This window comes from Candidatus Mycolicibacterium alkanivorans (assembly GCF_022760805.1).
Lineage (GTDB): Bacteria > Actinomycetota > Actinomycetes > Mycobacteriales > Mycobacteriaceae > Mycobacterium > Mycobacterium alkanivorans.
The window spans coordinates 1-224,960 of the sequence record NZ_JAIVFL010000001.1 but is presented as its reverse complement, the minus strand read 5'-3'; the positions used below and the strand labels follow the sequence as shown (position 1 = coordinate 224,960).

Annotated in this window: 236 protein-coding genes, 4 tRNA genes, 12 pseudogenes and 1 other annotated feature (1 of these 253 running past the window's edge); of the genes and pseudogenes, 166 read left to right on the top strand and 86 right to left on the bottom strand. The window is 66.7% G+C overall.

Translation table 11 applies throughout. From position 1 onward, the window contains the following. Positions 1-739: the 3' portion of an HAD-IIA family hydrolase gene (locus tag K9U37_RS01230; protein WP_243070172.1), read on the top strand. Its footprint begins 77 nt before the window's first position; the window shows 739 of its 816 coding nt (coding positions 78-816); the start codon falls outside the window, past its left edge; the stop codon is at positions 737-739. A gap of 177 nt (positions 740-916) precedes the next feature. On the opposite strand, the gene K9U37_RS01225 is transcribed toward K9U37_RS01230, so the two are convergent. Continuing rightward, complete coding sequence (locus K9U37_RS01225; protein ID WP_243073169.1) at positions 917-2,611, bottom strand: DEAD/DEAH box helicase; 1,695 nt, start codon at positions 2,609-2,611, stop codon at positions 917-919. Positions 2,612-2,982: 371 nt separating this feature from the next. On the opposite strand from K9U37_RS01225, the gene groL reads away from it, so the two are divergent. The 6 genes from groL (at position 2,983) to K9U37_RS01195 (ending at position 8,562) form a co-directional block, all read left to right on the top strand. Continuing rightward, entirely contained in the window at positions 2,983-4,614 is a 1,632-nt protein-coding gene (gene groL / locus K9U37_RS01220; RefSeq protein ID WP_243070171.1) for a chaperonin GroEL, read from the top strand. A gap of 141 nt (positions 4,615-4,755) precedes the next feature. Then, positions 4,756-5,589, top strand: a complete 834-nt coding sequence (locus K9U37_RS01215; RefSeq protein WP_243070170.1) for an endonuclease domain-containing protein — start codon at positions 4,756-4,758, stop codon at positions 5,587-5,589. Between the two features lie 143 nt (positions 5,590-5,732). Then, positions 5,733-6,161, top strand: coding sequence for a VOC family protein (locus K9U37_RS01210; RefSeq protein WP_243070169.1), 429 nt, complete (start codon positions 5,733-5,735; stop codon positions 6,159-6,161). Beyond that, positions 6,146-6,670 carry a mycothiol transferase gene (locus tag K9U37_RS01205; RefSeq protein ID WP_243070168.1) on the top strand — a complete coding sequence of 175 codons (525 nt, stop codon included), beginning with the start codon at positions 6,146-6,148 and terminating at the stop codon, positions 6,668-6,670. Before K9U37_RS01210 ends, K9U37_RS01205 begins: the two co-directional genes overlap by 16 nt. A gap of 163 nt (positions 6,671-6,833) precedes the next feature. Beyond that, complete coding sequence (gene ppk2, locus K9U37_RS01200) at positions 6,834-7,694, top strand: polyphosphate kinase 2 (RefSeq protein ID WP_243070167.1); 861 nt, start codon at positions 6,834-6,836, stop codon at positions 7,692-7,694. A 28-nt stretch (positions 7,695-7,722) separates the two neighbouring features. Further along, positions 7,723-8,562 carry a hypothetical protein gene (locus tag K9U37_RS01195; protein WP_243070166.1) on the top strand — a complete coding sequence of 280 codons (840 nt, stop codon included), beginning with the start codon at positions 7,723-7,725 and terminating at the stop codon, positions 8,560-8,562. A gap of 31 nt (positions 8,563-8,593) precedes the next feature. Here the strand turns inward: K9U37_RS01195 and K9U37_RS01190 are convergent, their stop codons facing one another. From K9U37_RS01190 to K9U37_RS01170, 6 genes and pseudogenes are all read right to left on the bottom strand, one after another. Continuing rightward, complete coding sequence (locus K9U37_RS01190) at positions 8,594-9,328, bottom strand: hypothetical protein (RefSeq protein WP_243070165.1); 735 nt, start codon at positions 9,326-9,328, stop codon at positions 8,594-8,596. Between the two features lie 16 nt (positions 9,329-9,344). After that, positions 9,345-10,058, bottom strand: coding sequence for a hypothetical protein (locus K9U37_RS01185; RefSeq protein ID WP_243070164.1), 714 nt, complete (start codon positions 10,056-10,058; stop codon positions 9,345-9,347). A gap of 140 nt (positions 10,059-10,198) precedes the next feature. Further along, positions 10,199-10,462 (bottom strand): annotated as a pseudogene (locus K9U37_RS20290) (putative alpha/beta hydrolase); the annotation flags it as partial. Beyond that, a complete protein-coding gene (locus K9U37_RS01180) occupies positions 10,459-10,737 on the bottom strand; it encodes a DUF2563 family protein (RefSeq protein ID WP_243070163.1) in 279 nt (92 codons plus the stop codon). The gene K9U37_RS01180 and the pseudogene K9U37_RS20290, both read right to left, overlap by 4 nt. Before the next feature lie 59 nt (positions 10,738-10,796). After that, positions 10,797-12,833, bottom strand: a complete 2,037-nt coding sequence (locus tag K9U37_RS01175; RefSeq protein WP_243070162.1) for a prolyl oligopeptidase family serine peptidase — start codon at positions 12,831-12,833, stop codon at positions 10,797-10,799. A 141-nt stretch (positions 12,834-12,974) separates the two neighbouring features. Next, positions 12,975-13,430, bottom strand: a complete 456-nt coding sequence (locus K9U37_RS01170) for a hypothetical protein (RefSeq protein ID WP_243070161.1) — start codon at positions 13,428-13,430, stop codon at positions 12,975-12,977. Positions 13,431-13,768: 338 nt separating this feature from the next. Here K9U37_RS01170 and nifV point away from each other — a divergent pair, with 338 nt between their 5' ends. The 20 genes from nifV to modA are packed head-to-tail and all read left to right on the top strand — an operon-like array spanning position 13,769 to position 32,461. After that, the gene (gene nifV / locus K9U37_RS01165; RefSeq protein ID WP_243070160.1) at positions 13,769-14,890 is read left to right on the top strand and encodes a homocitrate synthase; all 1,122 of its coding nucleotides are present in this window, start codon (positions 13,769-13,771) and stop codon (positions 14,888-14,890) included. A 32-nt stretch (positions 14,891-14,922) separates the two neighbouring features. After that, positions 14,923-15,789, top strand: coding sequence for a nitrogenase iron protein (gene nifH, locus K9U37_RS01160; RefSeq protein WP_243070159.1), 867 nt, complete (start codon positions 14,923-14,925; stop codon positions 15,787-15,789). After that, positions 15,786-17,237, top strand: coding sequence for a nitrogenase molybdenum-iron protein alpha chain (gene nifD / locus K9U37_RS01155; protein ID WP_243070158.1), 1,452 nt, complete (start codon positions 15,786-15,788; stop codon positions 17,235-17,237). The genes nifH and nifD overlap by 4 nt, the downstream gene beginning before the upstream one ends. Next, the gene (gene nifK / locus K9U37_RS01150) at positions 17,234-18,748 is read left to right on the top strand and encodes a nitrogenase molybdenum-iron protein subunit beta (RefSeq protein ID WP_243070157.1); all 1,515 of its coding nucleotides are present in this window, start codon (positions 17,234-17,236) and stop codon (positions 18,746-18,748) included. The genes nifD and nifK overlap by 4 nt, the downstream gene beginning before the upstream one ends. Before the next feature lie 3 nt (positions 18,749-18,751). Beyond that, complete coding sequence (nifE, locus tag K9U37_RS01145; RefSeq protein WP_243070156.1) at positions 18,752-20,143, top strand: nitrogenase iron-molybdenum cofactor biosynthesis protein NifE; 1,392 nt, start codon at positions 18,752-18,754, stop codon at positions 20,141-20,143. Next, positions 20,143-21,510, top strand: a complete 1,368-nt coding sequence (gene nifN / locus K9U37_RS01140) for a nitrogenase iron-molybdenum cofactor biosynthesis protein NifN (RefSeq protein ID WP_243070155.1) — start codon at positions 20,143-20,145, stop codon at positions 21,508-21,510. The genes nifE and nifN overlap by 1 nt, the downstream gene beginning before the upstream one ends. After that, positions 21,504-21,911 (top strand): nitrogen fixation protein NifX, encoded by a 408-nt coding sequence (gene nifX, locus K9U37_RS01135; protein WP_243070154.1) that lies wholly within the window; start codon positions 21,504-21,506, stop codon positions 21,909-21,911. The genes nifN and nifX overlap by 7 nt, the downstream gene beginning before the upstream one ends. Further along, positions 21,908-22,342, top strand: a complete 435-nt coding sequence (locus K9U37_RS01130; RefSeq protein ID WP_243070153.1) for a NifX-associated nitrogen fixation protein — start codon at positions 21,908-21,910, stop codon at positions 22,340-22,342. Before nifX ends, K9U37_RS01130 begins: the two co-directional genes overlap by 4 nt. Further along, positions 22,329-22,538: a CCE_0567 family metalloprotein gene (locus K9U37_RS19925; protein WP_243070152.1), complete on the top strand. Its 210-nt coding sequence runs from the start codon at positions 22,329-22,331 to the stop codon at positions 22,536-22,538. Before K9U37_RS01130 ends, K9U37_RS19925 begins: the two co-directional genes overlap by 14 nt. Beyond that, positions 22,535-22,885 carry a nitrogenase-stabilizing/protective protein NifW gene (gene nifW / locus K9U37_RS01120; RefSeq protein WP_243070151.1) on the top strand — a complete coding sequence of 117 codons (351 nt, stop codon included), beginning with the start codon at positions 22,535-22,537 and terminating at the stop codon, positions 22,883-22,885. Before K9U37_RS19925 ends, nifW begins: the two co-directional genes overlap by 4 nt. Continuing rightward, positions 22,882-23,133 (top strand): nitrogen fixation protein NifZ, encoded by a 252-nt coding sequence (locus K9U37_RS01115; RefSeq protein WP_243070150.1) that lies wholly within the window; start codon positions 22,882-22,884, stop codon positions 23,131-23,133. The genes nifW and K9U37_RS01115 overlap by 4 nt, the downstream gene beginning before the upstream one ends. 1 nt (position 23,134) lies before the next feature. Further along, positions 23,135-24,604 (top strand): nitrogenase cofactor biosynthesis protein NifB, encoded by a 1,470-nt coding sequence (gene nifB / locus K9U37_RS01110; protein ID WP_243070149.1) that lies wholly within the window; start codon positions 23,135-23,137, stop codon positions 24,602-24,604. Continuing rightward, positions 24,601-25,185, top strand: a complete 585-nt coding sequence (locus K9U37_RS20705; RefSeq protein ID WP_243070148.1) for an iron-sulfur cluster assembly accessory protein — start codon at positions 24,601-24,603, stop codon at positions 25,183-25,185. The genes nifB and K9U37_RS20705 overlap by 4 nt, the downstream gene beginning before the upstream one ends. Continuing rightward, positions 25,179-25,922: a HesA/MoeB/ThiF family protein gene (locus K9U37_RS01100; protein WP_243070147.1), complete on the top strand. Its 744-nt coding sequence runs from the start codon at positions 25,179-25,181 to the stop codon at positions 25,920-25,922. The genes K9U37_RS20705 and K9U37_RS01100 overlap by 7 nt, the downstream gene beginning before the upstream one ends. Then, positions 25,919-27,067 carry a cysteine desulfurase family protein gene (locus K9U37_RS01095; RefSeq protein ID WP_243070146.1) on the top strand — a complete coding sequence of 383 codons (1,149 nt, stop codon included), beginning with the start codon at positions 25,919-25,921 and terminating at the stop codon, positions 27,065-27,067. The genes K9U37_RS01100 and K9U37_RS01095 overlap by 4 nt, the downstream gene beginning before the upstream one ends. Then, positions 27,064-28,941 (top strand): 2-oxoacid:acceptor oxidoreductase subunit alpha, encoded by a 1,878-nt coding sequence (locus K9U37_RS01090; protein WP_243070145.1) that lies wholly within the window; start codon positions 27,064-27,066, stop codon positions 28,939-28,941. The genes K9U37_RS01095 and K9U37_RS01090 overlap by 4 nt, the downstream gene beginning before the upstream one ends. 13 nt (positions 28,942-28,954) lie before the next feature. Next, positions 28,955-29,977, top strand: coding sequence for a 2-oxoacid:ferredoxin oxidoreductase subunit beta (locus K9U37_RS01085; protein ID WP_243070144.1), 1,023 nt, complete (start codon positions 28,955-28,957; stop codon positions 29,975-29,977). A 14-nt stretch (positions 29,978-29,991) separates the two neighbouring features. After that, positions 29,992-30,312: a ferredoxin gene (fdxA, locus tag K9U37_RS01080; RefSeq protein ID WP_243070143.1), complete on the top strand. Its 321-nt coding sequence runs from the start codon at positions 29,992-29,994 to the stop codon at positions 30,310-30,312. Continuing rightward, entirely contained in the window at positions 30,309-31,691 is a 1,383-nt protein-coding gene (locus tag K9U37_RS01075) for an FAD-dependent oxidoreductase (RefSeq protein WP_243070142.1), read from the top strand. Before fdxA ends, K9U37_RS01075 begins: the two co-directional genes overlap by 4 nt. Beyond that, a complete protein-coding gene (modA, locus tag K9U37_RS01070) occupies positions 31,688-32,461 on the top strand; it encodes a molybdate ABC transporter substrate-binding protein (RefSeq protein ID WP_243070141.1) in 774 nt (257 codons plus the stop codon). Before K9U37_RS01075 ends, modA begins: the two co-directional genes overlap by 4 nt. An 11-nt stretch (positions 32,462-32,472) precedes the next feature. Here modA and K9U37_RS01065 read toward each other — a convergent pair whose 3' ends face one another. Beyond that, complete coding sequence (locus K9U37_RS01065) at positions 32,473-32,760, bottom strand: hypothetical protein (protein ID WP_243070140.1); 288 nt, start codon at positions 32,758-32,760, stop codon at positions 32,473-32,475. Between the two features lie 236 nt (positions 32,761-32,996). On the opposite strand from K9U37_RS01065, the gene K9U37_RS01060 reads away from it, so the two are divergent. The 5 genes from K9U37_RS01060 to K9U37_RS01040 all read left to right on the top strand — a co-directional run bounded on the left by K9U37_RS01060 (position 32,997) and on the right by K9U37_RS01040 (position 35,850). After that, positions 32,997-33,275, top strand: coding sequence for a putative holin (locus K9U37_RS01060; protein ID WP_243070139.1), 279 nt, complete (start codon positions 32,997-32,999; stop codon positions 33,273-33,275). After that, positions 33,268-33,816 carry a hypothetical protein gene (locus tag K9U37_RS01055; RefSeq protein ID WP_243070138.1) on the top strand — a complete coding sequence of 183 codons (549 nt, stop codon included), beginning with the start codon at positions 33,268-33,270 and terminating at the stop codon, positions 33,814-33,816. The genes K9U37_RS01060 and K9U37_RS01055 overlap by 8 nt, the downstream gene beginning before the upstream one ends. Positions 33,817-33,821: 5 nt before the next feature. Further along, positions 33,822-35,216, top strand: coding sequence for a dihydrolipoyl dehydrogenase (gene lpdA, locus K9U37_RS01050; RefSeq protein WP_243070137.1), 1,395 nt, complete (start codon positions 33,822-33,824; stop codon positions 35,214-35,216). Beyond that, positions 35,213-35,485, top strand: a complete 273-nt coding sequence (locus K9U37_RS01045; RefSeq protein ID WP_243070136.1) for a hypothetical protein — start codon at positions 35,213-35,215, stop codon at positions 35,483-35,485. The genes lpdA and K9U37_RS01045 overlap by 4 nt, the downstream gene beginning before the upstream one ends. Positions 35,486-35,595: 110 nt before the next feature. Further along, entirely contained in the window at positions 35,596-35,850 is a 255-nt protein-coding gene (locus K9U37_RS01040; protein WP_243070135.1) for a hypothetical protein, read from the top strand. Positions 35,851-35,910: 60 nt separating this feature from the next. On the opposite strand, the gene ramB is transcribed toward K9U37_RS01040, so the two are convergent. Beyond that, positions 35,911-37,326, bottom strand: a complete 1,416-nt coding sequence (ramB, locus tag K9U37_RS01035; RefSeq protein ID WP_243070134.1) for an acetate metabolism transcriptional regulator RamB — start codon at positions 37,324-37,326, stop codon at positions 35,911-35,913. Between the two features lie 118 nt (positions 37,327-37,444). On the opposite strand from ramB, the gene K9U37_RS01030 reads away from it, so the two are divergent. The 4 genes from K9U37_RS01030 to K9U37_RS01015 all read left to right on the top strand — a co-directional run bounded on the left by K9U37_RS01030 (position 37,445) and on the right by K9U37_RS01015 (position 41,785). After that, entirely contained in the window at positions 37,445-38,266 is an 822-nt protein-coding gene (locus K9U37_RS01030) for an acyl-[acyl-carrier-protein] thioesterase (RefSeq protein WP_243070133.1), read from the top strand. A gap of 262 nt (positions 38,267-38,528) precedes the next feature. Beyond that, positions 38,529-39,815, top strand: a complete 1,287-nt coding sequence (gene aceA, locus K9U37_RS01025) for an isocitrate lyase (protein WP_243070132.1) — start codon at positions 38,529-38,531, stop codon at positions 39,813-39,815. A 60-nt stretch (positions 39,816-39,875) separates the two neighbouring features. Then, complete coding sequence (locus K9U37_RS01020; RefSeq protein WP_272888068.1) at positions 39,876-40,760, top strand: 3-hydroxybutyryl-CoA dehydrogenase; 885 nt, start codon at positions 39,876-39,878, stop codon at positions 40,758-40,760. Between the two features lie 149 nt (positions 40,761-40,909). Continuing rightward, positions 40,910-41,785 (top strand): cyclopropane mycolic acid synthase family methyltransferase, encoded by an 876-nt coding sequence (locus tag K9U37_RS01015; RefSeq protein ID WP_243070131.1) that lies wholly within the window; start codon positions 40,910-40,912, stop codon positions 41,783-41,785. Positions 41,786-41,794: 9 nt separating this feature from the next. On the opposite strand, the gene K9U37_RS01010 is transcribed toward K9U37_RS01015, so the two are convergent. Beyond that, entirely contained in the window at positions 41,795-42,652 is an 858-nt protein-coding gene (locus tag K9U37_RS01010; protein ID WP_243070130.1) for a polyphosphate kinase 2 family protein, read from the bottom strand. A gap of 11 nt (positions 42,653-42,663) precedes the next feature. Then, positions 42,664-43,368: a TetR/AcrR family transcriptional regulator gene (locus K9U37_RS01005; RefSeq protein WP_243073167.1), complete on the bottom strand. Its 705-nt coding sequence runs from the start codon at positions 43,366-43,368 to the stop codon at positions 42,664-42,666. 110 nt (positions 43,369-43,478) lie between these two features. On the opposite strand from K9U37_RS01005, the gene K9U37_RS01000 reads away from it, so the two are divergent. From K9U37_RS01000 to deoC, 6 genes are all read left to right on the top strand, one after another. Next, entirely contained in the window at positions 43,479-44,813 is a 1,335-nt protein-coding gene (locus K9U37_RS01000) for a DUF445 domain-containing protein (RefSeq protein ID WP_243070129.1), read from the top strand. A gap of 90 nt (positions 44,814-44,903) precedes the next feature. Then, on the top strand, positions 44,904-45,296 hold the full coding sequence (locus tag K9U37_RS00995) for a helix-turn-helix domain-containing protein (RefSeq protein ID WP_243070128.1): 393 nt from the start codon (positions 44,904-44,906) through the stop codon (positions 45,294-45,296). 70 nt (positions 45,297-45,366) lie between these two features. Continuing rightward, entirely contained in the window at positions 45,367-45,987 is a 621-nt protein-coding gene (locus tag K9U37_RS00990) for a heparin-binding hemagglutinin (RefSeq protein ID WP_243070127.1), read from the top strand. Between the two features lie 39 nt (positions 45,988-46,026). Then, on the top strand, positions 46,027-46,302 hold the full coding sequence (locus tag K9U37_RS00985) for a DUF2516 family protein (RefSeq protein ID WP_243070126.1): 276 nt from the start codon (positions 46,027-46,029) through the stop codon (positions 46,300-46,302). Between the two features lie 14 nt (positions 46,303-46,316). Beyond that, complete coding sequence (locus K9U37_RS00980; RefSeq protein WP_243073166.1) at positions 46,317-46,718, top strand: DUF2599 domain-containing protein; 402 nt, start codon at positions 46,317-46,319, stop codon at positions 46,716-46,718. Then, on the top strand, positions 46,718-47,401 hold the full coding sequence (gene deoC / locus K9U37_RS00975) for a deoxyribose-phosphate aldolase (protein WP_243070125.1): 684 nt from the start codon (positions 46,718-46,720) through the stop codon (positions 47,399-47,401). The genes K9U37_RS00980 and deoC overlap by 1 nt, the downstream gene beginning before the upstream one ends. 30 nt (positions 47,402-47,431) lie before the next feature. Here the strand turns inward: deoC and K9U37_RS00970 are convergent, their stop codons facing one another. From K9U37_RS00970 to K9U37_RS00950, 5 genes are all read right to left on the bottom strand, one after another. Next, positions 47,432-48,319, bottom strand: a complete 888-nt coding sequence (locus K9U37_RS00970; protein WP_243070124.1) for an LmeA family phospholipid-binding protein — start codon at positions 48,317-48,319, stop codon at positions 47,432-47,434. After that, on the bottom strand, positions 48,316-49,137 hold the full coding sequence (locus K9U37_RS00965; RefSeq protein WP_243070123.1) for a carbon-nitrogen hydrolase family protein: 822 nt from the start codon (positions 49,135-49,137) through the stop codon (positions 48,316-48,318). Before K9U37_RS00965 ends, K9U37_RS00970 begins: the two co-directional genes overlap by 4 nt. A 9-nt stretch (positions 49,138-49,146) precedes the next feature. Then, positions 49,147-49,860, bottom strand: coding sequence for a class I SAM-dependent methyltransferase (locus tag K9U37_RS00960; protein ID WP_252393912.1), 714 nt, complete (start codon positions 49,858-49,860; stop codon positions 49,147-49,149). Between the two features lie 73 nt (positions 49,861-49,933). Further along, positions 49,934-50,443: a DUF2505 domain-containing protein gene (locus K9U37_RS00955; protein ID WP_243070122.1), complete on the bottom strand. Its 510-nt coding sequence runs from the start codon at positions 50,441-50,443 to the stop codon at positions 49,934-49,936. 21 nt (positions 50,444-50,464) lie between these two features. After that, positions 50,465-50,971 (bottom strand): DUF2505 domain-containing protein, encoded by a 507-nt coding sequence (locus K9U37_RS00950; protein WP_243070121.1) that lies wholly within the window; start codon positions 50,969-50,971, stop codon positions 50,465-50,467. A gap of 26 nt (positions 50,972-50,997) precedes the next feature. Here K9U37_RS00950 and K9U37_RS00945 point away from each other — a divergent pair, with 26 nt between their 5' ends. Next, entirely contained in the window at positions 50,998-52,068 is a 1,071-nt protein-coding gene (locus K9U37_RS00945; RefSeq protein ID WP_243070120.1) for a UDP-N-acetylmuramate dehydrogenase, read from the top strand. Between the two features lie 38 nt (positions 52,069-52,106). Then, entirely contained in the window at positions 52,107-53,459 is a 1,353-nt protein-coding gene (locus K9U37_RS00940; RefSeq protein WP_243070119.1) for a L,D-transpeptidase, read from the top strand. Here K9U37_RS00940 and K9U37_RS00935 read toward each other — a convergent pair. Next, positions 53,443-54,192 (bottom strand): SDR family NAD(P)-dependent oxidoreductase, encoded by a 750-nt coding sequence (locus K9U37_RS00935; RefSeq protein ID WP_243070118.1) that lies wholly within the window; start codon positions 54,190-54,192, stop codon positions 53,443-53,445. The two genes, K9U37_RS00940 and K9U37_RS00935, sit on opposite strands and share 17 nt — an antisense overlap. A 350-nt stretch (positions 54,193-54,542) precedes the next feature. Here K9U37_RS00935 and K9U37_RS00930 point away from each other — a divergent pair, with 350 nt between their 5' ends. The 6 genes from K9U37_RS00930 (at position 54,543) to regX (ending at position 60,682) form a co-directional block, all read left to right on the top strand. Further along, complete coding sequence (locus K9U37_RS00930; RefSeq protein ID WP_243070117.1) at positions 54,543-55,832, top strand: ROK family protein; 1,290 nt, start codon at positions 54,543-54,545, stop codon at positions 55,830-55,832. Positions 55,833-55,930: 98 nt separating this feature from the next. Further along, positions 55,931-57,268, top strand: coding sequence for a D-inositol-3-phosphate glycosyltransferase (gene mshA, locus K9U37_RS00925; RefSeq protein WP_372489353.1), 1,338 nt, complete (start codon positions 55,931-55,933; stop codon positions 57,266-57,268). Then, complete coding sequence (locus K9U37_RS00920; RefSeq protein WP_243070116.1) at positions 57,265-57,792, top strand: type III secretion system chaperone family protein; 528 nt, start codon at positions 57,265-57,267, stop codon at positions 57,790-57,792. The genes mshA and K9U37_RS00920 overlap by 4 nt, the downstream gene beginning before the upstream one ends. Before the next feature lie 121 nt (positions 57,793-57,913). After that, entirely contained in the window at positions 57,914-58,669 is a 756-nt protein-coding gene (locus K9U37_RS00915) for a phosphoglyceromutase (RefSeq protein ID WP_243070115.1), read from the top strand. Between the two features lie 130 nt (positions 58,670-58,799). Then, positions 58,800-59,999 (top strand): sensor histidine kinase, encoded by a 1,200-nt coding sequence (locus K9U37_RS00910; RefSeq protein ID WP_243070114.1) that lies wholly within the window; start codon positions 58,800-58,802, stop codon positions 59,997-59,999. Next, a complete protein-coding gene (regX, locus tag K9U37_RS00905) occupies positions 59,996-60,682 on the top strand; it encodes a two-component sensory transduction protein RegX (RefSeq protein WP_243070113.1) in 687 nt (228 codons plus the stop codon). The genes K9U37_RS00910 and regX overlap by 4 nt, the downstream gene beginning before the upstream one ends. Before the next feature lie 19 nt (positions 60,683-60,701). Here the strand turns inward: regX and K9U37_RS00900 are convergent, their stop codons facing one another. After that, positions 60,702-61,478 (bottom strand): DUF3109 family protein, encoded by a 777-nt coding sequence (locus K9U37_RS00900; RefSeq protein WP_243070112.1) that lies wholly within the window; start codon positions 61,476-61,478, stop codon positions 60,702-60,704. A gap of 265 nt (positions 61,479-61,743) precedes the next feature. Between K9U37_RS00900 and K9U37_RS00895 the strand changes: the two genes are divergently transcribed. The 8 genes from K9U37_RS00895 (at position 61,744) to K9U37_RS00860 (ending at position 68,366) form a co-directional block, all read left to right on the top strand. Next, the gene (locus K9U37_RS00895; protein WP_243070111.1) at positions 61,744-62,760 is read left to right on the top strand and encodes a Ppx/GppA family phosphatase; all 1,017 of its coding nucleotides are present in this window, start codon (positions 61,744-61,746) and stop codon (positions 62,758-62,760) included. Continuing rightward, complete coding sequence (locus tag K9U37_RS00890; protein WP_243070110.1) at positions 62,757-63,740, top strand: Rv0497 family membrane protein; 984 nt, start codon at positions 62,757-62,759, stop codon at positions 63,738-63,740. Before K9U37_RS00895 ends, K9U37_RS00890 begins: the two co-directional genes overlap by 4 nt. 7 nt (positions 63,741-63,747) lie before the next feature. Then, the gene (locus K9U37_RS00885; protein ID WP_243070109.1) at positions 63,748-64,593 is read left to right on the top strand and encodes a sugar phosphate isomerase/epimerase family protein; all 846 of its coding nucleotides are present in this window, start codon (positions 63,748-63,750) and stop codon (positions 64,591-64,593) included. Positions 64,594-64,655: 62 nt separating this feature from the next. Then, a complete protein-coding gene (gene proC, locus K9U37_RS00880) occupies positions 64,656-65,519 on the top strand; it encodes a pyrroline-5-carboxylate reductase (protein ID WP_243070108.1) in 864 nt (287 codons plus the stop codon). A gap of 139 nt (positions 65,520-65,658) precedes the next feature. Beyond that, positions 65,659-65,925: a helix-turn-helix domain-containing protein gene (locus K9U37_RS00875; RefSeq protein WP_243070107.1), complete on the top strand. Its 267-nt coding sequence runs from the start codon at positions 65,659-65,661 to the stop codon at positions 65,923-65,925. A 119-nt stretch (positions 65,926-66,044) separates the two neighbouring features. Continuing rightward, the gene (locus K9U37_RS00870) at positions 66,045-66,146 is read left to right on the top strand and encodes a 30S ribosomal protein bS22 (RefSeq protein WP_003402602.1); all 102 of its coding nucleotides are present in this window, start codon (positions 66,045-66,047) and stop codon (positions 66,144-66,146) included. A gap of 65 nt (positions 66,147-66,211) precedes the next feature. Further along, positions 66,212-67,285, top strand: a complete 1,074-nt coding sequence (locus K9U37_RS00865; RefSeq protein WP_243070106.1) for an SDR family oxidoreductase — start codon at positions 66,212-66,214, stop codon at positions 67,283-67,285. A gap of 28 nt (positions 67,286-67,313) precedes the next feature. After that, entirely contained in the window at positions 67,314-68,366 is a 1,053-nt protein-coding gene (locus tag K9U37_RS00860; RefSeq protein WP_243070105.1) for a lysophospholipid acyltransferase family protein, read from the top strand. A gap of 7 nt (positions 68,367-68,373) precedes the next feature. On the opposite strand, the gene K9U37_RS00855 is transcribed toward K9U37_RS00860, so the two are convergent. Both K9U37_RS00855 and K9U37_RS00850 read right to left on the bottom strand, forming a co-directional pair. Beyond that, the gene (locus tag K9U37_RS00855) at positions 68,374-68,874 is read right to left on the bottom strand and encodes an FAS1-like dehydratase domain-containing protein (protein WP_243070104.1); all 501 of its coding nucleotides are present in this window, start codon (positions 68,872-68,874) and stop codon (positions 68,374-68,376) included. 102 nt (positions 68,875-68,976) lie between these two features. After that, positions 68,977-69,927: an HAD family hydrolase gene (locus K9U37_RS00850; protein ID WP_243070103.1), complete on the bottom strand. Its 951-nt coding sequence runs from the start codon at positions 69,925-69,927 to the stop codon at positions 68,977-68,979. A gap of 31 nt (positions 69,928-69,958) precedes the next feature. Between K9U37_RS00850 and K9U37_RS00845 the strand changes: the two genes are divergently transcribed. The 10 genes from K9U37_RS00845 (at position 69,959) to K9U37_RS00800 (ending at position 79,537) form a co-directional block, all read left to right on the top strand. After that, positions 69,959-70,219, top strand: a complete 261-nt coding sequence (locus K9U37_RS00845) for a glutaredoxin family protein (protein ID WP_243070102.1) — start codon at positions 69,959-69,961, stop codon at positions 70,217-70,219. Positions 70,220-70,325: 106 nt separating this feature from the next. Continuing rightward, positions 70,326-71,693, top strand: coding sequence for a glutamyl-tRNA reductase (locus tag K9U37_RS00840; RefSeq protein WP_243070101.1), 1,368 nt, complete (start codon positions 70,326-70,328; stop codon positions 71,691-71,693). Positions 71,694-71,698: 5 nt separating this feature from the next. Beyond that, positions 71,699-72,649 carry a hydroxymethylbilane synthase gene (hemC, locus tag K9U37_RS00835; RefSeq protein WP_243070100.1) on the top strand — a complete coding sequence of 317 codons (951 nt, stop codon included), beginning with the start codon at positions 71,699-71,701 and terminating at the stop codon, positions 72,647-72,649. Between the two features lie 35 nt (positions 72,650-72,684). Continuing rightward, positions 72,685-74,376 carry a bifunctional uroporphyrinogen-III C-methyltransferase/uroporphyrinogen-III synthase gene (locus tag K9U37_RS00830; RefSeq protein ID WP_243070099.1) on the top strand — a complete coding sequence of 564 codons (1,692 nt, stop codon included), beginning with the start codon at positions 72,685-72,687 and terminating at the stop codon, positions 74,374-74,376. Between the two features lie 12 nt (positions 74,377-74,388). After that, positions 74,389-75,369 carry a porphobilinogen synthase gene (gene hemB, locus K9U37_RS00825; RefSeq protein WP_243070098.1) on the top strand — a complete coding sequence of 327 codons (981 nt, stop codon included), beginning with the start codon at positions 74,389-74,391 and terminating at the stop codon, positions 75,367-75,369. Continuing rightward, positions 75,366-75,782: a hypothetical protein gene (locus tag K9U37_RS00820; RefSeq protein ID WP_243070097.1), complete on the top strand. Its 417-nt coding sequence runs from the start codon at positions 75,366-75,368 to the stop codon at positions 75,780-75,782. Before hemB ends, K9U37_RS00820 begins: the two co-directional genes overlap by 4 nt. 360 nt (positions 75,783-76,142) lie before the next feature. Next, positions 76,143-76,592, top strand: coding sequence for a hypothetical protein (locus tag K9U37_RS00815; protein ID WP_243070096.1), 450 nt, complete (start codon positions 76,143-76,145; stop codon positions 76,590-76,592). Then, positions 76,585-77,091: a transport-regulating membrane protein Mce1N gene (gene mce1N / locus K9U37_RS00810; RefSeq protein WP_243070095.1), complete on the top strand. Its 507-nt coding sequence runs from the start codon at positions 76,585-76,587 to the stop codon at positions 77,089-77,091. The genes K9U37_RS00815 and mce1N overlap by 8 nt, the downstream gene beginning before the upstream one ends. After that, on the top strand, positions 77,088-77,360 hold the full coding sequence (locus K9U37_RS00805) for a hypothetical protein (RefSeq protein WP_243070094.1): 273 nt from the start codon (positions 77,088-77,090) through the stop codon (positions 77,358-77,360). Before mce1N ends, K9U37_RS00805 begins: the two co-directional genes overlap by 4 nt. Positions 77,361-77,446: 86 nt before the next feature. Beyond that, positions 77,447-79,537, top strand: coding sequence for a heavy metal translocating P-type ATPase (locus K9U37_RS00800; protein ID WP_243070093.1), 2,091 nt, complete (start codon positions 77,447-77,449; stop codon positions 79,535-79,537). A gap of 99 nt (positions 79,538-79,636) precedes the next feature. Here the strand turns inward: K9U37_RS00800 and K9U37_RS20110 are convergent, their stop codons facing one another. The 3 genes from K9U37_RS20110 to K9U37_RS00785 are packed head-to-tail and all read right to left on the bottom strand — an operon-like array spanning position 79,637 to position 82,430. After that, the gene (locus K9U37_RS20110; protein ID WP_243070092.1) at positions 79,637-80,179 is read right to left on the bottom strand and encodes a NifU family protein; all 543 of its coding nucleotides are present in this window, start codon (positions 80,177-80,179) and stop codon (positions 79,637-79,639) included. Next, the gene (gene feoB, locus K9U37_RS00790; protein ID WP_272887999.1) at positions 80,173-82,128 is read right to left on the bottom strand and encodes a ferrous iron transporter B; all 1,956 of its coding nucleotides are present in this window, start codon (positions 82,126-82,128) and stop codon (positions 80,173-80,175) included. The genes K9U37_RS20110 and feoB overlap by 7 nt, the downstream gene beginning before the upstream one ends. Further along, the gene (locus K9U37_RS00785) at positions 82,125-82,430 is read right to left on the bottom strand and encodes a FeoA family protein (protein ID WP_243070091.1); all 306 of its coding nucleotides are present in this window, start codon (positions 82,428-82,430) and stop codon (positions 82,125-82,127) included. The genes feoB and K9U37_RS00785 overlap by 4 nt, the downstream gene beginning before the upstream one ends. Before the next feature lie 112 nt (positions 82,431-82,542). Here K9U37_RS00785 and hemL point away from each other — a divergent pair, with 112 nt between their 5' ends. The 7 genes from hemL to K9U37_RS00750 all read left to right on the top strand — a co-directional run bounded on the left by hemL (position 82,543) and on the right by K9U37_RS00750 (position 89,926). Then, on the top strand, positions 82,543-83,859 hold the full coding sequence (hemL, locus tag K9U37_RS00780; RefSeq protein ID WP_243070090.1) for a glutamate-1-semialdehyde 2,1-aminomutase: 1,317 nt from the start codon (positions 82,543-82,545) through the stop codon (positions 83,857-83,859). A 236-nt stretch (positions 83,860-84,095) separates the two neighbouring features. Continuing rightward, positions 84,096-84,677: a histidine phosphatase family protein gene (locus K9U37_RS00775; protein WP_243073162.1), complete on the top strand. Its 582-nt coding sequence runs from the start codon at positions 84,096-84,098 to the stop codon at positions 84,675-84,677. A gap of 20 nt (positions 84,678-84,697) precedes the next feature. Beyond that, positions 84,698-85,288, top strand: coding sequence for a TlpA disulfide reductase family protein (locus K9U37_RS00770; protein WP_243073161.1), 591 nt, complete (start codon positions 84,698-84,700; stop codon positions 85,286-85,288). Beyond that, positions 85,285-86,064 (top strand): cytochrome c biogenesis CcdA family protein, encoded by a 780-nt coding sequence (locus K9U37_RS00765; RefSeq protein ID WP_243070089.1) that lies wholly within the window; start codon positions 85,285-85,287, stop codon positions 86,062-86,064. Before K9U37_RS00770 ends, K9U37_RS00765 begins: the two co-directional genes overlap by 4 nt. Beyond that, entirely contained in the window at positions 86,064-87,698 is a 1,635-nt protein-coding gene (gene resB / locus K9U37_RS00760; RefSeq protein WP_243070088.1) for a cytochrome c biogenesis protein ResB, read from the top strand. Before K9U37_RS00765 ends, resB begins: the two co-directional genes overlap by 1 nt. A gap of 4 nt (positions 87,699-87,702) precedes the next feature. Then, complete coding sequence (ccsB, locus tag K9U37_RS00755; protein ID WP_243070087.1) at positions 87,703-88,683, top strand: c-type cytochrome biogenesis protein CcsB; 981 nt, start codon at positions 87,703-87,705, stop codon at positions 88,681-88,683. Positions 88,684-88,750: 67 nt separating this feature from the next. After that, complete coding sequence (locus K9U37_RS00750) at positions 88,751-89,926, top strand: MinD/ParA family ATP-binding protein (protein ID WP_243070086.1); 1,176 nt, start codon at positions 88,751-88,753, stop codon at positions 89,924-89,926. Here K9U37_RS00750 and K9U37_RS00745 read toward each other — a convergent pair. Then, positions 89,923-90,087 (bottom strand): hypothetical protein, encoded by a 165-nt coding sequence (locus K9U37_RS00745; RefSeq protein WP_243070085.1) that lies wholly within the window; start codon positions 90,085-90,087, stop codon positions 89,923-89,925. The genes K9U37_RS00750 and K9U37_RS00745 overlap by 4 nt on opposite strands. A 47-nt stretch (positions 90,088-90,134) precedes the next feature. Here K9U37_RS00745 and K9U37_RS00740 point away from each other — a divergent pair, with 47 nt between their 5' ends. Then, positions 90,135-90,446, top strand: coding sequence for a DUF4229 domain-containing protein (locus K9U37_RS00740; RefSeq protein WP_243070084.1), 312 nt, complete (start codon positions 90,135-90,137; stop codon positions 90,444-90,446). Positions 90,447-90,452: 6 nt separating this feature from the next. Here K9U37_RS00740 and K9U37_RS00735 read toward each other — a convergent pair whose 3' ends face one another. Continuing rightward, positions 90,453-91,322: a 1,4-dihydroxy-2-naphthoate polyprenyltransferase gene (locus tag K9U37_RS00735; protein WP_243070083.1), complete on the bottom strand. Its 870-nt coding sequence runs from the start codon at positions 91,320-91,322 to the stop codon at positions 90,453-90,455. Positions 91,323-91,372: 50 nt separating this feature from the next. On the opposite strand from K9U37_RS00735, the gene K9U37_RS00730 reads away from it, so the two are divergent. The 8 genes from K9U37_RS00730 to K9U37_RS00695 all read left to right on the top strand — a co-directional run bounded on the left by K9U37_RS00730 (position 91,373) and on the right by K9U37_RS00695 (position 97,662). Beyond that, positions 91,373-92,149: an S-methyl-5'-thioadenosine phosphorylase gene (locus K9U37_RS00730; RefSeq protein WP_243070082.1), complete on the top strand. Its 777-nt coding sequence runs from the start codon at positions 91,373-91,375 to the stop codon at positions 92,147-92,149. Beyond that, positions 92,146-93,177 carry an NAD-dependent epimerase/dehydratase family protein gene (locus K9U37_RS00725; RefSeq protein WP_243070081.1) on the top strand — a complete coding sequence of 344 codons (1,032 nt, stop codon included), beginning with the start codon at positions 92,146-92,148 and terminating at the stop codon, positions 93,175-93,177. Before K9U37_RS00730 ends, K9U37_RS00725 begins: the two co-directional genes overlap by 4 nt. Positions 93,178-93,375: 198 nt before the next feature. Beyond that, positions 93,376-93,963, top strand: a complete 588-nt coding sequence (locus K9U37_RS00720; RefSeq protein WP_243070080.1) for a peroxiredoxin — start codon at positions 93,376-93,378, stop codon at positions 93,961-93,963. Positions 93,964-93,965: 2 nt separating this feature from the next. Next, positions 93,966-94,499: an alkyl hydroperoxide reductase AhpD gene (gene ahpD / locus K9U37_RS00715; protein WP_243070079.1), complete on the top strand. Its 534-nt coding sequence runs from the start codon at positions 93,966-93,968 to the stop codon at positions 94,497-94,499. Positions 94,500-94,576: 77 nt separating this feature from the next. Then, positions 94,577-95,233: a glycosyltransferase family 2 protein gene (locus K9U37_RS00710; RefSeq protein ID WP_243070078.1), complete on the top strand. Its 657-nt coding sequence runs from the start codon at positions 94,577-94,579 to the stop codon at positions 95,231-95,233. Next, positions 95,230-95,898: a TIGR04282 family arsenosugar biosynthesis glycosyltransferase gene (locus tag K9U37_RS00705; RefSeq protein WP_243070077.1), complete on the top strand. Its 669-nt coding sequence runs from the start codon at positions 95,230-95,232 to the stop codon at positions 95,896-95,898. The genes K9U37_RS00710 and K9U37_RS00705 overlap by 4 nt, the downstream gene beginning before the upstream one ends. 1 nt (position 95,899) lies before the next feature. Beyond that, complete coding sequence (locus K9U37_RS00700) at positions 95,900-96,529, top strand: methyltransferase domain-containing protein (protein ID WP_243070076.1); 630 nt, start codon at positions 95,900-95,902, stop codon at positions 96,527-96,529. Next, positions 96,526-97,662 (top strand): molybdopterin-dependent oxidoreductase, encoded by a 1,137-nt coding sequence (locus K9U37_RS00695; protein WP_243070075.1) that lies wholly within the window; start codon positions 96,526-96,528, stop codon positions 97,660-97,662. The genes K9U37_RS00700 and K9U37_RS00695 overlap by 4 nt, the downstream gene beginning before the upstream one ends. Positions 97,663-98,051: 389 nt before the next feature. Here K9U37_RS00695 and K9U37_RS00690 read toward each other — a convergent pair whose 3' ends face one another. From K9U37_RS00690 to K9U37_RS00655, 8 genes are all read right to left on the bottom strand, one after another. Then, on the bottom strand, positions 98,052-99,407 hold the full coding sequence (locus K9U37_RS00690; protein ID WP_243070074.1) for a hypothetical protein: 1,356 nt from the start codon (positions 99,405-99,407) through the stop codon (positions 98,052-98,054). 51 nt (positions 99,408-99,458) lie between these two features. Beyond that, entirely contained in the window at positions 99,459-99,866 is a 408-nt protein-coding gene (locus tag K9U37_RS00685; protein WP_243070073.1) for a TIGR03668 family PPOX class F420-dependent oxidoreductase, read from the bottom strand. Next, positions 99,863-100,735 (bottom strand): alpha/beta fold hydrolase, encoded by an 873-nt coding sequence (locus tag K9U37_RS00680; RefSeq protein WP_243070072.1) that lies wholly within the window; start codon positions 100,733-100,735, stop codon positions 99,863-99,865. Before K9U37_RS00680 ends, K9U37_RS00685 begins: the two co-directional genes overlap by 4 nt. A 48-nt stretch (positions 100,736-100,783) precedes the next feature. Continuing rightward, positions 100,784-101,911: an o-succinylbenzoate--CoA ligase gene (gene menE / locus K9U37_RS00675; RefSeq protein WP_372489350.1), complete on the bottom strand. Its 1,128-nt coding sequence runs from the start codon at positions 101,909-101,911 to the stop codon at positions 100,784-100,786. 200 nt (positions 101,912-102,111) lie between these two features. Beyond that, positions 102,112-102,498, bottom strand: coding sequence for a VOC family protein (locus K9U37_RS00670; protein ID WP_243070071.1), 387 nt, complete (start codon positions 102,496-102,498; stop codon positions 102,112-102,114). A gap of 90 nt (positions 102,499-102,588) precedes the next feature. Next, positions 102,589-103,491, bottom strand: a complete 903-nt coding sequence (locus K9U37_RS00665) for a 1,4-dihydroxy-2-naphthoyl-CoA synthase (protein ID WP_243070070.1) — start codon at positions 103,489-103,491, stop codon at positions 102,589-102,591. 52 nt (positions 103,492-103,543) lie between these two features. Next, positions 103,544-103,996, bottom strand: a complete 453-nt coding sequence (locus K9U37_RS00660) for a nitroreductase family deazaflavin-dependent oxidoreductase (RefSeq protein WP_243070069.1) — start codon at positions 103,994-103,996, stop codon at positions 103,544-103,546. A 151-nt stretch (positions 103,997-104,147) separates the two neighbouring features. Beyond that, the gene (locus K9U37_RS00655; protein ID WP_243070068.1) at positions 104,148-104,831 is read right to left on the bottom strand and encodes an HAD family hydrolase; all 684 of its coding nucleotides are present in this window, start codon (positions 104,829-104,831) and stop codon (positions 104,148-104,150) included. A gap of 213 nt (positions 104,832-105,044) precedes the next feature. Between K9U37_RS00655 and K9U37_RS00650 the strand changes: the two genes are divergently transcribed. From K9U37_RS00650 to K9U37_RS00635, 4 genes are all read left to right on the top strand, one after another. Further along, positions 105,045-106,010: an o-succinylbenzoate synthase gene (locus K9U37_RS00650; RefSeq protein ID WP_243070067.1), complete on the top strand. Its 966-nt coding sequence runs from the start codon at positions 105,045-105,047 to the stop codon at positions 106,008-106,010. A gap of 73 nt (positions 106,011-106,083) precedes the next feature. Further along, on the top strand, positions 106,084-106,872 hold the full coding sequence (locus K9U37_RS00645; protein ID WP_243070066.1) for an alpha/beta fold hydrolase: 789 nt from the start codon (positions 106,084-106,086) through the stop codon (positions 106,870-106,872). Positions 106,873-106,971: 99 nt separating this feature from the next. Then, a complete protein-coding gene (menD, locus tag K9U37_RS00640) occupies positions 106,972-108,597 on the top strand; it encodes a 2-succinyl-5-enolpyruvyl-6-hydroxy-3-cyclohexene-1-carboxylic-acid synthase (protein WP_243070065.1) in 1,626 nt (541 codons plus the stop codon). Then, positions 108,597-109,121 (top strand): DUF3592 domain-containing protein, encoded by a 525-nt coding sequence (locus K9U37_RS00635; RefSeq protein ID WP_243073159.1) that lies wholly within the window; start codon positions 108,597-108,599, stop codon positions 109,119-109,121. The genes menD and K9U37_RS00635 overlap by 1 nt, the downstream gene beginning before the upstream one ends. Here the strand turns inward: K9U37_RS00635 and K9U37_RS00630 are convergent. Next, positions 109,082-109,741 (bottom strand): DsbA family protein, encoded by a 660-nt coding sequence (locus K9U37_RS00630; protein WP_243070064.1) that lies wholly within the window; start codon positions 109,739-109,741, stop codon positions 109,082-109,084. The genes K9U37_RS00635 and K9U37_RS00630 overlap by 40 nt on opposite strands. Positions 109,742-109,828: 87 nt before the next feature. Here K9U37_RS00630 and K9U37_RS00625 point away from each other — a divergent pair, with 87 nt between their 5' ends. From K9U37_RS00625 to K9U37_RS00615, 3 genes are all read left to right on the top strand, one after another. Beyond that, positions 109,829-110,968 carry a glycosyltransferase family 4 protein gene (locus K9U37_RS00625; protein WP_243070063.1) on the top strand — a complete coding sequence of 380 codons (1,140 nt, stop codon included), beginning with the start codon at positions 109,829-109,831 and terminating at the stop codon, positions 110,966-110,968. Positions 110,969-111,162: 194 nt separating this feature from the next. Further along, the gene (locus K9U37_RS00620; RefSeq protein ID WP_243070062.1) at positions 111,163-111,327 is read left to right on the top strand and encodes a hypothetical protein; all 165 of its coding nucleotides are present in this window, start codon (positions 111,163-111,165) and stop codon (positions 111,325-111,327) included. A gap of 44 nt (positions 111,328-111,371) precedes the next feature. Further along, complete coding sequence (locus K9U37_RS00615; RefSeq protein ID WP_243070061.1) at positions 111,372-112,058, top strand: demethylmenaquinone methyltransferase; 687 nt, start codon at positions 111,372-111,374, stop codon at positions 112,056-112,058. Between the two features lie 48 nt (positions 112,059-112,106). On the opposite strand, the gene K9U37_RS00610 is transcribed toward K9U37_RS00615, so the two are convergent. Then, complete coding sequence (locus tag K9U37_RS00610) at positions 112,107-112,892, bottom strand: IclR family transcriptional regulator (protein WP_243070060.1); 786 nt, start codon at positions 112,890-112,892, stop codon at positions 112,107-112,109. A 111-nt stretch (positions 112,893-113,003) separates the two neighbouring features. Between K9U37_RS00610 and hutU the strand changes: the two genes are divergently transcribed. From hutU to hutH, 5 genes are read left to right on the top strand one after another with little or no spacing between them, the layout of a single operon-like run. Then, the gene (gene hutU / locus K9U37_RS00605; RefSeq protein WP_243070059.1) at positions 113,004-114,692 is read left to right on the top strand and encodes a urocanate hydratase; all 1,689 of its coding nucleotides are present in this window, start codon (positions 113,004-113,006) and stop codon (positions 114,690-114,692) included. Next, positions 114,689-115,918 carry an allantoate amidohydrolase gene (locus K9U37_RS00600; RefSeq protein ID WP_243070058.1) on the top strand — a complete coding sequence of 410 codons (1,230 nt, stop codon included), beginning with the start codon at positions 114,689-114,691 and terminating at the stop codon, positions 115,916-115,918. Before hutU ends, K9U37_RS00600 begins: the two co-directional genes overlap by 4 nt. Beyond that, complete coding sequence (locus K9U37_RS00595; protein WP_243070057.1) at positions 115,915-117,282, top strand: formimidoylglutamate deiminase; 1,368 nt, start codon at positions 115,915-115,917, stop codon at positions 117,280-117,282. Before K9U37_RS00600 ends, K9U37_RS00595 begins: the two co-directional genes overlap by 4 nt. Continuing rightward, a complete protein-coding gene (gene hutI, locus K9U37_RS00590; protein ID WP_243070056.1) occupies positions 117,279-118,466 on the top strand; it encodes an imidazolonepropionase in 1,188 nt (395 codons plus the stop codon). The genes K9U37_RS00595 and hutI overlap by 4 nt, the downstream gene beginning before the upstream one ends. A 2-nt stretch (positions 118,467-118,468) precedes the next feature. Further along, positions 118,469-120,013 (top strand): histidine ammonia-lyase, encoded by a 1,545-nt coding sequence (gene hutH, locus K9U37_RS00585; protein WP_243070055.1) that lies wholly within the window; start codon positions 118,469-118,471, stop codon positions 120,011-120,013. A 99-nt stretch (positions 120,014-120,112) separates the two neighbouring features. On the opposite strand, the gene menJ is transcribed toward hutH, so the two are convergent. After that, the gene (gene menJ, locus K9U37_RS00580) at positions 120,113-121,372 is read right to left on the bottom strand and encodes a menaquinone reductase MenJ (RefSeq protein ID WP_504871045.1); all 1,260 of its coding nucleotides are present in this window, start codon (positions 121,370-121,372) and stop codon (positions 120,113-120,115) included. Positions 121,373-121,393: 21 nt separating this feature from the next. On the opposite strand from menJ, the gene grcC1 reads away from it, so the two are divergent. From grcC1 to K9U37_RS00565, 3 genes are all read left to right on the top strand, one after another. Then, positions 121,394-122,401, top strand: a complete 1,008-nt coding sequence (grcC1, locus tag K9U37_RS00575) for a nonaprenyl/(2E,6E)-farnesyl/geranylgeranyl diphosphat synthase (RefSeq protein ID WP_243070054.1) — start codon at positions 121,394-121,396, stop codon at positions 122,399-122,401. Positions 122,402-122,473: 72 nt separating this feature from the next. After that, the gene (htpX, locus tag K9U37_RS00570) at positions 122,474-123,337 is read left to right on the top strand and encodes a zinc metalloprotease HtpX (protein ID WP_243070053.1); all 864 of its coding nucleotides are present in this window, start codon (positions 122,474-122,476) and stop codon (positions 123,335-123,337) included. A gap of 52 nt (positions 123,338-123,389) precedes the next feature. Further along, positions 123,390-123,935: a hypothetical protein gene (locus K9U37_RS00565; RefSeq protein ID WP_243070052.1), complete on the top strand. Its 546-nt coding sequence runs from the start codon at positions 123,390-123,392 to the stop codon at positions 123,933-123,935. Here the strand turns inward: K9U37_RS00565 and K9U37_RS00560 are convergent. Next, entirely contained in the window at positions 123,932-124,957 is a 1,026-nt protein-coding gene (locus K9U37_RS00560; RefSeq protein WP_243070051.1) for an NAD(P)H-dependent glycerol-3-phosphate dehydrogenase, read from the bottom strand. The genes K9U37_RS00565 and K9U37_RS00560 overlap by 4 nt on opposite strands. A gap of 72 nt (positions 124,958-125,029) precedes the next feature. Next, positions 125,030-125,326: a hypothetical protein gene (locus K9U37_RS00555; RefSeq protein WP_243070050.1), complete on the bottom strand. Its 297-nt coding sequence runs from the start codon at positions 125,324-125,326 to the stop codon at positions 125,030-125,032. A gap of 87 nt (positions 125,327-125,413) precedes the next feature. Here K9U37_RS00555 and K9U37_RS00550 point away from each other — a divergent pair, with 87 nt between their 5' ends. Genes K9U37_RS00550 through K9U37_RS00540 form a run of 3 tightly spaced genes read left to right on the top strand, consistent with a single transcriptional unit; the run spans position 125,414 to position 127,517 of the window. Then, positions 125,414-126,781 carry an Rv0964c family protein gene (locus tag K9U37_RS00550; protein WP_243070049.1) on the top strand — a complete coding sequence of 456 codons (1,368 nt, stop codon included), beginning with the start codon at positions 125,414-125,416 and terminating at the stop codon, positions 126,779-126,781. 20 nt (positions 126,782-126,801) lie between these two features. Further along, positions 126,802-127,122 carry a hypothetical protein gene (locus tag K9U37_RS00545; RefSeq protein ID WP_243070048.1) on the top strand — a complete coding sequence of 107 codons (321 nt, stop codon included), beginning with the start codon at positions 126,802-126,804 and terminating at the stop codon, positions 127,120-127,122. 5 nt (positions 127,123-127,127) lie between these two features. Next, positions 127,128-127,517: a hypothetical protein gene (locus K9U37_RS00540; RefSeq protein ID WP_243070047.1), complete on the top strand. Its 390-nt coding sequence runs from the start codon at positions 127,128-127,130 to the stop codon at positions 127,515-127,517. Positions 127,518-128,207: 690 nt separating this feature from the next. Here K9U37_RS00540 and K9U37_RS00535 read toward each other — a convergent pair. Beyond that, positions 128,208-128,477, bottom strand: a complete 270-nt coding sequence (locus K9U37_RS00535; RefSeq protein WP_243070046.1) for a hypothetical protein — start codon at positions 128,475-128,477, stop codon at positions 128,208-128,210. A 36-nt stretch (positions 128,478-128,513) separates the two neighbouring features. Next, a complete protein-coding gene (locus K9U37_RS00530; RefSeq protein ID WP_243070045.1) occupies positions 128,514-129,005 on the bottom strand; it encodes a YajQ family cyclic di-GMP-binding protein in 492 nt (163 codons plus the stop codon). Positions 129,006-129,104: 99 nt separating this feature from the next. On the opposite strand from K9U37_RS00530, the gene K9U37_RS00525 reads away from it, so the two are divergent. From K9U37_RS00525 to K9U37_RS00515, 4 genes are all read left to right on the top strand, one after another. Beyond that, positions 129,105-129,187: transfer RNA gene (locus K9U37_RS00525), tRNA-Tyr, on the top strand. Between the two features lie 354 nt (positions 129,188-129,541). Beyond that, the gene (locus K9U37_RS00520; protein ID WP_243070044.1) at positions 129,542-129,973 is read left to right on the top strand and encodes a hypothetical protein; all 432 of its coding nucleotides are present in this window, start codon (positions 129,542-129,544) and stop codon (positions 129,971-129,973) included. A 145-nt stretch (positions 129,974-130,118) separates the two neighbouring features. Next, positions 130,119-130,676, top strand: coding sequence for a GIY-YIG nuclease family protein (locus tag K9U37_RS20285; protein WP_372489550.1), 558 nt, complete (start codon positions 130,119-130,121; stop codon positions 130,674-130,676). Further along, positions 130,571-133,618, top strand: a complete 3,048-nt coding sequence (locus tag K9U37_RS00515; RefSeq protein WP_372489549.1) for a DEAD/DEAH box helicase — start codon at positions 130,571-130,573, stop codon at positions 133,616-133,618. The genes K9U37_RS20285 and K9U37_RS00515 overlap by 106 nt, the downstream gene beginning before the upstream one ends. Here K9U37_RS00515 and K9U37_RS00510 read toward each other — a convergent pair whose 3' ends face one another. Next, on the bottom strand, positions 133,619-134,752 hold the full coding sequence (locus K9U37_RS00510) for an HNH endonuclease (protein WP_252394057.1): 1,134 nt from the start codon (positions 134,750-134,752) through the stop codon (positions 133,619-133,621). Positions 134,753-134,770: 18 nt separating this feature from the next. Between K9U37_RS00510 and K9U37_RS00505 the strand changes: the two genes are divergently transcribed. Together K9U37_RS00505 and K9U37_RS00500 are read left to right on the top strand one after the other, a co-directional pair. After that, complete coding sequence (locus K9U37_RS00505) at positions 134,771-134,995, top strand: nucleoside triphosphate pyrophosphohydrolase family protein (protein ID WP_243070041.1); 225 nt, start codon at positions 134,771-134,773, stop codon at positions 134,993-134,995. A 184-nt stretch (positions 134,996-135,179) separates the two neighbouring features. Then, a complete protein-coding gene (locus tag K9U37_RS00500; RefSeq protein ID WP_243070040.1) occupies positions 135,180-136,100 on the top strand; it encodes a hypothetical protein in 921 nt (306 codons plus the stop codon). Between the two features lie 187 nt (positions 136,101-136,287). Here the strand turns inward: K9U37_RS00500 and K9U37_RS00495 are convergent, their stop codons facing one another. The 7 genes from K9U37_RS00495 to K9U37_RS00465 form a co-directional block, all read right to left on the bottom strand. Further along, positions 136,288-136,773: a hypothetical protein gene (locus tag K9U37_RS00495; RefSeq protein ID WP_243070039.1), complete on the bottom strand. Its 486-nt coding sequence runs from the start codon at positions 136,771-136,773 to the stop codon at positions 136,288-136,290. 274 nt (positions 136,774-137,047) lie between these two features. After that, on the bottom strand, positions 137,048-137,233 hold the full coding sequence (locus tag K9U37_RS00490; RefSeq protein WP_243070038.1) for a hypothetical protein: 186 nt from the start codon (positions 137,231-137,233) through the stop codon (positions 137,048-137,050). A 126-nt stretch (positions 137,234-137,359) separates the two neighbouring features. Beyond that, positions 137,360-137,932, bottom strand: coding sequence for a Uma2 family endonuclease (locus K9U37_RS00485; protein ID WP_243070037.1), 573 nt, complete (start codon positions 137,930-137,932; stop codon positions 137,360-137,362). Positions 137,933-138,050: 118 nt separating this feature from the next. Next, positions 138,051-139,802 (bottom strand): fatty acid CoA ligase family protein, encoded by a 1,752-nt coding sequence (locus K9U37_RS00480; protein ID WP_243070036.1) that lies wholly within the window; start codon positions 139,800-139,802, stop codon positions 138,051-138,053. Between the two features lies 1 nt (position 139,803). Continuing rightward, positions 139,804-140,661, bottom strand: coding sequence for an alpha/beta fold hydrolase (locus tag K9U37_RS00475; protein WP_243070035.1), 858 nt, complete (start codon positions 140,659-140,661; stop codon positions 139,804-139,806). Between the two features lie 157 nt (positions 140,662-140,818). Continuing rightward, the gene (locus tag K9U37_RS00470; protein ID WP_243073157.1) at positions 140,819-141,961 is read right to left on the bottom strand and encodes a fatty acid desaturase family protein; all 1,143 of its coding nucleotides are present in this window, start codon (positions 141,959-141,961) and stop codon (positions 140,819-140,821) included. Positions 141,962-142,154: 193 nt separating this feature from the next. After that, a complete protein-coding gene (locus K9U37_RS00465) occupies positions 142,155-142,613 on the bottom strand; it encodes a DUF5709 domain-containing protein (RefSeq protein WP_243070034.1) in 459 nt (152 codons plus the stop codon). A 129-nt stretch (positions 142,614-142,742) separates the two neighbouring features. On the opposite strand from K9U37_RS00465, the gene K9U37_RS00460 reads away from it, so the two are divergent. The 3 genes from K9U37_RS00460 to K9U37_RS00450 are packed head-to-tail and all read left to right on the top strand — an operon-like array spanning position 142,743 to position 145,027. Beyond that, a complete protein-coding gene (locus K9U37_RS00460; RefSeq protein WP_243070033.1) occupies positions 142,743-143,234 on the top strand; it encodes a hypothetical protein in 492 nt (163 codons plus the stop codon). A gap of 3 nt (positions 143,235-143,237) precedes the next feature. After that, positions 143,238-143,780 carry a ferric reductase-like transmembrane domain-containing protein gene (locus tag K9U37_RS00455; protein ID WP_243070032.1) on the top strand — a complete coding sequence of 181 codons (543 nt, stop codon included), beginning with the start codon at positions 143,238-143,240 and terminating at the stop codon, positions 143,778-143,780. An 8-nt stretch (positions 143,781-143,788) separates the two neighbouring features. Beyond that, positions 143,789-145,027 (top strand): NADH-ubiquinone oxidoreductase-F iron-sulfur binding region domain-containing protein, encoded by a 1,239-nt coding sequence (locus tag K9U37_RS00450; RefSeq protein ID WP_243070031.1) that lies wholly within the window; start codon positions 143,789-143,791, stop codon positions 145,025-145,027. 75 nt (positions 145,028-145,102) lie between these two features. On the opposite strand, the gene K9U37_RS19920 is transcribed toward K9U37_RS00450, so the two are convergent. Further along, the gene (locus K9U37_RS19920; protein ID WP_272887998.1) at positions 145,103-145,231 is read right to left on the bottom strand and encodes a hypothetical protein; all 129 of its coding nucleotides are present in this window, start codon (positions 145,229-145,231) and stop codon (positions 145,103-145,105) included. A 179-nt stretch (positions 145,232-145,410) separates the two neighbouring features. On the opposite strand from K9U37_RS19920, the gene K9U37_RS00445 reads away from it, so the two are divergent. The 6 genes from K9U37_RS00445 to K9U37_RS00420 all read left to right on the top strand — a co-directional run bounded on the left by K9U37_RS00445 (position 145,411) and on the right by K9U37_RS00420 (position 151,462). Further along, entirely contained in the window at positions 145,411-146,208 is a 798-nt protein-coding gene (locus tag K9U37_RS00445; protein WP_243070030.1) for a GAF and ANTAR domain-containing protein, read from the top strand. 154 nt (positions 146,209-146,362) lie between these two features. After that, on the top strand, positions 146,363-147,502 hold the full coding sequence (locus K9U37_RS00440) for a glycosyltransferase (protein ID WP_243070029.1): 1,140 nt from the start codon (positions 146,363-146,365) through the stop codon (positions 147,500-147,502). Between the two features lie 41 nt (positions 147,503-147,543). Beyond that, positions 147,544-148,524: a glycosyltransferase gene (locus K9U37_RS00435; RefSeq protein WP_243073156.1), complete on the top strand. Its 981-nt coding sequence runs from the start codon at positions 147,544-147,546 to the stop codon at positions 148,522-148,524. After that, positions 148,521-149,999, top strand: coding sequence for a glycoside hydrolase family 130 protein (locus tag K9U37_RS00430; protein ID WP_243070028.1), 1,479 nt, complete (start codon positions 148,521-148,523; stop codon positions 149,997-149,999). The genes K9U37_RS00435 and K9U37_RS00430 overlap by 4 nt, the downstream gene beginning before the upstream one ends. 25 nt (positions 150,000-150,024) lie before the next feature. Beyond that, positions 150,025-150,828, top strand: a complete 804-nt coding sequence (locus K9U37_RS00425) for a transglutaminase-like domain-containing protein (protein ID WP_243070027.1) — start codon at positions 150,025-150,027, stop codon at positions 150,826-150,828. Between the two features lie 163 nt (positions 150,829-150,991). Further along, a complete protein-coding gene (locus tag K9U37_RS00420) occupies positions 150,992-151,462 on the top strand; it encodes a DUF5994 family protein (protein WP_243070026.1) in 471 nt (156 codons plus the stop codon). A 60-nt stretch (positions 151,463-151,522) separates the two neighbouring features. On the opposite strand, the gene K9U37_RS00415 is transcribed toward K9U37_RS00420, so the two are convergent. Both K9U37_RS00415 and K9U37_RS00410 read right to left on the bottom strand, forming a co-directional pair. Then, positions 151,523-151,726 (bottom strand): cold-shock protein, encoded by a 204-nt coding sequence (locus K9U37_RS00415; RefSeq protein ID WP_243070025.1) that lies wholly within the window; start codon positions 151,724-151,726, stop codon positions 151,523-151,525. 78 nt (positions 151,727-151,804) lie between these two features. Next, positions 151,805-153,091 (bottom strand): DEAD/DEAH box helicase, encoded by a 1,287-nt coding sequence (locus K9U37_RS00410; RefSeq protein ID WP_243070024.1) that lies wholly within the window; start codon positions 153,089-153,091, stop codon positions 151,805-151,807. A 586-nt stretch (positions 153,092-153,677) separates the two neighbouring features. Between K9U37_RS00410 and K9U37_RS00405 the strand changes: the two genes are divergently transcribed. After that, positions 153,678-154,214: a class I SAM-dependent methyltransferase gene (locus tag K9U37_RS00405; RefSeq protein ID WP_243070023.1), complete on the top strand. Its 537-nt coding sequence runs from the start codon at positions 153,678-153,680 to the stop codon at positions 154,212-154,214. A 154-nt stretch (positions 154,215-154,368) separates the two neighbouring features. On the opposite strand, the gene K9U37_RS00400 is transcribed toward K9U37_RS00405, so the two are convergent. Then, entirely contained in the window at positions 154,369-155,217 is an 849-nt protein-coding gene (locus K9U37_RS00400; protein ID WP_243070022.1) for an NYN domain-containing protein, read from the bottom strand. Between the two features lie 143 nt (positions 155,218-155,360). Between K9U37_RS00400 and K9U37_RS00395 the strand changes: the two genes are divergently transcribed. Further along, on the top strand, positions 155,361-156,617 hold the full coding sequence (locus tag K9U37_RS00395) for a L,D-transpeptidase (RefSeq protein ID WP_243070021.1): 1,257 nt from the start codon (positions 155,361-155,363) through the stop codon (positions 156,615-156,617). A 3-nt stretch (positions 156,618-156,620) separates the two neighbouring features. Here the strand turns inward: K9U37_RS00395 and K9U37_RS00390 are convergent, their stop codons facing one another. Next, a complete protein-coding gene (locus K9U37_RS00390) occupies positions 156,621-157,772 on the bottom strand; it encodes a PE-PPE domain-containing protein (RefSeq protein ID WP_243070020.1) in 1,152 nt (383 codons plus the stop codon). Positions 157,773-158,014: 242 nt separating this feature from the next. Here K9U37_RS00390 and K9U37_RS00385 point away from each other — a divergent pair, with 242 nt between their 5' ends. From K9U37_RS00385 to K9U37_RS00375, 3 genes are all read left to right on the top strand, one after another. Continuing rightward, on the top strand, positions 158,015-159,289 hold the full coding sequence (locus K9U37_RS00385; RefSeq protein WP_443627153.1) for a L,D-transpeptidase: 1,275 nt from the start codon (positions 158,015-158,017) through the stop codon (positions 159,287-159,289). Positions 159,290-159,422: 133 nt separating this feature from the next. Further along, a complete protein-coding gene (gene usfY, locus K9U37_RS00380; protein ID WP_243070018.1) occupies positions 159,423-159,740 on the top strand; it encodes a protein UsfY in 318 nt (105 codons plus the stop codon). 366 nt (positions 159,741-160,106) lie between these two features. After that, the gene (locus tag K9U37_RS00375) at positions 160,107-162,236 is read left to right on the top strand and encodes an IniB N-terminal domain-containing protein (protein WP_243070017.1); all 2,130 of its coding nucleotides are present in this window, start codon (positions 160,107-160,109) and stop codon (positions 162,234-162,236) included. A 284-nt stretch (positions 162,237-162,520) separates the two neighbouring features. Here K9U37_RS00375 and tnpA read toward each other — a convergent pair whose 3' ends face one another. Further along, positions 162,521-162,934 (bottom strand): IS200/IS605 family transposase, encoded by a 414-nt coding sequence (gene tnpA / locus K9U37_RS00370; RefSeq protein WP_243073155.1) that lies wholly within the window; start codon positions 162,932-162,934, stop codon positions 162,521-162,523. Positions 162,935-162,957: 23 nt separating this feature from the next. Here tnpA and K9U37_RS00365 point away from each other — a divergent pair, with 23 nt between their 5' ends. The 4 genes from K9U37_RS00365 (at position 162,958) to K9U37_RS00350 (ending at position 165,808) form a co-directional block, all read left to right on the top strand. Beyond that, positions 162,958-164,541, top strand: coding sequence for a zinc ribbon domain-containing protein (locus tag K9U37_RS00365; protein WP_243070016.1), 1,584 nt, complete (start codon positions 162,958-162,960; stop codon positions 164,539-164,541). A gap of 306 nt (positions 164,542-164,847) precedes the next feature. Then, on the top strand, positions 164,848-165,009 hold the full coding sequence (locus K9U37_RS20105) for a SpoIIAA family protein (protein ID WP_243070015.1): 162 nt from the start codon (positions 164,848-164,850) through the stop codon (positions 165,007-165,009). 113 nt (positions 165,010-165,122) lie between these two features. After that, positions 165,123-165,377 (top strand): antitoxin, encoded by a 255-nt coding sequence (locus K9U37_RS00355; RefSeq protein WP_243070014.1) that lies wholly within the window; start codon positions 165,123-165,125, stop codon positions 165,375-165,377. Further along, positions 165,374-165,808 (top strand): type II toxin-antitoxin system VapC family toxin, encoded by a 435-nt coding sequence (locus tag K9U37_RS00350; RefSeq protein WP_243070013.1) that lies wholly within the window; start codon positions 165,374-165,376, stop codon positions 165,806-165,808. The genes K9U37_RS00355 and K9U37_RS00350 overlap by 4 nt, the downstream gene beginning before the upstream one ends. Positions 165,809-165,814: 6 nt before the next feature. Here K9U37_RS00350 and K9U37_RS00345 read toward each other — a convergent pair whose 3' ends face one another. Continuing rightward, the gene (locus K9U37_RS00345) at positions 165,815-166,402 is read right to left on the bottom strand and encodes a TetR/AcrR family transcriptional regulator (RefSeq protein ID WP_243070012.1); all 588 of its coding nucleotides are present in this window, start codon (positions 166,400-166,402) and stop codon (positions 165,815-165,817) included. A gap of 3 nt (positions 166,403-166,405) precedes the next feature. Beyond that, positions 166,406-167,104, bottom strand: a complete 699-nt coding sequence (locus tag K9U37_RS00340) for a crotonase/enoyl-CoA hydratase family protein (RefSeq protein WP_243070011.1) — start codon at positions 167,102-167,104, stop codon at positions 166,406-166,408. Between the two features lie 264 nt (positions 167,105-167,368). Here K9U37_RS00340 and K9U37_RS00335 point away from each other — a divergent pair, with 264 nt between their 5' ends. Both K9U37_RS00335 and K9U37_RS00330 read left to right on the top strand, forming a co-directional pair. Beyond that, positions 167,369-167,665, top strand: coding sequence for a hypothetical protein (locus K9U37_RS00335; RefSeq protein ID WP_243070010.1), 297 nt, complete (start codon positions 167,369-167,371; stop codon positions 167,663-167,665). A gap of 19 nt (positions 167,666-167,684) precedes the next feature. Next, positions 167,685-167,987 (top strand): ribbon-helix-helix domain-containing protein, encoded by a 303-nt coding sequence (locus K9U37_RS00330; RefSeq protein ID WP_243070009.1) that lies wholly within the window; start codon positions 167,685-167,687, stop codon positions 167,985-167,987. Between the two features lie 100 nt (positions 167,988-168,087). Here K9U37_RS00330 and K9U37_RS00325 read toward each other — a convergent pair whose 3' ends face one another. Continuing rightward, the gene (locus tag K9U37_RS00325; RefSeq protein ID WP_243070008.1) at positions 168,088-168,804 is read right to left on the bottom strand and encodes an MBL fold metallo-hydrolase; all 717 of its coding nucleotides are present in this window, start codon (positions 168,802-168,804) and stop codon (positions 168,088-168,090) included. A gap of 129 nt (positions 168,805-168,933) precedes the next feature. On the opposite strand from K9U37_RS00325, the gene K9U37_RS00320 reads away from it, so the two are divergent. The 12 genes from K9U37_RS00320 to rplA all read left to right on the top strand — a co-directional run bounded on the left by K9U37_RS00320 (position 168,934) and on the right by rplA (position 174,120). After that, the gene (locus K9U37_RS00320) at positions 168,934-169,398 is read left to right on the top strand and encodes a hypothetical protein (RefSeq protein ID WP_243070007.1); all 465 of its coding nucleotides are present in this window, start codon (positions 168,934-168,936) and stop codon (positions 169,396-169,398) included. Positions 169,399-169,476: 78 nt separating this feature from the next. Further along, a tRNA-Thr gene (locus K9U37_RS00315) sits at positions 169,477-169,549 on the top strand. A gap of 37 nt (positions 169,550-169,586) precedes the next feature. Next, positions 169,587-169,660 (top strand) — tRNA-Met (locus tag K9U37_RS00310). A 39-nt stretch (positions 169,661-169,699) separates the two neighbouring features. Continuing rightward, entirely contained in the window at positions 169,700-169,867 is a 168-nt protein-coding gene (gene rpmG / locus K9U37_RS00305; protein ID WP_102141889.1) for a 50S ribosomal protein L33, read from the top strand. A 15-nt stretch (positions 169,868-169,882) separates the two neighbouring features. Further along, positions 169,883-170,362: a (3R)-hydroxyacyl-ACP dehydratase subunit HadA gene (hadA, locus tag K9U37_RS00300; RefSeq protein WP_243070006.1), complete on the top strand. Its 480-nt coding sequence runs from the start codon at positions 169,883-169,885 to the stop codon at positions 170,360-170,362. Next, on the top strand, positions 170,349-170,777 hold the full coding sequence (gene hadB, locus K9U37_RS00295; protein ID WP_243070005.1) for a (3R)-hydroxyacyl-ACP dehydratase subunit HadB: 429 nt from the start codon (positions 170,349-170,351) through the stop codon (positions 170,775-170,777). Before hadA ends, hadB begins: the two co-directional genes overlap by 14 nt. Before the next feature lie 2 nt (positions 170,778-170,779). Further along, on the top strand, positions 170,780-171,307 hold the full coding sequence (hadC, locus tag K9U37_RS00290; protein WP_243070004.1) for a (3R)-hydroxyacyl-ACP dehydratase subunit HadC: 528 nt from the start codon (positions 170,780-170,782) through the stop codon (positions 171,305-171,307). 120 nt (positions 171,308-171,427) lie between these two features. Next, a tRNA-Trp gene (locus K9U37_RS00285) sits at positions 171,428-171,500 on the top strand. Positions 171,501-171,590: 90 nt separating this feature from the next. Next, on the top strand, positions 171,591-172,016 hold the full coding sequence (gene secE / locus K9U37_RS00280) for a preprotein translocase subunit SecE (RefSeq protein WP_243070003.1): 426 nt from the start codon (positions 171,591-171,593) through the stop codon (positions 172,014-172,016). A gap of 28 nt (positions 172,017-172,044) precedes the next feature. Continuing rightward, on the top strand, positions 172,045-172,836 hold the full coding sequence (gene nusG, locus K9U37_RS00275; protein ID WP_243070002.1) for a transcription termination/antitermination protein NusG: 792 nt from the start codon (positions 172,045-172,047) through the stop codon (positions 172,834-172,836). A gap of 80 nt (positions 172,837-172,916) precedes the next feature. Next, complete coding sequence (gene rplK / locus K9U37_RS00270) at positions 172,917-173,348, top strand: 50S ribosomal protein L11 (RefSeq protein ID WP_243070001.1); 432 nt, start codon at positions 172,917-172,919, stop codon at positions 173,346-173,348. Positions 173,349-173,409: 61 nt separating this feature from the next. Further along, entirely contained in the window at positions 173,410-174,120 is a 711-nt protein-coding gene (gene rplA, locus K9U37_RS00265) for a 50S ribosomal protein L1 (protein WP_243070000.1), read from the top strand. On the opposite strand, the gene K9U37_RS00260 is transcribed toward rplA, so the two are convergent. The 4 genes from K9U37_RS00260 to K9U37_RS00245 form a co-directional block, all read right to left on the bottom strand. Further along, positions 174,092-175,072 (bottom strand): endonuclease/exonuclease/phosphatase family protein, encoded by a 981-nt coding sequence (locus K9U37_RS00260; protein WP_243069999.1) that lies wholly within the window; start codon positions 175,070-175,072, stop codon positions 174,092-174,094. The two genes, rplA and K9U37_RS00260, sit on opposite strands and share 29 nt — an antisense overlap. Further along, complete coding sequence (locus tag K9U37_RS00255; RefSeq protein WP_243069998.1) at positions 175,073-176,059, bottom strand: endonuclease/exonuclease/phosphatase family protein; 987 nt, start codon at positions 176,057-176,059, stop codon at positions 175,073-175,075. It abuts the gene before it with no gap. 290 nt (positions 176,060-176,349) lie between these two features. Further along, positions 176,350-177,840 carry a sugar transferase gene (locus tag K9U37_RS00250; protein WP_243069997.1) on the bottom strand — a complete coding sequence of 497 codons (1,491 nt, stop codon included), beginning with the start codon at positions 177,838-177,840 and terminating at the stop codon, positions 176,350-176,352. A gap of 146 nt (positions 177,841-177,986) precedes the next feature. Next, positions 177,987-178,511: an arsenate reductase/protein-tyrosine-phosphatase family protein gene (locus tag K9U37_RS00245; RefSeq protein WP_243073154.1), complete on the bottom strand. Its 525-nt coding sequence runs from the start codon at positions 178,509-178,511 to the stop codon at positions 177,987-177,989. A 438-nt stretch (positions 178,512-178,949) separates the two neighbouring features. Here K9U37_RS00245 and K9U37_RS00240 point away from each other — a divergent pair, with 438 nt between their 5' ends. The 6 genes from K9U37_RS00240 to K9U37_RS00215 all read left to right on the top strand — a co-directional run bounded on the left by K9U37_RS00240 (position 178,950) and on the right by K9U37_RS00215 (position 186,253). Continuing rightward, a complete protein-coding gene (locus K9U37_RS00240; protein ID WP_443627152.1) occupies positions 178,950-179,675 on the top strand; it encodes an IS701 family transposase in 726 nt (241 codons plus the stop codon). Between the two features lie 364 nt (positions 179,676-180,039). Further along, the gene (locus tag K9U37_RS00235) at positions 180,040-181,350 is read left to right on the top strand and encodes a nucleotide sugar dehydrogenase (RefSeq protein WP_243069996.1); all 1,311 of its coding nucleotides are present in this window, start codon (positions 180,040-180,042) and stop codon (positions 181,348-181,350) included. Then, positions 181,347-182,591: a glycosyltransferase family 4 protein gene (locus K9U37_RS00230; RefSeq protein ID WP_243069995.1), complete on the top strand. Its 1,245-nt coding sequence runs from the start codon at positions 181,347-181,349 to the stop codon at positions 182,589-182,591. The genes K9U37_RS00235 and K9U37_RS00230 overlap by 4 nt, the downstream gene beginning before the upstream one ends. A 116-nt stretch (positions 182,592-182,707) precedes the next feature. After that, a complete protein-coding gene (locus tag K9U37_RS00225; protein WP_243069994.1) occupies positions 182,708-183,790 on the top strand; it encodes a glycosyltransferase in 1,083 nt (360 codons plus the stop codon). Between the two features lie 89 nt (positions 183,791-183,879). Beyond that, positions 183,880-185,019 (top strand): MATE family efflux transporter, encoded by a 1,140-nt coding sequence (locus tag K9U37_RS00220; protein ID WP_243069993.1) that lies wholly within the window; start codon positions 183,880-183,882, stop codon positions 185,017-185,019. A gap of 49 nt (positions 185,020-185,068) precedes the next feature. Next, positions 185,069-186,253, top strand: a complete 1,185-nt coding sequence (locus K9U37_RS00215; RefSeq protein WP_243069992.1) for an oligosaccharide repeat unit polymerase family protein — start codon at positions 185,069-185,071, stop codon at positions 186,251-186,253. Between the two features lie 215 nt (positions 186,254-186,468). On the opposite strand, the pseudogene K9U37_RS00210 reads toward K9U37_RS00215, so the two are convergent. The 7 genes and pseudogenes from K9U37_RS00210 to K9U37_RS00185 form a co-directional block, all read right to left on the bottom strand. Then, a pseudogene (locus K9U37_RS00210) lies at positions 186,469-187,053 on the bottom strand (ISAs1 family transposase); the annotation flags it as partial. A gap of 18 nt (positions 187,054-187,071) precedes the next feature. Further along, positions 187,072-188,106: pseudogene (locus K9U37_RS00205) on the bottom strand (IS1634 family transposase); the annotation flags it as partial. Positions 188,107-188,222: 116 nt separating this feature from the next. After that, on the bottom strand, positions 188,223-189,683 hold the full coding sequence (gene ltrA, locus K9U37_RS00200) for a group II intron reverse transcriptase/maturase (RefSeq protein ID WP_243069987.1): 1,461 nt from the start codon (positions 189,681-189,683) through the stop codon (positions 188,223-188,225). Positions 189,684-190,285: 602 nt separating this feature from the next. After that, positions 190,286-190,882: pseudogene (locus K9U37_RS00195) on the bottom strand (IS1634 family transposase); the annotation flags it as partial. Positions 190,883-191,113: 231 nt separating this feature from the next. Next, a pseudogene (locus K9U37_RS20640) lies at positions 191,114-191,264 on the bottom strand (ISL3 family transposase); the annotation flags it as partial. Between the two features lie 99 nt (positions 191,265-191,363). Then, complete coding sequence (locus tag K9U37_RS00190; protein ID WP_243069991.1) at positions 191,364-192,482, bottom strand: glycosyltransferase family 4 protein; 1,119 nt, start codon at positions 192,480-192,482, stop codon at positions 191,364-191,366. A 433-nt stretch (positions 192,483-192,915) separates the two neighbouring features. After that, positions 192,916-194,313: an IS1380 family transposase gene (locus K9U37_RS00185; RefSeq protein WP_243069990.1), complete on the bottom strand. Its 1,398-nt coding sequence runs from the start codon at positions 194,311-194,313 to the stop codon at positions 192,916-192,918. Between the two features lie 310 nt (positions 194,314-194,623). Between K9U37_RS00185 and K9U37_RS00180 the strand changes: the two genes are divergently transcribed. Together K9U37_RS00180 and K9U37_RS20280 are read left to right on the top strand one after the other, a co-directional pair. After that, complete coding sequence (locus K9U37_RS00180; RefSeq protein ID WP_243069989.1) at positions 194,624-195,058, top strand: hypothetical protein; 435 nt, start codon at positions 194,624-194,626, stop codon at positions 195,056-195,058. Beyond that, a pseudogene (locus K9U37_RS20280) lies at positions 195,028-195,255 on the top strand (helix-turn-helix domain-containing protein); the annotation flags it as partial. The gene K9U37_RS00180 and the pseudogene K9U37_RS20280, both read left to right, overlap by 31 nt. Before the next feature lie 420 nt (positions 195,256-195,675). Here the strand turns inward: K9U37_RS20280 and K9U37_RS19820 are convergent. From K9U37_RS19820 to K9U37_RS00155, 6 genes and pseudogenes are all read right to left on the bottom strand, one after another. Continuing rightward, entirely contained in the window at positions 195,676-196,011 is a 336-nt protein-coding gene (locus K9U37_RS19820) for a transposase (RefSeq protein ID WP_504871051.1), read from the bottom strand. Between the two features lie 91 nt (positions 196,012-196,102). Next, a complete protein-coding gene (locus K9U37_RS00175; RefSeq protein ID WP_252393909.1) occupies positions 196,103-197,077 on the bottom strand; it encodes a transposase in 975 nt (324 codons plus the stop codon). A 144-nt stretch (positions 197,078-197,221) separates the two neighbouring features. Beyond that, complete coding sequence (locus K9U37_RS00170; protein WP_243069988.1) at positions 197,222-198,481, bottom strand: ISL3 family transposase; 1,260 nt, start codon at positions 198,479-198,481, stop codon at positions 197,222-197,224. 158 nt (positions 198,482-198,639) lie between these two features. Beyond that, positions 198,640-199,674, bottom strand: a pseudogene (locus K9U37_RS00165) (IS1634 family transposase); the annotation flags it as partial. A 116-nt stretch (positions 199,675-199,790) separates the two neighbouring features. Further along, complete coding sequence (gene ltrA / locus K9U37_RS00160; RefSeq protein ID WP_243069987.1) at positions 199,791-201,251, bottom strand: group II intron reverse transcriptase/maturase; 1,461 nt, start codon at positions 201,249-201,251, stop codon at positions 199,791-199,793. Between the two features lie 602 nt (positions 201,252-201,853). Then, positions 201,854-202,450, bottom strand: a pseudogene (locus K9U37_RS00155) (IS1634 family transposase); the annotation flags it as partial. A 152-nt stretch (positions 202,451-202,602) separates the two neighbouring features. On the opposite strand from K9U37_RS00155, the gene K9U37_RS00150 reads away from it, so the two are divergent. Next, entirely contained in the window at positions 202,603-204,000 is a 1,398-nt protein-coding gene (locus tag K9U37_RS00150; RefSeq protein ID WP_243069986.1) for an IS1380 family transposase, read from the top strand. 234 nt (positions 204,001-204,234) lie between these two features. On the opposite strand, the gene K9U37_RS00145 is transcribed toward K9U37_RS00150, so the two are convergent. The 4 genes from K9U37_RS00145 to K9U37_RS00130 all read right to left on the bottom strand — a co-directional run bounded on the left by K9U37_RS00145 (position 204,235) and on the right by K9U37_RS00130 (position 206,193). Next, positions 204,235-204,744 (bottom strand): helix-turn-helix domain-containing protein, encoded by a 510-nt coding sequence (locus K9U37_RS00145; RefSeq protein WP_243069985.1) that lies wholly within the window; start codon positions 204,742-204,744, stop codon positions 204,235-204,237. Positions 204,745-205,079: 335 nt separating this feature from the next. After that, the gene (locus K9U37_RS00140) at positions 205,080-205,724 is read right to left on the bottom strand and encodes a class I SAM-dependent methyltransferase (protein WP_243069984.1); all 645 of its coding nucleotides are present in this window, start codon (positions 205,722-205,724) and stop codon (positions 205,080-205,082) included. Positions 205,725-205,743: 19 nt separating this feature from the next. Beyond that, on the bottom strand, positions 205,744-205,935 hold the full coding sequence (locus K9U37_RS00135; RefSeq protein ID WP_243069983.1) for a hypothetical protein: 192 nt from the start codon (positions 205,933-205,935) through the stop codon (positions 205,744-205,746). A gap of 15 nt (positions 205,936-205,950) precedes the next feature. Further along, a complete protein-coding gene (locus K9U37_RS00130) occupies positions 205,951-206,193 on the bottom strand; it encodes a hypothetical protein (RefSeq protein ID WP_243069982.1) in 243 nt (80 codons plus the stop codon). A gap of 154 nt (positions 206,194-206,347) precedes the next feature. Between K9U37_RS00130 and K9U37_RS00125 the strand changes: the two genes are divergently transcribed. The 14 genes and pseudogenes from K9U37_RS00125 to K9U37_RS00060 all read left to right on the top strand — a co-directional run. Next, on the top strand, positions 206,348-206,602 hold the full coding sequence (locus K9U37_RS00125; protein WP_243073483.1) for a hypothetical protein: 255 nt from the start codon (positions 206,348-206,350) through the stop codon (positions 206,600-206,602). Between the two features lie 489 nt (positions 206,603-207,091). Beyond that, entirely contained in the window at positions 207,092-208,144 is a 1,053-nt protein-coding gene (locus K9U37_RS00120) for a tyrosine-type recombinase/integrase (RefSeq protein WP_372489349.1), read from the top strand. A gap of 39 nt (positions 208,145-208,183) precedes the next feature. Next, on the top strand, positions 208,184-208,846 hold the full coding sequence (locus K9U37_RS00115; protein WP_243069981.1) for an MAE_28990/MAE_18760 family HEPN-like nuclease: 663 nt from the start codon (positions 208,184-208,186) through the stop codon (positions 208,844-208,846). Between the two features lie 28 nt (positions 208,847-208,874). Next, a complete protein-coding gene (locus K9U37_RS00110) occupies positions 208,875-209,225 on the top strand; it encodes a helix-turn-helix domain-containing protein (protein WP_243069980.1) in 351 nt (116 codons plus the stop codon). Positions 209,226-209,644: 419 nt separating this feature from the next. Next, positions 209,645-210,043, top strand: a complete 399-nt coding sequence (locus K9U37_RS00105) for a hypothetical protein (RefSeq protein WP_243069979.1) — start codon at positions 209,645-209,647, stop codon at positions 210,041-210,043. A 125-nt stretch (positions 210,044-210,168) separates the two neighbouring features. Beyond that, positions 210,169-210,741, top strand: coding sequence for a hypothetical protein (locus tag K9U37_RS00100; protein ID WP_243069978.1), 573 nt, complete (start codon positions 210,169-210,171; stop codon positions 210,739-210,741). A 24-nt stretch (positions 210,742-210,765) separates the two neighbouring features. Next, positions 210,766-210,909 (top strand): hypothetical protein, encoded by a 144-nt coding sequence (locus tag K9U37_RS00095; protein ID WP_243069977.1) that lies wholly within the window; start codon positions 210,766-210,768, stop codon positions 210,907-210,909. After that, positions 210,906-211,433: a site-specific integrase gene (locus K9U37_RS00090; protein ID WP_243069976.1), complete on the top strand. Its 528-nt coding sequence runs from the start codon at positions 210,906-210,908 to the stop codon at positions 211,431-211,433. The genes K9U37_RS00095 and K9U37_RS00090 overlap by 4 nt, the downstream gene beginning before the upstream one ends. Continuing rightward, complete coding sequence (locus K9U37_RS00085) at positions 211,430-211,675, top strand: hypothetical protein (RefSeq protein WP_243069975.1); 246 nt, start codon at positions 211,430-211,432, stop codon at positions 211,673-211,675. Before K9U37_RS00090 ends, K9U37_RS00085 begins: the two co-directional genes overlap by 4 nt. 98 nt (positions 211,676-211,773) lie before the next feature. Beyond that, positions 211,774-212,985, top strand: coding sequence for an ISAs1 family transposase (locus K9U37_RS00080; RefSeq protein WP_443627142.1), 1,212 nt, complete (start codon positions 211,774-211,776; stop codon positions 212,983-212,985). A 175-nt stretch (positions 212,986-213,160) separates the two neighbouring features. After that, positions 213,161-213,382 (top strand): annotated as a pseudogene (locus K9U37_RS20100) (integrase core domain-containing protein); the annotation flags it as partial. Positions 213,383-213,412: 30 nt separating this feature from the next. Then, positions 213,413-213,556 carry a hypothetical protein gene (locus tag K9U37_RS00070; RefSeq protein WP_243069974.1) on the top strand — a complete coding sequence of 48 codons (144 nt, stop codon included), beginning with the start codon at positions 213,413-213,415 and terminating at the stop codon, positions 213,554-213,556. Positions 213,557-214,039: 483 nt separating this feature from the next. Beyond that, positions 214,040-214,555: a hypothetical protein gene (locus K9U37_RS00065; protein WP_243069973.1), complete on the top strand. Its 516-nt coding sequence runs from the start codon at positions 214,040-214,042 to the stop codon at positions 214,553-214,555. 71 nt (positions 214,556-214,626) lie between these two features. Next, positions 214,627-214,875: pseudogene (locus tag K9U37_RS00060) on the top strand (transposase); the annotation flags it as partial. A 39-nt stretch (positions 214,876-214,914) separates the two neighbouring features. Here the strand turns inward: K9U37_RS00060 and K9U37_RS00055 are convergent. From K9U37_RS00055 to K9U37_RS00030, 6 genes and pseudogenes are all read right to left on the bottom strand, one after another. Continuing rightward, entirely contained in the window at positions 214,915-215,334 is a 420-nt protein-coding gene (locus K9U37_RS00055) for a DUF6262 family protein (RefSeq protein WP_243069972.1), read from the bottom strand. After that, positions 215,324-215,806: pseudogene (locus K9U37_RS00050) on the bottom strand (tyrosine-type recombinase/integrase); the annotation flags it as partial. The pseudogene K9U37_RS00050 and the gene K9U37_RS00055, both read right to left, overlap by 11 nt. A 72-nt stretch (positions 215,807-215,878) precedes the next feature. Further along, positions 215,879-217,978, bottom strand: a complete 2,100-nt coding sequence (locus tag K9U37_RS00045; RefSeq protein ID WP_243069971.1) for a site-specific integrase — start codon at positions 217,976-217,978, stop codon at positions 215,879-215,881. 6 nt (positions 217,979-217,984) lie between these two features. Continuing rightward, on the bottom strand, positions 217,985-218,311 hold the full coding sequence (locus tag K9U37_RS00040; protein WP_243069970.1) for a helix-turn-helix domain-containing protein: 327 nt from the start codon (positions 218,309-218,311) through the stop codon (positions 217,985-217,987). Beyond that, the gene (locus tag K9U37_RS00035) at positions 218,308-219,387 is read right to left on the bottom strand and encodes a tyrosine-type recombinase/integrase (RefSeq protein WP_243069969.1); all 1,080 of its coding nucleotides are present in this window, start codon (positions 219,385-219,387) and stop codon (positions 218,308-218,310) included. The genes K9U37_RS00040 and K9U37_RS00035 overlap by 4 nt, the downstream gene beginning before the upstream one ends. Positions 219,388-219,512: 125 nt before the next feature. Beyond that, positions 219,513-220,607 carry a site-specific integrase gene (locus K9U37_RS00030; protein ID WP_243069968.1) on the bottom strand — a complete coding sequence of 365 codons (1,095 nt, stop codon included), beginning with the start codon at positions 220,605-220,607 and terminating at the stop codon, positions 219,513-219,515. 94 nt (positions 220,608-220,701) lie between these two features. Here K9U37_RS00030 and K9U37_RS00025 point away from each other — a divergent pair. Further along, a pseudogene (locus K9U37_RS00025) lies at positions 220,702-221,138 on the top strand (IS3 family transposase); the annotation flags it as partial. Further along, positions 220,725-220,856: a sequence feature (AL1L pseudoknot), on the top strand. It overlaps the preceding pseudogene by 132 nt. A 169-nt stretch (positions 221,139-221,307) precedes the next feature. On the opposite strand, the gene K9U37_RS00020 reads toward K9U37_RS00025, so the two are convergent. After that, the gene (locus K9U37_RS00020; RefSeq protein ID WP_243069967.1) at positions 221,308-221,469 is read right to left on the bottom strand and encodes a hypothetical protein; all 162 of its coding nucleotides are present in this window, start codon (positions 221,467-221,469) and stop codon (positions 221,308-221,310) included. On the opposite strand from K9U37_RS00020, the gene K9U37_RS20275 reads away from it, so the two are divergent. Continuing rightward, positions 221,416-222,093: a class I SAM-dependent methyltransferase gene (locus K9U37_RS20275; RefSeq protein ID WP_372489547.1), complete on the top strand. Its 678-nt coding sequence runs from the start codon at positions 221,416-221,418 to the stop codon at positions 222,091-222,093. The two genes, K9U37_RS00020 and K9U37_RS20275, sit on opposite strands and share 54 nt — an antisense overlap. 501 nt (positions 222,094-222,594) lie before the next feature. Here the strand turns inward: K9U37_RS20275 and K9U37_RS00010 are convergent. Next, positions 222,595-223,854: an ISL3 family transposase gene (locus K9U37_RS00010; RefSeq protein WP_243069965.1), complete on the bottom strand. Its 1,260-nt coding sequence runs from the start codon at positions 223,852-223,854 to the stop codon at positions 222,595-222,597. Positions 223,855-224,097: 243 nt separating this feature from the next. On the opposite strand from K9U37_RS00010, the gene K9U37_RS00005 reads away from it, so the two are divergent. Continuing rightward, positions 224,098-224,960: hypothetical protein (locus tag K9U37_RS00005; protein WP_243069964.1), on the top strand; the 863-nt coding region annotated here is incomplete at its 3' end.

Here is a 224,960-nt window from a genome sequence, read left to right as displayed (position 1 = left end):
GGCACTGCGGGCACTGGCCGACCACCAGGTCGCGCGGTCGTATCTGACCAACACCACCACCCGGACCCGCCAGCAGATCGCCTCGGCGCTGTGCGCGGCCGGCATGGCAGTAAGACCCGACGAGGTGATCACCGCGGCGGCGCTGACCGCCGACTACGTGCGGGCGACCTACCCCGATGCCCGATGTTTTCTGGTCAACAACGGCCAGATCACCGAAGACATGCCGGGCATCGACATCGTCGACTCGGTGATCTACAACGACGGCGTCGTCCCGGAAACCCCGGATGTGATTCTGCTCGGCGGGGCCGGACCGGAATACAGCCACCTGACGCTGAGCCGGGTCTACGAATGGATGACGCAGGGTGTTCCGGTGGTGGCCATGCACCGCAGCACCGCATGGACCACCACCGATGGCCTGCGCATCGACACCGGGATGTACCTGATCGGGATGGAGCAGACCTCCGGCCGCAAGGCCACCGCGGTGGGCAAGCCCGCGCCGGCCGGGTTCCTGGCGTCGGCGGCGCGTCTCGGTGTCGACCCTGAAGAGATGTACATGGTCGGCGACGACCTCAACAACGACGTGCTGGCCGCCCAGGTGGTCGGCATGACCGGCGTCCTTGTGCGCACCGGAAAGTTCCGCCAGGACACCCTGGACCGTTGGGCCGCAGACGAATTCGCGATGCAGCCCAATCATGTGCTCGACACCGTCGCCGATTTGCCGGGACTGCTCGGCCTCTAGCGATGAATTCCGGCGCTCGTGCCGGTCTGCACTTTCCTGGGCGAAAAACTGATTGTCACTACGACTGGTCGAAGGTGCCGGCGGCGGTCCGGGACAACATCACATTCCCGCCGTTCCCGCCGTTCCCGCCGGAACACCTGGACAACTCGCTGGCCAACCTCGGGCGGTTGGCCGCCGTCAAGTCGACGACATAAGCCGGCGGACCGCTTCGATGCGGGCCTTGAGCTGATCGCTGGTGGCCGCCGCCACCGGTGGGCCACCGCAGACCCGGCGCAGCTCGTTGTGGAGCTGCCCGTGCGTCTTGCCGGTGCGGTGATGGGCCAGTGAGACAAGGGTATTGAGCTCACGACGCAGATCGCGCAGCTGCCCATGGGTCGACAGTCGCGGTACCTCACCGCTGGCGGTCCGCTTGGTCAGCTGATCTTCTTGCCTGCGCCGCAACAGATCTCGCATCGAGGCGGCGTCCAGGAGGCCCGGGATGCCGAGATAGTCGGCCTCCTCGTCGCTGCCGGCCGGGGTCGCCGTCCCGAACGACGAGCCGTCGAAGATCACCTGATCGAACTCGGCGTCGGCGCCCAGGTACTCGATCTTGTTCTCCTGGTCGTCGGGCTCGTCGCGCTTCTGCGCGGCCAACTCCGCCTCCAGCGGATCGTCCAGCGTCTCGCGGTGCGGCTTGCCCAGCACGTGGTTGCGCTGGGCCTCCATCTCGCTGGCCAACAGCAGCAGGTTGGGCACCGAGGGCAGGAAGATGCAGGCCGTCTCGCCGGGCCGCCGCGAGCGCACGAACCGGCCGATCGCCTGGGCGAAGAACAACGGCGTCGACGCGCTGGTGGCGTAGACACCGACGGCCAGTCGCGGCACGTCGACGCCCTCGGACACCATGCGCACCGCCACCAGCCAGCGCGAGGTGCCTTCGGAGAACTTCGAGATGCGCTCCGAGGAGCCGGGGTCATCGGAGAGCACCACCGTGGGCGCTTCACCGGTGATCTTCAGCAGCAGATCGGCGTAGGCGCGGGCGGCGGTCTGATCGGAGGCGATGATCATGCCGCCGGCGTCGGGCACGTGCCCGCGAAGACCGCGCAGTCGGGTGTCGGCCGCGGCGATCACCGCGGGCATCCACTCGCCGGCCGGGTTCAGCGCCGTCTTCCACGCCCGCGCGGTCTGCTCGGCGGTCAGCGGCTCGCCCAGGCGTGCCGCGTGCTCCTCGCCCGCGCTGTCGCGCCAGCGGGCTTCCCCGGAGTAGGCCATGAACATCACCGGTCGCACCACGCCGTCGGCCAGCGCGTCGGCGTAGCCGTAGGCGTGGTCGGCCTGCGAGCGAGCGAACCCGTCCGGCCCGGTTTCGTAGGTGACGAACGGGATCGGGCTGTCGTCGCTGCGGAACGGGGTCCCGGTCAGCGCCAGCCGCCGGGTGGCGTCGTCGAACGCCTCTCGGATGGCGTCACCCCAACTCTTGGCGTCACCGCCGTGGTGGATCTCGTCGAAGACGACGAAGGTCTTGCGGTTCTCGGTGCGCACCCGGTGCCGGGTGGGGTGGCTGGCCACCTGGGCGTAGGTGACCACGACGCCGTGGTATTCACTGGAGGTCTGCGAGTTGGAGTTGGAGAACTTGGGGTCCAGCGCGATTCCGAGCCGAGCCGCGGCTTGGGCCCACTGGATCTTGAGGTGTTCGGTGGGGACGACCACGGTGACGGTCTCGACGGTGCCCTCGGCGAGCAGCTCGGCGACGATTCGCAGGGCGAAGGTCGTCTTTCCGGCGCCCGGTGTGGCGACGGCCAGGAAGTCGCGCGGCTTGGCGGTCAGGTATTTCACCAACGCCCGTCGCTGCCAGCCCCGCAATGCCTGGGTGCTGGGCGCATCCACTGCCCGCACCCGTGGGACTCCTTCCTGACCGAGATGGACTCTAGCGCCAGCGGATCCGCCAACGCATTTCGATCCGGCGTGTCGCCAGACGAAGAAGTCGTTGCGGATGAAGAACTCGCGACGCTCGTGGTCGGAGAGTTCGCCGAGCTTGGCCAGACGGATTACCGACGTCGTCATCGACGGCGTGCGCGCCCGGTGAACAGGGGTCGATTCTTCTTGCACTCGCCATGCCCGAGTGCTAAGAATGACATTGGCACTCCCGACCGGTGAGTGCTAGGTCGGGACGGTGAGACCGAAGCCTACACAGCAGCGGTCGTCCGTCGCGGGCACTGCGTCCGGCCAAGAGCGTGTAAACCCCCAACCGGAGGATTCACTTCGCAATGTCCAAGATCATTGCTTACGACGAAGAGGCCCGCCGCGGCCTCGAGCGGGGTCTGAATGCCCTCGCCGACGCGGTGAGGGTGACGCTGGGCCCCAGGGGCCGCAACGTCGTCCTCGAGAAGAAGTGGGGCGCCCCCACGATCACCAACGATGGTGTGTCCATCGCCAAGGAGATCGAGCTGGAGGACCCCTACGAGAAGATCGGCGCTGAGCTGGTCAAGGAAGTCGCCAAGAAGACCGACGACGTCGCAGGCGACGGCACCACCACCGCCACCGTTCTGGCCCAGGCACTGGTTCGCGAAGGTCTGCGCAACGTCGCGGCCGGCGCCAACCCGCTCGGTCTGAAGCGCGGCATCGAGAAGGCCGTCGACAAGATCACCGAGACGCTCCTCAAGAGCGCCAAGGAGGTCGAGACCAAGGAGCAGATCGCCGCCACCGCCGGAATCTCCGCCGGTGACCAGACCATCGGCGACCTGATCGCCGAGGCCATGGACAAGGTCGGCAACGAGGGTGTCATCACCGTCGAGGAGTCCAACACCTTCGGCTTGCAGCTCGAACTCACCGAGGGTATGCGCTTCGACAAGGGCTACATTTCGGGTTACTTCGTGACCGACGCCGACCGTCAGGAAGCCGTCCTGGAGGATCCCTACATCCTGCTGATCAGCTCCAAGATCTCGACCGTCAAGGACCTGCTGCCGCTGCTGGAGAAGGTCATCCAGTCCGGCAAGCCGCTGCTGATCATCGCCGAGGACGTCGAGGGCGAGGCGCTGTCCACCCTGGTCGTCAACAAGATCCGGGGCACCTTCAAGTCCGTCGCCGTCAAGGCTCCGGGCTTCGGTGACCGCCGCAAGGCGATGCTGCAGGACATGGCGATCCTCACCGGTGGTCAGGTCATCAGCGAGGAGGTCGGCCTCTCGCTTGAGACCGCCGACGTCTCCCTGCTGGGCCAGGCCCGCAAGATCGTCGTCACCAAGGACGAGACCACCATCGTCGAGGGCGCTGGTGACTCCGAGGCCATCGCCGGCCGCGTGGCGCAGATCCGCCAGGAGATCGAGAACAGCGACTCCGACTACGACCGCGAGAAGCTGCAGGAGCGCCTGGCCAAGCTGGCCGGCGGTGTTGCGGTGATCAAGGCCGGAGCTGCCACCGAGGTGGAGCTCAAGGAGCGCAAGCACCGCATCGAGGACGCGGTGCGCAACGCCAAGGCTGCGGTCGAGGAGGGCATCGTCGCCGGTGGTGGCGTGGCTCTGCTGCAGGCGGCTCCGGCGCTCGACGAGCTCAAGCTCGTGGGTGACGAGGCCACTGGCGCCAACATCGTGCGCGTGGCGCTCGAGGCCCCGCTGAAGCAGATCGCCTTCAACGCCGGCCTGGAGCCGGGCGTTGTCGCCGAGAAGGTTCGCAACTCTGCGGCCGGCACCGGTCTCAACGCGGCCAGCGGCGTGTACGAGGACCTGCTCAAGGCCGGCATTGCCGACCCGGTGAAGGTCACCCGCTCGGCGCTGCAGAACGCGGCGTCCATCGCGGCGCTGTTCCTCACCACTGAGGCTGTCGTCGCCGACAAGCCGGAGAAGGCCGTCGCTCCCGCGGCCGACGCCGGTGGCATGGGCGGCATGGGCGGCATGGACTTCTAAGTCTGTCCAACGAAAAAGCCCGGTTCCCCTCTGGGGGCCGGGCTTTTCCGTTGTCCCCAGCGTGGGCCTTATGCACAGATTCTCGCCAATTTGGCTGCACGAGGCCCACGTTCGTCGACACGGTCATCGAGCATGCCCGGCATGGAACTCATCATCGGCAGTGCTGCGGTCCGACGCGGCGATCTCACTCGGCATCTGCTTGCCCGTGACTACAGACCCGTCTACCGCGACGTGTACCTGCGCCGTGACGTGGAGCTGACCGCGCAACTGCGGGCTCGGGCGGCTTGGCTGTCGACCGGCTCGACATTGTGCGGTCTCTCTGCTGCAGCGGCATTCGGCACCAAGTGGCTCGACGCGTCCGCGCCGGCCGAGATCAGTCGCGCCGATCGGCATGCGCCTGCGGGCATCGTCGCTCATTCGTGGGACCTCGCGGCTGACGAAGTCAGCCTCGCCGCCAGCATGACCGTTACGACGTCTGCTCGCACTGCGTTCGATATCGGTCGGCTCCTCCCGCAGGTTACGGCGATTCCCATCTTGGATGCGTTGTCGAATGCGACTGGCCTCAAGCCGTGCGATGTGAGTGCGTTAACGGATCGACACCCAGGAGCGCGCGGCGTAGCGAAACTGCGTCGGACCCTCGAACTGGTCGACGGCGGTGCCGAGTCGCCGCAGGAGAGCAAGCTGCGCCTGATCCTCGTCGGTGGTGGACTGCCTGCGCCAGAAACTCAGATCGAGTTTCGCGAACTGCGTATTCGCGTCGACATGGGCTGGCGCGAGTGGAAAGTCGCAGTGGAGTACGACGGGGTGCAGCACTGGACTGATCGCCGCCAGCGGTCGTGGGATATCGAGCGAATCGCACTGCTCGAAGCAGCCGGGTGGGTCGTTGTCCGAGTGAGCGCGGAGATGATGTCGCGGCCGCACCTCATCGTTGAACGCGTACGAGCCAAGCTACGAGGGGCAGGCTGTCCGGTCTAGCGTCGAGTGTGGGTGTTATGCAGCAAAATTCGCCAATTCGCCTGCATAAGGCCCACGCTCGGCGGGGGATTGCAGAGGGAGGCAGTCGTCGGCGCAGCCGGTGCAGCATCGAGATTCCGTCGGGCACCTGCCACGATGGAGCTGTGATCGATCACTTTGGGATCAACTGTGCCGACTACGCGAAATCGCAGGAGTTCTACGACAGGGTGCTCCATGTCCTGGGCTATCTGCGGGTGCTGGACATGGGCCCGGCGATCGGATACGGCCGCGACGGGCATCCCGCGTTCTGGATCGCCGACGGCGCCGGGATGGGACCCAACCGCGAGATCCACGTCGCCTTCGCGGCCGCCGACGAAGACGCCGTCGAGGCGTTCTATGCCGCAGCAGTGAGCCTCGGTGCCGAATCCCTGCATGCACCTCGGCTGTGGCCCGAGTATCACCCCGGTTACTACGGCGCATTCGTTCGCGACCCGGACGGCAACAACGTCGAGGCGGTGTTCCACGGAGCCCAGCCCCGGGGCTCAGCCGCCGACCAGCTCCGCGTAGCGTCGGGTACATGGCCGACTCACTGACCGATGCCGACGCCGCCCGCGAACTGCTGCGCGACTCGTTCACCCGCATCATCGAGCACGTCCAGGACCTCACTGACGACTTGACCGACGAGGTGTCGTTCTTCCGTCCCACCTCGACGGCCAACAGCATCGCGTGGCTGATCTGGCACAGCGCGCGCATCCAGGACGCGCAACTGGCCGCCATCGCCGGAATCGAGCAGGTGTGGTTCAGCCAGGACTGGGTAGGCCGCTTCGACCTGGACCTGCCCCGCGACGCGCACGGCTACGGTCACACTCCCGAGGAGGTCGGCAAGGTGCGTGCCCCCGCCGATCTGCTGGCCGGTTACTACCACGCGGTGCACAAGATGACGTTGGAGTACATCGCCAGCGTCACCCCCGAGGAACTCGCCCGGGTAGTCGACGAGAACTGGGACCCGCCGGTCACGGCGAGCGTCCGGCTGGTCAGCATCTTCGACGACTGCATGCAGCACCTGGGCCAGGCCGCCTACGTCCGGGGGATCTCGCGCTGAACGGTCGGGCCGCGCTGTGGTGGCCGGTGATCGGCCTGCCCGCTGATGGTGTTGCGTGGTTGGGGTGTGGGCGACGGTTCCACGTCGGTCGTGTCCAGAGCGCGGCATCGATCGTTCACCGACGCGTCACCGTGACGTCGACAGCGGGCGATATTTTGCGCGCGTGTCGGTGGACCTCAATGGCTACACAATCTTTGACGACGACGATGACGACCCGGTCCTGCTGGACGCCACGGGCTTGGCGGTCGACACGTGGCGGGAGAACTACCCCTACGAGCACCGGATGTCCCGGGCCGAGTACGAGGAGCAGAAGCGGCTGTTGCAGATCGAGCTGCTGAAGCTGCAGAAGTGGAGCCAGGCGCACGGCCACCGGCACGTCATCGTCTTTGAGGGCCGCGATGCCGCAGGCAAGGGCGGCACGATCAAGCGGTTCATGGAGCACCTCAACCCGCGGGGTGCGCGGGTGGTGGCGCTGGAGAAGCCGACCGAGAAGGAACGCACCCAGTGGTACTTCCAGCGCTACGTCAACCACTTGCCCGCGGCCGGTGAGATCGTGCTGTTCGACCGGTCTTGGTACAACCGCGCCGGGGTAGAGCGGGTGATGGGCTTCTGCACTCCCAAGCAGCACGCCGAGTTCGTCCGGCAGGCGCCGCTGTTCGAACAGATGCTGGTCAACGACGGCATCAGCTTGACCAAGCTGTGGTTTTCGGTGTCGGCGTCCGAGCAGCGCACCCGGTTCACGATTCGGCAGGTCGACCCGGTGCGGCAGTGGAAGCTCTCGCCGACCGACCTCGCGTCGCTGGACAAGTGGCACGACTACACCGCCGCCAAGGAGGACATGTTCGCCTGGACGGATACCGAGGTCGCGCCGTGGACCGTCATCAAGAGCAACGACAAGAAGCGTGCCCGAATCAACGCCATGCGGCATGTCCTGAGCAAGTTCAACTACGAGAACAAGGATCATGAGGTGGTCGGCAATCCTGATCCGCTGATCGTGGGCCGCGCCACGTCTCACTCCGACTGAGCCGGGCGCGTCCGGAAAGTGGGGACGCGTGCGGTTCATGGCCACGCTGCTGATGTGGCTTGTCACGACGGTGCTGTTGGCGCTCGCCGTCCCGGCGGTGTGGGTCCAGCAGCACCTGGTCGACGGCGACGGGTATGCGGCATTGGCGCATAAGGCCGCCGCTGATCCCGGGTTACAGGCGGCGACGGCCTCGGAGTTGACGACGCAGGTGGCCCGGCTGGGTACGGGGGTCAACACCGAGACGGTGAGCCTGGTGGCCGCCACCTACACCGGCGGCTCGACGTTCCCGGAGCAGTTCGCGCAGGCGAATAGGTTTGCCCACCGGTGGTTGTTCACTGACTCGGTGCGCTCCAGCGTGGACCCGCAGGGCCGCTGGGTGATCGACTTCGCACCCATGCTGTCCGACGCCTCGTTCAAGGAGACGCTGAGTGACTACAACATCACAGTGCCGACGTCGGTGCCAATTCCTTTGACCGACAGCGCCCCTTCGATGTTGCGGCCGGGTGCGTTGCGGTGGGCCGCCACTTACGGGCCGTGGGCCAGTGTCGGTTTGGCGGTGCTGACCGGGCTGGCGGCGTTGCTGACGCTGTTCATTGCGCGCAGCCGCGGCAAGATGCTGGTGGCGCTGGGGGTGTCGGGGTTGCTCGTGGGCGGGGGCGGTTGGGCCGCAATCGAATTCGGTCGCCGCCGTCTGGACCGGGTGCTGGACAACATGTCGGGCAACATCCGCCGGATCGCCGAGGTCATGGTGGACACCGCGGAGGCTAGCCTGCACCAGTGGCTGAACATCTCGCTGATCGTCGGCGGGGGGCTGGTGGTAATCGGGGTGATCGTGACACTGCTGGTGGGTTTGGCGAAGTCGAGTTAGACGCGACCGTCTCGGGCGCAGTCACTGTCGCCTACGCGTCGTCTTCGGCGTTGTGCTGTGCGAGGGGATCACGTAAGCCGTATCCCATTGGGTGCCTCTTGCCGACGAGGTAGCCGATGACGTAAGCGACCGCGGGCAGGAAGAACAAGAGCGCCGACGCGACCGCTGCGATGACCCCCTGCATCTTCTGGCCGCGAACGACGGGAAGCTGACGAGTGGCATCGTCGACCCCTGCGCTGAATCCCATGACTGTCAACGCGGCCGTCCCGAGCACGGCTTGCCAGATCCAACCGAAGAGGTAGACGTCGGCGGCGATCATGGCGATGAGGATGACCGCGATCCACCAGATCCCCTCTGCTGTGAGGACCCCGTTGTAGCTGTTGGCCGGCAGAGGCGGGGGCGGCGGTGGCTCTGATCCGTCCTCGGGCGGGTCGGGACGGGTATGGCTGACGAAAACGGAGCGGGTGCGGCCGCCAATCTTCAACTGCCAGCCGACAAAGTAGGCGAGACCGACCGCCAGAACCACGCACAGCACTGCGGCCAGCACCAGTTGTCCTACCGGCCGGCCGGAAACGGCCATCGCGGATACCAGGAGTGCGGTGGTCACTGCGGAGCCCGTCCAGTAGCACAGGCGCGCAGTGCGGCGAGACGTGCCGAGCATCTGAGACATCAGAACGAAGACGGCTCCCGCGACGGTCGCCAAGGGCAGGACGGCGTGACTACCGATGCGGGATCGTGGCGCCGCCAACCACGGGACCGCGGTCATGGCGTTATTGAGCGTGTCAATTGTCAAGTCGCGCACCCACCCATCCACCGAGTTTCTGACCACCAAAGCTGAGAACGACTGCGCCGACGAGCGCAGTCGCCGCCGCTCCTTCCGGGCCGAAAGGCGATCCGACGAGCGCCCACGCGCCCAGGGTCGCCAAGGAGCCGCCGCCGATCGATCCGGCCGTCTCGCCGATGGTCCTTCCCACAGGAGCGCCGTCTTCAAGTGCCTTACCGCACATGACGACGTCGAGCGCTGTCCCGGCGGCGCCCATCCGCTTGCCGATCGTCGACAGTGCCTCGGCATCCGCGGGCGAGAGTCCGCCGATCGCATGGCGACCGGTGCTCACCGTCTCGCCGTAGACCTCGATCGCCGAGGACACTGGGCCGCCGTATGTGGTTAATCCCTTGGCCAAGTCGGCGAGTGTGGTCCCGTCCGAGAGGCCGCTGACCGTCGCGGCTGCACCCTCTGCTGTCATGCCTTGTCCCATGAGGGCGTCGACAGCCTGCCTGACCGTCAGGGAACGGCTGAATTGTTCACCCTCGTCAAGCTGTTGGGTGGCCTGGTCGGCAGTCATCGGCAGCAGGCCGTACGCCCCCTGCTCGAGCCGCTGCTGTAGGTCGAGCCGGGATCGTGCGCGCGTACGGGCGTCTCCACCCAGTATCGGATCCGTCGGCAGCGGACCGATGAAGTTGGCCATCCGGAAGTCGTCGAGCCGTTCACCGGCCAACCTGCGTGCGTTCGCATCGGACGTGGGGTCGGTCGCCGCCGCGAAGTCCCGTAAACGTGCTGCGGCAGCGGACTTTTCCACTGTCGTCGGTCCACTCTCGTTCGCCAGTGCCTCGTCTGCAGCCCGTCGATTCGCGTCGTCGCCCGCTGGACCTCGACGCTGTCAGTGATCGGATGCTCGCCGTTCTCCCGGTTCCACGACGTCCGGAACCGAGCCTGCGCTTCCTCGAATTCCTTGTAGGTCTCCGCGGTGCAGGCACCCGCGCTGAAGAAGGCTCGCCCCAGATCGGAGATCGCGCCGGGATCGCCGCTCTGCACAGTCTCGTCGACCGCCCACGGGTCACCGCCGGCCTCGCCGATGAGTGCGCCGACGCTGATATGCGTCAAGCTCGGATATCCCGTCACAGCACCGAACGCAAGGCCTCGGCGTTGCGTTCCTCCATGTCGACGAACACCGAGGCTGTTTTGTGGGCCTTGGCGCCGAGAACCCCCAGCCGGGTCTCGTGATCGCGAAGCCGTTGGATGTGATTGCTGTGCGCCTCACCCACCGCGGCGCTATACGACTCGGCGGCCGCGAAGTCACCGAAGATGCCCGTCGGAACCACCGCGCGAGACAACTGGTCAGCGCCTTCCATGGCCAGCCAGGCCGCCTGATACGACCGGTTCGCACCCGATCTCATCTCACGACGTCGACGTGCACCGCAGCGCCCCTTCGCAGTTAGCTGTGAGCTAGAGGGTACTATGCGTCATTTGCTGGCCAATTCAGTCGATCACCGGGCATCCGGCGCAGGAACGAGTAGCTCAACGCCGACTTGAACGCGGTCTGGGCGTTGTCGGCCGCACCGGCGTGGCCGCCTTCGATGTTCTCGTAGTACCAGACGTCGTGCCCGGCCTCCTCCAATGCTGCCGTCATCTTGCGGGCATGTCCGGGGTGCACCCGGTCATCGCGGGTGGAGGTGGTGATCAGCACTGGGGGATAACGCTTGTCGGCGCTGATGTTCTGGTACGGCGAGTACTCGGAGATGAACTTCCAGTCCTCGAGATCGTCAGGGTCGCCGTACTCGGCCACCCACGATGCGCCAGCCAGCAGCAGGTGGAATCGCTTCATGTCCAGCAGTGGCACCTGGCAGACCAGCGCCCCGAAACACTCGGGGTACCTCGTCAGCATGATGCCCATCAGCAATCCGCCGTTGCTGCCGCCTTGTGCGCCGAGTTGCGCGACGGTGGTGATCCCACGCTCGACGAGGTCGCGCGCCACCGCCGCAAAGTCCTCGGCCACCTTGTGCCGTCCCTCCCGCATGGCCTGGGTGTGCCACGTCGGCCCGTACTCGCCACCGCCACGGATGTTGGCCAACACGTAGGTCCCGCCGCGGGAGAGCCACAGCCGCCCTAGCACACCGTCGTAGCCCGGTGTGCGCGACACCTCGAACCCGCCATAGCCGCCCAATAGCGTCGGACCCGGCGCCGTGTCGTGCTTGTGTCCGACGACGAAGTACGGGATCGCCGTGCCGTCATCGGAGGTCGCGAAGTGCTGTGACACCTCGAGATCCGTAGCGTCGAAGAACGACGGCGCCCGTTTGATCTCGGTGAGCTCGCCCCCCGCCGTCCCGTGTAGCAGACGAGACGGAGTGAGGAAATCGCTTGAATCCAAGAAGATTTCATCACCGGTATTGTCGCAGTCCGTGATCACGGTGTTGGTACTCGATGCAATCCCCGCCACCGGCTCACGCTTCCACGTCCCGGGCGTGACGATTTCCACGCGGCTGGCGACATCGGCCAGCGTGACGATCACCAACCGGTCCCGCGTCCAGGCGTACTGGTGCAGGCACCTATGCTCATCGGGCTCGAAAATCACAGCCAAATCTGCAGCGCCGTCTAGGAATTGCTCGTAGTCGGCGGCCAACAGTGAACCGGCACGGTATGACTCCTTACCCGTCAACCAGTCGGTGCGCAACTCGATCAGCAGCCAGTCGCGGTGCACCGACAATGACGCGTCGGTAGGTGCGTCGATGCGTACCAGTTCGCCCGAACGCAGTTGGTACACCTGCTCGTTGAAGAAATCGATGGCGCGGTGCAGCAGCGTTCGTTCGTAGCCCGGTGTGCGATCCACCGAGGCTGACACGATCACGTCGGTCGGCGGCCCGGTGAACACCGTCGTCGCCTCGCTCAGCGGTTCGCCTCGCCGCCAGCGCTTGACCACCCGAGGATAGCCGGACTCCGTCATCGACCCAGGGCCGAAGTCGGTGCCCACCAGCACGGTGTCGTGGTCCTCCCACGTCACGTTCGACTTCGCCTCCGCAAGCTCGAAACCGTCCGGTACGAATTGCCGTGTCGTCATGTCGAATTCGCGCACCACGGCCGCGTCGGACCCGCCGCGGGACAGACTGATCAATGCCAGGCTGTAGTCGGGATCGATGACCTGGGCACCGGCCCACACCCAGTTCTCCCCGTCGGCGCGCGCCAGCTCGTCGACGTCGACGATGACGTCCCAGTCCGGTGTCTCGCCTCGATAGCTGTCCAGCGTGGTGCGCCGCCACAGCCCGCGAGGGCTGGTCGCGTCCCGCCAGAAGTTGTAGAGGTACTCGCCGCGGCGGCGGACGTAGGGAATCCGCGCGTCGGTGTCGAGCACCTCCAACGCTTCGACCCGCATCTGCTCGAACCGCTCGTCGCCGAACTCGGCGATCGTCGGCTCGTTGTGCCCGCGTACCCACTCGAGCTGGTCCTCGCCGGCGATCTCCTCGAGCCACAGGTGCGGGTCGTCTGCCATGGCTGCCATTGTGACCCGAGCGGTAGTGTGAGCTGTGTTACACCGCGGGAACCACCAGGAGTCACAGGTGACTGTCTGCGCCCGCCCCGGCGCCGAGCTCGGCCACAGACTCCTGGACATAAGGCGTCCGAGCGGGAGATCGGGCCGCATTCAGCTGTCGAGTGGGCCGATGCATCCCTGGCAGCGGTCGGACAGGACAGACAACAATTCGGCGGCCTTCAACGACGCCTCCCGCACCCGCTCGATGTCGCGGGAGGCGTTGAGTTGGACCAGAGCGGTTTCTGCGGCGTCGACGACCTCGCTGCGCACCGCCGAGATCACCTCTGCCGCAGGTGTTCCGTACAGATATAGCAGCACCTGCTTGTCTTGATACGCGGGCAGCTCTGCCGGCAGGTGACCGAGTCCGAGGCTGGCGAGCTTGCCAGAAAGTACCTGCCGGACATTGGTACCCAGCCGTCCATAGCCGCCGATTTCGCGGAGGTGCCCCATCGGGAGTCGATACACGCCGTAGTGCTCGGTGACGGCGACTCGCAACTCTTCCCAGCTATCGGGCGCGTTCTCGCTTGACGTGTCTAGCACGCCATTTTCGGCATCGTTGTAGGACATTTCGTTGCTCCTTCTGCCCGCGACGCTGCGGTATGGCCTGCAGTTCCAGTGCGGTGACGAGGTCAAACACGTTGCCGTCGGCCGGAACGACCCAAGATGTGCGCCATCATACCCCCAGTCCCAGCAGGGTTCAGGACAAGGATATTTCTATGAAGTACTTTTTCTTCGAGTTTTTCTTGGGGGTCATTTGTAGTTCGGTATGCGCGAATTTCATGTTAACTTCTGCGTTACCCCAATTTCCCTGTTTGACACAATTCTTCGGCAGCATTCTGGTTGTCCGATTGGCCCGAATAAAGGCCATGAACGCATTACCGGAAACGACGGAAGGGGATGGGGCAATGGACGTCGACCGACGTGTCCGTATTTGTGACACGACATTGCGCGACGGCGAACAGGGCCCCGGTGTCTCTTTCACCTCGGACGAGAAACTCGCGATTGCCTCCGCCCTCGACGACTGTGGTGTGCACGTCATCGAGGCGGGCATCCCTGCGATGGGAACCGTTGAGCGTGAAGCGCTTCAACGGATCGCGCAGGCCGGACTGGCCGCCGATGTCGTCGGCTGGTGCCGGGCCAACCGGCTGGACGTGGCCGCTGCAGAAAAATGCACAATACGTTCGGTTCATTTGACAATTCCGGTGTCGGACCTGCATTTGGAGCAGAAACTCGGCCGCGACCGAAAATGGGCGGCGCGCCACATCGCGGACTGTGTGTCCGACGCACTCGACCGCGGGTTGCGGGTCAGCGTGGGATTCGAAGACGCCTCGCGAGCCGACGATCATTTCGTGGCCGAATTGGCCGCCGACCTGACCGGAATGGGCGTCGAGCGGCTGCGGTGGGCCGACACCGTCGGGGTCATGGAGCCCTTCGACGGCTACGGCCGCCTCACTCAGCTGACCCGCGCCGTGCCCGGGGTCTGGGAGATCCACGCCCACGACGACTTCGGGTTGGCCACGGCCAACAGCCTGGCCGCCGTGCGCGCCGGCGTCAGCTGGGTGAGCACCACCGTGGCCGGCCTGGGCGAGCGGGCCGGAAACGCCCCGCTAGAAGAGGTCGTGATGGGCCTTCGACACCTCCACGCGGTGGATACCGGCGTGGACAGCACCCGATTTCGCGCCCTGGCCTTATTGGTGGCCCGTGCCGCCCGCCGGCCCCTTCCCGCCAGCAAGGCCGTCGTGGGCCGATCGGTGTTCACCCACGAGTCGGGCATCCACGTCGACGGGGTCCTCAAGCACGCAGCGACCTACGAACCGTTCGACCCGGCGGAGGTCGGGGCCCGTCGCCGACTGCTCGTCGGCAAGCACAGCGGGCGCGCGTCGCTGCGTTACGCGCTGGCACGCCACGGCATCGCAGCCGATGGCGAGGAACTGGAGGCGCTACTCGAGCGCGTCCGGGCTATGACGTCGGAGCACAAGCGACCACTCCGGTTCGCCGAGATCCGCGATCTATTCCAAACGGCATAAACGGCCGACAAGTTAAGGAGACAGGGAAACACATGCGACAGATCGCCTTTTACGGAAAAGGTGGCATCGGCAAGTCCACCACCCAGCAGAACACCATGGCGGCCCTCGCCGAGCAGGGCCATCGGATCATGATCGTCGGCTGCGACCCCAAGGCCGACTCGACGCGGCTGATCCTGCACTCCAAGGCGCAGACGTCGATTCTGGCGCTGGCGGCCGAGGCAGGCTCGGTCGAGGACCTCGAGCTGTCGGATGTTCTGATCGACGGTCCGAACAAGGACTGGAACATCCGCTGTGTCGAGTCCGGGGGACCGGAACCCGGAGTCGGATGCGCCGGTCGTGGCGTGATCACCTCGATCGGCTTCCTGGAAGAAAACGGGGCATACGAGGACCTCGACTACGTCTGCTACGACGTCCTCGGTGACGTCGTGTGCGGCGGCTTCGCGATGCCGATCCGCCAGGGCAAGGCGCAGGAGATCTACATCGTCGCCTCCGGCGAGATGATGGCCATGTACGCGGCCAACAACATCGCCAAGGGCATCCTCAAGTACGCCCACTCCGGTGGTGTTCGGCTCGGCGGAATCATCTGCAACAGCCGCAACACCGACCTGGAGGCCGAGCTGGTCGGCGAGCTGGCCCGCCGGCTCAACACCCAGATGATCCATTTCATCCCCCGCGACAACGTCGTTCAGCACGCCGAGCTGCGCCGGATGACGGTCATCGAATACCAGCCGGAGGCCCAGCAGGCCGAGGAATACCGCGAGCTGGCCCGCAAGATCCACGAGAACGACCGCAAGACCATCCCGACCCCGATCACCATGGACGAACTCGAGGAACTCCTCATCGACTTCGGCATCATGGACAGCGCGGACGAGACGCTGGTCGGACAGGCCTCGAAATGAGCGCCCCGGCAACCGAACCCACCCGGGAGGCCACCGAGGCGATGATCGCCGAGGTCTTGGAGGTCTATCCGGACAAGGCCAAGAAAGACCGGGTCAAGCACGTCAAGCCGAACGATCCCGACGGATCCAAGGAGTGCGCGGTCAAGTCCAACATGAAGTCTCGGCCGGGTGTGATGACCGTCCGGGGTTGTGCTTACGCCGGCTCCAAGGGTGTGGTGTGGGGCCCGGTCAAGGACGTCGTGCACATCAGCCACGGCCCGGTCGGTTGCGGCCAGTACTCCTGGGCCACCCGGCGCAACTACTCGCACGGCGAGCTGGGCATCGATAACTTCGTGGCGATGCAGTTCACCAGCGACTTCCAGGAACGCGACGTGGTGTTCGGTGGTGACAAGAAGCTGGCGCAGATCAACAAGGAGATCGCCGAGCTGTTCCCGCTGGCCAAGGGCATCTCCATTCAGTCAGAGTGCCCGATCGGGTTGATCGGCGACGATATCGAGGCGGTGGCGCGGGAATCCACGAAAGAGCTGGGTGTGCCGGTGGTACCGGTGCGCTGCGAGGGCTTCCGCGGGGTGAGCCAGTCACTGGGCCACCACATCGCCAACGACTCCATCCGTGACTGGGTGCTCGGTACCCGCGACACCACCGAACAGACCCCCTACGACATCGCGCTGATCGGGGACTACAACATCGGTGGTGACGCCTGGGCGTCACGAAAGATATTGGAGGACATGGGACTTCGGGTGATTGCCCAGTGGTCTGGGGACGGCACGATGAACGAGCTGGCCACCACCCACCTAGCCAAGCTCAACGTCATCCACTGCTACCGGTCGATGAACTACATCTGCCGCACCATCGAGGAGAAGTACGGCACCCCATGGGTGGAGTACAACTTCTTCGGCCCGACCAAGATCATCGAGTCGATGCGCAAGATCGCCGAATACTTCGACGACACGATCAAGGAGAAGACCGAGGCGGCGATCGCGCGCTATCAGCCCGCCTTCGACGCGGTCAAGGAACGCTACGCCGACCGGCTCACCGGCAAGACAGTGATGCTGCTGATCGGCGGCCTGCGGCCGCGGCACACCATCGGGGCCTACGAGGACCTCGGCATGGAGGTCATCGGCACCGGGTACGAGTTCGGCCACACCGACGACTACACCCGCACCTACCCGGAGATGAAGTCCGCCACGGTGATCTACGACGACCCCAGCGCCTACGAACTCGAGGAGTTCGCCCGTCGGCTCAAGCCGGACCTGATGGGTGCCGGGGTGAAGGAGAAGTACGTCTTCCACAAGATGGGTGTCCCGTTCCGCCAGATGCACTCGTGGGACTACTCCGGCCCTTACCACGGGGTCGAAGGTTTCGCGGTCTTCGCTCGGGACATGGACATCGCCATCAACAGCCCTACCTGGAATCTCTTCCAGGCTCCCTGGGAGGTCCAGCAGTGACGATCACACCGATCCCCGACCACAACGACCTGTTCGAGGCCGAGGAGTATCAGCAGCAATTCGAACGCAAGCGTGAGTTCGAGCAGGGTTGCGGCTCAGCGGAAGTCGAGCGGGTCAAGGCCTGGACTCGGACGGCCGAGTACCGGGAGAAGAACTTCGCCAGGGAGGCACTGACGGTCAACCCGGCCAAGGCCTGCCAGCCACTCGGTGCGGTGCTGGCCGGGCTGGGCTTCGCCGGAACGCTTCCACTGGTACATGGGTCACAGGGCTGCGTCGCCTACTTCCGCAGCCACTTCGCCCGGCACTTCAAGGAACCGGTGTCGACAGTCTCGTCGTCGATGACTGAGGACGCCGCGGTGTTCGGCGGGCTGAACAACATCGTCGAGGCGCTCGACAATGCGACCGCTCTCTACAAGCCCGACATGGTTGCGGTCAGCACCACCTGCATGGCCGAGGTCATCGGCGATGACCTCAATGCCTTCATCCAGGAGGCACGCGAGAAAGGGTCGGTGCCCGAGGACTTTCCGGTGCCGTTCGCGCACACGCCGAGCTTCGTCGGCTCGCACCTCACCGGGTACGACAACATGCTGCGGGCGATCCTCGATTACACCACCAAGGACCACCGCGGTGAGCCCAACGGCAAGATCAACATCGTTCCCGGGTTCGAGACCTACACCGGCAACCTGCGCGATATCGACCGGCTGCTGACGGTGCTCGGGGTCGACCACACCATCCTCGGTGACCACAGCGGCACCCTGGATTCGCCGGCCGACGGCGAGTATGAGATGTACCCGGGCGGGACGGCACTGGCCGAGGCGGCCGACGCCATCAACGCGAAAGCGACAGTGTTCCTTCAGGAGACGGCCACCCGCAAGACCCACGAACTGGTCCGCCAGTCCTGGAAGCACGATACCGAGGTGCTCACTCCACCGATCGGAGTTGCCAACACCGACCGGTTCATCTCCGAGATCACCCGGCTGGCAGGTGTTTCGGTGCCCGCGGAGATCACCGCCGAGCGGGGCCGGCTGGTCGACGCGCTCACCGACTCGCATGCCTACCTGCACGGCAAGCGGTTCGCCATCGCAGGTGACCCCGACCTGGTGGTCGGCCTGCTCGGGTTCCTACTGGAACTGGGCATGGAACCGGTGCATGTGGTGTCCACCAACGGCGACGCGGCGTTCAAGGCCAGCGCCGAAGCGGTGCTGGACGCCAGCCCGTTCGGGCACTCCGCCACGGTGTGGCCGGGCAAGGATCTGTGGCACCTGCGCTCGTTGGTGTTCACCGAGCCGGTCGATCTGCTGGTCGGCAATTCGTACCTGAAGTACCTGTCCCGCGAGGCGCAGGTGCCGCTGGTGCGGGTCGGCTTCCCGATCTTCGACCGCCACCACCTGCACCGCTTCCCGATCCTCGGGTACGCCGGCGGCCTGCACCTGCTGACCCAGCTGGTGAACACGGTGCTCGACGAACTCGACCGCACCGCGCCCGACCACAGCTTCGACGTGGTGCGGTGAACCATGGTCGACGCAAGCGTTTTCGACGAACCGGCCTGCGATCACAATCGCGGTAAGACCGCGAAGCAGAAGAAGGCCGGCTGCCCGAAACCCAAGCCGGGCGGCGCGTCCGGCGGGTGCGCGTTCGACGGGGCGATGATCACTCTCGTTCCGATCGTCGACGCCGCGCACGTGGTGCACGGGCCGATCGCTTGCGCCGGCAACTCATGGGACGGGCGGGGCAGCCTGTCCTCGGGGCCGCTGCTCTACCGGCGCGGCTTCACCAGCGACATCGTCGAGAACGATGTGGTGTTCGGCGGCGAGCAGAAGCTCTACGACACGATCGCCGATGTCGTCGACAGGTTCGCCCCGCCCGCCGTGTTCGTCTACGAAACGTGTGTGACCGCCACCATCGGCGACGACCTGGATGCCGTGTGCGCCGCGGCCGCGGCCGCGCACGGCACCCCGGTGATCCCGGTGCACTCCCCCGGTTTTGCCGGCAGCAAGAACCTCGGCAACCGGCTGGCCGGCGAGGCACTGCTGAAACATGTGATCGGTACCGAAGAACCGACCTACACAACCGAATTCGACGTCAACCTGGTCGGCGAGTACAACATCGCCGGTGAGCTGTGGGACGTCGAGCCGGTGCTGTCGCGAATGGGCATCCGGGTGTTGGCCTGCATCAGCGGCGACGTGCGCTACCGCGAGGTGGCCACCGCGCATCGCGCCAAAGCGACGATGGTGGTCTGCTCCAAGGCGCTGCTGGGGCTGGCCCGCGGACTGGACGAGCGCTACGGCATCCCGTGGTTCGAGGGCAGCTTCTACGGTGTGCGGTCCATGGGCGAGGCGCTGCACTCCTTCGCCCGATTGCTCGACCGCGGAGACGGTGAGCTGATCACGCGTGCCGAAGGACTCATCGCGGTCGAGGAAGCCCAGGCCGCGGTGGCGCTGGAGCCCTATCGCCGCCGATTGGCGGGCGCCAAGGCGGTGCTCTACACCGGTGGCAACAAGAGCTGGTCAGTGGTCTCGGCGCTCCAGGACGTCGGGGTGCAAGTGGTCGCCTCCGGCTCGACCAAGAGCACCGAGGACGACGTCGACAAGATCCACCAGCTGATCGGAGCGGAAGGGCGCATCATCACCGAAGGCAACCCGGCCGAACTGCTCAAGGTGGTGCGCGAGACCGGCGCTGACATCCTCATCGCCGGCGGCCGGAACCAGTACACCGCACTGAAGGGCAAGGTGCCGTTTCTGGACATCAACCAGGAGCGCCACATCCCCTACGCCGGCTACGCCGGGGTCATCGAGCTGGCCCGGCGGGTACATATGGCGATATCCAGCCCGGTGTGGGAACAGGTGCGAGCCCCTGCGCCGTGGGACCGCGCACCAGCGCCGTCAGAAGCAGCGGAGGTGTCGTGATGGCGCACGTGGTTACCGGTGGCAAGCGGGCCGCGATCGACCCGCTCAAACACTCCCAGCCGCTCGGCGGCGCACTGGTCTTCCTCGGCCTGGCCGGGGCGATGCCCATCATGCACGGCTCGCAGGGTTGCGCATCCTTTGCAAAGGCATTGCTCACCAGGCACTTTCGTGAACCCGTTCCGCTGCAGACAACCGCGGTCACCGAGGTCACCGCGGTGCTGGGGGCCGGCGACTCGATGGTGGCGACGTTGGATGCGATTCGCGGCAAGCAGCGTCCGCAGATCATCGGGCTGCTGACCACCGGCCTGACCGAAGTCAGCGGTGAGGACGTGGCCGGCGAATTGCGTTCCTATATAGCCAGCTTGGCGGCCTCGGAAGAAGGCGGACCGTTGATCGTGGGAGTGTCGACCCCGGATTTTCGGGGTGGCCTGTCCGACGGCTACGCGGCGGCGCTGGAGGCACTGATCGGTGCGGTGCCGCTCGCAGAGACCGCGGCCGCCTGCGGTCCGGCCGTACTGGTCGGGGCCGCGGTCTCTGCTGGCGACATCGACGAGATCGCCGATCTTGTCCTGGAATTCGGCTTGGACCCGATCCTGGTTCCGGACTTGTCCGGATCCCTCGACGGTCACCTCGACCAATGGTCACCGATCACCACCGGTGGTACGCCGAGGACCCGGCTCGAAGCTCTCGGCGGTTGTCGCCGGGTCGCCACGATCGGCCACACCGCCGCTGCGGCCGGCATCGCGCTTGGCTCCCGCACCGGTGCCGACGTGACGGGTTTCGCGCACCTGTGCGGCCTGCAGGCCACGGATACGTTCGTGCGGTATCTGCTCGAGCAGGCCGATGTGCCGGTGCCGGCGCGGGTGCGACGGTGGCGGTCTCGGTTGGCCGACGGCCTGCTCGATACCCACTTCGTGCTCGGGGGCGCGCGGGTGGCGGTGGCAGGGGAGCCCGACCTGCTCTGCGGGGTGGCATCGCTGCTCCACGATGTCGGCGCCGAGATCGTCACCGCCGTGTCCCCGACGCACGCGGCAGGGCTGGACCGAATGCCGTGCGACGAGGTCGTCGTCGGGGATCTCAACGACCTCGAAGAACGTGCGGCCGACGCCGGAGCCGAACTCGTGCTGGCCTCCAGCCATGCCAGAGCGCTGGCCGAACGGATCGGAGCGGCGCATCTGGCGATCGGGTTCCCGGTCTACGACCGCCTTGGCGCACAGCTTCGGGCCACCGCCGGCTATCGCGGCAGCCTGCAACTGCTCACCGACGCCGCCAACTGCCTACTGGACCACCACGAGCACGCCACCCCCCGCACCCATGCCGGCTCATCGGAGACCCCGTCCCACGCCATCGAGGAGACACTGTGCTGAAGATCGCGTTCGCCACCAGCGACGGCCACGCCGTCGACCAGCATTTCGGCTGGTGCCAACGGTTCGACGTTTACGAGGTGAGCGCCGACGACGCGCGACTGTTCGAAACCCGCGAGCTCGACGCCGCGCCGGACGACGAGCAGAGCAAGATCGCCAGCCGACTGGCATGCGTGGCCGACTGCGCGATCCTCAACGTCTGCGATATCGGCGGCTCGGCGGCCGCGAAGGTCGTCAACGCCCGCATTCACCCGGTGAAGGTGCCGCCAGGCACGGCGGTCGACGAGATGATCACCCGGCTGCAGGCAGTGCTGAGCGGTAACCCGCCGCCTTGGCTGCGAAAGATACTGCGGCAGCACAGCACCGACCCCGTGCCCGCCTGGACCCCGACAGGAGCGTCGTGAGCAACTTTCTGCAGGACCTGATCGACCAGCAGCGAGCCGGAGATACCTACGGTCAGCTCGACCGGCTCGCCGACGAGCACATGCTGCGGCCTTTCCTCGTATCCCGTGAGAACAAGAACGAGATCGCGGTCAACTGCGACGTCGATGCGGCCACTGAGGCGCGGCTGCGGTCGTTCTATCAGGCGGTTGCGGCCGGCATCGAACGGGCCACCGGACGCTACACCACCGTGGTACTCGATCTGAGCCACGAGGGATTCGGCCGGGTGATCGTGTTCGCCGGGCGCCTCGTGGTGGTGTCCGACGTGCTGCGCGACGCGCAGCGGTTCGGCTTCGCCTCGCCGGAAAAGCTTGCCGCCCGGGGTGATCAGTTGGTCGCGGCCGGCATCGAAGCCATCGACCGGTTCAAGGAGGCCGCCGGTGACGAATCCTGAACGCGCCGAGGAGATCCGCGCGGAGCTGAAGAAACTCAAGTACTCGGCGATGCAGCTGAAGCTGGATCTGCACGACCTTGCCGAGGATCTGCCCATCGACTGGGAACGCCTCCCGGCCGTTGCGGCCCGGACCTTCGACACCTACTCGGCGATCGCCGGGCTGGAACGCGAACTGGCCCAGGGAGCGACGACATGACCACCGCGACCGACGGTCTCGCCGCATTCCGCCAGTGCGAGACCGCCGAGGACTACTTCGCATTCTTCGGCCTGAGCTACGACCCGGCGGTGGTGAACGTCAACCGGCTGCACATCCTCAAGCACTTCGCCCGCCAGCTGGCCGATCTGCACGCGCACCGCAGCGCCCCCGAACCCACCGAACAGATCCTGGCCGACTATCGCGACGCCTTGGTCGCCGCGTATCAGGCGTTCACCACCGGCACCGCACTGGAGCACCGCGTATTCAAGGTGCTTCAGGATCACGCCCCGCGGGCGTTCGTGCCGATCGGCGAGGTCACCGTGCGGACAACGGAGGGCCGCAAGTGAATGCCTACGACGTCGGTGACCTGGTCACCGCGACCAAAGACCTGCGCAACGACGGCACCTACCCCGAACTCGGTATCGAGATCGGACAGGTGCTGGTACCCGAGGGCTGCAACGGCGAAGTTCTCAATGTGGGCGTGTACCTGCAGGAGCACATCATCTACGCGGTTGCGTTCGAGAACGGCCGGATCGTCGGCTGCATGGAGCGCGAACTCGTACCAACCGCAACTGTTTCGAGTGGAGCGGACTGATATGAATCCCATTCCTTTGACGGTCATCACGCCGGATCACGCCAACAAGCCGGCGTCGAGCAGCGGGTGTAAGAGCAAGACCAGTTGTGGTGCCAGCGGCCCGGTCGACGACCCGGAGCTCAAGGAGAAGATCGCCAACCATCCCTGCTACAGCGCCGAGGCCCACCAGTACTACGCCCGCATGCACGTGGCCGTCGCACCCGCCTGCAACATCCAGTGCAACTACTGCAACCGGAAATACGACTGCGCCAACGAAAGCCGGCCAGGCGTCACCAGCACGCTGCTGTCCCCCGAGGACGCCGTCGCGAAGGTCAAACACGTGGCCAGCGAGATCAAGCAGATGAGTGTGCTGGGCATCGCCGGACCTGGTGACCCGCTAGCCAACCCCAGAGAGACCTTCCGCACTCTCGAGCAGGTGGCCAAGGACTGCCCGGACATCAAACTGTGCCTGTCCACCAACGGCCTGCGGCTGCCCGACTTCGTGGACCGCATCGCCGACCTCAACGTCGACCACGTCACCATCACCATCAACATGGTCGATCCCGAAGTGGGCGAACAGATCTACCCGTGGGTGGCCTACCGGGGCAAGCGCTACACCGGGCGCGACGCTTCGAAGCTGCTGTCCGAACGTCAGCTCGAAGGGCTGGCCGCGCTGACCGAACGCAAGATCCTGGCCAAGATCAACTCGGTGATGATCCCCGGCGTCAACGACGACCACCTCGTCGAGGTGTCCCGGACGGTCAAGTCCATGGGAGCGTTCCTGCACAACGTGATGCCGCTGGTGTCCGCGCCCGAGCATGGCACGGTCTTCGGGCTCGCCGGCCAGCGTGGGCCCAGCCCACAGGAACTCAAGGCGCTACAGGACCGTTGCGCCGACGACGACGGCGCCGAGATGAACATGATGCGCCACTGCCGGCAGTGCCGCGCCGACGCCGTGGGCCTGCTCGGCGAGGACCGCAGCGACGAGTTCGGCCCGGAGACCTACGCCGGCGGGGAGGTCACCTACGACATGGAAGGCCGCCAGAAGGTGCACGCCGAGATCGAACGCTGGCGTGAGGAGGTCCGATCCACCCGGGAGGCCCTCAAGATCGAGACCGAAGGCAGTCGGCCCGACAGGGTCGTGCTGGTCGCGGTGGCCACGAAGGGCAGCGGGGTGGTCAACCAGCACTTCGGGCATGCCGACGAGTTCTGGATCTACGAGGCCGCTCCGGGCTGGGCCAAGCTGGTGCAGACCCGCAGCGTCGAACGGTTCTGCACCGGACCGTCCGAATGCGGCGAAGATGAATCGGTACTGGACAAGACCATTCGGATGCTCTCGGACTGCCAGGCGGTGCTGTGCAGCAAGATCGGCCCCGAGCCGCGCGACGCACTCGAGGCTGCCGGGATCGAGGCCATCGAGGCCTACGACATGATCGAACAGGCTGTCGCCGCCGCTGGCGCCAGGCTGATCTCGGAGGTGTCGGTGCCATGATCAACTTCACTGACAAGGCCACCAGGAAGGTCCTCGCGCTGGTCGAAAACGGCTCGGACTCCGCGGGATTCGGCCTTCGCATCGGGGTGACCCCGGGCGGTTGCGCCGGATACGAATACAGCCTTGCACTGGAACCGAAACCGGATCCGGGCGACGTCGTGGTGAACCTGAACGGGTTCGACGTCTACATCTCCGAGGTGATGGCACCACTGCTGACCGGTATCCGCATCGACTACGTCGAGTCCCTGACATCGTCGGGCTTCACCTTCGCCAACCCGAACGCGGTGGACGCCTGCGGGTGCGGGAACTCGTTCTCCGCCACGGCCGCTGCCGAGCAGGACGCCGCCGATGTGGCGCTGCGCTCCCGGGTGGAGGAGGCCATGGCCGAGATTCGGCCGTTCCTGCAGAACGACGGTGGCGACGTGACGGTGGTCGCCGTCGTCGACGGGGTGGTCTCGGTGGAGTTGACCGGAGCCTGCAACGGCTGCTCGATGGCGACCGGCACGCTGACCGGTGTGATCGAAAGACGGCTTCGTGAAGCCGTTCCCGAGGTTCGCAAGGTGGCACTGGCACCATGCTGACCACAACGTCGCTGACCGAACGATTCGACCGCCAGCTGTCCATTCCGGGTTTCGGCCTCGACCAGCAGCACCGGCTGGGCGCCGCGACCGCCCTGATCGCCGGGATCGGCGGGGTGGGCGGGGCCACCGCGACCTACCTGGCCGCCGCCGGCATCGGCAGGCTGATCCTGGTTCATCCGGGGATGCTCGAGGAACCCGACCTCAACCGTCAGACGCTGATGGTGCCGACGTGGCTCGGCGCTCCCCGGGTGGACTGCGCAGCAAGGACTTTGGGTATCCACTACCCCGACGTCGAGGTCGAGGCGTATCCCTGGGACGTGGATGATCCGAGGCTGCCCGGCCTGGTTGCGGACTGCGACATCGTCGTCGACGCGCGACATAACTTCCCGGAGCGCTACCTGCTGAACCGGATGTGCGCACTGGCCGGTGTGCCTCGGGTGGTCGCGGCGATGAACGCGACCGAAGGGTACGTGCTGACCATCGAGGCGGGATCACCATGCCTGCGCTGTGTGTTCCCCGAAGGCGATCCCGCCTGGCAGCCGCTGGGCTTCCCGGTGCTCGGGGCGGTCGCCGGCACGGCCGGGTGTCTGGCAGCGATGGAGGCGGTGAAGGTGGTGGCGCGCTTCGGTGAGTCCACCGCCAGCCGGTTGACTCATTTCGACCTGTGGGACATGGACTTCCGCACCCTGCCCACCCGGCTCGACCCGCACTGCCCGGATTGTGGAGGCCCGCAATGACTCCCGGCGATATCTACCTCGACTACAACGCGACCACGCCCGTCGACCCGCGGGTTCTCGACGCGATGCTGCCGATGCTCACCGACAGTTTCGCCAATCCCGCCAGCAAGCACGCGGCCGGGTGCGAGGTGGCCCGGCGGATCGAGTCGGCGCGCCGGGACGTCGCCGCACTCGTAGGCGCCGACCGCCGCGACATCGTGTTCACTAGCGGCGCAACCGAATCGGCGATGTTCGCGATCCACGGTGCGCTGGCCTCGGCCCCGCCGGAGCGACGCCGGATCCTGGTCGCCTCCACCGAACACCGTGCGGTGCTGTCCGCCGCCGATGCATCAGGCAAGGCCGACGTCATCCACGTCCTGCCGGACGGAACGCTGGACCTCGACTACCTGGACTGGCTCATCGGCCCCGATGTCGCGCTGGTCGCGGTGGCGGCGGCCAACAACGAAACCGGGGTGATCAACGATCTCGGGGCAATCGGCGAGATCGCCCACCGCGCGGGGGCATTGCTGTTCAGCGACATCACCCAGGCCGTGGGCCGTATCCCGGTCGACATCGCGCAGTTGCCCGTCGACCTCGCCGTGTGGTCGGCGCACAAGCTCTACGGCCCGAAGGGGGTGGGCGCCGTCGCGACCGCCCGAGGCCTGCGAACACGACTGCAGCCACTGTTCCCCGGTTCGGCCGAACGGGGCCTGCGCGGCGGAACCCTCAACACCGCCGGGATCGCCGGATTCGGCGCCGCCTCACGGATAGCGGCCGAGGAGATGGACAGCTCGGCGGCACGGCACACCCGCCTGACGACGTTGCTGCAGACCCTTCTCGAACGCAGGGTCGGCGCCCGGCTGAACGGGCAGGGCGCTCCCCGGCTGCCCAACACCGTCAACCTGTGGTTCCCCGGTGCGCCGGCCGAAGCCGTACAGGACGCCGCACCCGATGTGCTGGTGTCTGCGGGTTCGGCGTGCGCGTCGGGCGACACCGAGCCGTCACACGTGTTGCTGGCCATGGGGCTCAGCCCCGACGCGGCCCTGGAGAGCCTGCGCTTCAGCCTGGGCCGTCCGACCACCGAGGACGATATCCGCTTGGCCGCCGACCGCATCGCCGATGCGGCGCGCCGGGTGCGCAGCATGGAAAGGGAGGGTCGGCCATGACGACCGCGCGACTGCCATTGGACCGTGTGGTGATCCGGTTCGCCGGCGACTCCGGTGACGGAATGCAGCTGGTGGGTGATCGCTTCGCGGCGGCGTCCGCCATCCTGGGCAACGACCTGTCGACGCTGCCGGACTTCCCCGCCGAGATCCGGGCCCCCGCCGGAACCGTCGCTGGGGTGTCGAGCTTCCAGGTGCACTTCGCCAGCCACGACATCCTCACGCCGGGTGACCACCCTGACGTGCTCGTGGCGATGAATCCGGCCGCGTTGAAAGCCAACATCGCCGACCTGCGCCCGGGCGGTGTGCTGATCGTCGACGTCCACGGCTTCACCGAAGACGCACTGGAATGGGTTGGCTACGAGGATAATCCGCTCAGCGACGGGTCGCTGGAGGCGTACACCGTGCAGGCCGTGGACATCACCGGCCTGGCCACCGCGGCGGTCGCCGAATTCGGCCTGTCCCGCAAGGACTCCCGGCGGGTGAAGAACATGTTCGCTCTCGGGCTGGTGTCCTGGCTCTACGACCGGCCACTGGAGCCGACGGTCGCGTTCCTGGGCAAACGATTCGGCGACAAGCCCGGTATCCGGGATGCCAACATCACTGCCCTGCGGACCGGTTGGGCGTTCGGGGAAACGACGGAGGCGTTCGCGGTCAGTTACGAGGTGGCCCCCGCCGCACTGCCGGCGGGCACCTACCGCAATGTGCACGGTAACCTGGCCACCGCGTACGGCCTGGTGGCTGGTGCCCAGCGCGCAGGCCTCGACCTGTTCCTCGGCTCCTATCCCATCACCCCGGCCAGCGAGATCCTGCATGAGCTGTCGAAGCTGAAATCCCTGGGCGTGCGGACATTTCAGGCTGAGGACGAGATCGCGGCCGCGGGGGCGGCCATCGGTGCCAGCTATGCGGGTCTGCTTGCGGCCACCGTGACCTCCGGCCCCGGCATGGCGCTGAAGTCGGAAGCCCTGGGCCTCGCGGTGATGCTGGAACTGCCGCTGGTGGTGGTCAATGTGCAGCGCGGCGGGCCGTCCACCGGGCTGCCGACCAAGACCGAGCAGGCCGACCTGTTCCAGGCCGTCTACGGCAGGCACGGCGAGTCGCCGCTGCCCGTGCTGGCCGCGCGTTCACCCGCGGACTGCTTCGACACCGCCGTCGAGGCCTGCCGCATCGCACTCGAGTACCGGACTCCGGTCGTACTGCTGTCCGACGCCTACATCGCCAACGGCTCCGAACCGTGGCGCGTGCCCGCCGTCGAAGACCTGCCCGATCTGTCCATCGAATTCGCCACGGCGCCGAACAGTGTCGACAACAACGGGGCTGGGGTGTTCCTGCCCTACGCCCGGGACCCGGTCACCCTGGCCCGACCGCTCGCCCTGCCCGGGACACCGGGACTGCAACATCGCATCGGAGGTCTGGAGAAAGACGCCAGGACCGGGGCGATCTCCTACGACCCCGACAACCACGACCGCATGGTGCGTACCCGCCACGACAAGATCGACTGGATCCCGACTCCGCCGGTGCGCGTCGACGACCCGAGCGGTCCGCCGGGCGAGGGCGCCAAAACGATCGTCGTCAGCTGGGGCTCGACCTACGGGCCGGTCGGCGAGGCGTGCCGACGCATCCGCCGCCGCGGCATGGCGATCGCGCAGGCGCACCTGCGGTATCTCAACCCGCTGCCGGCCGACCTGGAGTCCGTGCTGTCGAACTACGAGACGGTGCTGGTGCCGGAGCTGAACCTCGGCCAACTGGCGTCGATGATCCGGTCCAACTGCCTGATCGACACCGTCGGTTACAACCAGATGCGCGGGGTGCCGTTCCGGGCTGCAGAGCTCGAAAGGGCCTTCGTCAACCTGATGTTAGGAACTACGCAGTGTTAGGAACTACACAACCATGACCGCAACGATTCCCGAACTGTCCGAGCCTATTCCACCCGCATCCTTCCGCACCGCGCAGGAGGTCCGGTGGTGTCCCGGATGTGGCGACCACCTGATCCTCGCCGCGGCACAGAGCTTCCTCAGCGGTCTGCGGATACCGTCGGAGAACATCGTGATGGTCTCCGGGATCGGCTGTTCGTCGCGGTTCCCCTACTACGTCGACACCTACGGGATCCACTCGATCCACGGACGGGCACCCGCCATCGCCACCGGGATCAGTGTCAACCGCCCCGACCTGTCAGTGTGGGTGGTCACCGGTGATGGCGACGCGCTGTCCATCGGCGGCAATCATCTGATCCATGCGCTGCGCCGCAACGTGAACCTGAAGATCCTGATGTTCAACAACCGGATCTACGGGCTAACCAAGGGCCAGTACTCGCCGACATCGGAGTTCCGCAAGGTCACCAAGTCGACGCCCGACGGATCGCTCGACGACCCGTTCAACCCGGTGTCGTTGGCGCTGGGCGCGGAGGCCTCGTTCGTGGCGCGCACCATCGACAGCGACCGCAAGCACTTGACCGCCACGCTGGAAGCCGCCGCCGCGCACGACGGCACGGCGCTGGTCGAGATCTACCAGAACTGCCCGGTCTTCAACGACGGTGCCTATCAGGCGCTGAAGGATCCGACCAGCCGGCGGGACTGGCTGATCCCGCTGCAGCACGGGCAGCCGATCGTGTTCGGAGCCGACGGCCGTTCGGCGGTCGTGCGCGACCCCGACTCCGGCGAGCTGTATATCGGCGACGCCGACGAGCCCGACGTCGTCGTGCACGACGTCGGTGCGAGCAACCCGGCGCACGCCTTCGCGCTGTCCCGGCTCGCCGAGCACGACCTGCGGCACACCCCGATCGGAGTGTTCCGCGCCGTGTCCCGACCGACCTACGACCGCCGGTTCCGCGCCCAGCTCGCCGAGGCGCGCGACCGCCGAACGGCCGACCTCCAGCAGCTGCTGCTGGGCCATGACACCTGGACCGTGAAGTAAGGAAGGTAACGACGATGACGTATGTGATAACCGAGCCATGCTTGGACGTGAAGGACAAGGCGTGCGTGCCCGAGTGCCCGGTGGACTGCATCTACGAGGGCGAGCGGATGCTCTACATACATCCCGACGAGTGCACCGACTGCGGAGCATGCGTGGAGGCCTGCCCGGCGGAGGCGATCTTCTACGAGCTCCAGGTGCCGAAGAAGTGGCGGGACTTCAAGGCGGCCAACGTCGAGTTCTTCGCCGAGCTCGGCTCGCCCGGTGGAGCCTCCGACCTCGGCAAGACCGCCGCCGATCCGGACTTCGTCAAAAACCTACCGCGGCACAGCGAATGAGGAAGGAATCAGAGTTGCGCGAGCATCGCCCATTGCGGGTCGCCGTCGTCGGCGCCGGCCCCGCGGGGATTTACGCCGCCGAGGCGCTGCTGAAGTCCGATGTCGACGTCGCCGTCGACGTGTTGGAGCGACTTCCCGCGCCGTTCGGGTTGATCCGCTACGGCGTGGCCCCCGACCACCCGCGGATCAAGGGGATCATCACCGCGCTGCACCGGGTGCTCGACAAGCCCGGTGTGCGGTTGTTCGGCAACGTCGACTACGGTACCGACCTCGGCTTGGACGATCTTCGTTCGATGTACGACGCCGTCGTCTTCTCCACCGGGGCCAACAGCGATCGTCCGCTGCCGATCCCCGGGATCGAGCTCGGCGGGTCGTTCGGCGCGGCGGACTTCGTGTCCTGGTACAACGGCCACCCCGACGTTCCTCGCAACTGGCCGTTGACCGCCCGCAAGGTCGCGGTGATCGGCGCGGGCAACGTGGCATTGGACGTGGCGCGGATGCTGGCCAAGACCGCAGATGAGCTGCTGCCCACCGAGATTCCGCCGAACGTGTACCAGGGTCTGAAGGTCAACGAGGCGACTGAAGTCCACCTGTTCTGCCGCCGCGGACCGGTTCAGGCCAAGTTCACCCCACTGGAACTGTGGGAGCTCGACACCTCGCCGAACATCGAGGTGGTCGTCGACCCGGAAGACATCGACTACGACGACGCCTCGGTGCAGGCCCGCCGCAGCTCGATGATCGTCGATCAGGTCACGGCCGTCATCGAGAAGTACGCGCTGCGCGATCCGGGCAACCGGCCGCACCGGGTACACCTGCACTTCTTCGAGAATCCGGTGGAAGTCGTCGGCGACAACGGACGAGTCACCGGTCTGCGCACCGAACGCACCGAACTCGACGGAACCGGAAATGTCCGCAGCACAGGCAGATTCACCGACTGGGACGTCCAAGCGGTCTACCGTGCTGTTGGCTACCTGTCCGAGCCGGTGGCCAAGCTGCCGTTCGACGACGACAACGGGACCATTCCGAACGAGGCCGGCCGGGTCCTCGACGAGGACGACAGGAGACTGGCCGGGGTGTATGTCACCGGCTGGATCAAACGCGGCCCGGTCGGGCTGATCGGCCACACCAGGAGCGACGCCGAAGAGACGATCGCCTGCCTGCTGGAGGACTATCGCAACGGAATACTCGACGCGCCGCAGGATCCGAGTCCAGAAGCCATGCCCACATTCCTCGCATCACACCGATGCCCGTACACCACATGGGAGGGCTGGCTTCGCCTGGACGCCCGCGAACGGGCCATCGGGGAAGGCCAGGACCGCGAGCGGGTTAAGGTCGTCGAGCGCGAAGCCATGTTGGACGCGAGTGCGGATCCCGGATGAAACACCCTGCGCGAACGGCGCTGAGCGCCGTGCTGGCGCTCTGCTTGGTCAGCGGGTGTGGCTCGGCGCAGCGGGATTCGACCAGCGACGCCGGCGGGCCGAAGATCACCGTCTTCGCCGCAGCGTCGCTGAAGAAGACGTTCACCGAGATCGGCGAGAAGTTCAAGGCCGACAACCCCGGCACCGACGTCGAGTTCTCCTTCGCCGGATCCTCCGACCTGCTCACCCAGTTGACACAGGGTGCGATCGCCGACGTGTTGGCCACCGCCGACACCAAGACCATGGACAAGGCCGCACAGTCCGGTCTGCTCGCTGGGATACCGGTCAACTTCGCCTCCAACACACTGACGATCGTTGTCGCCCCGGCTAATCCGAAGAACGTCACCACGTTCTCCGACCTCACCCGGCCGGGCCTGACGGTCGTCGTCTGCGCACCCCAGGTGCCGTGCGGCTCGGCCACCAAGAAAGTCGAACAGGCCGCCGGGGTGCAGCTGACGCCGGTGAGCGAGGAGTCCCAGGTCACCGACGTGCTCAACAAGGTGAGCACCGGCCAGGCCGACGCCGGGCTGGTCTATGTCACCGACGCGGTCGGCGCCGGTGACAAAGTCACGGCGGTGCCGTTCCCGCAATCCGCGGGCGCGGTCAACACGTACCCGATCGCGGTCCTGAAGGCGTCCGAAAACCCTGACCCGGCAGGCAAATTCGTCGACCTCGTGACCGGTGAGTACGGTCAGAAGGTGCTGGCCGCGGCCGGCTTCGCCAAACCCTGACGCCAGATGCTTCAGAATCCGATGCCCACGCCGATGCCGACGGGTGCCTGTTGACGCGAGCACGCCAGGTCGACGTACACGGTGGTCGCGGTGCTCGACTCTCCCGGCGAGCGGTCCGGGTTGTGGACGGCCACCACCTGGCACGACGACAACGGGGCGCCGGTGTTGCCGTCGACCCAGTTGATCGCGACGATGTAGCCCTGCGACTGCAGCTCGTCGATGGTGGCCTGGGCGGTATCGGCTGCGGCGCCCGACGCGAAGACGATCGGTGCCGCGGCCACACCGAGGAGCGCGGACACTATCCGTCTCAACGAGCATCGCACGGCGCACCTCCCGCGGTTGGACCTGTGCTCAGGATGCCGCACGCGGGGGTGGCCCGCTACCCCGTCGTCCACACCGCCAGTAGCTTGTCGTGCGGATCGCGGAACCTGATGGCGGATGATGGTCTGGCGGGAGCGAGGTGCTGGCCACCTCCGTTGCGGCGCGCCGGAGTCGTTCAGCCTTGGTCGGCGAGCGGGCACGTATCGTCGTACGGGTGATACCCCTGCCTCGGGCATGGCTGCTCACGAGCGCGTTGCTGGTCGGCTGTGCGACCGGCCTGGTCGCCGCCGTCGTCACCACACTGCTGGTCAAGGCGTCAATTCGCCCCGACCTCGTGGTGGCCCTCGTGGTGGGTGTGCCGAGCGCGGTGGGGATGCTGACCATCCTGCTGTCCGGCCGGCGCTGGATCACCACGGTCGGCGCGTTCATCCTCGCCGTGGCGCCCGGCTGGCTGGGAACCCTCGTACTCATCCAGGTGGTGTCCGGTGGCTGAGAAGACGTCCCCGCCCTCGACCGAGCCGCATTACGCGCCGGTCTTCGACACCGGGCCGCACCCCGACCCACTGCGACGACTCCACCGCGACCGCCCCACGGAGCACCCTTCGCGGCCGCGGGCGTTCAGTGAGCCGCAGAACTTCGACACCGACGCGTTCCTGTTGACCGGATTCCCGCATGCCGAGCCGCTCGTCGTGCCCCCCGCGGCCGTCCCGGTCGACGGCTCACGCGCCTACCTCAAGCGGTGGCAGTTGGTCTTCATCGTGGCCGCGGTGTGGGTGCTGGCCGCCGCGGTGGGACTCGGCTTCTACTTCTGGTGGTACACCTCGCTGCACAAGACGCCAGCGGTTTTCGCGGTGCTGATGTACCTGATCGTGTGCGCGGTGGCCAGCATGCTGGTCTCGATGGTGCCCAACAGGCCGCCGGTGACGGCCCTGGCCATCGCACTCATGTCGGCGCCGCTGGCATCGATGCTTGCCGCCGCGGTGCTGCACGGGGCCTATTACTTCGAATGGATTGACCGACCGACGATAAGGTAGCGGGCGTGACCCACTATGACGTCGTTGTTCTCGGAGCCGGACCCGGTGGATACGTCGCGGCGATCCGCGCTGCCCAACTCGGGCTGAACACTGCCATCGTCGAACCCAAATACTGGGGCGGGGTGTGCCTCAATGTCGGCTGCATCCCGTCGAAGGCCTTGCTGCGCAACGCCGAGTTGGCCCATATCTTCACCAAGGATGCCAAGACGTTCGGCATCAGCGGTGAGGCCACCTTCGACTACGGCGCCGCCTTCGACCGCAGCCGCAAGGTCGCCGACGGCCGCGTCGCCGGCGTGCACTTCCTGATGAAGAAGAACAAGATCACCGAGATCCACGGCTATGGCAAGTTCACCGATGCCAGCACCATTTCCGTCGAACTCAACGAGGGCGGAACCGAGACCGTCACCTTCGACAACGCCATCATCGCCACCGGTAGCAGCACCCGGCTGGTGCCGGGCACCAAGCTGTCGAAGAACGTCGTCACCTACGAGGAGCAGATCCTGTCGCGGGAGCTCCCGAAGTCCATCGTCATCGCCGGCGCGGGCGCGATCGGCATGGAGTTCGCCTACGTGATGAAGAACTACGGCGTGGACGTCACCATCGTCGAGTTCCTGCCGCGAGCCCTGCCCAACGAGGACGCGGAAGTCTCCAAGGAAATCGAGAAGCAGTTCAAGAAGTTGGGCGTCAAGATCCTCACTGGGACCAAGGTTGAGTCCATCGAGGATGACGGCTCGCAGGTCACCGTCACCGTCAGCAAGGACGGCAAATCCGAACACCTCAAGGCCGACAAGGTGATGCAGGCCATCGGCTTCGCCCCCAACGTCGACGGCTACGGCCTGGAGGCCACCGGGGTGGCGCTCACCGATCGCAAGGCCATCGGCATCGACGACTACATGCGCACGAACGTCCCGCACATCTATGCCATCGGCGACGTCACCGCCAAGCTGCAGCTGGCCCACGTCGCCGAGGCGATGGGGGTGGTGGCCGCCGAGACCATCGCCGGTGCCGAGACACTGCCGCTGGGCGACTACCGGATGTTGCCGCGCGCGACGTTCTGCCAGCCGCAGGTCGCGAGCTTCGGCCTGACCGAGGAGCAGGCCCGCGACGAGGGCTACGACGTCAAGGTGGCCAAGTTCCCGTTCACCGCCAACGGCAAGGCGCACGGGCTGGCCGACCCCACCGGCTTCGTCAAGGTCATCGCCGACGCCAAGTACGGCGAACTGCTCGGCGCCCACCTCATCGGGCCCGACGTCTCCGAGCTGCTGCCCGAGCTGACCCTGGCCCAGAAGTGGGATCTGACGGTCAACGAGCTGACCCGCAACGTGCACACCCACCCGACGCTGTCGGAGGCACTCCAGGAATGCTTCCACGGCCTCGCCGGCCACATGATCAACTTTTGAGACCGTCGACAATCGTCGCCGGCATCGGCGGGTTCGTGATCGGGCACATCCTGTGGTTGGTCGGGATCTCCATTGCGACGTCGGCCTACCGGGTGAACTTCTGGGTGCTGATCCTCGCCGTGATGATCGCGGTGGCCGCGGGTGCGGTGGGATGGCTGGCATGGCGGATGTATCAGCGAAAGCGCTTGGTATGGGCGGCATTTCTGGCGTGCCTCCCCATCTCGCCGGTGATCTTCACGCTGATCGTGCTCGGCGTGACGTACCTTTAGAAGATCCAGCCACCCGGCAGCCCCATCACAGGCTGTCCCCAGAAACGGGGTGTCTACTCGCAGGCGACCGGGGATGACGCCAGTCCCCGGACGTGAAACGGGGGGACTACATGGCTCAACTGATGACTGCGCGGCGCATCAAACTCGCGCTGGCCGTTCTCGGCGGTGCTGCGGTGGTCACTATGACCGGGTTGTCCGTAGTCACCGGTGGCAGCACCACCACCGACCTGCCGCCGGCGGCCGCTCCGCTGCTTCCCGGCCCGATGACCCAGGGCGATACGGTGACGACCACCATCCCGCCGTCGACGTTGGCGGTCAAGAAGGCCGCGCCGCCGGTCAAGGCGAAGCCCTACGGCAAGGGCTGAGGAGCAGGACGAACTCGTCCACTGCTGTCAGCAGTTGATCAGACCCAGGTCGCGGCGTCCTCAGGACTCCTTGACCAGGTAGGGCGAGACGGTGCTGCGGTGCTCGTCGATGTCCAGCGCTCGGCCCAATGCCGGGAAGGCCCGTTGCGGGCAGTTGTCCCGCTCGCATACCCGACAGCCGGCGCCGATCGGAGTCGCACTATCCGACGACAGGTCGAGCCCTTGTGAGTAGATCAACCGGCTGGCGTGGCGCACCTCGCAGCCCAGGCCGATCGCGAAGGTCTTGCCCGGCTGCCCGTATCGGGAGGCGCGGCGTTCCACCGTGCGGGCCACCCACATGTAGTTGCGCCCGTCGGGCATCTGGGCGATCTGCACCAGGATCTTGCCCGGGTTCGCGAACGTCTCGTAGACATTCCACAGCGGACATGTGCCGCCGGACGACGAGAAGTGAAAACCGGTGGCCGACTGACGCTTTGACATGTTGCCAGCCTTGTCGACGCGGACAAAGGAGAACGGCACGCCACGCATCGATGGCCGCTGGAGCGTCGAGAGGCGGTGGCAGACGGTTTCGTAGCTCACCTGGTAGAACGCCGAGAGCCGTTCAATGTCGTAGCGGAAATTCTCTGCGACGTCGTGGAATTGGCGATAGGGCAGGACCGTGGCGGCGGCGAAGTAGTTGGCCATGCCGAGGCGGGCCAGCTTGCGTGACTCCTCACTGGTGAACGTGCCGTCGGCGACCATCGAGTCGATCAGGTCGCCGAACTCCAGGTAGGCCAGCTCGGCGGCCATCCTGAACACCTGCTGGCCGCCGGAGAGGTGTGCGCTCATCTCCAGCGTCTTGTTCTCCGAGGCGTAGCGGTGCAGCACCCTGTCGCCGAGGTCGATGCGCTTGACCAACCGCACGCCGTGAACCTGCGCCAGCCGCTGGCCGATGTCACCTGCCAGGTCGCCGCGATGCAGCCGCATCCGGACCGTCAAATCCTCAGCGGCTGCGTCCAGTTCGTGCAGATAGTTCTGTCGCTCGTAGAAGTAGTCGCGCACTTCCTCGTGCGGCATGGTGATGGCGCCGCTGCCGCTGGCGTCGGTGAACCGGTCCTCGGTGACCGCCGCCAGCTGTGTGGTGGTCGTCCGGTAGCGTCGGTGCAGGTTCACCATCGCCTTGGCCACGTTGGGGTGGGCGTTGACCACGTCGGCGACCTCGGCCGGGTCGATCTCCACACCCAGGTCGCGATCCAGCGTTATTTCCCTGAGTTCGGCGATCAGCCGGGTGTCGTCCTGGGAGGCGAAGAAGGTCGCGTCAACCCCGAACGCTTCGGTGATCCGTAGCAGGACCGCGACCGTCAGGGGCCGGACGTCGTGCTCGATCTGGTTGAGGTAGCTGGGCGAGATCTCCAGCATCTGTGCAAGTGCCGCCTGGCTGAAGCCGCGTTCGCTGCGCAGCTGGCGCACCCGGGAGCCGACGTACGTCTTGGACACTGTGCCAGGCTACCGAGGGTTGCGAATTGCGGCTTCGCATCGTTGGCATAGCCGGCCGGTTGGCATTCCCCAGGGCCTTTGGCATGATCGCGCTGGGGGAGGACCGGAAGAGGAAATCATGACGACCAGCGATAAGCCGACGGCGACCGGCCTGGCGAAGGTGCTGATGCCTGTACCGGATCCGAACCCCGACGTGTTCGACCGGGAATGGCCGCTGCGGGTCGGTGACATCGACCGCGTCGGGCGGCTGCGTCTGGACGCAGCCTGCCGCCATATCCAGGACATCGGCCAGGACCAGCTCCGCGAAATGGGTCATGAGGAGACCCACCCGTTGTGGATTGTCCGGCGCACGATGGTCGACCTGATCCGTCCGATCGAGTTCCAGGACATGCTGCGGCTGCGCCGCTGGTGTTCGGGAACGTCGAACCGCTGGTGCGAGATGCGGGTTCGCATCGACGGCCGCGCGGGCGGCCTGATCGAGTCCGAGGCGTTCTGGATCAACATCAATCGTGAGACGCAGGGGCCGGCCCGCATCGCCGACGACTTCATGGCGGACCTGCAGCGCACCACGGACGTCAACCGGCTGCGCTGGAAGTCCTACCTGACCGCCGGGGCGCGCGAAAGCGCCGACGAGATCCGCGACTTCCCGATCCGGGTCAGTGACATCGACCTGTTCGACCACGTCAACAACTCCGTGTACTGGAAGGTGGTCGAGGAGTTCCTCGCGCCCTTCCCGGAGTTGTTGGAAGCGCCGCTGCGGGTGACCATCGAGCACGATGCGCCCGTCGCCTTCGGCGACAAGCTGGAGATCCTGTTGCACGTGTACCGGCCCGGGTCGACCGACAAGTTCGGTGAAGAGCTGTCGGACCGCCCTGTTAGAACGCTCACATATGTCGTCGGCGACGAGGTCAAGGCCGTCGCATCGATCTTCCCGCTCTGAACCGAACCGTTTAGCAGTACGAGCGTACTGACCTGCGAAAAGCCGTTGTCGGGCGGTAACTTCTGAACCGGTTCAGCTATTAACCGCCTTCGCAAACTTTGCAGATCATCGGGGTTCGGTTGGCGAAAATTGGCATGCGCAGCGCCTTGAACTGCACTGATGGTGCGAGGCATGCTCAAGTCAGCACACCGCTGAAGCTGCGTTGACGTTAACAAGCCACTTGTCGTCAAAGTAGCGTCGAAGACAAGTTAAGGAGCAGGCAATGTCCAACGTCGGCAAGCCGAAGACCGCAGAAGAGATCCAGCGCGACTGGGACACCAATCCCCGCTGGAAGGGTGTCACCCGTACCTACACCCCGGCCGACGTCGTCGCGCTGCAGGGCTCCGTCGTCGAGGAGGCCACCCTGGCCCGTCGCGGTGCGGAGGTCCTGTGGAACCAGCTGCACGACATGGAGTTCGTCAACGCCCTGGGCGCGCTGACCGGCAACATGGCCGTCCAGCAGGTCCGCGCCGGCCTGAAGGCCATCTACCTGTCGGGTTGGCAGGTCGCCGGCGACGCGAACCTGTCCGGCCACACCTACCCCGACCAGAGCCTCTACCCGGCCAACTCGGTGCCGCAGGTCGTGCGCCGCATCAACAACGCGCTGCTGCGCGCCGACGAGATCGCCATGGTCGAGGGCGACACCTCGGTGGAGAACTGGCTGGCCCCGATCGTCGCCGACGGCGAGGCCGGTTTCGGTGGCGCGCTCAACGTCTACGAGCTGCAGAAGGCCATGATCGCCGCCGGTGTCGCCGGCTCGCACTGGGAGGACCAGCTGGCTTCGGAGAAGAAGTGCGGCCACCTGGGCGGCAAGGTGCTGATCCCGACTCAGCAGCACATCCGGACCCTCACCTCGGCTCGCCTGGCGGCCGACGTCGCCGACGTCCCCACCGTCGTCATCGCCCGTACCGACGCCGAGGCCGCCACCCTGATCACCTCCGATGTCGATGAGCGCGACCGCCCGTTCATCACCGGTGAGCGCACCGCCGAGGGCTTCTACCGCGTCAAGAACGGCCTGGAGCCGTGCATCGCCCGCGCCAAGTCCTACGCGCCGTACTCCGACCTGATCTGGATGGAGACCGGCACCCCGGATCTCGACCTGGCTCGCCGCTTCGCCGAGGGCGTCAAGTCCGAGTTCCCCGACCAGATGCTGGCCTACAACTGCTCGCCGTCGTTCAACTGGCGCAAGCACCTGGACGACTCGACCATCGCCCGCTTCCAGAAGGAGCTCGGCGCGATGGGCTTCAAGTTCCAGTTCATCACGCTGGCCGGCTTCCACGCGCTCAACTACTCGATGTTCGATCTGGCCTACGGCTACGCCCGCAACCAGATGGCCGCCTACGTCGAGCTGCAGGAGCGCGAGTTCGCCGCCGAGGAGCGTGGCTACACCGCGACCAAGCACCAGCGCGAGGTCGGCGCCGGCTACTTCGACCGGATCGCCACGACCGTGGACCCAACCAGCTCGACCACCGCGCTGGCGGGCTCGACCGAAGAGGGTCAGTTCCACTAGATCTCTGCGCGAGCAGACGCAAAGGTCCCCAACGTCTCGGCGTGTCGGGGATTTTTGCGTCTGCTCGCCGGGGGAGTAGAAAGTGTCAGCGTGAGCATTCAACGAGTAGGTGTGGTCGGTGCAGGGCAGATGGGCTCTGGCATCGCCGAGGTAGCCGCCAAGGCCGGGGCCGATGTCGTGGTCTTCGAGCCCACTGACGAGCTGCTCAACGCCGGACGTGGCCGCATCACCGGGTCGCTGGAGCGCGCGGCCAGCAGAGGCAAGCTCTCCGAGTCCGACCGCGACGCCACGCTGGCCCGCTTCACGTTCACCACCGACCTCGCCGGTCTGTCCGACCGGCAGCTCGTCATCGAGGCGGTCGTGGAGGACGAGGCGGTCAAGGGCAACATCTTCGCCCAGCTCGATGAGCTCATCACCGATCCCGACGCGGTGCTGGCGTCGAACACCTCCAGCATCCCGATCATGAAAATCGCTGCGGCAACGAAGAATCCGAGTCGGGTGCTCGGTCTGCACTTTTTCAACCCGGTGCCGGTTCTGCCGCTGGTCGAACTGGTCAGCACCCTGGTCACCTCCGAGGAGGCCGCCGCCCGGGTCGAACGCTTCGCAAGTGACGTGCTGGGCAAGCAGGTGATCCGCTGCGGCGACCGTTCGGGCTTCGTCGTCAACGCTTTGCTGGTGCCCTACCTGCTGGCGGCGATCCGGATGGCCGAGGCCGGTGTGGCCACCGTGGAGGACATCGACACCGCAGTCGTCGCGGGTCTGTCGCATCCGATGGGACCGCTGCGGCTGTCCGACCTGATCGGGCTGGACACCATGAAGCTGATCGCGGACTCGATGTATGACGAGTACAAGGACCCGCATTACGCCCCGCCACCGCTGCTGCTGCGCATGGTCGAAGCGGGGCTGTTGGGCAAGAAGTCCGGCAAAGGTTTTTACACCTACTGAGCGCACCTGCGCTTTGTGCATTCACAGGCTCGATTGACTAAGCTGCATGCCGGTAGACCTACGGGTCTTGGTCCGGGGACCGTGTTGGTGGACATCTCCCTCTCACCGGCTACCCGACCACGCGAGCGAACGCTGAAGGGTAGCTGTTGATGGCAAACGCCGATACTGATCTCACTCCGTACTACGAGGAGTCTCAGTCGATCTACGACCTATCCGACGACTTTTTCGCGCTGTTCCTCGGACCCACCATGGGATATACCTGCGGCTACTACGAGCGCGAGGATATGACGCTCAACGAGTCCCAGACCGCCAAGTTCGACCTGGCCCTGGGCAAGCTCACCCTCGAGCCCGGAATGACCCTGCTCGACGTCGGTTGCGGTTGGGGCGGCGCCCTCGAGCTCGCGGTGCAGAAGTACGACGTCAACGTGATCGGAATCACGTTGAGCAAGAACCAGTCGGAGTTCGCGCGTAAGCGGCTGGCCAAGCTCGACACCAACCGCTCGGTCGAGGTGCGCCTGCAGGGCTGGGAGGAGTTCGAGCAGCCCGTCGACCGGATCGTCAGCATCGGTGCGTTCGAGGCCTTCAAGGCCGAGCGTTACCCGCTGTTCTTCGAGAAGGCCTACAGCCTGTTGCCCGGTGACGGCCGGATGCTGCTGCACACGATCCTGGCGCACACCCAGAAGTTCTTCCGCGAGAACGGCATCAAGCTGACCATCAGCGACCTGAAGTTCATGCAGTTCGTCGGCACGGAGATCTTCCCCGGCGGTCAGCTGCCCGCGGTGGAGGACATCGAGCAGCTCGCGGCGGACTCCGGCTTCACTCTCGAGCGCATCCACCTGCTGCAGGAGCACTACGCGCGGACCCTCGACATGTGGGCGGCCAACCTGCTGGCCACCCGCGACGAGGCGATCGCGATCACCTCCCAGGAGATCTACGACCGCTACGTGAAGTACCTGACCGGTTGCGCGGACTTCTTCCGCCGCGGCATCACCAATATCGGCCAGTTCACCCTCGTGAAGGGCTGAGCCCGCCGCTCAGGACTGCGCCAGCTTCTTCTTCTCCGCTTCGACGTCGAAGCCGGGGGGCGGCCACGCCAGCTTCATGCTCTTGAGCGCCTCGATGAGCAGTTCGTTGATCGCCAGCCGGGTGTACCACTTCTTGTCGCACGGGATCACGAACCAGGGTGCATGGTCAGTCGAGGTGCGGTCCAGCACGGCCTGGTAGGCCTCCTGGTAAGCCGGCCACAGCTTGCGCTCGTCGAGGTCACCCGGGTTGTACTTCCAGTACCGGTCCGGGCGGTCCAGGCGCTCGGCCAGCCGGCGCTTCTGCTCGTCGAGGGAGACGAACATCGCGCATTTGACCACGATGGTGCCGGAATCGACGAGTTCCTCCTCGAAGGCGTTGATCTCGTCGTAGCGGGGCTCCCAGACCTCCCGCGGCACCAGTTCGTGCACCCGGACCACCAGCACGTCCTCGTAGTGCGAGCGGTCGAACACCCCGATGTGGCCCGCCGCGGGCAAGGCCTTGCGGATGCGCCACAGGTAATGGTGAGCCCGCTCCTCCTCGGTGGGCACCCCGAAGCTGGTGTACTGGATGCCCTGCGGGTTGCCGGCACCCACGACGTGCTTGACGATGCTGCCCTTGCCCGCGGTGTCCATGCCCTGCAGCACCAGCAGCAGCGAGCGGCTGTCGCCAGCCTTGCCGTTGGCGTAGAGCATCTCCTGCAGGCCGGCGAAGCGCTCGTTGCGTTCGGCCTGGACCTCGGCGGAGCCGTCCTTGTCGCCGGTATAGCCGGGACTGGAGTCGGTGTCGATGTCGGCGATCTTGTCGCCGGCGCGGAACTGGAGGATGTGGTGCGGTTCGTGCGTCCACTGCGACGGCAAGTCGGCCATGGCCGGCAAGCCTAGGGCGTGAGCGCCGGCGGCAGCAGCGGAGACGGGTGGGACTCGGAATTGAACCGTTCCAGCGATCCGCCGGCCTCGACGATGCCGCACAACGCGTTCCAGCACAGCATGGTCAGGTAGTCGATCAGGTCGTCGCTACTCATCCGCGGGTGCGACATCCACGAGTGGGTTGCCAGCTGCACCCCGCCGACGATCAGATAGGCCCACGGCTCGACACCGCGGGTGTCCATCCCGGCCTGTTGCATGCGCCGGCGCAGCACCACCGCAAGCATCCGCGCGATGATCTGCTCCGAATCGGCGATGACTTTGTTTTTGCTGGCCGAACTGTTTGCCATCACGAATCGGTACGGCTCGGGCTCGGCGGCGACGGTCTCGACGTACACCCGGATGATCTCGCGGGTAAGGTCGAAGCCGTCCAGGTTCGACGACAGCGCACCGGCCATGTTGGGGATCAGGGTGGTCTGTGCGAACCGCATCATCACCGCGGTCGTGAGGTCGTTCTTGTCGACGAAGTAGCGGTAAAGAACCGTCTTCGAGACACCGATTTCGGCAGCTATCTCGTCCATGCTGACGTCGCGGCCCCGTCGGCGGACGGCCTCCAGCGCACCGTCCACCAACTCGGTGCGGCGTTCGACCTTGTGCTGGTGCCAGCGTCGCTTGCGACCATCGGTCTTGGCCTGGGTCTTTTCCAAGCCATGGCCCACTTGTTGTGCCACTATCGCGGAGTCCGTTCCCCTGTTCCTGACCGATTCTACGGGCTGGTGTGATCGCAAGGTCACATTAACTGGGGCCGCACCTAGCGGATGATGGTGGAGTGGCAGCAAAACATCGCCTCCCGGCGTTGCCGACGGAGGTAGCCGGCGCGGGTACGTCCCTCGCGGAGTCGTTCGCCGGTGCCGACCCGGAAGCCGACGCCGAACGGCGTCGCGCCCTACGCAGGATGAAAGCGGTGGCGCTGAGCTTCCTCATCGGCGCCACCGTGATCTTCCTGGTCTGTCGTTGGGTACAGGCCCAGGGTGGACCGGCGTGGATCGGGTACGTCGGGGCGGCCGCCGAGGCCGGCATGGTCGGTGCACTCGCCGACTGGTTCGCCGTCACGGCGCTGTTCCGTCATCCGCTCGGCCTGAAGATCCCGCACACGGCGATCATCAAACGCAAGAAGGACCAGCTCGGCGAGGGTTTGGGCACCTTCGTGCGGGAGAACTTCCTGTCTGCGCCGGTGGTGGAGACCAAGTTGCGCGACGCCGAGATCGCCGGCCGGCTCGGCAAGTGGCTCTCCGAGCCGGCCCACGCCTACCGGGTCGCCGGTGAGGCCGCGACCGTGTTGCAGGTCGTGGTGGAGCTGCTCAACGATGAGGACATCCAGCACGTCATCGACCGCACCATCGTCAAACGGTTGGCCGAGCCGCAGTGGGGGCCGCCGGTGGGCCGGGTGCTGGCGCAGTTGCTCGCCGAGAACCGTCAAGAGGCCCTCATCCAGTTGCTGTGTGACCGGGCCTTCGAGTGGGCGTTGAATGCCGGCGACACGATCGAGCGGGTCGTCACCCGCGATTCGCCGAGTTGGTCGCCGCGGTTCGTCGACCAGTTGGTGGGGGACCGGATTCACCGCGAGCTGATGGACTTCACCGACAAGGTGCGCCGCAACCCCAACCACGAACTGAGGTTGTCGGCCACCCGGTTCCTGTTCGAGTTCGCCAACGATCTGCAGAACGACGACGTCACCATCGCGCGTGCGGAAGCTGTCAAGGAGCAGCTGATGGTCCGCGACGAAGTGACTCGCGCCGCCGAGACCGCGTGGAAGACGTTGAAGCGCTTGGTGCTTGACGGTGTGGACGATCCGTCGAGCGCACTGCGCACTCGCATCGCAGACTCTGTCGTGCGCATCGGCGAGTCGCTGCGCGACGACGCCGAATTGCGCGACAAGGTCGACAACTGGATCGTGCGCGGCGCCCAGCACCTGGTCGGTCAGTACGGCGGCGAGATCACCACGATCATCACCGACACCATCGAGCGCTGGGACGCCGAAGAGGCCAGCCGCCGCATCGAGCTGCATGTTGGCCGCGACCTGCAGTTCATCCGGATCAACGGCACCGTGGTGGGTGCCCTGGCCGGCCTGGTGATCTACACAGTGGCGCAATTCATGTTCTGACCTGCGCTAACTAGTGCTTGCAAAAGTTAGCACCCCCGCGTAACGTGGCTCTCGCACGCACCGGACAACCCACGCGCAAGGTGGTGAACCATGGCTCAGGATGCCGACATTCAGACCGTGGTGACCCACGCGGCGCATGACATCGGGGGCTTCATCAGGGCGCAGCGTGAAGCCGCGCAGGTATCGGTGCGGCAGTTGGCCGAGAAGGCCGGCGTCAGCAATCCCTACCTCAGTCAGGTTGAAAGGGGGCTACGCAAACCTTCTGCGGAGGTGCTGAGCCAGATCGCCAAGGCGTTGCGGGTATCCGCGGAGGTCCTCTACATCCGCGCCGGAATCCTGGAGCCGAGTGAAGGCAGCCAGGTGCACGACGCGATCATCGGGGACACCGCGATCACGGAGCGCCAAAAGCAAGTTCTGCTCGACATCTACACGTCGTTCTGTCAGCAGAACGAAGCTGCCCGTGAGGAGTTGACGTCTGAGTAGCCGCGCTCCGCTGCCCACTGAAAACCCAACAATCACAACTGATTTCAATAATTCGAAAGGAGCCATTCACATGGCCGAGAACCCCACCATCGAGGATCTGAAGGCCCCTCTGCTCGCCGCGGTCGGCGCTGCCGACCTGGCCTTGGCCACGGTCAACGAGATCCTGGCCGGCCTGCGCGAGCGCGCCGGAGAGGTCCGCACCGAGGCCGCCGAGCGGGTCGAAGAGCGTCGTGCCGCGCTGACCAAGCTGCAGGACGACCTGCCGCAGCGCGCCGAGGAGCTGCGTGGCCGGTTGTCCAGCGAGGAGCTTCGCAAGGCTGCCGACAGCTTCTTCGAGGACGCCACCGCGACCTACAACAGTCTCGTCGAGCGTGGCGAGGCCGCGCTGGAGCGGCTGCGCAGTCAGCCTGACTTCAAGGAAGCCGCCGCGCAGGTCGAGGGCTACGTCGACCAGGCCGTCGAGCTGACGCAGGAAGCCCTGGGCAGCGTGTCGTCGCAGACCCGCGCCGTCGGCGAGCGCGCCGCCAAGCTGGTCGGCGTCGAGCTGCCCGCCGGCGAGGCTCCGGCCGAGAAGGCTCCGGCCAAGGCTGCTGCCGCCAAGAAGGCTCCGGCCAACGCCGCCGCCAACGAGGCCCCGGCCAACGACGCCCCGGCCAAGAAGGCCCCGGCCAAGAAGGTTACCCAGAAGTAAATCGACGATCGGGACGGTATCCGCCTAGGCTGGTTCATTGTGAGCCAGCTTGTGGGTACCGTCCTTTTCGTTTTGCAGCTCGCCGTAGTCGGCGCCACGCTGTACGCGTTCGTCCACGCCGCCATGCAGCGGCCCGACGCCTACACTGCGGCCGAGAAGCTCACCAAGCCGGTCTGGCTGGTGATCCTGGGCGTCGCTGGTCTGCTGGCCCTGGTGCTGGGGGTCACCGGCGTCGCGATCGCCGCGGTAGCCGCCGGCGTCTACATCGTCGATGTCCGCCCCAAGCTGCTCGAGATCCAGGGGAAGTCGCGCTGACCGGTCGACGTCGCCTGCTCGTGGCACTGGCCGCGGTGCCGGCGGCGCTGATCCTGGCCGCACCGGCCTCGGCCGACACCAACCCGTCGCCGCCGTTCATCGACCACACCCAATGGCAGCACTGGGGTGACCTCGTCAGTCTGCGGGTCTATCCCACCGCGGCGGGCCGTGAGGCCGCCGGCCAGCTTTTCAAGCCGTCCTGGGAGATCGACGAAGCCTGGGGCGAGGTGCTTGCACAGGCCCCCGACGTCAACACCCCGGGAATGCGGGACCAGTTCGTCTGCCATTTCCGGTTCGCCGAGTTCGCCGAGCCGGGCAAGGCCAGTTGGAATCTCGAGCCCTGGCGGCCCGTGGTCGACGACAACGCGATGACCGCCGCCGGCTGCAACCCCGGCGGCTCCGAAGAGCCGTTCTGATGACGCCATCGCGGCTGCAGGTCGCCGGACTTGTCGACCACACGCTGCTGAAGCCCGAGGCGACCGACGCCGACGTCACCGCGTTGGTGGCCGAGGCCGTCGACCTTGCAGTGTTGGCGGTCTGCGTCTCGCCGTCCATGGTGACCGCCGCGCACAAGGCGGCGCTGTCGCATCCCGAAGACCTCGTCATCGCGGCCGTCGCCGGATTCCCGTCCGGCAAGCACCTGCCCACGATCAAGGCGCGGGAGGCGGCTGCCGCGGCCGAGTCCGGCGCCGTCGAAATCGACATGGTCATCGACATCGGCGCCGCGGTGGCCGGTGACTTCGCCGCGGTCGCCGCCGACATCGCGACGGTCCGCGCCGCCGTGCCCGACGCGCTGCTCAAGGTCATCGTCGAGTCCGCCGCATTGCTCAGTGTCGCTGGCGAGCGCACGCTGGTGCAGGCGTGCCGGGCCGCCGAGGACTCCGGCGCCGATTTCGTCAAGACCTCGACCGGATTTCACCCTGCCGGAGGTGCCTCGGTGACCGCTGTCGAGATCATGGCCACGACGGTCGGGGGCCGGCTGGGGGTCAAGGCCAGTGGCGGGATTCGCACGGCCGAGGCTGCCGTCGCGATGCTCGACGCGGGTGCGACCCGGCTCGGGCTGTCCGGGACGCGGGCGGTACTCGACGGGCTGAGCTGACGCGCATCGAGAGCCGACAGGCCGGGCGGATTAGATGCCTGCGAAGCAGGGATCCTGCTGCCCGTTGGGGATGGTCGCATCGCGGGTGACGAACTTGGCGGTCACCCCGGTGTCGGTCACCGCCACGCTGTCGGCGTGGATGCCCATCGGCAGGTTCTTGGTCAGCGTGGTGGTGAACGCGTCGAACGCCGGCTGGACGGTTTCCCGAGGCAGCAGGAACCCCAATCCGCTGAGGCTGACGACCTGCAGGTTCAGGCTGCCGTTGGACACCTCGGGCCTGGCCTTGATGGTGCCGACGCCGCCCCGCAGTTCGATGGTGCCGTCCGACGGCGACGTGCTGACCCCGGTGACCAGACCACCTACGATCGGGATGATGTTCTGCAGCGTCTGCTTGATCCCATCGCTGGACCACGTGATCGTGGCGTCCAGCGAGCCGAGCGTGCCCGCCGAGTCGGCGGTCTTCTGGATCTTGATGTCGTCGAGCACCAGGTTGAGCTTCATGCCCTTGGCTTCCCGGATCTGGTTGCCTGCGGTCTCCACGTTGATGTCGCTGTAGTGACCGCTCAAGTGCTGCAGCACGAGGGGCCGCATCCCGAACGAGACGCTCGCCCCGTCCTTGACCACGCACTCGACGGCCTGGGCCACCACCGTGTCGGCCTTGTGCCGGACATAGAGTTCGACGCCCAGCAGGCCGGCGATCACCAGCGCCACGACGATGACGAGCGCCAGGACGATCGACAGCGGGTCGCGCAGGAACCCCGACTTTGGTTCCTCGGGCTCCTGCGGCGGGGGTGCGCTTGGCGGGCCGGGTTGCGGGATGAACTGGGTGGGCTGATCCTGAGCGACCGCGGGCCAGGCCGGGGCGGTGCGGTCGCCGGGGCCGAAGGGATGGTTGGGGCCCCGTGGCGGATACGTCACCCGCGCGATTCTGCCCTATCAATCTGAGCGAACTCTGAGCGGTTACGCAGTACACCGAGGGTCTCGCGGACCGACGGCAGGCAGTCGATGTCGATGTCGGCGACCACCAGTTCGGGATCGGGACCCGCCGAGGCCAGCACCTCCCCGAGCGGGGATGCCACCAGGCTGCCCCCGACTCCGGCCGGCGCCTTCGTCGCTCTGGCCAGCTCGTCTCCCGGGTAACCCTGGCCCGCGGCGGCGACGAAACAGGTGGAATCCAGTGCCCGCGCCCGGGCCAGCAGCGTCCACTGCTCCAGCTTGCCCGGCCCGGCGCCCCACGACGCGCTGACGGTGATCACCTGCGCGCCGCGGTCGGCCAGTTCGAGGTAGAGGTTCGGGAATCGGATGTCGTAGCAAAGTGTCAATCCGACACCGACTCCGTCGACGGTGATCACCACCGGCTGCCGGCCCGGCACCACCCCATCGGACTCGGCGAACCCGAACGCGTCGTAGAGGTGGATCTTGTCGTAGTGGGCGTCGACGTCGGGCCCGGTGGCCAGCAGGGTGTTGGTCACGCGTCCGTCGGGCGACGGCGTGAACATGCCGGCCACCACGGTGATCCCGGCGTGCCGGGCGATGTCGCGCACCGCGTCGGCCCACGGCCCGTCGAGGGGCTCGGCGACCGGGGCCAGTGGCACGCCGAACCGCGACATCGTGCCCTCGGGAAACACCACGAGGCGGGCACCGGCTTCGGCGGCGCGGCGGGTGTAGTCGTCGACCAGCGTCAGGTTGGCGACGGGATCGGTGCCCGCGAGAATCTGGGCCAGGGCAATCCGCATGCTTCAAGCCTAGGCCGAGCAGCTACCGGACGGGGCGACCGTTGCCCACTGCACGGTGAGCACCGCATCGCGCACTTTGCGCCGCTGCGCCTCGATGTCCTGCCCCGTACCGCGAAGGTGCGCCAGCATCGCCCGCCACCGATCGCGTGGGCCGAACACCGAATGCCCGGCGGCAGCCGCCCAGGCGCGATCCGCCCTGCTGAGCAGCTGGTGGATCGGCTGGCCTGGAACATTGTGGTGGATAAGGATTTTCGGCAGCCGCTCGGCCAGATCCGAGGGTCGTTCGATGTACCGGGGGTCGCAGGCCAGCGTCAGGCTCACCGGTCCGTCGCCGTCGAGCAACACCCAGCAGCACAGTCGGCCGAGCTCGTCGCAGGTGCCGTCCAGAATCAACCCACCCGGTGCCAGCCGGGCGCGCATCGTGTCCCAGGCGTCGGCGACAGCTTCTTCCGGATACTGGCGCAACACGTTGAACGCCCGCACCAGAATCGGGTGCAGCCCGGCGAGCTCGAATCCACCCACACCGAACTCGACCCCGGCGACGCCGGGCACCACCCGCTCGGGGTCGATCTCCAGACCCACCACCCGGATGTCGGGACGCACCGTGCGAAGCCGCGACGCCAATTCCAGTGTGGTGACCGGCAATCGGCCGTAGCCCAGATCCACGATCACCGGATCGGTCGCGGACTCCAGCGCCGTGTGCACCCGGGGTGAGTTCAGCATCCAGCGGTCGGCGCGTCGGAGCCGGTTTGCGTTGGTAGTGCCGCGCGTCGGGATACCGACGGGCCGTCGTGGCCTAGTAATGGCTGGCGATCCAGTCCCGGGTGAAATCGCGCTCGGCGTCGAACAATCCGCGCAACCCGCCGAGCACCCACTGCTCGATCTTGCCGCCCACCAGCGGCACTTTCACCGTGCAGACGCTGTTGAGGTGTAGCGCGCTTCCGGCGGCCGACTCGGAGAGCACGTAGGTTCCGCCGACGTCCATCGGCGCAGGTACCCGAGCCTGGTAGTGCCCGCGTGCGGAGTTGCTGGCCGAGTCGAACAAGTCGAAGTGCTGCTCGCGGGTCACGGTGATGTTCAATGGCACGACGGCGGCCGCGACCGGCGGCAGGTCGTTGCTGGACAGGGTGTGGCTGAACACGATGTCGGTGCCATCGGCGTCGTGGCTGAAGCGGGTCAGCGTCGACTCGTAGAGGCGGCCGTGCTCGGCGACCAGATATTCCCAGTACTCGCGGCTGGTGAAGCTCTCATAGAGGTCGACGGCGGGCTTGTTCAGCGTGATGACGTAGTCCATGTGGCGGGACATGAGGCAACGGTACCTGCGGGCTCAGCGGTTCTCGGCGATCCACATGGTGGTGAAGCGCTGCTCGGCGATGAGCAGCTCCACCAGCTGGTTTCCGATGAAGTTCTCCACCTTGCCGCCGACCAACGGGATGCGCACCTCGACGGTGGCGCGAAAAGCCAAGCGGGTGTGAGCGTCTGAGGGGCCGAGCTGCGCGTCGCCGCTCAGTGAGACTGGCGCGCGGGAGACCGCGCCGGCGACGGTCGCCTTGGCTTTACCGTCGACCAGCCCGGTCCAGCACTCCATCCGCTGGATCTCCAGATCGCCGCGATGGAACTGGGTGACGATCCCGGGCAGCCGGTCGGCCCTCAGGATCTGGGTCGTCGTGACGGCGACGCCGCCGTCGTCGTCGAGCCGGATCGAGTCCAGGCTGGCGTCGTCGGCACCGGAGTCGGCCAGCCGGGCCAGCCAGTACTGCTCGTCGCGCAATGCCTCATGGACCTGTTCGACGCTGCCCTCGTAGTCGGCGGCCATGTCGAACGAACGCGGCATAGCTGGTGAGGCTACCGTTACGGGCCGTGGGCAGCGGCGGGCACGTGGATTTCGGCGGCGCGGCGATCGCCGAGGGTGTGCCGCTGGCGTCGCTGACCACGCTGCGTGTCGGCCCCGTCGCCCCCCGCGTCATCACCTGCACCACCGCCGACCAGATCGTGGCGACCCTGCGCGCCCTCGACCGGGAGTCCGCCGAAGACATCCTGGTGCTGGCCGGCGGCTCCAACGTCGTGATCGCCGACGACCTGGCCGGGCTGACTGTCGTGCGGCTGGCCAACCCGGCGATCACGGTGGACGGTGGCCTGCTGCGCGCCGAGGCCGGGGCGGTGTGGGACGACGTCGTGGTGGCCGCCGTCGAGAACGGACTGGGCGGACTGGAGTGCCTGTCCGGCATCCCCGGCACGGCCGGGGCGACGCCGGTGCAGAACGTCGGCGCCTACGGGGTCGAGGTGGCCGACACCCTGACCCGGGTCCGGCTGCTGCACCGCCGCACCGGCCAGGTCCGCTGGGCGGCGGCGCAGGAACTCGGGTTCGGCTACCGCCACAGTGTGCTGAAGAATTCCACGGACGCGGTGGTGCTCGAGGTGGAGTTCACCCTCGACCCGTCCGGACGGTCGGCGCCGCTGCGCTACGCCGAGCTCGCCGCCGCGCTCGAGGTGGCGGCGGGGGAGCGCTGCGACCCGGCCGACGTCCGCACGGCCGTATTGGGCCTGCGCGCCCGCAAGGGCATGGTGCTCGACGCCGCCGACCACGACACCTGGAGCGTCGGCTCGTTCTTCACCAATCCGGTGGTGCCCGCCGAACAGTACGAGGCGCTGCAGGCCCGCCACGACGGTCCGGTCCCGCAATACCCGGCCCCCGACGGGGTGAAGCTGGCGGCGGGCTGGCTGGTGGAGCACGCCGGGTTCGGCAAGGGCTATCCGGGGCCCGACGCCGTCTGCCGGCTGTCGACCAAGCATGCGCTGGCGCTGACCAACCGGGGACGGGCCAGCACCGCCGATGTGCTCGCCCTGGCACGAACCGTGCGCGACGGCGTGCGCGACGTGTTCGGCATCACCCTGCTACCTGAACCTGTGCTGGTCGGCTGCGTGCTGTAGCGACACGTTTTCGCTGTCTGTCGAGTGATTCCGTATCTTTGATTGACGTGAGTCCCGCCGACAGACTGCCGCCGGTGAACCGCCGGCGCGTGTTGACGGCGCTGGGGCTCGGTGTGGTCGCACCCGGCGCGCTGGCCGCCTGCATCGGCGGCCCCGACAAACGCTCCGAGTCCTCGGCGCCGCCGCCCAAACCCTCGCTGACCTTCACCCCGGCTGACGCCGCCAAAGACGTCCTGCCGACCAGCCCGGTCAGCCTGCAGGTCAAGGACGGCTGGCTGCAGCAGGTCACGCTGACCAACGCCGAGGGCAAGCCGGTGGCCGGCACGCTCGACCGCGACCGCGCGGCGTTCACCGCCACCGAGCCGCTGGGCTACGGCGCGGTGTACACCTGGGTGGGTTCGGTGGTCGGTCGGGACGGCAAGGCCGTGCCGGTCGCCGCCACGTTCGCCACGATCAACCCGACCACACAGGTCAACGGGCAGTTCCAGCTTTCCGACGGCCAGACCGTCGGCGTCGCGGCGCCGATCATCATGCAGTTCGACGCCTCGATCGACGACGCGCACCGCCCCGACGTGGAACGTGCGCTGACCGTGGTCACCGACCCGCCGACCGAGGGCAGCTGGGCCTGGCTGCCCGACGAGGCCCAGGGCTCGCGGGTGCACTGGCGGACCCGGGAGTACTACCAGCCCGGCACCAAGGTGCACGTCGATGCCCGCCTGTACGGGGTGAAGTTCGGCGACGACGCCTACGGCGCGGCCGATTCGACCCTGGACTTCGAGATCGGCCGCCGCCAGGTGGTCAAGGCCGACGCCGCTTCGCACCGCATTCAGGTGATCACCGACGCGGGCGTCCTCATGGACTTCCCGTGCAGCTACGGTGAAGCCGACCTGCCCCGCAACGTCACCCGCAGCGGCATCCACGTCGTCACCGAGAAGTACTCCGACTTCTACATGTCCAACCCGGCGGCCGGCTACAGCAACATCCACGAGCGCTGGGCGGTGCGGATCTCCAACAACGGCGAGTTCATCCACGCCAACCCGGCCTCGTCTGGCGCGCAGGGCAACACCAACGTCACCAACGGCTGCATCAACCTGTCCTCCGGTGACGCCGAGCAGTACTACTACAGCGCCGTCTACGGTGACCCGGTCGAAGTCACCGGCACCTCCATCCAGCTGTCCTACGCCGACGGCGACATCTGGGACTGGGCGGTGGACTGGAACGAGTGGAAAACGATGTCCGCGCTGGGAGACACCAGGGCGGCGTCGAACATCCCCAGTAGCGCACCGGCCACCCCGACCGATGCACCGACGCTGTCCGGCACGCCCACCACGACCGCGACGACGCCCTCGACGACATTCCCCTCGTCGAGCTCGGTTACCCCCGGCGGTTGAACCGGCTGGCGCTGGCCTGATCCCGCGGCCGGATGATCATCTGGTCGATGTTGACGTGCGACGGGCGTGACGCGACGAAGCCGATCGCCTCGGCGACGTCCTCGGCCACCAACGGCTCGATGCCGTTGTAGACCGCCTCGGCGCGCTGCTCGTCGCCGGCGAAACGCACCAGCGAGAACTCAGTCCGCACCGCGCCGGGCGCAATCTCGGTGAGCCGCACCGGTTTTCCGAGCAGTTCACCGCGCAGGGTCCGGTGCAGCGCGCCCTGGGCGTGCTTGGCCGAGGTGTAGCCGCCGCCGTTGTCGTAGACCTCCAGGGCGGCGATCGAGGTGACGGTGACGATCAGGCCGTCGCCGGATGCGATCAGCTTGGGCAGCAGCGCGCGGGTGATGCGCAGCGTGCCCATGACGTTGGTCTCCCACATCCAGCGCCAGTTCTCCAGGTCCGCCTCGGCGATGGGTTCCAGGCCCTTGGCCCCGCCGGCGTTGTTGATCAGCGCATCCACCCGGGTCAGCCCGGCTGCCAGCGCTTCCACCGCGGCGCCGTCTGTGACGTCCGCCACGACGGCGGTGCCGCCGATCTCATCGGCCAGGCGCTGGATCCGGTCACCGCGACGAGCCACGGCGACAACGTGAAAGCCTTGCGCGGCAAGCGTTCTGGCGGTTGCCTCTCCAATGCCGGCGCTCGCGCCGGTGACAACGGCCACGCGGGAATGGGCATCTGGAGAAGTCATCGGTCCAACTTTAGCGACCCTTTGTCGCTAGGGCTTTGGCAGTTGAGCCGAGTTTCATGCTGCGGTGGGAAGTCTGGCGTGGGCGAGCCGCTGATCGATGTGTTGGTCGAGGGCGGGTAGGGCGGCGCGGAGCTCGGGTGGGCGCTTGGGGCTGGTCGGCGGCGAATGGTAACTGTGTTAAATTCCTTCCCGTGATCCGTCTCGGGCTGACCAGCTGTCTGGTCGCGCACACCGCGTGTTGTTGTCGCGCGATTCGCTGCGCCTGACCAGACCGGACTCTTCTTCCCGTCCCGCTCAAGTCGCCAGGCGTGGCCCTCAAGCCCACCCCCGACTCGAGAAGGACCCTCCCAGTGCGTACCACCGCCCTTTCCTCCCACAGCCCGGCTCGCACCACTGCTGGCCGACCGCATCCGCTGCGGACCCGCCACCACATCATCGCGCCGTCGCTGCGCATCCCCGACGCGGCGACCGCCGCAGTCTTCGCCGCGGTGCGCCAGCGCGGGGCGATCGCCCGCGACGTGATCGCCCAGGTCACCAAGCTGTCGATTGCGACGGTCAACCGCCAGGTCACCGCCCTGCTGGACGCCGGAGTCCTGCGCGAGCGGGCCGACCTGGCCGTCTCCGGCGCCATCGGCCGGCCCCGCGTTCCGGTCGAGGTCAACCACGAGCCGTTTCTGACCCTCGGCATCCACATCGGTGCGCGCACCACGAGCATCGTGGCCACCGACCTGTTCGGCCGCACCCTCGACGCCGTCGAAACCCCCACCCCCCGCGCCGGGCAGGCCCAGGCGCTGGCTTCACTGGCCGCCAGCGCGCGCCGCTATCTGAGCCGCTGGCATCGCCGTCGTCCGCTGTGGATCGGCGTGGCGACCGGCGGCGTGGTCGACAGCACCACCGGCCACGTCGACCATCCCCGGCTCGGCTGGTCGCAGGCTCCGGTCGGTCCGGTGCTGGCCGAAACGCTCGGTCTGCCGGTGTCGGTGGCCTCCCACGTCGACGCGATGGCCGGCGCCGAGTTGCTGTTGGGAATGCGCCGGCCGCCGCAGCCCTCGTCGAGCAGTCTCTACGTATATGCCCGTGAGACAGTGGGTTTCGCGCTGGTGATCGGCGGACGCGTACACAGCCCGACCAGTGGTCCGGGAACCATTGCCGCGCTGCCGGTGCAATCGGAAATCCTCGGTGGCACCGGTCAGCTCGAGTCGACCGTCAGCGACGAGGCCGTGCTGGCGGCTGCCCGCAAGCGCGGGATCATCGCGGCCGCCGGCCCCGGCGCCTCGCCGGCCGCACTGTTGCGTGTCGCACGGCAGGGTGACCAGCCCGCGGCGGTCGCGGCCCGCGATCTGCTCGGCGAGCGGGCCCGTGCGCTGGGCGGAGCGGTGGCACTGTTGCGCGACATGCTCAACCCCGACGAGGTGATCGTCGGCGGCCAGGCCTTCACCGAGTACCCGGAGGGCATGCAACTCGTCGAGGCAGCCTTCGCCGAACGCACGGTGTTGCCGCCCCGCGACATCCGGGTCACTGCCTTCGGCAATCGGGTGCAAGAAGCCGGTGCCGGCATCGTCTCGCTCGGCGGCCTCTACGCCGACCCGATCGGTGCACTGCGTCGCGCGCAGAACCGCCGCCCGGATGTGTCCGCCTGACGGGGCCCGGAACCGCGGCTCATCCTCATCGCTGCCGATCTGCATCGTCGACGACGGGCTGAACAAGCCCCGAACAGGGCGGGTGCAAAGATGGAGGCGTGCGGCAGGCCCGGGATCTGAGCGAAGTCTCGTCCGATGTGCTGCCCCGGCGCGTCGCGGTTCTTTCGGTGCACACCTCCCCGCTGGCCCAGCCCGGCACCGGTGATGCCGGCGGGATGAACGTCTACGTCCTGCAGACCGCACTGCACTTGGCTCGGCGCGGAGTCGAGGTCGAGATCTTCACCAGGGCCACCTCCTCGGCCGACGAACCGGTGGTTCGGGCGGCACCCGGTGTGCTGGTTCGCAACGTGGTGGCCGGGCCCTTCGAGGGTCTCGACAAATACGACCTGCCCACGCAGTTGTGTGCCTTCACCGCCGGCGTGCTGCGTGCCGAGGCCAACCACGAGGCGGGCTACTACGACATCGTGCACTCGCACTACTGGCTGTCCGGCCAGGTGGGTTGGCTGGCGCGGGATCGCTGGGCCGTCCCACTGGCGCACACGTCGCACACCCTGGCCGCGGTCAAGAACGCGGCGCTGGCCGACGGTGACTCACCGGAGCCGCCGCTGCGCGCTGTCGGCGAACAGCAGGTGGTCGACGAAGCCGACCGGTTGATCGTCAACACCGAAGACGAACTGCGCCAATTGGTTTCGCTGCATAACGCCGATCCCGCTCGGATCGACGTCGTGCATCCAGGGGTGGACCTCGAGACGTTCACACCAGGTGACCGGCGCGCAGCGCGCGCCGCGCTCGGACTGGCCGCCGACCAGACGGTGGTCGCGTTCATCGGACGCATCCAGCCGTTGAAGGCGCCAGATGTGTTGTTGCGTGCCGCGGCTCTACTGCCCGACGGGCGAGTTCTGGTGGCGGGCGGTCCGTCGGGAAGCGGTGTGGCTGAGCCCGATGCCCTGGTGGGGCTGGCGGCCGAACTGGGCATCTCCGATCGGGTGACATTCCTGCCGCCGCAGTCGCGCGAAGACCTGGTCAACGTCTACCGTGCCGCGGATCTGGTTGCGGTGCCGAGCTATTCGGAGTCGTTCGGGCTCGTCGCGGTCGAGGCGCAGTCGTGTGGGACACCGGTTGTGGCCGCGGCGGTGGGCGGGCTGCCGGTGGCGGTGGACGACGGTGTCAGCGGATTGCTGGTGCCCGGTCACGAACCGCAGCAGTGGGCCGACGCGATCGCGACGGTAGTGCGGCGCGACGCCGGCGAGCTCAGCCGCGCTGCCGTCGAACATGCGCGAAAGTTCTCCTGGGACAACACCGTTGACGGTCTGCTGGCAAGCTATGGCCGGGCGATCACCGACTACGCGAGCACCCACCACCGCAGCGCTGCCCGTGATCTGCTGGCCCGCCGGAGCGGCAGGCGCTGGACCATGCGCAGGGGAGTGCGGGTGTGAATCAGGCGGACGTGCAACAGATCATCGAGAAGACGCTGATCGACAACGACGTGGCGTACTCGCGCTTCGAAGGCGCGCGCGGCGGCCGGCCCGGCCTCATCGTCGAACTGCCCGGCGAGCGCAAGCTGAAGACCAACACGTTGCTGAGCATCGGCGAGCATTCGGTGCGCGTCGAGGCCTTCGTGTGCCGCCAGCCCGACGAGAACCACGAGGGTGTCTACCGCTTCCTACTCAAGCGCAACCGTCGGCTCTACGGGGTGGCGTACACCCTGGACAACATCGGCGACATCTACCTGATCGGGCGTATCGCGCTGGACGCGGTCAGCGCCGATGAGTTGGACCGCATCCTGGGGCAGGTGCTCGAGGCCGTCGACACCGACTTCAACACCCTGCTGGAGCTCGGCTTCAAGTCGTCGATCCAGAAGGAGTGGGCGTGGCGGGTGGCCCGTGGTGAGTCGCTGAAGAACCTGCAGGCGTTCCAACACTTGATCGAAGACGACGATGCAGGCCTCGGAGAGGCCTGAGGAGGAGTCGAGGGTCGGGTCGTCGAAGACGACGATGCAGGCCTCGGAGAGGCCTGAGGAGGAGTCGAGGGTCGGGTCGTCGAAGACGACGACTGAGCCCGGCCGTGAGAGACTTTCGGTCATGGCTTCGGATACTTCGGCGACGCTGATCCTGCTCCGGCACGGCGAAAGCGAATGGAATGCGCTGAACCTGTTCACCGGCTGGGTCGATGTCGACCTGACCGACAAGGGCCGCGCGGAGGCGGTACGCGGCGGCAAGCTGATGGCCGAGCAGGGCTTGCTGCCCGACGTGCTGTACACCTCGCTGCTGCGGCGTGCTATCACTACCGCACACCTGGCGCTGGATGCCGCCGATCGGCTGTGGATTCCGGTCCTGCGCAACTGGCGCCTCAACGAGCGCCACTACGGCGCACTGCAGGGCCTAGACAAGGCCGAGACCAAGGCCAAATACGGCGAAGAGCAGTTCATGAAGTGGCGGCGAAGCTATGATACCCCGCCGCCGCCCATCGAGAGGGGAAGCAAGTACAGCCAGGACGCTGACCCGCGTTACGCCGACATCGGCGGGGGCCCGCTCACCGAGTGCCTGGCCGACGTGGTCGCGCGGTTCGTGCCGTACTTCGAGCAGACGATCGTTCCCGACCTGCGGGCCGGCAAGACGGTGCTCATCGCCGCGCACGGCAACTCGCTTCGCGCGCTGGTCAAGTACCTCGACAGAATGTCTGACGAGGACATCGTCGGCCTGAACATCCCGACCGGCATCCCGCTGCGGTACGACCTGGACGCCGAACTCAAGCCCCTCATCGCAGGCGGCACCTACCTGGATCCGGAGGCGGCCGCCGCCGGGGCGGCGGCGGTGGCCAGCCAGGGCGCAAAGTAGCCCTGCATCAGGTCCCGGGGAGCAAACGCCGGGTGAACAGCGGCGGAATACCTGCGCCCGCGGGTGTGACTTATCCCGAATTGGCCGCACGCTGCTGGGATGGCGTTCACCCGGTGCGTACGATTTTCGCGTGAGTGTTGTTTCGGTGGCACTACTGGTCACCGTCGCGGCGCTGGTGGCGCTCGCCCTCGGCCTCGGTATCGGGGTCGCACTCAGCCCACGCCGTCGCGAGCACCAGCAGCGACGCGCGGTCAGCGACGCGGGCATCACGGTGTCGCAGATGCTGCAGTACGTCGTCTCGCTGGCGCCGATCGGCATGGTGGTGGTCGACGGCCTGCGCGACGTGGTGCTCATCAATGACCGAGCCGTGGAGCTCGGTCTGGTGCGTGACCGGCTACTCGACGAACGGGCGTGGAAAGCGGCCCAGCGCACCCTGGCCACCGGCGAGGACGTCGAAGTCGACCTGTCCCCACCGCGGCGGGCGGCTGCGGGACGTTCCGGGCTGTCGGTGCGCGGCCACGTCCGGCTGCTCAGCGACCAGGCCCCGCGGTTCGCCGTGGTGTACCTCGACGACCAATCCGAGCAGGCTCGCATGGAGGCCAGCCGCCGCGACTTCGTGGCCAACGTCAGCCACGAACTGAAGACCCCGGTGGCCGCGATGGGTGTGCTGGCCGAGGCGCTGCTGGAGTCCGCCGACGACCCCGAGACTGCGCAACGCTTCGGCGAGAAGATTCTCACCGAATCCCAGCGGCTGGCCAGCATGGTTGGAGAGCTGATCGAGCTGTCCCGCCTCCAAGGCGCCGAGCCGCTACCGGATCTCGAATCGGTTGACGTGGATACCGTTGTCAGCGAAGCGATTTCGCGTCACAAGGTGGCGGCTGACAGCGCTGACATCACGGTCACCACCGACGCCCCGAGCGGTTTCCGGGTGCTCGGCGACGAGGCGCTGCTCGTGATGGCGCTGGCCAACCTGATCTCCAACGCCATCGCCTACTCGCCCGACGGTTCCAATGTCTCGATCAGCAGGCGCCGCCGCGGTGACAACATCGAGATCGCGGTCACCGACCGCGGCATCGGCATCGCCCGCGCCGATCAGGAGCGGGTCTTCGAGCGCTTCTTCCGGGTCGACAAGGCGCGCTCGCGCGCGACCGGCGGCACCGGCCTCGGGCTGGCCATCGTCAAACACGTGGCGGCCAACCACAACGGCAGTATCCGGCTGTGGAGCCAGCCGGGCACCGGCTCGACGTTCACCCTGTCCATACCCGCCTATCCAGATACCGACGACGAGGCCAACCGAGAGGCCCGTGACGAGGAGGCAGTAGCCAGATGACCAATGTGCTGATCGTGGAGGACGAGGAATCGCTGGCCGACCCGCTGGCCTTCCTGCTCCGCAAGGAGGGTTTCGAGGCCACGGTAGTGGGCGACGGACCCTCCGCCCTGGCCGAATTCGACCGGGCGGGTGCCGACATCGTCCTGCTCGACCTGATGCTGCCCGGCATGACGGGGACCGACGTCTGCAAGCAGTTGCGGGCCCGCTCCAGCGTGCCGGTGATCATGGTGACTGCACGTGACAGCGAAATCGACAAGGTCGTCGGCCTCGAACTCGGCGCCGACGACTACGTCACCAAGCCGTACTCGGCGCGGGAGCTGATCGCCCGTATCCGGGCGGTGTTGCGCCGCGGCAGTGAGGCCGACGACTCCGGAGTCGGTGATGCCGTCCTGGAGGCAGGCCCGGTCCGCATGGACGTCGAACGCCACGTGGTCACCGTCAACGGCGAGCCGATCACGTTGCCGCTCAAGGAATTTGATCTGTTGGAGTATCTGATGCGCAACAGCGGCCGGGTACTCACCCGCGGTCAGCTGATCGACCGGGTCTGGGGCGCGGACTACGTCGGCGATACCAAGACCCTCGACGTGCACGTCAAGCGGCTGCGTTCGAAGATCGAGGCCGATCCGGCCAACCCGGTGCACCTGGTGACGGTGCGCGGGCTGGGCTACAAGCTCGAGGGCTGACCGCCCTCGCAGCTGCCCGTCAGCGGGCGGCGCGAGTGGCCGGATGTACGGCGATCAGCGGGATGCCGCTGCGCCGTTTGCACATCGCGGCCAGTTCGGCGTACGTCTTTTCGCCGAGCAGCTCGGTGAGTTCGGGCGCATAGGACTGCCAGACCTGCTTCTTGCCGACGTGTGCGGCGGGGTCGCCGGTGCAGTACCAGCGCAGGTCCGCACCGCCCTCGCCCCAGCCCCTGCGGTCGTACTCGGTGATGGTGGTCTTGAGGATCTCGGTGCCGTCGGGCCGGGTGACCCACTCCTGGACGCGGCGGATCGGCAGCTGCCAGCACACCTCGGGCTTCATGGTCAGCGGCTCCTCACCGAGCTTGAGCGCCTTGGTGTGCAGCGCACACCCGATGCCGGCGGGGAAGCCGGGGCGGTTGAGAAAGATGCACGCGCCCTTGTACTTGCGGGTGCGCAGGTTGGGCTTGTCGTCGTACTCGTCCATCTCCAGATAGCCCTTGCGGCCCAACCCTTTGTCGCGGAACTGCCAATCGGCGTCGGTGAGCTGCTTGACGGCGTCGTCGAGCTTGGCGCGGTCGTCGTCGTCGGAAAGGAACGCCCCGTGCGAACAACAGCCGTCGTCCGGGCGGCCTTCGACGGTGCCCTGGCAGGCCGGAGTACCGAAGACGCACGTCCAGTTCGACAGCAGCCAGGTCAGATCCGCTGCGATCAGGTGCTCGGGATTGTCCGGGTCGTAGAACTCCAACCACTCACGGGGGAAGTCCAGTTCGACCTCGCCGGGGTGCTCATGCGTCACAGCGCCAACGCTAGTCGAAGCGGCCCGCAGTCGAATCTTGGTGCGGCTCCTCCTCGGTCCGTACCGGACCGCATCGTCGCCACGCGGCGCCCGATTGCGCGGCTCCTCCTCGGTCCGTACCGGACCGCATCGTCGCCACGCGGCGCCCGATTGCGCGGCTCCTCCTCGGTCCGTACCGGACCGCATCGTCGCCACGCGGCGCCCGATTGCGCGGCTCCTCCTCGGTCCGTACCGGACCGCATCGTCGCCACGCTAGGTTTATCCGGTGCGATTAGGCGTGCTCGACGTGGGCAGCAATACGGTTCATCTGCTCGTGGTGGATGCGCATCGCGGCGGTCACCCCACCCCGATGAGTTCCACCAAGGCCAGCCTGCGTCTCGCTGAGGCGATCGACGACTCCGGCAGGCTCACCCGCCGAGGCGCCCACAAGCTGATCGACACCGTCGCCGAATTCGCCAAGATCGCCGCCAGCTCCGGCTGCGCAGACCTGATGGCGTTCGCCACCTCGGCGGTCCGCGACGCCAAGAATTCTGAAGAGGTACTCGCCCGGGTACAGGCCGAGACCGGGGTGAACCTGCAGGTGCTCTCCGGTGCCAACGAGTCGCGGCTGACGTTCCTGGCGGTGCGCCGCTGGTACGGCTGGAGTGCCGGGCGCATCATCAACGTCGATATCGGTGGCGGCTCCCTGGAGCTGTCCAACGGCGTCGACGAGGCCCCCGAGGTCGCCCTCTCGCTGCCGCTGGGCGCGGGCCGGCTGACCCGCGAGTGGCTGCCCGACGATCCGCCGGGCCGGCGCCGGGTGGCCATGCTGCGCGACTGGCTGGACAACGAGGTCGCCGAGGCCAGCGCCGCCGTGCTCGCTGCCGGTGCGCCCGATCTGGCCGTGGCGACCTCCAAGACGTTCCGATCGCTGGCCAGGCTCACCGGAGCGGCCCCGTCGGGTGCCGGGCCACGGGTCAAGCGGACGCTGACGGCCAACGGTTTGAGGCAACTCATATCTTTCATCTCTAGGATGACCACGGCAGATCGTGCCGAGTTGGAAGGAGTCAGCGCCGAGCGGGCGCCACAGATCGTGGCGGGTGCTCTGGTGGCGGAGGCGAGTATGCGAGCACTGTCGTTGGAATACGTCGACATCTGCCCGTGGGCGCTGCGGGAGGGCATCATCCTGCGCCGACTCGACAGTGAAGCCGATGGAACCGCCTTGGTGGAAACGTCCGTGGGGGATGCTGGAAGCCACGATTCTGATCGGTCGACTGCCGCCCGATCGAGAGGCACACGATGACTGCAGACGAAACTCCCAGCCGGCCGATCTCGGTCGCCGAGCTGCTGGCGAAGAACGGTACGATCGGCTCGCCGCCGGTCGGTGGCCGCCGGCGCCGCCGCCGCAGCAACAGCGATGCCGTGACCGTCGCCGAGCTCACCGGCGAGATTCCGATCATCCGCACCGGCGAACTCCCCGTCGTGCGCACCGAGGCCACCGAGGACCAGCAGAGCGAGCAGGAGGCCGCCGAGGAGACCACGGCGGCCCGGCCCACCATCGAATCCCGCGCCACCAACGGGTCGGCGACCGCGGCCCCCGAAACGCCCGCCGAACCGGCACCTGCACCACAGCCCTTCGATGTTCCGCCCCAGCGCTCGGAGGCCCCCACTCCGCGTCGTGAACGCGGGCCCGAGCGCAGCCACGACCCCCGCCCGCTTCGCCGCCCGGCCTCCGCGCCCGCCGTGGCCTCGGACAGCTCCGATGCCGAGCAGATGACCTTCGACCCGGTCGACGAGTCCGCCCCGGAACTCGACCTGACCTCCGATGAGCACGTCGAGGAGGCCACCGAGCTGCAGTCGTATCTGCGGTCCTCGGGCGGCACGCTGTTCGGCGGCGAGACGGTGGCCGACGATAGGGCACGCCGTGGCCTGGCTCAGGAGAACGACGACGAGACGGGTTCGGTGGCAGCGGCCACCGCGGTGGACACCGAGCAGGAGCAACGCCCCCGCGAGAGCAAACTCACCGTCCTGCGGCGCGGCACCCTGGTGGTCCTCCAGTCGATCCTCGCGGTCGCTTTCGGGGCCGGGCTCTTCATTGCGTTCGATCAGCTGTGGCAGTGGAACAACATCGTGGCCCTGGTGCTCTCGGTGCTGGTCATCCTCGGCCTCGTCGTTGCCGTTCGTGTCGTCCGCAAGACCGAAGATATCGCCAGCACGCTGATCGCCGTCGCGGTCGGTGCGCTGGTGACTCTTGGGCCCCTGGCGTTGTTACAGTCGACCTGATTCGTTCGTGCGCCCAGCTATCAAGGTCGGCCTCTCGACGGCCTCGGTCTATCCGCTGAGGACCGAGGCCGCTTTCGAGTACGCCGCCGAACTCGGTTACGACGGCGTCGAGCTGATGGTGTGGGCCGAAGCGGTCAGCCAGGACATCGGCGCGATCGCCAAGCTCTCCCGGCGCTACAACATGCCGGTTCTGTCGGTGCACGCGCCGTGTCTGCTGATCTCGCAGCGAGTGTGGGGCGCCAACCCGATCTCGAAGCTGACCCGCAGCGTGCAGGCCGCCGAGCGGCTCGGCGCGCTGACCGTCGTGGTGCATCCGCCGTTCCGCTGGCAGCGCCGCTACGCGGAGGGATTCAGCGAGCAGGTCGCCGAACTCGAGACGCGCAGCGAGGTGATGGTCGCGGTGGAGAACATGTTCCCGTTCCGCGCCGACCGCTTCTTCGGCTCGGGTCAGCCCTCGATCGAGCGGATGCGCAAACGCGGCGGCCACCCCGGTGTGGGGGTCTCGGCCTTCGCGCCGTCCTACGACCCCCTGGACGGCAACCACGCGCACTACACGCTGGACCTCTCCCACACCGCTACGGCGGGCACCGACGCGCTCGAGATGGCCGACAGGATGGGCGCAGGGCTGGTGCACCTGCATCTGTGCGACGGCAGCGGCGCGTCCACCGACGAGCACCTGGTGCCCGGCCGCGGCAACCAGCCCACCGTCGGGGTGTGCCAGATGCTGGCCGGCAGCGACTTCGCCGGCCACGTGATCCTCGAGGTGACAACCTCCGGGGCGCGCACCAAAGCCGAACGTGAGGCGCTGCTGACGGAGTCGTTGCAGTTCGCGCGCACCCACCTGTTGCGCTGATTTGCGGCCTCCTCCTCGTGCGGTAAACGGCACGCATCGGTCGGCCGCTAGGGTTTCCCACCATGGCCAGAATCGCGATCATCGGTGGCGGCAGTATGGGCGAGGCGCTCCTTGCGGGGTTGCTCCGGGCGGGTCGTCAGGTCAAGGACCTCGTTGTCGTCGAGCGGTCGCCCGAGCGCGCCCGCTACTTGGCTGACATGTACTCGGTGCGGGTGGCCAGCGTGGCCGAGGCGGTCGAGACCGCTGGCTTCGTGATCGTCGCCGTCAAACCGGCCGACGCGGAGGCCGTCGTCGGCAAGATCGCCGATGTGGTCGCCCAGGCCGAGAGCAACAGCGTCGAGCAGGTCTTCGTCTCGGTGGTGGCCGGGGTGACGATCGGCTTCTACGAGTCGCGCCTGCCCGCGGGCTCCCCGGTGGTCCGGGTGATGCCCAATGCCCCGGCACTGGTCGGTGCCGGCGTCAGCGCGCTGACCGCGGGCCGCTTCGCCACCCCCGAGCACCTTGCCGACGTCTCGGCGTTGCTCGAGTGCGTGGGCGAGGTCCTGACGGTCCCGGAAAGTCAGCTCGACGCGGTCACGGCGGTGTCCGGATCGGGGCCGGCGTACTTCTTCCTTTTCGTCGAGGCACTGGTCGACGCCGCGGTCGCCAACGGGCTCAACAGGGCGGCTGCGACGGACCTGGCGGTGCAGACGATGGCAGGTTCGGCGGCGATGCTGCTCGACCGCATCGACAGCGAGCGAACTGCGGGGGCCGACGCCGGACTGGACACCACCCCGGCCCGGCTGCGGGCCGTCGTGACCTCGCCGGGTGGCACCACCGCCGCTGGCCTGCGCGAATTGGAGCGGGGAGGGTTGCGTGCCGCTGTCACCGCGGCCATCGACGCCGCAAAAACCCGCTCTGAGCAGCTAGGAATTACATCAGAGTAGTTCAAGAATATTCTGATGGATTGACCCACACCCGTCGCAGTAACCTCACTGGCCACGCTATTCTCCTCGTGTATGCACGTGTGGGTGCCAGCGGTGGGGAAGCCGCTGGAACTGCCCGTGCCTGACGGATTGGGTTGCGATGACGTCTACCAACGGGCCATCGGCGCGGGACGCGGCTGGCGGAAAATCGGCGCGTGATGCCGGTGGCGCTGACGGTCAGCCGGTCGCCGCAGCTCAATTTCTCACCGTCGCCGAAGTGGCCGCGCTGATGCGCGTCAGCAAGATGACGGTCTACCGGCTCGTGCACAACGGGGAGCTGCCCGCCGTCCGGGTCGGCCGTTCGTTCCGGGTGCACGCCAAGGCTGTCCACGACCTGCTGGAGACGTCGTACTTCGACGCGGGATGAGTCCGCACTCCCCGGCCGTTTTCCGTTCTCCCTGCTGGTTTGGGTAAGGTGTCCGGGACACAAGGACACCCGCCGCAGTGCGGGCACTGCGAGGAATTAGGAATTAGGTAGCGGAATTCATGGGTTCAGTCATCAAGAAGCGGCGTAAGCGCATGTCGAAGAAGAAGCACCGCAAGCTGCTGCGTCGTACCCGGGTCCAGCGCAGAAAACTGGGCAAGTAGCCGTCCGCTGCCGCCCGGCGTCGCCGAGTCCTGCCGGGCCACGCGCGGCCCGATAGGCTGTCCAGATGGACTCCGGCGGCACCGACACCGATGCGCCGCACTACCCCAAGGTCGTGCTGGTCACCGGTGCCGGCCGGTTTCTCGGGGGCTACCTGACCGCGCGCCTGGCGCAGAACCCGATGATCAACAAGGTCATCGCCATCGACGCCATCGCGCCCAGCAAGGATCTGCTGCGCCGGATGGGTCGGGCCGAGTTCGTCCGAGCCGACGTCCGGAACCCATTCATCTCCAAGGTGATTCGTAATGGGGACGTCGATACCGTGGTGCACGCCGCCGCGGCGTCCTACGCCCCGCGCTCCGGCGGTCGCGCCACGTTGAAAGAGATCAACGTGATGGGCGCCATGCAGCTGTTCGCGGCCTGCCAGAAGGCGCCCTCGGTGCGCCGGGTGATCCTGAAGTCCACCTCTGAGGTCTACGGGTCACACCCACACGACCCGGTGGTCTACACCGAGGACAGCAGCAGCCGTCGCCCGCTGGCCGAGGGCTTCGCGCGCGACAGCATCGACATCGAGGGCTACGCCCGCGGCCTGGGCCGGCGCCGGCCCGATATCACGGTGACCATCCTGCGGCTGGCCAACATGATCGGCCCGGCGATGGACACCGCGCTCTCGCGCTACCTGGCCGGCCCACTGGTGCCCACCGTGCTCGGCCACGACGCCCGCCTGCAACTGCTGCACGAACAGGACGCACTCGGGGCGCTCGAGCGCGCGACGATGGCCGGCAGGTCCGGCACGTTCAACATCGGCGCAGACGGAATCATCATGATGTCGCAGGCGATCCGCCGTTCCGGGCGCATTTCGCTTCCCGTGCCGAGTTTGGCCGTCGGGGTACTGGATTCGTTGCGGAAGGCGACCGGGAACTCCGAACTCAACCGCGACGCGATGCAATGGCTGAGTTATGGCCGGGTGATGGATACGACACGGATGCGAACCGAGTTGGCCTTCGCTCCGAAATGGACCACCGTGGAGGCATTCGACGACTATGTGCGCGGCCGGGGTTTGACCCCGATCATCGACCCGAAATGGGTACGCTCGGTGGAACGTCGCGCGGTAGCCGTCGCGCAGCGCTGGGGCGGCTGAAAGTTCGTGCTGGGGAGAAGGTACTGAAGTGGCGGGTGAATCAAAGGCGAAAGTGATTCCGCTGCATTCGAATTCGAGTCGAGCGGCGGCGGCTCGGCGCGCCGAGGCTGCGCGCCGACATCCCTCGTTGGCCTCCGAGTCCGGTTCCCGCGCCTCGGCCGACGACATCGCAGCCGTAGTCCGCGAAATCGACGGGCGCCGCGGCGCCGCCGGTGTGGGCCGCGACGACGACGAGCCGAATGAACTCGCGCAACGAATTTCGGCGGTCGCCGATTTCTTCCGGAAGCGCCTCACCGGTGATTACACCGTTGACGAATTCGGCTTCGACCCGCAGTTCAACAACGCAATCGTGCTGCCTTTGCTGCGTTTCTTTTTCGACAATTGGTTCCGCGCCGAGGTCAGCGGCATCGAGAATTTGCCGGCGAACGGCGCCGGCCTCTTGGTCGCCAACCACGCCGGGACGCTGCCGTTCGACGGCCTGATGCTCTCGGTCGCGGTACACGACCACCACCCCCAGCGTCGCGACCTGCGCCTGCTGGCCGCGGACGTGGTCTTCGACATGCCGATGCTCGGCCCGATCGCGCGCAAGGCCGGGCACACTATGGCGTGCACCATTGACGCGCACCGGTTGCTGGCCGGCGGCGAGCTCACCGCGGTGTTCCCGGAGGGCTACAAGGGGCTGGGCAAGCACTTCCGGGACCGCTACAAGCTGCAGCGGTTCGGCCGCGGCGGGTTCGTCTCGGCGGCCCTGCACACCGGGGCGCCGATCATCCCGTGCTCGATCGTCGGCTCGGAGGAGATCTACCCGATGCTGGCCGACGTGAAGCTGCTGGCGCGTGTGCTGGGGCTGCCGTACTTTCCGATCACGCCGTTGTTCCCGCTGGCCGGTCCGGCCGGGCTGGTGCCGCTTCCGTCCAAGTGGCACATCGCATTCGGCACACCGATCGAGACTGCCGATTACGACGAGTCGGCGGCCGACGATCCGATGGTCACCTTCGAACTCACCGACCAGGTGCGCGAGACCATTCAGCAGACGCTGTATCAGCTGTTGGCTCAGCGTCGCAACATGTTCTTCGGCTGAGCGTCGATCAGCGACGCATCGCCGCCGCGGCGATCGCGGCGACCTGAGCGTTGGTCTCCTCGTCGCTGTTGGCCTCGCCGATCATGGTCACCACTGTCGTCATCACCGGTTTGCCCTCGGCGTCGGTGACTTCGCTGCGCAATTCACTGATGACGGTGCCATGCGATTCGATCACCGAATCCAGCCAGGAGTCGAAGAACAATTTGTCGCCGGCGATGATCGGCCGGTGGAATTGGATCTTCTGGTCGCGGTGAATGACACGGGCCAAATTGATGCCGACGTCGAAATTGCGGAAGATCTCCAGCTGCACCTGACGGCCCGCGATCGCGATGAACGTCAGCGGAGCCACCAGGTCGGGGTAGCCGGCGGCTGCGGCCGCCTCCTCGCTGAAGTGCAGCGGGTCTTCGCTCTGGATCACCTTGGCGAATTCGCGAATCTTCTCGCGTCCGACCAGATAGTAGTCCGGGTAGCGGAAGTGAGTTCCGATGATCTCGCTGGCGATGGACATGACGTCTGAGCCTATCAGCGTCGTTCGCGGCCACTGTGCGGCTGATGCACGCGAAATCGCGCTCTGGCCTGCACGGGGCCCACACTCGACCTCGGAAGAAAGTCAGCGGTGCTCGTGCCGACGGGACACCGCCGCGGCCAGCGCACCGCCGACCGCGCCGAGCGCCAGCGCCGAGGGCACCCCGATGCGGGCCGCCTTGCGCGCGGTCCGGAAATCGCGGATCTCCCAGCCGCGTTCGCGGGCCAGCTCACGCAGGTCGGCGTCGGGGTTGATGGCGACCGCGGTGCCGACCAGCGACAGCATCGGCACGTCGTTGTAGCTGTCGGAGTAGGCCGTACAGCGCTTGAGGTTGAGTCCCTCGCGGATGGCCAGCTGCCGCACCGCGTGCGCCTTGCCGACACCGTGCAGGATATCGCCCACCAGCCGTCCGGTGAACACCCCGTTCTGCGACTCCGCGACGGTGCCCAGCGCGCCGGTGAAGCCCAGCCGCTTGGCGATGGTCTCCGCCAGCTCGTAGGGCGTCGCGGTGACCAGCCACACCTGCTGGCCGGCTTCGAGATGCATCTGCGCCAGCGCCCTGGTGCCAGGCCAGATCTTATCGGCGATGATGTCGTCATAGATCTCCTCGCCGAGGGCCACCAGCTCCGCGGTCGAGCGACCCTCGATGAAGGCCAGTGCTTTGCGCCGGCCTTCGGCCACGTCGTCGCTGTTCTCCCGGCCGGTCAGCTGGAACTTGGCCTGTGCGTAGAGGAACTTCCACATGTCGGAGTAGGTGAAGTACTTCCGCGCGGCCAGGCCGCGGCCGAAGTGCACCAGCGACGAGCCGTGGACCAGGGTGTTGTCGACGTCGAAGAACGCTGCCGCGGTCAGGTCGGTGGGCGGCGGAGTGGGCTGGTGGATCGCTTCGGGGCCCGGTTCACGGTTGGCCGCGATGCTGGCCTCGCGCGCGACCGCGCTGGCCTGCTCGCTGATCAGGTCATCGACGGCACGCTGCGCGCTGGCCCGTCCGGCTTCGGAGTCCGCGAGCTCCTCGTCATGGTCCCCGGAACCCATGGCTCTCACCCTAACTGGGATACTGGCTCGGGTGAGCCGCCGACATGTCGAACTGCTGACCCGCGCCGGGTGCACCCTTTGCCACCGGGTATACGACCGGCTGACCGAGCTGTCCGCCGAGCTGGATTTCGACCTGTCCAGCACCGATGTCGACGCCGCTGCGGCCGCTGGGAACTCGGCACTGCGGGCCGAATTCGGCGACCGGTTGCCCGTCGTTCTGCTCGACGGCCGTGAGCACAGCTACTGGGATATCGACGAGGCGCGGCTGCGGGCCGATTTAGCGCTCGGGTGAACACCACGAGAATTTGGTGAGCCGGCTGCGCCGGGATTACCGTGGAAGTAAGTTTCACTAACGGACAACTGCGCGACAGCGAGGGAGCAGGCCAGGTGATCGTGCCGTGAGCGTCCTGCTGTTTGGGGTGTCGCATCGCAGCGCTCCGGTCTCCGTCCTCGAGCAGCTGTCTACCGACGAGTCTGACCAGGTCAAGATCATCGACCAGGTGCTCCAATCTCCGTTGGTGACCGAAGCCATGGTGCTGTCGACCTGCAACCGGGTCGAGGTCTACGCCGTGGTCGACGCCTTCCACGGCGGTCTGTCGGCGATCGGCCAAGTGCTCGCCGAGCACTCCGGCATGTCGATGAGCGATCTGACCAAGTACGCCTACGTTCGCTACAGCGAGGCCGCTGTCGAGCACCTCTTCGCGGTGGCCAGCGGTCTGGACAGTGCGGTCATCGGCGAACAGCAGGTGCTGGGCCAGGTTCGCCGCGCCTACGCCACCGCCGAGGCCAATCGCACCGTCGGCAAGATCCTGCACGACCTGGCCCAGCGTGCCCTGTCGGTCGGCAAGCGGGTGCATTCCGAGACCGCCATCGACGCCGCAGGCGCCAGCGTGGTGTCGGTTGCCCTGGACATCGCCGGCTCCCGTCTTGACGGGCTCACGGGTCGCACGGCCGCGGTGGTCGGCGCCGGTTCGATGGGCGGACTGTCGGTTGCGCACCTGGTACGCGCCGGCGTCACCCACATCCACGTCGTCAACCGTTCGCTGCCGCGCGCCCAGCGGTTGGTCGAGAACATCCGGGAGCAGGGCATCGGCGCCGAGGCCCTCTCGCTCGAGCACCTGTCCACCGCGCTGGCCGCCGCCGACGTGGTGGTCAGCTGCACCGGCGCGGTCCGGCCGGTGGTGTCGCTGGCCGATGTGTACCACGCGCTGGCCGCTAGCCGGCGCGACGAGGCCACCCAGCCGCTGGTGTTGTGCGACCTGGGTATGCCCCGCGACGTCGACCCCGCCGTTGCCGGTCTGCCCGGCGTCTCGGTCGTCGACATGGACCGGGTGCAGCGCGAACCGTCGGCCCGTGCCGCCGCCACCGACGCCGAGGCCGCCCGCCGGATCGTTGCAGTAGAGGTTGCTGCCTACCTGGCCGGGCAGCGGATGGCCGAGGTCACCCCGACCGTCACCGCCCTTCGGCAACGCGCCGCCGACGTCGTCGAGGGCGAGCTGCTGCGGCTGGAGAACCGGTTGCCGGGGCTGGACGACACCCAGCGCGACGAGGTGGCACGCACCGTGCGCCGGGTGGTCGACAAGCTGCTGCATGCCCCCACGGTGCGGGTCAAGCAGCTGGCCAGCGCACCTGGCGGCAACAGCTACGCCGAAGCGTTGCGTGAACTCTTCGAACTCGATCCGCAGGCCGTCGACGCCGTGGCGGCAGGCGAACTACCGCTCGTGGCACCGGAATTCGACGCCAGCCTGCCCGACCACACCGAGTAGGACGATTGACCGACAGCGACAACGCGGTCATCAGGATCGGCACCCGGGGCAGCCTGCTGGCGACGACCCAGGCCGGGACCATCAGGGACGAACTCATTGGGCGCGGGCATCGCGCCGAACTGGTCGTCATCAGCACCGAGGGTGACCGCTCGCAGCTGCCGGTTGCCGAGATCGGGGTGGGTGTGTTCACCGCGGCGCTGCGCGAGGCCATCGCCGACGGCCGGGTCGACATGGCCGTGCACTCGTACAAGGATTTGCCGACCGCCGCCGACGACCGGTTCGTCATCGCCGCGATACCGCGCCGTGAGGACCCGCGCGACGCCCTGGTGGCCCGCGACGGGCTCGTCCTGGGAGAGTTGCCGGCGGGCTCGGTGATCGGCACGTCGTCCGTGCGCAGGGCCGCGCAGCTTAAAGCACTGGGTCTCGGTTTGGAAATCCGCCCCCTAAGAGGCAACCTAGACACCAGGTTGAACAGGGTAAGCAGTGGTGATCTCGACGCCATCGTGGTGGCCCGGGCGGGGTTGGCCCGTCTTGGACGACTCGGCGATGTCACCGAGACGCTGGAGCCGGTGCAGATGTTGCCGGCGCCGGCTCAAGGTGCGCTCGCGGTGGAGTGCCGCGCAGGCGACGCCGAGCTCGCGGCGCTGTTGGCGGAGTTGGACGACCCCGACACCCGCGCCGCGGTCACTGCGGAGCGAGTCCTGCTGGCCGAACTGGAGGCCGGTTGTTCGGCACCGGTGGGAGCGATCGCCGAGGTGGTCGAGTCCATCGATGACGACGGCCGCGTCTTCGAGGAGCTGTCACTGCGCGCCTGCGTGGCGGCGGCAGACGGATCCGACGTGATCCGCGCGTCCGGTGTCGGCACGCCCGGCCGGTCCGCAGAGCTGGGGCTCTCGGTGGCCGGGGAGTTGTTCGAACTCGGTGCACGCGAGGTCATGTCGACACGAGCTCCGTGACGAACGAGATGGCGGAGTAGAGCGGGAGTGAAGCGATGACTGGCCACGGTAGCGGGCGGCGCAAGGCGAAGCCGGGACACATCACGTTCGTCGGCTCGGGTCCCGGTGACCCAAATCTGCTGACGACGCGTGCCCGCGCGGTTCTCGCCAATGCCGCCCTGGTCCTCACCGACCCCGACGTGCCCCAGGCCGTCCTCAACGTCGTCGGCACCGATCTGCCGCCCGCGGTCGGCCCCGCCCCCGCGCCGGAGAAGGGCGCGCCGCGCGAGCAGACCCTCGGCCAGGACTCCGACGGGCCGATCGCCGACGAGATCGCCCCGCCGGTGGTGTCGGTGGGCCCGGACATCCGGCCCGCGCTCGGCGACCCAGCCGAAGTGGCCGAGATCCTGGTGGCCGAGTCCAAGGCAGGCTTCGACGTCGTGCGCTTGGTCGCCGGTGACCCGCTGTCGGTGGACTCGGTGATCGCCGAGGTCAACGCCGTGGCCAAGACGCACATGGAGTTCGAGATCGTTCCCGGACTGCCCGCCACCAGCGCGGTGCCGACCTACGCGGGCCTGCCGCTGGGCTCGGCGCACACCGTGGCCGACGTCCGCGGTGAGGTGGACTGGGCGGCCCTGGCCGCCGCGCCCGGCCCGCTGATCCTGACCGCGGCGGCCTCGCATCTACCGGACGCCGCGCGCACTTTGATCGAGTACGGCCTGGCCGCGAGCACCCCGAGCGTGGTGACCTGCAACGGCACCACCTGCGGTCAGCGCTCGGTGGAGACGACACTGGCGGGTCTGACCGACCGTGCCACCCTGGCCGGCGGCAACGACCCGGCGGGCTCGCTGACCGGCACGCTGGTGGTCACCATCGGCAAGACCGTGGCGCACCGCGCGAAGCTGAACTGGTGGGAGAGCCGCGCCCTGTACGGCTGGACCGTGCTGGTGCCGCGCACCAAGGACCAGGCCGGCGAGATGAGCGATCGGCTGGTCGCCCACGGCGCACTGCCCATCGAGGTGCCGACCATCGCCGTCGAGCCGCCGCGCAGCCCGGCCCAGATGGAAAGGGCCGTCAAGGGTTTGGTCGACGGCCGCTACCAGTGGGTGGTGTTCACCTCCACCAACGCGGTGCGCGCAGTCTGGGAGAAGTTCGGCGAGTTCGGTCTGGACGCCCGGGCGTTCTCCGGTGTGAAGATCGCCTGTGTCGGTGAGTCCACCGCCGATCGTGTGCGCGCCTTCGGTGTCAGCCCCGAGCTGGTGCCCTCCGGTGAGCAGTCCTCGCTGGGCCTGCTCGACGAATTCCCGGAGTACGACGGCATTTTCGACCCGGTCAACCGGGTGTTGCTGCCGCGCGCCGACATCGCCACCGAGACGCTGGCCGAGGGTCTGCGCGAACGGGGCTGGGAGATCGAGGACGTCACCGCCTACCGCACCGTGCGTGCGGCCCCGCCGCCGGCCGAGACCCGCGAGATGATCAAGACCGGTGGGTTTGACGCGGTGTGCTTCACGTCGAGTTCGACGGTGCGCAACCTGGTCGGCATCGCCGGCAAGCCGCACGCCCGGACCATCGTGGCCTGCATCGGGCCGAAGACGGCCGAGACGGCGGCCGAGTTCGGGTTGCGGGTCGATGTGCAGCCGGAGACCGCCGCGGTGGGCCCGCTGGTCGACGCGCTGGCCGAGCATGCGGCCCGGCTGCGTGCCGAGGGCGCGCTGCCCCCGCCCCGCAAGAAGAGCCGCCGCCGCTAAGAGAGGGGCCGCATGTCCTTCCCGAGGCACCGCCCACGCCGGTTGCGCTCGACGCCGGCGCTGCGCCGGCTGGTCGCCCAGACCTCGCTGGAGCCACGGCATCTGGTGCTGCCGATGTTCGTCGCCGACGGCATCGACGAGCCCCGGCCGATCGCGTCGATGCCCGGGGTTGTGCAGCACACCCGCGACTCGCTGCGCCGCGCGGCCGCCGAGGCGGTCGAGGCCGGCGTCGGCGGGCTGATGCTGTTCGGGGTGCCGCGCGACGAGGACAAGGACGCCGTCGGGTCGTGCGGTGTCGACCCCGACGGGATCCTCAACGTCGCTCTGCGCGATCTTGCCAAGGACTTCGGCGATCACACCGTCCTGATGGCCGACACCTGCCTTGATGAGTTCACCGACCACGGCCACTGCGGGGTGCTCGACGCTCGCGGTCGGGTGGACAACGACGCCACCAACGCGCAGTACACGAAACTGGCTGTGGCACAAGCGGAATCCGGCGCCCACGTGGTGGGCCCCAGCGGCATGATGGACGGTCAGGTGGCCGCCATCCGGGACGGCCTGGATGCGGCGGGTTTCACCGACGTGATCATCCTGGCCTACGCCGCGAAGTTCGCCTCGGCGTTCTATGGTCCGTTCCGCGAGGCGGTGGCCTCCAGCCTGCAGGGTGATCGCCGCACCTATCAGCAGGACAGCGGCAATGCGCGGGAGGCGTTGCGCGAGATCGAGCTCGACCTCGACGAGGGCGCCGACATCGTGATGGTCAAGCCCGCGATGGCCTACCTCGACATCGTGCGCGCGGCGGCCGAGGTGTCACCGGTGCCGGTGGCCGCCTACCAGGTCTCCGGTGAGTACGCGATGATCAGCGCCGCCGCGGCCAACGGCTGGGTCGACGGCCGCGCCGCCGCGGTGGAGTCGCTGACCAGCATCCGCCGCGCGGGTGCCGACATCGTGCTCACCTACTGGGCGGCCGACGTCGCGGGCTGGCTGGCGTGACACCACCCCAACCGACGGGCGCACCGGCCCGCCCGGACGACGTCGACACCGGCTTCTGGCTGTGGCTCGTCGCGCTGCCGCTGCTGCTGACCGGCTACCTGGTCGACGCGTTCACGGTCAAGCACGCCTCCTCCCTCGCCGTCGCGATCACCACGCTCTTCGCGCTGACGCTGGGGGCGGTGGTGCTGACCTTCCTGCTGCTGATGCGCTCGGGCTACCGCTGGACCCGTACCCTGCTGACCGGTGGCGGGGTGGCCACCGTCATCTACACCGCGGCCAGCTTGTTCTCCGTACCCCGCGAGCCGGTGGCTGCGGTGACGTTCGCGGTCACCGGAATCATCGGGTCGGTGCTGATCGTGGGCGGCACCTATCTGCTGCACCGCCAGGACGCGCACGGGTTCTTCACCAAGTGACCACTCAGGCCCAACGGCCGCCTCCTCCTCGGGCCGCGGACCGGCCCGCATCGTCGGCGACTCAGGCCCAACGGCCGCCTCCTCCTCGGGCCGCGGACCGGCCCGCATCGTCGGCGACTCAGGCCCAACGGCCGCCTCCTCCTCGGGCCGCGGACCGGCCCGCATCGTCGGCGACTCAGGCCCAACGGCCGCCTCCTCCTCGGGCCGCGGACCGGCCCGCATCGTCGGCGACTCAGGCCCAACGGCCGCCTCCTCCTCGGGCCGCGGACCGGCCCGCATCGTCGGCGACTCAGGCCCAACGGCCGCCTCCTCCTCGGGCCGCGGACCGGCCCGCATCGTCGGCGACTAGGCTGCCCGACGATGACCCCAACCGAACCCCGGCCCCGCGCGGTCGAAGCCGCCTTCTGGCTCCTGGTCGTCGGCGCCGTGCTGTTGCTCGCCGACGGACTGCTGGCCGCCGCGCTGGGTTTCGACACCCTGCGGAAGGCGGCCGGCCCGTCGGTGTCGGACCAGACCATCCGCGACTACCTGCGTTTCCACCGCGGCTCCGGGGTGGTGTGCGCGCTGGCCGCCGTCGCCCTGGCCGCCCTCGCGGTGCGCACCCGCGCGGGTGATCCCCGGTTCCGCCGGGCCACCATGGGTCTGGGCCTGGCGATCGTCGTCCTCGTCGGTCTGATCGCGGTGTTCTTCGGCACGCACATCTTCGCCCTGCTGAGTCTGGTGCCGATCATCGTCGGCACGCTGCTGCTGAGCCGTCCGCCGGTGGCCAAGTGGTTCAACCCCGACCCGGAATCACGGCCCGATGCCTGAGGAGCAGCTCGTCGAGCATGAGGCGCCCCTGTTCTACGAACAGGGAGCCAGCTGGAACTGGCTGCTCGCCGGGCCCGCGTCGGGCCTGGCGATGCTGCTCATCCAGTTCAAGGGTGGGGTGGGCTTTCAGCCGGCGATACCGCTGATCTTCCTGGTGCTGGTCACCGGCTTCCTGTGGCTGCAGGTTCACGCCGCGCGGATCCACGCCAGCGTCGAGCTCACCGCCGATTCGTTGCGGCAGGGTATCGAGGTCATCCCGGTCCGGACCATCGTCGCGGTGTTTCCCGAAGCCAAGCACACGGCGAAATCTACGAAGCCCGGCGCGCTGTTGGAGACGTGGCAGACGTCTCGGGCGCTGGGCGAGCTCAGTGGCGTGCCCCGCGGACGGAAGGGCGTCGGCATCGAGCTGACCGGCGATCGCACGGCCCAGGCCTGGGCGCGCAAGCATCGCGAGCTTCGGGAAGCGCTGACCCACCTGGTCGAGGAACGCACACCGTGAGGCACGTCGTCCAGCTCGTGCTGGCCGCTCTCGCCCTGATCGGCGCGGTGCTCAGCTGGCTGCGGGTACGCACCATCGTCGAGGTGGCGCCGATCGCCGACGGCCAGCCCGCCACTACGTCGGTGGCCTACAGTCCGCCGATGATGCTGCTGACCATGCTGCTGGCCACCGCCGCCGGCGTGCTGCTGGTCCTCGGTGTGGCCGGGCTGGTTCGCGGCAGACGCCGGCTCAGAACACCCGAGTCTGGCCTTTCAGCACCTGCACCGTAGTCGGCAGCTTGTAGACCTCGACGCCGTTGCGTCACGTCGCGCACACCCCCCTTGACGAGATACCCCCTAGGGGTATAGTCACCAGTATGGCGACGACCGATCTGCAGTTGAGCGGCATGAGCTGCGCATCGTGCGCGGCCAAGATCGAGCGCAGCCTCAACGACCTCGACGGTGTGCAGGCGACGGTGAACTTCGCCGTCGAGCGCGCGCACGTCGAACACGGGCCGCAGGTCTCGCAGCACGATCTGATCCATGCCGTGGAGGACACCGGCTACCACGCCTCGGTGATCGACCATTCCGGCCACATGGGTCACGACCACATGAATCACGACGTGCCCACCGATCAGCTGCGACCGCGGCTGATCGGATCGGCCGTGCTGGCGGTCCCAGTGCTAGCGCTGTCGATGGTGATGCCGTGGCAGTTCCCGGGCTGGCAGTGGCTGGTGTTGGCGCTGGCCACGCCGATCGTGTTCTGGGGCGGCTACCCGTTCCACAAGGCCGCGCTCAACAGCGCGCGGCACGGCTCGTCGACCATGGACACCCTGGTGTCGATCGGCACGCTGGCGGCCTATCTGTGGTCGGTGGTCGCGGTCGTCACCGGCCATGGCCACGTGTACCTCGAGGTGGCCGCGGCCGTCACGGTGTTCCTGCTGGCCGGCCGCTACGCCGAGGCAAAGGCCAAGCGGTCGGCCGGAGCGGCCCTGCGCGCGTTGCTGTCGCTGGGGGCCAAGGAGGCCGTGGTGCTGCGCGAGGACGCCGAGGTCCGCATACCTGCCGAGGAGTTGCGGGTGGGTGACGTGATCGTGGTGCGTCCCGGTGAGCGGGTGGCCACCGACGGCGTCGTCGTCGACGGGGCCTCGGCGCTGGACACCTCGGCGATGACGGGTGAGTCGGTGCCGGTGGACGTTCGTGCCGGCGCCGAGGTGCTCGGCGGCGCGGTCAACACCTACGGGCGAATCCTGGTGCGCGCCAGCCGGGTTGGCGCTGACACCCAGCTGTCCCGGATGGCGCGGATGGTCGCCGACGCGCAGAGCGGCAAGGCCTCGATCCAGCGCTTGGCAGACCGCGTCTCGGCGGTGTTCGTGCCCGTGGTGCTCGCCATCGCGGCCGTCACGCTGGCGGCGTGGCTGCTCTCCGGGCAGCCCGTCACGGCGGCGTTCACCGCCGCGGTCGCGGTGCTGATCATCGCCTGCCCGTGCGCTCTTGGTCTGGCCACTCCGACGGCGATTCTGGTGGGCACCGGCCGCGGCGCGCAACTCGGCGTGCTCATCAAGGAGCCGCAGGTGCTCGAGACCGTCACCGGCATCGACACCGTCGTGCTGGACAAGACCGGAACGGTCACCACCGGCACCATGGCCGTCGCTGCGGTCGAGGGCGCCGAGCCCGACACAGTGCTGGCTCGTGCGGCTGCCGTCGAGTCGGCCTCCGAGCATCCGGTGGCCGTGGCAGTCGTGGCCGCCGCCCGTGAGCGCGGGCTCGCCGTTGCGGCGGTCAGCGACTTCGTCAACGAGCCCGGCACGGGAGTGCACGGTGTGGTCGACGGGCTGACGGTCCGGGTGGCGCGGGCGTCCGACGACGACGGGCGCACCAGCGTCGGGGTCAGTTGGGACGGTTCGGAGCGCGGCGTGATCCGGTTGGTCGACGCCGTGAAGCCGACCAGTGCCGACGCGATCGCCGAATTGAAGTCGATGGGCATCACCCCGGTGCTGCTCACCGGTGACAACGCGGCCGTGGCCGCGCGGGTGGCCACCGAGGTCGGTATCGCCCCCGGTGACGTGATCGCCGGCGTGCTGCCCTCGGAAAAGGCCGACGCCATCAAGCGTCTGCAGGATCAGGGGCGCAAGGTCGCGATGGTCGGCGATGGTGTCAACGACTCCGTCGCGCTGGCCACCGCCGACGTCGGTATGGCCATGGGTACCGGAACCGACGCCGCCATCGAGGCCGGTGACATCACGCTGGTCCGCGGTGACCTGCGCACGGTGCCGACCGCGCTGCGGCTCTCGGCGCGCACGCTGCGGATCATCAAGCAGAACCTGTTCTGGGCGTTCGGCTACAACGTGGCGGCCATCCCGCTGGCGGCGCTGGGCCTGCTCAACCCGATGATCGCGGGCGCGGCGATGGCGTTCTCCTCGGTGCTGGTGGTCACGAACAGCCTGCGGCTCAAGCGGTTTCGCTGACGTCACATCCGTGGTGTGGCGCTCCTTCGGGGACAACCGAATGTTCCTCATCGGACCCCGGCCCGACGCAGACTCGATGCCGCGGTCAGCAGCGCACGTTCAGCTGTCCGCCAAGGTCAGGCCCGGCCGCCCACCGCCGGAGTCCAGTTCGACGAGATTCGGACACCGGCGGCGAAGCTCGCCGATGAGGCGCTGATACAGCGTGTGCTCGGCGGCCGGGCAATGCTCGCACGCCCCGCCCAGCTTCACCGTCACGACCTCGCCGTCGCGTTCGGCCGTCACCGATCCGCCATGCGAGCGCACGAAGTCGCCCACCGATCCGTCGAGAAGATCCGCGGTCACCCGTTCCAGAATCTCCCCGGCAGCGGGTTCGATCACCCAGGCGCGCGGCTCGGCGAGCGCCGCCCGCAGCGCCGCGGAGACCGGCGCTCCTTCGTCGCGCCAGGACAGTCCCCCGCGCAGCCACAGCCACACCGCCGTGCGCTCCACCAGGCCTGCGGTCAGCGTGCCGTCGGCCAGCAGCCGCCCCAGATCGCCGGGCGCGCTCACCACCCGCCCGAGCGCAACACCCTCGGTCGCTACCACCCAGCGCACCGCCTGCGGTTCGCCGGTCACCCGTTCGGCGTGCAGACCGATCACCACCCGGCCGCGACGACACTACGGGTCAGGAACGCCAGCACCCACGCCAGCGCGAACATGTAGGCCCACGCGATCGCCGGCCACCTCCACGAGCCGGTCTCGCGGCGCAGCACACCCACCGTCGACATGCACTGCAGCGCGAACATGAAGAACACCAGCAGCGCCGCGATGGTCGGCGCGTCGAACAGCACCCGGCCGGCCGACGGCCCGTCCTCGACGCGCATCGCGCGCAGCGAGGACGCCGGGTCGTCGGGCGTCTGCGCGGCAGCGACCTGACCGAGGGTGGCGACGAACGTCTCCCGCGCCGCCAGCGAGGACAGGATGCCGATGTTGATCCGCCAGTCGAAGCCCAGCGGCTCGAAGACCGGCTCGATCGCGCGTCCCACCGACGCTGCATACGAGTGGTCCAGCACGTAGGCCGACACCGCCGCACGGTCGGAGGTGTCCACGCCGGCAGCGGCGATCTCGGCGTCAGGGCGCAGCGGCAGGTTGAGCAGCACCCACAACACCACGGTGGTGGCCAGGATGATCGAGGTGACTTTGCGCAGGAACGCCGAGGCGGCGGTCCACACCTCGGCGGCCACCGTCCGCAGCCGCGGAATCTGGTACGGCGGCATCTCCATGTAGAACGGCAGCAGCGGAACACCCCGCGATGTCAGCCGCTTGAAGACCGCGGCGACCGTCATCGCGGCCACCGCGCCCAGCAGGTAGAGCACGAACATCACCACGCCGCGCGCGCTGAACGGGCCGACCCGCGCGTCGGCGCTCAACAGCATGCTGATCAGCAGGATGTACACCGGCAGCCGCGCCGAGCAGGTCATCAGCGGCGCGCCCATCATCGTGGCCAGCCGGTCCTTGGCCGACGGCAGCGACCGGGTCGCCATGATCCCCGGGATCGCGCACGCCACCGAGGACAGCAGCGCCACGAATGCGCGGCCCTCCAGCCCGGCCCGCGCCATCACGCGATCCATCAGGAACGCCGCGCGGGCCAGGTAGCCGGTGCCTTCGAGCAATGCGATCAGGATGAACAACAGCGCGATCTGCGGCACGAACACCAACACGCTGCCCACACCGCCGATGACCGCCTCGGACAAAAACGCCGAGAGCCACGAGATGTGGATGTGCTCGGCGACGAGCTCGCCCAGCCAGCCGAAGAACCGCCCGACCAAATCCTGCAGCGGGGCGGCGACGGTGAAGATCGTCTGGAAGAAGACGAACATCGTCAGCAGGAACACCACGGTGCCGGCCACCGGGTGCAGCAACACCGCGTCGATTCGCCGGGTGCGGTGGTCGAGGTCGGGCACGCTGTAGTCGGCGGCGGCCAGCACCGAGTCCACCCACGCGGTGACCTCGGCGGTGTCGGTCGGCGGCAGCACCACCGGGGTGGTCCACGACCGGTGGTCGGCCATCACCGCGCGCAGCGCCTCGACACCGTCGCGGTGCCCGGCCACCACCGCGACCACCGGAACCCCCAGCGCTCTCGACAGTGCCTCGACGTCGAGGCGTCCGCGGCGGCGGGCCAGGTCGTCGGCGAAAGTCAGCACCACGCACACCGGCAGCCCGGTCTGCAGCAGCTGGGCCAGCAGGCCCAGCGAGCGGCGCAGCGTGGTGGCGTTGAGCAGGACCAGCAGGGCGTCGGGGACGTCGACGCGGGTGTTGTGGTGGTCAGTGTCGAGGACGTCGACGACGATCTGCTCGTCCGGGCTGATCGGGTCCAGGCTGTAGGTGCCGGGCAGGTCCTCGACGACAACGGTGTCGTGCTCGCCCAGTCGCATCCGGCCCTCGAAGCGGGCGACGGTCACACCGGGGTAGTTGCCGGTCTTGGCGTGCAGCCCGGTCATGGCGTTGAACAGGGTGGTCTTGCCCGAGTTGGGGCTGCCGACCACGGCGAACCGGGTCAGGCCGACGTTGGCCTCGGCGGTGCCGCCGCCGTGGTGATGGTGCCCGCTCAACTTGCGGGTTCCACGTGGATACAGCGGGACTGGGCGGCGCGCAGCGCGATCTCGTAATCGCCGACGCGGAAGACCACGGGGTCGCGCAGCGGTGCCCGGCGCACCATGGTGACCTCGATGCCGGGCACGATGCCCAGGTCGAAGAAGCGGCGGGCGGTGCTGCCGGCGACCTCGTCGCCGTAGCCGACAACCCGGGCCCGTTGGCCGCGTTCGAGGTCGGCGAGGGTGACTGTGGCGGGGGTGTCCACCTCAGCGCCGGACGCCAGGCGGCGCCGGCTCATGCGGTCGGATACGGAGGACACGGCTAAAAGAATAGGCTTACTGCATACGAGCGTCCCGCGGTGTCTACCACCGGAAAGTGATCTCCTACACCCTGTCGTCGGCTATCCCGTCCTGGCTGGGACACTGGTGGCCATGAGCAGTGCGGATCAGGCCGCCTCGACCGCCGTCTCGGCGAGGATGTTCGCCGAGGCCTGCGCGGTAATTCCCGGCGGGGTGAACTCGCCGGTGCGGGCCTTCAACTCCGTCGGCGGCACCCCCCGCTACATCACGTCGGGGCAGGGGTACTGGCTGACCGACGCCGACGGCAACCGCTTCGTCGACTTGGTGTGCTCATGGGGCCCGATGATCCTCGGGCATGCCCACCCCGCCGTCGTGGAGGCGGTGCAGCGGGCGGCGGCCGACGGGTTGTCGTTCGGCGCCCCGACGCCGGGGGAGACGGAGCTGGCCGCCGAGATCGTCGCCCGGGTGGAACCGGTGGAGCGGGTGCGGCTGGTGAACTCGGGCACCGAGGCCACCATGAGCGCGGTGCGCCTGGCCCGCGGGTTCACCGGCCGTTCGAAGGTCATCAAGTTCTCCGGCTGCTATCACGGCCACGTCGATGCGCTGCTGGCCGACGCGGGCTCGGGTGTCGCGACGCTGGGCCTGCCGTCCTCGCCGGGTGTCACCGGCGCGACCGCCGCCGACACTATCGTGTTGCCCTACAACGACGTCGCCGCGGTGGAGGAGTCGTTCGCCAGGTTCGGTGACACGATCGCCGCGGTCATTACCGAGGCCTGCCCGGGCAACATGGGCGCGGTCGCCCCGCTGCCCGGCTACAACGCCGCGCTGCGCCGCATCACCGCCGAGCACGGCGCGCTGCTGATCATCGACGAGGTGATGACCGGCTTCCGGATCAGCCGAAGTGGGTGGTACGGGGTCGATCCGGTTGACGCCGACCTGTTCACGTTCGGCAAGGTGATGAGCGGCGGACTGCCCGCCGCGGCGTTCGGTGGCCGCCGCGATGTGATGGAACGCCTGGCGCCGCTGGGCCCGGTGTATCAGGCCGGCACGCTCTCGGGTAACCCGGTGGCGGTGGCCGCCGGCCTTGCCACGCTGCGCAACGCCGACGACGCGGTCTATGCGAAGCTGAACGCCAACGCCGAGCGGCTGGCCGGCCTGCTCGCCGATGCCCTCACCGAAGTCGGTGTGGCACATCAGGTTCCGCGTGCCGGCAACTTCCTGTCGGTGTTCTTCGCCGAGGATCCGGTCACCGACTTCGCCTCGGCGCGGGCCAGTGCGACCTGGCGCTTCCCGGCCTTCTTCCATGCTCTGCTCGACGCCGGTGTGTACGCGCCGCCCAGCGCGTTCGAAACCTGGTTCGTCTCAGCCGCTTTGGATGACGCCGCGTTCGACCGGATCGCCGTCGCCCTTCCGGCCGCGGCGCGAGCCGCCGCGGGAGCCGTGCAGTGAGCGACCGAAGGCGAGGGCGAGCGAGGATCGCAGCGCAGCGAGGACCGGAGCGAGCGGGAGCCGAGCAGTGAGCGACCGAAGGCGAGGGCGAGTGAGGATCGCAGCGCAGCGAGGACCGGAGCGAGCGGGAGCCGAGCAGTGAGCGACCGAAGGCGAGGGCGAGCGAGGATCACAGCGCAGCGAGGACCGGAGCGAGCGGGAGCCGAGCAGTGAGCGAACGCACGACGGTGCACGTGATGCGCCACGGCGAGGTGCACAACCCGGAGGGAATCCTCTACGGGCGCCTGCCCGACTACCACCTCTCCGACCGCGGCCGCGCCCAGGCCCAGGCGGTGGCCAGCTGGTTGGCCAGCCGTGACATCGTGTACGTGGTGGCCTCCCCGCTGGAACGCGCGCAGGAGACCGCCGCGGCCATCGCCGCCCACCACGGTCTTACCGTCGACGTCGACGATGAACTCATCGAGTCGCACAACGTCTTTCAGGGTGAGAAGGTCTCCCCGGGTGACGGCGCGCTGCGCAACCCGCGCAACTGGTGGCATCTGCGCAACCCGCGCTCGCCGTCGTGGGGTGAGCCCTACCACGAGGTCGCCGCGCGGATGAAGGCGGCGCTGGGCCGGGCGCGGATCAAGGCCACCGGTCACGAAGCGGTGTGCGTCAGTCATCAGCTGCCAGTCGAGACGCTGCGCCGGGCGATGAACGACCAACCCCTGCACCACTTTCCGACCAGGCGGCTGTGCAACCTTGCGTCGCTGACGTCGTTCTATTTCGACGGCGACGAGTACGTCGGCTGGGGCTACGCGGAGCTCGGCGGGCGGTGAAGCGGCTGGCGGTCTTCCTGATGGCGGCGGCCCTGTTGGCCGGCTGCTCCACCGGTGACGATGCGGTCGCGCAGGGCGGGACGTTCGAGTTCGTCGCACCCGGCGGCAAGACCGACATCTTCTATGACCCGCCGGCCAGCCGCGGCACCCCGGGGCCGTTGTCCGGCCCGCTTCTGATGGACCCGTCGAAAACGGTCTCGCTCGAGGACTTCGACGGCAAGGTCGTGGTGATCAACGTCTGGGGCCAGTGGTGCGGCCCGTGCCGCTCGGAGATCACCCAGCTGGAGAAGGTCTACAACCAGACCCGCGACCTCGGCGTGGCGTTCCTCGGTATCGACGTGCGCGACAACGACATCGCCGCGCCGCAGGATTTCGTCGTCGACCGCAAGGTCACGTTCCCGTCGATCTACGACCCGGCGATGCGCACGATGATCGCCTTCGGCGGCAAGTATCCGACCACCGTCATCCCGTCGACTGTCGTGCTCGATCGTGAGCATCGGGTGGCCGCGGTGTTCCTGCGTGAGCTGCTGGCCGAGGATCTGCTGCCGGTGGTGCAGCGGCTGGCCGCCGAAGCAGGCCCGAGCCAGGCCCCGAAACCGGCTGGCCCGTGACCGGATTCGCCCAGACCGCCGCCGCGGGGCCGCTGCTGCTGGCCCTGGGGGTGTGCGTGCTGGCCGGACTGGTGTCGTTCGCCTCGCCGTGCGTGGTGCCGTTGGTACCCGGCTACCTGTCCTACCTGGCGGCCGTGGTCGGGGTCGACGAGCTCGACGCCGCCACCGGGCAGGTCGCGATCAAGACCCAGCGATGGCGGGTGGCCGGATCGGCCCTGCTGTTCGTGGCCGGGTTCACCGCGGTGTTCGTGCTCGGCACCGTCGCGGTGCTGGGCATGACGACCACGCTGATCACCAATCAGCTTCTGCTGCAACGCGTGGGCGGTGTGCTGACCATCGTCATGGGCCTGGTGTTCATCGGGTTCATTCCCGCGCTGCAGCGGCAGGCCCGCTTGACCCCGCATCGGTTCGCCGGGATCGCCGGTGCGCCGGTACTGGGTGCGGTGTTCGGGCTGGGCTGGACGCCGTGCCTGGGGCCCACGCTGACCGGGGTGATCACCCTCGCCTCGGCCACCGACGGCGCCAACGTCGCGCGCGGCGTACTCCTGGTGATCGCCTACTGCCTGGGCCTGGGTATCCCGTTTGTGCTGCTCGCCCTCGGATCAGGTTGGGCGGTCAACGGTTTCGGGTGGTTGCGCCGACACAGTCGCGCGATTCAGGTGTTCGGCGGTGTGCTGCTGATCGTCGTCGGCCTGGCCCTGGTCACCGGGGTGTGGAACGACTTCGTGTCCTGGGTGCGTGACGCGTTCGTCTCCGACGTGAGGCTGCCGATCTGATGACGTCCCCACCGCGAGCAGACGCAAAAGACCCCGACACGCCGAGGCATGGGGGACCTTTGCGTCTGCTCGGGCGGCTGGCCCGCAACACCTGGCGCGCCCTGACCTCCATGGGCACCGCACTGGTGCTGCTGTTCCTGCTCGCGCTGGCCGCCGTGCCGGGCGCGCTGCTGCCGCAGCGCAGCCTCAACGAGGCCAAGGTCGACCAGTACATCGCCGACCACAACATCATCGGGCGCTGGCTGAACCGGCTGCAGTTCTTCGAGGTGTTCTCGAGCTTCTGGTTCACCGCCATCTACGCGCTGCTGTTCATCTCGCTGGTGGGCTGCCTCACCCCGCGGATGATCGAACACGTCCGCACTCTGCGCTCCACCCCGGTTCCCGCCCCGCGCAACCTCTCCCGGCTGCCCAAGTACGCCGAGGCCGAGGTCGCCGGCAGCCCGGATGCGGCCGCGGCCGCGATCTCGCAGCGGCTGCGCGGCTGGCGACGGGTGACCCGCGAAACCGACGAGGGCATCGAGGTCTCCGCCGAGAAGGGCTACCTGCACGAGTTCGGCAACATCGTCTTCCACTTCTCGCTGCTGGGTCTGCTGGTGGCCATCGCCGTCGGCAAGTTTTTCGGCTACGAGGGCAACGTCATCGTCATCGCCAACGGCGGTCCCGGCTTCTGCTCGGCCTCGCCGGCCGCGTTCGACTCCTTCCGGGCGGGCAACAACGTCGACGGCACGTCGCTGTATCCGATGTGCATCAAGATCAACGATTTCCAGGCCCGCTACCTGCCCAACGGGCAGGCCACCGCGTTCGCGTCGAACATCGAATACCAGGCCGGCGACGACCTGACCTCCGGAACCTGGCGGCCCTACCGCCTCGAGGTCAACCATCCGCTGCGCATCGGCGGTGACCGGGTGTACCTGCAGGGCCACGGATACGCGCCCACCTTCACCGTCACCTTCCCCGACGGGCAGAAGCGCACCCAGACCGTGCAGTGGCGGCCCGACGACGCGCGCACCCTGCTGTCCTCCGGCGTCGTACGCGTCGATCCGCCCGGCGGCATGTACCCCGATGCCGACGAGCGCCGCAAGCACCAACTCGCGATCATGGGCCTGTTCGCCCCGACCGCGGAGCTCGACGGCACCCTGCTGTCGTCCAGCTATCCCACCCTGAAGGACCCGGCGGTGGCCATCGACGTCTACCGAGGGGACGCCGGCCTGGACTCCGGGCGCCCGCAGTCGCTGTTCACCCTCGACCACCGGCTGCTCGAGCAGAAGCGGCTGACCAAGGTCAAGCGGGTCAACCTGCGCCAGGGCGAACAGGTGCGCCTCGACGACGGCACGGTCGTCACGTTCGACGGCGCCACCCCGTTCGTCAACCTCCAGGTCTCCCACGACCCCGGTCAGCTGTGGGTGTTGCTGTTCGCGATGGCGATGATGGCCGGCCTGCTGGTGTCGCTGATCGTGCGCCGCCGCAGGGTCTGGGCCAGGATTGTTCCGTCGCAGGCGGACGGTACGGTGAACATCGAGCTGGGCGGACTGGCCCGCACCGACAACTCCGGGTGGGGCAGCGAGTTCGAGAAGCTCACCGAGCGGTTGTTGACGGATCTGCCGGCCGCGGCGCCGTCGAAGGAGAAGGTCTAGAAGCGTGAATACCGAGCACATCGACATCGGCCTGGCCCGTTACTCGGACTGGGCGTTCACCTCGTCGATCGTCGTTTTGGTCGCCGCGCTGCTGCTGCTGGCCGTGGAACTGGCCTACAGCCGCGGCCGGGCGGTCGACGCCCGCGAGCTCGTCGCCGCCGGAAAGGTGACCGCCGACAGCGACCGCCCCGGCGTCGTCATCGACGAACCGGGACGCTCGCTGGACGAGCGGGTCGGCAAGGCCGGCCTGTCGCTGGTGTACGTCGGCATCGCGCTGCTGTTCGCCTGCATCGTGCTGCGCGGCCTGGCCACGGCCCGCGTGCCGTGGGGCAACATGTACGAGTTCATCAACCTGACCAGCTTCTGCGGCCTGGTCGCTGCCGCGGTGGTGCTGCGTAAGCCCCAGTACCGCGCGCTGTGGGTGTTCGTCCTGGTGCCGGTGCTCATCCTGCTGGCTGTATCCGGCAAGTGGCTCTACACCAACGCCGCGCCGGTGATGCCCGCGCTGCAGTCCTACTGGCTGCCCATCCACGTGTCGGTGGTCAGCCTGGGCTCCGGGGTGTTCCTGGTCGCCGGTGTGGCCAGCATGCTGTTCCTGCTGAAGATGTCGCGCTTCGGTCAGCCCGACGCTCCGGCTGGTGCGTTGACCCGCATCGTCCAGCGGCTGCCCGATGCCCAGACGTTGGACCGCATCGCCTACCGCACCTCGATCTTCGCGTTCCCCATCTTCGGCTTCGGTGTGATCTTCGGCGCGATCTGGGCCGAGGAGGCGTGGGGCCGCTACTGGGGCTGGGACCCCAAGGAGACGGTGTCGTTCATCGCGTGGGTGGTCTACGCCGCCTACCTGCACGCCCGCTCCACCGCAGGCTGGCGGGACAAGAAGGCTGCCTGGATCAACGTCGTCGGCTTCGTCGCGATGGTGTTCAACCTGTTCTTCATCAACCTGGTGACCGTCGGCCTGCACTCGTACGCCGGCGTCAGCTGAGCCGGTAGGGTTTGAAGTACCGCGCGACGACCACTCGACCCGAAGCGGATGTCAGGGGGAAGTGCACGTGTCCGACCAACCCGGTCCCCGTCCGGACCACGAACTGACCGACGCCACGACGGTGTTCCGCGCTCAGCGGTTCAGCGACCCGGCGATCTCGGCCCCGCAGCCGGAACCTGACTGGGTGGCCGCAACGCCGCCCATCGGCATCCCGCTCGATCCCATCCGGGCCGCGTCGGCCTACTCCGACCAGTACGTCAACGACGTGCCGGCGCCGTCGTATCGGCCCAGCGTGCCGCAGACTCCGTACCCGGATCTGTCGACCAGCGCGCTGCTGCGCCAGCTCAAGCCGCCGCCGTCATCCGGCTGGCGCAGGGCGCTCTACCTGGCGTCGGGCAAGCTGATCAACGTCGGCGAGGGCCCGCGCGCCATCCAGCGCAACAATCTCGTCGCGCAGGTGAACCGGCCGCTGCAGGGCTGCTACCGGATCGCTGTGATGTCGCTGAAGGGCGGGGTTGGCAAGACCACTATCACCGCCACGCTGGGCGGGACGTTCGCCTCGATCCGGGGCGACCGGGTCATCGCCGTCGACGCCAACCCCGACCGGGGCACGCTGAACCAGAAGGTGCCGTTGGAGACGCCGGCCACGGTGCGCCACCTGCTGCGCGGCGCCGAGGGCATCGAGCGATACACCGACGTCCGCGGCTACACCTCGCAGGGTCCCAGCCGGTTGGAGGTGCTGGCCTCGGAGAGCGATCCCGCCGTGTCGCAGGCGTTCAGCGCCGAGGACTACGACCGCACGCTGGCGGTGCTCGAACGGTTCTACAACCTTGTGCTCACCGACTGCGGCACGGGTCTGCTGCACTCGGCGATGTCATCGGTGTTGTCGAAGGCCGACACCCTGATCGTGGTCAGCTCGGGTTCGGTGGACGGGGCGCGCAGCGCGTCGGCGACGCTGGACTGGCTCGACGCCCACGGCCACCAGGATCTGGTGCGCAGCTCGGTGTGCGTGATCAACGCGGTGCGGCCACGCTCGGGCAAGGTCGACCTGCAGAAGGTCGTGGACCACTTCTCGCGGCGGTGCCGCGCGGTCCGGTTGGTGCCGTTCGACCCGCACCTCGAAGAGGGCGCCGAGATCGAGTTGGCGCGGTTGCGACCGAAGACCCGGGCGGCGCTGGTCGAGCTGGCGGCGGTGGTGTCCGACGGCTTCCCGGCCGAGGTGCCCGACGAGCGGTTCGGCTAGCGCGGGTTGTTGTTGTCTCCGTGCTTGAGTCGCCACAGGAACTCGGGATCGTCGTCGGGACCGATCACGCGCGTCTTGGGCCGGTTGGCCTGAGCGCGCACAGCGCGCCAACCGACATAGACGATCGCAGCGATGATCAGGACGAGCAACAGGTACAGCACGACAACCTCCTTTGTCTGAATATACGCGCGTCGGTAGGCTCGGCGCGGTGGCAGAAAAATCGGGCGGCTCCACCGGCGGCATGTTCCGGGACGTGGTCGTATACACCCTTGCGCGGCTGGTCTTGGTGATCGCTCTGACCGCGGCGATCTACTACATCGCGCAGCTTCTCGGCATCCACCAGTTCCCGCTCGTGATCGCGATGTTGTTCGCGATCGTCATCGCATTGCCGTTGGGCATCTGGCTGCTGGCCCCGTTGCGCAAGCGCGCCACCGCGAGCATCGCGCGAGTCGACGAGCGTCGCCGCACCGACCGCGACGAGCTCCGGGCCCGGCTGCGGGGCGACAAGCCCGACAAGTAGCGCCCGCTAACCCAGCGCCAGCGCCAGGGCGACGAGGATCGACCACACCAGCATCGTCAGACCGGTGTCGCGTAGCACCGGGATGAGTTCGCGACCGCCCAGCCCGCGCCGAACCGGCCCGGCTGCCCGCAGCCCCAGCGGCGCGGCCACCAGACCGACCAGGCTCCAGGGGGTGGCCAGCACGAGAACCACGGTGAGCACCCCGGCCAATCCCAGCAGCCCCTCGAAGAGCAGCCGGGTGCGGTGATCACCGAGGCGCACGGCCAGCGTCATCTTGCCCGCCGCCGTGTCGGTCGGGATGTCGCGCAGATTGTTGGCCACCAGCACGGCCGACGACAGCGCCCCGGTCGCCACGGCCAGCACCAGACCGACCCAGTCCACTCGCAGCGCCTGGGTGTACTGGGTGCCCAGCACCGCCACCAGCCCGAAGAACACGAACACCGCGACTTCGCCCAGACCGGCGTAGCCGTACGGGCGGGAACCTCCGGTGTAGAGCCACGCCCCGGCGATGCACACCACGCCGACCGCGATCAGCCACGGCGCGCTGACGATCGCCAGCGCCAGCCCGGCAACCGCGCCGACGGCCAGGCTCCCCACCGCCGCGGCCAGCACCGCTTTCGGGGTCGCCAGCTTGGCGCCCACCAGCCGTAGCGGGCCGGCACGCTCGTCGTCGGTCCCGCGGATGCCATCGGAGTAGTCGTTGGCGAAGTTCACGCCGACGATCAGTGCCGTCGAGACCGCCAACGCCAGCAGGGCCTTCCACCACACGGCCGCGTGCAGCCAGCCCGCCGCACCCGTGCCGGCGATCACCGGCGCGATCGCGTTGGGCAGGGTCCTCGGCCGCGCTCCCTCGACCCACTGCGCGACGCTCGCCATGCCGCAATCGTCGCACGCCGGCCGGCCGGCCGATGGCCCACAATGGTCGGATGATTGGAGTCATCGGTGGCAGCGGCTTCTACACCTTCTTCGGTTCCGACGCCCGCAGCGTCACCCTGGACACCCCGTACGGTGAGCCGAGCGCCCCGATCACCGTGGGCCGGGTCGGACTGCACGATGTGGCGTTCCTGCCCCGCCACGGCATGAGCCACGAATTCTCGCCGCACACCGTGCCGTACCGGGCCAACATGTGGGCGCTGCGCGCGCTCGGCGTGCGACGGGTGTTCGGCCCGTGCGCGGTCGGCAGCCTCACCCACGAGCTGGGCCCCGGTTCGATCGTCGTGCCCGACCAGCTGGTGGACCGCACCCGCGGCCGCGGCGACACCTACTTCGACTCCGGCGGCATCCACGTCGGGTTCGCCGACCCGTATTGCCCGACGCTGCGCGCAGCGGCCGCCAGCCTGCCCGGGGTGGTCGACGGCGGAACCATGGTGGTGGTGCAGGGGCCGCGGTTCTCCACCCGGGCCGAGAGCAACTGGTTCGCCCGCGAGGGCTTCACACTGATCAACATGACCGGCTACCCCGAGGCGGTGCTGGCCCGGGAACTCGAGATGTGTTACGCCACAATTGCATTGGTGACGGACCTGGATGCCGGTATCGACGTCGGGACCGGAGTGCGCACGGCCGACGTGTTCGCCGAGTTCGAGAAGAACCTGGTGCCGTTCAAGGAACTGGTACACGTGGCCATCGACGTACTGGATTCCGAGCGGGTGTGCAACCACTGCCTGGCCCACGAGGGTGTCGAACTTCCCTTCGATCTGCCGTGAAGGTATTGCTCACCGGCGCAGCCGGTTTCATCGGCAGTCGGGTGTGGGCGGCGCTGCTCGACCGCGGGCACGAGGTGGTGGCGGCCGACGCGATGCTCGACGCCGCGCACGGCTCCGGTGCACGGCTGCCCGCCGGATGTAGGCAGGTCGACGTGCGCGATGAAGACGCGCTCGCACCGTTACTCGACGGCGTCGACGTGGTCTGCCATCAGGCGGCGGTGGTGGGAGCGGGTGTCAACGCCGCCGACGCGCCGGCGTACGCCAGCCACAACGACTGCGGCACAGCGGTACTGCTGGCGCAGATGTTCCGGGCCGGGGTCCGGCGGTTGGTGCTCGCGTCCTCGATGGTGGTCTACGGGCAGGGCGGTTACGCGTGCCCGGTGCACGGCGTGGTCGATCCGCTGCCGCGCGCCCGTGCCGACCTCGACGCCGGGGTGTTCGAGCATCGTTGCCCGATCGGCGGCGAGGAACTGGTCTGGCAGTTGGTCGACGAGGATGCACCGCTGCGGCCCCGAAGTCTCTATGCGGCCAGCAAGACAGCCCAGGAGCACTACGCGCTGGCGTGGTCGGAGTCGACCGGTGGCTCGGCGGTGGCGCTGCGCTATCACAATGTGTACGGACCCGGCATGCCACGCGACACCCCGTACTCCGGGGTGGCGGCAATCTTCCGATCGTCTCTCGAAAGAGGTGAGCCGCCAAGGGTTTTCGAGGATGGCGGACAGATGCGCGACTTCGTCCACGTCGACGACGTCGCGGCTGCCAATGTCGCCGCCGTCGAGTCGGCAGCCGGTGGGTTCCTGCCCGCCAACGTCTGCTCGGGGCGGCCGATCTCGATCATGGAGGTCGCCACCCGGCTGTGCGAGGCCCGCGGCGGGCCCGCTCCCGTGGTCACCGGGCAGTACCGCAGTGGCGACGTGCGCCACATCGTCGCGGACCCGGCGAAGGCCGCGGAGGCGTTGGGATTCCGGGCGACGATTCACCCGATGGACGGCTTGACGGAGTTCGCGTTCGCCCCGCTGCGGGGATGACACGCCACAGACCAACGTTTTGTGGCGTAGATCACAATGGGAAAGCGGTTATCGCACACGGCTTTTGAGCCCGATGACCACACTCCCCCCCGATTTTTGTGACGCCGGTCACCTCCCGGCTGGGGCGCCCCACTTGGGCGCCCGGATCTGATAGATTCTTGAATTGTTCCAAACAAGCTTCGAGGATTGGTGGCAGCCATGGCGCTCTTGACGATCGGTGATCAGTTTCCCGCGTACGACCTGAAGGCAGTCATCGGCGGTGATTTGTCCAAGGTCGACGCCGAGCACCCTGACGACTACTTCACCCGGGTGACCAGTGACGACCACCCGGGCAAGTGGCGGGTGATCTTCTTCTGGCCCAAGGACTTCACGTTCATCTGCCCGACCGAGATCGCCACCTTCGGCAAGCTCAACGACGAGTTCGAGGACCGCGACACCCAGGTCATCGGTGTGTCGACCGACAACGAGTTCGTGCACTTCCAGTGGCGTGCGCAGCACGACGAGCTCAAGAAACTGCCGTTCCCGATGGCGTCGGACCTCAAGCGCGAGCTCACTGCTGCCGCCGGCGTGCTCAACGCCGACGGTGTGGCCGACCGCGCGACCTTCATCGTCGACCCCGACAACGAGATTCAGTTCGTCTCGGTGACGGCCGGTACGGTGGGCCGCAATGTCGAGGAGGTGCTGCGGGTGCTCGACGCTCTGCAGTCCGACGAGCTGTGCGCCTGCAACTGGAAGAAGGGCGACCCGACCATCAACGTCGGCGAGCTGCTCGCCGACGCACTCTGACCTTGAGCATCGACGCCATCAAAGAGGCGCTGCCCGAGTACGCCAAGGACCTCAAGCTCAACCTCGGCAGCATCGTGCGCTCCACCGAGCTGGGCGATCAGCAGCTGTGGGGTGCGCTGGTGGCGACCGCGGCGGCGACCAAGTCCGAGCGGCTGCTGCGTGAGGTCACCGAGGACGCACTGGACGTGCTGTCCGAGGAGGCTTATCACGCAGCGCTCGGCGCGGCCTCGATCATGGGGATGAACAACGTCTTCTACCGCACCAAGCACCAGCTGGAGGGTCGCTACGACGACCTGCGGGCAGGCCTGCGGATGAACATCCTCGCCAACCCTGGTGTGGCCAAAGCGGACTTCGAGTTGTGGTCGCTGGCGGTGTCGGCGATCAACGGCTGCGATCAGTGCCTGGCCGCGCACGAGAAGGAACTCCGCGACGTCGAGGTGTCGCGGACGGTGATCTTCGAGGCGATCCGGTTGGCGTCCATCGTGTCGGGCGTCGCGCAGGCACTGCTGACCGCGCAGGTCCTCACCACCGACTGAGTCGAGCGCGGTCAACGCCAGGGCGGCAACGTCACTTTTTCGTCATCGACAGCGGACGGCTCGCATAGGTTGTCAGCATGCCCGTCGAACCGGTCACGGTGGTGCTGCCTTGCCTCAACGAGGCCGAGTCCCTTCCCGCGGTGCTGGCGGCCATACCCGCTGGTTACCGCGCATTGGTCGTCGACAACAACAGTACCGACGGTACCGCCCAGGTGGCCAGGAGCCACGGCGCAGAGGTCGTTCACGAGACGCGGGCGGGGTACGGGTCGGCCGTTCACGCCGGGGTGGTGGCCGCGCAGACGCCCGTCGTGGCGGTGCTCGACGGCGACGGTTCGCTGGATCCTGCCGAGCTGCCGCGCCTGGTCGCCGAGCTCGACCGCGGCGCCGACATGGTGACGGGCCGGCGTAGGCCGGTCCGCGGACTGCGGTGGCCGTGGCATGCGCGGCTGGGGACCGCGGCGGTGTGCTGGCGGTTGCGGACCCGGCACAAGCTGCCGGTCCACGACATCGCGCCGATGCGGGTGGTCCGTCGTGACGCGTTGCTGACGCTCGGAGTGACCGACCGTCGATCGGGGTATCCGCTCGAACTACTCGTCCGTGCCGCGGCCGCGGGATGGCGGGTGGTCGAGGTCGACGTCGACTACGGCCCACGCACCGGCGGGCAGTCCAAGGTCAGCGGGTCGGTGCGAGGAAGCTTCACCGCCGCTGTCGACTTCTGGAAGGTCATCTCGTGACGCTGCGCCCGGAGCCACTGCCGGTGACCGTGCTGGTGGTGGCCAAGGCGCCGGTGCCCGGGCTGGCCAAGACGCGGCTGGCCGCGACGCTGGGTGATCTGGCGGCCGCCGACATCGCCGCCGCCGCGCTGTTGGACACCCTTGATGCGGTTGTGCAGACACCGGTCGCCGAGCGCGTGGTCGCGATGACCGGCGACCTGGACCGCGCCTGCCGGGGCGCAGAGATCCGCGAGCGGCTCGAGGCGTTCACGGTGATCGGGCAGCGCGGCGAGGACTTCGCCGATCGGCTGGCCAACGCCCATGCCGACGTCGGCAGCGCTCAGCCGGTGCTGCAGATCGGGATGGACACCCCGCAGGTGAGCGCCGAGCTGCTCACCGACTGCGCGCGGACCTTGTTGACGACGCCGGCGCTGCTGGGGATGGCCCGTGACGGCGGGTGGTGGGTGCTCGGGGTGGCCGATGCCGCGAGCGCCGACTGCCTGCGCGACGTGCCGATGTCGCAATCCGACACCGGCGTTGTAACGCTTGCCGCCCTGCGCGACACAGGTATCGACGTGACGCTCGTCGAAGAGCTGCACGACGTCGACACCGTCGACGACATCCCGTCCGTCCGCAAGGCCTGCCGGTCAGCGAGCCGGTTCGCCCGCGTCACGCGAGAGGTTTGACATGCTGGGACAGCTCTATGACCGGGCACTTGACGGAGAGTGTTGTTGGCTTCGCCACGACGACGGCCGTCGGCACCGACTGCCGGTGCACAGCTGGCTCGGCGGCCACGGCTGCGACACCGAGTTCGACACCGCGGTGGTGGGCCTGTGTGAAGGTCCGACGATCGAGTTGGGGTGCGGCCCTGGACGTTTGGTGGCTCATCTGGTGCGCCGGGGCATCCCGGCACTGGGTGTGGACCAGTCGGCGACGGCGGTACGTCTGGCCCGCCGCAGTGGCGCGCCGGCGCTGATGCGCGACGTCTTCGAACCGCTGCCGGGCACCGGCCGGTGGCAGACGGTGCTGCTGGCCGACGGCAACGTCGGCCTGGCCGGAGACCCCCGGCGCGTGCTGCGGCGGGCCGCGGAACTACTGATGCGCGGAGGACGGTGCGTGGCCGAATTCGATCCCGCCGTCGCGGGCGTAAGCACCAGCTGGGTGCGGCTGGAGTCCTTGCACACCATCGGGCCGTGGTTTCGGTGGGCCGCGGTCGGGGTCGACTGCGCGGCCGCACTGGCCGAAGAGGTCGGTCTGGCGTTGATGGCGATTCACCCGATTCGAGATCGCGTCGTGGCTACACTCGCGCTGACATGATCGGGGATGCGAAGACCGCCGCCAAATACACCTTGCGCGGCACCGCGGTGACGGTCCGGGTCGGGGTCGCGCTGGGCATCGCCGTGACCATCTGCTTCGTCACCGGACTGATCAGTCATTTCATCCAGCACCCGCAACCGTGGTTCTTCTGGCCGACCCGACCGGTACGGCTCTACCAGTTCACCCAGGGCCTGCATGTGATCTCGGGTATCGCGGCGATCCCGCTGCTGGTGGTCAAGCTGTGGTCGGTGTACCCGAAGCTGTTCGAGCGCCCCGTCATCGGCGGGCTGACCCGCCAGATCGAGCGGGGCTCGATCCTGGTGCTGGTGGGCTCGATGATCTTCCAGTTGTCCACCGGGATCATGAACATTGCGCAGTGGTACGCGTTCAAGTTCTTCTTCACCACCAGTCACTACGCCATGGCCTATGTTGCGGCCGGGGCGGTGCTGGTCCACATCGGCGTCAAACTGCCGGTGATCCGGCGTGCGCTGGGCGAACCGCTGGAGGAGATCCCCACCGGCGAGCTGACGGGCCACCACGGTCCCAGCCGCCGCGCGGTGCTGGGCGGCACCTGGCTGGCAGTGGGCGTCGCGACGATCCTCACCGCCGGGCAGACGATCCCCTGGCTACGCCACGTCTCCCTGCTGGCGCCGCGCTCCGGCCAAGGCCCGCAAGGAGTTCCGGTCAATCGGACGGCCTGGGCGGCGGGGGTGTTGCGCAGCGCCCGCTCGCCGGACTACCGGCTCACCGTTGTCAACGGCGGCAACTCCAAGGTGTTCACGCTCGCTGAGCTCGCGGCCATGCCGCAGACCACCCACCGGTTGCCCATCGCCTGCGTGGAGGGCTGGAGCGCGACGGCTGACTGGACCGGGGTGGTGCTGGCGGATCTGGTCAAAGCCGTCGGCGGATCACCGGATTCTGATGTTCGGATGATCTCGCTGGAACCGCCGGGGCCGTACTCTCGCACGGTGCTGCCGGCCCGGCATGCCCGTGACTCGATGACTCTGATCGCGCTGAAGGTCAACGGGCAGACCCTGGATCTGGACCACGGATACCCGTGCCGGTTGATCGCGCCGACCAGACCCGGTGTGCTGCAGACGAAATGGCTGTCTAGGATCGAGGTCGTGGCGTGACGGCTGTTCGGGTTGCGTTGATCGCGATCGGTGTGGCGGTCGGGATCTACGGCGTGGTGTTGGTGGCAGACCACTCGACGCAGGTGATCATCCGGATTGTGGCGTGGGCACTGATCGGCGTGCTGTTGCACGACGCGGTGTTCGCCCCGGTGTGCCTAGCGCTGGGCTTCGCCGGCCGACGCATCCTGCCGCACAGCTGGTGGATGCCGGTGCTGGTGGCCGGACTGCTCACGGTTGTCCTTGTGCTGCTGGCCATTCCGGTGTTCAGCAAGCCGGGCCAGCATCTGGACAACCTGACAGTCCTGGACCGCGACTACCAGGCCGGCTTCTGGATCGCTCTGGCGGTGGTGTGGGGTGCCGCGCTGCTTTATCTGGTGGGCGACCGACTGCTACCAGTTGGTCAAAATCAGATGGTTGAGCGCAAGGGCGCCGATCACGTTGACGGCCAGCCACCATCGGTGGGTGAAGGCGGGCAGCAGGGCGCCGGCGGCGGTGAGCCACACCTCGAACGGTAGCCAGATCCGTTCGGTCTCGGCCTTGGACAACATCGACAGGTCGGCGAACACAATGGCGGCCAGGGCGGCCAGCACCAGCAGGTGCAGACCGCTGCGGGCCTTGATCGCCTTGATGTCGAAGACCCGGCCGATGCCCGCGACGCTGCCCAGTCCGGTGGCACACACCGTCGAGGCCAAGTTCGCCCAGCTCCAGTACTGGAACGGCCGGTTGTTCGCGATGCCCTGCCAATAGCGTTGCTGGACAAGGGTGTAGCCGTCGAACCACCAGAACCCGGCGACGGCGAACACGGCGACCACCGCCAGCGCGGCCAGTACGGCCGGGATCAGCGCCCGGATCGCGGTGCGCCAGTCGACCGCGCACAGCAGCACCGCCACCGCGGGTAGGGCCATCAGGGCCAGCCCGTAGTTGAGGAAGATGCCCCAGCCCAGCAGCAGTCCGGCGCCCGTTGCGGCCAGCCACGGCCAGCGCACCCGCTGGCGAACAGCCAACGCCAGCAGGGCGATACCCCAGGCCGCCACCCCGGCGTAGTAACCGTCAGCCGACACCGCGATCCAGATGGCCGTCGGGGCCACCGCGACGAACGGCGCGACCAGTCGCGCCGTCGGCTCGTCGCTGAGCGCGCGGACGGCGACGAGTACTGCAGCGGCCGCACTCGACCCGATCAGCACACACCACAGCGCGGCCCACGCCCCGCCGCCCAGGCCGATTCGGTCCAACCAGACGAAGGTCAGCAGCGCGCCGGGCGGATGCCCGGAGACGTGGGTGATCCACGAATTCGGCTGGAAATCAACGATTCTGCTGGCGAAGGTACGGACAGCTTCGGGGATGTCGGTGATTGTCCGAACCTGGCGCAGGTATTCGTGTTTGGAGGTGAGCCGGCCTGCGAAGCCGCGCTGCCAGCCGTCGATCATGGCCAGTGCGAAGGCCCACGCGAACGAGGTCGCCCACGCCGTGAGCGTCAGCGCGCGCCAGGAGAGGCGCTGGGCGATCGTGCTTCCCCACAGCACCGCCGCCGCGCCGATCAGGATGGCGGGCACGGTGCCCCAGCCGACGTGGGCATTCCACCAGCCGAAGATCGGCGCGGCGTCGGCGAAGGACTTCAGTTCGCCCGGGCTCATCTTGATCAGTGGCGTGACGATGCCGAGGTGCAGGTCCGGCACGACGAACGCCGCGACCAGCAGGAGCACACCCACGCCGACCGCGAGTGCTTCCTTGCGGCCGATGCTCACAATCGCCCAGCCTATTACCCACGCTGCCGTGACGGGAGTGACCGACTGGTTTCAGTTCGGGCCCATCTCCCGCGGCCAGGATGACCACCTGTCGACCGCCACCGCGATCACCGGACCGCCCAGCGAAACATCCTGGTACTGAGGGTATTTCGCGCGCAACAGCGCACGTCCGCGCTCGCACTGGGGCCCATTGGACCACACCGCGGCCGTGCCGTCGGCCCGCACCCACCACAGCTGCGACCAGTTGTCGGCGTAATGGTCGACCAGGATGCTCACCCGCGGGTTGGCCTCGATGTTGGCCAGCCGCCGCACGCGCATCGACGACTTCGGCTTGCCGTCCACCGCGGTGTAGACCACGTCACCGTCGACCGCGAACACGATCGGCACCACGTGCGGCCGGCCGTCCGGAGTCACGGTGGCCAGCCGGGCGACAGGTGCCGCCGCGAACCGCGGAATCACATCGGGGTGGCGGGCTGCTCGATGTCCGCGGCGGCCCGGCTGGAGATGAAGTCGTCGATCAGGTCGACAACCTCCTTCGGTCGTTCGACCTGAGGGAAGTGGCCGACGCGGGGCAGGATCTCGAGCCGGACATCGGGCCGGGTCTTCTGGACGGCATAGGCGTGGTGGACGGGAATGGTCGCGTCCTGCTCACCCCAGATCGCCATCGTGGGCATGTCGGTCCTCAGATGCAGCCGATTCAGCGCGCTGACAGCCTGACCGCGGTAGTCGACCACCGACCGCAGAGTGCGCAGGAACGCCTGCCGGGTCGAGGCGTCGGCGAACGAACGGTAGGCATTCCAGATCTCCGTTCCGCGCGGCGACTGAATCCCGAGCTTGCCGAACCACGACCGCACCAGCTCGCCGGCGGTCAGCACCGGCGGTGGCGCGATGATCGGCATGAGCAGCTCGGCCCCCGGCGCCGATAGCAGCCGCAGCGTCCACCCCACGTCGGGGCCAAGCCCGCCGCTGTTCATCAGGATCAGCCGCTGGCAGTAGTCGGGATGCTGGTAGGTGAACTGCATGGCCACTCCGCCGCCGAGTGAATGCCCGACGATGGTCGCCTGCGCCACACCCAGCTCGTCGAGCAGATCGCGCAGGAACACCGCGAACGCGCCCAGGGAGTAGTCGCTGCGCGGCTTGGCCGAGTTGCCGTGGCCAAGTAGATCGGGGGCGATCACGCGGTACTTGCGCGACAGCGGCCCCAGCACGGAGCGCCAGGTCTGCGAGCTGCCGGCCATACCGTGCAGCAGCAGGATCACCTCGCCGTGGCCTTCGTCAAGGTAGGCCACCCGGTCGCCGTGTAGGTCGAGGTATTTCAGGTCACCCATCGAATGTCCTCCAGTCGAATGTCCTCCAGTCATTTGGTGAACAATTGTTCACCAACCGTAGCCTCCGGGCAAGTCACCACCGCTTTCGAACCGCCGCCGAAGCGCTCTGCGGTCCAGTTTGCCGATGCCGCGGCGGGGCAGTTCGTCCACGAGGTGGAGTTCCCGCGGGGCGGCTGTCGAATCGAGCGACTGCGCCAGATACGCCCTGATGTCGCCCAGCGTCGGCTCCGGCGCGCCCGTCACGAGCACGACGGCGGCGACCACCCGCTCACCGAGCCGGTCGTCGGGCACGCCGAACACCGCGCAGTCGGCCACCGCCGGGTGCCGCGACAGTACCGCCTCGACCGGCGCAGGCATCACCGTCAGGCCGCCGGTGCTGATCGCCTCGTCGACCCTGCCCAGTACCACGAGGCTGCCTGTGTCGTCGAACACGCCGAGGTCGTCGGTGTGAAACCAGCCCGGCTCGGCGAACGGGTCCCGATCCGGTGGGTTGCGGTAGCCCTTGGCCAAGGTCGTCCCGCCGATGCTGATCCGTCCCTCGCCGGTTTCGGCGCCCTGGTCGAGTCGCACCTCCACGCCGTCGAGTGGGACCCCGTCGTAGACGCAGCCGCCCGAGGTTTCGCTGGAACCGTAGGTGCGCACCACCGCGATACCCGCGGCCGCCGCGCCCTCGAGCACCGGGCGCGGGGCTGGGCCGCCGCCGAGCAGCACGGCGTCGAGTTCGGCCAGCGCCGCGGTCGCCTCCGGGTCCAGCAGTGCCTTGGCCAGCTGGGTGGCCACCAACGACGTGTAGCGCCGTCCGGAGCCCAATTGTGCTACCGCCGTGGGCAATTCGGTGACGTCGAACCCGGCCGACAGGTCCAGTTCTACCGGCGCGGTGCCGGCCTGCAGGCTGCGCACCAGAACTTGGATGCCCGCGATGTGGTGGGCCGGCAGCGCGAGCAGCCAGGTGCCGGGCCCGCCGAGGCGGTCATGGGTGGCCGACGCGCTGGCGATCAGTGCGGCCGGGGTCAGCATCGCGCCCTTGGGCGCCCCGGTGGTTCCCGACGTCGACACCACCAGGGCGACGTCGTCGTCGATCTCTTCACCGACCCGCAGCGAGGTCGTCAACAACTCGCTTTCCCGAAGGTCGCCGGCCGGGATGGGAACTAGGGGAGCGTCGCGTCCGTCGAGCACGCCTTCGAGGGCGGCCGTCAGCGACAGCGCCGAGGGGCTCGGCGGGATGGAGAGTGCTCGCAGGATTGCTATTCGACGTCCTTAGACTTCGTCGTCGGACAACCGTCGCGTCGCGGTCTTGGTGAGAAATCGTTCACCGCGGCAGCTCCCCGGCCGGGGCGTCCTGGGGCGCCCGATGGACGTCATGAATCTTAGCCCCATCAGCCCCGGGTATCGCGCCGCAGTGGGTGGTCCTCGGGGATCTGCACGAAGATCAGCGTGACCCCGTCGGGGTCGGTGACGTGCATTTCGTGCAGTCCCCACGGTTCCGGGCGGGCCTCGCGGGCGATCTCGACGCCGCGGCAGCGCAGTTCGTCCTGGGTGGCGTAGAGGTCGCGGACCTGCAGCCACAGCGCGCCGGGGAACGGTCCGCCCGGTGTGGTGGGCGGGCCGTGGCCGGCGAGTTCGATCAACGACTGCCCGGCGTAGAACACCGTGCCGCCGCCGTATTCGCGGGCGATGGCCAGGCCGATGGCGTCGCGGTAGAAGCTCACCGAACGCTGGTAGTCGGCCGGCCGGAACAACGTCCGGCTCGCCAGGATCTCCATGTGGTCGTGTCTACCTCAGGTTTGGTTGCGTGCGCTGCTGCGATTTCGGCGCGGTTGTCGCCGCTCTGCGGTGATATGCGCGCCGAAGTCTCAGTAGTAGCGGGGGAACGGGCTCCAGTCGGGGTCGCGCTTTTCCAGGAACGCATCCCGGCCCTCGACGGCCTCGTCGGTCATGTACGCCAGCCGGGTGGCCTCCCCGGCGAACAGTTGCTGGCCGACCAGACCGTCGTCGAGCAGGTTGAAGGCGAACTTCAGCATCCGTTGCGCCTGGGGCGATTTCCCGTTGATGGTCTTGGCCCAGACCACCCCGACGGTCTCCAGTTCGGCGTGGTCGACCACCCGGTTGACGGCGCCCATCTGGTGCATCTCCTCGGCGGTGTACGTCTCGCCGAGGAAGAAGATCTCGCGGGCGAACTTCTGCCCGACCTGGCGCGCCAGGTAGGCGCTGCCGTAGCCGCCGTCGAAGCTGCCGACGTCGGCGTCGGTCTGCTTGAAGCGGGCGTGTTCGCGGCTGGCCAGGGTCAGGTCGCACACCACGTGCAGGCTGTGGCCACCGCCGGCGGCCCAGCCGTTGACCAGGCAGATGACGACCTTCGGCATGAACCGGATCAGCCGCTGCACTTCGAGGATGTGCAGCCGGCCGGCGCGTGCGGGGTCCACGGTCTCGGCCGTCTCACCCGAGGCGTACTGGTAGCCGGTGCGCCCCCGGATGCGCTGGTCGCCGCCGGAGCAGAACGCCCACCCGCCGTCCTTGGGGGAGGGACCGTTGCCGGTCAGCAGCACCACACCCACATCGGGTGACATGCGGGCGTGGTCGAGCGTGCGGTACAACTCGTCGACGGTGTGCGGGCGGAACGCGTTGCGCACCTCGGGACGGTTGAACGCCACCCGTACGGTGCCGTCGGAGACGTGCCGGTGGTAGGTGATGTCGGTCAGGTCCTCGAAGCCGTCGATCGTCTTCCACAACGACGGGTCAAAGGGGCTGTCACTCAAGGCTGTTGAACTCCATCCAGGGCCAAGGCCTGCTCGTCGCAGCTGATGGTCATCACGAAGCGGGGTCGCATCGGAACACGGCGCACCGCCCGGCCAGCGCCTCGAATTCGTCGGGCCTGCCCACGGTGACCAGACCGGCGTTCTTCATGAAGCTGACCCCGGTGGGCACCAGGGTCGGGAAGGCCCGCAACAGTGGACGGGCCTCGTCGGGCGGCAGCTCGACCATGCGCACGCGTTCGGTGCGTTTGCCCTGGGTCAGCGTCGCGACGTCGGCGGCGCGGGCGTTGCGCACCCAGTCCGCGCCGGGGAATCCGCCGACGACATAGCGCTTGCCGTCGACGGTGAACGGGGTGATCGGAGTGGACCGGGGCTCGCCGGACTTGCGGCCCGGCACCGTCAGCACCATCGGTCCGTCCTTGACGATGCCCAGTCGCATGACGGTCATGAACACCTTGTTCATCGGCTTCAGCCACCACGGCGGGGTGATGCGTTCAGAGTCGGCCATGTGGTCAAACGCTACTCCGCCTCGGCGAACGCGGTCCCCCTCATCTCCCAGCCCAACACGTATCGATCGTCGATGACCGGCACCGTCGCACGCGCCCCGACAGCTCACCGCCACCACCACGGAAGTCGCTCATAGCCGGGCAGCGCCCCTGTCAACGCAGCGCGTCGAGGAGCCCCGTCGGCCGCTGGTCGGTGGGCAACGGATCGACCAGACGGAAACCGCATCCGACCTCGCGGGCCGCGCCGTCGTTCTCCTCGCTGTCACCCACCATCACCGCCTCCTCGGCCGCGATGCCCAGCCGGTCCAGTGCGACGCGGAAGATCCGCGGGTCGGGTTTGACCGCGCCGACTTCGAAGGACAGCACGAACTCGTCGACCCTGGCTGCGGCGGCGGCGAACGCCGGACGGATGTCGAAGGCGATATTGGAGACGACGGCGGTCTTGACCGACTGCTCGCGCAGCGAGCGCAGCACCTCGACGGTGTCGGGGTAGGGCGTCCACGAGCCTGGGTCGACCGCCCTGTCGTACAGCGACCGCGCATGGTGGTCGGGTAGCCCGGACTCGCGCAGCGCATGCAGGTAGGCCTCGCGGTGCAGGGACGGCGCGAGGTCGCGGTTGAGCCAGGCTCGACAGGCCTCCTCGGTCATCTCGACGGAGCGACCGGTGGGGTGGGTGAGCCGCTCCATCAGCTCGGCCTGCACGTGTTCGTCGACGGCGCGGCGGCCGGCCGGAGACAACGGGTCGTCGATCAGTTCCATCCCGGCGAACCAGCTGTCGTCCTCCTCGAGACGAAACAGCGTGCCGGAGAAATCGAAGAGAACCGCGCGAACGGGCATGCCCCATCGTCGCACCCCCCGAAGGGGCGATGCCGCATGGATGTGATGTACGTCACCTGCAGGTGATGCGTCGTGATCTCTGGGATGAGCGAGCGCCGGCCGCATCGAAATCGACAAGCCGCAACCCTGCTTTTCATCCGCGTGGCACCCTGTCCGGTGTGCAGGCACCTCCCGAACCGCGCTTACTCGACGACCGGCCGACCGCGAGATCTGATGCTGCCGGCGCTGGATGACCTGCTGGAGCGCCTGCACGTCGTCGCGCTTCCCATGCGCGTGCGCTTCCGCGGCATCACGGTTCGCGAAGTCGCGCTGATCGACGGGCCGTCGGGCTGGGGCGAGTTCGGTGCATTCCTCGAGTACGAGCCGCCCGAGGCCGCGCACTGGCTGGCGTCGGGAATCGAATCCGCTTACAGCGCAATGGCTTACGGTCTGCGCAATGTCATCCCGATCAACGCGACGGTGCCCGCGGTGCCGTCCGAGCAGGTGGTGGACGTGCTGGCCCGGTTCCCCGGCGCGCGCACTGCGAAGGTGAAGGTCGCCGAGCCGGGGCAGACGCTGGCCGACGACGTCGCGCGAGTCAATGCGGTGCGGGCGCTTATTCCGACCGTGCGGGTGGACGCCAACGGCGGGTGGACGGTGCCGGAGGCGGTCGCGGCAGCGCGGGCGCTGACCGCCGACGGCCCGCTGGAGTACATCGAGCAACCGTGCCGCACCGTGCCGGAACTGGCGGAGGTGCGCCAGTGGGTGGACGTCGCGGTCGCGGCCGACGAGAGCATTCGCAAGGCCTCCGATCCGCTGGCCGTGGTGCGGGCGCATGCCGCCGACATCGCGGTGCTCAAAGTGGCTCCGCTGGGCGGGATTTCGGCCTTGTTGACGATCGCCGCCCAGATCGACATCCCGGTGGTGATCTCCTCGGCACTGGACTCCGCGGTCGGTATCGCGGCCGGATTGTCGGCCGCCGCCGCGCTGCCGCGCCTCGAGTATGCGTGCGGCCTGGGCACCGGCGGGCTGTTCGTCGAGGACGTCGCCACTATCGCACCCGTCGACGGTGCACTTCCGGTCGTCGACGTCAGCCCCGACCCGGCCCGGCTCGCTGCGCTTGCCGCCCCCGCCGACCGCCGCGACTGGTGGATCGCCCGGGTGCGGTCCTGCTACGCCGCGTTGGCGTCCGCCGGCTAGCGGACCGAACCAACCCTTTCGACGGTCGTCGAAGCTGTCCCAGATCGGACATTTCGTCTGTAGCCTCTGCCAGGTGATCAACCTGGCCTACGACGACACCGGCTCCGGGGAGCCGGTGCTGTTCATCGCCGGAACCGGCGGCGCGGGCCGCACCTGGCACATCTATCAGGTGCCGGCGTTCACCGCGGCCGGCTATCGCTGCATCACCTTCGACAACCGCGGAATCGGTACCACCGAGAATGCGGGCGACTTTTCCACCGAGCAGATGGTCGCCGACACCGCGGCGATCATCGAGGAAATCATCGGCGGCCCCACCCGCTTGGTGGCGATGTCGATGGGGGGCTTCATCGCCCAGGAGTTGATGCTGGCCCGTCCGGAATTGGTCAGCCAAGCGGTGCTGATGGGCACCCGCGGGCGCGTCGACACCACGCGGCAATCCTTCCGCAAGGCCGAAGCCGCGCTGGTCGACTCGGGTATCGAGCTGCCACCGGCATATGCCGCCAAAGTCCGTGTGCTGGAGAACTTTTCGCCAAAGACCATCAATGATGAGAAGGCCATCGGCGACTGGTTCGAGATGTTCAGCGCGTTTCCGCTCAAGCGCACGCCCGGCTGGCGTGCGCAGCTGACGGTGGTGCCGCACGAGAACCGGCTGCCGGCCTACCGGTCGATCACCACGCCGGTGCTGGTAATCGGGTTCGCCGACGACGTCATCACCCCCGCTGCGCTGGGCCGTGAGGTCGCCGAGGCGCTGCCTAAGGGCCGCTACATCCAGATCGGGCACACCGGGCACCTGGGCTTCCTGGAACGCCCGGACACCGTGAACAACGCGATCCTGCAGTTTTTCGCCGGCACGCTGGTCTGAATTCGGCCTCGAACTCGACGTTTTGCCGCGATCTGCTCGTCCTTTCGCGCCCTGGTTGTGGGTTTGGGCGCACAAATGCGGGTATGACACGCTGTCGTTGTGAACCCATCGACGGCTCAGGCCCGGGTCGTCGTCGACGAACTGATTCGCGGCGGCGTCCGCGACGTCGTGCTGTGCCCGGGGTCACGTAACGCCCCGCTGGCCTTTGCGCTGGCCGACGCCGACCGCGCCGGACGCTTGCGCCTGCACGTCCGCATCGACGAGCGCACCGCCGGCTACCTGGCCATCGGCCTCGCCCTGGCCGAGCGCGCACCGGTGTGCGTGGCGATGACGTCGGGCACCGCGGTGGCGAACATGGGCCCGGCCGTCGTCGAGGCCAACTACGCCCGCGTCCCGTTGATCCTGCTGAGCGCCAACCGGCCCTACGAACTGCTCGGCACCGGCGCCAACCAAACCTTCGAGCAGCTCGGCTACTTCGGTACCCAGGTCCGCGCCGCGATCAGCCTGGGTCTGGCCGAAGAGGCGCCGGAAAGGCTCGACTCCCTCAACGCGCAGTGGCGCTCGGCCACCTCCCGGGTCATCGCCGCCGCCACCGGCGCGCGCACCGCCAACGCCGGGCCGGTGCACTTCGACATCCCGCTGCGCGAGCCGCTGGTTCCCGACGCGGATGCGGCTTTCGGCGACAACCCACCCGGCCGGCCCGACGGCAAGCCGTGGACCTACACCCCGCCGGTGAACTTCGATCAGCCGCTGCAGATCGACCTCACCCCGGACACCGTCGTGATCGCCGGCCACGGCGCGGGCGTACACCCGAACCTCGCCGGGCTGCCGACCGTCGCCGAGCCCACCGCCCCGCACGCGCCCAACTCGCTGCACCCGCTGGCGCTGCCCCTGCTCAAGCCCGAGCAGGTCATCATGCTGGGCCGCCCGACCCTGCACCGCCCGGTGTCCGCGCTGCTGGCCGACCCGTCGGTGCCGGTGTTCGCGCTGACCACCGGGCCGCGCTGGCCGGATGTGTCGGGCAACTCGCAGGCCACCGGCACCCGCGCCGACACCGTCGGCGCCCCGGACCCCGCGTGGCTGCGCGGTTGCGCCGAAGCCAACCGGCACGCCGTCGCCGCGGTCCGCGAGCAACTGGCCGCCCATCCGCTGACCACCGGCCTGCACGTGGCCGCCGCGGTGGCCGACGCGGTGCGCCCGGGGGATCAGCTGGTGCTCGGCGCGTCCAACCCGGTGCGCGACGCCGCCCTGGTCGGGCTGAACACCGAGGGCTTGAAGGTGCGTTCCAACCGCGGCGTGGCCGGGATCGACGGGACGGTGTCGACGATCATCGGCGCTGCGTTGGCACATGAGGGCCGGACCATCGGGCTGATCGGCGACCTGACGTTCGTCCACGACAGCTCGGGCCTGCTGATCGGGCCCACCGAGCCGACGCCGAAGGACCTGACCATCGTGGTGTCCAACGACAACGGCGGCGGCATCTTCGAACTGCTCGAGCAGGGCGACCCGCGCTTCTCCGATGTGTCCTCGCGCATCTTCGGCACCCCGCACGACGTCGACGTCGGCGCGCTGTGCCGGGCCTATCACGTCGAGTCCCGCCAGATCGAGGCCGACCAGCTCGGCGCCGCCCTCGACGAACCGCACCAGGGCATGCGGGTGTTGGAGGTCAAGGCCGACCGGTCCTCGCTGCGGCAGCTGCACGCCGCGATCAAGGCGGCGCTGTGATCGGCAGGCTACGAGCCCTGCTGGAACCCGCGCTGCCCCGTCGCAAACCCGACCTTCCCGATACGCCGCGGCGAAAAGCGTTGCGCTGGAGCAAATGTGCGGTGTGGATCATCCTCGGACTGGCCACCCTGCAGTCGATCCTGCTGGTCGCCGGGGCGTGGCGCAACGACCGGCAGATCGAGCGGAACATGGGTGTCGCACAGGCTGAGGTCCTTTCGGCCGGGCCTCGGCGCTCGACGATCGAGTTCGTCACGCCCGACCGGGTGACCTACCGTCCCGAACTCGGTGTGCTCTACCCGTCGGAGCTGGCCGAGGGGATGCGGATCTACGTCGAGTACGACCAGAACAACCCGGATCTTGTTCGGGTGCAACACCGTAACGCGTCGTTGGCGATCGTCCCGGCTACGTCGGTGGCGGTGGTGGCGTGGCTCATCGGTGGGGTGTTGCTGGCCGGGCTGGCGGTTGTGGAGCGACGCGTCAACGCTCAGGACGACATCAGCTTGGACAGCCAGTTGTTGTCGTAGATGTCGAGCGTCTTGTCCCTCTTGAGGTCGTAGATCGCCGGTGTTCCGGTGTTGATCGGGTCGATCTCGTAGAGGTACTCGAAGTTGGTGGCGGCCATCTCTTTGAGGTCGAGCGCGTTCTTGCCGGACGTGATCGCATCGACGGCTGCGGCGTCAACTCCGCTGTCGTGGGCCATCGTTGCCATCTCGTCGTTGCTCGGGCCCTTACCGCCCGGATCCTGACGGCTCCACAGGTCTTCGACGAACTCCTGGAACGCCTTGGCCGATGTCTTCGGCCCGGCGGCGAGGAACAACGCGTTGGCGACGCGATCGGAGTAACCGCCCGGCTTGGAGTCCAGAAATGTCACCGGACGATAGGTCACCGCCAGCTGGCCGAGATTCATGTAGCTGGCCATCTGTCGGCCGAAATCCTTCTGCAGATCGGCGCAGTGAGTGCACTGCGGCTCGGTGTACAGCTCGATCTGTATCGGTGCTTTGGGGTCACCGGCGATGATGCCGAACCCGTCCGTGCTGAGCTGGGTGGCCGGGCCGCGCGGATCAACCTGTGCCGCACCGGCGACCACCCTGCCGCAGCCGGTGACGACCAGTAATGTGAGAATGAGCACGGACAAGTACCGCATGGTCGCACGGTACCGTTCCACCAGTTCTTCGTGTCCTGTATTCCTGGACGCAACCTCGCTGACAGGCGCCGCTGACACGCTCGGGGCGTGCGCGTTGCGATTGTCGCCGAATCATTCCTGCCCAACGTCAACGGAGTCACCAACTCGGTGCTTCGGGTGCTTGAGCACCTGCGTCGCACCGGTCACGAAGCACTCGTCATCGCCCCGGACAACCTGCGCGGTGAAGAGCCCGCCGACCGAGTGTACGACGGTATCCGCGTCCACCGGGTTCCGGCCAGGATGTTCCCGATGGTGACGTCGTTGCCGCTCGGTGTGCCGCGGCCGCGGATGGTGGGTGTGCTGCGCGGGTTCGATCCGCACGTCGTGCACCTGGCCTCGCCCGCGCTGCTGGGCTACGGCGGGCTGCGCGCCGCGCGCTATCTTGGGGTGCCGACGGTCGCGGTTTTCCAGACCGATGTGGCCGGGTTCACCGAGAGTTACGGCGTCGGGGTCGCGTCCGGAGCGGCGTGGGCGTGGACGCGTCATCTGCATTCGCGGGCCGACCGCACGCTGGCGCCGTCCACCGCGGCGATGGAAGACCTTGCCGCACATCATATTCCGCGTGTCCACCACTGGGGTCGAGGGGTCGACGTCACGGGGTTCGCTCCGTCGAACCGTGACGGCGAGTTGCGCCGGAGGTGGTCACCGGACGGCAAGCCGATCGTGGGGTTCGTGGGGCGGTTGGCACCGGAGAAGCACGTCGAGCGGCTGGCGGTGCTGGCGGGCCGCGACGATCTGCAGCTGGTGATCGTCGGCGACGGTGGGGACCGTGCCAAGCTGCAGGCGCTGTTGCCGCGGGCGGTGTTCACCGGCGCGCTTTACGGCGAGCAGCTGGCGGCGGCCTACGCCAGCATGGACGTGTTCGTGCATCCCGGCGAGCACGAGACGTTCTGCCAGGCCGTGCAAGAGGCGATGGCCTCCGGTCTGCCGGTCGTGGCCCCGGATGCCGGTGGGCCGCGCGACCTCGTGGCGCCCTACCGCACGGGATTGCTGCTGGCGGTGCCGGAGTTCGAGAAGCGGTTGGTTCAGTCCGTCGAGCACCTGCTCGACGAGCGGGGCCGCTACTCGCTGGCGGCCCGGCGCAGCGTGCTGGCCCGGACCTGGCCGGCGATCTGCGATCAGCTGCTCGGCCATTACGAGGCAGTGCAGGCCGGGGGCCGGCGCCGTTGGCGGACCCGCGCGGCCTGACCGTCACCGGCCCTCCGCCGGCCGCCGAAGCGCTATCGGCGAGTCGTCCAACGGCTTTTGCCGGAGAACTGAATTCTTTCTGAGAAGGCTTTCCTTTCAGGATGATTGAGGGCACACTGAAGCGGTCGGGGAAAGTACGCGGGAGCCAACCGCGCGATATTCACATCCCACTCCAGGACGAGGGAGAACGTCTGATGAGTGATTCGACGTTTCGCCAGGAACTGCAATCATTTGCCGTCGAGCTGCGAAAGTTGGCTTACACGATGCCCGCTGGGCATGAGGATCGGTTGATCCACCTCAGTGAACGCATGGCCGGGCGTGCGCGTCAATTAGTTCAGGTCGACGCGAAGGCCATGTAACGCGTCGGCGGGCTGCCCATTCCCGCTCGGGTAGCGTCGGGTCCGTGAGCCGCGCGACGCTGGACAAGGACCCCCGTGACGTGGCGTCGATGTTCGACGCCGTGGCGCGCCGCTACGACATCACCAACACTGTGCTCTCGCTGGGGCAGGACCGCGCTTGGCGGCGGGCCACCCGCGCGGCGCTGAACATCGGGCCCGGTGACACCGTGCTCGACCTGGCCGCCGGGACGGCGGTATCGACGGTCGAGCTGGCCAAGTCCGGGGCGTGGTGTGTGGCCGCGGACTTCTCGGTGGGCATGCTGCACGCCGGGCTCACGCGGCCGGTGCCCAAGGTCGCCGCCGACGCCACCAAGCTGCCGTTCGCCGACGAGGTCTTCGACGCGGTGATGATCAGCTTCGGTCTGCGCAATGTCGTCGACCACTCCGCGGGTCTGCACGAGATGGCGCGGGTCACCAAGCCGGGCGGGCGGCTGGTGGTGTGCGAGTTCTCCACGCCCGTGGTGCCGGTGTTCTCCGTCGTCTACAAGGAGTACCTGATGCGGGCGCTGCCGCGGGTGGCGCAGGCGGTGTCGAGCAACCCGGAGGCCTACGTCTATCTCGCGGAGTCCATCCGCGCGTGGCCCGAGCAGGCCGATCTGGCCCGCCGCATCGAGGCAGCCGGCTGGTCGGACGTGCGCTGGCGCAACCTCACCGGCGGCATCGTCGCCCTGCACGCCGCCACCAAGTCGTGATTTCGGCGCGCTAATCAACGCCTAGCGACGAAAAGCGCGCCGAAATCGCTAGAACCAACCGGTCGGGGCGTGGCCGGACAACGCCCGGGTCAACTGCTGCGCGGCGGTGCGGACACTTCGCACCAGGGCCGGCACCGGCGTGGTGGAACGGTGCTGGCGGCGGGTCACGCTGAAGGCCGCGCACGGCCTGCCCGCGTGGTCGAAGGCGCATGCCGCCACCGATTGCAGCCCGTCGGTGATCAGGCCGACTTCCTCCGCCCAGCCCTGGGCGCGTTCGTCCCGGAGCAGGCGGCGCAGTTCGGTGAGCGAGCCGGGCCCGCGACCCGTCCTGCTGATGAACGACGCCGGCGACGGAAACAGCGCCCTGATCTGAGCAGCCGACAAGTGCGCCAGGATCGAGCGGCCGTTCGCGGTCAGGTGGGCGGGCAGCCGCACGCCGACGTCGGTCACCAGCGTGACCGGAACCCGGACGACCTGGGGCTGCTCCTTGAGCAGGTACACGCTCTCGGCGCCGTACAGAATCCCCAGATGCGCGGTCTCGTTCGCGGATGCGACCAGCTTCGTGAGGATGGGTCTGGCGATGTGCTCGAGCGGCTCGTGGCGCAGGTAGGCCGAACCGACCTCGAAGGCCGACACCCCCAACGCGTACGCGCGTTGGTCGGGCAGATGCACGACGAACCCGCGCTCGACCAGGACGTTGAGCAGGTGATACGCCGACGACCGGGGCACCCCGAGATCGCGGATCAGTGCGGAGCCGTGCACCGGCCCTGGCCGTGACGCCAGGTACAGCAGAACGTCGAGGGCTCGCCCGACCGCAGGTGATGTGCTGGACATGCCGACTCCAAGTCTCGGATACCAGACAGTAGTCGCCGATTCCGGCTACCACAAGCGGTGCCGGTGGGGTCTTCTTGAACCGATACCGCTCGTCGCAGGAAAAGGGAACCCATGACCACCTCCACCGCCCGTACCGTCAGGGCGCCGCGCGGCACCGAACTGTCCTGCAAGGGCTGGCCGCAGGAGGCCGCGCTGCGGATGCTGATGAACAACCTCGATCCCGAGGTGGCCGAACATCCCCAGGACCTGGTGGTCTACGGCGGCACCGGTCGCGCCGCCCGCAGCTGGGAGGCGTTCGATGCCATCGTGGCGACGCTGCGCACGCTCGAGGACGACGAGACCTTACTGGTGCAGTCCGGCAAGCCGGTCGGGGTGTTCCGCACCCACGTCTGGGCACCGCGGGTGTTGATCGCGAACTCCAATCTTGTTGGGGACTGGGCGAATTGGGAGCAGTTCCGCAAGCTCGAAGCCGCCGGGCTGACGATGTACGGCCAGATGACGGCCGGCTCGTGGATCTACATCGGCACCCAGGGCATCCTGCAGGGCACCTATGAGACCTTCGGCGCGATCGCCAAGAAGTTCGCGGCCTCTGGCCGCTATGAGCACAGTAACGGCACGCTGGCAGGCACCATCACGCTGACCGCCGGGCTCGGCGGCATGGGCGGTGCACAGCCGCTGGCCGTCACCATGAACGACGGTGTCGCTATCTGTGTGGATTGCGACGTCACCCGCATCGACCGCCGCATCGACCACCAGTACCTCGACGTCAAGGCCACCGACATCGACGATGCACTGCGGCTGGCGGTGGAGGCCCGCGACGCCAGGCGTCCGCTGTCGATCGGTCTGCTCGGCAACGCCGCCGAGGTGGTTCCCGAACTGCTGGCCCGCAACGCCCCGATCGACATCGTCACCGACCAGACCTCCGCGCACGATCCGTTGTCCTACCTGCCGATCGGCATCGAGTTCGAGGACATGAAGTCGATGGCCGAGAAGGACCCGGTCTACTTCACCGAACAGGCCCAGGCGTCGATGGCCCGCCACGTCGAGGCGATGGTCGGCTTCATGGACAACGGCGCCGAGGTGTTCGACTACGGCAACTCCATCCGCGACGAGGCCCGTAAGGCGGGCTATGACCGCGCCTTCGACTTCCCGGGATTCGTCCCGGCCTACATCCGCCCGCAGTTCGAAGAGGGGCTGGGCCCGTTCCGCTGGGCGGCGCTGTCCGGTGACCCCAAGGACATCGAGGCCACCGACCGGGCGATCGTTGAGCTGTTCCCCGACAACGAGCACCTCAAGCGCTGGATCACGATGGCCGGTAAAAAGGTTGCCTACCAAGGACTTCCGGCCCGGATCTGCTGGCTGGGCTACGGCGAGCGCGACAAGGCCGGACTGAAGTTCAACGAGATGGTGGCCTCCGGCGAACTGTCCGCACCGATCGTCATCGGCCGCGATCACCTCGACTCCGGCTCGGTGGCCTCGCCCTACCGCGAGACCGAGGCGATGCTCGACGGGTCCGACGCCATTGCCGACTGGCCGCTGCTGAACGCTCTGGTGAACACTTCCTCGGGCGCGACCTGGGTGTCGATCCACCACGGTGGCGGTGTCGGCATGGGCCGATCCATCCACGCCGGGCAGGTCAGCGTCGCCGATGGCACCGCGCTGGCGGCGGAGAAGCTGGCCCGCGTGCTGACCAACGACCCCGGCATGGGCGTGATCCGCCACGTCGACGCCGGCTACGAGCACGCCGCCGCGGTCGCTGCCGAGCGTGGCGTGCGAATCCCGATGCAGGAGAACCGATGACCGAATTCGACACCCTGTGGCCGGCGATCCTCGACGTCGGACGCGACGCGGGTAGCGGCGGATACCGCCGCTACGCCTGGTCGGATGCGGACCTGATGCTGCGGGAGTGGTTCACCGGCTGCGCCGCCGAGCGCGGCATGGACGTCGAGGAGGACCGTAACGGCAACCTCTGGGCGTGGTGGATGCCGCCCGGCTGGGACGGCGACCCGTCGGATGCCTTCGTCACCGGCTCGCATCTGGACTCGGTGCCCGACGGCGGCGCGTTCGACGGGCCGCTCGGTGTGGTGTCCGCGTTCGCGGCGGTCGACATCGTCCGGGCCCGTGGGGTGGTCCCGGCGGTTCCGGTCGCCGTGGTCGCGTTCTCCGACGAGGAAGGCGCCCGGTTCGGCGTGGCCTGCGTGGGGTCGCAGCTGTCCAGCGGCGCGTTGAGCGCCGACCGCGCCCGCGGGCTGCGTGACATCGACGGCATCACCCTCGCCGAGGCGATGACCAAGGCGGGTCGCTGTCCGGATCGGCTCGGCCACGATCCGCAATTGGCTGACCGCGTGGGCGTTTTCGTCGAGCTGCACGTCGAGCAGGGCCGGGCGCTGGATCTCCTCGACCGGCCGATCGCGGTCGCCTCGGCGATCTGGCCGCACGGGCGATGGGAGTTCGTCTTCCGCGGCCAGGCCAACCACGCGGGCACCACCCGACTTGCTGACCGGCGCGACCCGATGCTGGCCTACGCCTCCTCGGTGCTGTCGGCCCGGTCGTGTGCGGCCGCCCACGATGCGGTCGCCACGTTCGGCAAGGTACTCGTTACGCCCAACGGCGCCAACGCGATTCCGTCGGCGATCAGGGCCTGGCTCGACGCCCGTGCCGCCGACGAGACGACGCTGACGGCGCTGGTGGACCGGATCAGCGCCGAGGCCGGCGGTCACGCCGTGGCCGACGGCATCGACCTCGAAGTGAGCGCCGAGTCGATCACTCCCGTCGTGCACTTCCCGGCGGCTCCGCGGGAACGGCTGCAGCGGGCACTGGCGCATCTTGGCGACATCCCGGTGCTGCCGACGCAGGCCGGGCACGACGCCGGCATTCTTTCGGCGCTGGTTCCCACGGCAATGCTGTTCGTGCGCAACCCCACCGGTGTGTCGCACTCGCCGACGGAGTTCGCTGAGAGCGTCGACTGTAACCGCGGTGCGCAGGCGCTGGCCGACGTGATGGCCGACTGGGTGGCATCGCGATGACGTCCAGCTGGTGGTGTGAACACGCCTGGCTCGGCGACAGCGTCGCGGATCGGGTGCTGATCTCCGTCGCCCGCGCCCACATCACCGCGATCGAGACCGGCGCCGACCCGCTGCCGTCGTCGCATCGGCTCGGCGGGCTGGTGCTGCCCGGCCTGGCCAACGCCCACTCGCACGCCTTTCACCGGGCGCTCCGCGCGCGCACCCAACGCGACCGCGGATCGTTCTGGACCTGGCGGGATCTGATGTATCGGGCCGCGGATCGGCTGAACCCGGACCGCTACCGTCGGCTGGCCCGGGCGGTGTACGCGGAGATGGCGCTGGCCGGGATCACTGCGGTCGGCGAATTCCACTACCTGCACCACGACGCCGGCGGCGCGCGGTACTCCGAGCCGAATGCCATGGGCCACAGTCTGATTGACGCCGCCGGTGAGGCCGGCATCCGGATGACGCTGCTCGACACCTGCTATCTGAGTGCCGCGCCCGACGGCACACCCCTGGCCGACGGCCCCCAGCAGCGGTTCGGCGACGGCACCGGTGAGCGGTGGGCGCAACGCGTCGAGGAGCTGCACGCGCAACTGAGCGGCCGCCCCGGGGTGTTGATCGGCGCCGCCCTGCACTCGGTCCGTGGCGTCCCGCTCGAGCAGATACCCCCAGTCGTGGACTGGTCTGCCGCACAGGGCGTTCCGCTGCATGTGCACTCCTCGGAGCAGCCCGCCGAGGTCGAGCAGTGCCTGGCGGCGTACGGCCGAACTCCCACCGCCGTGCTGCGCGACGTCGGCGCACTCGGCCCGCGGACCACCGCAGTGCACAGCACCCATCTGACCCCCGCCGACATCGCCGACCTCGCCGACACGTCGACCGGGGTGTGCTTCTGCCCGACCACCGAACGTGACCTCGGCGACGGGATCGGCCCGGCCGCAGCGCTGCTGGCCGGCAGCGGCCTGTTCAGCCTCGGCTCCGACAGCCATGCGGTGATCGATCCGTTCGAGGAAGCCCGCGCGGTCGAACTCGACGAACGGCTGGCCAGCGGGCGGCGCGGCACGATCTCCGCCGACCGACTGCTGCAGGCGGCAACCAGAGACGGCCAGCACGCGCTCGGCTGGTCCGACGCCGGTGCGCTCAGCGTCGGCTCACGCGCCGATTTCGTTGCGGTGGAGCTCAACTCGGTGCGGACCGCCGGCGCGGGAGCTACGGTGGAGAACGTCGTCTTCGCCGCGAGCGCGGGCGACGTCACCGATGTGGTGGTCGACGGGCGGGCCGTCGTCGCCAACCGCAGGCACCTCGTCGTCGAGGACGTCGTGGCCGAATTGGCCTCCGCCATCGGTGAACTGATGGACACCGAAAGCGCGAGTGCGCTGCGATGACCACCCTGTACACCAACATCGGCGAGCTGGTCACCAACGACCCCACCCAGGGTGATGGCAGCCCGCTGGGCATCATCGCCGACGCGGCACTGGTCGTCGACGGCGACCGGATCGCCTGGGTGGGTACCCGCGTCGACGCCCCGGCAGCCGACAGCCGGGTCAGCTGCGTGGGCACCAGCGTCATCCCCGGATTCGTCGACAGCCACGCCCATCTGGTGTTCGCCGGCGAACGCTCCGCGGAGTTCGCCGCGCGGATGAGCGGCGAACCCTATGGCACAGGCGGCATTTCGTCGACGGTGGCGGCGACCAGGGCGGCCGATGACGCCGCGCTGCGGGCCGGCGTGGAACGGTTGGCGGGAGAACTGCTGCGCGCCGGCGTGACCACGTTCGAGACCAAGAGCGGCTACGGCCTAACCGTCGTCGACGAGGCCCGCTGCCTGCAGATCGCCGCCACGGTCACCGACGAGACCACGTTCCTCGGCGCGCACGTGGTGCCCGCGGAGTTCCGCGACGACCGCGACGGCTACATCGAGCTTGTGGTTGGGGACATGCTCGACGCGTGCGCGCCCGCGGCCAGCTGGGTGGACGTGTTCTGCGATCGCGGTGCCTTCGACGTCGACGAGGCCCGCCACATCCTCACCGCCGGGATGGCGGCCGGTCTGGTGCCGCGACTGCACGCCGGTCAGCTCGGCCCCAGCGGCGGTATCCAACTCGGCGTCGACCTCGGGGCGGCGTCGGTCGACCACTGCACCTACGCCACCGGCGCCGATGTCGAGGCGCTCGCCGGTTCACCGACGGTTGCCACCTTGCTGCCCGGGGCGGAGTTCTCCACCCGCGCGCAGTGGCCGGACGCGAAGCGATTTCTCGACGCCGGGGTCACCGTCGCGCTGGCTACCGACTGCAACCCGGGCAGCTCGTTCACCACCAGCATGTCGTTCTGTATCGCGGTCGCGGTGCGGGACATGAATTTCACACCCGCCCAGGCGTTGTGGTCGGCGACGGCCGGCGGAGCGGCCGCACTGCGACGCGCCGACGTCGGGGTGCTCGCCGAGGGCCGGCGCGCCGACTTCGTGCGACTCGACGCGCCGTCGTACCTCCATCTGGCCTACCGTCCCGGGGTGCCGCTGGTGCGCGACGTCGTCAAGGGTGGGCAGCAAGAGTTGTCTCGACGAGTGGAGTCATAACCGTGGGTACCGAAACGGTCAGTGTGGGCATCGGCCCAGTCAGCATCGACGACGTCCTGCGGGTCGCCCGCGACGGCGCCGCGGTGAAGGTGTCCGACGAATCGCTTGCAATGATCGCCAAGAGCCGAATCCGCATCGAGGAATTGGCCGCGCAGACCAGACCGGTATACGGCGTCTCGACCGGCTTCGGGGCGCTTGCCACCCGCCACATTCCGCTCGAGATGCGAACCCAGTTGCAGCGCAGCATTATTCGCTCGCATGCCGCGGGGTCGGGTCCCGAGGTCGAACGAGAGGTCGTCAGGGCGACGATGCTGCTGCGGCTGTCCACGCTCGCGACCGGCCGCACCGGGGTGCGCCCGGAGGTCGCTCAGGCCTACGCGGGCATGCTGTCGGCCGGCCTGACCCCCGTCGTCCACGAGTACGGCAGCCTCGGCTGTTCCGGGGACCTGGCGCCGCTGGCGCACATTGCGCTGGCCGTGATCGGCGAAGGCCCGGTGCGCACCGCCGACGGCGAGCTGCTGCCGTCCGCGGATGCGCTGGCCCGGCACGGACTCACGCCGGTGGTGCTCGCCGAGAAGGAGGGCCTGGCACTGATCAACGGCACGGACGGGATGCTCGGCATGCTGATCCTGGCGCTGCGCGACCTGGAGGCACTGCTCAAGCTCGCCGACATCGCCGCCGCGATGAGTGTCGAGGGGCTGCTCGGCAGCGACCGGGTGTTCGCCGCGGATCTGCAGGCGTTGCGCCCGCATCCCGGACAGGCCGCGGCCGCGGCGAACATGGTCCGCCTGCTGGCCGGCTCGCCGATCGTCGCCAGTCACAGCGGCCCGGACTGCGAACTGGTCCAGGACGCGTACTCACTGCGGTGCGCACCGCAGGTTGCCGGCGCGGCGCGGGACACCGTCGAGCATGCCCGCACGGTCGCGGCCCGCGAGCTGGCCAGCGCAGTCGATAACCCGGTGATCACCGACGACGGACGGGTGGAGTCCAACGGCAACTTCCACGGAGCACCGGTCGCCTACGTCCTCGACTTCCTCGCGATCGCCGTCGCCGATGTTGCAAGCATCAGCGAGCGACGCACCGACCGGTTCCTCGATGTGGCCCGCAGCCGCGGCCTGAACCCGTTCCTGGCCGATGACCCGGGCGTGGACAGCGGCCACATGATCGCCCAGTACACCCAGGCCGCGATCGTGTCCGAGCTCAAGCGCCTTGCCAACCCGGCCAGCGTCGACTCCATCCCGTCCTCGGCGATGCAGGAAGACCACGTCTCGATGGGCTGGTCGGCGGCCCGCAAGTTGCGCAAGGCCATCGACGGCCTGACGCGGGTGCTGGCCATCGAGGTGTTGACCGCCGCACGTGGGCTGGACATGCGCGCCCCGCTGACGCCTGCGCCAGCCACCGCCGCCGTCATCGCCGCGATCCGGGCACACGTCGATGGACCGGGCACCGACCGCTACCTGGCACCGGAGATCGAGGCCGTCGTGCAGGCCGCCGCTTCAGGAACGCTGGTTGCGGCGGCGGAGTCCGTCACCGGCCCGCTTTCTTAGCGATTTCGGCGCGCTAATCGTCGCCTAGCGACGAAATGCGCGCCGAAATCGCAACTAGCGGGCGGCAAGCCGCACTGCTGCGCTCGCGCTTGGCTCCGCTCAACTGAAAGGCTTGCGGCGGTCCAGGATTCGCGATCCGTAGCCCGCCGAGCGCCACACCCGCGCCACCGCATCGGCGTCGTCGTCGGTCACCAGGTTGCCCATCACCCGCACCGCCAGCCCCATCAATCGCGAGGACCGCATCGCCACCGGGCCGGTCAGCGGCAGGAACCGCGGCAGCGTCAGCAGCAAACCCAGCCGGCGCGCGACGGAGAACCCGCGCCCGTAGTGCGCCTGCAGCAGCGCGGGCCAGGCGGACGCAACATCGGAAGCCCCGAGCATCTCGGCGGCCAGCCGGCCGGTCTCCAGCCCGTAGTCGATGCCCTCGCCGTTGAGCGGGTTGACGCACGCCGCGGCGTCACCGATGAGCAGCCAGTTCGGCCCGGCCACCCCGGAGACGGCACCGCCCATCGGCAGCAGCGCCGAGGACACCGCCCTCGGCGCGCCCTCGAATCCCCACGATTCCCGCTTGAGATCGGTGTAGTGCCTGATCAGCGGCCGCAGCGCCACATCAGCGGGCCGCTTCGCGGTGGCCAGCGCGCCCACGCCGATGTTCACCTCGCCATTGCCCAATGGGAAGATCCAGCCGTAGCCGGGCAGCACCTGCCCGTTAACTGAGCGCAGTTCCAAATCCGAGGAGATCCACGGCTCCGAGGCGCGCGGCGAGGCCAGATAGCCGCGCGCGGCCACCCCGTACACCGTCTCCTGATGCCACCGCCGGCCCAGGGTGCGGCCGAACGGGGAGCGCGCCCCGTCGGCGACGATCACCCACCGGCAGCCCACATGAGAGCCGTCCGCCAGCACCACCGCGGACACCAGGCCGGTCGAATCACGCTCGACGTCAACGGCTTTCACGCCCAGCAGCATCGCCGCACCGCAGTCCTCGGCGACCTTGCGGATCCGGTCGTCGAGTTCCATCCGCGGCACCGCAGACCCGTACGACGGGAACGACGGCCCCGGCCACGGCACTTCCACCGACGAGCCGAAGCCCCAGAGCCGCAGCCCGTGGTGGCGGATCCGCTCGTCGAGCCAGTCGCTCAGTCCCAGCCGGAGCAGTTCGAGCACCGCGCGCGGGGTCAGCCCGTCGCCGCAGGCCTTGTCGCGGGGGAACTCCGCGGAGTCGATGACCAGCACGTCGCGCCCGGCCCGGGCGGCCCAGGCCGCGGCGGCGGACCCGGACGGCCCGGCACCGACGACGACGACCTCGACCCCCGGTCGCTCCGCTCCTGCCCGCCGGACCTCAGCTGACTGCAACTCCACGCTTCCCAGTATGTTGGCAGTGTGAGGACACCGGCGACCGTGGTAGCGGGGGTGGACTTCGGCGACCCGGCGTTCGCCCAGAGGGTGCGCGACGCGGTGGGCCGCGTCGAAGAGCTCATGGGCACCGAACTGCGCGGTGGTGACGAGCTCATGACCGAGGCAGTGCTCCATCTGTTCGAGGCCGGCGGTAAGCGGTTCCGCCCGCTGTTCACCGTGCTCGCGGCGCAGATCGGCCCCGAGCCGGACGCCTGGCAGGTGACGGTGGCCGGCGCGGTCATCGAGATGGTGCACCTTGCCACGCTGTATCACGACGACGTCATGGACGAGGCGCAGATCCGCCGCGGGGCGCCGTCCGCCAACGCCCGCTGGGGCAACAACATCGCGATCCTGGCCGGAGACTACCTGTTCGCGACGGCCTCGCGGCTGGTAAGCGAGCTGGGCCCGGACGCGGTGCGGATCATCGCCGAGACGTTCGCGCAGCTGGTCACCGGCCAGATGCGCGAGACCAAGGGCGCGACCACCAACATCGACCCGGTCGAGCACTACCTGAAGGTGGTCTACGAGAAGACGGCCTGCCTGATCGCGGCCTCCGGCCGCTTCGGCGGCACGTTCTCCGGGGCCACCGAAGACCAGGTCGAGCGGCTGGCCCGCCTTGGCGGGATCGTCGGCACCGCGTTCCAGATCTCCGACGACATCATCGACATCGACTCCGACCCCGACGAGTCGGGCAAGCTGCCCGGCACCGACCTGCGCGAGGGCGTGCATACCCTGCCGGTGCTGTACGCGCTGAACGGGACCGGCCCGGACGCCGAGCGGCTGCGCGAGCTGCTCAGGGGGCCGATCGAGGACGATGATCTGCTTGCCGAGGCGCTGGGTCTGCTGCGCGCCGGTGACGGCATCGCCAAGGCGAAGGCCACCGTGGAGCGGTACGCCGCACAGGCCGGCGAGGAGCTGGCCGCACTGCCCGATGCGCCCGGTCGTCGCGCTCTGGCCTCGCTGGTCGACTACACGATCAACCGGCACGGCTGACGGCGATCCCGGAACCTCACGGTCGGTTCCGGGCGTTACTCTCCCGGAGAGTGCGTTCGTAGGAGGAACCTGATGACCTGGCATCCGACCGCCAACCGGCTCAAGACGTTCGTTCTGCTCGTTGGGATGTCGGCGTTCATCGTCTTCCTGGGCTCGTTGTTCGGCCGCAACATCATGTTCCTGGCGCTGATCTTCGCCATCGGCATGAACGTCTACGTCTACTTCAACTCCGACAAGCTCGCGCTGCGCGCCATGCACGCCCAGCCCATCACCGAGGTGCAGGCCCCGCGGATCTACGCGATCGTGCGTGAGCTGGCCACCACCGCACACCAGCCGATGCCGCGGCTGTACATCAGCGACACCGCCCACCCCAACGCCTTCGCCACCGGCCGCAACCCGCGCAACGCCGCGGTGTGCGTCACCACCGGCATTCTGAACCTCCTCAGCGAGCGCGAACTGCGCGCGGTCCTGGGGCACGAACTCTCACACGTCTACAACCGCGACATCCTGATCTCGTGCGTGGCCGGCGCGCTGGCATCGGTGGTCACTGCGCTGGCCAACATGGCGATGTTCGCCGGGGTGTTCGGCGGTAACCGCGAGGGGGGCACCAATCCTCTTGCGCTGCTGCTGATTTCACTGCTGGGCCCGATCGCGGCGACGTTGATCCGGCTGGCGGTGTCGCGATCGCGGGAGTACCAGGCCGACGAGTCCGGCGCCGAGCTGTCCGGTGATCCGCTGGCGCTGGCGTCGGCGTTGCGCGAGATCAGCGGCGGTGTGGAGGCCGCGCCATTGCCGCCCAACCCGCAGCTGGCCGACCAGGCGCACCTGATGATCGCCAGCCCGTTCCGTTCCGGTGAGCGCATCGGCAAGCTGTTCTCCACCCACCCGCCGATTGCGGACCGGATCGCGCGGCTGCAGAAGTTGGCCGGGCACTGAGCCGGCGGGACAGGAGCGCCCAGTCAGGACCGCGAATGAATAGGGTGGGCGAATGCTGAGCAGAATCCTGATCGGTGCGTTGGGTGCGACCGCCGTGATCGGTGTGGCGGGCAGTGCCGCGGCCGATCCGACGCCTGCCCCGACACCGGTGCTTCCCAACGTCAACGTCTACACCCCGATCAGCCCGGTGGACTACACCGTGATGGGCGGCAACTGGTACGCCTTCGCCGGGCCGCCCGGGGTGACCTGCGTGATCAACAAGCAGAACACCAGCTACGGCTGCAGCGGCCCGCTGCCGGGCGCGCCTGGCGGGGCGAACCTGGTCAGCGCGGGAGTGTCGGGCGAGCCGGGCTTCTCGACGACCACCAACTCGATCTTCGCGGCGGCCGGTGACGTCAAGGCCCTGCCGCCCAAAACCCGGCTGGGCTTCCGCGAGATCGCCTGCGGAGTGGACGGCGCCGGAAACGTCGCGTGCGTGAACCAACACGACCAGGTCGGCTTCGTTGTCGGCCCGGGCGGCACGTTCACCTCCGGGCCTAGCCCGATGCTGGATCGGCCTGAGGGCACCAACCCCTATTTCCCGGGGTTACCGGGCTAGAACCGCGAGCCGTGCACCTCGTGGCCGGGTTTCTCGGCCATCAGGCCGCGGTAGGCCTGCTCGACGTTGGCGCCGTGGTTGACCACCGCGTCGACCTCGCGGGCGATCGGCATGTTCAGGCCGTACTTCTCGGCGAATTCCATGACCACGCTGCAGGCCTTGACGCCTTCGGCGACCTGGTTCATCGAGGCGATGATCTCCTGGACGGTCTTGCCTGAGCCGAGCTCCTCGCCGACATGGCGGTTGCGGCTGCGCTTGGAGGTGCAGGTGACGATGAGGTCGCCCATGCCGGCCAGGCCGGAGAAGGTGTCGCGCTGGCCGCCGACGGCCTCGCCGAGTTTGGACATCTCGCGCACCGCGCGGGCCATGACCATGGCGCGGGTGTTCTCGCCGATGCCCAGCGAGTAGCCCATGCCGACGGCGATGGCGTAGACGTTCTTCAACGCCCCGGCCATCTCGACGCCGACGACGTCGTCGGTGGTGTATGTGCGAAATCGCCTGGTGCGGAACATCTTTGCGAGGTTGGCGGCCAGGCTCTGGTCGGGCATCGCCAGCACGGCGGCCGCAGCGAAGCCCTCGGCGACCTCCTTGGCGATATTGGGTCCGGCCAGGATGCCGGCCGGGTGGCCGGGCAGCACCTCGTCGACGATCTGGCTCATCCGCATGTTGGTGCCCTGCTCGAGGCCCTTGACCAGGCTGACCACCGGCACCCACGGCCGCAGTTCGGCGGCGAGGTGTTCGAGCACATCGCGGAAGCCGTGGCTGGGCACACCCATGACGATCACGTCGGCGCGGTCGGCGGCCTCGCCGAAATCGGTGGTGGCGCGCAGAGTCTCCGACAACTCCACCTCGTCGCCGAGGTACTTGGAGTTGCGATGGTTCTTGGTGATGTCCTCGGCGGTCTCCTCCGAGCGCACCCACTGCAGGGTCGGCACGCGCCGGGAACAGATGGATGCGACCGTGGTGCCCCAGGAGCCCCCGCCGAGCACGACGACGTTGGGTTCGCGGCGGTCAGGTGTCATGGGGATCAGGGTATTGCCGGGGTCGGCTGTTCACGTCGAGTTGGGCGAGGTGGATTCGGGCTGGCGGTTTTCCTACCATGTGCCTTGTTCGCAGGCCTGAGCGCGCTGGGCCTCCGTGACCGAGTACACGTGGGCACAGGTGTGCAAATCGACTGCGTGTTCCCCGATGCGGGCGAGCAGCGCCGTCGACGTCGCGGCCCATCGCGCGGCGCGGTCGTTGAGGGCGGCGGCGGATCGGCCGGTCCAACCGGACGCAGCGGAGTCGGTGCGGCCGTCGGCGGCGAGGTGTCTGGCGGCCAGATCGTCGCCGTGGCAGGCGACGGCGGTGGCTGAGGCCACCAGGTCTTCGAGATGTGCGAACCAGGACATGAGGCTTGGATATCAAGATGCGCGCCGGCTCACCAGTCACCCGCGGTGAAGTGACGGCTTTGCCCGGCGGTGTCAGAATTTGGTGCAATGAGTCGTTCGGAATTGTCGGTTGCCGACGTGAAGCGGTGGAGCTCGCACGCCGTCCGGGAGGTCTTCGACGCCGCACGGGAACGGGCGGCCGCCGCACTCGATGTCGCACGCGGACTCGACACTCTGCAGGTGTTCAGCAGCTGGGGTGGCGATGCGGCCACTGCGGCCAGGACGTCGATCGCGACCACCCGGGCCGACCTCGACGCGCATGGCACGGAAGCGATGGCGGTAGCGCACGCCGCGCGCGATGCCGCAGATCGCATCGACGGGATCAAGCTCAGCCTGCAGCGATGCGAGGACCGGGCAACCGCACTTGGGCTCGTGATCGACGTGTACACGAGCACGGTGGATCTGGGTGTTGACCCGGTCGGTGGCCCCGTCGACGGACTGCTCAATGCCCTTGCGCTGCAGGAGGAGCTGGACGCCATCCTGGCCGAGGCTGATGCCGTCGACGACGAGTTGGCTACCGCGATCAACATGGCCGACGGTGACGCGCCGATCCCTGCGGTTCCGGGCCCGGCGCGGGACGCCGAGACACGGCTGCAGAACCAGATCGACGCGTTCAAGAAAGTCTTCGACCGGCCGCCGTCGTCCGCGGCGGATTGGGAGACGGCCGCGGCGTTGGATGCGCACAGCTACAACTGGTTCAACCAAGGTGTGGCGGCGAACATCGTGGTCGGCCGAATCAAGCCCGTCCCGGGGCAGGGTGTCGTGCGGGCGAATCTCTTCATCCCGTCGGCGACGGTGAACGACCCTGCCTTCCGCGAACTGACTCCGCAGTTCGACAGCAACATCGGCGACAACCGGCGGTTCGATCCCTCGGCGACGCCTGAGCAGTCTCGCGTGGCGTTGCTCGTCGACTACGAGAACGGACTGGTACTCGCCCGTCAGAATCCGTCGGTGGACGTCGAACTTCGGCAAGCCAAAGCCGGCACTCCGACCGTCGGAGTCGCACAGCGTCCCGACGGCTCGCTCTACATCCGCTACGTGGCCGCAGATCCGTTCTCGCCGGGCGGTGAGGGGTTGGGTAAGGCGACCGTTGCTGTGCGCGGTGAACTTGCCGTGCAGCCCGGTCCAATCATGGTCAGTGTCGGCGGGACGCCGACGGCGTTCCCGGCACTCGAGGTCTACAACGACCGGCCGGCCGCGGGTTCGGCTGCACTGACGACTTCGACTGTCGCCCAGATGTATCCATGGATCGACAATGAGTGGGGCCCGCTTGCCGGGTTGTGGCGACCGACCACTGTTGGTGACGTCGGCATTGTCGATCAGTACTACACGTTCATCCAAGGCCGAGCGATTCCGCCGCACACGACAACACTCGGACCGGTGACCTCCCCGCCGACGGTCACGGAGCTGAGATGAGTTCCAGCAGAGGAGAATCTGTGCCTGAACGCGATTTCATCCGCCAGATCTACTGGATCCCGGCCGTGTTCTTCGGCACCACGGCTGGCGGTGTGGTGTGGGCTTTCATCGCCCGCTACACGATCCTCGATCGAAACCCGGTCCTGTCGGCAGGACAAGGATGGCTGGCCCTGAGCGTCGGCTGTCTTCTTGTCGTGCTTGCCGGTCTCGCGCTGGCGGCGTGGTCGCGGCTGCGAGCGCTGCGAACGGCAGGCGTGGCCCTGATCGTCATGGCGATGTCAGGGGGCTCGGTGTTGTTTGTCTGGGGAACGCTTTTCGTGCTCATGTTGAGGGGTGGCTGATGAACATGGCCGAGGGTGCTACCGCCGAACCGGGCGAGCTCTCGGAATCGGTGAAGGTTGGGCAGCTTCTGTTGGGGACCGCGGCTGGGTGTCTCTCCCTCGGTCTGTGCTTCTACTGGTTCTGGGGCATCGCTTGGATCATCCCGACGGCGCTCGCGGTCTTCACGTTGCCGTGGCAGCCGACCCGGTGGATCGGAATCGGTTTCGCCGCAGCTGCTTTGGGGGCGCTGGTCGCCATCACCCTCGCGTTGCACCTCAGCCCAGGGGCGGAAGAGGTGACGCCGCAGCCGTCGACGACCTCAACCGACCCGGCGGCGAGCTCCCAGCCGGTCGGCGCGCCCGCCTCCGAGCGACTCTGCTCGTCAAACACCGCCGTCCCGGTGGTGAACGGATAGGATGAGTGCATCGAAAGTGCGCCGATCAGATCACCGGCCCATCCACGGATTCAGGAGCCGGGCAGCCCCTGCTCCTCGGGCGGAAGGGGGGCAGGCCCGGTGATGCTCGGCACGGCCACGGACGTGTCAAGCGCTGCCGGAGCGGTGCTTTGAATGATCGTCACTCCGGTCTACATTCCGGGGCCCGAGATCGAGGCGGGTACTTCATATTGCTGACCAACAGCCGCGCCGATTGCACCCAACGCGATCGCCGCACCGGCGCTGACAACTGTCAGTAGCTTCGTGTGGTTCTCCCTCATCATCAACTCCCAACTACATAGTCCAACTATGCGTTGGCGGTAACCGGATCCGGGGCTCCGTTATTCCCGCCCTGACTAGGCGTTTCGATAGCCGCTCATGCGGCTAACGCCGTGGGATAGTGCAGCGGTGCCCGAAGAAGACGTACGCCTTTGTGTCATCGCACATCCTCGACATCCACACCAGGCTGTCGAGGCCGGTCGCATGCGCGGCTTGCGCCCATGCGACCGTCTCGCCGTAGGTTGACGCCGAGCCGGCGGTGACGTCCTGGGCAGTGACTTTCAACTGCCGCAACCCCATGCCGTGCCGTGCGCGTTGATGACAGCACGCGGTACAGCTGTTGCCCTGCTGGCACCGTGGTGACGGCGGGTTCGAACGGGGATGATGGGCGCGTCACCACGAGACGGCGAGAGCCTCCTTCGCCACGGCGACGACCCGGTCTGGATCTCCGGTGAGATGGTCCACCGGCCGATCACCGTCGAAGTAGGTGGTCGGCGCGCAGAGCCATTGCACCAAGCCGGCTTCAGACCGCTGGATCGCCTGCACGGCCCGGGCGATCGCGGGTTCGGTGTACACCTCGACCGCGGACAGGCCGTCACCGACGGCGCGGGCGCTCTCACGGATACGGCGATTCGCGGCGATCAGGTCAACGGCTTCGTGCACCTACAAGTAGCGCACGAAGCGAACCGAGGGCCAGGGCTAGCGGTAGTTGACGAACTGCAGGGCGACGTCCAGATCGGAGCCCTTCAGCAGGGCGATGACGGCCTGCAGGTCGTCGCGCTTCTTGGAGCTGACCCGGATCTCGTCGCCTTGAACCTGGGTCTTCACGCCCTTGGGGCCCTCGTCGCGAATGAGCTTGTTGATCTTCTTGGCGTGCTCTTGGTCGATGCCCTGCTTGATGCTGCCGCTGACCCGGTAGGTCTTGCCGCTGGGCTGCGGGTCGCCGGCGTCGAAGGCCTTCATGGAGATGTCGCGGCGGATCAGCTTTTCCTTGAAGACGTCGACGGCGGCCTTGGCGCGCTCCTCGGTGGAGCTGACGATCTCGATGACCTCCTCGCCCTTCCAGGCGATGGTGGTGTCGGTGCCGCGGAAGTCGAAGCGGGTGGACAGCTCCTTGGCCGCCTGGTTCAGCGCGTTGTCGACCTCCTGGTGGTCGACCTTGCTGACGATGTCGAACGATGAATCCGCCATTGGGCCCTCCTCGGTGTGATCGGCCGGTTTGTGTCTGGGGTACATCCTCGTTGTACCCTGCTAGTCGCACCAAACCGGTCCCCGGTGTGGTGCCACCCCGGCAGGTTGCCCGAGCGGCCAATGGGAGCGGACTGTAAATCCGTCGGCGAAAGCCTACACAGGTTCGAATCCTGTACCTGCCACGTTGTGATGCCCCGCGGTTCGATAAGACCAACCCTCTCTGTCTCAGCTGCGCGAGGTGGTCACCGGCAGCGTGCTGCTGGCCATGCCGGTGCGGCGAGCACGTCGGCTTCAGGGCCGCAGTCGCACGTCGCGGACAGCCGGATGGTCGTCGTGGATCAGACCCTGGTGGCGCTCCGGCTTCAGCTCGATCAGCTGGTCGCGCTGGCCGTGCCGGCTCCGGCGGGCGAGGCTGTGGCAGCCTGGTCGAAGGCGGATGCGCGCACGGTTAGAAATCCTCTAACTGGGGCTCAGTAACGTCTTGGGATACGGTTCCGAAGGATCTTGATCGGACTGATTTCTGGAGGATGGCGCACATGAGGACCGGCGGCGGTGTCGCAATGGTGGGGGCGGTGGTGGGCTCCTTGGTGCTCGCAGTCCCGCCGGCAGCCCACGCGACGGGCACGGCGCTGGCCGGAACCTACGACGTCGTCGGGCCGAGCAGCCTCCTGGACACCTGGACCATCACCCCGCAGTGTTCCGAGGTGTCCATCGGGTGTGAGTCCGACGTGCACTCGCCGTTGATCGACGGGCAGGCCTTCTACCGGGGCGGTAACACCTGGGTGATGACGCTCACGGGCCTGGTGCCGGTCTGCCCGGACAAGACCAACGCCAAAGGCGCGATGATCTACCAGTGGGACGCGGTCAGCCTGGAGGGTCAGCTGACGGCGGTCCAACGAGGTGTGTGCCAGATGACCCGGCCGGGGCAGTCCCAGATTGCGTTCAGGTTGGTGAAGGCGGCGGGGTAGGGCTACGGAATGTCGTTGCCTCCCGTTCAGCCTTTGGCAACAAGTCATTGCGGGGTGCATGGCATGCAGGACGTACCTGGTCAGAGTCAGTTCTTGACGGCGCCCTGCTACTCGCGCGACGAGGTCTTCGCCGAGCCCCTGCCCAATTCCAAAATCTGCCGGTGTCTACGGTTGGTGGTTCAGGCAAGTTCCGGGCCCAATCGATACCGCTGGCTGTCAGCGTCGCGATGGATTGACGCTGCTGTATGCGGGAATCGGCCCGTCGCGGCCACCGAGCAATGGAAAGCCGCCTAGCAGCCAGAATATTCGTCAACGCATCAGGTACCACTACAACGGGAACGCAGAGGGCTCGACGCTTCGCAAGACCCTCGGAACCTTGCTTTCGGGTGACCTTGGAATTGAGTTGCGCCGCGTCCGGTTCTATTCGCAACTTAAGCTGCTGCGGAGCAGCGCGCGTGAGAGCTTCCGGTCATCTAGAGCAAGCGTTAGAACGGCGCTCGCCCCAGCATCGTTCAGCATGTCAGTGGGATCCGATAACGTCAGGCTATGGATCTTGGCGTCTACGAATCATTGCTCACTGAAGGGTTATTCGCACAGATCCAACAACGAGACGACCTGCATGCCGAGTACGGCACAGTCGATGACGCTGAGCAAGCGCTGGTTATTGCGCGCCATCTTTTGCCGCTCGTTGAGCGATCGCTGAAGGCAGCCCATAGTGCCGAAGCGCGCCTCGATCTAGTTCGGCAGATCCTCCGAGTCCTACCGCAGGCTTCCCTAGCTGAGGAGGTTCTGCATCAGATTGAACCCCACCGCGTCACCCGCCTCGATGAAGTTCGGCGGGTGTCGACGCTTACGGACGGGCGTCTGCCGCGGCGCGCTACGCCATTCTCTGACACGGCGTTGATGACCAACGCGCGTCACGAACCCACGCTCGCGGCCGAGCTTCGCGCCGAACTCGCGAGTGCCGACCAGGTCGATCTGCTCTGTGCGTTCGTAAAGTGGCAGGGCCTGCGCTTGCTTGAAGATCAACTGAACGAGATCCGGCAGCGGAACGTTCGGCTACGAGTCATCACAACGACCTATCTCGGCGCCACTGATGCGCGCGCGCTTGATGCTTTGGTGGATGAGTTTGGCGCCGAGGTCCGGGTCAACTACGAACTGCATCGCACCCGCCTGCACGCCAAAGCGTGGCTGCTGCGCCGCAACACCGGCTTCCATACTGCCTATGTCGGATCGAGCAATCTATCCCACGCGGCGTTGGTGGACGGTCTCGAATGGAACGTAAGGTTGTCAGCCCAATCGACCCCTCATATGCTCGACAAGTTCAAGTCGACCTTCGACTCATATTGGGAGAACAAGGAATTCGAGCCTTACCACCCGAGCACCGATCGTCAGCGGCTTGATGTGGCACTCGACGTTGCGGCCGGCAGACAGGCACGGGAGCAGATCACTATCACGCTGTCCGGGCTTGAGGTGCAACCGAAGGCCTACCAAGCCGAGATGCTTGAGCAACTCGATGCCGAGCGGTCGCTTCACGACCGCCATCGCAACCTGATTGTCGCCGCGACCGGCACCGGCAAGACCGTAATCGCGGCGCTGGACTACCGAAGCCTCCGCGAGATCCGCGGCAGAGATTTGAGCCTACTTTTCGTCGCCCATCGCAAAGAGATCCTGATGCAGTCCCGACGCATGTATCAAGAGGTCCTAGTCGACCCAACCTTTGGCGAACTGCTTGTCGGCGGAGAGCAGCCCGTGAAATGGCGGCATGTCTTTGCGAGCATTCAGTCGCTCACCCCGCACCGGCTCTCAACGATGTCCCCCGACCAGTTCGATGTAGTCGTCGTAGACGAGTTCCACCACGCCGAGGCTGCGTCGTATCGGCGACTGCTGAACCACGTCAAGCCAATAGAACTGCTCGGTCTCACCGCAACCCCCGAACGGGGCGACGGCGTCGACGTCCGGGACCTCTTCGGTGGACGGGTAGCTGCCGAACTCCGCTTGTGGGATGCGCTGGACCAGAACCTTCTGTGCCCCTTCCACTACTTCGGTGTTCACGACCAAACCGACCTCGAAGGTTTGGAGTGGAAGCGCGGCGGCTACGACGTCGCTGAACTTAGCAACGTCTACACCGGCAACGATTCGCGAACGCGGATCGTGCTCAAGGAGTTACGTGACAAGGTCGCTGATGTCGGCAGAATGCGCGCGCTAGGGTTCTGCGTCAGCGTCGAGCACGCCCGATACATGGCAGAGAAGTTTGCCGCCGCCGGGATCAAGGCCAGGGCGGTGTCGGCCGAAACCTCACCGCTCGACCGGCAGAATGCTCTGGCTCAACTCCGGGCACGGGAAATCAACATCGTCTTCGCGGTCGACCTCTTCAACGAAGGCCTCGATATACCTGACGTAGACACCGTCCTGTTCCTTCGACCGACCGAGAGCGCGACAGTCTTCCTGCAACAACTGGGACGAGGTTTGCGCTTGACAGAAGGCAAGACGGTGTTGACGGCCCTCGATTTCGTTGGGCACCAGCGCAAAGAGTTCCGATTCGATCAGCGCTTTCGAGCTCTCACCGGCCTGAGCCGGAAGGAGTTGGAACGGCAAGTTAGAGACGGCTTTCCATTCCTGCCGTCGGGCAGCCAGATCGTGCTCGATTCCGTTGCACGAGAGTTGGTCCTGGAGAACATAAGACAGCAGGTGTCGCCGAAGTGGGCCGCCTTAGTGGCGGAGGTCCGGTCACATCCGGGCGACGACCTGGCCTCCTATCTCGACGCCTCAGGACGGTCGCTCGAAGATATTCTCCGGTCGGGGAAGTCTTGGACTACGTTGTGCCGCGACGCTGGTAAGACCGATGTGGGCCCTGGTCGACGTGAACAAGACTTGGTCAAGCGGCTTCGGGCACTCGCCCACGTCGATGACAGACTCCGCTGGCATAACTACCGAGCCATGCTTGGGCAGAAGCTCTCCGTCGGAAGCGCTATGGAACGGCGGCTCACCGAGATGCTGTTCTATTCCCTGTTCCCGAACGGCGGCGGCTTCGGCAGTGCGCCAGCAGGTCTAGAAATCTTGAGCGGCGAACCGGTCGTTGAGGAAATGCGGCAGATCATCGACATCGGTTTTAATGCGGCGCATCGAACGACGTCAGCTCTGGGCGAAGTCGAACTGGCACTCGCCGACGTGCCGCTCGCTTTGCATGCTAGCTATACCCGAGAGGAGATCTTGGCCGCGCTCGACTGGACATCGCAGGGTCGAGTCCCTAGCACCATGCGCGAGGGCGTTGCCTGGTGCCCCGGGCTTAACGTCGACGCGTTTTTGATCACGCTCAAGAAGAGCGACACCGACTACTCGCCGACAACGATGTATCGCGATTTCGCGCTTAGTCCCGACCTGTTCCACTGGGAATCGCAATCGACAACCTCCTCAACTTCACCGACCGGGCAGCGATACATCAATCACCGGAAGAACGGCTCGCACATCCTGCTGTTCGTCCGCGAGGCAAAGACCAATTCTCTTGGCACTTCGCCGTATCTCTTCTTGGGCCCAGCCGACTACGTCACGCACGAGGGGGACCGACCGATCGCAATCACGTGGCGACTCCGTCGACCGATGCCCATGGAGATGTTCATCGCGTCGCGGGCCGCAGTCGCTTAATCATGTTGATAGCCAGGCAGGCGGAAAGCTGACGTCCAAGCGGACCGTGTCTCCGTAGCCCGACCACGTCGGTAGACCCGCTGGCTGCCCTCGATAGATACCGCGCGCGGCGGCCACGACTCTCTGATGTTGAGTGGGCCACTGAATCGTGGCAGCAATGTCCTCCAACGTCTCTTGGTCGCGCTCAAGAACCCGGTCGACAATCGCGATCGCGGGGAGAGCCCCGCTCTTGTCACTGTTGCACCGTGCGCACGCCAGGACCAAGTTCGCCAACCCGTCGATCCCCACCAGCGACCACGGCAGCACATGGTCGATCGGATTGCCAGCCGGCAGATGCGTATTGCAGTAGAAGCAATGGGGGCCAAAGGCTTCCTTCAATGGTTCCCGAACGGCGTTCAGCATGACCCGCTCCCGACCAAAGAGGTGACCCGCGACGTCGGGGAATCGATCGGCGAGCAGGAATTTGTTCATCCGGCGCACGTCATCAACCCACATGATCTCCAGTGCGGGCTTAAGCAAGCCCGCCAGGCGCGCCAATCCATGAGCCACCCCCGGATTGAGGACTATCGAGTCGTTGTGTGCCCGCAAGGTCGACCGGCTCACGTGATCGTGCAGGAATGAGTCGTCGTAGAGAAAGCAGTCGGACGCGTCCGAACCCGGAAGCCGCTGCAGACGGTGGAGTGGCTGCTGAGCCAGGCACAACGTGATCTCATCGATCGCTCGTTGATAAGTATCCGGAGCGCGGATGGCTGCGATTTCGATTGCAAGACTTTGTGATTGGGTTCCCGCGGCATTCCGGAGGTTATTTGCCGCAATCAGAATTCGAGCACGCGGCTGCGTTGACTGCCGAAGTTCGTGCCCGTCGAACGGCACTACCTGCCGCCAGTAGACCTCGAGCACCCGGCGCGCCAGGTCGGGAATCGGCACCGCCAGGTCGTCGTCAAGCTGCTCGGGGAGGTTCTCGACGCAGTGGTCTATCAACGCCATCAACGTCGCCAGCTTGTACGTCGCCGTTCGTAGCCCTGTTTCCAGGATCGCGACGACCCGCTGACCCAGCAGCAACGGATCGACGACGCCGTCGGCCACAACGCTTCCCCCTGTCGGTGCATGCCTGTAGAACCGCAATCTCGACATTATGGCTAGGGGGTCAGCGTGGCGGGCAAGCTCGTACGGGACAAGGCTGCCGAAATCATCGCGCGATTGGGCGGGACGCCCCACTTCATTACCCTCGATGAAGAGCGCTACCGAACCGCTTTGTACGACGAGCCCCGGTCAACTCAAGACGTCGTCGGTGAGGCGGCCGGCGTGTCCGAGGTTCTAGCGGATTTAGCCGGGAGCCAGGGGATTTCACTCGATGCGATCGTCGCAGACGCATAGGCAAAGCGCGCCGATCGGCGGGGCTTCGCCATGCGACTGCGGCTTGAACGAGTCGAGCTTGGAACCACGTGACCATCACTCTGTAGAAGCCGCAGCTTTCGCACGAACGTGTCTGCGTCGGCGTGTCGAGTGGGATCGTCGCGTGCAGATCAGCTCTGGCACGACGGGCCGCTAACCTCAAGCGATGATCATCGGTGTCGCGGCGGCGCTGCTGGCGTGTGTCGCCTACGGGGTCTCCTCGGTGCTGCAGGCCTACGGGGCGCGCAGATCGGCGACCGCGGCCCGGGACCGTGGCGCGACCGGGCATGTCACCGCGACCGGCGGCCCGACGCTGCGCTCGACCGTGGGGGCCGCGCTGACCGCCGCGTTCGTCGCCGGCATCGTCCTGGACGTCGTGGGCTTCGCGGGCAGTGCGGTCTCGGCCCGGCTGATTCCGCTGTTCTTGTCGCAGACGATCATCAGCGCCAACCTCGTCGTCACCGCCGTGCTCGGTATCGCGGTCCTCGGCATCGGCTTGCACGCCCGGGATTGGATCGCCATCGTTGCGGTCATCGTGTCGCTGTTGGTGCTCGGTCTTGGCTCGGGTGAGCGCGGCGCCGCGAATCCGGATCGGCTGGTGCACTGGGTCGTGCTGGCGGTCTCGGTGCTGATCCTGCTCGGCGGGATTGGACTCATCCGCGTCCTCGGGTCGCGCGGCGCGGTCATGGCCGGACTGATCGCGGGTGTGCTGTTCGGCATGCTCGCCATCGCCGTTCGGGTGGCCGACGGTCTCGAACCGCTGCAGACGTGGACTCTGGCGGCCGACCCAGCGTCGTGGACGGTCCTCCTCGCCGGGATAGGCGGCTTCTACCTGCACACCGTGGCGCTGCAACTCGGCTCGGTGAACGGGGCCACCGCCGCCCTCGTCGTCGGTGAGACGGTAGTCCCCGGCATCATCGGCGTGGTGTTCCTCGGTGACAGCGCCCGACCCGGGCTGGGCTGGGTGGTGGCCCTCGGCTTCGTCGGTGCCGTCGCCGGCGCCGTGGCGGTCGCAGTCTTCGGTGCGATCGGCCATGTGACGGAGGCGATCGAGAGGAGCGATGTCCCCGCACACAGGGGACTATAGAATGGTCGTCACGACGCCGGTTTCTTATGGGGGCGACGAAGCTGAGCTTTTCCGGGGGGGAGGCGCCCGTGCCTGCGTCACATGTGCGTGTAGCGGCCTGCGCCGGCCTGCTGTCTGCGGGTCTGTTCGTCGCCAGTACCGGAGGCGCGGTTGCCTTCGCCGATCCTGATTCCAGCGGGTCCACTGCTCACGCCCCCCAGGGTGCCCGCGAGTCGAACCAGGACAACAGCCCGGCCGCCAGTGTCACCGACACTTTGCGACAGGCAGTTCGAGACACGGCAGGCGCGCTCGGTGCGGGCCGGAAACCAGGCCGGCCGCAGTCCGAGATCGCGGGCAGTCCCACGACAGGCACGGGCCACGCACGCACCCCCGGCCGGCGTAACGCGGGCCTGCCCACGGCGGCGGCCACCTCGATTCCGAACGCGGCCACCTCGATTCCGAACACGCCTGCCTCGATTCCGAACGCGCCCGCCTCAGTTCCGAACGCGGCTGGATCGGTTCCGAATGCGGCTGGATCGATCTCCAACACCCTGTCCACCTCCCTTGACCGCCTGGGAGCGACGGTCACCGCGGTGGTGGCGGCGGTTCCCGTCGTCGGCGTGCCGGCATCCGACGTCATCGGCGGCATGCAGGATGTCTTCACCTCGGTGGTCGGTTCGGTCGGCGACGTCACGTCATCCCCGCCAAGCCTCCCGGCTCTGATGGGCGTCGGCAGCCGGAATCCAGTGGACGCCGCGGCAGGCGCCCACGCCGTCGGGCACCCATCAGCGGCGGGTGCGCCGGTGTTGGTCGCGCCTCGCGTGTCACAGAGTTCTGGAGTTCTTCTGACCCTTCCCATTGCTGATGGTCGCGGCGTACCCGACGCCACGGCCGGGGTTGCGGCACTGGGGTTTTCGGGTCAAGCTTCCTTGCCGCGGAAGGTCGCATCCCCAGCGGGGGCTTTCGGGTCATTTCTCGGGCAGGCGTTCCGAGAGATCGCCGCTCACCTTTCCTTGGCGGCGCTGGCCGCGGCCGCCCTTCCAGGTGTCGGCGGCCTTCTGATAGCGACTGCTGCTGGGGTCCGGATCGGATATCGGCAGGCCAAAGCGAATTTTGTTCTGCGCGCCAGCAACTTGGCGCGATTCACCCGCCAAGGCCCGATCGGGATTGTCCGGTCCACGTCGTCGATCGCGGTCCGGGTCCGGCCGTTGCGCGTCACCGCTCCTGTGCCCGCCGAGGGAGTTCTCGGCGAGGTCGCCTAGCTATTCGCGGCGCTTCGTTTAGCGACGCGTCAACATATCCAACGTGAATTCCAGCGCTGTCGGCTCGTTCACACGGACCCTGTCCCCGTCGAGAGCCGGGATCCGTCGATAGCTTCCGCCGTCGAGCCGATACGCGAGAAATTGGTCGTCGGCCGGTGCCTCGAGATCGACGATCCAGTAGTTCTCGATGCCCGCCTCGGCGTACTCGTGCAACTTCATGACGTGGTCCGTGCCGCGCGAGCCGGCCGATACGATCTCGACGACAAGCACAACATCGGCTGCGGCGACACGGGCAGGAAGCTGGTCGAACACGCGATCTGGAACCACAACGATGTCAGGGTCACGAACACTCGGCGGAAAGGCCCCGCTCGTCGTCACTTCGATCTCCGGAACCGCCTCGAGCCCAGCCGGCAGGTGGTCTTCGAGTAGGCGGGTAAGCCTTCTCGAAATGAGCTGATGCCGGGGGTGCGGACGCGGCGACAGAATGAGTGTTCCCTCACTGAGCTCCCACCGTCGTGTCCGGTCGAGGTCAAGCGCATCCCACTGCTCTAGGGTCAGCAAACCACGTGGCAGGTGTGCAAGCTCCGACACGGCGCACCTCCTCCCGATGGAACTCGAGTAGTTGCAGACTACGCGGACTAGCGGCCGCATCCGAGTCTGGCGGATCCCACCGACACTCGATGCTCGCCATTAACAGCCGAGAGGCGAGTCAGGCGACAGGGCGCGCGCGCCGGCTGCGGAAGCGGGGTCCCGACAACTGCCGGGCGGCCCACTTGGCGAGCTGTCCTCGCTCGATCTTGGAGTCGTGGCGCGGATCCACCGGCAGCCTGCGTTTGAAGAGGATGGCGTGGATCGTGTTCGCCATGTCGGAATCTGCCGCCCGGGCAACGAGTTCCTGGTGCAAGCCGGCGAGTTCATGCTTGCCCACGTCGGGCTCGACCTCGACGCACAGGACGGGCAGCTCACCCGCCGGTCCGGGCACGCCCACCAGTCCACTTCGCCTCACCTTGGGGTGAGCGTCGAAGAGCGGCTCGACTTGTAGCGGGAAGACGTTCCCGCCAACTGCCTTCACCCGCTGCGACACCCGACCGCAGACCCAGAGCCTGGCCTGCGCGTCGAGGTAGCCGACGTCCCCGAAGCGGTGCCAATCCCCTTGTGGGTCAGGCACTTTGTTCTTGCGCGTGGCCTCGGGGTCGAGGTAGTACTCGGGGCTCACGTGCTTGCCCCGCACCAGGATTTCCCCGACGTGGCCCGTGGGCAGCTCCGAGGTTTCCTCGATGGCGTCGACGGGACCGTCGACGATGTCGATGATCTTCAGTTCGACGCCCGGCAGCGCGTAGCCCACACAGACGCCGGCACCCTGCTCGGTCAGGTCCCACAAGCCGTCAAGGTGCTCGTGACTACCGATCTCGGTCGACGGCATGGCCTCGGTGGCACCGTAATTCGCGGCCAACTCTCCGTCTGGAGCCATCACCGCGCGCAGCATTCTTTCCACCGGGCCAGAGATCGGCGCCCCGGCCCCGATGACTCGTTTCAACGAGGGCATCGTCAGGTTCCGCGCGAGCGCTTCCCGGGCCAGGTTCTCGATCAGGATCGGCGCGGCGAAAAACGACCCGACCTTGCAATCGTTGATGACCTGGATCAGGGCGGCCGGATCGACCGTGGCCGGGCTCTGCCGGGCAAAGTCGATGGGCGGCACCACCATGGTGCCGCCGGCACTGATGGGGATGAACAAGAACGCGGGGAAGACGGCCATGTCCACCGGGACGTCGTGGTCTGGATCCCAGCGCCAGCTGTGGTGCGCGTTGCGGAACAGCTGACAGAAGTTGCGGTGCAAGTACAGCGACGGTTTCGCCGGCCCGGTGCTGCCGGTGGTGTAGAGAACGGCGCAGGGATCGTCGGGCCCGACTTGTGGCGGCTGCGGCTCGGCGGGCGCGTGTTTTCGCAGCGAACTGATTGATCGCGCGCCGGGGAAGGGCGGAAACCCGGTGATGATTCGGCCACCCGGCGCGAGTGGGCTTTCGGTGAGAACAAGCTTGCGCAGATCGCGAGGACCCCATCCGAATGTGATCCGCCCGAGGTGCGCGAGCGCGTTGCCCAGGAACGCCTCCGGCTGCACGCGGCTGAGCCGCTCTGCGACGTTGCGATAGCCGACCGCGGGGTCGATCCAGATGGAGAAGGCGCCCACCCGGGTGAGGGCCACGCCCACCACGCAGGTCTGGTAACTGGGCGGCGACATGCACACGATGCGGGTCAGCTCGGCGATGCCCATCTCACGCAGCCCCACAGCGACCGACTCGACGTCGGCCGACAGCTCGGCGTAGGTGTGGCGTTTGTAGCGGCGCGTGCCGTAGCCCTCCCAGCCGTCCAGGTCGATGACCGCGATGCGCTCAGGATCCTCGCGCGCTACCCGCAACACGATGTCGGCGAGGTTGAAGATGTCGTCGGCGAACAGCACCATCTCAGGCCTGCGTCGCCGCGGCGCCCTGCAGGAACCCGTCGATGATCGCGGCGACCTCATCCGGCTGCTCGAGCATCAGCAGGTGGCCGCTCTCGGGTAGCCATTCCTGGCGAGCGGGGTGGAGGGTCGAATTCAGCCGGCGTCCCGCTTTAGGCGAGACGATCTTGTTCTTCAGCCCCCAGATGGTGCAGATGGGCGGGAACCCCTGCCGCGGCGCGAGGTTGTCGATCACCGAGTAATTCTCCAGGTCGTCGAGCACCCCGAGCAGCGACTCCAGCTGGCCGGAGGCCGCGTACGGGCCGCAGATTTCAGGGTTGCGATGGACGTTGAGGGCTCGGCCGCGCGGCCCCAGCTGGAACAGGGTGGCGGCCGAGCCGATGCCGTTGGTGAGCTTCAGGTGCCCGAGCAACCGGTACACCTGCCGATTGATTCCGGGCATGCGCTCCCGCAACCACAGCAACGGTCCCAACCAGCCACCCAGGAAGGTCGATTCGGTGAGCGGGTTGCAGAGCACCAGGGCCTTCACCTTCTCCGGATGGCGCTCGGTGAACGCCAGCGAGATGGCGGATCCCGTGCAGTTGCCCACGAGCGCAACCTTTTCCCATCCTCGTGAGCTGACGAAGTCCTCCAGCATCGCGACATAGTTGTCCAAGGTGTAGCCCGCGCCGGGCTTGGCCGAGTTGCCGAACCCCAGCAGGTCCAGGGCGAAGATCTCGTACTTGCCCGCCAGCCTGTTCGCCACTTCATCCCAGATGGCATGCGAGGAGCCACCGTTGTGGAGCATGATCACCGGCTCACCCTGACCGGTGCGCTCATAGGCGATCGACAAACCCCGGAAGTCGAAACTCTCCAGCACCATCTGCCCCCGCACCTGTGGTCATCACGGCACCGTCGCACTGCACGGCGGTCGACCCTGTTTGGCGATGCAATCACGGCACCGAGCCTGCGGGTAGGGGCCGAAGTCCTTACCCGCACACCGCGACGTCCTGGTCAGCTCCGCACCGGCCGGCTCACGCTCACGACTCCATCCGCGCCTGGTAACCCCTTAATTCCGAAGCGGTTGCGGGGGTGTCGTCAGAGGTGGCGCGCAAGAAGCGGTCCGGCAGCGCCAATTTCAGGATGGTCCGCTGGGCCTGCCAGAACTGGCGCGGCAGCGGGCCCGTGGTGTAGGGCAGGCCGTATGCGGCGCACAACGCCTGCACCCGGGACGCGATCTGGGCGTAGCGGTTGCTCGGCAGATCGGGGAACAGATGGTGTTCGATCTGATAGCACAAATTGCCGCTGAGGAACGCGAGCACTCGTCCGGCCCGGAAGTTGGCGCTGCCCAGCATCTGACGCAGGTACCACTCGGGCCTGCTCTCCTGCTCCAGGACACCGCTGGTGAACTTCTCGGCCCCGTCGGGAAAGTGCCCGCAGAAGATCACCGCGTACGCCCAGAGGTTGCGCAGTACGTTGGCCGCGGCGTTGGCGGTCAGCGCCCGTCGCCACCGAGATCCGTTGAGCGCCGGGATCACCACGTAGTCCTTCATGACCTGACGGGTGATCTTGCGCCTCAGTGCCTGTGTGTGCGCCGTCCGTTCTGCGGTGCTCGTCGCACGCTCGTGCTCCGAATGCAGGCCATGCAGGGCGATGCCCCATTCGAAGATCACGGCCAGCAGCACGTTGCGCAACGGCTGTATCAGATTGCGGGGCCGCCACGCGACGTCGCGGGTCACCCGCATGATGCCGAACCCCAGGTCGTCGTCGACGTCGAGAACGTTGGTGAACACGTGGTGGCGGTAGTTGTGCGAGTACCGCCACTGGGAGGTCAGCCCGGCCATGTCCCACTCCCAGGTGGCCGAGTGGATCTCGGGGTCGTTCATCCAATCCCATTGTCCGTGAGCGACGTTGTGGCTGATCTCCATGTTCTCGATGCTCTTGGCCAGGGCCAGCGAGACTGTTCCCAGCAGCCACCCGGCCCGCGAGCGGGTGGCGAAGATCAGCAGTCGGGCAACGGCGTCCAGGGTCCTCTGGAACTGGATGGTTCTGCGGATGTAGGCGGCGTCGCGCCCACCGCGGGAATCCTCGACCTCGGTGCGGATCGAGTCGAGCGCGGCACCGAGTGCGTCGATCTCCCGCGGGCTGAGGTGGGCATAGCGGGCGACATCTGTGATGGCGATGAAGAGTCCTGAGCGAATGCGACCGTCGTCCGGCTGAGCGGCGACGGTGTGGAAGGATGTGCCCGACGGTGAGCGGGTGCTCGCGGGGGCACGACAATGGGACCCCCGCTTCGGGCCGGCTGGTGGGCCAGCATCTCGAGCCTACCGGCCGGTCATGGCTAAACCTGAACGTCCGCGATCGACACGTCGAGGCTTAGTCTTCGTCTCCGATGATGTGCATGGCGGCCTCTTCGGCCGAGGCCGCACCACCATCGATGCCGACGTCGGAGGCGAACATCTCGGCGTCGTCGTCGGCGCCGGACCCCAGGTTGGAGGCCACCAGCCGGCCCGAGCGCGCCCGGCCTACCTCGTCGGACTCCGGGAACTCCGATTCCTGCTCGGAACCGTCGGAGCGCTCGCGCTCCAGCTCGTCGAGCACATTGTTGAGCCGCGACAGCGGATCGGGCTCCTCCTCGGCCAGCAGTTCCTCGAGCGTCTCCTTGCCGGGGTGGTCCAGGATGGCCTTGGCATAGGGCCGCTCCGGCGGCGAGATGCCCTCGTCGAGGACGTCGTCGACCCCGCGGTCGACCAGGGTGTCCTCCGGCTGCAGCTGGTTGTTGTCCTCGACGCTGTACTCGCCGGACTCGATGGTGGTGTCGTCCCAGGTACTCACGAGTCCAGAATGTCACGGGGCGGCGCAAACTCCACGGTCAGAGGCGCGATTGGGGTCTTTGGTCACCACCTAGCGGGTCCATAGCGAGTTCTTTGAGCGCTTTAAGAATCGGTTGCCACCATCGTCTACATGACCTCACGCCGTTCCGGATTTCGCCGGGCCGCCGTCGCCTCGTGGGCGCTGGCCGGGATCGGCGTCGCCGGAGTGGCCGGCGCGTCCGCCCTCGCCTACGCCGACACCTACAAGCCCCCAGCTGCGGAGGCTCCGGCCCCGGAGGCCGTCGAGCCCGCGGTGATCGACACCCCGGTGGACCTGCCGCCGGCACCGCCGGTCGTCGTACCGCCCCCGACCGTCGACGCCCCGCCGCCCGCACCGGAGCCGGTGGCTACCCAGGCCCCGGTCGAGACGTACGCGCCCAAGTACACCCCGGAGCCGACCTACACCCCGAAGTACACGCAGGCACCCGTCCAGCAGGCCCCGGTGCGGCAGGCGCCGGTCCAGCAGGCGCCGCAGTCCCGGTCGTCCTTCCCGATCCGGCAGAGTCACGTCCCGATCGGCGGCAGCCAGACCTCGGGCGGCAACAGCTTCTCGCCGCACGTCACGATCTCTCGCGGTTCTTGACCGGTGAGCAGCGAAGCTCTGTGGGCGCTGGGTCGCGGCAACGGCATCGTCGCCCTGGCGTTCATGACCATCTCCGTGTCGCTGGGTATCGCCACCCGTTCGGGTCGCCCGCTCGTGGCGCTGCCCCGCTTCGCCGTCGCCGACGTGCACCGCTTCGTGGCCCTGGCGGCCGTACTGCTGGTCGGGCTGCACATGGGCCTGCTGTTCATGGACCCATATGCCAAGCTGCGCGTCATCGACTTCGTCGTTCCGTTCCTCGGCAAGTACCGGCCGCTGTGGCAGGGTCTGGGCACCGTCGCCTTCGACCTGCTGATCATCATCATTGTCACCAGCATGCTACGGAAAAGCTTGGGGCTCAAGGCATTTCGTGTCATCCACTGGGCCACCTACACGCTGTGGCCGATCGCGATGGCCCACGCCATCGGCAATGGCACCGATGCGTTCCGCATCTGGTTCCTGGCGTTCGCCGGCTGCTGCGCGCTGATCGTGACCGCCAGCCTCGGGTGGCGGCTGCGCGCCAACTTCACCGAATACGCGGGCGTGTGAGCCAGTAGATGAACACCGCACCGACCATGCCGCGGCTGCTGGCCGCCAACGGCCGCACCCTGGCCGACCACCACGAGCGCTTCGGCCTGATGCCGGCCGTCGACGGTCCCGGCCTGATCGCGGCCATCGACGAGGCCGGGCTGTCCGGGCGCGGCGGTGCCGGCTTCCCGGCGGGGATCAAACTGGCCGCGGTCAGCGGCCCCAAGCCGGTCGTGGTCGGCAACGCCGCCGAGGGGGAACCGCTGAGCCGCAAGGACGCCCTGCTGATCAAACGCGCCCCGCAACTGGTTCTCGACGGACTCGAGGCCGTCGCGACGGCCGTCAACGCGGACAAGGTCTTCCTCTACCTGCACCCCGACGCCGTACCGGCGGCCACCAAAGCCCTCGAGGAGCGGCGCGCCGCCGGGTTGGACCCCCACAACATCACCTTGGTCGAGGCGCCCGACAAGTTCGTCGCCGGCGAGGAATCCGCCGCCATCCGCCGCATCGAGGGTGGCCCGGCGCTACCGCGGGACCGCGTTGTCATCGCCGCGGTGTCGGGAGTTCGCGGCCGGCCCACTCTGGTCAACAACATCGAAACCCTCGCGCACGTCGCGCTCATCGCCCGCTACGGTGCTGAGTGGTTCCGCTCGGTGGGCGATCAGGACGATCCGGGCACCATGCTCGTCACGCTGTCCGGGGCGTTCGACCACCACGGCGTCGTCGAGGTGCCCACCGGCACGCTGCTCACCGACCTCATCTCGCACCACGGCGGAACCGACCCGCGCAACGTCAGCGCCATCCTGGTCGGCGGCTATCACGGAACATGGCTTCCGGCAAACACATTCGGCGGCACGAAGCTGTCGCGCACCGGGCTCAAGCACCTCGGGGCCACTCCGGGTGCGGGCATCATCCACGCGCTGGGCACAACCGAGTGCGGCCTGGTCCGTTCCGCCGAGATCGTCGGGTATCTGGCCGACGAGGGCGCGCGGCAGTGCGGCCCGTGCAAGAAGGGTTTGCCCCGGCTGGCCGAACTGCTCGACGAACTGGCCTACGGACGCGCGAACGACCCTCTGGTGAAAGAGATCCGGCGAATGGTGCGCCTGGTCGACGGTCGCGGGGCGTGCCGCCATCCCGATGGCACCGCACGTCTGGTCCGCAGCGCGCTGCGCGCCTTCGCCACCGACATCGAAGCCCACCACCACGCCAGGTGCGCCGCGGCGGACGTCCTTGTCCACGAGTCCCGTCCGCAGAGTCCCCGCGGGTGAGGTGACTCATCGACGGTGGATGTCAGTGGAAAGCGTTGACCCGCAATCTATTTGGGATCACCGAGGCCGGTGTGCTCAGCGTCCTTTGATGTTCAGGACCGTCTCGGTGTGGCCGTCGGTCTTGGCCCGCTTCTCGGCCCGTTTTTCCTTGAGGGATTTGCCGGACTTCTTCGTCATCGCCTTACGGGGGGACTTGTCGGACATGCGTGGGCCCTTTCATTGGGGGCCTGTTGGCGGTCCCTGTCTTGGCGACTGTACGCCCGAATGCTCATCCGCCGGCCCGTTAGCCCAAGTAGGATGGGGTGACAGTGCTGGCGACGACACCTCGTTGACGGCAGGTGGTGGGCGTCGGCCCTCGAGAGTGCGAGTGCAGGTCCGCGGTGTTGACATTCCCCCAAGACGGTGACGAGTCGCCGGCCTCCGGTCAGCTGACAGCCGATGACGCCAATCTGCAGGCCGGAATCCGGGACATCGCGAACCTGGTCGCCGACAGTCGACCGCTGCCGGAGCTGCTGGCCGAGGTGGCGACCTTCGCGGTCGGTGCGATACCGGGCGCCGACGGCGTCGGGTTGGCGCTGTTGCGCGCCGATCGGGTGGACGACATGGTCGAGGAGTCGGCGGTCAGCGCCGGCTTCGTCGTAGAACTTGACCGTCTGCAATACGGCGGCCTGCACGAGGGCCCGGGCGTCACGGCTGCCCTGACGCGGCGCACGGTGTTGTCCGGGTCGCTGGGCGGGGAGAAGTTGTGGCCGCGGTTCGGGCCGCGCGCCGGGCGCCTCGGTGTCCACAGCGCGCTCGCGCTGCCGTTGATGGTGGGCGACGACGTGGTCGGTGCCATCACCGCCTACGCCTTCGGCAAGGATGTGTTCGACCGGCACGCCGCAGAACTCGGCGAGCTGTTCGCCAGGCCGGCCGCCGTTGCCGTCCACAACGCCCGGATTCTCGCGGCGGCCCTCGCCCTGACCGACCGCCTGCAGGAGGTCCTGCTGACCCGTCCCGTCATCGATCAGGCGATCGGCCTCATCCGCGGACGCACCGGCCGCAGCGCCGAGGATGCCCTCGCCCAGTTGCGGGCCATCAGTCAAGCCGACCAACGCAAGCTCGCCGACGTGGCCCGCGACCTCGTCGAGGAGGCGGTGCGCAGCGCCCGCGCCCGCACGGCGCCCAGGTCCGGGGTGTAGCCTGAAGGTGTTGGTGAACCCAGCCAGTCCGGGACGAGTCAGCTGTCCGCCGCTGAACTCACCGAGCAGCCGCTCAGGCCGGGCACACCGGTGACAACCGCCAGGCGGAATCACCTTGACTTTCCCACCCTTACTACACCCTTTGCGACATCCCGTGACACGGCGAGGCTTTTCCGGCTCGCCGACCATCGGGGTGCTCAGCACCCATCCGCCGACGCGATGTGGATTGGCGACGTTCTCCTCCGCGCTGTCCCGTGGCCTGCGGGCCGGCGGCGCCACCGTCAACACGGTGCGCATCGCCGACGGATCGACCTGTGACGACACCGAGGTGGTCGGCGAGCTGATCAGCGGCTCCGCAGCATCGGTAGCGGCCACCGCGGAGCTGCTGAACCGGTGTGACGTGGCGCTCGTGCAGCACGAGTACGGCATCTACGGCGGCCCCGACGGCGACGAAGTCGTCGACATCCTGCGGGCGCTTCGCGTCCCGACGATCGTGGTCGCCCACACCGTGGTGAGAGAGCCCACGGCACATCAGCGTTGGGTACTGGAAGCGATTGCCGCAGAAGCCGATCAGATCGTCGTGATGTCCGAGGCCGCCAGCGGACGGTTGAGCACCGGTTACGACGTGGATCGCCGCAAGGTGGCGATGATTCCGCACGGTGCCGCCGTGGCAACCGACTTCCGGGTGCGCCGCGCCGGACGGCCAACCCTGTTGAGCTGGGGACTGCTCGGCCCCGGCAAGGGCATCGAGCGTGTCATCGACGCGATGGCGTCGCTGCAGAACCTGCCCGGCCGCCCCAGATACGTGGTGGCGGGCCGCACCCACCCCAAAGTTCTCGCCGCCCAAGGCGAGGCATACCGCGAGTCGCTGCGCGAGCGGGCCCGGTCCCGCGGCGTCGCCGACGCGGTGAACCTCGAGACCGGCTATCTGGGTGCGGAGTCCCTGCGAGCGTTGATCCAGTCCGCCGCGGCCGTCGTACTGCCGTACGACTCGACCGATCAGGTCACCTCCGGGGTGCTGGTCGAAGCGATCGCCAAGGGTCGCCCGGTCGTGGCCACCGCATTCCCGCACGCGGTGGAACTGCTGAGCAGCGGAGCGGGAATCGTGGTCAACCATCAGGACCCGGATGCGCTGGAATTGGCACTCCGGCGGGTGCTGACCCAGCCCGGGTTGGCCGGAGCCATGGCAGCCGAAGCGCGCCATCTGGCACCCAGTGTCGACTGGCCTGTGGTCGCCGACACCTATCTCGCTCTGGCACAACGGCTTTGCGCATCCCGGTCGGCACTGCTGTGAACGACGGGGCGCCGGCGCCGATCTTCGACCACCTGGTGCGGATGACCGATCGCCGCGGCACCTTCGAGCACGCCTGTGGAGTCGAGCCGCGCGCCGAGCACGGCTACTGCACCGACGACATGGCCCGCGTGCTCGTCGTCACCACCCGGGAGCCCGAAGCCTCCGGGGACGTCAACCGGCTCGCCGGCATCGCGGTGCGGTTCCTCGGCGATGCGCAAACCCTCACCGGAGCCTGCCGAAATCGGATGGACAGCACTGGCGTCTGGACGGACAAGCCCAGCCTGGACGACTCTTGGGGCAGATGCGTCTGGGGACTGGGAACGGCGGTGGCGCGAAGTGAGGTCACCTGGGTGCGCAAGATGGCGCTGGTTCAGTTCGAGCGTGCCGCGCAGGGGCGCTCGCCGCATCCACGGTCGATGGCGTATGCGGCATTGGGTGCCGCCGAGGTTCTCTCCGCCCACCCCGATCATCGGGCGGCGCTCAAACTGATCAGCGACTACGCCGTCTCGACACGGACGTCGAACGGCCAGTCCGCCGAATGGCCGTGGCTCGAGCCCCGGCTCAGCTACGCCAATGCCGTGCTCGCCGAGGCGATGATCGCGGCCGGCGTGGCGCTGGAGGCACCCAAACTGTGGCAGCGCGGCCTGGGGCTGCTCGGCTGGCTACTCGACATCGAGACCGACGGTGGCCACCTTTCGCCCACTCCGGTCGGCGGTCGCGGGCCCGGCGACCCGCGGCCCGCGTTCGACCAGCAGCCGATCGAAGCGGCAGCCCTGGCCGACGCATGCGCGCGCGCCGCTGCCGTGGACGCCAGCGCGAGGTGGCCCGAAGGGGTTCGCGCCGCGGCGGCCTGGTTCGAAGGTGTCAACGACCTCGGACAGCGCATGTGGGACCCCGAGACCGGCGCCGGCTTCGATGGGTTGCACGAGCACGGGGTCAACCGCAACCAGGGTGCGGAGTCCACGCTGGCCGTCATCTCGACCCTTCAGCACGCCCAACGAATATCTCTGCTGCAGAGATGACCTCGGCGATCGCACCCGTAGTGACACGGAGTTCGCAGCGGCTGCGGGCCGATCCGTCCCGCGTCATCGCCAGACTGTTCGTACCCGGGCTGGAGGGATTCGAGCACCAGGAGCCCCGAACGGCAGCGGTGTTGTCGAGGATCCTGGCCCTGAGCGAAGACGAGGTGCTGGTGTCCCTGGACGACGTCATCACCCGATTCGACGGCCGACACCGCGAACTGTCCTGTGCCTTCCGCCGGAACGCTCTCGAGCTCGCGGACCGCCTTCGACCCGGCGCGGAGTTGTCCGAACCGCGAATGTTGTTGCTGGGCGCCACATTCACCAGCGAGTTTGCGATCGAGGGTGCCGCCTTGTGCAACCCGAGCATCGTTGCGCATCCCGACCAGGCCGGAACGGCCTCCGGCAGCCTGCGGTTCGTGATGAGCGTCCGCGGCATCGGAGAAGGGCACCGATCCTCCATCGGGTTCCGCACCGGGGTCATCGACGCGGCCGGACAGCCCAGGATCGACCGCCCGGTCGCGCTCGCCACCGTCGGCGAGACCACACCGGCTCTCCTCGACCCCGCGGTCTTCCGCATCGAACTGGCCCGGCTCGACGACTCCGGCGAGGCAGCCGAATTCGTCCTCGCCGCCCTCGGCGAGCAGTTCACCCGGGCCGACCTCGACGGGCAACTGGCCAACCTCGAGAACCACATGAGCACCCGCGGGCATGTGCAGCGGACCGCCGACGAGATCCGCGCCATCGCGCAGCGAAGTTACGGCGTCGAATTCGACTCCCGCGTGCCGCTTTCCGAGCGCGTTCTGTGGCCCGCCATGCCCGCCGAGGAGGTCGGCATGGAGGACGCCCGCTTCGTCCGTTTCGTCGATGACGACGGCTCGGTGACGTTCCACGCGTCCTACACCGCCTACAGCGGCTCGGACATCAGCCAGCAGTTGCTGGCCACAACGGACTTCCGGACCTTCACCTCGACGCCGATGGTGGGCCCGGCCGCGGCGAACAAAGGTCTGGCTTTGTTCCCACGCCGCATCGGCGGCCGCTACGCGGCACTGTCGCGAGCCGACCGCGAATCGAATGCCATCACCTTCTCCGACCACCCGTATGTTTGGACCGAAGCACAGGAATGCCAGTCTCCGGCTGAGAGCTGGGAAGTGTTGCAGCTGGGCAACTGTGGTTCGCCGATCGAGACCGATGCCGGGTGGTTGGTGCTCACCCATGGCGTCGGGCCGATGCGCACCTACCGGATCGGCGCGATGTTGCTCGACCTCGATGATCCGGCCCGGATCATCGGCCGGCTGCGAAAGCCCCTGCTGAGCCCGGCCGGCGACGAGCAGAACGGCTACGTCCCCAACGTCGTGTACTCCTGCGGTGCGCTGGTCCACGCCGACACCCTGGTGCTGCCCTACGGCATCGGTGACAGCGCAATCGGTTTCGCCACCGTGGCTATGCCGGAGCTGATGACTGCGTTGGGTATCTGAGCAAAACTGAGCGATCATGTACGACATGAGACGACAGGTGGCCGCCGGGCTCGAGGTCGCGATCATCGCGCCGACCACGCTGGAGTTCCAGATCGCCGTCGCGCCGCATCCGGGCACCACGGTCTACGAGGCGTTGTCGTTCGTGTTGAACGGGTCGGCCGTCTCGGCGCTGGAGATCAGCGGCGGGCACGGCAACCGCATCCACAAACTCGATGTCGCGGAGGGGAATCTGGTTGTCGACTACGCCGCGACGATCGTGGGACGGACCGACCCGGCTCCGGTGACCGAATACGACCTGTCGATGTACCTGCGGCCCAGCCGCTACGCGGAGTCCGACAAGTTCTTCGGTTTCGCCGCAACGGAATTCGGCAACTACCTCGATTCGGCGGCGCTGCTGGAGAGGGTGTCGCTGTGGGTGGGCACCCGGTTGAACTACGTGCCCGGCTCCAGCGACCCGCTCGACGGGGCGGTGGACACGCTGCTGGCCGGCGCCGGGGTGTGCCGCGACTTCGCGCACCTGGTGGTCGCGCTGCTGCGTGCGGTCAACGTGCCCGCACGGGTCGTGTCGGTGTATGCGCCGGGCCTGTATCCGATGGATTTCCACGCTGTTGCCGAGGCCTACGTCGACGGGCAGTGGCGTGTCGTCGACGGGACTCTGCTGGCGCCCCGGCAGAGCCTGGTCCGCATCGCGACCGGCCGGGATGCGGCCGATGTCGCCTTTCTGGACAACCACAAGGGGGCGATCGCACTGAACCGGTTGGAGGTCTCGGCGATCGTGGACGGCGATCTGCCCAGGGACTCGATCGACCACCTGGTGTCCATCGGCTGAGGGCGCATACCGCCCCGAAAACTGCGTCTATCCGCTGTCGCCCGAAAGCACTTCGAGTCGCGGGGTGTAATCTCAGACTAGATCCGTTGCGAAGTAGCGGGCTGTTCGTGAGGAATTGCCTGATGGACCACCATGCGGCCGAACCGGCGTTCCCGTGAACGGGATGCGCGCACCGCGACGCACTGCCAGCCCGGTTCGCCTGACCCTCAGTACCCCGCTGGGCGGGGATATCGACGGAGCGTGGTGGCCACGCACCGGATCGCTGGCCGGTGAACTGCCCGAACTGATCGACGTTCTGCACACGCCGCTGGGTGAGATCGTCGACATCACCATCAACTGGTCGGCGACGTCCGGTGCGCCGCTGATGGTCACCCAGTCCTCGGCCGCCTTGCTCAAGATGCGCTGGAACGACAGTCGGCAGCGCATCATGGTGGTAGTCGGCAAGCTCGCCAGCGCGCGACTGCTCGTCATCCCGCACATGACCACGCCGCAGCTCGGCATGATGGTGCTGCGGCGCGCCGCCGACATGTCGGTATCCGTCGCGGATCAGGACAGCGCGGAATACCAGGCGGCCGATCGGCTGGTCAAAGCCGCCGCGGCGCAGAGTGCCGCTGACACCGCCCGCACCAGCTGACCAAATGCCAAGGGCTGGCACGGCATTGCCGTGCCAGCCCTTGGTTGGTCTGGGGTCCGATCAGACCGCGGACACCTGAGTAGCCTGGGGACCCTTGGGGCCCTGGCCAACCTCGAACTGAACGCGCTGATTCTCCTCGAGCGAACGGAAGCCGTTGCCCTGGATCTCGGAGTAGTGTACGAACAGATCCTGCTCGCCACTGTCAGGAGCGATGAAGCCGAAGCCCTTTTCGCCGTTGAACCATTTCACAGTTCCCTGCGCCATCTATCTTTCTTCTTTCATTGAGTTGGATGCCTGCTTGCGACATCCAGTGTTCGCCCGGCGGGACCGCCAGCGCGAAATCTATTTCGCTCCAACCCTGGAGCGAGGCCGGCGCGACCGCGGGCGGCCGCTGCGGGCCGGGCCCGAGCGGGGGCGCGCTGCGGGTGGGGGAGTGACGGGTGCGGCGACCGGCGCCTGATACGGCGCCACCTCGCCGACCAAAGCCCGCACCGACTCGGAGTCGGCTGAAACCTGTTGCGGCGTGGCGCTGATGCCGGCCCGGCGCAGCAGCGCCTGGGTATCGCGGCGCTGCTCGGGTAACACCACGGTGACGACGTCACCGGCCCGGCCCGCGCGTGCGGTGCGTCCGGAGCGGTGCAAGTAGGCCTTGTGCTCGGCAGGGGGGTCGATGTGCACCACCAGCTCGACGTCGTCGACGTGCACACCGCGCGCGGCGATGTCGGTGGCCACCAGGACCCGCGCCGTGCCCGCGGTGAACGCCGCCAGGTTGCGGTCACGAGCAGGCTGGGAAAGGTTGCCGTGCAGGTCCACCGACGGAATACCGGCCTGATTGAGCTGCTTGGCCAGCTTGCGGGCATGGTGCTTGGTGCGCAGGAACAGGATGCGGCGCCCGGTACCCGAAGCCAACGTGTGTACCAGCTGGTTCTTGGCCTCGACACCGGCGACGTGGAACACGTGATGGGTCATCGCGTCCACCGGGGAGGTGTCGGAATCGACGGCGTGTGACACCTCGTTGCGCAGGAACCGCTTGACCAACTTGTCGACACCGTTGTCCAGCGTCGCGGAGAACAGCAGGCGCTGCCCACCGGCGGGCGTGGCCGCCAGGATGCGCGTCACGCCGGGCAGGAAGCCGAGGTCCGCCATGTGGTCGGCCTCGTCGATCACGGTGATCTCGACGCCGTCGAGGGTGATCAGCTTCTGGCGCATGAGGTCCTCGAGGCGGCCGGGGCAGGCCACCACGATGTCGGCACCGGCTTTCAGTGCCCGGACCTGCTTGAGCTGCGGGACGCCACCGAAGATGGTGGTGACCTTCAGGCCGTAGGCCTCGGCCAGCGGCGCGAGGGCCGCGGTGATCTGGGTGGCCAGCTCCCGGGTGGGGGCCAGCACCAGACCGGCGGGCCGTGACGGGCGCCGCGTGCTGTTGGCCAGCCTGCTGATCAGGGGAATCGAGAACGCCAGCGTCTTGCCGCTGCCGGTCTTGCCCCGGCCCAGCACGTCGCGTCCAGCCAGGGTGTCGGGCAGGGTCGAGATCTGGATCGGGAATGGATGGGTGATGCCGCCGTCGGTGAGCACGCGCACCAGTGGTGCGGGCACGCCGAGGTCGGCGAAGGTCTTATCGGGGTTCATGGTGCCTTTCAGGCATCAGGTGTGCCGGTCCTCGCGACGGGATCGTCAGGCGCAGGTCAACACAAAGTTGGCGAGATTGCCGGTGGGCAAAATCGATCGCCGCGAGACTCTGTGCTTCGGGGGCACTTAATCAACTGAACTCGGCCCGGGTGGCCGGTGAAGTGAAGGTGTTCCACGACGTGTTGGCGGCTCTTTTGGGACGTCAACGTTGCACGAAGCATAGCACGTCGATCTCCGATTTCACACAGCGACAACGGAGGGCCCCGGCCGGCGTCCGAATTCTATTGTCCGCCAGTGTTTTTCGGCTGACGGTTCGCTTCGCGGTCGGAGAACACCGGGTTCTCCACGGGCGCCGAGTCCGCGTCCTTCGGTGAGGTCGGCTCGGTTTCCACCGGGTGGGAAAAGAGGTTCAAAGAGGGTCCTTTGTTGGAAGATCGACCGTGGGCGGCCCCTGAAGGGACCGGATCACCACATCAAAGCGTGTGTCCACGATCTCCGCTGACTATTAGGCGGTTCGAGTACCACTCTACGCGCCCTGTCCAGCGGCAACGGTGCGGCAGACAATTTCGGTCACTACGGTGAGAGCGTGGCCGAGACCGATCGTGTGCGCTGGGACGAGCGCTATGCCGACCGCGGGCCTGCCCAGGTCGGGCCACCCGTGGTGTCCGCCGACCACCCGTTCCCGACTTCAGGTCATGCGATCGATCTGGCGTGCGGGCAGGGCGGTGTGTCGGTGTGGCTGGCGTTGCGCGGGCTGGACGTTGTCGGTGTCGACGTGTCGCCGGTGGCGATCGAGCGGGCCCGGGAATTGGCCGCCTCCAACGGGATTGGCGGCCGGTGCCGCTTCGAGGTTGCCGACCTCGACGAGGGACTGCCGGCTGGGCCACCCGCAGATGTCATCGTTTGCCACAAGTTTCGCGACCGCAGGTTGGACCGCGCCATCGTCGAGCGGTTGGCTCCGGGCGGGTTGCTGGCAATCAGCGCGCTCAGTGAAGTCGGGGCCCGACCCGGGCCGTTCCGCGTGAGCGCCGGCGAACTGCCGCAGGCGTTCGCGGCCCTCGAGCAGCTGGCCGCGGGGGAGGGCGACGGCGAGGCCTGGCTGCTGGCCCGCGCCGTGAGCTGATCCCCGCCGAGCGTGGGCCCTATGCAGGGGAAAGCCGCGAAATTCCTGCACAACCCCCACAGTGGGCGCCGGACGATGTTGCCTAGATTGCATACTCCGGCAGATCCACTTTGTCGGCGACGTCGCCGATGCGCAACTGGTCCTTCGCCGCCGCCTAGCGCAGCTTCACCATCCGCGTGGTCGAGCTCTCGTCGAGCTCGACCAGGTCGGCCCGTGACCGCAGGAAGTCGCTGAAGGACTTGAACCCCAACGACTTCTCCGAGAACGACGGGTCCATCCGCTTCATCTGGGCCTTGACCGTCGAGTTGTGCAGCCACTCGACGTCGTCCTTCTCCAGGCCGATCTGCAGCGCCCGCTTCAGCAGTGCCGTCGCGGCGGCCTGCGTGTCGGGTGGCTCGGGCTCGGGGGACTTGGTGCTCTTGGTGCTCGGCTTCTCCGCCTCGCGGGGCGGCTCGAACACCGGCACGCCGGGCAGCGCGTCGTAGATGACGAACTCGTCGCACGCCGCCGCCAGCGATCGGCTCGAGGACCCGGCCACCCCGATGCCCACCACGTAGCGGCCCAGCCGCTTGCAGCGCTGCGCCAGCGGGATGTAGTCGGAGTCGCCGGCCACGATCACCACATGGGTGAGGTCGGGCAGCCGGAACATGTCCTCCACGGCGTCGACGGCCAGCCGGATGTCGGCGGCGTTCTTGCCGTAGGCCGCCACCGGGAACAGCTGCACCAGGTCGACCGCGCGACCGACCAGCTGCTCCTGGTACTCGGCGTTGACGTCGGCCGACCAGTCGGCATACGCGCGCGTCAGGACCACCGTCCCGAACGACGACGCGAAGTCGAGCACCGCGCCGACGTCCACCCGCGCCCGGGCCAGCTTTGCCGCCTCGAGACCTTTGGCCTTGTCGCGTTGAAAAGAGTTGCGTCCGTTGACCTGGTCGTAACGCGAGATCACGATGTTGTCGAAGTCCAGATACACCGCGACACGGGTCATACCGGGTTCGGTCATGTGCTGAAGTCTTGTCCATCTTGTGACGAAGCACGCGCATTTGCGCAGAACGATTCGGTCACTCGATCCGTCTATGATTCAGGGGCCTCATCCGTTCGGGTGGGTGTCGCGGCGAGAATGGCCGACCTTTGTGGAGTGATCCGGTGTCTTTGAGTCGTCGTGCGCGCGGGGCGTACCTGGCCGCAGTGTTGGCGGTGCTGGCCGTCCTGGGCGGCGTGGTGATCTCCACGGCGCCGCACTGCCCGGAGCAATGCCGTACCGAGGCCGCCGCGCGGGTGCCGCAACCCGCGCCGTCGAAGGATCCCGCGGTCGTCGCCGTCAGCCCCGCCGACGGGGCCACCGACGTCGACCCGCTGGCAGCGATCACCGCCGTCGCGCATACCGGCATGCTCACCCACGTCACGATGGTCAACGACGCCGGCAGGTTCGTGCCGGGCGTGGTCACCCCGGATTTCAAGACCTGGAAACCCACCATCGCGCTGGGCTACGGGCGCACCTACACCCTGACCGTCGACGCCCGCGGGCCCGGCGGTGTGCCGTCCACGGCGACCTCGACCTTCCAGACCCTGGTCCCCGGCAAACAGACCGAGGTCTACCTGACCGCCCCGGGCGGCCAGCCGCTGGACGGCGCGACGCTCGGCATCGGCGCCATCGTCGTCGCACACTTCGACGAGCCCATCGCCGACCGGGCCGCCGCCGAGCGACGGTTCCGGGTCACCACCACCCCGCCGGTCACGGGCTCCTGGTACTGGATGGACGACCAGAACGCGCACTGGCGACCCGAAAAGTACTATGCGCCAGGCACTTCGGTGACGGTGAAGGCCGACATCTACGGAGTCCCGCTCGGTAACGGCCTCTACGGCCAGGAGGACAGCACCGCGACGTTCACCATCGGCGACGCCCATGTCTCGGTCGCCGACGACACCACCAAGCAGGTCAGCGTCTTCGACAACGGCAAGCTGGTGCGCACCATGCCGACGTCCATGGGCCGCGGCGGCACCGAGACCATCGGCGGGCAGACCCTGTCGTTCTGGACCCCGCCCGGCGTCTACACCGTGATGGACAAGGCGAACCCGGTGATCATGGACTCCTCGACCTACGGCCTGCCGATCAACTCGCGGCTGGGCTATCGGGAGACCATCCCGTATGCCACTCGCATCAGCCCCGACGGCATCTACCTGCATCAACTGAACGCCACCGTGTGGGCGCAGGGCAACACCGACACCTCACACGGGTGCCTGAACCTCAACGGTGAGAACGCGGCATGGTTCTACGGCTTTTCGAGGCCCGGCGATGTCGTCGAGGTCCGCAACACCGGCGGTCCGCCGCTGCCGGTCTGGCAGAACGGGGACTGGACACTGTCGTGGAGTGACTGGCTCAAAGGCAGTGCGCTGCACTAGCTTTCAGTCGCGCCTGGTGTGCCCGGTGCCGCTGGAACCCTTGGCGGCCTGCGACTCGGCCCTGACCCGACCGGCGGTCGACGCCGTGGCGGCCTTGGCCGCGCTCGACGGCCGGGTGGACCTGTCGCCGCCGATGCCGAGGTCCCGCTTGACGTTCTCGACGCCCTGCTGGACGGCGCCCGGGATCTGGTGCAGCGCAGTGCCGACGACCTTCGGCGGCGGCAGCAGCGAGAACGGTGTGTACACCTCGGGTGGGCTGACCGGGTTGTTGTCGGGGTAGCCGGCGTTGACGATCACCGTCAGCACCGGCTCGACGGCGTCGGCGACGAGGTTGCCGACCGCGCCGCCGACGTCGCGCAGCGGCCGCAGCATCGCCAGGTCCTTCGACTTGTAGGTCACGTAGATCGTGGTGTTGCCCGGCGAGAGCGGTTCGAAGGTGTAGGTGCTGTCGGTCTCGACGATGTAGTGGCCGGGCGGGGCGTCGAAGTTGACAGTCTTGCCATCGGGGCTCAGCAGCGGGGCCGGCAGTGTGGTGACGTCCTGCTTGCGGTAGCGGTAGGCGTACTCGGTGATCGAGTTCAGCAGGGCGACGAGGTTAAGCGCGTAGGCCGGGACGTCGGAGTTCCACGCGTACTCGTAGCCGACGTCGATGATCGGCGCGCCGGTGTCGGTCGGCGTCGGCAGCGGGTTGACGTTGACGATCGACCAGGCGGGGTAGCGCGAGGCGTAGCCGCCGTTGGGCCGGTCGATGTTGTTGTCCAGCAGCCAGTTGGTGTTCTGCAGCGTCGGATCGCCGTTCATGGCGTACTGGCTGATCAGGGCGCTGGCGTTGCCCGCACCACGGCCGGAGCTGACGACGCCGTTCGGCACAGGGTTGGTCTTGAGCGCCTGGTCGATGGCCGCCACCTGGATGTAGTCCTGGAGCAGGTGAAACGTCGCGACGGCGGTCGGGCCGTAGACGCCGGGGCCGGCGACGGTGGGCCCCGGCATGGTGTTCCAGTCCAGGCCGTAGAACTTGTCGATGCCGGTGGCGTCCCAGTTGGTGGCGCTGCCCGGGGTGACCACTGCCGCACGCGCCTGCGGCGCCGCCGACGACACACCGACCACCGACGCCGTTGCCGCCGCGACGACAGCGGTGACGGTACGCGTTCTCATTGCACCCGACCTCCTGGGCATCGACCAAGTTGCCCCGAAAGCTACCGCACCACTGGGCCGGGACGTGCACCGACGGGCGCCGCTGACGCGGCAGAAAGTTGGGCCCCGCTAAGTGACGTGAGTTTGCTGTCGGTCGGCGGCGGGGCGGCCGCCATCGGGTGACATCCGACCCCGGATTCCGTCTATGATTCAGGCGTCAATGGTGACGCCGGCAACACAATCGTCGACCAGTTCTGGAGCGAATTTCGGTGAGTCTTCCCCGTCGTGTCCGCACGACTGGCCTGGTCGCGGCGGTGTTGCTCCTGGGGATCCTGGGTAGCGACGTCGCCGGGCTGCCCGGCTGCGTGGGCGGTTGCAAGACGGCCACCGCCAGCGCCGCGGCCGAGCTGGCTCCGGCGGCGCCCACGCCGCCGGTGCTGGGTGTTGCCCCGGCGAACGGCGCAGCGGAGCTCAGCCCGCTCACCCGGGTGACCGCCGCGGTTCTCGACGGCACGCTGACCAACGTCACCTTGCAGGACGACTACGGCAATGCCGTTGCCGGTGCGATCTCGCCGGACGGCAGGTTATGGCAGCCGACCGAACCGCTGAAGTATGGGCGCAGCTACACCATGCAGGTCGCCAGCCGCGGCACCAGCGGAATTCCGCTGGCCCGGACCACGTCGTTTGCGACCGCGACACCGAACAACGTGACCGCGGTCTACCTGGAGACGCCGGGCGGACTGCCGATCCACGAGGATCGGCGCTACGGCATCGGCACGATCATCGCGGCGCGCTTCGACGCGCCGATCGCCGACAAGGCCGCGGCCGAGCGTCAGCTCGTCGTCAGGACCAACCCGCCGATGCAGGGGTCGTGGTATTGGCTCGACGATGCGACCGCGCACTGGCGTCCGGAGAAGTACTACGCGCCGGGCACCACGGTGACGGTGGCGGCCAACATCTTCGGGGTGCGACTCGGTGACGGGCTCTACGGCCAGGAGAACGAGAAGGCGACGCTGAGGATCGGTGCTGCGCACATCTCGATCGCCGACGACATCACCAAGACGGTGAACGTCTTCGACAACGGCAAGCTGGTGCGCAGCATGCCGACGTCGATGGGCCGCGGTGGCACCGAAACCATTGCGGGACGGACGTTCTCGTTCTGGACGCCGCCCGGGGTGTACACGGTGATCGACAAGGCCGACGTGGTGACGATGGACTCGTCCACCTACGGTCTGCCGGTCTCCTCGTCGATGGGCTACAAGCTGAAGATCCCGCACGCCACCCGGATCAGCACCGACGGGATCTACCTGCATCAGCTCAACGAGACCGTCTGGGCGCAGGGCAACACGAACACCTCGCACGGCTGCTTGAACCTCAACGGCGAGAACGCCGCGTGGTTTTTCAGGTTCTCGCAGCCGGGCGACGTCGTGGAGGTGCGCCACACCGGCGGCCCGTCGCTGCAGCCGTGGCAGAACGGCGACTGGACCGTTCCGTGGGACAAGTGGCTCGAGGGCAGCGCACTGACGCCCAAGCCGTAGGGTTGCTCGCCCGTCCTGACTGACGCCGCAGTCAATTAGCGCTGCGCGACCCGCGCCGAAGTGCGAAGGCGGGTAGTGACTTAGCTCACAACCGGCGTAGGCTGGAAGCGTCTCGTCGAGAAAGGGAGACGCCATGAAGGGTGCATTTCGTGATCCGGTGGATCACTCCCGAACAACTCAACCCCATGCCGGTGAATCGTTCATCGACACGCTGTGGTTTCCAGGTCTGCTGCTGATCGCCCTCAGTGTGGTCGGCATGGCCGGAGTGGTTGCGGCCCTTGCTTACAACGACCACGGGCCGCTGGCGGTCTTGGTTGCGGTGGCGGCCGGGCTGCTGATCGCCGGCGCGCTGATGATCACGGTCGAACATCACCGGGTGCAGCGGGTGGAGCGACAGTGGCTGGCTGAGCATCCGAACCACTGGCGCGACCACCATCACCACGCGGTGTAGCTGCCGCCTGATGCGGGGCGTCCGTCCCAGCGACGGACGCCGAGGCCCTGTGCGTTTGCTGGAACTTTCCTGAGTGTCGATTTCCGGGTAACAGTTGGGGATCGGTTCGGGCACCCGGGTTGTCGGGTGGGTGGTTCGTGATCAGTATTTATGGCGTTCGAGGTGGGAAGTTTCCTGCTCACGCGCAGTCCGGCCAACCGAATCCCCTAATCCCCTAACGGGGATTGCTGGGACATCCCGGTAGGGGCCCTGTCGGGTAGGGGACTGCGCCCCATGTTGGGGGCGGGAGCTTCGCCATAGCGTGGCAATCAGTCACCGGGCGGGGCCGGCGAAAAGTGTTCGAGTTACGAGAAAGGCACTCCCTATATGGACTCCCTGCTGCAATTCATCCTGGACCTGTTCCGCAACGAGAGCGCCGCGCAGACGTTCGTCGCTGACCCCAATGCCGCGCTGGCCAATGCCGGTCTGGCCAACATCAGCCCCGAGCAGATCCAGTCCGTGGCCGCCTCGGCGATCCCCGGTCTTCAACTGGTCGGCGCTGACCCGGTTTCCTCTCTGGCTCAGACGGTTTCGGACCAGTACGGCTTCGCACCGGTGGCCGAGGCTGTGCCGTTCCTCGCCGCACCCGTCGCTCAAGTGATCGGCGACCAGGCGCTGCAGGTCGGTGCCGACGCCGGTACCGGCCTGGCGGCCGCGGTCGGCGAGGGCATCGGTGCCGGACTCGGCACGGCTCTTGGCGGCGGGCTCGAGACAGGCCTGGGCATCGGCAGCGGCGCCGAACTCGGCGGTGGCGCCGGCGGTGGGGTCAATGCGGGTCTGGGTAGCCAGGTCGGCCTGGGCACTGGACTCGGTGTTGGTGGCGGTGCGGAGGTCGGCGGTGCTTTCGACGCTGGGCTTGGTACTGAGGTCGGTCTGGGCACGGGTCTGGGTAGCCAGGTCGGTCTGGGCACTGGACTCGGTGTTGGTGGCGGTGCGGAGGTCGGCGGTGGTTTCGACGCTGGGCTTGGTACTGAGGTCGGTCTGGGCACGGGTCTGGGTAGCCAGGTCGGTCTGGGCACTGGACTCGGTGTCGGTGTCGGTGGCGGTGCGGAGGTCGGCGGCGGTTTCAATGCCGGTCTGGGAGCACAGGCTGGCGTCGGCGGAGAGAGCGGCATTGGCACCGGCTTCGGCGTCGGCGGCACCGGACAGGTCGCCGGCGGTGCAGAACTCGGTGGCGCAACACAACTCGGCGGACAAGCCGGTGGCGGAGCCCAGATCGGCGGGGGTGGTGAACTCGGCGGGCAGGTCGGCGGCAACGCCGGGGCCAACATCGGCACCGGACTTGCCGCGGGTGGCAGCGCGGAAACCGTCGATCGCGCGCGCTTTTCGACCAGCAGCGGAATCGACGCTGAGCGTCGCGCGGCGCTGAACACCAACTCTGCGGGCACGCCTTCTGTCAACAGCGGGCTCAGCACGCAGGAGAACTTCAGCTCCACCTCCAGCGCCGGCGTCAGCAGTCCGCTCGGTGGCGCGAGCTTCGCCAACCAGACCGCTGCTGGCGGCGGCGGGGCGATCGGTCTCGGCGGGAGCGGTCTGAGCGCCGCCGGCAACAACGCCATGACCACGGCCACCTCGGCCGGGATCGTAAGCCCCCTCGGTGGTGCTGCTGTCGGCACCCAGGCAGCGGCCTCCAACAACGCGGCCGCGAGCTTCCTGCACAACGAGGGTGCCGCACTCGGTGGCCAGTCCACCGTGGCCGGTGGCTTCGGCGCGCAGTCCAACTTGGGCGGCGGGTTCGGCGGACAGACCAATATCGCAAGCGCATTCGGCGGCCACACCAACGCGGAGGTTGCCCCACCGATCGCCGGCGCGAACCTCGGTGCTCACACCAATGTGGCTGCGGGCGCAACCGCCGGGGCCGGTGGCAGCGCGGACTTCCTCAACCACGAGGCGACCACCCTAGGCGCGCACAGCACCGTCCAGGTGGCTGGCGCCACCAACGCGGCCGCGTCGGCCGGGCAGACCGGATTGAGCGGAAATGCCAACGCTCACAACAGTTTCGGCACCCACACCGACATCCTCGGCCAGGACAGCGCCTCGCTGGGCGGGCACAGCACCATCAGCTCCGGTGGGGGCGTCGTGACGCACGCGCCGGGCAGCCAAGGAGCGGTCATCCAGACCGGCGGTTCGGCGGTCGGCGATGGCGAGGTGGCGTCCGGTTCGCACGGCTCCTCGGTCATCACCGGGGCGCAGGGCAGCAGCGCAGCCAGCGGTGCTACCTCGGTGGGTGCCAGCCACGCGTCGGCCGACGTCGACCAGCACTCGGCACTGGAGTCGTCGACCCACGTGGCGGCCCCGGCGCCGGATCACTCGGCGTTCGACCAGTCGTCGCACGCGGCGACCGACTACTCGAGCCACTCGCTGTTCGACGTCAGCCACGACCCGTCGGCTTCGCACGCCCAGGCGGCCACCGACTTGGCGTCGCACAACCAGTTCGACCAGCACACGGGCTTCTGAGTCGCAGAGTCAGCGGGTGGCTTTCCCGGCGAGCAGACGCACAATCGCACGAAAAGTGTGCGATCGATGCGATTCTGCGTCTGCTCGCGGTCACGGACTAACCCATCCTTGGACTCGATGACCTTGGCCCATTACCGGGCCTTGGGTTCGGGTGCACGATGGTGACCATGATCAAGTACGACCTCGATACGGCCACATCGGTGTTGACCGAATTCTTGGGCGCAAGCCTCGCCATTTATGGCGGGGTGAGCCCATCCGGTGTGTCGGCGGGCGTAGCCCGGCGTTCAGAGAGGTCGGGCTTGGCCGTCGATGTATTGCTTGATGATCGACAGCGGGGCGCCTCCGCAGGAGACGGCGAAGTAGGACGGCGACCACAGGTGTCCGCGCATGCGGGCGCGCACACACGCGCCGGTGAATTCGCGTCGCACCGCGTAAGCGGTGCGGCCCTTGAGCCGCTGCGCGAGAACGGAAATCGCCAGCGTGGGCGGATAGGCGACCAGCACATGCACGTGGTCGGTTTCGCCGTTGAACTCGACCAACTCGACATCGAGCTCGGCGCACACGGTACGCATGGTGGTTTCGGCGAAGGTGAGTATTGGATCGGTGAACAGTTTGCGTCGGAACTTGGTTACGAAGACGAGGTGGGCGTGCAGCAGCGACACGCTGTGCCGTTTACGGCGATACGTCGTTTGTGTCAGTGGTCACCTCTACGGTTGAGCTTGTGGGTAAGGCCTATCGCATGGCGCCGACACCGGCCGCCGAGCCGGTGCGCAAGCCGCGTGCGCGTAAACGCCCGAAGGGCGCGCCCACCCATGTGCGGTCGTGGCCGCTGCGGCCGACCCCAACGCAGTGCGGCCAGATCGGCACTCGGTTCTTCACCGGGGTGCGGGTGTATAACGCGGTGCTGGGCGAGTTCATCGGGCGTAGCCGCGCGGTGAAGGCCGATCCGGCCTGGCAGGCGGCGCGCGAATTGCCGCGACGCACGGCCGCCGAGCGTAAGAGGCGTGGTGCCGCCTTTGGGGCGGTGCAGGCTGCGCATGGGTTCACCGCCGATGCCGCACAGTCGTTCGCGTCGTCGCTGCGCAAGTCGTGGGTGCGTGAACATCTGCCGGCGCAGGAGACCCAGAATCTGGGGGTGCGAGCGTTTGATGCGGTGCGCCAGTGGCACGTCGGCAAGAAGGGCAAGCCGCGGTTCAAGAACGCCCGGCGCGGTCTGCATTCGGTGGCGGCCAAGGACGGCAATGGTGCGCTGCGGCCGAACACCGATGATGCTGGGCGGTTGGTCGGGTTGCAGTGGGGCGCGGGGTTCGTGGCGCCGATCGCCGCGCCGGCGGTGTCGGGGCGGCGCGGCCGTGAGCAGCAGGCCGAGCTCGCTGAGATCGAAGCGCTGATCGCGGCCGGGAAGGTGTTGTCGACCCGGATTGTGCGCACGGTGATCAACGGCAGCGACACCTACCGGATGCAACTGGTCTGTGATGGGCGTCCGACCCGCCGGCACCCGGTCGGCGATGGGCGGGTGTCGTTCGACCTCGGCCCGAGCCAGATCGCGGTCGCCGTGTCGCGCGCCGACGGGAGCTGGTCGGGCTGGGTGGAACCGTTGGCGGATGCCATCCGGTTGGACACCAAGAGGCTGCGCCGCGCGCAACGGCATCTGGATCGCCAGCACCGCGCCGGATCACCAGACTGTTTCCGCTCCGATGGCACCCACACGTGGGTCCGGTGCGGCTGGCGGCGTTCGCACGCCGCGCAGCGGACCGCTGGCCGGGTTGCTGAGTTGCATCGCCGCCTGGCCGAGCACCGCAAAACCTTGCATGGGGCGCTGGGCAACCGGCTGTTGGGCCACGGCGCCGATATCGCCTGTGAGCGACTCGATTACTTGTCGTGGCAGAAGAACTTTCCGCGCAGTGTGCGCGACCGGGCACCCGGGTTGCTGGTGGAGGTGATGCGCCGCAAGGCTGAAAGCGCCGGCGGACAGCAGCTCTACGAGTACAACCCACGCACCACCGCCTTGTCGCAAACCTGCCTGTGCGGGAACCGCAAGAAGAAACCGCTTTCGCAACGGGTCCACCGCTGCGCATGCGGCATCACAGAGGATCGGGACCTGTTTTCGGCCTGCCTGGGACTGCATGTCCGCACCGGGGTCGATGGGGTCGATCGGCTGGACTTGCCGTCAGCCCGTCAGGGCTGGGGGCATCGTCACGACGTCGACGAGTCGCCGAAGTCCAGCCGTAGTGCATCAGCACGCAAGCGGCGAGGCCGCAGACATCCGCCCTCGCGGAGGTCAGTGGCGCGCATCAAAGCCTGACGCGCAGCGCGGGCCAAGATGCGACAGAGCCGCTCGGCACAAACCTCCACTACCGACCAGCCCACGGCGATAGCCGCATGAGCGCCTATCGAGACAGCCGGCCGGCACGAGGAATCCCCGCAGTTCACTGCGGGGAGGACGTCAATGTGCATCCGGAGTCGGCCTTCGACAAGAACGATTTCGCCGAACTGGCCAAGACCATCGACCCGCACATCGAATCGACCGGAGACCTGGCCGGCGTCATCATCGACGCACCGCATTTCCCGGGCTGGGACGGCTTCGGGGCGATGGTCATGCCGCCGCTTCGTGCGCGACCACGAGAAGCACATCAAGAAGGTCGCCGTGGTCACCGACTCCCACCTCGCCGACGTCGCCGAGCACCTGGGATCGCACTTCGTCTCCGCGCAGATCCGCCACTTCCCGGCCGGAGAGGTCGAGCAGGCGCGGCAGTGGATCGCCGGCAACTAGGACCAGGTTTCCGGCCGGTTGTGCCCGCCGTCGGAGTTGGTCGGCCCGCAGCTGGCCCACCGCGCCGGTCTTTGACAGCATGCTGTCGGAATGGCTGATGCTATGATGTCATCATGCGCACGACGGTCACCCTTGACGACGACGTGGTCGCGCTGCTGCGCCGGGTCATGAAGCGGCGCGGGGTGTCGTTCAAGACCGCGCTCAATGACGCCATTCGCGATGGCGCGGAAGGTCCGTCCGCGGCGGCGCCGTTTCGGACTCGGACGGCAGACCTCGGGGTGCCGGCGGTTAATTTGGACCGGGCCCTCCAGTTGGCTGCCGAGTTGGAAGACGAGGAGCTGGTTCGTCGACAGCGCCGCGGCGCGTGAGGATCGTCGACGCGAATGTGCTTCTGTATGCGGTGAATTCGGCCAGCAATCACCACCAAGCGTCGCGGCGGTGGCTCGATGTCGCGTTGTCGGGGTCCGATACCGTCGGGCTGACGTGGGTGGTGCTCCTTGCGTTCATCCGATTGACTACAAAGGAGGGCCTGTTCCCATCCCCGCTTCGCGTCGATGAGGCCATGGGCCAGGTCGCCGACTGGTGTCAGGCCCCGGGCGCTGCGCTGGTGAGTCCGAGCGTCCGGCATTACGACATCCTGGGTCGGCTGCTCGACGACGTGGGCGCCGGTGGCAATCTGGTCAACGACGCCCATCTGGCGGCGCTGGCGATCGAGAACCGGGCCAGGATCGTGTCCTACGACAGCGACTTCGGGCGCTTCGCGGGTGTGCAGTGGGATCGCCCGGATGCTCTGCTCTGAGCGGCTCTAGCGGCCGAAGCCATCCAGTACGGCCTGCACCCCGACATCCCAGCGCCGGTTGACCGACGCCGCCGACGTGCCCAGCCACCGACCCGCCTCTTGGACGGCCAGTCCCTGTGCCAGAGCGAGCAATACGTGGGCGACGTCGACCGGGTCCCCGGCCAGCATTCCGGCGTCGATACAGCGCTGCACCTTGCCGACCAGGATCTCGCGCACCGTCGGCGCGGCCGCGAGCTCGGGCCCGGCGTCGAGGTCCTGGAACGGGCGGCCGAACATCACCCGGGCCAGCGGCGGATAGTCCAGGCAGAACCGGCGGAACACCGGGAGCAGCGCCCGCAGGTCGGCCAGCGGGTCGGCGGTCTCCGGTAGGGCGGCCAGCTCCCCACCGAGCCGGCGGAACCCTTCGAAGAACACCGCCTTCAGCAGTCCGTCCTTGTCGACGAACAGCTCGTAGACCGCGGGCACCGACGTACCGGCGCGCTCGGCCACCCTGCGGGTGGTGAAGCCGGACATGCCGTCCTCGCACAGTGTGCTCACCGCGACGTCGACCACCCGGTCGCGCAGCTCCGGCGTGCGCTGCTTGACCCTTGCCACGGACTAGGACAGTCCGAACTCGGCGTGAATGTTGTCGATGCCGGTCCGCATCGCATCCAGCGTGGCCTGCCGGGCCCGCATCTTGCTGGCCAGGTGCGCACCGGCGGTCAGCGTGGTGAACTCGCGGGCGGCCTCCAGGGCGCGCGGCAGCACCTGGTCGTGCAGAACGATCTCGTCCACCCAGCCGGCCGCCAGCGCGGTCTCGCCGAAGAATGTCTTGGCCAGACCCACCGCCTGCTGAAAGGCCGACGGGGTCAGCCGAAGCTTCATCACCTCGAGGGCGGGGTAGGGCAGCACCATGCCGATTGCCACCTCGTTGGCCTGAAAGTGGTAGCTGTGGGCGGCAACTCGGTGATCGAAGCTGCACGCCAGGAAGGAACCCATCGCGATCGCGGGGCCGGTGACGGCCGCCACGACCGGCTTGGGGAAGGACAGCAGCCGGTGGGCCAGGTTGAACCCGGCCTGCAGCATGGCGATTGAGGCCTCGATGTCGCCGGAGCGGAACACCTTGAGGTCGAAGCCGCCGCTGAACACCCGGTCGTTTCCAGCGACGACCACCGCCCCGGCGTCCTCGCCCTCGGCGCGGTCCAGGGCGGCGTTGATCGCCTCCAACATGCTCGGGCCCAGTGCGTTGGCCTTGCCGTCGTCGAGGGTGATGACGGCGATCGCGTCGTCCGTGCGATAGCTGACCGGCCCGCTCATGGGTGCTCCTTCGTCGCAGGGTCGACTGTTCGTACCGACGTTACGTAACGAAGTTCCGATTGCCAAGAGGCGATCAGCCCAAGCCACCGGGGGAGCCGTACCACCCCGGTCGGTGGGTCGAACTATGCTCTGCGCCAACGGTTCTGGGTCTCCTCGGTCGCTCGGCGCATCCGCTCGACCGCACTGCGCAGCACGTCGACGCGGGTCTCCCTGCAGGCGGCCTGGAAGTAGTCGAGCATGCCATAAGTGTCGTACACTATCTTTGTGCGGATCGAGATAAGGCCCAGCGCCCTGGACCATCTCATCAGCGAGGACGAAATCCGCACGGTCGTGAGCTTTCCGGTCCTGCGCGTCATCATCGCCGCTCGGCGTGAGGGCGCTGCGCCGGTGTTGTTCATCGGCCCGGCGGCCGACAGCCAGCCGTGGATCGAAGTCATTGCTGATCTCGCCGAGACGGCTGTCGCCGAGGTGTTCCACGCGATGATGCTGCGCCCGGGCCTGGTGGCGTCGCTTGGCCTCGATGAGTTCATTGACCCCGATTATGGCCCGCAGCGGGCGTGACAACGAAAGGACGCGTGACATGACCAGCAAGCGCTTTACTGATGCCGACTACGCCGACATGGCCGAGGACTACGCCGGCAATCCCCCGACTGTCGAAGAGATTCTGTCGCTCGAGGTGAACCCGGCGTTTCTCCGCATGGGGCGACCGGCCAAGGGGGTTGCGGCAAAGGGCAAGACGCCGGTGATCAGTGTGCGGTTGCCTGGTGCAATCCGTGCTGAGCTTGTGCGTCGAGCCGAGGATGAGGGGTCTTCGCCGTCAGAGTTGATTCGCCAGGCGGTCGTTGAGTTCCTTGGTAATCATCCTCTGAAATCGCCCCGATGACACCGCCTTGTGATTGATGCGCCGCGGGATCGGATCCCCCGAGGGGGGAAGGCGTCGGCCGAGAGAGTGTCGGCCACGGATTCAGCTTGCATGAGGGTGCCTAGCCGCCCATCAGCGTGCGCCACTGATCCAGGTTCGACGCCCGGTAGACGTAGTTGGACCGCTTGACATCGGACAGCGCGGCGCTCGGCTCGATGGAATACCAGTGCCCCGGAAAGACGGTCGGATCACCGGCCAGCGCGGCCAGCTGCTGCAGGCTGCGGAACATGTCGTCGACGTTGCCGCCAGGAAAGTCGGTGCGCCCGCAGCCGTCGAGGAACAGGGTGTCGCCGGCGACCAGGCGGCCGTCGAGCAGGAAGCACTGGCTGCCCGGGGTGTGGCCGGGGGTGTGCAGCAATTCGATCTCGATGTCGCCGATGGCGACCTTGTCGCCGTGCTCGTGAGTGGTCAGGTCGCTCATCGGGATGCCGGTGACACGTGAAACCCACGGCGCCTCATGGGTATTGACGTGAACGGGCACCTCGGCGCGCTCGAGCAGGTCAGCCAGACCCTTGAGGGTGAAGCCCATCATGGTGCCGCCGACGTGGTCGGGGTGGTGGTGGGTGACCAGCACCCCGGACAGGTGCATACCGTCGGCCTCGAGGGTGTCCAGCAGATCGTCGGCGGCATAGGCCGGGTCGACCACCACGGCGTCGCCGGTCTCGCGGTCCCCGATGAGGTAGGCGAAGTTGCGCATCTGCTGTGCCACCATGTCTCCGGCGGCGAAATCCCGGCCGGAGAGCAACTGGCGGAAATACAGCCGGTCATTCGATGCCATGGCCTTAAGACTAGGCCCCCACCTGCTTGGCTAGGTTCGGCCCACGGGGTTTGTGATCCACGCCTATTATCAGCGTCGGTAACCCTCGTCTACCGCCTCGCTGCGGTACGTCAACTTTGTAGGAGCGGGATGAAACTCACGCGGTTTGCAATGGCTTCGGTTCTCGCGACAAGTGTTGTGGGGGTTGGGCTAGCCGGGCCGGCCGCTGCAACGGACGACATCACGCGGAACGCGGTCGGGACATATGACTTCTTGTTCAAGAATCAATCAACGGCCACCGTATTCTGGGCCGCCGACCCATGTGATGACGATGCCGACCAGTGCATCAAGGTCGCTGAGTTTTCGGCATCGGACACGGCGCGAAAGAAGCCGCACTGGACTAAGAACGCTTACTGGACTGTGGGCTCGTGGATCATGGAGCCCGTTGATGCCACGCGAACCTGCAAGGACAAAACGAAATACAACGTCACGTACAGCTTTTCCTGGGACGCCGCCGCGAACACCGGTTACCGCTCCTTCTTCGACCCCGGAGTATGCGACGGCAACAAGCCGCACAACGCCGCGAGCCAATTTGCGTTGGTCAAGGTTCCCTGACGAGCGGTTTGGCTGAGCCCAGCCGCAGGCTGTACCCTCTTTAAGGCCCACGGCGGCGGTTCGCCTTCCGCGGGTCAGGCCCCCTTAGCTCAGTCGGTAGAGCGTTTCCATGGTAAGGAAAAGGTCAACGGTTCGATTCCGTTAGGGGGCTCGGTGGACGCGAGCGGGGCTCCGCCCGCGCCTATCGGGGCGGTGTAGCTCAGCTGGTTAGAGCGCACGACTCATAATCGTGAGGTCGGGAGATCGAGCCTCCCCACCGCTACAGGAACGAACTACTAGAGCGTGAAAGAGGGCAACGGACGTGGCCTCCAGTACCGACGTACGGCCGAAGATCACTATGGCCTGCGAGGTGTGTAAGCACCGCAACTACATCACCAAGAAGAACCGTCGCAACGATCCCGACCGGCTCGAGCTGAAGAAATTCTGCCCGAACTGCGGGAAACATCAGCCGCACAAAGAGTCGCGCTGATCTAGGTTCTGGCCCGTGGCATTATCCGCTTCCCTCGTCGGGGCGCACTACCGCTATCCCGACCATTACGTGGTGGAGCGGGAGAAGATTCGCGAGTACGCGAGGGCCGTCCACAACGACGATGCGGCGTTCTTCTCCGAAGAAGCAGCCGCCGAACTGGGTTACCGCGGGCTGCCGGCGCCGCCGACGTTCATGTGCGTGTTCGGCTATCAGGCCCAGACGGCGTTTTTTGCCCAGGCCAGCGTCGGTATCACCGACCGCCAGATCGTGTGGGTGGACCAGAAGCTGAAGTACTTCGCGCCGGTGCAGGCCGGAGACAAGCTCTACTGCGACGTGTACGTGGACTCGGTTCGGCAGGCCCACGGTACCGACATCATCGTCACCAAGAACGTCGTCACCAACCAGGACGGCAAGGTAGTCCAGGAGACGTACACGACGCTTGCGGGACGCAGCGAGAAAAACGGAGAGAGTGGCTTCAACGATGGCACTGCGTGAGTTCGGTTCGGTCGAGGTCGGCGAAGAGCTGCCCGAGAGAGTCATCACCCTGACCCGTGCGGATCTGGTGAACTACGCCGGCGTCTCCGGCGACCTCAACCCGATCCACTGGGACGACGAGATCGCCAAGCAGGTCGGTCTGGACACCGCGATCGCCCACGGCATGCTGACCATGGGCCTCGGCGGCGGCTACGTCACCGAGTGGATCGGCGACCCGGGCGCGGTGACCGAGTTCAACGTCCGCTTCACCGCGATCGTGCCGGTGCCCAACGACGGCGTGGGCGCCGAGATCGTGTTCAGCGGCAGGATCAAGTCGGCCGACGCCGACACCAGGACTGTGCAGATCGCGCTGACGGCCACCACGGGTGGGAAGAAGATCTTCGGCCGCGCCATCGCTATCGCGAAGCTGGCATAACCATGGCACTCAAGACTGACATCCGCGGGATGGTGTGGCGGTACCCCGAGACCTTCACCGTCGGCCGCGAACAGATCCGGCAGTACGCGAACTCGATCAAGGCCCACGACCCGGCCAGCATCGATGTCGACGCCGCCCGCGCGCTCGGCCACGATGGCCTGGTGGCGCCGCTGACCTACATGTCGATCCTGGCGATCATGATCCAGCGCCACTTCTTTCAGCACGTCGACGTGGGCTTCGAGACCATGCAGATCGTGCAGGTGGACCAGAAGTTCTGGTTCCACCGGCCGATCCTGGAGGGCGACGAGGTGATCGGCACCATGTACATCGACTCCGTCGCCGAGCGGTTCGGCGCCGACATCGTCACCTCCCGAAACGTGCTGACCGACGCGAAGACCGGCGAGGTGGTGATGGAGGCCTTCACCACCCTGATGGGCCACGAGGGCGACAACTCGATCTCGGCGGGATGGGACCCGGAAACCGGCCAGGTACTGCGCAAGCCGGTCCGGTTCGACGACGCAACGGATTAACACCTGCCCGGTGCGCCGTTGTACACTCGAACCTCGGGGTTTTCCCACGTGAGCGCGCTGTCCGTCGGTTCGGGTTGACCGAACGGGGAGCGCGCGAATTATGTGGGGGGACGTCTGCGAAGGGGCGTAGCTCAACTGGCAGAGCAGCGGTCTCCAAAACCGCAGGTTGCAGGTTCAAGTCCTGTCGCCCCTGCTCAACTGAATAGGCAATGGTGGACACTGGAGGGTGCACACCGGGCTGGGAACCCCCAACCCTGACGGACTCGACACAAAGGAGCATGCGGTGAGCGACGAGCGCGATAGTGCTGACGCCGCAGGCGACGGCGACGAGGACACCACTGGCGGCCAGACCGTCGTCGTGAGCCGCCCTCAGCGTCCCACCGGCAAGCGATCCCGGCAGCGGGGTGCCACCGCGCTGGCCGAGCCGGAGGAAGCCGAATCGAGTGCCGAGGAACTCGGCGTCGAGGAGACATCCAAGAAGGCCAAGAAGCCGAAGACGGCCAAGGCCGGACCGTCGCGCGACCCGATCCTGTTCGTGTGGAACTACCTCAAGCAGGTGGTCGCCGAACTGCGAAAGGTGATCTGGCCGAACCGCAAGCAGATGGTCAGCTACACCACCGTGGTGCTGCTGTTCCTGGCCTTCATGGTGGCCCTGATCGGCGGGGTCGACCTGGGCCTGGCCAAGCTGGTGCTGTGGGTGTTCGGCTGACGTGGATTTTTAGAGAGGACTGACTACCGTGACAACCCCCGAAGGCGATGTGCCCCCGGGTGAGGCCGTCGTCGACGTGATCGACGAGGAGACCGGAGCCGCGACGGCGGCGACATCGGACGAGGCCGCACCTGAGTTGGAGGCGACGCCTGACGCTGAGTCGACGCAAGCCGTCGGCGAGGCCGCCGAGGAGGAACTCGATCCGGCCGCAGCGCTCAAGGCTGAGCTGCGCAGCAAGCCGGGCGACTGGTTCGTCATCCACTCCTATGCCGGTTACGAGAACAAGGTGAAGGCCAACCTCGAGACCCGCGTGCAGAACCTCGACGTCGGCGACTACATCTTCCAGGTGGAGGTGCCCACCGAAGAGGTCACCGAGATCAAGAACGGCCAACGCAAGCAGGTCAACCGCAAGGTGCTGCCGGGCTACATCCTGGTCCGCATGGAGCTCAACGACGAGTCGTGGGGCGCGGTGCGCAACACCCCGGGTGTGACCGGATTCGTGGGCGCGACCTCGCGGCCGACGGCGCTGTCGCTGGACGACGTGGTGAAGTTCCTGCTGCCGCAGGGCGCGGCGAAGAAGCCGGGCAAGGCCGCGTCGACGTCTGCGGCCGCTTCGTCGGAGGCGACGCTGGAGCGCCCGGAGATCCTGGTGGACTTCGAGGTGGGCGAGTCGGTCACCGTCATGGACGGGCCGTTCGCGACGCTGCCGGCGTCGATCAGCGAGGTCAACGCCGAGCAGCAGAAGCTCAAGGTGCTGGTGTCCATCTTCGGCCGCGAGACACCCGTCGAACTGACCTTCAACCAGGTTGCCAAGATCTAGCGATTTCGGCGCGCTTGCGGTCGCTCAGCGACGACAAGCGCGCCGAAATCACTGAAATGTAGAGAGGAATTCGAACACCCATGGCCCCGAAGAAGAAGAAGGTCACCGGGCTGATCAAGCTGCAGATCCAGGCCGGGCAGGCCAACCCCGCCCCGCCGGTCGGCCCTGCGCTCGGCCAGCACGGCGTCAACATCATGGAGTTCTGCAAGGCGTACAACGCCGCGACGGAAAACCAGCGCGGCAACGTCATCCCCGTGGAGATCACCGTCTACGAGGACCGCAGCTTCACCTTCGCGCTGAAGACGCCGCCCGCTGCCCGGATGCTGCTCAAGGCCGCCGGTGTGCCGAAGGGTTCGGCCGAACCGCACAAGACCAAGGTGGCGAAGGTCAGCTGGGATCAGGTGCGCGAGATCGCCGAGACCAAGAAGGAAGATCTCAACGCCAACGACATCGACCAGGCCGCCAAGATTATCGCTGGCACTGCCCGGTCGATGGGCATCACGGTCGAATAATTCGATTCCGTGGGAGAGCCCGCTTCGGCTCGTCAACCACACCTCTCACTAGGAGATAACAATGAGCAAGACCAGCAAGGCATACCGCGAAGCCGCCGAGAAGGTCGACAAGTCGCGGCTGTACACCCCGCTCGAGGCGGCCAAGCTCGCCAAGGAGACCTCGTCGAAGAAGCAGGACGCGACCGTCGAGGTGGCGATCCGGCTGGGCGTCGACCCGCGTAAGGCCGACCAGATGGTGCGCGGCACGGTGAACCTGCCCAACGGCACGGGCAAGACGGCGCGCGTTGCGGTGTTCGCGGTGGGCGAGAAGGCTGAGGCTGCCATCGCCGCCGGCGCGGACATCGTGGGCAGCGACGACCTGATCGAGCAGATCCAGGGCGGCATGCTCGACTTCGACGCCGCGATCGCCACGCCCGACCAGATGGCCAAGGTGGGTCGCATCGCCCGCGTGCTGGGCCCGCGTGGCCTGATGCCCAACCCCAAGACCGGCACCGTCACCCCCGATGTGGCCAAGGCCGTGACCGAGATCAAGGGCGGCAAGATCAACTTCCGTGTCGACAAGCAGGCCAACCTGCACTTCGTGATCGGCAAGGCCTCCTTCGACGAGAAGAAGCTGGCCGAGAATTACGGCGCCGCGCTGGACGAGGTCTTGCGGGCCAAGCCGTCGTCGTCGAAGGGCCGGTACCTGAAGAAGATCACCGTGTCGACGACCACGGGCCCGGGTATCCCGGTGGACCCGGCCGTCATCCGGAACTTCCTCGAAGAGGCGTAAGCCCTATCGTCGCCAGCAGTCCCAGGTGATCTGAGCCTGGGACTCTGACGGTCTGCACGTCGGTGGCGGTGGCGTTGTAGGTCAGGACGTGATCGATCCCCAGTAATGGCGGTAGTTTCTCGTCGGCCGGGAACGTTCGGGTGATTCCGGCGCCGGATTGTTCTGCGGCGTCGGCGAATCCGTTGGTGAGCAAGTCGCGGAACGGGGCCATGTCGTAGGTGGCGTTGAAGTCACCGGCGACGATAACGGGCCGGCCGTAGGCTTGCTCTTTGACGGTGTTGAGAGTGGCCGGGAGGCTGTGGATTTCCTCGCGCCAGGGTTCGATGTCCTGCGGCCACGGGCCAGCCAGATGCGTGGCGACGAAGACGGCGTCCCGCTGTGTGCCGGGAACGGAGATGTAGGCGCTGAGCATACCGAGGCGGTAGCCCCCGATGCGCTTGGACAGCGTGATGGGGAAGCGGCTCCAGATGCCAACGCCGGAGCCGTTCTCACCGGGCTCGAGGGTCTGGTAGCGGAAGGCGTTGTTGATGCCGGTCTGGTCGAGGGCGTCGGCGAGTTCTGCGGTGAGTTCCTCGAGGACGACGACGTCTGCGTTCTGATTCGCGATGTCCAGCAAGGCCTTTGGGTCGGCCTCGCCCATGCGGACATTTGCCGTGAAGACCCGGACGGTGGCGCCGTTGGACGAGTTGGCGCCGGTGAACAACGGCAGTTGCACTGCGATTGCTAGCGCGGTGAGTGCGGCGGCTGCCGCTCCTGTGATCCATCGGCGCGTGACGAGTAGTAGCACAGCGGCGGTCGCGGCGCCAGCCGTCAGGTAGGGGGAGAGGGCGGCGACACCCAGGACGACGTGGTTGGTGATGGGTATCAGACGTGCGATGAGGGCAGTCGCCGTGAGGAGCATGCCGAGGATCGCGACGATGTACGCGGAGGTGCGCAGGAGTAGGCCTCTCACTTAGCCGGCTGGCACTTCGAAGGTGGCGAGCAGTGCGCGGTGGTCGGAGCCGGGGACTTCGATGGTGCGGATCGATGAGGCGGCGGCGTTGCGGGTCAGCACGTGGTCGATGGTAAGCAGCGGCGGGTACCAGGAGTTGGAAGGGAATGTCGGGGCGAAGCCGGCGCCGAGCTGCTCGACGGCGTCGCGGTAGCCGTCGGTCAGCAGGTCGCGGAACTGGCGCATGTCGGGCGTGCTGTTGTAGTCGCCACCGACGATGACAGCACCGGGGCCTGCGATCTGGGCGAAGTTGGCGAGCTGGGCCGTGGCGCCGGCCATTCCGTTGCGCCACTCGGGGTCGGTGTTGTTTTCGCCGGCAACTGGGGAGTAGACGTGAACGCTGGCAAGGACCGGCTCAGTTGCCACGCCAGGGACTTCGAGGCGTACGGCGGGGATCGAGATCCCCCGGTGCCGAGCTACCGAGAGCGTGGTCAGAGGGTATCGGCTCCACATACCGACGCCGCCGGCGCGCGGGGCAGGGATGAGGCTTGAATACGGGAATGTCTTGTCGATGCCGGTTTGCGTGAATCGTTGTACCGCTTCGGGGGTCAGCTCCGCGGCGGTGATGACGTCGGCGTTCTGCTCTGCGAGCTTGACAAAGAATGAAGGGTCGGCTTGCCCGTAGCGGAGATTAGAGGAGAGCACCCGAATGTCGACATGCTGGCCTTCATTTGTGGGTCGCTGCCCGAGGTAGTACCAGGAGACTTGGACCGCCAGTGCGGCAGCGATGACAACCACGGCGAAAACGGACAATGTCGTTCGCTTAGCCGTGGAGGCCACGATCAACCCGGCCAGGGCGACCAACGCCACGTACGGCGATCCGACTGCCAGGACAAGGTCCGGAATATTGGAGATCGGCCTGGCTCTTGCTACGACGGCGGCAGCGGCGAAGAGGAGAGCGGCGATCGCCAGCGCGGTCAGAAGGCCGACACGGACTTTCTTGGACATAAGTGCTGTCCTCCCCGCGCACCGCAGATTCGATGGCCGACGCTATCAGTCTGGGGACCATCATGGACGCCATGGGCCGACCAGAACGCAACGGGACTTGTCAGATCTGCGGCGGCCGGATCCGTCTGGGCTCGCGCAACCAGCGTGAGCACAGCGAACAACAGTGCGGCGACTGCCAGCCTCGTCAGGAGCGCACGGCATCTGCTGGATAGCAGAACGTACGAACTCCCTGAGCGACTGTGGTTGACCGCAGGCTATCAGTGGGCGACGGTTGACCAGGCAGTAGCGGCTCAGTATGCGCCGCTGTGGCTCAATACGGCTCTGACCGTTTTGAGGGCGATAAGCAGGTCGGAGATCATCGACCAGTTCTCCACGTAGAACAGGTCAAGGCGAACCGAGTCCTCCCAGGACAAATCGGAGCGACCGCTGACCTGCCACAGACCGGTGATGCCGGGACGAACGAGCAACCGCCGTTTCGCGTGATCGTCGTACGACTTGACCTCGCTGGCCAGCGGCGGTCGCGGTCCCACCACACTCATGTCCCGCTTGAATACGTTGATGAACTGCGGCAGCTCGTCGAGGCTGTACTTGCGAAGGAACCGGCCGACAGGCGTGATCCGCGGATCGCTGCGCATCTTGAACAGCACCCCGCCGTCACTCTCGTTCAGTTCGACGAGTTGACCGAGCATCCGGTCGGCGCCGTCGACCATCGTCCGGAACTTGACCATCTCGAACGGCTCGCCGTCCAACCCGATCCGTTCCTGGCGATAGAAGATCGGGCCTTTGCTGGTCAGCTTGATGGCGATGGCGATGGCAACAAGGACAGGAAGTCCGCACAGCAGAACCATGCCGGAGAAGACGGTATCGAACAGTCGCTTCTGGAACCGCTTGGCGCCGTGATATTGCGGCTTTTCGACGTGGATGAGCGGTAAGCCGGCGACCGGTCGCATCTGCAGGCGCGGTCCGGCGACGTCGACGACGCCCGGCGATACGAGTAGGTCGACGTTGAGCTTTTCCAGCTCCCACGACAGATTCCGGATTCCGCGACCGTCGAGCCGCTCGGTGGCGGTGATTGCCACAGCGTGGCTGTTGGTGGCGGTGACCGCACCAACGACGTTGGATTCGTCACCGAAGGTTGGGATGGCTCCGACGCCGGGGACCTCGAGCTCGGTGCGACTGGTCCGGCCGGGAATACAGGCGCCGACTACCTGGTATTCAGACCACGGTTCGCGTGCTAGCGATTTGGTCAAGTCCCGCACGGCCGAGGCGCTCCCGACGACGATGACCCGCGTGATGTAGTGGCCGTGCTTCTGCCGTGCCCGCACGACCATCCGACGCGCCGCCCATCGGCCCAGACCCAGGAAGACGATGCCGGCTGGCAGCGCGATCATCAGGTAGCCACGGGCAATCTCGAGCTTCAACAGCATCGAGACGATTGCGACGCCTCCGAAAACCGCCGCCGTGCCCGCCCACACGCGGCGGTATTCTTCGGCACCTGAGCCGATGATCCGCTGCGAGCGGGAGTGGTTGATCGAGAGCGTCAGCAGCCAAATGACCGCGATGGCGATCGACACCGGAAGGTAGTTCGAATACTTGTAGACCGACTCGAGCCCCGGCAATGCGCCGAAACGTAGCCAATGGGCGAGACCGACGGCTAAGAGGACGCCGACTAAATCGACTGCACCCAGCCGGCGTGAATACCTCTGCTGCCATGTCGGAAGTGTTTCTGGAATCGGAACGACTTCCGCTGGTGATTCCAGCCGATCGTTTACCGCCGTCATGTTCCTCCCCCAAAACGCCCGCTTCCCCGCAGGAACGTCATTGACCCGCTGAGATCATTACATAGGTGGTGGTGTCCCGGCGAGGGAACAGATCAAGGTGAGGCCCTTGGTCCTTTTGTTAGCGCAAATTTCACCTGCTGGGAACATTAGACTTGGGAGCGTTGGCAGAGCTCGAGCACTGGGGGCAGCAGCTCGGCGATCTGTGAGCCCACCTCCGAGAAGATTTCTGGACCCTGACCGATTGGGTCGGTGATGTCGGGCGCCTCGCCTGCGCGCAGATACGCCCGCAGCCTCGGAAGGTCTGACAGTTTGTCTGGGCCGAACTCAGCGGCGAGACGGGCGGCCTCGGGGAGTGTGAATGTCCGGTGCAGTTGTCGAGGGGCGAGCTCCAGAACGGTGTCGCGGTGGGCCTGAGTCATGGTCAGGACAAGATCTGCATCGGACGCGATTCGTGGCGTCAGTTGGCGCGCGGCGAAATTGGATGCGTCGCCGCCCAGTTTCTCGAGCACCGGTGCTGCGGCCGGGTGGATGGGACGGTTGATCATGGCTCGGGTTCCGGCGCTGGATGCCGTGAAGTTGGTCATCTGGAGCTGAGTCGCGTACGCCGTGGCTAGTCGTTCGGCGGTGGGGGAGCGGCAGATGTTTCCGGTGCAGACGAACAGGACGTACAGAGTGACACCCTCACTCTCACCAATCCGAGTTGACGACTGCTTCCCCGCGGGGCTCAGCCTGACCGAATAGTACTTATCCCTCGTGCTTCGTGCCGAACGCGTCACGAACCCAGTGACTTACCATGGCGAAGGGACATTCTGGGATGAACGAAGCGGTCGCCTTCTTCATGTGTGTTGACCGGCACTCAGGATGAACACGATGGCGTCATTGGTGGTGAGGATGTGCGGATATGAAGCGACCCCGCCAGGTTCGTGAGTTGCGGGAACTGGTGCGCTACTGAGCCAAGATCGTGGCGATCCGCTCCGGACTCAAGGCCCGGGTGCACGCCGTGCTCGTCAAGTATTGCAGCCGTAGATCGGGGCTGGCGGGATTCGGCGTGTCTGCGCAGGTCAGGGAGGTGACCGCGGCATTGTTCAGAGTTTGTGAAGACACCAGAATTGGCCGCGGTCACCGCGGCTCATAGCGTAGACCCTGATCGATGGCAGACGGAGTTCTCGGCAGTTCTGGATCGGATCGCGCCGCGATTCGCCCGGTACGAGCCGCTGCGGCGTGCCGGGGAGTTGATGGCCGGGATGATCTCAGGGCTGGACCGCAAGAATTGCTGGACCATCGCCGAGCACCGTGGTTCGGCCACTCCGGATGGTTTGCAGCACCTGCTGGCTCGCGCCAGTTGGGACGCTGACGGGGTGCGTGATGACCTGCGGGACTACGTCGTCGACGCCTTCGGCGACCCCGGCGCGATCTTGGTGGTCGACGAAACCGGCGACGTCAAGAAAGGCACCCCGACCGTCGGGGTGCAACGCCAATACTCCGGGACCGCGGGGCGCATCGAGAACTCCCAAGTCGCGGTGTACCTGACCTACGCCGCCCCGCGTGGGCACGCGTTGATCGACCGCGCCCTGTACCTACCCAAGTCCTGGACCGAGGACTCCGATCGCTGCCAGGCGGCGGGAATCCCGCAGGACGACAGAGGCTTTGCGACCAAGCCGACGCTGGCCATGGCGTTGATCAACCGCGCCGTGGCAGCCGAGATCCCGGCCGCGTGGGTGGCCGGTGACGAGGTGTACGGCGCCGACCCCACGCTGCGCGCCGCTATCTGCAGCCATCACCTGGGGTATGTGCTGGCGATCGCGGCCAAACCGGCGCGTTACCGACCCACGTAGGCCGGCTGCGCGTCGATGCGCTGCCCGCACTGATACCGGCACATGCCTGGCAGAGACACTCAGCCGGCGTCGGGGCGCACGGCCCGCGTCTGTACTCCTGGGCCTGGTTTCGCCTGTCGGCCGAAGACGATACCGACACCGGTGTGCATCATTTGCTGATCCGCCGCAACGACACCACCGGGGAACTGGCCTACCTACGCTGCTACAGCCCACACCCAGTGCCGGTGCGCACCCTGGTGGCAGTGGCCGGGCAGCGCTGGCGCATCGAAGACCGCTCGGCCCGCGACCACGACGCCTACTGGCTAGAGTGTGTGTGGGAGCTGGCGCGAGACCGAAAGCTCTGGGCTCGATCGGGGGAGGGTAGATGGACATAAGCATTCTGGGGTTGGGCTACGTCGGGACGGTTTCCGCTGGGTGCCTGGCCAACGATGGACATAACGTGATCGGTGTCGACCCCAATCAAACCAAAGTCGATCTGATCAACGCGGGTCGCGCACCGATCATAGAAGCAGACATCGGCGAGATGATCGCGGCCGCAGTAGCGTCCGACAAATTGTCCGCTACCACGGAAACGGCCGAGGCAATTCACGCAACTGAGCTATCGCTAATCTGCGTGGGTACCCCGAGCCAACTGAATGGCAACCTCGACCTAAGCTACGTCCGCCGGGTCTGTGAGGAGATCGGCGAGGCACTGAAGGGTAAGGTCGGCTACCACGTCGTCGCGGTCCGATCAACGATGCTGCCGGGCAGCGTACGCGAGGTTGTAATACCGACGCTGGAGGCCTCATCCGGAAAAACCTCCGGTGTCGACTTCGGTGTCTGCATCAACCCAGAATTCCTTCGCGAAGGCACAGCCGTCTGGGATTACTATCACCCGCCGAAGACGGTCATAGGTGAGTCCGACGAAAGCGCGGGCGAGCGTCTGGTCACGCTGTATGGGGCGCTCGACGCACCGCTGGTCCGAACGTCGGTAGAAGTTGCGGAAATGGTCAAGTATGCCGACAACAACTGGCATGCATTGAAAGTTGATTTCGCGAATGAGATCGGTACGATCTGTAAAGCGGTGGGTATTGACGGTCAGCAGGTGATGGGAATCTTCTCGCAGGACGCGAAGCTCAATCTGTCAGCAAGCTACCTCAAGCCTGGATTTGCCTTCGGCGGGTCGTGTTTGCCAAAGGATGTTCGTGCCCTCACCTACAAGGCGCGCAACCTGGATCTCGATCTGCCGTTACTCAATGCGATCTTGCCGTCGAATCGACGGCATGTAGATCGTGCGGTTGAGATGATCACTTCAAAAGGTAACCGCAGGATCGGCGTCTTGGGGTTCGCGTTCAAAGCGGGTACTGACGACCTTCGCGAGTCGCCGATCGTTGACGTCATCGAGCGGTTAATTGGCAAAGGGCACGATCTGCGGTTGTACGACTGTAATGTCAGGATCGCAGTATTAGCGGGTGCCAACCGCGATTACATTCTCAATCATATCCCGCATATTTCGCGGCTTATGGTTGAGACGGTCGGTGAGGTGATGGATTTCGCTGAAACCGTAGTGATCGGAAATGCGACGGACGAATTTCGGTCAGCGGTGGCGAATAGTCGGCCTGGTCAACTTGTCGTCGACTTAGCGCGCGTTACTGACCGTCCCAGTAGTGAAGATTACGACGGAGTTTGCTGGTGACGTTTTCGGGCGCAGGAAGCCCCACCCGTGGGCGTCGAGTATTGATCCTCGTGGAAAACTTGCCCTCGCCCTTCGATCGGCGAGTTTGGCAAGAGGCGACCACGCTGCAGGATCATGGGTGGCAAGTGAGCATTATTTGCCCAACCGGCAAGGGTTACGAAAAATCGCATGAAATCATTGATCGAATCCATATCTACCGGTACGACCTTCCGGCCGAAGGTGACGGGGCTCTGGGCTACTTGGCCGAGTACTCCGCTGCCCTCTGGCACACCTTCCGTCTGGCCTTCAGGGTTTGGCGTGAACGAGGGTTTGACGTGGTACATGCGTGTAATCCGCCAGATTTCTTGTTCGTTGTCGGTGGGTTCTTCAAGTTGTTCGCGAGAACACGGTTCTTGTTCGACCACCACGACATCAACCCCGAGCTGTACGAGGCGAAGTTCGGCCGTCGTGGTTTTTTTTGGAGGCTGATGATTTGGTTGGAGCGGGCGACCTTTGTGACCGCCGATGTGTCGATTGCGACTAACGAGTCCTACCGGCGTATCGCCATCGAGCGCGGCGGCATGGATCCCCAACGCGTATTTGTGGTGCGGAGCGGACCCATGCTCGATCGGCTCAAGATCGTGCCCCCGAAGCCAGAGTTGAAGCGAGGCCGACGTTTCCTGGTCGGTTACGTCGGTGTCATGGGCAAGCAGGAAGGGATTGACTTACTGCTGCGTGCCGTGCGCCACATCGTATTTGAAATGGAACGTCACGACGTGCACTTCGGCTTGGTTGGCGGCGGCACATCCTTGGCTGAGATGCAAGAATTAGCAGTGGTTCTCGAGGTGAGTGAGCACGTCACCTTCACGGGTCGTGTCCCGGATGCCGAACTACTCGACATGCTCAATACTGCCGACGTTTGCGTTAATCCAGATGTTGCGAACGAGATGAACGACAAGTCGACAATGAACAAGATCATGGAGTACATGGCGCTTGGTAAGCCGATCGTGCAATTCGACTTGACTGAAGGACGATTCTCAGCTGGCGAGTCGTCTCTTTACGCCGCGCCAAACGACGCTGAGGACATGGCGCGAAAGATCATTGAATTGCTCGATAACCCGGAGCGGCGAGCTCAAATGGGTGCGTTTGGCAGGCGTCGCGTCGCGAATGAACTGGCTTGGCAGTACGAAGTTCCCAAATTGCTCCGTGCCTATGACGAAGTTATGGCTGTGCCTGGGCGTAAGACCTATGTATCAGACTGATAGCCCGATCGTTAACAGATATTCGGACTCGTCAACCCGCGTGGTTCGATTGAAAGATGCCTTCTCTGTCGACCGCGCACCATGGCCGTGACTGCATGAAAGCGCGAGGTTAGCATATGCCGCTATCAAGACCGATCGTTTTTATCGCAGATTGGGTGGAGCCGCGGTTGGGTATCCCGAAGGCGCTTGAGTCGCTTATGGCGCGTCTTCCTACCGATCAAATTGAGCTGGTTCTCATTTCTGGTCCACCGCCAGTCGATGCTGATCATCCCGTCACAACGTTAGAGCAACCACGAGGCTGGCGGGGGCGGTTGCGCGCGTTTCGGCAGTTGCGGCGAGTTGCCAGGGAGCGGTCTGAGGCCGGCGCCGTACTTGTCGGGGTGGGTTCGTGGGCTTTCGCTGCGCTCGCTGCCGCGTCGATATTCTCGCCATTCAAACTAACGTTGTGGGAGCACAGCATTCTCCCCTGGCGCATTCGCAACGAATTTGCCGTCACTGTCGTAGCCATTGCGGTTCGTCTATTGGCGTTTCGCCTGGAACGTGTCGTCTGCGTCAGTGAGTCGAATCGCGCAGCTATCGCACCTCTTACCTGGCCTCTGAAGAAATTGACCGTTATACCCAATATAACCGATATCGTAGACAACACCGAAAAGCCCGATATCATTCGGGGTCCCGACTCTGATGACGTGATCAGCCTGGTGGGCATCGGTTCCCTAACCCAACGCAAAAATTGGGCACTTGCCGTACGTGCAATGCAACATCTACCGCAGAACTATCAGTTGGAAGTGGCCGGCGATGGGCCGGAGCGTGAGCGACTGAGCTTGCTGATCGATGAACTTGGTCTGAGAGATCGCGTACGGCTCCTTGGCTACGTCCCACATGCTGACCGCCTGATAAACAATGCACACGTCGTGGTTCACCCGTCGTTTGCGGAGACTTTCGGCTACACGATGGTCGAGGCGTCGGCGATGTGTCGCCCGGTGGTGGTCCTGGACATGCCTGTGATGAATGAGATGGTGCCTTCGTTCGCATGCGGTGAGTGCTCGCAAGCAACGCCTACGGAATTCGCTTCAGCAATCATACGTGCCAGCTCCAAGACATACGATTATCCCAAAGCCGCCCGTGCTCGCAAGAAGTACTTCAGCGAGGGGACGGTATTGAACTCTTGGGGTTCATTGATCCCTGGTGCGAGACGGTGAAGCGGCACGTTATTCAACTTGCAGCTGATCAAGCTGTAGCGAGTCTCATTACCCTAGCCCTGTCTATGTACGCCGCACGCGATTCGTCGGTGAGCGAATTTGGTGTGTTCGCGGTCGCGTATGCGGCGTATTTTGTTGTATTCGGAATTAGCCGTTCGTTCGTTGGAGAACTCAACCTGATCTTGGGACACGAAAAGCTAGAACCCACGGGTCAATGGCGCTCGTTTAGTGCGACAACCTCGCTTGCCGCTGGGGCAATTTCAGCCATCTTGTTCGCGAGTTGCGCTCTGATCGTCCCAAAAGACGCCACGTGGATATTGGCGAGCTTCGCGGTTACCATGCCATTCGCATTTCTAGCCGACTCGATTCGGTACATCGCATTCACAGAAGAACGGAATAGTGGCGCGTTGACAATAGATGTGGTTTGGCTGCTTGGGACATTGTTTGCATCGCCGGCGCTTGCTGCGCTGGGTGTCCCTTCCATACCGTCAGCACTTCTAGGTTGGGGACTCGGCGCAGCCCTTGGTGCCGGCGTCGCCTTGGCAACGTTGCCCCAATTGAGACCGAGGGTTAGCGGCGCGAGTCGTTGGATAGCACAGCGCCGAGTTGCAGGTGCGCAGTTTGCGGGTGACTTCATCGCCGCCAGCGGAATTGGTCAAGCGGCCACCGCCCTCATACCGGTGGTGTCAAGCCTAGCGGTCGCCGGAGGACTCCGCGCCGGCTACGTCATCGTCGGCCCGCTCAATGTGGCCTACTCTGCGATGATCGTGTTTCTGATCCCGCGAATCCGCCGTTCATCCTCTCCGCACCGTGCGCTGCCAAGCCCAGTCCCCGCTGTCACGGCCGCCTTCGCGGCCTTTTGCGGGCTGTGTGCACTTGCAGTCACGCTTGTCCCCTCCAGATGGGGAGAGTTTGCACTCGGTCCGAGTTGGTACGAGGGGCGGCCGGTGGCACCTCTATTGATCGCCACGTACCTCTTCAACGCGATTGCGCAAGTTTTCGTTCAGGTCATGAGACTCCGGGACTCAGCGGGCCTGATCATTCTACTGCGGCCGTTCGCATCGGTGATCCAGGCAGTCGCCCTCATCACGGGCGCAGCCGTTGGGGGCGTGATCGGAGCCGGGGTCGGATCTGCACTGGCCGCGCTGCTCTCAATCTGGGCATGGTTGTACGCGCTGCTGTATTCAAAAAAGACGTTTGAGGAAAGGCGGACGACTCTTGGAAACTGACGCCAACCAGGTAGCGCGCCACCGTGAGCCTCGAGCCCCTCAGCGACAGTTGAGCGGGCCTGCACTATTTGGCATTGGTTACACGTTTTACTTCGGATTAGGTTCTATCAACTTCATTCCGCTAAGAGGACACGTCGGTTCGAACATTCTGTGGATCGCTGGGGTGGGCTTAGCCGCGTTTGGTTTGGGCGTCTGGCTGCGGACGTTGATTGGAGCGGGACGCGCATCCAATGCGACGACGGGGTTGCCGGCTGCCATTCAGGAGGTGATTGCATGGCGCCCCACGGCAGTTCTGTTGGGGGCCGTTGGTGCGTTCGCTGGGATCCTGATCGTGATTCAGCTCGGCGGACTGCCACTACTTGCCGGGGACCAGCGTCTCGGGTCCTCGGGATACCTCACAACCCTAATGTTCGGTTTTATTGTGGCTCTCGCCATTACCGGCGGGCATGCGCTGGCCAATCGTCGATGGGACCTCGTCGTCTGGTGTGTATTGGGGTCAGGGCTGCTCATCCTTCTCGGCTACAGAACGTTTATCCTTATGCCCCTCGGTGCCCTTTTCTTCACTGCACGGAACTTAGGTCTGGCGCGGCTGAGGATGAGATGGTGGGTATTTGGCTGCCTATTGATGTATGGCCTGTCCTGGTTGGCTTTCTACAGGTTTGGCGCTGGAAAAGAAGCCATGTTTCGTATGCTATTCAGATTGGGCATGCCGGCGGAATACGTGCCCTTCATCCCCGTCTGGGTGACGCCCCGCGAGGGGACCGGGGTGTTCGCGATTCTGGTCCAGAAATTTCCGCACACCTGGAATTACCAGGACGGCCAACTGCTCATGTCGGCTTTTGCCACGATGCTCCCGGGAAAACAAGAGGGGCCTCGCCTCAAAATCGCCGAATATATTGAGGGGCGACCCGGCATCACCATTACACCGTCGATTTTGGGTCAGCCGTACGTAGACTGGGGTATCGGCGGAGTGCTCGTCTTGATGTTCGTGGTTGGATTTGTGCTAAAGTCGCTATGGATTTGGCAGGCTTCGTCGTTGACTTGGGCGCCTCGTGTGGCCAGCGCGTACGTATTGACATTCCTACTCCTCGATATCCACTCGGGGATATTGGACGTGCCCCTGATCGCTAGCGCGCTGTTCTTGTTGTGGTGGGCGAGCCGTGCGGAAACGCGAGCAAGAAATTCTGCGAAACATAATTTAGTAGTCATACCGGAAAGAGCTTCCCAAGCTTAAATTCGAAACGGGAATCGAACGATGCGGCGCGACCAGGACAATACCTGCCTCGAAATTCACGGTAGGCCGGGTTGGCCGCGACCAGGACTCCTAATCAGGGTGCCGGAAAGGTTGGTGCGCGGCTCTTTGACCTTGGGATTTATCGCCGTGTGATCGGCGTGGCTGCTGTGGCGGGTGTGACCAACGGGTTTGGATCAGGGCTCCGGCGTTGTTGATTAGCATGCCTGTGAGCTGGGGATATGTGGATTCGTGAAGAGTTGCAGGGCGTTGTTGCTGCTGAATGCCGTTGTGCGGCAGGCTTCGGCAATGTTGGTGGCTCCGGCGAGGCGGTGCAGATTCATGGCGGTGTTACGTAGAGCGGCCATGGTTTGGGGCGCGGTGCCGGTGCGCACGGTCGAGCGGTCCTCGTCGTAACTGACATCACGTACCCAGTGCACCGAATTCTCGATGCCCCAGTGCCGGCGCAGCCAGGAGGCGATCAGCTTGGGTGGGGCCTGTTCGAACGCAACACTGCAGATGGCATAGACAGTCTCGATCGAGCGAACACCGGTGGCAGTCACGACCCGTTCACGGGTGACCTCGGCGATCTGCTTGGCGTAGGGAAACCCGATTCCGCGGGATGCGGTCAGTGTCTTGAGTGTTCGTGTTTCAATGCGGCCGTGACCGCGTTCGGACGGCTCGGCGAAGGTAACTGGCACCTGCGCCCACGGCATGGCCTTGATGCGGGCCAGCAGGCTGGGCTGATTCGACTTCACCGTCATCAGGTAGTGGGATTTCAGGGTGCTGCAGATCAGCTTGGCCTGACTTAGGACAATTGCTTAGTGCCCCGTTTCGATTCCGAGATGAGTCAAGATTTCGGCTTGGGCGTCGGGGATCTGCGGCGGGAAGGTCTGGCTGGTGCCGTTGATAGTGATGGTGGCGCTGCGTAGCGGGCGGAGTTGTTTGACGACGTTGGCGATGGCCAGGCCGGTCTTGTCTTGGATGGCGTGGGAGATGGCCAGGGCGGTGAACACGATGCTCAGGTGCGCTTCGATCGAGTCGCGTACGTGGTGGAAGATCGGTCGTGCCCGTAGGTCGGTCTTGGACATCCGAAAGGACCGTTCCACGTGCCAGAGTTCGTGGTATTTGCCGATCACTTCGCTGGCCGACATTTGGGCGGCGTCGATGTTGGTGACATAGCCTTTCAACCCGACCAGTGCGCGCGCCCGGGTCAGGCTTGCTTCATCGAGGGTGCGTTGATCGCCGGCGACGGTGACGAACCGGGTGGCCTTGGCCTTCCTCTCTCCGGCGATGACCTCTTTGGCGCGGGCTTCTTGGGCGTCGAGGGTTTTCTGATCACGCCGTGCCCGGGCGGTCTTGTACTGCCAGATCGCCCGCCACGCATTGGGATGCTCGGCGGCAGTCCAGACCGGTTCGGCTTTGAGTTTGGTGTTGTTGACCACCGTCGTCCCGCGGCGCGGGGTGACGGTGTCGATGACCTGCCCGTCAGTGAAAGCGTTTCCGTGCCAGCGGAAGTGGCTGGCCAGATCACCGGGGGCTTTGGTGGTGCGGGAGCCGACGATGAAGGAAAAGCCCGACGCATCAAGGGCTTTCAGATTCGTCCAGGACAACATGCCGGCATCAGCGGCGACCACCATCGGCACCCCGGCCAGGTCGTGGCGGTTCTGGAACCCTTGCAGGATCGGCACGATCGTGGTGGTTTCAGCGGTGTTGCCCTCAAAGCAGCTGATCTCCAACGGAAACCCGGTGCGGTCGACCAGCAGACCGACCACGATCTGCGGATCAACGCGGCGTTCCTTGGAGTAGCCGACCTTGCGCAGGTCGTCTTCGTTCTCCGCTTCGAAGTACAGGGTGTTGGGTGGGCCCGGGGCGCGGTGGCGGCATTGCTGCTGCTCCGTTTCCCCGGGCCTCCCGCCGAACCCGCCGTGCGCCTTTCAGCGCAACGGGCTCTCCACGACGATGATGCCGGTCAGGCAGCCATGATCGGGTCGTAGGGACTGGGGATCTTCGTCCCGCGGTACCAGTAACGCTCGACCCGCACTGTCGTGGGATCGAACAGGACCGCGTCTGGGGTGGCGATGGGCCTCCAACTACCGTCGGGACGGCGGAGCCAGCGCTTGACCTTCGACCAGTTCCAGCGACGCTGTTCGCGCTGCCAGGCAACGATCCTTCGCCAGGTGAAATACCGCAGGAAGGAGAACCGTCGCCCGGCCAGCGCGTGGCGGAAGTAGTACGTCCAACCACGTAGTGCCGCATTGACCTCGATAATTACTGCTGTGAGAGGCCGGGGAGACCGGCGTGGGATCAGTTGGCGGATGGTCTGCTTGATCGACCGGAACGCCTTGTCGGCGATGAAGGTCATGCAGTACCACTTGCCGCCTCCCCGACGTTGCTTCCATTGGAGATGAAAGCCGAGGAAGTCGATCCCCTGCTCAAGGTGCGTGATACGGGTCTTGGCCTCAGAAAGCCTGAGGCCCAACCCGCCGAGCACCTCGGCGACCTGCTCTTTCAAGGCGAGCACGTCATCTCTGCTGCCGTTGGTCATGATGACGAAATCGTCGGCGTAGCGCACGATCCGCCAGTTGCCCAATCCGTGGCGCACCCGTTTGCGACGAGCCCACTGCGTGGCCTGATCGCCCCCGGGCTGCCACGGGGCCATGACCACCTCGTCCAGGGCGGACAACGCGATATTGGCCAGCAGCGGCGAGATGATCCCACCCTGAGGCGTTCCTGCATCGGTACTGTCCTGACGGCCAAGCTCATCGAGCACACCGGCTTTAAGGAACGCACGTACCAATGCCACGATCTTCTTGTCCGCGATCCGTGCCCGCACCCGCGCGAGCAACACCCGGTGGTCGATGTGGTCGAAACATCCTTCGATGTCGGCGTCCAACACCCACCGGTACCCGCGCGAAGCGTAGTAATGGATCTCGGCGACCGCGTCATGAGCCCGCCGCTTGGGCCGGAAACCGTAAGAGACCGGCAAGAAGTCGGCCTCGAAGATCGGTTCCAGCACCATCTTCAACGACTGTTGCACCACCCGGTCGGTCACGGTCGGGATCCCCAACGGGCGAGACTTGCCACCCGGCTTGGGAATGAACACCCGCCGCACCGGCGCGGGCCGATACGAGCCGTCTTCGATAGTCGCAGCGATCTCAGACAAGAACGCCAGGACCTCGCCACGCTGTTCGATCTGATGCACAGTCACACCATCGATCCCAGCGGTGCGAGCCCCCTTGTTGCGTGCCACCACCGTCCATGCCATCCATAGGTAGTCCGGGTGTGACACCAGGTTGAACAAGTCCCCGAACCGCGCGGTGCGGTCGGTCTTGGCCCACCGGTGATACTTGATCTGCGTCCGCGCTACCCGGTCCGGTGCAGTGTCTGCCCGAGGCCCGGCGCCGGAGTTCACCGACGCATCTTGCGCCATCGCAGTACCTCCTATCCATTGTCGCTGCCGCCCTTCCCGATGTGTCCGGCTCTCCCGGACTCGCAGTACTACGGCGGCTCCGCCAGCCCCCGACCCGATCAGTCGACGACGAACCCAGCCCGACATCCACACGCTGGCTGCGCATTTCATGCGGGCAAAGCCGGAGACCTTCCCGTGTTCACTTGCTGTTCGCTCACCGAAGGAGGCACCCGGCTATCTGCCTGCGGCACCCGCCAGCAGCTACTCCGTAGTCCTTCACCGCCGGCCCCACCCGAGGAAAGTAACTCGTTCCCCGAGCGGTCTGACTGCCCGTCACTCCGACAGCCAACCGTCCGCGCCCGCCCCATATCCGCCAGGTTGGAGGCGGTTATACGTCAAGACAGGTGATGACACCGGTTCCTCACGTATACCTCTTCGGCATTGCTCGCCGCGCTCACGCCATCCAGCGGTGCTGACGCAACACGGCTTTGTCAGGGCTGCTCCCACCCATACCGGGCGTCTCCCCGGCCAGGCTGCCCCCAGCTTCCAAACCCCCGCTACGGCAGGAGCTTTCGATGCAGGTCTTTCACCTCCATTCGAACAACAAGCGCCTCACGGCGCACGGTCACGTCGTAGAGCAGCAGACTCAACGTGCCCCGCTCACGTGAGTGCGCGAAACATTTCTTGCTGATCACATCCCGGTATTTGCCCGTGACGACAGAACGCAGGTGCCGTTGAATAGTCCTGTAGGACACAGTGTTTGCGCCCAGATCGGTCAAGACCCGAAGAGAATCGAGCTTGCTGGTCGGCTCGACAACCCGGGCGATCACCAAGTCCCGGAACACCTCATCGGCGACGGCATCAAAGCCCAACCCGTCGTAGGTTTTGCCGATCGCCTCATAGAGCAGCCGCGAACTGGTCGCCGCCGTCCGCCCCGGCCCGACCGGCAGTCCCTTGGGCTTGGCCGGCGGCCCGAACAACGTTACGGCGCTCCCATTGGCCACCTCCTGGACCGACTCGGTGCGCGCGGGCACCTCGAACTCGAGCTGGCCCTGATCGCCGAGGGCTATCACTCGGGCCTTCTCCAACAGAATTCCCAGCTCAGCATCGGTGTGGGCCGATCCGACATGGGCCACGATCTCGCGGCGGCCACGCAATTTCGCCACCACCTGCACCGCGACTGCTCCCGAGGCGGTGCGCACCTTCCGCACGTACGCCACCGCCCGAACCTACCCGTTTAGTGCCCCAATTAGTGCCCCCGAACCAGGAAAACACCAGGTCAAACGAACGTGGTTCAGAAATCCAGCGTCAGTGTCCTAAGTCAGGTCAGACTGTGCCCAACCAGAATTGGCCAGATTGTTGCCGCCGCAATCGTCCTATCAACTCTCCAGAGGGGAAACTACTGAGAAACCCTCATTGATTCGGATCTACTGAACTGACGTTGTAGTGGGTCATTTCCGTCCTGGTAGTGCTGGGCAGAGACCGCCTCGGGTGAGCATGGCGCCATGCCGATCAGGGCGTCGGGGCTGTGGAATCCGTAGGCGCGTTTGGTCAATGCCCGCAGGTGGGTGTTGGTGGCCTCGGAGCGGCGTTGGACAGTCCGTGATCGAGGGTGTTCCAGATCAGGTCGCGGTAGCGGCGGATGCTGCGGGCCTGGAAAGGGCTACTCATTACGTCCTCCCTTTCAAAAAGGTCCGTGAATCACGCCTTACCATCCCGCGGAATGGTAAGCACTTCTGGAACAAGTGACACAGCGCTCAGTCGGGACACTGAATCCCGAGCGGCGCGCGCCGAGATTTTGGCTGCGACCTCCACCGCAGGCACGAATAACTCCGGTGAGTCTGCGTCGACACGCGCACCATTCACCCCATGCTCAACCAGTCGGTTCGGCTCGCCCCCGGGTGTTGTCACAACTGGCAGTCCCGATGCCAGCCCTTCCACGACGGCGTACGGGTAACCCTCAAAGCGTGATGTCATCAACAAGAGATCGTGGCTACGCATTACTGCGCCTATTTTGGACTTCGGGATTGCGCCGATGAATTGTATTCGCTTGGCCGCACCCGACGCTTGGGCGCGTCGCCGCATCATAGCGTCGAGCGCGCCGCTCCCCGCCACCGTCAGCGTATATTGCTCAGGTAGGGCCGACATGACGTCCACGGCAAGTTCTGGATTCTTTTGCGGCTCGATACGGGCTGGCCAAAGGATCCGCGATTTGACGACAGCCTCCGACTGCGAGGGATAGAACTCCGCAGGGTCATACCAATTAGGGGAAAACCGCACCCGAGGATATAGCGATGTCAGACGGTCGGTTCCAGCCTTGCTGAACACCACTGTGTCAACTGCACGCGGAATGACGTTCCGCTCGAGCCACCGGTATGCAAAGAGCGCGTGACGGAAGATCGATCTGCTTCCCTTCTCGAGATCGTCGATACCGCTGCCATGCAGGTATTGGACAAGGCCAGCGCGCGGATACAAACGCAACACGATTGCAGCCAAATTCAATCTGTGCGTGTTTACGACGTCCGCGTCAGCTGCGGGGCGATATTTCTGTAGTCCGTATGCGACCCAGCCGGAATGGGGCCTCGATTTGCGAATATTTCCCGGATCCAACCGCGCGACGGGCATGAATTCGACAGATCGCCCGCCGATATCGTACTCCGCCCACTCGCCCAGTCGTTTATTGCCAAGTGCGTCGACGCCAGCAATCTGCAATTTAATGTTCGGCGGGCAGTAGCGCGCTAAGCCACGAATACAGGTATCTATTCCACTCGGCCTCGGACATTCGGGATCAAACTGTTCTACGATCAGTCGGCGTTCCATGACCCTCCCCCCAAACCGCAACAGGCACATATCGTAACATTACAGGGGCTCGACCGTTCCCGCGGAGCAGACGCCATGTAGCGCGCGGACAGCTAATCTAATGCGCCAACCCAACCCCTACGACCTCGCGGGGACTACCTGATCCGAGTCAAAGTTAGCCTCAAAATTTCGCGCGACCAGCAGACTGGAGGTGACCTTGTGTAGGTGATCTTTGTCGTAAGCTCGTCGTCCCTTGCCGGTGTGAGTCCGGTCCGGGTAGCTGTTAGCCTCGATTTTGCGTGCGAATTGGTCGGAGTGCGGTTCGGGGTCGGCTGGGGCTGTTGGGGCGCGGTTTCGGTGGGTGGGTGTGACGGTTTGGCCGGTGTCGCTCGGTGTGGCGGGCTTTCCAGGGCCGGTGGGTCTTTCGGGTCGTGGTGGACGTGTGGCGCGGTGGTCAACCGAAGGCAGTGCGCAGGCGCTGCCATGCGGTGGCGATGGCGTGGGCCCAGCGCCAGGTGGCGTCGATGCGCAGGTGGGTGCGTCGGGCGGCGCGGGTGATGCGGGCGGCGACGTGCAGGACGCGGTAGCGGAAGGTGTCGATCTCGCAGCCGGCGATGTCGGGCTGGTCGGCGAAGCCGATGAGTTTGGTCCAGGCCACGAGATCGGTTGCGGTGAGGATGATTTCGAGCCAGGCAGCGTTGGCGTCGAAGCCGTGGCAGGGCAGGTTGCGCAGCCCGGTGGTTTTGGCCTCGCGGATGCGGTCCTCGACGCGGGCGTGTTGGCGGTGCCGCAGCTCCAGGCCGGCGAGTTGCCCGTCGACGACGCCGTTGGGTGTGTCGGTGATGAAGGCGGTGACCCGCATCCCGTCGGCGTCGGTGAACCGCAGCTGCGCGCCGGGGTGGGGGCGTTCCTTGCGCAGGATCAGCCGGGTGCCCTCGGGCCAGCTGCTCATCTCGACCAGGCCGGTGGCCTCGGCGACCCAGGCGCCGTCGCGGATCGCGCCGCTGGAGTCGATCGCCGGATACCAGGCCTCGGCGAGGTTGAGGGTGTCGACCGCGTCGCGCACGCGGGCGTCGACGGCGAACCCGAACGAGAACCCCACCCCTTGCCTGCGGCATTCGGCGGCGAACTTGTGCGTGGCACCGGCGGAATCCGACCGCACCAGGATCTTGTGGGCGGTGGGATCGTGCGGGTCGGGTCGGTAGGCGGCCGGCAGCGATTCCAGCGCCCAGCCCAACACGGTGATGTGATCGGCGGCGGTGTTGCTGCCGGCGTTGCCCGCTCGCAGCAGCCCGGCCAGCGCTTCGCCGCCGGCGACCTCGGGGCGGTCCAGGAACGCCAGCAGCGGGTGGTGACCGTAGGTCTTCTTCCAGGTCGCGGCCGCGTTCTCCTTGTTGTCGGAATGGTCGATGGTGATGGTGGCGTCGAGGTCGATGTGCAGCCACCTGCCAGCGGCCGGCGCAGCCCCGGCAGCCCACGCCGCCGCCCGCGCATCGCAGCGCGCCGCCCGGATCGCCGGCAGGTGCGCGGCGTCGATCCGCTCGTCGACCAGCCGCCACATCGTGGTCGTCGAGGCGGCCGGACCGAACACGTGCTCACGGTCCCCGCACAACTGCCCGACCCCGTCGATGCAGGTCGCGCCGTCAGCGACCGCCGCGGCGAGATCGGCGAACACCGCCCCCGGCGGGTAGATCCACGGGCCCCGATAGGTGTCGGCCAACGCCGCGGTGACCCCCGCCGACAGCCCGGACAGATCCGCCAGTTCCCGCAGCATCCCCACCCCGGCGTGAGACACGACGCCATGACCATCCGCGGACACTTTCACTCGGGAAACCGCTGCGCTACTCTTCACCTGCGAAGTGCCTTCCAGCCAGGCTAATGGAACCGTTAAGAAGTCCTATTATTCCTTGCAGGACAGGCACTTTCGCGTATCAACACACTCCACCCGGGGCATTGCGCGAAAAATCGAGGTTAGGAGGCCCGGTAGCAGACTGGCGGCTTGGTTTGGAAACGGATCAGGTCGAAGCCCAGTGTCGAAAGCCCTTTCAGGGGGAGCGACTGAGCGGTCCGTAGCATGACGCGAAGCCTGCGGCGTCGTTAGAGGTCCCGCCCGTTGGGTGGGGTGCAGGGAGTGCCGAGCCCCTGAAATCAGGGCGAAGGCCATGGAAGGCGCTGAAGACCTGGAAGTGCAGGCGCTGAAGAACTCCCCGGCGTATGGGGCTCGGAACGTTCAGATAGTGGCGGCGGGAACTGGTGAGGCCCTCCCCGGTCCGGTGACCTGCGAAATGTGTTGCTGGAGCGCGGCGCTCTATAACGGCGCTTCCGGGTTTTGCGTGGGTCCGGTTTTTGGTTTGACGGGCGTCAGCGGCAGGATTTGCCGTATGCGCGACACCGAGTTGTACCGCCATCTGCTGGGACTGGAGACTCCGTGGAAGGTGGGGCGGGTCGAGCTGTCAGCAACCGACGGGCGGGTCGACGTATGGGTTGAGCATCCGGCCCGGACCCGGTTCTCCTGCCCGGATTGCGATGCCGTGCTGTCGGTTTATGACCACTCGGCTGAGCGGGCGTGGCGGCTTTGGACTCGTGTGCGTTATTGACCTTCCTGCATGCAAGTCCGCCGCGGGTGCACTGTCCCGAACACGGGGTGCGTCAGGTTGGGTTGCCGTGGGCCGGGCCGCACTCGCGGTTCACGACGTTGTTCGTGCGGCTGGCCATTGACGTGCTCGCCGCCTGCGACGTAGCCTCCGCCGCCAAGCTGCTGGGTATCAGCTGGGACGAGGCGTGGCACCTGATGGACCGTGCCGTGGCCCGCGGCCTGGCCGCCAAACCGCTGAACGTACCGGCCCGTGTCGGGGTCGATGAGAAGGCGGCCGGGAAAGGACAGGACTACATCACCATTGGGACAGTGGAACCCGGCGCAACCCGCGCGACATGCGGCGACTACGCCGACCCGCAACCCCCGGAACCCACACCCAAAACGATCACCCGGCCCAGCTCACGCGCCAGCCGTAGCCCCGTGAAAAATCGAGGCCTCCACTACACGCGATACGCATCGACGAAGCAGCGGTCCTTCCCTCACCGGCGGTTGTGCTGTCCGCTCGGCTCAACCAGTACTACGACCGCCTCCGACGCCCTTCCGGCTGGCAACTCATTTCCCAGGTTCACTTGGTGGTTGTTTGGCTCCTTCCTGGGCCGTTCGGGTAGGTCCGGCTGGTTAGGGGATGGCCAGGACGCGGCCGAACGCGGTTTCGAGTTCGGTGGCCCAGGGCCAGGTTTGGGGTATGCGCAGGATCTGTTTGCGGGCGCGTTTGATGATGCGTGCCGCGGTGTGCAGCAGCCGGTATCGCAGGGTCTTGGGCTCGGCGTCGGCCAGGGGGCCCTCGAGCAGCAGCAGTCGGGTCCAGCACAGCAGGTCGATCGCGATCGCCACGGCGCTGACCCAGGCCTGGTTGATGTCGAACGAGGTGGACGGCCATGAGGCCAGGCCGGTGTCCTTTGCGCAGCGGATGTAGCCCTCGACGCGGGCGTGGACGCGGTGACGGGCCTCGATACGCTGGGCCTGACCTGTGCCGGTGTTGGTCGCGAACGGCTGGTAGCGGTATCCGTTGTGCTGCTCGAACAGTGACAGTTGGGTGCCGTGCTCAGATCGGTTCGCGGCGCACGAACACCCGCATGTCGTCGGGCCACCCGGCGAGTCGGTCGCCGCCGCGGCTGTGGCGCAGCAGGCCGGTGATCTCCGCGACGCCCGAGTGGTCGTCGCGGGCCTTACCGGTGGGGTCGAGGACATCAGACCACACGTCTTCGGGCATCGCGGTGATCGCGCCGCGAACCCGGGCGTCGAGGTCGAAACCCACGGAGTATTCGACGGTGTATCCGCGGCGGGCGTTGAGCGCGGTGAGGTGGTCCAGGACGTCGTGGGTTGAGCCGGCACCGTCGATGGTGATCAGCAGGCGGCGGCGATGCTTGACCGGCAACGCCGCGATCGACGCGTCGATGATCGCGATGTGGTCCGCGGCGGTATTGGAGCCCGCGCTGCCGGTCCGTGCCATGATCGCCAGGGACTCCCCGGTGTTGTCGCACCACGATGTCAACGGGTGAAAACCGTACCCGCCCTTGAAGTTCCCGCTGGCCAACTGCTTGTCCGAATACGAATTGACCAGGGTCGCGTCGATGCGGATGCCGATCACCTCGCCGAGGTCGCCATAACAGGTTTGCACCGGCGGGATCATCCCGTGTCGGTCCACGATCAGCTCCCACACTTTGCGTCGGACCTTGTTACGGGCCGCGGTGATCCCGGTCAATCCTTTCGTGTCGATCTCGTTGAGTGCCCGCCACATCGTGGACGTCGAGGCGACAGGCCCGAAGACCCGCTGCTGGTTACCCAGAACTGCCAGATCGCAGATGTGGGTCCCACCATCGGCGATGGTCACCGCCAAATCGCGGAAGACCGCGCCCCGATCCCAAATCACCTCCGGACGCGCCAACGCACCGGACAACGCGCTGGTCAAGCCTGTCTTATCGGCGAGCATCCGCACGATCACACTGCCGGTGTGCGACACGACGTCATCGCCACGGACTTCGACGCCGAGGTCCCGGGACCAGTTGGTAGTCTGCATCTGAGAAGTGCACCCGTTCTGCCGGTTCGGAGTCCTCAAGAAACCCCATTATCCCAGCGCGAGTGCACTTTTCGCGTTCACGACACCCCACCAGAGACTGTCAAGTTAACGGTGTAACTGGTTGTCGTAGTGTTACTTTCGGCTCTATTGACGTGAATGTGGATGACCCTGGGTGTGGTATGGGAGTCCGAGGGTGACGGGTCCGCACGCCAGGAGAACAAGTGCTAGCGCGGCCTGGGCGCTGTGGAAGCCGTAGGCGCGGCGGATGAGCAGTCGAACCTTGGTGTTGAGCCCTTCATGGCGGCCGTTGGACAGTCCGCGGTCGATAGCGGCGTCGATGCCGGCGCGGTGTTTGCGGATGGTACGTGCGGCTTTGATGAACTCGGGGATGCGGCTGCGCTGGGCGCGTGCGCACCAGCGGTCGAGGAGCTCGCCGACAGTGCCGGCATCCAGGTCGCCGGCGAAGACTTCGCGCAGCGCTTCTTTGAGTTGGTAGGCGCGCCAAAGCATTCCACCGCTGCGTTTCATTTCCCGTAGGGTTTGGGCCTGGGTGTCGGTGAGGTCGGCGGGGTTTTTCAGCAGCGCCCAGCGCGCCCCTTTGAAGGTTTTGGCGATCTGCTGGTCGGGCAGCGCACGGGCGGCCTGCCAGACCTGGCGGCGCACCGCCTCAAGCGCATCGGTGACGACTTTGACAACGTGGAAGGGATCAAAGCAGATGACCGCCGCTGGTGCCCGCTCGCGCACGGCTTTGGCGTAGGCCGGTCCCATGTCCATCGACACCGCCTCCAGGGATGCGCCGCCGTCGGGCAGCTCGTCGAAGAATGCGCCCAAGGTGTCGGTGTCCTTACCGGGTTTGCCCCACACGATGGTGCCGCTGTCGTGGTCGGAGACCAGCGTCAAATACCGGTGGTGTTTGCGCCAGGAGATCTCATCGACGCCGATGTCGACCAGCCCGCACAGCCGGTCGGGGTCTAACACCTCGGCGGCGACCCGCTCACAGATCGCGCCCACGGTGCGCCAGGCGATGCGGGCGAAGGTGCTCACGGTGGTCTTGTCGGCCTTGGTGACCAGCCACGCCACCAGATCCTCGAAGTCGCGGGTGTGGCGGGAATCAGGACGCGCGAACGGCACCGCTTCGGCCAACACACCATGCTCGCAGCAGCGCAGCCGTCTGCGGCGCAACACGATCCGGCATACCCGCCCACCCATGTCCAGATGTCGCCACGATGAGTCCACCTCACGGGTGTCATAGCGGTGCCGGGTGGTAAACGAACACTGCGGGCAGCACAGCCGCCGCCGGCGCAGGCTGACTGTGACCTGCAGCTCACCGTCCACCACGGCAGCCTTGCCGACCCGCACACCGGGCAGATGGAACAGGGAATTGAGTAGGGTTGATGCGCGCACGGACGGCTCCTGGATCGATTGGGGTCAGAGCCTTCGAACCTAGATCACCGTCCGTGCGCCCCCACTCACCATCGCTGCCCCATACCACACGCTCGGTGATCCACATCGACGTCAGGAGAGCCAGAAATCCAGCGTCAGTCCTGACTTAGGACAATTGCTTAGTGCCCCGTTTCGATTCCGAGATGAGCCAAGATTTCGGCTTGGGCGTCGGGGATCTGCGGCGGGAAGGTCTGGCTGGTGCCGTTGATAGTGATGGTGGCGCTGCGTAGCGGGCGGAGTTGTTTGACGACGTTGGCGATGGCCAGGCCGGTCTTGTCTTGGATGGCGTGGGAGATCGCCAAGGCGGTGAACACGATGCTCAGGTGCGCTTCGATCGACTCGCGTACGTGGTGGAAGATCGGTCGTGCCCGTAGGTCGGTCTTGGACATCCGAAAGGACCGTTCCACGTGCCAGAGTTCGTGGTATTTGCCGATCACTTCGCTGGCCGACATTTGGGCGGCGTCGATGTTGGTGACATAGCCTTTCAACCCGACCAGTGCGCGCGCCCGGGTCAGGCTTGCTTCATCGAGGGTGCGTTGATCGCCGGCGACGGTGACGAACCGGGTGGCCTTGGCCTTCCTCTCTCCGGCGATGACCTCTTTGGCGCGGGCTTCTTGGGCGTCGAGGGTTTTCTGATCACGCCGTGCCCGGGCGGTCTTGTACTGCCAGATCGCCCGCCACGCATTGGGATGCTCGGCCGCAGTCCAGACCGGTTCGGCTTTGAGCTTGGTGTTGTTGACCACCGTCGTCCCGCGGCGCGGGGTGACGGTGTCGATGACCTGCCCGTCAGTGAAAGCGTTTCCGTGCCAGCGGAAGTGGCTGGCCAGATCACCGGGGGCTTTGGTAGTGCGGGAGCCGACGATGAAGGAAAAGCCCGACGCATCAAGGGCTTTCAGATTCGTCCAGGACAACATGCCGGCATCAGCGGCGACCACCATCGGCACCCCGGCCAGGTCGTGGCGGTTCTGGAACCCTTGCAGGATCGGCACGATCGTGGTGGTTTCAGCGGTGTTGCCCTCAAAGCAGCTGATCTCCAACGGAAACCCGGTGCGGTCGACCAGCAGACCGACCACGATCTGCGGATCAACGCGGCGTTCCTTGGAGTAGCCGACCTTGCGCAGGTCGTCTTCGTTCTCCGCTTCGAAGTACAGGGTGTTGGGTGGGCCCGGGGCGCGGTGGCGGCATTGCTGCTGCTCCGTTTCCCCGGGCCTCCCGCCGAACCCGCCGTGCGCCTTTCAGCGCAACGGGCTCTCCACGACGATGATGCCGGTCAGGCAGCCATGATCGGGTCGTAGGGACTGGGGATCTTCGTCCCGCGGTACCAGTAACGCTCGACCCGCACTGTCGTGGGATCGAACAGGACCGCGTCTGGGGTGGCGATGGGCCTCCAACTACCGTCGGGACGGCGGAGCCAGCGCTTGACCTTCGACCAGTTCCAGCGACGCTGTTCGCGCTGCCAGGCAACGATCCTTCGCCAGGTGAAATACCGCAGGAAGGAGAACCGTCGCCCGGCCAGCGCGTGGCGGAAGTAGTACGTCCAACCACGTAGTGCCGCATTGACCTCGATAATTACTGCTGTGAGAGGCCGGGGAGACCGGCGTGGGATCAGTTGGCGGATGGTCTGCTTGATCGACCGGAACGCCTTGTCGGCGATGAAGGTCATGCAGTACCACTTGCCGCCTCCCCGACGTTGCTTCCATTGGAGATGAAAGCCGAGGAAGTCGATCCCCTGCTCAAGGTGCGTGATACGGGTCTTGGCCTCAGAAAGCCTGAGGCCCAACCCGCCGAGCACCTCGGCGACCTGCTCTTTCAAGGCGAGCACGTCATCTCTGCTGCCGTTGGTCATGATGACGAAATCGTCGGCGTAGCGCACGATCCGCCAGTTGCCCAATCCGTGGCGCACCCGTTTGCGACGAGCCCACTGCGTGGCCTGATCGCCCCCGGGCTGCCACGGGGCCATGACCACCTCGTCCAGGGCGGACAACGCGATATTGGCCAGCAGCGGCGAGATGATCCCACCCTGAGGCGTTCCTGCATCGGTACTGTCCTGACGGCCAAGCTCATCGAGCACACCGGCTTTAAGGAACGCACGTACCAATGCCACGATCTTCTTGTCCGCGATCCGTGCCCGCACCCGCGCGAGCAACACCCGGTGGTCGATGTGGTCGAAACATCCTTCGATGTCGGCGTCCAACACCCACCGGTACCCGCGCGAAGCGTAGTAATGGATCTCGGCGACCGCGTCATGAGCCCGCCGCTTGGGCCGGAAACCGTAAGAGACCGGCAAGAAGTCGGCCTCGAAGATCGGTTCCAGCACCATCTTCAACGACTGTTGCACCACCCGGTCGGTCACGGTCGGGATCCCCAACGGGCGAGACTTGCCACCCGGCTTGGGAATGAACACCCGCCGCACCGGCGCGGGCCGATACGAGCCGTCTTCGATAGTCGCAGCGATCTCAGACAAGAACGCCAGGACCTCGCCACGCTGTTCGATCTGATGCACAGTCACACCATCGATCCCAGCGGTGCGAGCCCCCTTGTTGCGTGCCACCACCGTCCATGCCATCCATAGGTAGTCCGGGTGTGACACCAGGTTGAACAAGTCCCCGAACCGCGCGGTGCGGTCGGTCTTGGCCCACCGGTGATACTTGATCTGCGTCCGCGCTACCCGGTCCGGTGCAGTGTCTGCCCGAGGCCCGGCGCCGGAGTTCACCGACGCATCTTGCGCCATCGCAGTACCTCCTATCCATTGTCGCTGCCGCCCTTCCCGATGTGTCCGGCTCTCCCGGACTCGCAGTACTACGGCGGCTCCGCCAGCCCCCGACCCGATCAGTCGACGACGAACCCAGCCCGACATCCACACGCTGGCTGCGCATTTCATGCGGGCAAAGCCGGAGACCTTCCCGTGTTCACTTGCTGTTCGCTCACCGAAGGAGGCACCCGGCTATCTGCCTGCGGCACCCGCCAGCAGCTACTCCGTAGTCCTTCACCGCCGGCCCCACCCGAGGAAAGTAACTCGTTCCCCGAGCGGTCTGACTGCCCGTCACTCCGACAGCCAACCGTCCGCGCCCGCCCCATATCCGCCAGGTTGGAGGCGGTTATACGTCAAGACAGGTGATGACACCGGTTCCTCACGTATACCTCTTCGGCATTGCTCGCCGCGCTCACGCCATCCAGCGGTGCTGACGCAACACGGCTTTGTCAGGGCTGCTCCCACCCATACCGGGCGTCTCCCCGGCCAGGCTGCCCCCAGCTTCCAAACCCCCGCTACGGCAGGAGCTTTCGATGCAGGTCTTTCACCTCCATTCGAACAACAAGCGCCTCACGGCGCACGGTCACGTCGTAGAGCAGCAGACTCAACGTGCCCCGCTCACGTGAGTGCGCGAAACATTTCTTGCTGATCACATCCCGGTATTTGCCCGTGACGACAGAACGCAGGTGCCGTTGAATAGTCCTGTAGGACACAGTGTTTGCGCCCAGATCGGTCAAGACCCGAAGAGAATCGAGCTTGCTGGTCGGCTCAACGACCCGGGCGATCACCAAGTCCCGGAACACCTCATCGGCGACGGCATCAAAGCCCAACCCGTCGTAGGTTTTGCCGATCGCCTCATAGAGCAGCCGCGAACTGGTCGCCGCCGTCCGCCCCGGCCCGACCGGCAGTCCCTTGGGCTTGGCCGGCGGCCCGAACAGCGTCGCGGCGCTCCCATTGGCCACCTCCTGGACCGACTCGGTGCGCGCGGGCACCTCGAACTCGAGCTGGCCCTGATCGCCGAGGGCTATCACTCGGGCCTTCTCCAACAGAATTCCCAGCTCAGCATCGGTGTGGGCCGATCCGACATGGGCCACGATCTCGCGGCGGCCCCGCAATTTCGCCACCACCTGCACCGCGACTGCTCCCGAGGCGGTGCGCACCTTCCGCACGTACGCCACCGCCCGAACCTACCCGTTTAGTGCCCCAATTAGCCTCGATTTTTCGCGCAATGCCCCGGGTGGAGTGTGTTGATACGCGAAAGTGCCTGTCCTGCAAGGAATAATAGGACTTCTTAACGGTTCCATTAGCCTGGCTGGAAGGCACTTCGCAGGTGAAGAGTAGCGCAGCGGTTTCCCGAGTGAAAGTGTCCGCGGATGGTCATGGCGTCGTGTCTCACGCCGGGGTGGGGATGCTGCGGGAACTGGCGGATCTGTCCGGGCTGTCGGCGGGGGTCACCGCGGCGTTGGCCGACACCTATCGGGGCCCGTGGATCTACCCGCCGGGGGCGGTGTTCGCCGATCTCGCCGCGGCGGTCGCTGACGGCGCGACCTGCATCGACGGGGTCGGGCAGTTGTGCGGGGACCGTGAGCACGTGTTCGGTCCGGCCGCCTCGACGACCACGATGTGGCGGCTGGTCGACGAGCGGATCGACGCCGCGCACCTGCCGGCGATCCGGGCGGCGCGCTGCGATGCGCGGGCGGCGGCGTGGGCTGCCGGGGCTGCGCCGGCCGCTGGCAGGTGGCTGCACATCGACCTCGACGCCACCATCACCATCGACCATTCCGACAACAAGGAGAACGCGGCCGCGACCTGGAAGAAGACCTACGGTCACCACCCGCTGCTGGCGTTCCTGGACCGCCCCGAGGTCGCCGGCGGCGAAGCGCTGGCCGGGCTGCTGCGAGCGGGCAACGCCGGCAGCAACACCGCCGCCGATCACATCACCGTGTTGGGCTGGGCGCTGGAATCGCTGCCGGCCGCCTACCGACCCGACCCGCACGATCCCACCGCCCACAAGATCCTGGTGCGGTCGGATTCCGCCGGTGCCACGCACAAGTTCGCCGCCGAATGCCGCAGGCAAGGGGTGGGGTTCTCGTTCGGGTTCGCCGTCGACGCCCGCGTGCGCGACGCGGTCGACACCCTCAACCTCGCCGAGGCCTGGTATCCGGCGATCGACTCCAGCGGCGCGATCCGCGACGGCGCCTGGGTCGCCGAGGCCACCGGCCTGGTCGAGATGAGCAGCTGGCCCGAGGGCACCCGGCTGATCCTGCGCAGGGAACGCCCCCACCCCGGCGCGCAGCTGCGGTTCACCGACGCCGACGGGATGCGGGTCACCGCCTTCATCACCGACACACCCAACGGCGTCGTCGACGGGCAACTCGCCGGCCTGGAGCTGCGGCATCGCCAACACGCCCGCGTCGAGGACCGCATCCGCGAGGCCAAAACCACCGGGCTGCGCAACCTGCCCTGCCACGGCTTCGATGCCAACGCTGCCTGGCTCGAAATCATCCTCACCGCAACCGATCTCGTGGCCTGGACCAAACTCATCGGCTTCGCCGACCAGCCCGACATCGCCGGCTGCGAGATCGACACCTTCCGCTACCGCGTCCTGCACGTCGCCGCCCGCATCACCCGCGCCGCCCGACGCACCCACCTGCGCATCGACGCCACATGGCGCTGGGCCCACGCCATCGCCACCGCATGGCAGCGCCTGCGCACCGCCTTCGGTTGACCACCGCACCACCCGTCCACCACGACCCGAAAGACCCACCGGCCCTGGAAAGCCCGCCACACCGAGCGACACCGGCCAAACCGTCACACCCACCCACCGAAACCGCGCCCGAACAGCCCCAGCCGACCCCGAACCGCACTCCGACCAATTCGCACGCAAAATCGAGGCTAGTGCCCCCGAACCAGGAAAACACCAGGTCAAACGAACGCGGTTCAGAAATCCAGCGTCAGTGTCCTAAGTCAGGCGGTGGTGTTTGCGCCAGGAGATCTCATCGACGCCGATGTCGACCAGCCCGCACAGCCGGTCGGGGTCTAACACCTCGGCGGCGACCCGCTCACAGATCGCGCCCACGGTGCGCCAGGCGATGCGGGCGAAGGTGCTCACGGTGGTCTTGTCGGCCTTGGTGACCAGCCACGCCACCAGATCCTCGAAGTCGCGGGTGTGGCGGGAATCAGGACGCGCGAACGGCACCGCTTCGGCCAACACACCATGCTCGCAGCAGCGCAGCCGTCTGCGTCGCAACACGATCCGGCATACCCGCCCACCCATGTCCAGATGTCGCCACGATGAGTCCACCTCACGGGTGTCATAGCGGTGCCGGGTGGTAAACGAACACTGCGGGCAGCACAGCCGCCGCCGGCGCAGGCTGACTGTGACCTGCAGCTCACCGTCCACCACGGCAGCCTTGCCGACCCGCACACCGGGCAGATGGAACAGGGAATTGAGTAGGGTTGATGCGCGCACGGACGGCTCCTGGATCGATTGGGGTCAGAGCCTTCGAACCTAGATCACCGTCCGTGCGCCCCCACTCACCATCGCTGCCCCATACCACACGCTCGGCGATCCACATCGACGTCAGGAGAGCCAGAAATCCAGCGTCAGTGTCCTAAGTCGGGTCTCACGACACGCCGGAGACTCCAGTCACACCGACCTCACACGCCCCAAGTGAGAAAACCTCATTGTTGCTGCCGCAATCGTCCTATCAACTCTCCAGAGGGGAAACTACTGAGAAAACCTCACTTACGCACGCCTCCGCAAACCCGCACATTAAAGTTCTCGCCGGACACGTCATACGGCGACTACCGTATCGCGACGATCGATTTCACAAGACCGCCGAACTTCTCTCGCCATATTGCCGAGTCGGGGAAGTAGTCAGCCATTTGAGTAATACCGATGAGATCTACCTCGTGAACTGAATCTATTGCCTGCTGGCGGTTCCTCGTGAAGCGATGTCCGGACTTCCATCGTGTCGTAATCCCTACACGGGCGCTGAACGGCAGAAATTGAAGTCCTGGAAATAACCAATGCGGCTCAATTGGAAAGTATCTGTAAGGAGTTTGAACCCAATGATGCCGCGCTGCTCCGTGGATCACATCCGCCAATCGAACTCGTTGCGCATGTCCCCCGACATGCTCGATCAAGCTATTCGAAACGACTAAGTCGTAGTTGCGGCCGATGACGTTATCCGGAGGGGCACAAGCGTCCCCGCAGACCGCGTTGACCGAATCTGTATTAGGAAGCGAACGCAAGTTGACAAGTGTCACATGCTTAGGCTTCAACGGAGCCGACTCCCAGTAGTCCGGCGTTCCACCTAGATCAAGGACCTCCATGTCGGCGATTGCAGGGAATGTCTCGACGAATTTGATCCACCGCCGATGGCGTGCGCGCGCCGAGAACGAGGTGTGGCTGGTCGCATCGACAGCGAGGCTGGTTAGCTTGTCCACCCGCTTAACACTAGTCGCGTCATCCGCACCGCGCACGTAAGGCCTTTGACACCCGCGCCCGGTGCAGGTAGGAGCCGCGGTGAGCAAGCTTGCGATGCGAGCGGTCGATCTCGCCCCACTCGTCGAACAGGGCCAGGATCTCGGCCGCCTCGGCGTCGAGCAGCCCATGCATCGGCGACCCGCCCGGCGCCTTGTCGACCAACTGCCCCACGGCGCGCCGCGCGATTCAGCGGTGCGCACGCACCTCGCCCAGCCCCAGCTCGTGGCAGGCGCGGCGCAGCGTCCCGCCGGCGTCGACCGCGTGGTCAAGCAGGCCCAGCAGGCCGTCCTCGCCGGTTAGCCGCAGCCCTTCCGAACGGGCCCGATCCACCAGCTGCCCGATCAGCTGCTCGTCGAGGTCGTCCAGCCCGACCACGCCCTGCCCATCGGGTGCCTCGAGGACCTTCTCCTCCACAATCACATCAGTCACAGTGCTCTCCTTCTTCCTCAGGAGTTACACCGTTCAACTTACAGACCCCATTATCCCTGCTTAGTTCCCGTGTTGCGATTAGCTCGAAAGGGTCAGGCGGCATGCGCGTTTGGTTGTTGCATGACGGCGTGTGGCGTTTCTAATGTGACCGCTCGTGATCTTGAGCTTCTTCTCGTCGCAGGGCTGGCAGTCCTGGGGTGTCGAGCACCGGCCGGTGATTCCGGAGAGCATGCCGTTTCTTCAAAGGGAAGTGCGCGCAACGGCGCGCGCATACCGCACCGAGGCAGAACTGTTTCCCGACATGGCGCACGACATGATGCTCGAGCCCGGATGGGCAGCCGCAGCCGAACGAATCCACACGTGGCTCGAAACGCATGACCCTGCGAGGAAGTCACACCAATCGGGATAGCGACTTGCCGACCGGAGTCCTATGTCGCCTTATGACCCGAACTCACCACAGTGACATCCGTCACAGGCGAGCCGTCCTTATCGCTACACACTCGGCGAATCGCATTGCGAACCAGGCATCAGAATCTGCCGAGTTCAATCGCAACATGAACCCGACCGCATACGGTCACTGCGGAGACAAGTCACACCTACGCCACCGCCCTGAAAATGCGCGGAATTGCATCAGATGCATCATTCAGCAGCCCGGCAGAACGTTGTGACAGCGTCGATCTGGGTATTCGCTGGCGACGCAGATGTCGGTCGGGCTGTCACTCGACACGCCTCCTGAGCTGCGTTGATGCTCGACATCCCGCTGCCAGGATGCATTTGGTGCAACACTGAGGCATCCGTTCGCGACTGAGGAAGGGTGCGTGGGGATGTCGGAACAAGCCCAACAGCATGGCCATCTGGCTGGTTCGGCACGGCTAGTGCTGGTGCAGGGACCGGCGTTTTGCACCCCGAGCGGACAGTGTTCGATGCGATGCTGGCCGGGTGGCGGGCGCAGCAGCGCAGCAGGCTGCTCGCGGACGCAACGGTGCTGTGGCGAGAGCGGATCATGCGCCGATTCGCCGAGTTCACCGACGGGGTCCCGTGGACCTGGACGGCGAGTGATGTCGAGGACTGGACCAGTAGCCTGCTATCGCGTAACGGCCACGTGCACACCACGATCCGCTCCTATCAGGGTGCGGTGGCGTGCTTCCTGGATTACGTGGTCGACGCCCGCTATGGCTGGGTGGCCGAATGTGAGGCGCGGTTCGGGACGCATCCGGTGCAGATCTGTCACGAGTGGAACACCGCGGTGCACGTCGCCGACTACGAAGGTAGGCCGGGACGGCGGCCGTTCACTCGCGCGGAGTTGCAGGCGTTGTTCGATTATGCCGATGCCCGGGTGGGCGAGGTCCGCGCGACCGGTCGCAAGGGCTGGCTGGCGGCGTTTCGCGACGCGACACTTTTCAAAGTGACTTACGCCTGGGGGCTACGCCGGCGGGAGGCGGCGATGCTCGATGTCGCCGACTTCACGACGAATCCGGCGGTTCCGGAGTTGGGCCGATTCGGCACGTTGGCAGTGCGCTACGGCAAGGCGATGCGCGGGTCGCCACCGCGGCGGCGCCAAGTGGCGACCGTGATGCCGTGGGCGGCCGAGGTGGTCGAAGAGTACGTGACCGAGGTCCGGTCCTGCTATCCCGCGGCTGACCATCCGGGGCTGTTTCTCACCGAAAGGGGCGAGCGGATCTCGGTGCGTCAGGTCGACGACCGGTTCGCCGTCTATCGGGCCGGCGCTGATCTGCCGGAGAATCTCACCCCACACTGCCTGCGTCACTCTTACATTTCCCACCTCATAGAGGACGGTGTCGACCCGACATTTGTGCAGCGCCAGGCGGGGCATTCGTGGGCGTCGACGACGGCCGGCTACACCACGGTCGGCGCCGATCACGCCAATCGGATGCTGCGCGCGGCCGTGGACCGGGCCTTTGTTGCTGCACCGCAAGGGAACTTGCCATGAGCCGGGTCGTGATACAGGCGAGAGTAGAGGGACGGTGAGATGACCAGCCAGGCCCAAACGGCGTTCATAGAGAACTGCGGGGACATCGACCGTCTCCTTGAGATCCACGGCGATATCACCCCTGAAGGTCGCGGTCGGAAGTGGCAGGTCGAGGCGCTCCACAAGTCCGCTTTCGTGCTGCTCACGGCGTTCTGGGAGGCCTTTTGCGAAGATCTCGCTGCGGAGGCGCTCGACCATCTCGTCAAGCATTCGACAACGGCAAACGGTCTGCCATCGGAGCTTCGGAAACTGGTTGCTCAAGAACTCAAGACCGACCCGCATGAGTTGGCCGTATGGCGACTGGCTGAAAACGGCTGGCGCACAGTCTTGTCGTCCCGACTCGCAAAGCTGCAGGCGGAGCGGAACAGAAAGCTGAACACACCGAAGACCGCCCAGATCAACGATCTCTTCAAGAGCGCGGTCGGCGTTGAGAACGTCGCGAAGGCTTGGTACTGGCCGGGCATGAGGGCTGACGCTGCCGCAAAGAAGCTCGACGCGTTCGTGACACTCCGAGGCGAAATAGCTCATCGGGGATCAGCAGCTACCAGCGTGACGAAGCTGAAGGTCAACGAATACTACAACCACGTCAAGCGGCTCACTACCCGCACCGAGACGCGAGTTGCTGAGGTGATTACCACCAGCACTGGGGCGAATCCATGGTGAAAGATTCTGTACCGCAGAGGGACTCGCGATGAGCAGGGTCGTGGGCTATCGCTGGCATCTACGGCTGCGGATGGCCGAGCGGGGCATGTTCGCCACTACGGAGTTGGGCCCGCTGCTGGCTGAACGGGGCGTCGTGATCTCGCGCGAGCAGGTCTACCGGCTGGCGGCGGGCACGCCGGAACGGTTGTCGCTGCACACGTTGGCCGCGTTGTGTGACATCCTCGAGTGCACGCCGTCGGATCTGATCGAGCCGGTGGTCGAATCCAAGTCTGGTGCCAAACGCGCTGCCGGAGCGAAAACGACTACGGCACAGTCGGTTCCGCGTGAGTTGCGACCCAAACGCGCCCGCATCATCTCTGACCCTGAGGACCCGCGGTGAACGCGGGCGCCGCCCGGCTCTGTGGCCGGTGCGGGCGGGTGCGACCAATCTCCCGGCGCGCCGGCCCAGATGGGCCCGACATCTGCTCGACCTGCTGGCGGCCGCCGACCGCGGCCTGCTCGGTCTGCGGCGACGAACGCCCTTGCAGCGGAGTCGCAGCCGGGCGGCCGATATGTAGTCGCTGCCGGCCACGCCGGACCAGCCAGTGCGCCCACTGCGGCGGTACTCGGCCCGCAGCCGCGCGCTGGCCCGAGGGCCCGATCTGCGACCCGTGCTACACCGCCGCGCTGCGTCGGGCCGGCACGTGCACCCTCTGCGGGCGCCACCGGCGTCTGGTCGCCCCGCCCGGGCCGGGCGCAAATACCTGCGCCGCGTGTTCGGGCGCCGGACCCGCCGGGCACGTCTGCACCGGCTGCGGTGTGGAAGACAAGCTCTACATCCGCGGCTACTGCGCCCGATGCACGCTGGAGCGGCGCACCGACGAGCTGCTCGCCGACTCCAGCGGCATCGTGCCCAGCACGCTCGCCGCGGTGCGCGACGCCATCGTGGCGACCAGCGCCCCACGGACCGCGCTGAACTGGCTGCGTAAGGGAGCGGGGGCTGCGATCCTAGCCGCGCTCGCGCGCGGCGACGTCGCGCTGACCCACGAAGCCCTCGATGCGCACCCGACCCGACGAGCCGCCGACTATCTGCGCGCCGTACTCGTTGCTCACGACGTCCTACCACACCACCGCGCGACGAACCGCTGGCCAGGCTCGAGCGGAAAGTTGCGGACCTGCTCGAGCGGGTCCCCGTCGGAGAGGACCGGCGCACGCTGACCGCCTATGCCACTTGGCGGATCCTGCACCGTGCCCGTCGACGCGCCCGTACCCGACCCACCTCGACCGCGGCCACCGGACATGCGGCCCTGCGCCTGCGGGCTGCGATCGCGCTGCTGGAGTGGTTGCGCGACAACGCCGTCCAGCTCAGCCAGCTCCGACAAGCCGACATCGACCAGTGGCTGCTGACCGGCCCACCTACGCTGCGCCGTGAAATCGCCGACTTCCTCGGCTGGACTGCTGCCCGCAAGCTCGCCCCACCATTGACCCTGGCGGATGCCGCCCACCGCGAAGGACCTGCCCTCAGCGAGCAGGACTATTGGAGGCTCGCCCAGCGGCTGCTGCATGACCCCGACATCGTCACCGTCGATCGGGTCGCCGGCAGCTTCGTGCTGCTCTACGGCCAACAGCTATCCCGTATCGCGGCAATGACACGCAGCCAGGTGCACGACCGCGGCGACAACCTATCGATCCGATTCGGAACCGGCGACGTCGAAGTCGCCGAGCCTCTAGCCGGATTCGTGCGCGCCCACCTCGATGCACCCCGCCGACACACCAGCATCGCCGCGCCCCCCGACAGCAACTGGCTGTTCCCCGGACACCTCCCTAGTCGACCGATCACCCCGGCACGACTGGGTCAACGCCTCGCCCAACTTGGAATTGACTGCCAAACTGGCCGGCGCGCCGCAATGTTGTAACTCGCCAGCACCGTCCCCGCGGCAGTGCTGGCCGACCTGCTCGGCATCCACACCACCACCGCCGCCGACTGGGCACACGCAGCCGGGGGCGACTGGTCCCACTATTCCGCCGAGATCGCCCGAACGCGCGCCCAGACCGCGCCCAACTCCTTCGAGAAGGTGCGATGAGACGCTCCCTCACCGGTATTCGACATAGACGATCAACGCCGTTCACCAGTTTCAACGCCGGAGTGTCGCTGCAGGCGTTGATGGCCCTGCTCGGACACGTCTCCACCCAGATGAGCCTGCGCTACGCCCACCTCTTCGACCACACCGTGCGCACCGAATACGAACGCGCCCCGGACCTGGCGAAAAGCCACATCGGACCGTTGCCCACCACCGGGCCCCAGCTGCCGATCACCGATGTCACCGGCGCCCGATGGAAGGACGCGCCGGCGGTCAAATCACGGCTCGCCGGTGGCTACTGCCTGCGCGCACCTGCGCAAGGTTCATGCCCCTATGCCAACATCTGCGAGAACTGCCCCAGTTTTCACACCGACTCCACCCACCTGGGAGTCCTTGCAGCCCAACGCATCGATGCACAGGATCTGGCCGCGGACGCAGAACAACGCGGCTGGATTGACGAAGCAGAACGGCATCGCAAACTCGTCTCCAGACTCGATGCGCTCATCGCCCAGACGGAGACCGCATGAACGAAAGCACCCTGGCCAGGGTCGAGCGGGTCTGCGCCGAGTTCGTCACCAAGGGCTATCCGATCACCTTCACCGCCGTCGCCGAACAGGCCCAGATCGGTCGTGCAACGCTCTACCGCGACCAGCAACGACGTGCCATCGTCGACGAACACCGGACCCGGCAAACAGACGCCCGGACCTTGACCGGCCTCGCCACCCAGGGCTCCGGCGTTGTTGATTTACGGGTCCGTGACCTGGGCTGATGGTTATTCGGTGACACGCCGTCGAGGCTGGTGGGCAGGCACGGGCGGTCCGAGGACGATGGAGTTGCTCAGACCTCATCGATCACTCGGAGTTGCCCGTGCCTGCCCTGTCAGTATCACCCGTGGACTCGATCACCGAGGCGTTGGCTCGCTGGCAATCCGGCGAACGCGTCCGTGTGCTGCGCACCGAGCTGTTGGACGTGCTGGCGCAGGTTCCTGATCCACGTGATGCACGTGGCGTGAGGTACTCATTGATGGCGCTGTTGGCGGTGGCGATCCTGGCTACGGCGGCCGGCATGCGCTCCTACGCGGGGTTCGCCACGTGGGCAGCGAGTGCACCGCAGGATGTTCTCGCGCAGTTGGGTATTCGGTATCGACGCCCGAGCGAGAAGACGTTTCGGACCGTACTGTCGCGTCTGGATGCCGCCGACCTGGACCGCCGCCTCGGTGCATACTTCACCGCGCTGGCTGTCGCGCAGTCCGCCGCCGGCGACGCGCTGTTGGTGGTGGCGCTGGATGGCAAGACGTTGCGAGGAGCACGCCGCGCCGGAGCGGCGGCGGTCCATGTGGTGTCGGTGTTCGCCCATCACGCCCGGCTGGTGCTCGGGCAGCTCGCCGTCGCGGACAAGAGCAACGAAATACCCTGCGTCCGTGCGCTACTCAGACTGTTTGGGCACGTCCGGCTCCTGGTGACCATCGACGCAATGCATACCCAGACCAAGACCGCCAAGCTGATCTGCAGCACCCTGAAATCCCACTACCTGATGACGGTGAAGTCGAATCAGCCCAGCCTGCTGGCCCGCATCAAGGCCATGCCGTGGGCGCAGGTGCCAGTTACCTTCGCCGAGCCGTCCGAACGCGGTCACGGCCGCATTGAAACACGAACACTCAAGACACTGACCGCATCCCGCGGAATCGGGTTTCCCTACGCCAAGCAGATCGCCGAGGTCACCCGTGAACGGGTCGTGACTGCCACCGGTGTTCGCTCGATCGAGACTGTCTATGCCATCTGCAGTGTTGCGTTCGAACAGGCCCCACCCAAGCTGATCGCCTCCTGGCTGCGCCGGCACTGGGGCATCGAGAATTCGGTGCACTGGGTACGTGATGTCAGTTACGACGAGGACCGCTCGACCGTGCGCACCGGCACCGCGCCCCAAACCATGGCCGCTCTACGTAACACCGCCATGAATCTGCACCGCCTCGCCGGAGCCACCAACATTGCCGAAGCCTGCCGCACAACGGCATTCAGCAGCAACAACGCCCTGCAACTCTTCACGAATCCACATATCCCCAGCTCACAGGCATGCTAATCAACAACGCCGGAGCCCTGCCTCGCCACCGAACTCGTTCACCTTCGCACCGCCGTCGAAGCCCTCGCCGAAGTCGTCAAACGCCACGAAGAACAAATCCGCAAGATCACCCAATCACCACACCGACGATGAACCATCCCACCCGGCAGCGGCGATCCATCGGCCCCGATTAGCTGGTCAATGCTTCGACAATGCTGCCGCGGAGGCGTTTTTCGCCTCGCTAGAATGGGAAGTGCTGTCCCGCAATCGGTTCCGTGATACAATCCATGCGCAGGCCGTGGTTATCGACTGGTGCTACACCTTCTACAACCACCAACGCCGGCACAGCGCCGCAGACGGGCTATCGCCCGTCAACTACGAGATCAGGGAATCCAAGACCAAGCCGGAAGCGGCATAGGAAACCCTCCACGATTTCGGGGGAACCACATTGGACCTAACCCGGCAGATCACCGCCATCCAGATGCAACTACTCGACCTGGCCAAAGCCAAGACCGAAACCCTCGCCGCCGCCCGTCACCTCGACCTGGAAGCATTGCAACCGTCAATCAACCGATTGGCCAAAGCGAAGTAACGCAAGCCCCACGCGCTCACAAAGCGTGAGGCACCAACAACCGCTTCGCGCTCACATTTATGTGAGGCACCTCGATCAGGGCAAGCGAAGGTAGCGTCAGGCACGTCGAGGTCTCCCAGATGAGGCGTGTAGGAACCTTCATCATCGGGAGACCTCGACCCCTACCCCGGTAACGACGCGCCGACCACCTCTACACCCTCAACCGCGAAGAGCCAGTTTTGGGTCGGATCCTGTGCACCAGCTCGGCGAGCAGCGTCGCGAGTCACGCCTACCCGGAAACGTGGTGCGGCACGCTGTCATCCGACCGCCGACCGACGGGAGAACCGCAATATATCAACATATCGATATATCTGTGTATACCGGTGACATTCAAGTTCCCCCGCGCAGGCATGTCGTCTGGCGCGTCGACTAAGCGAGGTAGGCCAGGTAGGCTCCGGAGCGAGTCGGTTCGAACCGGCAGTAAGTCATCGGGCAAGGGGGACCATGAGGCAGTCCGTCATCGGTGTGGGCGTCGGGGTGGCCGGAGTACTGGTCGCGGGTGTTTTCGGCACGGGCGCAGCCGCCGCGTCGCCGCCTTATTATGGTATGACCTACGCGAAAGCCGTCGGGATTATGCAGAGCAAGGGTCAAACGCCGGCTATCGCGACAGTAATCGGTAGCCAACTGCCGACTGACGACTGCGTCGTGACAAACGCTTATAAATCGTTCACTCTCGACTCTTCGGGCCGTACTGCGCATCGGGGCACGTGGATGTTGGACCTCAACTGCAACCGTGCGGTAGCGCAAGCGGGCAAACCGGGCAACTCGGTAATGACGCCTGAGGGACAAAAGGCAAAGGCTATCGATATCAAGTCGACGTCTATCAGCGACGATTTCGCGAAAGCAACAAAAAACGGCAAGGCACCTTGGTGTGAGGCCAACGCTCGGAGGTGCCAACAAATTTGCGACAGCTCTGGAATGTGTTCTGACGACCTTGTGAAATATCTGGCCAGCCTCTGATGGCTGAATACCCTGCGTGAATCACCCCGGGTTTCGTGCACACCTTCTTTCGAGGGAAGGTTGTTCACATCATGGCGAAGAAGTACGACGAGAAGTTCAAGGTCAAGGCGGTCCGACTGGTTATTGACCATGTCGATGAGTACACCTCGGAATGGGCCTGCATCACCGCGGTGGCCAAGCGGTTGAGCGTGTCCACCGAGACGCTGCGCCGCTGGGTGGCCCAGGCTCGGGTGGACGCCGGCCAGCGTGATGGGATCCCTACCGATACCGCGCGAGAATTGCGTGAACTCAAACGCAAGAACCGTGAGCTTGAGGAAACGCGCTTTATCTTCAGCCGGTGCCAGCGGATTGCGGTGTGACTACGGTGTTTGTGTCGTGGACAGTGTCTTCGACGGAGTGGTGCGGCTGGTGCGGATTTGGCCGTGGAGATGGGCTATTTGACTGCGGAGTCGATGGTTATCCTCATCGAGTTCGCGGATCCGTTGGTGAGCGAGGGTAAGTCGTTGCCGCAGTGATGCGTCGCTGGCGGGTTGGGGTGAGCGCGTGAGGCGGCCGGGCGTGGGTTGGCGCCGAGCACGGATCCTGCGGATTTCGTCTTTGAGGTCGGTTTGGGTGTAGAGCCAGGAGCGTGAAACATCGGCGCGGTCGGCTACGGCTTGGAAGCTGATCGCGGCTCCGGCCTGGTCGAGGTCGTGTAGGGCGGCGATCGCTTTGGCGCGGGTCTGTTCGTGGCGCTGTTTGGCCGCGGCAGCAAGGTGAGAGCTGTTGTCAGCGCGCATGTTCTGCGTCCTCCGGGTCGGCTTCGAGTGTGGTGATGATGGTGTCGAGATTGGCCAGCACGGTGCGGTTGGATTCAGCCAGGCGTTGTTGGCCGCGGGCTTCGGCGGCGGTGATCAACTGCAGGGTCTGGGTGCGCTGAGTGTGGTGTTGGGGCAAGAAATCGGGAGTGGTAATGAATACAGGGCACGTCAGACAGGCGTTGGCGTGCGGGCACGACTTCTGCAGTGGCAGTCCGCAATAGCCGTTGGGCAGCGCCATTTTCGCGCGGGCGAGGTTATGGTTCATCCACTCTGCGTCGCCGATCAGCGTGTCGGCGCTGGTGTCGACGGGATGGCCGTGGATGTCGATCTTGCGGGCGCGTTCCCACTGGGCACGGATGGTGGTGTCAGCCAGGCGGGCGTATCGGGCGGTCATAGTGTGGCTGGTGTGGTCGAGCAGTCGCCGCACGACTTCCTGGGAAACGTCGTTGTTGAAACTGGTAACCAGCAATGTTCGAACCCTGCGAATGCCCAGCCGCGGGCTGCCGCTCACGCGAGGCATTCGTCATGGTTGGTGACTGGCGTCGTGGGTGAGTTGGGCGGCGTAGCGGTTCCAGTCGCCGCCGGCGTCGTGGACCCAGTGGACGGCGGTGGTGGGGTGGATGCCGAGTAGGTCGGCGATGACGGCGGCGGGTAGTTGGGCGGCGAGGTGGGTGAGCGCGGCGCGGCGGCCGGGTTGGGCTCGGATCCCGAGTTTGCGGAGGCGGTCGCCGAGTCGGGCGGCGGTGAGGGGTCTGCCGGGTTGCAGTCCGGGGAACAGCCAGCGGGTGGTGCTTGGGGTGCCGACTCCGGTGTAGGGGCGGCCGTCGCGGGCGAGGGCTGTGATGAGCTCGGCGAGCGGTTCGGGGATGTGCAGGTCGTCGGTTCCGAGTCGGAGAAAGACTTGCGGGCCTTGAGTTTTGATCTGGTCGTGGGTGATCGCCACGATCCGGGTCAGGTGCTGGCCGTAGAGCAGCAGTAGTGCTCCGGCGACCCTGTCGGTGAGTTCGATGGTGTCGTCGTGCAGGAGCCGGGCGATCTGGGCCCACCGTTGGTCGTGGTCGGTGGCCGGGCCGGCGTTGCGGCCCGGGGTGGCGATGGTGACCGGGCCGGTGTGACCGGTTGCGGCGGCCCATTGGAGGAAGTCGCGGACGCGGTAGCGGGACGGCGGTTGTCCGGCCAGGTAGGTGTCGATGTCGGCTTGGCCGGTGTCGGCCAGGGTGGTTTCGTGGTCGGCGAGCCAGTTCAGCAGGTCGATTGCGGCGTTGATGTTGGTGCGGGCGTGATGGGTGTAGGTGCGTGGCCGGTCGCCTTGTGCCGCGGTCACCCGCAGGCGGCGTAGGACCTGCCAGGTGGCGTAGGAGTGGACGAGGCGGCGGTCGCTGTCGCGGGTGACGCCGGCCAGGGTGCGGGTGAGGAATTGTTCGGTGGCGGTGAGTTGTTCGTCGCGTTGCGGCAGGACGTTGTTGGCGACCAGCACGGCCCGCAGGTATCCGGCGACACCCGGGCGTGGGTACTCGTCGAGTGCCTGGTGGGTCAGATCCACAGCGCCGGACGCCATCTGGGTCAGCAGGGCCGCGCCGGCACTGTTGCGCAGCCAGTTCAGCGCGGTGCGTGGAGCGTCGGTGGCAGTGATCGCCTGGTAGACCGGTTCCAGGTCGGGCCGGTTCTGCCCGTCGGGGCCGGACAACGCGGCCGCGGTTCTGCGGTTGAGTGCGCACGATGCGCACCTGCCGCGTTCGTAGGCTCTGTCCTCGATCCCGCAGTCGGTGCAGGTGTGGCTGACCGGGACACCGGCGCAGTCGGCGCAGATGGTGGCGTTCGGGCCGGGCGGGTGGACGAGCCGCCGCCCGGTCCGGCAGGTCGCGCAGGTGCCGCGGCGGCGCAGTGCCGCGATGTAGCAGGGGTCGCAGACCGGTCCCTCGGGCCACCGGGCGGTCGGTGGGCGGTCGGCGCCGCAGTGTGCGCACGTCGCGGTCGCCCGGGGCGCGCATCGGGCGCAGACCGGGCTCGGGCCGGAGGCGAACGAACAGGGCCGCCGCCGCCCGCAGCGGCTGCAGACGGCCTCGGGCCCTCGGAAGCAGGAATCGCAGATGTCGGGTTGGCCGTCGCGGGCGCGGCGGGCGATCCGTCGGGTCCGTCCGCACTTGCCGCAGACCCGCTGCGGCCGGTCGGCGCACCGCGCGCAGACCGGCTGGCCCTGCCCGTCTCGGCCGGCGACGGGTTTGACCACGCCGCACCGCAGGCACGCGGTCGCGAGTTGCCGGCGTCGGCAGCGGGCGCACACACCCCCGGCCGGCGAACGGGTCAGCGGCTTGCCGGTGCGACCGCACCGGCTGCAGACCGGGTCCGGCAGGTCCACCCCGCGGGCCTGCAGTTCCCCGACGAGGCGGCCCACCACCGGCGGTGCGCCGACCGTGAGCGCATCGGGATCGGCGGCCAGGGCGGCGGCCAATGACCGGATGACTGCCGCGTGGCCGGCCACCGCGTCCAGCGCAGCGGTCAGCACGCCCATCGGGATATCCGGTGTCCTCGCCGCGACCGCGGTGATGATCCGCGTGCGCCCGCAACCGGTGCACAACCGCCCGTTGGCGCAGGCCGGGCATCCAGTCTCGTTGGCCGGCATGGGCTTTCAGCGTCCGGTGTCGGGCAGCACCCGGGCCCGGGTCGGGCGTTGCGGCGCGGCCGGCCCGGCCTGGTCACGTCGGGTCGGGCGGGAACGGGTGGGCCGGTAGGGCTCGATGAGATCGGCCGGGGTGCAAGACAGGATGTCGCACAACGCCGCCAACGTGGTCAGCGACAAACGTTCCGGGACCCGGGCCACCAGCCGGTAGACCTGCTCCCGGGACAGCACGACCCCCCGTTCGGCCAGCAGCGGCACCAGGTCCGTGGTCGCGAACATCCCGGCCGCCGCCATCCGGGCTCGCAGATGCCAGTGATACCCCACCTGAACGCTCACCCCGGTGATGATTCCGCACCGAACGCGGCATCCAACGCGGCCCGCAACATCCGGTTCTTGGCGTCCGCGCCGACCTGCGTGTACACCGCCGTCGTGGACGCCCAGGAATGCCCGACCTGCTGCTGCACGAACAACGGGTCGACCCCGTCCTCGATCAGGTGGGAGACATAGGAATGACGCAGGCAGTGGACCGACAACTCGGCCGGCAGGCCGGCCGCCGCCCGCCACCGGGCGAACCGGTCATCGACCTGCCGCGGCGAGATCCGGCCGCCCCGTTCGGTCAACCACAGCGCCGGATGCGCCGCCGCGGCGTACCGCGGCCGCACCAGGGTCAGGTACTGCTCCAACGCCTCGAGTGCCCACGGCATCACCGCGGCGACCGACCGGCGTCGCGGCGGGGAGCCGCGCATCGCCTTGCCGAACCGCACCTGGCACACGCCCAGCCCACCCAACTCGGGGGCAGCCGGGTTCGCCGTGAAGTCGGTCACATCCAGCATCGCGACCTCCCGCCGCCGTAACCCGAACGCATAGCAGACCTTGAACAGCGCGGCGTCCCGGAACGCGGCCAGCCATCCCTTGCGGCCCGAGGTGATGGCCTGTTCGGCCCGGTCGTCGGCAGCGTCGAAGAACGCCTGCAGCTCCGCCCGGGTCAACGGCCGCCGGGCCGGACGCCCCTCGTATTCGCACACGTGCCGGGCGGTGTTCCACTCGTGACAGATCTGCGCCGGCCGCGCACCGACCCGCTGCTCACACTCGACGACCCAGCCGTACCTGCTGTCGCACACATACTCCAGGAACACCGCTACCGCGCCCTGGTAGCTGCGGACCGTGGAATGCGCCCACCCGCCGGTCGCGATCCACGACTCCAACTGTCCCGCCGTCCAGGACCACGGCCAGCCACCGGTGAACTCGCCGAACCGGCGGACCGTGCGTTCCCGCGCACCGATAATCGACTCGCCCAACCGCCGGGCCAGCTGCTGCGACCGCCACCCGTCCAGCATCGCGTCGAACAACGCCGGCTCCGGACGCACCGGGGTGCAACCCGTCACCACCGTCAACGCAGCCGAACCAGCCACCCGAGCACCCGACACCAAACCCCCCGACCACACCTGCCATCAGACGCCACAATCAGGCATCAAACGCAACCGAAACACATGCCTCATCGTGCCATCAGATGCCACCCCCGCGATCACATCCCAGGTCAGATAGCGTGTCGCCCATACCGCCAGGCCGGGCCGGCGGCCGCTCCAAAACCGAAATCCCTTACCGACTCCCAATCACCATCCATGCCCAATGATGCATCAGATGCAATACCGCGCACTTGCAGGCTCGTTGCGTAAGTGTGGCGAAACACATGTGGGGAGAAGAGGATTCCCGTCCTGACACGAAGACGCAGCACCAAATCGTAAACGCTGCGATAAGTCATCGGCGCCCCCACCGGATCAGCCCACAGATTGATGAAGACGTAATCGCTATCCAGGTCGCCGTACTCGGCATGCAGGTAATCGCAGTACATTCGGATCAGCCGGCCCGGTACCGGAACCTGACGCGATCCGGACTTGGCGCGCGCCCCATTGGTATTCACCCGGCCCACCACCGACACAACGCACGCAGCGGCGTCGATGTCCTCATGGCGCAGTCCCAGGGCCTCGCCAATACGTAGTCCCGTCTCGGCCAGAAGGGTGAACAACAACCGGTCCCGCAACCGCTCGCACGATCCCAGTACCGCCGCGACCTGCTGCTCATCCAGAGTTGACGGCAGCCGCTTATCGGCACGCAACCGTATCCTGCGCGTCCGTTCCGGTCGAGAACCTAAGTGCGCCAACAAAGGTCGCCACGACCTACCGCCGGATCCGCGTCGCTGCCAAGTCACCAGCAGATCACCCAGATCTACACCGTGGCGCTGATGGAATTCATAGAACGCCGACACCGCCGACAGTTTCCGGTTCACCGTCGCCTCTGAGCACCCCGCAGGCGGTGCGCTCGGAAACGCCACCACATTGGGCGCATCCCTAGATTCTGGCCCCAGCCTCAGCCAAGCGACGAACCGGCCCACATCCTCCAGGCGTACATTCGACCACCCCAGACCTGACCGAGTGCAAAACGTGAACCAGTCCCGAAGGTCATGGGCATACGCGCGGACGGTATTGGCAGATCGTTCCACCGCATGCAGATGAGCCAAGAACGCCTCAACCGGTTCCACAGCGCATGCATCGGCACCAACCACAGTCCACGACTCCGGATCGCCGAACGGCATCACCACCCGCTGGACCACGTAACCCGGCGATGATGTCATAGACACTAAAGATAAACGGTCCACGACGAAACACCCTGAGCCTCAAAGGGTGTGTCGCCTACATCAAGGACACGCCGCCAAGGAACCGTAGATAACCATCGAAATCCTCAAGGCGGCAGCAAGTTTCTTCGCGCGGGAGAGCGACCCGCTACATCGTTGATCTGTGCGTTCATCGCCGAGCATCGCGCTCGGTTCGGGGTCGTTCCGATCTGCCGCGTGCTCTCCGAGCACGGATGTCAGATCGCCCCGAGGACGTTCTACGCCTGGCTGTCCCGGCCACCGTCGAACCGGGCGTTGTGGGACTTGGTGATCGTGGAGATACTGGCGAGCTTCTACGAACCCGACGAGCAGGGCCGGCGCAAGCCAGAGTCGTTGTACGGGGCCACCAAGATGTGGGCTCATCTGCAACGGCAGGGCATTGAGGTGGCCCGTTGCACCGTGGAGCGACTGATGGCTGCCAACGGGTGGGAAGGGGTGCGGCGGCGCAAGAAGGTCCGCACCACCATCGTCGACCGACACTCACCCGACCCAACGTTGCGCTATTCTTCACGTGCGAAGTGCCTTCCAGCTCGCATCATGGACTCTCGACAAGTCCCATCATGCCTTGCGGGACAGACACTTTCGCCTATCAACACACTCCGACCAGCGAATATCTACGAAAAATCCGGGCTAGCTGACGGAAGCAACTTCAGAACGGAGTTCAGGCTAAGATATGACGGACGGTATTGGTGACAGCAGTTTGGCCGAGGAAGAAGTTCAGTACTTCAACCAACAACTCTACAGCAGCAACCTCGAGTATTGGCGGCGTCTGGGGCACCTGGACTTTCGAGGCAAGAGTGTCCTCGACATCGGATGTGGCCACGGTGCTCTTTCGGTGTACGCGGCACAGCAGGGTGCGAAACGGGTGCTGGGCATTGATATTGACAGCATGCGTGTTGACTTTGCGTGTAGAAATTTGGAGGTCAATTATCCAGAATTTTCATCGATTATTTCCTTTCACAACGGTGGGCTTGAAGAAGTCACCGAAGCATTTGACGTTGCGCTGTCCAAGGATTCGTTTGAACACATAGATGACCTGCCAGGCATGATGCGCAGTATCGCGAAGCGGCTCAACGACGACGGCGTGCTTGCAACCGGCTTCAGTCCGCTGTATTTCAGCCCGTTTGGTGATCACGGTCGGTACTGGAAAGGCTCTCGCAGGATCCCTTGGCTGCCAGCAATATTGCCCGAATCGGCACTTTGCCAGCTCGCTTCTCGTCGGCGGCACGAGCGGATACAGACTGCCAGTGACGTCGGGCTGAACAAGCTGACGCCAGCTCAATTCCGCTCGATAATTGCCGAGCAAGGATGGAATGTCATTAGTTGCGAAACAAACAAGGGTAGCCGCCCGGCGATGCGAGTTATGAGGGCGCTCAGTAGACTGGCTCCACTGGAGAAATACTTCACTGTCAACATTTACGCATGTCTCCGCAAACCCGCTCATTAAAGTTCTCGCTGGACACGGCCCCTTGCGGTGCGGGACCAGTGCGCTGACCCCCGCCGCCGACAGCGCCTGCGCCCAACGCCACAGGGTCAACGGGGAGGTGTCGAACGCAGCCGCGACCTGCACCTGGGTGGCCGCCTTGATCCGCATCAACGACACCGCCGCGAACCGCCGCCCGGCGGTGTCCCCGCCATCCCAGGCGAAGACCAGGTGTCCGTGCACGAAGACCCGGCCCCCGTGCTCGTCCTCGATCATCGCGGCCGCGGCACTGATCTCGATGGCGCCGGCCGGGATCAGCGGCAACGGCGGCTGGGTGGTCATCACCGTCATCGCCGCACCCCAAATCCACCGGAAACACTTCATGTATTATATCGCGACTAGGTCGGGAATCGACCCCGACACACCGCCAAATCCACAGCTCACAACACAGAATTACCGACCGGACACGGACTCCATGTCCGGAGTCCTGGACATAGGGCCTGTGTCCGGTCGGTAATTTAGGCTCTACTGACATGAATGTGGATGACCTCCTGTGTGGTATGGGAGCTTCAGGGTGACGGGTCCGCAGGCTAGGAGGATGAGCGCGAGGGCGGCCTTGGCACTGTGGAAGCCGTAGGCGCGTCGGATGAGAAGCCGCACCTTGGTGTTGAGCCCTTCATGGCGTCCGTTGGAGAGTCCGCGCTCGAGGGCGGCGTCGATGCCGGCGCGGTGTTTACGGATGGTGCGTCCGGCCTTAATGAACTCGGGGATGCGGCTGCGTTGGGCTCGTGCGCACCAGCGATTGAGCAGTTCGGCGACGGTGGCCGTGTCGAGGTCGCCGGCGAATACCTCGCGAAGTGCTTCCTTGAGTTGGTAGGCGCGCCAAAGTATTCCACCGTTGCGTTTCATCTCCCGTAGGGTTTGGGCTTGGGTGTCGGTGAGGTCGGCAGGATTCTTCAGCAGCGCCCAGCGAGCGCCCTTGAACGTCTTGGCGATGCGCTGATCGGGCAGTGTGCGGGCGGCCTGCCAGACCTGGCGGCGCACCGCCTCAAGCGCATCGGTGACGACTTTGACAACGTGGAAGGGATCAAAGCAGATGACCGCCGCTGGTGCCCGCTCGCGCACGGCTTTGGCGTAGGCCGGTCCCATGTCCATCGACACCGCCTCCAGGGATGCGCCGCCGTCGGGCAGCTCGTCGAAGAATGCGCCCAAGGTGTCGGTGTCCTTACCGGGTTTGCCCCACACGATGGTGCCGCTGTCGTGGTCGGAGACCAGCGTCAAATACCGGTGGTGTTTGCGCCAGGAGATCTCATCGACGCCGATGTCGACCAGCCCGCACAGCCGGTCGGGGTCTAACACCTCGGCGGCGACCCGCTCACAGATCGCGCCCACGGTGCGCCAGGCGACACGGGCAAAGCTGCTGACGGTGGTCTTGTCGGCCTTGGTGACCAGCCACGCCACCAGGTCCTCGAAGTCGCGGGTGTGCCGGGAATCGGGGCGCGCAAACGGCACGCCCTCGGCCAGCACACCGTGGTCCGGGCAGCGCAGCCGTCTGCGCCGCAACAGGATCCGACATATCCGCCCACCCATGTCCAGATGCCGCCACGATGAGTCCACCTCACGGGTGTCATAGCGGTGCCCGGTGCTAAACGAACACTGCGGGCAGCACAGCCGCCGACGGCGCAAGCTAACCGTCACCCGCAGCTCGCCGTCGCACACAGCGGTCTTGCCGGCCCGCACCCCAGACAGTCCGAGGAGGGAATTGAGTAGGGTTGATGCGCGCACGGACGGCTCCAGGATCGATTGGGGTCAGAGCCTTCGAACCTAGATCACCGTCCGTGCGTCCCCACTCACCATCCCCGGCCCATACCACACGCTCCCCGATCCACATGAACGTCAGGAGAGCCGTAATTTAGTGCTCTGATCTGCGGATTTCTCGGTGTGTCGGCGCACGACTTTGGCTTCGATGATTAATAATAGAAATAGCTATTTCGCGCGATTACGGGGGTGTGGTGGACGATGACCGTGATGACCGTGATGACCGTGCAGCCGCCCCTGCCGCTGGTGCCCGAGGATGCGCGCCCGGTCGGCACGGCCGCGGCGATCGTCGAGGACGACGACGGTGGCCGGGTGTTCGTGCACGGCAATCTGGCCTACGCGTGGGACGCCGGTGACACCGCGGGGCGCCGGTTCGCGGCGGTGTCGCTGATACGGATCAAGGCGGCCACCCAGCTGCAGGTCGCCGAGGCGTTCGCGGTGACACCGGCCACGGTGCGGCGCTGGGAGGCCCGGCTCACCGACGGCGGTATGGCCGGGCTGCTCGGCGAACGCAAGGGCCCCAAACGCAAGTCGAAACTGACCGCCGACACCGTCGCCGCGATCCGCCGGTTACGCGACGGTGGGGCGTCCTACCGCGCCATCGCCGCGGCGACCGGGGTGTCGGCGGGTAGCGTCCGCAACGCGCTCACCGACACCGACACCGACACCGACACCGACACCGACACCGACACCGACACCGACACCGACACCGAAGAGCCTGGCGCCCCAACGGGTTCGGATGCTCACCTGCTGTCGGAACCGCAGATCGCGGTCGAACCCGAGATCGAGATCGAGGTGGAAGCCGAGCAGGATTGCCCGGCAACGATGTCCGATGTGCCGGTCACCGACACCGGCGCTGCTGCTGCCAACACCGAGGTGCCGGTGTTGGCAGATCCGGTCGACCGCGGCGGCGAGCGCGCGTTGGCGCGGTTCGGGCTGATCCCGTACGCGCCACCGGTGTTCACGCCGTGCGGGCGGGCCCCGCTGGCCGGGGTGTTACTCGCGCTGCCCGCGCTGGCCGCGACCGGGCTGCTCGAGTGCGCGCACACCGTCTACGGCGGGTTGCCCAACGG

Bases quoted from the DNA above. Each gene is read 5' to 3' on its own strand.
- K9U37_RS00850 (WP_243070103.1), bottom strand. From the start codon at position 69,927: ATGGGTTCCGGGGACCATGACGAGGAGCTCGCGGACTCCGAAGCCGGA.
- nifH (WP_243070159.1), top strand. From the start codon at position 14,923: ATGCGACAGATCGCCTTTTACGGAAAAGGTGGCATCGGCAAGTCCACC.
- K9U37_RS01190 (WP_243070165.1), bottom strand. From the start codon at position 9,328: ATGACCGCGGTCCCGTGGTTGGCGGCGCCACGATCCCGCATCGGTAGT.
- K9U37_RS19920 (WP_272887998.1), bottom strand. From the start codon at position 145,231: ATGTCCGACAAGTCCCCCCGTAAGGCGATGACGAAGAAGTCCGGCAAA.
- K9U37_RS00800 (WP_243070093.1), top strand. From the start codon at position 77,447: ATGGCGACGACCGATCTGCAGTTGAGCGGCATGAGCTGCGCATCGTGC.
- K9U37_RS00555 (WP_243070050.1), bottom strand. From the start codon at position 125,326: ATGTCCTGGTTCGCACATCTCGAAGACCTGGTGGCCTCAGCCACCGCC.
- K9U37_RS00670 (WP_243070071.1), bottom strand. From the start codon at position 102,498: ATGGAGATCCTGGCGAGCCGGACGTTGTTCCGGCCGGCCGACTACCAG.
- K9U37_RS00815 (WP_243070096.1), top strand. From the start codon at position 76,143: ATGACCCCAACCGAACCCCGGCCCCGCGCGGTCGAAGCCGCCTTCTGG.
- K9U37_RS00955 (WP_243070122.1), bottom strand. From the start codon at position 50,443: ATGTCCCGCCACATGGACTACGTCATCACGCTGAACAAGCCCGCCGTC.
- K9U37_RS00775 (WP_243073162.1), top strand. From the start codon at position 84,096: ATGCGCCACGGCGAGGTGCACAACCCGGAGGGAATCCTCTACGGGCGC.
- K9U37_RS00250 (WP_243069997.1), bottom strand. From the start codon at position 177,840: ATGACGGCGGTAAACGATCGGCTGGAATCACCAGCGGAAGTCGTTCCG.
- K9U37_RS00510 (WP_252394057.1), bottom strand. From the start codon at position 134,752: ATGTCGAGATTGCGGTTCTACAGGCATGCACCGACAGGGGGAAGCGTT.
- K9U37_RS00420 (WP_243070026.1), top strand. From the start codon at position 150,992: ATGCGCGCACCGCGACGCACTGCCAGCCCGGTTCGCCTGACCCTCAGT.
- K9U37_RS01170 (WP_243070161.1), bottom strand. From the start codon at position 13,430: ATGTCCTACAACGATGCCGAAAATGGCGTGCTAGACACGTCAAGCGAG.
- K9U37_RS01015 (WP_243070131.1), top strand. From the start codon at position 40,910: ATGGCAAACGCCGATACTGATCTCACTCCGTACTACGAGGAGTCTCAG.
- K9U37_RS00520 (WP_243070044.1), top strand. From the start codon at position 129,542: ATGAGGACCGGCGGCGGTGTCGCAATGGTGGGGGCGGTGGTGGGCTCC.
- ltrA (WP_243069987.1), bottom strand. From the start codon at position 189,683: ATGGCGCAAGATGCGTCGGTGAACTCCGGCGCCGGGCCTCGGGCAGAC.
- K9U37_RS00480 (WP_243070036.1), bottom strand. From the start codon at position 139,802: ATGGTGCTGTTCGCCGACGACATCTTCAACCTCGCCGACATCGTGTTG.
- K9U37_RS00375 (WP_243070017.1), top strand. From the start codon at position 160,107: ATGGACTCCCTGCTGCAATTCATCCTGGACCTGTTCCGCAACGAGAGC.
- K9U37_RS00400 (WP_243070022.1), bottom strand. From the start codon at position 155,217: ATGACCGAACCCGGTATGACCCGTGTCGCGGTGTATCTGGACTTCGAC.
- K9U37_RS00435 (WP_243073156.1), top strand. From the start codon at position 147,544: ATGACCGATCGCCGCGGCACCTTCGAGCACGCCTGTGGAGTCGAGCCG.
- K9U37_RS00415 (WP_243070025.1), bottom strand. From the start codon at position 151,726: ATGGCGCAGGGAACTGTGAAATGGTTCAACGGCGAAAAGGGCTTCGGC.
- nifE (WP_243070156.1), top strand. From the start codon at position 18,752: ATGGTCGACGCAAGCGTTTTCGACGAACCGGCCTGCGATCACAATCGC.
- modA (WP_243070141.1), top strand. From the start codon at position 31,688: ATGAAACACCCTGCGCGAACGGCGCTGAGCGCCGTGCTGGCGCTCTGC.
- K9U37_RS01180 (WP_243070163.1), bottom strand. From the start codon at position 10,737: ATGAGATCGGGTGCGAACCGGTCGTATCAGGCGGCCTGGCTGGCCATG.
- K9U37_RS01175 (WP_243070162.1), bottom strand. From the start codon at position 12,833: ATGGCAGCCATGGCAGACGACCCGCACCTGTGGCTCGAGGAGATCGCC.
- K9U37_RS00410 (WP_243070024.1), bottom strand. From the start codon at position 153,091: ATGAACCCCGATAAGACCTTCGCCGACCTCGGCGTGCCCGCACCACTG.
- mce1N (WP_243070095.1), top strand. From the start codon at position 76,585: ATGCCTGAGGAGCAGCTCGTCGAGCATGAGGCGCCCCTGTTCTACGAA.
- K9U37_RS00115 (WP_243069981.1), top strand. From the start codon at position 208,184: ATGACCAGCCAGGCCCAAACGGCGTTCATAGAGAACTGCGGGGACATC.
- K9U37_RS00610 (WP_243070060.1), bottom strand. From the start codon at position 112,892: ATGTCCAGCACATCACCTGCGGTCGGGCGAGCCCTCGACGTTCTGCTG.
- K9U37_RS00190 (WP_243069991.1), bottom strand. From the start codon at position 192,482: ATGGAACGCCGACTGATCGTAGAACAGTTTGATCCCGAATGTCCGAGG.
- K9U37_RS00960 (WP_252393912.1), bottom strand. From the start codon at position 49,860: ATGCTGAACTCACCCCGGGTGCACACGGCGCTGGAGTCCGCGACCGAT.
- K9U37_RS00325 (WP_243070008.1), bottom strand. From the start codon at position 168,804: ATGGCATCGAATGACCGGCTGTATTTCCGCCAGTTGCTCTCCGGCCGG.
- K9U37_RS00460 (WP_243070033.1), top strand. From the start codon at position 142,743: ATGACCTCACGCCGTTCCGGATTTCGCCGGGCCGCCGTCGCCTCGTGG.
- K9U37_RS00630 (WP_243070064.1), bottom strand. From the start codon at position 109,741: ATGCGGTACTTGTCCGTGCTCATTCTCACATTACTGGTCGTCACCGGC.
- K9U37_RS00865 (WP_243070106.1), top strand. From the start codon at position 66,212: ATGGACTCCGGCGGCACCGACACCGATGCGCCGCACTACCCCAAGGTC.
- K9U37_RS00600 (WP_243070058.1), top strand. From the start codon at position 114,689: ATGACCGAATTCGACACCCTGTGGCCGGCGATCCTCGACGTCGGACGC.
- K9U37_RS00085 (WP_243069975.1), top strand. From the start codon at position 211,430: ATGAACGAAAGCACCCTGGCCAGGGTCGAGCGGGTCTGCGCCGAGTTC.
- K9U37_RS00650 (WP_243070067.1), top strand. From the start codon at position 105,045: ATGCTGCCGGCGCTGGATGACCTGCTGGAGCGCCTGCACGTCGTCGCG.
- hutU (WP_243070059.1), top strand. From the start codon at position 113,004: ATGACCACCTCCACCGCCCGTACCGTCAGGGCGCCGCGCGGCACCGAA.
- htpX (WP_243070053.1), top strand. From the start codon at position 122,474: ATGACCTGGCATCCGACCGCCAACCGGCTCAAGACGTTCGTTCTGCTC.
- K9U37_RS00565 (WP_243070052.1), top strand. From the start codon at position 123,390: ATGCTGAGCAGAATCCTGATCGGTGCGTTGGGTGCGACCGCCGTGATC.
- K9U37_RS00695 (WP_243070075.1), top strand. From the start codon at position 96,526: ATGATCGGGGATGCGAAGACCGCCGCCAAATACACCTTGCGCGGCACC.
- hemB (WP_243070098.1), top strand. From the start codon at position 74,389: ATGTCCTTCCCGAGGCACCGCCCACGCCGGTTGCGCTCGACGCCGGCG.
- K9U37_RS00735 (WP_243070083.1), bottom strand. From the start codon at position 91,322: ATGGCGAGCGTCGCGCAGTGGGTCGAGGGAGCGCGGCCGAGGACCCTG.
- K9U37_RS00950 (WP_243070121.1), bottom strand. From the start codon at position 50,971: ATGCCGCGTTCGTTCGACATGGCCGCCGACTACGAGGGCAGCGTCGAA.
- K9U37_RS00330 (WP_243070009.1), top strand. From the start codon at position 167,685: ATGACCAGCAAGCGCTTTACTGATGCCGACTACGCCGACATGGCCGAG.
- K9U37_RS00770 (WP_243073161.1), top strand. From the start codon at position 84,698: ATGGCGGCGGCCCTGTTGGCCGGCTGCTCCACCGGTGACGATGCGGTC.
- K9U37_RS00355 (WP_243070014.1), top strand. From the start codon at position 165,123: ATGCGCACGACGGTCACCCTTGACGACGACGTGGTCGCGCTGCTGCGC.
- K9U37_RS00995 (WP_243070128.1), top strand. From the start codon at position 44,904: ATGGCTCAGGATGCCGACATTCAGACCGTGGTGACCCACGCGGCGCAT.
- regX (WP_243070113.1), top strand. From the start codon at position 59,996: ATGACCAATGTGCTGATCGTGGAGGACGAGGAATCGCTGGCCGACCCG.
- K9U37_RS00875 (WP_243070107.1), top strand. From the start codon at position 65,659: ATGACGTCTACCAACGGGCCATCGGCGCGGGACGCGGCTGGCGGAAAA.
- K9U37_RS00710 (WP_243070078.1), top strand. From the start codon at position 94,577: ATGCCCGTCGAACCGGTCACGGTGGTGCTGCCTTGCCTCAACGAGGCC.
- K9U37_RS00720 (WP_243070080.1), top strand. From the start codon at position 93,376: ATGGCGCTCTTGACGATCGGTGATCAGTTTCCCGCGTACGACCTGAAG.
- deoC (WP_243070125.1), top strand. From the start codon at position 46,718: ATGACGCCATCGCGGCTGCAGGTCGCCGGACTTGTCGACCACACGCTG.
- nifD (WP_243070158.1), top strand. From the start codon at position 15,786: ATGAGCGCCCCGGCAACCGAACCCACCCGGGAGGCCACCGAGGCGATG.
- K9U37_RS00425 (WP_243070027.1), top strand. From the start codon at position 150,025: ATGAGACGACAGGTGGCCGCCGGGCTCGAGGTCGCGATCATCGCGCCG.
- hemL (WP_243070090.1), top strand. From the start codon at position 82,543: ATGAGCAGTGCGGATCAGGCCGCCTCGACCGCCGTCTCGGCGAGGATG.
- aceA (WP_243070132.1), top strand. From the start codon at position 38,529: ATGTCCAACGTCGGCAAGCCGAAGACCGCAGAAGAGATCCAGCGCGAC.
- rplA (WP_243070000.1), top strand. From the start codon at position 173,410: ATGAGCAAGACCAGCAAGGCATACCGCGAAGCCGCCGAGAAGGTCGAC.
- K9U37_RS00915 (WP_243070115.1), top strand. From the start codon at position 57,914: ATGGCTTCGGATACTTCGGCGACGCTGATCCTGCTCCGGCACGGCGAA.
- hutI (WP_243070056.1), top strand. From the start codon at position 117,279: ATGACCACCCTGTACACCAACATCGGCGAGCTGGTCACCAACGACCCC.
- K9U37_RS00965 (WP_243070123.1), bottom strand. From the start codon at position 49,137: ATGCGGATTGCCCTGGCCCAGATTCTCGCGGGCACCGATCCCGTCGCC.
- groL (WP_243070171.1), top strand. From the start codon at position 2,983: ATGTCCAAGATCATTGCTTACGACGAAGAGGCCCGCCGCGGCCTCGAG.
- rplK (WP_243070001.1), top strand. From the start codon at position 172,917: ATGGCCCCGAAGAAGAAGAAGGTCACCGGGCTGATCAAGCTGCAGATC.
- K9U37_RS00055 (WP_243069972.1), bottom strand. From the start codon at position 215,334: ATGCGCGCTGACAACAGCTCTCACCTTGCTGCCGCGGCCAAACAGCGC.
- K9U37_RS00890 (WP_243070110.1), top strand. From the start codon at position 62,757: ATGACTGCAGACGAAACTCCCAGCCGGCCGATCTCGGTCGCCGAGCTG.
- K9U37_RS00090 (WP_243069976.1), top strand. From the start codon at position 210,906: ATGAGACGCTCCCTCACCGGTATTCGACATAGACGATCAACGCCGTTC.
- K9U37_RS00540 (WP_243070047.1), top strand. From the start codon at position 127,128: ATGGCCGAGGGTGCTACCGCCGAACCGGGCGAGCTCTCGGAATCGGTG.
- nifW (WP_243070151.1), top strand. From the start codon at position 22,535: ATGACCACCGCGACCGACGGTCTCGCCGCATTCCGCCAGTGCGAGACC.
- K9U37_RS00935 (WP_243070118.1), bottom strand. From the start codon at position 54,192: ATGACTTCTCCAGATGCCCATTCCCGCGTGGCCGTTGTCACCGGCGCG.
- K9U37_RS00475 (WP_243070035.1), bottom strand. From the start codon at position 140,661: ATGGTGCTGGAGAGTTTCGACTTCCGGGGTTTGTCGATCGCCTATGAG.
- hadB (WP_243070005.1), top strand. From the start codon at position 170,349: ATGGCACTGCGTGAGTTCGGTTCGGTCGAGGTCGGCGAAGAGCTGCCC.
- K9U37_RS00450 (WP_243070031.1), top strand. From the start codon at position 143,789: ATGAACACCGCACCGACCATGCCGCGGCTGCTGGCCGCCAACGGCCGC.
- nifV (WP_243070160.1), top strand. From the start codon at position 13,769: ATGGACGTCGACCGACGTGTCCGTATTTGTGACACGACATTGCGCGAC.
- proC (WP_243070108.1), top strand. From the start codon at position 64,656: ATGGCCAGAATCGCGATCATCGGTGGCGGCAGTATGGGCGAGGCGCTC.
- K9U37_RS01205 (WP_243070168.1), top strand. From the start codon at position 6,146: ATGGCCGACTCACTGACCGATGCCGACGCCGCCCGCGAACTGCTGCGC.
- hadC (WP_243070004.1), top strand. From the start codon at position 170,780: ATGGCACTCAAGACTGACATCCGCGGGATGGTGTGGCGGTACCCCGAG.
- K9U37_RS00990 (WP_243070127.1), top strand. From the start codon at position 45,367: ATGGCCGAGAACCCCACCATCGAGGATCTGAAGGCCCCTCTGCTCGCC.
- K9U37_RS00390 (WP_243070020.1), bottom strand. From the start codon at position 157,772: ATGAGAACGCGTACCGTCACCGCTGTCGTCGCGGCGGCAACGGCGTCG.
- K9U37_RS00680 (WP_243070072.1), bottom strand. From the start codon at position 100,735: ATGGGTGACCTGAAATACCTCGACCTACACGGCGACCGGGTGGCCTAC.
- K9U37_RS20705 (WP_243070148.1), top strand. From the start codon at position 24,601: ATGATCAACTTCACTGACAAGGCCACCAGGAAGGTCCTCGCGCTGGTC.
- ltrA (WP_243069987.1), bottom strand. From the start codon at position 201,251: ATGGCGCAAGATGCGTCGGTGAACTCCGGCGCCGGGCCTCGGGCAGAC.
- K9U37_RS01030 (WP_243070133.1), top strand. From the start codon at position 37,445: ATGACGACCAGCGATAAGCCGACGGCGACCGGCCTGGCGAAGGTGCTG.
- nifN (WP_243070155.1), top strand. From the start codon at position 20,143: ATGGCGCACGTGGTTACCGGTGGCAAGCGGGCCGCGATCGACCCGCTC.
- K9U37_RS01040 (WP_243070135.1), top strand. From the start codon at position 35,596: ATGGCTCAACTGATGACTGCGCGGCGCATCAAACTCGCGCTGGCCGTT.
- K9U37_RS00175 (WP_252393909.1), bottom strand. From the start codon at position 197,077: ATGCAGACTACCAACTGGTCCCGGGACCTCGGCGTCGAAGTCCGTGGC.
- K9U37_RS00225 (WP_243069994.1), top strand. From the start codon at position 182,708: ATGCCGCTATCAAGACCGATCGTTTTTATCGCAGATTGGGTGGAGCCG.
- K9U37_RS00065 (WP_243069973.1), top strand. From the start codon at position 214,040: ATGAGGCAGTCCGTCATCGGTGTGGGCGTCGGGGTGGCCGGAGTACTG.
- K9U37_RS00595 (WP_243070057.1), top strand. From the start codon at position 115,915: ATGACGTCCAGCTGGTGGTGTGAACACGCCTGGCTCGGCGACAGCGTC.
- K9U37_RS00560 (WP_243070051.1), bottom strand. From the start codon at position 124,957: ATGACACCTGACCGCCGCGAACCCAACGTCGTCGTGCTCGGCGGGGGC.
- K9U37_RS00730 (WP_243070082.1), top strand. From the start codon at position 91,373: ATGATTGGAGTCATCGGTGGCAGCGGCTTCTACACCTTCTTCGGTTCC.
- K9U37_RS01075 (WP_243070142.1), top strand. From the start codon at position 30,309: ATGAGGAAGGAATCAGAGTTGCGCGAGCATCGCCCATTGCGGGTCGCC.
- K9U37_RS00110 (WP_243069980.1), top strand. From the start codon at position 208,875: ATGAGCAGGGTCGTGGGCTATCGCTGGCATCTACGGCTGCGGATGGCC.
- K9U37_RS00045 (WP_243069971.1), bottom strand. From the start codon at position 217,978: ATGCCGGCCAACGAGACTGGATGCCCGGCCTGCGCCAACGGGCGGTTG.
- K9U37_RS00340 (WP_243070011.1), bottom strand. From the start codon at position 167,104: ATGAGCGGGCCGGTCAGCTATCGCACGGACGACGCGATCGCCGTCATC.
- K9U37_RS00030 (WP_243069968.1), bottom strand. From the start codon at position 220,607: ATGACATCATCGCCGGGTTACGTGGTCCAGCGGGTGGTGATGCCGTTC.
- K9U37_RS00430 (WP_243070028.1), top strand. From the start codon at position 148,521: ATGACCTCGGCGATCGCACCCGTAGTGACACGGAGTTCGCAGCGGCTG.
- K9U37_RS01100 (WP_243070147.1), top strand. From the start codon at position 25,179: ATGCTGACCACAACGTCGCTGACCGAACGATTCGACCGCCAGCTGTCC.
- K9U37_RS00255 (WP_243069998.1), bottom strand. From the start codon at position 176,059: ATGTCCAAGAAAGTCCGTGTCGGCCTTCTGACCGCGCTGGCGATCGCC.
- K9U37_RS00180 (WP_243069989.1), top strand. From the start codon at position 194,624: ATGGAAGGCGCTGAAGACCTGGAAGTGCAGGCGCTGAAGAACTCCCCG.
- K9U37_RS00870 (WP_003402602.1), top strand. From the start codon at position 66,045: ATGGGTTCAGTCATCAAGAAGCGGCGTAAGCGCATGTCGAAGAAGAAG.
- K9U37_RS00655 (WP_243070068.1), bottom strand. From the start codon at position 104,831: ATGCCCGTTCGCGCGGTTCTCTTCGATTTCTCCGGCACGCTGTTTCGT.
- K9U37_RS01085 (WP_243070144.1), top strand. From the start codon at position 28,955: ATGACCGCAACGATTCCCGAACTGTCCGAGCCTATTCCACCCGCATCC.
- K9U37_RS00235 (WP_243069996.1), top strand. From the start codon at position 180,040: ATGGACATAAGCATTCTGGGGTTGGGCTACGTCGGGACGGTTTCCGCT.
- K9U37_RS00700 (WP_243070076.1), top strand. From the start codon at position 95,900: ATGCTGGGACAGCTCTATGACCGGGCACTTGACGGAGAGTGTTGTTGG.
- K9U37_RS01095 (WP_243070146.1), top strand. From the start codon at position 25,919: ATGACTCCCGGCGATATCTACCTCGACTACAACGCGACCACGCCCGTC.
- resB (WP_243070088.1), top strand. From the start codon at position 86,064: ATGACGTCCCCACCGCGAGCAGACGCAAAAGACCCCGACACGCCGAGG.
- K9U37_RS00500 (WP_243070040.1), top strand. From the start codon at position 135,180: ATGATCATCGGTGTCGCGGCGGCGCTGCTGGCGTGTGTCGCCTACGGG.
- K9U37_RS00660 (WP_243070069.1), bottom strand. From the start codon at position 103,996: ATGGCCGACTCTGAACGCATCACCCCGCCGTGGTGGCTGAAGCCGATG.
- K9U37_RS00855 (WP_243070104.1), bottom strand. From the start codon at position 68,874: ATGTCCATCGCCAGCGAGATCATCGGAACTCACTTCCGCTACCCGGAC.
- fdxA (WP_243070143.1), top strand. From the start codon at position 29,992: ATGACGTATGTGATAACCGAGCCATGCTTGGACGTGAAGGACAAGGCG.
- K9U37_RS01090 (WP_243070145.1), top strand. From the start codon at position 27,064: ATGACGACCGCGCGACTGCCATTGGACCGTGTGGTGATCCGGTTCGCC.
- K9U37_RS01010 (WP_243070130.1), bottom strand. From the start codon at position 42,652: ATGGCCGACTTGCCGTCGCAGTGGACGCACGAACCGCACCACATCCTC.
- K9U37_RS00530 (WP_243070045.1), bottom strand. From the start codon at position 129,005: ATGGCGGATTCATCGTTCGACATCGTCAGCAAGGTCGACCACCAGGAG.
- K9U37_RS00620 (WP_243070062.1), top strand. From the start codon at position 111,163: ATGAGTGATTCGACGTTTCGCCAGGAACTGCAATCATTTGCCGTCGAG.
- K9U37_RS00830 (WP_243070099.1), top strand. From the start codon at position 72,685: ATGACTGGCCACGGTAGCGGGCGGCGCAAGGCGAAGCCGGGACACATC.
- K9U37_RS01215 (WP_243070170.1), top strand. From the start codon at position 4,756: ATGGAACTCATCATCGGCAGTGCTGCGGTCCGACGCGGCGATCTCACT.
- usfY (WP_243070018.1), top strand. From the start codon at position 159,423: ATGAAGGGTGCATTTCGTGATCCGGTGGATCACTCCCGAACAACTCAA.
- nifB (WP_243070149.1), top strand. From the start codon at position 23,135: ATGAATCCCATTCCTTTGACGGTCATCACGCCGGATCACGCCAACAAG.
- K9U37_RS00320 (WP_243070007.1), top strand. From the start codon at position 168,934: ATGAAACTCACGCGGTTTGCAATGGCTTCGGTTCTCGCGACAAGTGTT.
- K9U37_RS00550 (WP_243070049.1), top strand. From the start codon at position 125,414: ATGAGTCGTTCGGAATTGTCGGTTGCCGACGTGAAGCGGTGGAGCTCG.